198 protein-coding genes, 4 tRNA genes, 3 rRNA genes, 2 pseudogenes and 1 riboswitch (2 of these 208 only partly in view) are annotated in these 228,298 nt (G+C 62.7%); of the genes and pseudogenes, 82 read left to right on the forward strand and 125 right to left on the reverse strand.

Annotated features, from left to right (window positions below; translation table 11 throughout):
• On the reverse strand, positions 1-1,132 hold the 5' portion of the coding sequence (locus tag ACEOAC_RS22555) for a putative bifunctional diguanylate cyclase/phosphodiesterase (protein ID WP_413444276.1). Its footprint begins 806 nt before the window's first position; only the first 1,132 of its 1,938 coding nucleotides appear in the window; its start codon is at positions 1,130-1,132; its stop codon lies off the left edge, out of view.
• Positions 1,133-1,462: 330 nt separating this feature from the next.
• Between ACEOAC_RS22555 and ACEOAC_RS22560 the strand changes: the two genes are divergently transcribed.
• The gene (locus tag ACEOAC_RS22560) at positions 1,463-4,390 is read left to right on the forward strand and encodes a PAS domain-containing protein (RefSeq protein ID WP_413628588.1); all 2,928 of its coding nucleotides are present in this window, start codon (positions 1,463-1,465) and stop codon (positions 4,388-4,390) included.
• A 12-nt stretch (positions 4,391-4,402) separates the two neighbouring features.
• Here the strand turns inward: ACEOAC_RS22560 and ACEOAC_RS22565 are convergent, their stop codons facing one another.
• Positions 4,403-5,272, reverse strand: coding sequence for an IclR family transcriptional regulator (locus ACEOAC_RS22565; protein ID WP_413628589.1), 870 nt, complete (start codon positions 5,270-5,272; stop codon positions 4,403-4,405).
• Entirely contained in the window at positions 5,269-6,054 is a 786-nt protein-coding gene (locus ACEOAC_RS22570) for an IclR family transcriptional regulator (RefSeq protein ID WP_413444649.1), read from the reverse strand. The genes ACEOAC_RS22565 and ACEOAC_RS22570 overlap by 4 nt, the downstream gene beginning before the upstream one ends.
• A gap of 366 nt (positions 6,055-6,420) precedes the next feature.
• Between ACEOAC_RS22570 and ACEOAC_RS22575 the strand changes: the two genes are divergently transcribed.
• The 6 genes from ACEOAC_RS22575 to ACEOAC_RS22600 all read left to right on the forward strand — a co-directional run bounded on the left by ACEOAC_RS22575 (position 6,421) and on the right by ACEOAC_RS22600 (position 14,286).
• Positions 6,421-7,380 (forward strand): MBL fold metallo-hydrolase, encoded by a 960-nt coding sequence (locus ACEOAC_RS22575; RefSeq protein WP_182993703.1) that lies wholly within the window; start codon positions 6,421-6,423, stop codon positions 7,378-7,380.
• 23 nt (positions 7,381-7,403) lie between these two features.
• A complete protein-coding gene (locus tag ACEOAC_RS22580) occupies positions 7,404-9,212 on the forward strand; it encodes an FAD-dependent oxidoreductase (protein WP_413444650.1) in 1,809 nt (602 codons plus the stop codon).
• Between the two features lie 73 nt (positions 9,213-9,285).
• A complete protein-coding gene (locus ACEOAC_RS22585) occupies positions 9,286-9,501 on the forward strand; it encodes a DUF2783 domain-containing protein (protein WP_241813014.1) in 216 nt (71 codons plus the stop codon).
• A gap of 61 nt (positions 9,502-9,562) precedes the next feature.
• Entirely contained in the window at positions 9,563-10,921 is a 1,359-nt protein-coding gene (locus ACEOAC_RS22590) for an MFS transporter (protein WP_413444651.1), read from the forward strand.
• Positions 10,922-11,182: 261 nt separating this feature from the next.
• Positions 11,183-12,928 (forward strand): ABC transporter permease, encoded by a 1,746-nt coding sequence (locus ACEOAC_RS22595; RefSeq protein WP_413444654.1) that lies wholly within the window; start codon positions 11,183-11,185, stop codon positions 12,926-12,928.
• Between the two features lie 14 nt (positions 12,929-12,942).
• Positions 12,943-14,286 carry a nitrate/sulfonate/bicarbonate ABC transporter ATP-binding protein gene (locus ACEOAC_RS22600; RefSeq protein WP_006461896.1) on the forward strand — a complete coding sequence of 448 codons (1,344 nt, stop codon included), beginning with the start codon at positions 12,943-12,945 and terminating at the stop codon, positions 14,284-14,286.
• Between the two features lie 116 nt (positions 14,287-14,402).
• On the opposite strand, the gene ACEOAC_RS22605 is transcribed toward ACEOAC_RS22600, so the two are convergent.
• Together ACEOAC_RS22605 and ACEOAC_RS22610 are read right to left on the reverse strand one after the other, a co-directional pair.
• Complete coding sequence (locus ACEOAC_RS22605; RefSeq protein ID WP_413444652.1) at positions 14,403-16,037, reverse strand: methyl-accepting chemotaxis protein; 1,635 nt, start codon at positions 16,035-16,037, stop codon at positions 14,403-14,405.
• 323 nt (positions 16,038-16,360) lie between these two features.
• On the reverse strand, positions 16,361-17,821 hold the full coding sequence (locus ACEOAC_RS22610; protein WP_413628590.1) for an MFS transporter: 1,461 nt from the start codon (positions 17,819-17,821) through the stop codon (positions 16,361-16,363).
• Between the two features lie 130 nt (positions 17,822-17,951).
• Between ACEOAC_RS22610 and ACEOAC_RS22615 the strand changes: the two genes are divergently transcribed.
• Genes ACEOAC_RS22615 through ACEOAC_RS22625 form a run of 3 tightly spaced genes read left to right on the forward strand, consistent with a single transcriptional unit; the run spans position 17,952 to position 21,281 of the window.
• Entirely contained in the window at positions 17,952-18,893 is a 942-nt protein-coding gene (locus tag ACEOAC_RS22615; protein WP_006461899.1) for a LysR family transcriptional regulator, read from the forward strand.
• A 35-nt stretch (positions 18,894-18,928) separates the two neighbouring features.
• On the forward strand, positions 18,929-19,333 hold the full coding sequence (locus ACEOAC_RS22620) for a VOC family protein (RefSeq protein ID WP_413445546.1): 405 nt from the start codon (positions 18,929-18,931) through the stop codon (positions 19,331-19,333).
• Positions 19,334-19,388: 55 nt separating this feature from the next.
• On the forward strand, positions 19,389-21,281 hold the full coding sequence (locus ACEOAC_RS22625) for an AI-2E family transporter (protein WP_241813008.1): 1,893 nt from the start codon (positions 19,389-19,391) through the stop codon (positions 21,279-21,281).
• Between the two features lie 130 nt (positions 21,282-21,411).
• Here ACEOAC_RS22625 and ilvD read toward each other — a convergent pair whose 3' ends face one another.
• The 3 genes from ilvD to ACEOAC_RS22640 form a co-directional block, all read right to left on the reverse strand.
• A complete protein-coding gene (gene ilvD / locus ACEOAC_RS22630; protein WP_006461902.1) occupies positions 21,412-23,274 on the reverse strand; it encodes a dihydroxy-acid dehydratase in 1,863 nt (620 codons plus the stop codon).
• Between the two features lie 168 nt (positions 23,275-23,442).
• The gene (locus tag ACEOAC_RS22635) at positions 23,443-24,906 is read right to left on the reverse strand and encodes an MFS transporter (protein WP_241813007.1); all 1,464 of its coding nucleotides are present in this window, start codon (positions 24,904-24,906) and stop codon (positions 23,443-23,445) included.
• 35 nt (positions 24,907-24,941) lie between these two features.
• Positions 24,942-25,289: a hypothetical protein gene (locus tag ACEOAC_RS22640; protein WP_234295387.1), complete on the reverse strand. Its 348-nt coding sequence runs from the start codon at positions 25,287-25,289 to the stop codon at positions 24,942-24,944.
• A 21-nt stretch (positions 25,290-25,310) separates the two neighbouring features.
• On the opposite strand from ACEOAC_RS22640, the gene ACEOAC_RS22645 reads away from it, so the two are divergent.
• Both ACEOAC_RS22645 and ACEOAC_RS22650 read left to right on the forward strand, forming a co-directional pair.
• On the forward strand, positions 25,311-26,264 hold the full coding sequence (locus ACEOAC_RS22645) for a 2-hydroxyacid dehydrogenase (protein ID WP_241813005.1): 954 nt from the start codon (positions 25,311-25,313) through the stop codon (positions 26,262-26,264).
• 64 nt (positions 26,265-26,328) lie between these two features.
• Entirely contained in the window at positions 26,329-27,258 is a 930-nt protein-coding gene (locus ACEOAC_RS22650; RefSeq protein WP_241813004.1) for a LysR family transcriptional regulator, read from the forward strand.
• 2 nt (positions 27,259-27,260) lie between these two features.
• Here the strand turns inward: ACEOAC_RS22650 and mntP are convergent, their stop codons facing one another.
• From mntP to ACEOAC_RS22665, 3 genes are all read right to left on the reverse strand, one after another.
• Positions 27,261-27,842: a manganese efflux pump MntP gene (gene mntP / locus ACEOAC_RS22655; RefSeq protein WP_241813003.1), complete on the reverse strand. Its 582-nt coding sequence runs from the start codon at positions 27,840-27,842 to the stop codon at positions 27,261-27,263.
• A gap of 288 nt (positions 27,843-28,130) precedes the next feature.
• Positions 28,131-29,525 (reverse strand): hypothetical protein, encoded by a 1,395-nt coding sequence (locus tag ACEOAC_RS22660; RefSeq protein WP_413444570.1) that lies wholly within the window; start codon positions 29,523-29,525, stop codon positions 28,131-28,133.
• 314 nt (positions 29,526-29,839) lie between these two features.
• Positions 29,840-30,802 carry a cation diffusion facilitator family transporter gene (locus ACEOAC_RS22665; RefSeq protein WP_413444569.1) on the reverse strand — a complete coding sequence of 321 codons (963 nt, stop codon included), beginning with the start codon at positions 30,800-30,802 and terminating at the stop codon, positions 29,840-29,842.
• A 319-nt stretch (positions 30,803-31,121) separates the two neighbouring features.
• Between ACEOAC_RS22665 and ACEOAC_RS22670 the strand changes: the two genes are divergently transcribed.
• Both ACEOAC_RS22670 and ACEOAC_RS22675 read left to right on the forward strand, forming a co-directional pair.
• Positions 31,122-32,759: a DUF342 domain-containing protein gene (locus ACEOAC_RS22670; protein ID WP_241813000.1), complete on the forward strand. Its 1,638-nt coding sequence runs from the start codon at positions 31,122-31,124 to the stop codon at positions 32,757-32,759.
• 77 nt (positions 32,760-32,836) lie between these two features.
• Positions 32,837-33,235, forward strand: a complete 399-nt coding sequence (locus ACEOAC_RS22675) for a hypothetical protein (RefSeq protein WP_051110868.1) — start codon at positions 32,837-32,839, stop codon at positions 33,233-33,235.
• 12 nt (positions 33,236-33,247) lie between these two features.
• Here the strand turns inward: ACEOAC_RS22675 and ACEOAC_RS22680 are convergent, their stop codons facing one another.
• Positions 33,248-34,096 (reverse strand): LysR family transcriptional regulator, encoded by an 849-nt coding sequence (locus ACEOAC_RS22680; protein WP_413628591.1) that lies wholly within the window; start codon positions 34,094-34,096, stop codon positions 33,248-33,250.
• Positions 34,097-34,207: 111 nt separating this feature from the next.
• Between ACEOAC_RS22680 and ACEOAC_RS22685 the strand changes: the two genes are divergently transcribed.
• The 5 genes from ACEOAC_RS22685 to ACEOAC_RS22705 all read left to right on the forward strand — a co-directional run bounded on the left by ACEOAC_RS22685 (position 34,208) and on the right by ACEOAC_RS22705 (position 37,729).
• Positions 34,208-35,236 carry a bile acid:sodium symporter family protein gene (locus tag ACEOAC_RS22685; RefSeq protein WP_241812999.1) on the forward strand — a complete coding sequence of 343 codons (1,029 nt, stop codon included), beginning with the start codon at positions 34,208-34,210 and terminating at the stop codon, positions 35,234-35,236.
• A gap of 136 nt (positions 35,237-35,372) precedes the next feature.
• Positions 35,373-35,744, forward strand: coding sequence for a VOC family protein (locus ACEOAC_RS22690; protein WP_006461911.1), 372 nt, complete (start codon positions 35,373-35,375; stop codon positions 35,742-35,744).
• 118 nt (positions 35,745-35,862) lie between these two features.
• Positions 35,863-36,561: a helix-turn-helix transcriptional regulator gene (locus ACEOAC_RS22695; protein WP_241812998.1), complete on the forward strand. Its 699-nt coding sequence runs from the start codon at positions 35,863-35,865 to the stop codon at positions 36,559-36,561.
• Between the two features lie 121 nt (positions 36,562-36,682).
• A complete protein-coding gene (locus ACEOAC_RS22700; protein ID WP_077236901.1) occupies positions 36,683-37,087 on the forward strand; it encodes a DUF2325 domain-containing protein in 405 nt (134 codons plus the stop codon).
• A gap of 138 nt (positions 37,088-37,225) precedes the next feature.
• A complete protein-coding gene (locus ACEOAC_RS22705; RefSeq protein ID WP_077236900.1) occupies positions 37,226-37,729 on the forward strand; it encodes a hypothetical protein in 504 nt (167 codons plus the stop codon).
• 137 nt (positions 37,730-37,866) lie between these two features.
• Here ACEOAC_RS22705 and ACEOAC_RS22710 read toward each other — a convergent pair whose 3' ends face one another.
• The 3 genes from ACEOAC_RS22710 to ACEOAC_RS22720 all read right to left on the reverse strand — a co-directional run bounded on the left by ACEOAC_RS22710 (position 37,867) and on the right by ACEOAC_RS22720 (position 40,962).
• Positions 37,867-38,694, reverse strand: coding sequence for a diguanylate cyclase (locus ACEOAC_RS22710; protein ID WP_241812996.1), 828 nt, complete (start codon positions 38,692-38,694; stop codon positions 37,867-37,869).
• A 236-nt stretch (positions 38,695-38,930) separates the two neighbouring features.
• On the reverse strand, positions 38,931-40,508 hold the full coding sequence (locus ACEOAC_RS22715; RefSeq protein WP_413628592.1) for a class I SAM-dependent methyltransferase: 1,578 nt from the start codon (positions 40,506-40,508) through the stop codon (positions 38,931-38,933).
• Between the two features lie 55 nt (positions 40,509-40,563).
• On the reverse strand, positions 40,564-40,962 hold the full coding sequence (locus tag ACEOAC_RS22720) for a nucleotide pyrophosphohydrolase (protein ID WP_413628921.1): 399 nt from the start codon (positions 40,960-40,962) through the stop codon (positions 40,564-40,566).
• Positions 40,963-41,213: 251 nt separating this feature from the next.
• Here ACEOAC_RS22720 and ACEOAC_RS22725 point away from each other — a divergent pair, with 251 nt between their 5' ends.
• The 4 genes from ACEOAC_RS22725 to ACEOAC_RS22740 all read left to right on the forward strand — a co-directional run bounded on the left by ACEOAC_RS22725 (position 41,214) and on the right by ACEOAC_RS22740 (position 45,043).
• Entirely contained in the window at positions 41,214-41,837 is a 624-nt protein-coding gene (locus tag ACEOAC_RS22725; RefSeq protein ID WP_413445729.1) for an attG domain containing protein, read from the forward strand.
• A 387-nt stretch (positions 41,838-42,224) separates the two neighbouring features.
• Entirely contained in the window at positions 42,225-43,874 is a 1,650-nt protein-coding gene (locus ACEOAC_RS22730) for a methyl-accepting chemotaxis protein (protein WP_413628593.1), read from the forward strand.
• A 184-nt stretch (positions 43,875-44,058) separates the two neighbouring features.
• A complete protein-coding gene (locus tag ACEOAC_RS22735; protein WP_102661588.1) occupies positions 44,059-44,268 on the forward strand; it encodes a protamine P1 domain containing protein in 210 nt (69 codons plus the stop codon).
• Positions 44,269-44,416: 148 nt separating this feature from the next.
• Positions 44,417-45,043, forward strand: a complete 627-nt coding sequence (locus tag ACEOAC_RS22740; protein WP_006461921.1) for a trimeric intracellular cation channel family protein — start codon at positions 44,417-44,419, stop codon at positions 45,041-45,043.
• A gap of 589 nt (positions 45,044-45,632) precedes the next feature.
• Here ACEOAC_RS22740 and ACEOAC_RS22745 read toward each other — a convergent pair.
• A complete protein-coding gene (locus ACEOAC_RS22745; protein ID WP_006461922.1) occupies positions 45,633-45,842 on the reverse strand; it encodes a cold-shock protein in 210 nt (69 codons plus the stop codon).
• A 450-nt stretch (positions 45,843-46,292) separates the two neighbouring features.
• Between ACEOAC_RS22745 and ACEOAC_RS22750 the strand changes: the two genes are divergently transcribed.
• The 5 genes from ACEOAC_RS22750 to ACEOAC_RS22770 all read left to right on the forward strand — a co-directional run bounded on the left by ACEOAC_RS22750 (position 46,293) and on the right by ACEOAC_RS22770 (position 53,421).
• On the forward strand, positions 46,293-49,214 hold the full coding sequence (locus tag ACEOAC_RS22750) for an HD domain-containing phosphohydrolase (RefSeq protein WP_413445164.1): 2,922 nt from the start codon (positions 46,293-46,295) through the stop codon (positions 49,212-49,214).
• Between the two features lie 93 nt (positions 49,215-49,307).
• A complete protein-coding gene (locus ACEOAC_RS22755) occupies positions 49,308-49,964 on the forward strand; it encodes an alanyl-tRNA editing protein (protein ID WP_413445163.1) in 657 nt (218 codons plus the stop codon).
• Between the two features lie 15 nt (positions 49,965-49,979).
• A complete protein-coding gene (arfB, locus tag ACEOAC_RS22760; RefSeq protein ID WP_413628594.1) occupies positions 49,980-50,387 on the forward strand; it encodes an alternative ribosome rescue aminoacyl-tRNA hydrolase ArfB in 408 nt (135 codons plus the stop codon).
• Positions 50,388-50,574: 187 nt separating this feature from the next.
• Positions 50,575-51,510 carry a hypothetical protein gene (locus tag ACEOAC_RS22765; protein WP_006461926.1) on the forward strand — a complete coding sequence of 312 codons (936 nt, stop codon included), beginning with the start codon at positions 50,575-50,577 and terminating at the stop codon, positions 51,508-51,510.
• Between the two features lie 342 nt (positions 51,511-51,852).
• Positions 51,853-53,421, forward strand: coding sequence for a methyl-accepting chemotaxis protein (locus ACEOAC_RS22770; RefSeq protein WP_413444039.1), 1,569 nt, complete (start codon positions 51,853-51,855; stop codon positions 53,419-53,421).
• Positions 53,422-53,505: 84 nt separating this feature from the next.
• Here the strand turns inward: ACEOAC_RS22770 and trmB are convergent, their stop codons facing one another.
• The 6 genes from trmB to ACEOAC_RS22800 all read right to left on the reverse strand — a co-directional run bounded on the left by trmB (position 53,506) and on the right by ACEOAC_RS22800 (position 59,315).
• On the reverse strand, positions 53,506-54,225 hold the full coding sequence (gene trmB / locus ACEOAC_RS22775; RefSeq protein WP_413444038.1) for a tRNA (guanosine(46)-N7)-methyltransferase TrmB: 720 nt from the start codon (positions 54,223-54,225) through the stop codon (positions 53,506-53,508).
• A gap of 79 nt (positions 54,226-54,304) precedes the next feature.
• Positions 54,305-54,378 (reverse strand) — tRNA-Gly (locus ACEOAC_RS22780).
• A gap of 222 nt (positions 54,379-54,600) precedes the next feature.
• Positions 54,601-55,332: a molybdate ABC transporter substrate-binding protein gene (locus tag ACEOAC_RS22785; protein ID WP_413444037.1), complete on the reverse strand. Its 732-nt coding sequence runs from the start codon at positions 55,330-55,332 to the stop codon at positions 54,601-54,603.
• Between the two features lie 246 nt (positions 55,333-55,578).
• On the reverse strand, positions 55,579-57,423 hold the full coding sequence (gene recQ, locus ACEOAC_RS22790) for a DNA helicase RecQ (RefSeq protein WP_413444036.1): 1,845 nt from the start codon (positions 57,421-57,423) through the stop codon (positions 55,579-55,581).
• A gap of 38 nt (positions 57,424-57,461) precedes the next feature.
• Positions 57,462-58,334: an undecaprenyl-diphosphate phosphatase gene (locus tag ACEOAC_RS22795; protein WP_413444035.1), complete on the reverse strand. Its 873-nt coding sequence runs from the start codon at positions 58,332-58,334 to the stop codon at positions 57,462-57,464.
• Between the two features lie 126 nt (positions 58,335-58,460).
• Positions 58,461-59,315: an undecaprenyl-diphosphate phosphatase gene (locus ACEOAC_RS22800; protein WP_006465546.1), complete on the reverse strand. Its 855-nt coding sequence runs from the start codon at positions 59,313-59,315 to the stop codon at positions 58,461-58,463.
• 297 nt (positions 59,316-59,612) lie between these two features.
• Here ACEOAC_RS22800 and arsC point away from each other — a divergent pair.
• Together arsC and ACEOAC_RS22810 are read left to right on the forward strand one after the other, a co-directional pair.
• Positions 59,613-59,963: pseudogene (gene arsC / locus ACEOAC_RS22805) on the forward strand (arsenate reductase (glutaredoxin)); the annotation flags it as partial.
• 152 nt (positions 59,964-60,115) lie between these two features.
• The gene (locus ACEOAC_RS22810; RefSeq protein ID WP_166758416.1) at positions 60,116-60,283 is read left to right on the forward strand and encodes a hypothetical protein; all 168 of its coding nucleotides are present in this window, start codon (positions 60,116-60,118) and stop codon (positions 60,281-60,283) included.
• Here ACEOAC_RS22810 and ACEOAC_RS22815 read toward each other — a convergent pair whose 3' ends face one another.
• On the reverse strand, positions 60,284-60,574 hold the full coding sequence (locus tag ACEOAC_RS22815; RefSeq protein ID WP_006465544.1) for a YkgJ family cysteine cluster protein: 291 nt from the start codon (positions 60,572-60,574) through the stop codon (positions 60,284-60,286).
• 162 nt (positions 60,575-60,736) lie between these two features.
• Here ACEOAC_RS22815 and ACEOAC_RS22820 point away from each other — a divergent pair, with 162 nt between their 5' ends.
• From ACEOAC_RS22820 to ACEOAC_RS22830, 3 genes are all read left to right on the forward strand, one after another.
• On the forward strand, positions 60,737-61,366 hold the full coding sequence (locus ACEOAC_RS22820; RefSeq protein ID WP_413444034.1) for a TetR/AcrR family transcriptional regulator: 630 nt from the start codon (positions 60,737-60,739) through the stop codon (positions 61,364-61,366).
• A gap of 205 nt (positions 61,367-61,571) precedes the next feature.
• Complete coding sequence (locus tag ACEOAC_RS22825) at positions 61,572-62,237, forward strand: protein-L-isoaspartate O-methyltransferase family protein (protein ID WP_006465542.1); 666 nt, start codon at positions 61,572-61,574, stop codon at positions 62,235-62,237.
• 18 nt (positions 62,238-62,255) lie between these two features.
• The gene (locus tag ACEOAC_RS22830) at positions 62,256-62,579 is read left to right on the forward strand and encodes a rhodanese-like domain-containing protein (protein ID WP_077236884.1); all 324 of its coding nucleotides are present in this window, start codon (positions 62,256-62,258) and stop codon (positions 62,577-62,579) included.
• A gap of 99 nt (positions 62,580-62,678) precedes the next feature.
• On the opposite strand, the gene ACEOAC_RS22835 is transcribed toward ACEOAC_RS22830, so the two are convergent.
• Positions 62,679-63,338: a TetR family transcriptional regulator gene (locus ACEOAC_RS22835; protein WP_077236883.1), complete on the reverse strand. Its 660-nt coding sequence runs from the start codon at positions 63,336-63,338 to the stop codon at positions 62,679-62,681.
• A 580-nt stretch (positions 63,339-63,918) separates the two neighbouring features.
• Here ACEOAC_RS22835 and ACEOAC_RS22840 point away from each other — a divergent pair.
• From ACEOAC_RS22840 to adeC, 3 genes are read left to right on the forward strand one after another with little or no spacing between them, the layout of a single operon-like run.
• Positions 63,919-65,127: an efflux RND transporter periplasmic adaptor subunit gene (locus ACEOAC_RS22840; RefSeq protein WP_039877174.1), complete on the forward strand. Its 1,209-nt coding sequence runs from the start codon at positions 63,919-63,921 to the stop codon at positions 65,125-65,127.
• An 11-nt stretch (positions 65,128-65,138) separates the two neighbouring features.
• A complete protein-coding gene (locus ACEOAC_RS22845) occupies positions 65,139-68,294 on the forward strand; it encodes an efflux RND transporter permease subunit (protein WP_077236880.1) in 3,156 nt (1,051 codons plus the stop codon).
• Positions 68,287-69,738, forward strand: a complete 1,452-nt coding sequence (adeC, locus tag ACEOAC_RS22850) for an AdeC/AdeK/OprM family multidrug efflux complex outer membrane factor (protein ID WP_274620148.1) — start codon at positions 68,287-68,289, stop codon at positions 69,736-69,738. Before ACEOAC_RS22845 ends, adeC begins: the two co-directional genes overlap by 8 nt.
• A gap of 594 nt (positions 69,739-70,332) precedes the next feature.
• Here adeC and rrf read toward each other — a convergent pair.
• From rrf to ACEOAC_RS22875, 5 genes are all read right to left on the reverse strand, one after another.
• Positions 70,333-70,445, reverse strand: a 5S ribosomal RNA gene (gene rrf / locus ACEOAC_RS22855).
• Between the two features lie 137 nt (positions 70,446-70,582).
• Positions 70,583-73,454, reverse strand: a 23S ribosomal RNA gene (locus tag ACEOAC_RS22860).
• A gap of 285 nt (positions 73,455-73,739) precedes the next feature.
• A tRNA-Ala gene (locus ACEOAC_RS22865) sits at positions 73,740-73,815 on the reverse strand.
• Between the two features lie 7 nt (positions 73,816-73,822).
• Positions 73,823-73,899 (reverse strand) — tRNA-Ile (locus ACEOAC_RS22870).
• A 119-nt stretch (positions 73,900-74,018) separates the two neighbouring features.
• Positions 74,019-75,550: ribosomal RNA gene (locus tag ACEOAC_RS22875) — 16S ribosomal RNA — on the reverse strand.
• Together the 16S, 23S and 5S rRNA genes with 2 tRNA genes alongside form the textbook arrangement of a ribosomal RNA operon.
• A 668-nt stretch (positions 75,551-76,218) precedes the next feature.
• On the opposite strand from ACEOAC_RS22875, the gene ACEOAC_RS22880 reads away from it, so the two are divergent.
• Positions 76,219-77,181, forward strand: a complete 963-nt coding sequence (locus tag ACEOAC_RS22880) for a UDP-glucose 4-epimerase family protein (protein ID WP_413443237.1) — start codon at positions 76,219-76,221, stop codon at positions 77,179-77,181.
• Here ACEOAC_RS22880 and waaA read toward each other — a convergent pair.
• The 8 genes from waaA to ACEOAC_RS22920 form a co-directional block, all read right to left on the reverse strand.
• Positions 77,166-78,452 carry a lipid IV(A) 3-deoxy-D-manno-octulosonic acid transferase gene (waaA, locus tag ACEOAC_RS22885; protein WP_413443238.1) on the reverse strand — a complete coding sequence of 429 codons (1,287 nt, stop codon included), beginning with the start codon at positions 78,450-78,452 and terminating at the stop codon, positions 77,166-77,168. The genes ACEOAC_RS22880 and waaA overlap by 16 nt on opposite strands.
• A 1-nt stretch (position 78,453) precedes the next feature.
• Positions 78,454-79,323, reverse strand: coding sequence for a Kdo hydroxylase family protein (locus ACEOAC_RS22890; RefSeq protein ID WP_413443239.1), 870 nt, complete (start codon positions 79,321-79,323; stop codon positions 78,454-78,456).
• A 165-nt stretch (positions 79,324-79,488) separates the two neighbouring features.
• A complete protein-coding gene (gene waaC / locus ACEOAC_RS22895) occupies positions 79,489-80,466 on the reverse strand; it encodes a lipopolysaccharide heptosyltransferase I (RefSeq protein ID WP_413443240.1) in 978 nt (325 codons plus the stop codon).
• A 57-nt stretch (positions 80,467-80,523) separates the two neighbouring features.
• A complete protein-coding gene (locus ACEOAC_RS22900; RefSeq protein ID WP_413443241.1) occupies positions 80,524-81,900 on the reverse strand; it encodes a phosphomannomutase/phosphoglucomutase in 1,377 nt (458 codons plus the stop codon).
• A gap of 33 nt (positions 81,901-81,933) precedes the next feature.
• Positions 81,934-83,946, reverse strand: coding sequence for a polysaccharide biosynthesis protein (locus tag ACEOAC_RS22905; RefSeq protein ID WP_413443242.1), 2,013 nt, complete (start codon positions 83,944-83,946; stop codon positions 81,934-81,936).
• Between the two features lie 43 nt (positions 83,947-83,989).
• Positions 83,990-84,550: a sugar transferase gene (locus ACEOAC_RS22910; RefSeq protein WP_413443243.1), complete on the reverse strand. Its 561-nt coding sequence runs from the start codon at positions 84,548-84,550 to the stop codon at positions 83,990-83,992.
• Between the two features lie 104 nt (positions 84,551-84,654).
• Complete coding sequence (locus ACEOAC_RS22915) at positions 84,655-85,785, reverse strand: glycosyltransferase (RefSeq protein WP_413628595.1); 1,131 nt, start codon at positions 85,783-85,785, stop codon at positions 84,655-84,657.
• Between the two features lie 55 nt (positions 85,786-85,840).
• The gene (locus tag ACEOAC_RS22920) at positions 85,841-86,974 is read right to left on the reverse strand and encodes a glycosyltransferase family 4 protein (RefSeq protein WP_413443245.1); all 1,134 of its coding nucleotides are present in this window, start codon (positions 86,972-86,974) and stop codon (positions 85,841-85,843) included.
• A gap of 566 nt (positions 86,975-87,540) precedes the next feature.
• Between ACEOAC_RS22920 and ACEOAC_RS22925 the strand changes: the two genes are divergently transcribed.
• Genes ACEOAC_RS22925 through ACEOAC_RS22955 form a run of 7 tightly spaced genes read left to right on the forward strand, consistent with a single transcriptional unit; the run spans position 87,541 to position 94,749 of the window.
• Positions 87,541-89,202, forward strand: coding sequence for an NTP transferase domain-containing protein (locus ACEOAC_RS22925; protein WP_413443246.1), 1,662 nt, complete (start codon positions 87,541-87,543; stop codon positions 89,200-89,202).
• Positions 89,199-89,600, forward strand: a complete 402-nt coding sequence (locus ACEOAC_RS22930) for a GtrA family protein (protein ID WP_413443247.1) — start codon at positions 89,199-89,201, stop codon at positions 89,598-89,600. The genes ACEOAC_RS22925 and ACEOAC_RS22930 overlap by 4 nt, the downstream gene beginning before the upstream one ends.
• Positions 89,597-90,295: a glycosyltransferase family 2 protein gene (locus ACEOAC_RS22935; protein WP_413443248.1), complete on the forward strand. Its 699-nt coding sequence runs from the start codon at positions 89,597-89,599 to the stop codon at positions 90,293-90,295. The genes ACEOAC_RS22930 and ACEOAC_RS22935 overlap by 4 nt, the downstream gene beginning before the upstream one ends.
• Positions 90,292-90,891 carry a phosphatidylinositol-specific phospholipase C/glycerophosphodiester phosphodiesterase family protein gene (locus ACEOAC_RS22940; RefSeq protein WP_413443249.1) on the forward strand — a complete coding sequence of 200 codons (600 nt, stop codon included), beginning with the start codon at positions 90,292-90,294 and terminating at the stop codon, positions 90,889-90,891. The genes ACEOAC_RS22935 and ACEOAC_RS22940 overlap by 4 nt, the downstream gene beginning before the upstream one ends.
• Positions 90,885-92,945, forward strand: coding sequence for a uridine kinase (locus tag ACEOAC_RS22945; RefSeq protein WP_413628596.1), 2,061 nt, complete (start codon positions 90,885-90,887; stop codon positions 92,943-92,945). The genes ACEOAC_RS22940 and ACEOAC_RS22945 overlap by 7 nt, the downstream gene beginning before the upstream one ends.
• Positions 92,945-93,700 carry an HAD family hydrolase gene (locus ACEOAC_RS22950; RefSeq protein ID WP_413443251.1) on the forward strand — a complete coding sequence of 252 codons (756 nt, stop codon included), beginning with the start codon at positions 92,945-92,947 and terminating at the stop codon, positions 93,698-93,700. Before ACEOAC_RS22945 ends, ACEOAC_RS22950 begins: the two co-directional genes overlap by 1 nt.
• 41 nt (positions 93,701-93,741) lie before the next feature.
• On the forward strand, positions 93,742-94,749 hold the full coding sequence (locus ACEOAC_RS22955) for a class II aldolase/adducin family protein (RefSeq protein ID WP_413443252.1): 1,008 nt from the start codon (positions 93,742-93,744) through the stop codon (positions 94,747-94,749).
• A 63-nt stretch (positions 94,750-94,812) separates the two neighbouring features.
• Here the strand turns inward: ACEOAC_RS22955 and ACEOAC_RS22960 are convergent, their stop codons facing one another.
• From ACEOAC_RS22960 to ACEOAC_RS22975, 4 genes are all read right to left on the reverse strand, one after another.
• Positions 94,813-96,477 (reverse strand): hypothetical protein, encoded by a 1,665-nt coding sequence (locus ACEOAC_RS22960; protein WP_413443253.1) that lies wholly within the window; start codon positions 96,475-96,477, stop codon positions 94,813-94,815.
• Between the two features lie 107 nt (positions 96,478-96,584).
• Entirely contained in the window at positions 96,585-97,328 is a 744-nt protein-coding gene (locus ACEOAC_RS22965; RefSeq protein ID WP_413443254.1) for an SDR family NAD(P)-dependent oxidoreductase, read from the reverse strand.
• A gap of 3 nt (positions 97,329-97,331) precedes the next feature.
• Complete coding sequence (locus ACEOAC_RS22970; RefSeq protein ID WP_413443255.1) at positions 97,332-98,642, reverse strand: FAD-binding oxidoreductase; 1,311 nt, start codon at positions 98,640-98,642, stop codon at positions 97,332-97,334.
• The gene (locus tag ACEOAC_RS22975; protein ID WP_413443256.1) at positions 98,639-99,052 is read right to left on the reverse strand and encodes a GtrA family protein; all 414 of its coding nucleotides are present in this window, start codon (positions 99,050-99,052) and stop codon (positions 98,639-98,641) included. The genes ACEOAC_RS22970 and ACEOAC_RS22975 overlap by 4 nt, the downstream gene beginning before the upstream one ends.
• On the opposite strand from ACEOAC_RS22975, the gene ACEOAC_RS22980 reads away from it, so the two are divergent.
• Positions 99,015-99,965 carry a decaprenyl-phosphate phosphoribosyltransferase gene (locus ACEOAC_RS22980; RefSeq protein ID WP_413628597.1) on the forward strand — a complete coding sequence of 317 codons (951 nt, stop codon included), beginning with the start codon at positions 99,015-99,017 and terminating at the stop codon, positions 99,963-99,965. The genes ACEOAC_RS22975 and ACEOAC_RS22980 overlap by 38 nt on opposite strands.
• Positions 99,966-99,974: 9 nt before the next feature.
• Positions 99,975-100,397 (forward strand): divergent PAP2 family protein, encoded by a 423-nt coding sequence (locus tag ACEOAC_RS22985; RefSeq protein ID WP_413443258.1) that lies wholly within the window; start codon positions 99,975-99,977, stop codon positions 100,395-100,397.
• 2 nt (positions 100,398-100,399) lie between these two features.
• Here the strand turns inward: ACEOAC_RS22985 and ACEOAC_RS22990 are convergent, their stop codons facing one another.
• The 10 genes from ACEOAC_RS22990 to ACEOAC_RS23035 form a co-directional block, all read right to left on the reverse strand.
• A complete protein-coding gene (locus ACEOAC_RS22990) occupies positions 100,400-102,331 on the reverse strand; it encodes a hypothetical protein (RefSeq protein WP_413443259.1) in 1,932 nt (643 codons plus the stop codon).
• Between the two features lie 220 nt (positions 102,332-102,551).
• Positions 102,552-103,469 carry an NAD-dependent epimerase/dehydratase family protein gene (locus ACEOAC_RS22995; protein ID WP_413443260.1) on the reverse strand — a complete coding sequence of 306 codons (918 nt, stop codon included), beginning with the start codon at positions 103,467-103,469 and terminating at the stop codon, positions 102,552-102,554.
• Positions 103,447-104,481: a GDP-mannose 4,6-dehydratase gene (gene gmd / locus ACEOAC_RS23000; protein WP_413443261.1), complete on the reverse strand. Its 1,035-nt coding sequence runs from the start codon at positions 104,479-104,481 to the stop codon at positions 103,447-103,449. The genes ACEOAC_RS22995 and gmd overlap by 23 nt, the downstream gene beginning before the upstream one ends.
• Positions 104,482-104,508: 27 nt before the next feature.
• Complete coding sequence (locus tag ACEOAC_RS23005) at positions 104,509-105,699, reverse strand: glycosyltransferase family 4 protein (RefSeq protein WP_413443262.1); 1,191 nt, start codon at positions 105,697-105,699, stop codon at positions 104,509-104,511.
• A gap of 2 nt (positions 105,700-105,701) precedes the next feature.
• Positions 105,702-108,638 carry a glycosyltransferase gene (locus ACEOAC_RS23010; RefSeq protein ID WP_413443263.1) on the reverse strand — a complete coding sequence of 979 codons (2,937 nt, stop codon included), beginning with the start codon at positions 108,636-108,638 and terminating at the stop codon, positions 105,702-105,704.
• Positions 108,622-109,701 carry an FkbM family methyltransferase gene (locus ACEOAC_RS23015; RefSeq protein WP_413443264.1) on the reverse strand — a complete coding sequence of 360 codons (1,080 nt, stop codon included), beginning with the start codon at positions 109,699-109,701 and terminating at the stop codon, positions 108,622-108,624. The genes ACEOAC_RS23010 and ACEOAC_RS23015 overlap by 17 nt, the downstream gene beginning before the upstream one ends.
• The gene (locus ACEOAC_RS23020) at positions 109,698-110,717 is read right to left on the reverse strand and encodes a class I SAM-dependent methyltransferase (protein ID WP_413443265.1); all 1,020 of its coding nucleotides are present in this window, start codon (positions 110,715-110,717) and stop codon (positions 109,698-109,700) included. The genes ACEOAC_RS23015 and ACEOAC_RS23020 overlap by 4 nt, the downstream gene beginning before the upstream one ends.
• Before the next feature lie 37 nt (positions 110,718-110,754).
• Positions 110,755-111,981: an ABC transporter ATP-binding protein gene (locus ACEOAC_RS23025; protein WP_413443266.1), complete on the reverse strand. Its 1,227-nt coding sequence runs from the start codon at positions 111,979-111,981 to the stop codon at positions 110,755-110,757.
• Positions 111,981-112,775 (reverse strand): ABC transporter permease, encoded by a 795-nt coding sequence (locus tag ACEOAC_RS23030; RefSeq protein WP_413443267.1) that lies wholly within the window; start codon positions 112,773-112,775, stop codon positions 111,981-111,983. The genes ACEOAC_RS23025 and ACEOAC_RS23030 overlap by 1 nt, the downstream gene beginning before the upstream one ends.
• Positions 112,775-114,196 (reverse strand): mannose-1-phosphate guanylyltransferase/mannose-6-phosphate isomerase, encoded by a 1,422-nt coding sequence (locus ACEOAC_RS23035; protein ID WP_413443268.1) that lies wholly within the window; start codon positions 114,194-114,196, stop codon positions 112,775-112,777. Before ACEOAC_RS23035 ends, ACEOAC_RS23030 begins: the two co-directional genes overlap by 1 nt.
• Before the next feature lie 300 nt (positions 114,197-114,496).
• Between ACEOAC_RS23035 and ACEOAC_RS23040 the strand changes: the two genes are divergently transcribed.
• A complete protein-coding gene (locus tag ACEOAC_RS23040; RefSeq protein WP_413443269.1) occupies positions 114,497-115,339 on the forward strand; it encodes a symmetrical bis(5'-nucleosyl)-tetraphosphatase in 843 nt (280 codons plus the stop codon).
• Here ACEOAC_RS23040 and ACEOAC_RS23045 read toward each other — a convergent pair.
• The 16 genes from ACEOAC_RS23045 to polA all read right to left on the reverse strand — a co-directional run bounded on the left by ACEOAC_RS23045 (position 115,269) and on the right by polA (position 133,952).
• A complete protein-coding gene (locus ACEOAC_RS23045; RefSeq protein ID WP_077235714.1) occupies positions 115,269-116,069 on the reverse strand; it encodes a lysophospholipid acyltransferase family protein in 801 nt (266 codons plus the stop codon). The two genes, ACEOAC_RS23040 and ACEOAC_RS23045, sit on opposite strands and share 71 nt — an antisense overlap.
• 45 nt (positions 116,070-116,114) lie before the next feature.
• Positions 116,115-117,401: a dihydroorotase gene (locus ACEOAC_RS23050; RefSeq protein WP_006463700.1), complete on the reverse strand. Its 1,287-nt coding sequence runs from the start codon at positions 117,399-117,401 to the stop codon at positions 116,115-116,117.
• A gap of 64 nt (positions 117,402-117,465) precedes the next feature.
• Positions 117,466-118,425 (reverse strand): aspartate carbamoyltransferase catalytic subunit, encoded by a 960-nt coding sequence (locus ACEOAC_RS23055; RefSeq protein WP_006463696.1) that lies wholly within the window; start codon positions 118,423-118,425, stop codon positions 117,466-117,468.
• A complete protein-coding gene (pyrR, locus tag ACEOAC_RS23060) occupies positions 118,418-118,930 on the reverse strand; it encodes a bifunctional pyr operon transcriptional regulator/uracil phosphoribosyltransferase PyrR (RefSeq protein WP_102663919.1) in 513 nt (170 codons plus the stop codon). Before pyrR ends, ACEOAC_RS23055 begins: the two co-directional genes overlap by 8 nt.
• On the reverse strand, positions 118,927-119,313 hold the full coding sequence (ruvX, locus tag ACEOAC_RS23065) for a Holliday junction resolvase RuvX (protein ID WP_077235716.1): 387 nt from the start codon (positions 119,311-119,313) through the stop codon (positions 118,927-118,929). Before ruvX ends, pyrR begins: the two co-directional genes overlap by 4 nt.
• 18 nt (positions 119,314-119,331) lie before the next feature.
• Positions 119,332-120,120, reverse strand: a complete 789-nt coding sequence (locus tag ACEOAC_RS23070; RefSeq protein ID WP_006463691.1) for a YqgE/AlgH family protein — start codon at positions 120,118-120,120, stop codon at positions 119,332-119,334.
• Between the two features lie 91 nt (positions 120,121-120,211).
• Complete coding sequence (locus tag ACEOAC_RS23075; protein WP_413443270.1) at positions 120,212-121,627, reverse strand: amidohydrolase family protein; 1,416 nt, start codon at positions 121,625-121,627, stop codon at positions 120,212-120,214.
• A 28-nt stretch (positions 121,628-121,655) separates the two neighbouring features.
• Positions 121,656-122,459, reverse strand: coding sequence for an ABC transporter permease (locus ACEOAC_RS23080; protein ID WP_077235718.1), 804 nt, complete (start codon positions 122,457-122,459; stop codon positions 121,656-121,658).
• Entirely contained in the window at positions 122,443-123,297 is an 855-nt protein-coding gene (locus ACEOAC_RS23085) for an ABC transporter ATP-binding protein (protein WP_413443271.1), read from the reverse strand. Before ACEOAC_RS23085 ends, ACEOAC_RS23080 begins: the two co-directional genes overlap by 17 nt.
• A 17-nt stretch (positions 123,298-123,314) precedes the next feature.
• Positions 123,315-124,346: a Rieske 2Fe-2S domain-containing protein gene (locus ACEOAC_RS23090; RefSeq protein ID WP_413443272.1), complete on the reverse strand. Its 1,032-nt coding sequence runs from the start codon at positions 124,344-124,346 to the stop codon at positions 123,315-123,317.
• Positions 124,347-124,471: 125 nt separating this feature from the next.
• Entirely contained in the window at positions 124,472-125,458 is a 987-nt protein-coding gene (locus ACEOAC_RS23095) for an isopenicillin N synthase family dioxygenase (RefSeq protein ID WP_413443273.1), read from the reverse strand.
• Between the two features lie 60 nt (positions 125,459-125,518).
• A complete protein-coding gene (locus tag ACEOAC_RS23100) occupies positions 125,519-126,523 on the reverse strand; it encodes an ABC transporter substrate-binding protein (RefSeq protein WP_202032467.1) in 1,005 nt (334 codons plus the stop codon).
• 47 nt (positions 126,524-126,570) lie between these two features.
• On the reverse strand, positions 126,571-127,596 hold the full coding sequence (locus ACEOAC_RS23105) for a PDR/VanB family oxidoreductase (protein WP_413443274.1): 1,026 nt from the start codon (positions 127,594-127,596) through the stop codon (positions 126,571-126,573).
• 398 nt (positions 127,597-127,994) lie between these two features.
• On the reverse strand, positions 127,995-128,879 hold the full coding sequence (locus ACEOAC_RS23110) for a dienelactone hydrolase family protein (protein ID WP_413443275.1): 885 nt from the start codon (positions 128,877-128,879) through the stop codon (positions 127,995-127,997).
• A gap of 217 nt (positions 128,880-129,096) precedes the next feature.
• Positions 129,097-130,779, reverse strand: coding sequence for a methyl-accepting chemotaxis protein (locus ACEOAC_RS23115; protein WP_039875487.1), 1,683 nt, complete (start codon positions 130,777-130,779; stop codon positions 129,097-129,099).
• Between the two features lie 410 nt (positions 130,780-131,189).
• On the reverse strand, positions 131,190-133,952 hold the full coding sequence (gene polA, locus ACEOAC_RS23120; RefSeq protein ID WP_413443276.1) for a DNA polymerase I: 2,763 nt from the start codon (positions 133,950-133,952) through the stop codon (positions 131,190-131,192).
• Here polA and ACEOAC_RS23125 point away from each other — a divergent pair, their 5' ends adjacent.
• The 6 genes from ACEOAC_RS23125 to ACEOAC_RS23150 all read left to right on the forward strand — a co-directional run bounded on the left by ACEOAC_RS23125 (position 133,953) and on the right by ACEOAC_RS23150 (position 139,879).
• Positions 133,953-134,699, forward strand: a complete 747-nt coding sequence (locus ACEOAC_RS23125; protein WP_006463673.1) for a TIGR00730 family Rossman fold protein — start codon at positions 133,953-133,955, stop codon at positions 134,697-134,699.
• 222 nt (positions 134,700-134,921) lie between these two features.
• Positions 134,922-135,614: a hypothetical protein gene (locus tag ACEOAC_RS23130; RefSeq protein ID WP_234295337.1), complete on the forward strand. Its 693-nt coding sequence runs from the start codon at positions 134,922-134,924 to the stop codon at positions 135,612-135,614.
• A 158-nt stretch (positions 135,615-135,772) separates the two neighbouring features.
• Complete coding sequence (locus tag ACEOAC_RS23135; protein WP_006463669.1) at positions 135,773-136,210, forward strand: hypothetical protein; 438 nt, start codon at positions 135,773-135,775, stop codon at positions 136,208-136,210.
• A gap of 186 nt (positions 136,211-136,396) precedes the next feature.
• Positions 136,397-137,350, forward strand: a complete 954-nt coding sequence (locus ACEOAC_RS23140; RefSeq protein WP_006463668.1) for a homoserine kinase — start codon at positions 136,397-136,399, stop codon at positions 137,348-137,350.
• A gap of 11 nt (positions 137,351-137,361) precedes the next feature.
• Positions 137,362-138,165: a BPSS1780 family membrane protein gene (locus ACEOAC_RS23145; protein WP_006463667.1), complete on the forward strand. Its 804-nt coding sequence runs from the start codon at positions 137,362-137,364 to the stop codon at positions 138,163-138,165.
• Positions 138,166-138,316: 151 nt separating this feature from the next.
• Complete coding sequence (locus tag ACEOAC_RS23150; protein ID WP_413445487.1) at positions 138,317-139,879, forward strand: methyl-accepting chemotaxis protein; 1,563 nt, start codon at positions 138,317-138,319, stop codon at positions 139,877-139,879.
• Between the two features lie 91 nt (positions 139,880-139,970).
• Here ACEOAC_RS23150 and xylB read toward each other — a convergent pair whose 3' ends face one another.
• From xylB to ACEOAC_RS23185, 7 genes and pseudogenes are all read right to left on the reverse strand, one after another.
• The gene (gene xylB, locus ACEOAC_RS23155; RefSeq protein ID WP_413628598.1) at positions 139,971-141,443 is read right to left on the reverse strand and encodes a xylulokinase; all 1,473 of its coding nucleotides are present in this window, start codon (positions 141,441-141,443) and stop codon (positions 139,971-139,973) included.
• 126 nt (positions 141,444-141,569) lie between these two features.
• The gene (gene dalD / locus ACEOAC_RS23160; protein WP_413445663.1) at positions 141,570-143,003 is read right to left on the reverse strand and encodes a D-arabinitol 4-dehydrogenase; all 1,434 of its coding nucleotides are present in this window, start codon (positions 143,001-143,003) and stop codon (positions 141,570-141,572) included.
• A 38-nt stretch (positions 143,004-143,041) separates the two neighbouring features.
• Entirely contained in the window at positions 143,042-144,172 is a 1,131-nt protein-coding gene (locus ACEOAC_RS23165; protein WP_413628599.1) for an ABC transporter ATP-binding protein, read from the reverse strand.
• Positions 144,173-144,233: 61 nt separating this feature from the next.
• Positions 144,234-144,962, reverse strand: coding sequence for an HAD family hydrolase (locus tag ACEOAC_RS23170; RefSeq protein WP_413628600.1), 729 nt, complete (start codon positions 144,960-144,962; stop codon positions 144,234-144,236).
• Positions 144,962-145,723: pseudogene (locus ACEOAC_RS23175) on the reverse strand (carbohydrate ABC transporter permease); the annotation flags it as partial. The pseudogene ACEOAC_RS23175 and the gene ACEOAC_RS23170, both read right to left, overlap by 1 nt.
• 50 nt (positions 145,724-145,773) lie before the next feature.
• Entirely contained in the window at positions 145,774-146,766 is a 993-nt protein-coding gene (locus tag ACEOAC_RS23180; protein WP_413443844.1) for a carbohydrate ABC transporter permease, read from the reverse strand.
• Between the two features lie 165 nt (positions 146,767-146,931).
• A complete protein-coding gene (locus ACEOAC_RS23185) occupies positions 146,932-148,287 on the reverse strand; it encodes an ABC transporter substrate-binding protein (protein ID WP_413443843.1) in 1,356 nt (451 codons plus the stop codon).
• 319 nt (positions 148,288-148,606) lie between these two features.
• Between ACEOAC_RS23185 and ACEOAC_RS23190 the strand changes: the two genes are divergently transcribed.
• Both ACEOAC_RS23190 and ACEOAC_RS23195 read left to right on the forward strand, forming a co-directional pair.
• Positions 148,607-149,569 carry a sugar-binding transcriptional regulator gene (locus ACEOAC_RS23190; RefSeq protein ID WP_413443842.1) on the forward strand — a complete coding sequence of 321 codons (963 nt, stop codon included), beginning with the start codon at positions 148,607-148,609 and terminating at the stop codon, positions 149,567-149,569.
• A gap of 97 nt (positions 149,570-149,666) precedes the next feature.
• On the forward strand, positions 149,667-150,572 hold the full coding sequence (locus ACEOAC_RS23195; RefSeq protein ID WP_241812454.1) for a carbohydrate kinase family protein: 906 nt from the start codon (positions 149,667-149,669) through the stop codon (positions 150,570-150,572).
• Positions 150,573-150,589: 17 nt separating this feature from the next.
• Here ACEOAC_RS23195 and ACEOAC_RS23200 read toward each other — a convergent pair whose 3' ends face one another.
• From ACEOAC_RS23200 to ACEOAC_RS23215, 4 genes are all read right to left on the reverse strand, one after another.
• Entirely contained in the window at positions 150,590-150,817 is a 228-nt protein-coding gene (locus tag ACEOAC_RS23200) for a hypothetical protein (RefSeq protein WP_241812455.1), read from the reverse strand.
• 48 nt (positions 150,818-150,865) lie between these two features.
• Positions 150,866-151,366 (reverse strand): hypothetical protein, encoded by a 501-nt coding sequence (locus ACEOAC_RS23205; protein ID WP_413443841.1) that lies wholly within the window; start codon positions 151,364-151,366, stop codon positions 150,866-150,868.
• 150 nt (positions 151,367-151,516) lie between these two features.
• Entirely contained in the window at positions 151,517-152,098 is a 582-nt protein-coding gene (locus ACEOAC_RS23210; protein ID WP_413443840.1) for a TetR/AcrR family transcriptional regulator, read from the reverse strand.
• Positions 152,099-152,274: 176 nt separating this feature from the next.
• The gene (locus ACEOAC_RS23215) at positions 152,275-153,207 is read right to left on the reverse strand and encodes an NADP-dependent oxidoreductase (RefSeq protein ID WP_241812458.1); all 933 of its coding nucleotides are present in this window, start codon (positions 153,205-153,207) and stop codon (positions 152,275-152,277) included.
• 117 nt (positions 153,208-153,324) lie between these two features.
• On the opposite strand from ACEOAC_RS23215, the gene ACEOAC_RS23220 reads away from it, so the two are divergent.
• Positions 153,325-154,200, forward strand: a complete 876-nt coding sequence (locus ACEOAC_RS23220) for a LysR family transcriptional regulator (RefSeq protein ID WP_241812459.1) — start codon at positions 153,325-153,327, stop codon at positions 154,198-154,200.
• 64 nt (positions 154,201-154,264) lie between these two features.
• On the forward strand, positions 154,265-155,401 hold the full coding sequence (locus ACEOAC_RS23225; protein ID WP_241812460.1) for a J domain-containing protein: 1,137 nt from the start codon (positions 154,265-154,267) through the stop codon (positions 155,399-155,401).
• A 27-nt stretch (positions 155,402-155,428) separates the two neighbouring features.
• Here ACEOAC_RS23225 and ACEOAC_RS23230 read toward each other — a convergent pair whose 3' ends face one another.
• On the reverse strand, positions 155,429-157,708 hold the full coding sequence (locus tag ACEOAC_RS23230) for a UvrD-helicase domain-containing protein (RefSeq protein WP_006463649.1): 2,280 nt from the start codon (positions 157,706-157,708) through the stop codon (positions 155,429-155,431).
• 123 nt (positions 157,709-157,831) lie between these two features.
• On the opposite strand from ACEOAC_RS23230, the gene aroQ (ACEOAC_RS23235) reads away from it, so the two are divergent.
• The 3 genes from aroQ (ACEOAC_RS23235) (at position 157,832) to ACEOAC_RS23245 (ending at position 160,545) form a co-directional block, all read left to right on the forward strand.
• The gene (gene aroQ / locus ACEOAC_RS23235; RefSeq protein WP_413443839.1) at positions 157,832-158,410 is read left to right on the forward strand and encodes a gamma subclass chorismate mutase AroQ; all 579 of its coding nucleotides are present in this window, start codon (positions 157,832-157,834) and stop codon (positions 158,408-158,410) included.
• 165 nt (positions 158,411-158,575) lie between these two features.
• On the forward strand, positions 158,576-159,820 hold the full coding sequence (locus ACEOAC_RS23240) for an MFS transporter (RefSeq protein WP_039875518.1): 1,245 nt from the start codon (positions 158,576-158,578) through the stop codon (positions 159,818-159,820).
• A 230-nt stretch (positions 159,821-160,050) separates the two neighbouring features.
• The gene (locus tag ACEOAC_RS23245) at positions 160,051-160,545 is read left to right on the forward strand and encodes a Dps family protein (protein ID WP_006463646.1); all 495 of its coding nucleotides are present in this window, start codon (positions 160,051-160,053) and stop codon (positions 160,543-160,545) included.
• Positions 160,546-160,723: 178 nt separating this feature from the next.
• On the opposite strand, the gene thiE is transcribed toward ACEOAC_RS23245, so the two are convergent.
• From thiE to thiC, 5 genes are read right to left on the reverse strand one after another with little or no spacing between them, the layout of a single operon-like run.
• Positions 160,724-161,359, reverse strand: a complete 636-nt coding sequence (gene thiE, locus ACEOAC_RS23250) for a thiamine phosphate synthase (protein WP_413443838.1) — start codon at positions 161,357-161,359, stop codon at positions 160,724-160,726.
• A gap of 1 nt (position 161,360) precedes the next feature.
• Entirely contained in the window at positions 161,361-162,227 is an 867-nt protein-coding gene (gene thiD / locus ACEOAC_RS23255) for a bifunctional hydroxymethylpyrimidine kinase/phosphomethylpyrimidine kinase (RefSeq protein WP_413443837.1), read from the reverse strand.
• Positions 162,228-162,229: 2 nt separating this feature from the next.
• Positions 162,230-163,039, reverse strand: coding sequence for a thiazole synthase (locus ACEOAC_RS23260; RefSeq protein WP_077235744.1), 810 nt, complete (start codon positions 163,037-163,039; stop codon positions 162,230-162,232).
• Positions 163,040-163,082: 43 nt separating this feature from the next.
• Entirely contained in the window at positions 163,083-163,283 is a 201-nt protein-coding gene (thiS, locus tag ACEOAC_RS23265; protein WP_006463642.1) for a sulfur carrier protein ThiS, read from the reverse strand.
• An 8-nt stretch (positions 163,284-163,291) separates the two neighbouring features.
• Positions 163,292-165,205 carry a phosphomethylpyrimidine synthase ThiC gene (thiC, locus tag ACEOAC_RS23270; protein ID WP_413443836.1) on the reverse strand — a complete coding sequence of 638 codons (1,914 nt, stop codon included), beginning with the start codon at positions 165,203-165,205 and terminating at the stop codon, positions 163,292-163,294.
• Positions 165,206-165,300: 95 nt separating this feature from the next.
• A riboswitch (TPP riboswitch) is annotated at positions 165,301-165,411 on the reverse strand.
• A 255-nt stretch (positions 165,412-165,666) separates the two neighbouring features.
• Here thiC and ACEOAC_RS23275 point away from each other — a divergent pair.
• Positions 165,667-168,477 carry a valine--tRNA ligase gene (locus ACEOAC_RS23275; RefSeq protein WP_413443835.1) on the forward strand — a complete coding sequence of 937 codons (2,811 nt, stop codon included), beginning with the start codon at positions 165,667-165,669 and terminating at the stop codon, positions 168,475-168,477.
• 157 nt (positions 168,478-168,634) lie between these two features.
• Positions 168,635-169,099, forward strand: coding sequence for a DUF2147 domain-containing protein (locus tag ACEOAC_RS23280; protein ID WP_413443834.1), 465 nt, complete (start codon positions 168,635-168,637; stop codon positions 169,097-169,099).
• Between the two features lie 7 nt (positions 169,100-169,106).
• Here the strand turns inward: ACEOAC_RS23280 and ACEOAC_RS23285 are convergent, their stop codons facing one another.
• The 4 genes from ACEOAC_RS23285 to ruvA form a co-directional block, all read right to left on the reverse strand.
• On the reverse strand, positions 169,107-169,562 hold the full coding sequence (locus tag ACEOAC_RS23285) for a YaiI/YqxD family protein (RefSeq protein WP_324875477.1): 456 nt from the start codon (positions 169,560-169,562) through the stop codon (positions 169,107-169,109).
• A gap of 21 nt (positions 169,563-169,583) precedes the next feature.
• A complete protein-coding gene (locus ACEOAC_RS23290) occupies positions 169,584-170,426 on the reverse strand; it encodes a 2-keto-4-pentenoate hydratase (protein WP_199181621.1) in 843 nt (280 codons plus the stop codon).
• 191 nt (positions 170,427-170,617) lie between these two features.
• The gene (gene ruvB, locus ACEOAC_RS23295) at positions 170,618-171,673 is read right to left on the reverse strand and encodes a Holliday junction branch migration DNA helicase RuvB (protein WP_006463636.1); all 1,056 of its coding nucleotides are present in this window, start codon (positions 171,671-171,673) and stop codon (positions 170,618-170,620) included.
• A gap of 24 nt (positions 171,674-171,697) precedes the next feature.
• The gene (ruvA, locus tag ACEOAC_RS23300; RefSeq protein ID WP_077235750.1) at positions 171,698-172,276 is read right to left on the reverse strand and encodes a Holliday junction branch migration protein RuvA; all 579 of its coding nucleotides are present in this window, start codon (positions 172,274-172,276) and stop codon (positions 171,698-171,700) included.
• A 108-nt stretch (positions 172,277-172,384) separates the two neighbouring features.
• Between ruvA and ACEOAC_RS23305 the strand changes: the two genes are divergently transcribed.
• Positions 172,385-173,326: a DUF808 domain-containing protein gene (locus ACEOAC_RS23305; RefSeq protein ID WP_413445330.1), complete on the forward strand. Its 942-nt coding sequence runs from the start codon at positions 172,385-172,387 to the stop codon at positions 173,324-173,326.
• Here ACEOAC_RS23305 and ruvC read toward each other — a convergent pair.
• Genes ruvC through ACEOAC_RS23330 form a run of 5 tightly spaced genes read right to left on the reverse strand, consistent with a single transcriptional unit; the run spans position 173,323 to position 177,259 of the window.
• A complete protein-coding gene (gene ruvC, locus ACEOAC_RS23310; RefSeq protein WP_006463633.1) occupies positions 173,323-173,865 on the reverse strand; it encodes a crossover junction endodeoxyribonuclease RuvC in 543 nt (180 codons plus the stop codon). The two genes, ACEOAC_RS23305 and ruvC, sit on opposite strands and share 4 nt — an antisense overlap.
• 35 nt (positions 173,866-173,900) lie before the next feature.
• A complete protein-coding gene (locus ACEOAC_RS23315; protein ID WP_413628601.1) occupies positions 173,901-175,367 on the reverse strand; it encodes an FAD-binding domain-containing protein in 1,467 nt (488 codons plus the stop codon).
• Complete coding sequence (locus tag ACEOAC_RS23320) at positions 175,367-175,789, reverse strand: thiol-disulfide oxidoreductase DCC family protein (protein WP_413445780.1); 423 nt, start codon at positions 175,787-175,789, stop codon at positions 175,367-175,369. The genes ACEOAC_RS23315 and ACEOAC_RS23320 overlap by 1 nt, the downstream gene beginning before the upstream one ends.
• Positions 175,782-177,071: an FAD-binding domain-containing protein gene (locus ACEOAC_RS23325; protein WP_413628602.1), complete on the reverse strand. Its 1,290-nt coding sequence runs from the start codon at positions 177,069-177,071 to the stop codon at positions 175,782-175,784. The genes ACEOAC_RS23320 and ACEOAC_RS23325 overlap by 8 nt, the downstream gene beginning before the upstream one ends.
• Positions 177,072-177,082: 11 nt before the next feature.
• Positions 177,083-177,259, reverse strand: a complete 177-nt coding sequence (locus tag ACEOAC_RS23330; RefSeq protein ID WP_413445997.1) for a DUF2256 domain-containing protein — start codon at positions 177,257-177,259, stop codon at positions 177,083-177,085.
• A 96-nt stretch (positions 177,260-177,355) separates the two neighbouring features.
• Here ACEOAC_RS23330 and ACEOAC_RS23335 point away from each other — a divergent pair, with 96 nt between their 5' ends.
• The gene (locus ACEOAC_RS23335; RefSeq protein WP_102663880.1) at positions 177,356-178,375 is read left to right on the forward strand and encodes a MerR family transcriptional regulator; all 1,020 of its coding nucleotides are present in this window, start codon (positions 177,356-177,358) and stop codon (positions 178,373-178,375) included.
• Between the two features lie 99 nt (positions 178,376-178,474).
• Here the strand turns inward: ACEOAC_RS23335 and purH are convergent, their stop codons facing one another.
• From purH to tyrS, 7 genes are all read right to left on the reverse strand, one after another.
• The gene (gene purH / locus ACEOAC_RS23340; protein ID WP_413444838.1) at positions 178,475-180,046 is read right to left on the reverse strand and encodes a bifunctional phosphoribosylaminoimidazolecarboxamide formyltransferase/IMP cyclohydrolase; all 1,572 of its coding nucleotides are present in this window, start codon (positions 180,044-180,046) and stop codon (positions 178,475-178,477) included.
• A 104-nt stretch (positions 180,047-180,150) separates the two neighbouring features.
• Positions 180,151-180,384, reverse strand: a complete 234-nt coding sequence (locus tag ACEOAC_RS23345) for a Fis family transcriptional regulator (RefSeq protein ID WP_006463627.1) — start codon at positions 180,382-180,384, stop codon at positions 180,151-180,153.
• Between the two features lie 183 nt (positions 180,385-180,567).
• Positions 180,568-181,587, reverse strand: a complete 1,020-nt coding sequence (gene dusB, locus ACEOAC_RS23350; RefSeq protein WP_413444839.1) for a tRNA dihydrouridine synthase DusB — start codon at positions 181,585-181,587, stop codon at positions 180,568-180,570.
• Positions 181,588-181,773: 186 nt separating this feature from the next.
• Positions 181,774-182,418, reverse strand: a complete 645-nt coding sequence (locus ACEOAC_RS23355; protein WP_413444840.1) for a histidine phosphatase family protein — start codon at positions 182,416-182,418, stop codon at positions 181,774-181,776.
• An 8-nt stretch (positions 182,419-182,426) separates the two neighbouring features.
• A complete protein-coding gene (locus ACEOAC_RS23360) occupies positions 182,427-183,074 on the reverse strand; it encodes a YbhB/YbcL family Raf kinase inhibitor-like protein (RefSeq protein WP_413444841.1) in 648 nt (215 codons plus the stop codon).
• Positions 183,075-183,159: 85 nt separating this feature from the next.
• On the reverse strand, positions 183,160-183,624 hold the full coding sequence (gene dtd, locus ACEOAC_RS23365) for a D-aminoacyl-tRNA deacylase (RefSeq protein ID WP_006463623.1): 465 nt from the start codon (positions 183,622-183,624) through the stop codon (positions 183,160-183,162).
• 12 nt (positions 183,625-183,636) lie between these two features.
• Positions 183,637-184,896 carry a tyrosine--tRNA ligase gene (gene tyrS / locus ACEOAC_RS23370; protein WP_413444842.1) on the reverse strand — a complete coding sequence of 420 codons (1,260 nt, stop codon included), beginning with the start codon at positions 184,894-184,896 and terminating at the stop codon, positions 183,637-183,639.
• A gap of 246 nt (positions 184,897-185,142) precedes the next feature.
• Between tyrS and ACEOAC_RS23375 the strand changes: the two genes are divergently transcribed.
• Positions 185,143-186,540, forward strand: a complete 1,398-nt coding sequence (locus ACEOAC_RS23375) for a M23 family metallopeptidase (RefSeq protein WP_241812476.1) — start codon at positions 185,143-185,145, stop codon at positions 186,538-186,540.
• Positions 186,541-186,632: 92 nt separating this feature from the next.
• Positions 186,633-187,775 (forward strand): anhydro-N-acetylmuramic acid kinase, encoded by a 1,143-nt coding sequence (locus ACEOAC_RS23380; protein WP_413628603.1) that lies wholly within the window; start codon positions 186,633-186,635, stop codon positions 187,773-187,775.
• 192 nt (positions 187,776-187,967) lie between these two features.
• Here the strand turns inward: ACEOAC_RS23380 and ACEOAC_RS23385 are convergent, their stop codons facing one another.
• The 9 genes from ACEOAC_RS23385 to mpl form a co-directional block, all read right to left on the reverse strand.
• Positions 187,968-188,435, reverse strand: coding sequence for a glycine zipper 2TM domain-containing protein (locus ACEOAC_RS23385; RefSeq protein ID WP_077235761.1), 468 nt, complete (start codon positions 188,433-188,435; stop codon positions 187,968-187,970).
• A 138-nt stretch (positions 188,436-188,573) separates the two neighbouring features.
• A complete protein-coding gene (corA, locus tag ACEOAC_RS23390) occupies positions 188,574-189,539 on the reverse strand; it encodes a magnesium/cobalt transporter CorA (RefSeq protein ID WP_006463618.1) in 966 nt (321 codons plus the stop codon).
• A 201-nt stretch (positions 189,540-189,740) separates the two neighbouring features.
• Entirely contained in the window at positions 189,741-190,448 is a 708-nt protein-coding gene (gene mtgA / locus ACEOAC_RS23395) for a monofunctional biosynthetic peptidoglycan transglycosylase (RefSeq protein ID WP_006463617.1), read from the reverse strand.
• A gap of 87 nt (positions 190,449-190,535) precedes the next feature.
• Positions 190,536-191,351, reverse strand: coding sequence for a shikimate dehydrogenase (gene aroE, locus ACEOAC_RS23400; RefSeq protein WP_413445058.1), 816 nt, complete (start codon positions 191,349-191,351; stop codon positions 190,536-190,538).
• Between the two features lie 91 nt (positions 191,352-191,442).
• Positions 191,443-192,324 carry a TonB C-terminal domain-containing protein gene (locus ACEOAC_RS23405; RefSeq protein ID WP_182993591.1) on the reverse strand — a complete coding sequence of 294 codons (882 nt, stop codon included), beginning with the start codon at positions 192,322-192,324 and terminating at the stop codon, positions 191,443-191,445.
• A gap of 55 nt (positions 192,325-192,379) precedes the next feature.
• The gene (locus ACEOAC_RS23410) at positions 192,380-194,473 is read right to left on the reverse strand and encodes a ribonuclease catalytic domain-containing protein (protein ID WP_413445057.1); all 2,094 of its coding nucleotides are present in this window, start codon (positions 194,471-194,473) and stop codon (positions 192,380-192,382) included.
• Positions 194,474-194,489: 16 nt separating this feature from the next.
• Entirely contained in the window at positions 194,490-195,095 is a 606-nt protein-coding gene (locus tag ACEOAC_RS23415) for a chorismate--pyruvate lyase family protein (protein WP_182993590.1), read from the reverse strand.
• Entirely contained in the window at positions 195,095-195,685 is a 591-nt protein-coding gene (locus ACEOAC_RS23420) for a YqiA/YcfP family alpha/beta fold hydrolase (protein WP_413628604.1), read from the reverse strand. Before ACEOAC_RS23420 ends, ACEOAC_RS23415 begins: the two co-directional genes overlap by 1 nt.
• Positions 195,682-197,064 carry a UDP-N-acetylmuramate:L-alanyl-gamma-D-glutamyl-meso-diaminopimelate ligase gene (mpl, locus tag ACEOAC_RS23425; protein ID WP_413628605.1) on the reverse strand — a complete coding sequence of 461 codons (1,383 nt, stop codon included), beginning with the start codon at positions 197,062-197,064 and terminating at the stop codon, positions 195,682-195,684. Before mpl ends, ACEOAC_RS23420 begins: the two co-directional genes overlap by 4 nt.
• 66 nt (positions 197,065-197,130) lie before the next feature.
• Here mpl and ACEOAC_RS23430 point away from each other — a divergent pair, with 66 nt between their 5' ends.
• The 9 genes from ACEOAC_RS23430 to ACEOAC_RS23470 all read left to right on the forward strand — a co-directional run bounded on the left by ACEOAC_RS23430 (position 197,131) and on the right by ACEOAC_RS23470 (position 204,895).
• The gene (locus tag ACEOAC_RS23430) at positions 197,131-197,778 is read left to right on the forward strand and encodes a hypothetical protein (protein ID WP_077235899.1); all 648 of its coding nucleotides are present in this window, start codon (positions 197,131-197,133) and stop codon (positions 197,776-197,778) included.
• Positions 197,778-198,299, forward strand: coding sequence for a TlpA family protein disulfide reductase (locus tag ACEOAC_RS23435; RefSeq protein ID WP_241812483.1), 522 nt, complete (start codon positions 197,778-197,780; stop codon positions 198,297-198,299). Before ACEOAC_RS23430 ends, ACEOAC_RS23435 begins: the two co-directional genes overlap by 1 nt.
• A 122-nt stretch (positions 198,300-198,421) precedes the next feature.
• Positions 198,422-198,859, forward strand: coding sequence for a type II 3-dehydroquinate dehydratase (gene aroQ, locus ACEOAC_RS23440; RefSeq protein WP_102663863.1), 438 nt, complete (start codon positions 198,422-198,424; stop codon positions 198,857-198,859).
• 124 nt (positions 198,860-198,983) lie between these two features.
• Positions 198,984-199,454, forward strand: a complete 471-nt coding sequence (gene accB, locus ACEOAC_RS23445; RefSeq protein WP_413628606.1) for an acetyl-CoA carboxylase biotin carboxyl carrier protein — start codon at positions 198,984-198,986, stop codon at positions 199,452-199,454.
• A gap of 103 nt (positions 199,455-199,557) precedes the next feature.
• A complete protein-coding gene (accC, locus tag ACEOAC_RS23450) occupies positions 199,558-200,937 on the forward strand; it encodes an acetyl-CoA carboxylase biotin carboxylase subunit (protein WP_006463606.1) in 1,380 nt (459 codons plus the stop codon).
• 80 nt (positions 200,938-201,017) lie between these two features.
• Entirely contained in the window at positions 201,018-201,932 is a 915-nt protein-coding gene (gene prmA, locus ACEOAC_RS23455; protein ID WP_413445650.1) for a 50S ribosomal protein L11 methyltransferase, read from the forward strand.
• Positions 201,933-201,935: 3 nt separating this feature from the next.
• Positions 201,936-203,210, forward strand: a complete 1,275-nt coding sequence (locus ACEOAC_RS23460; protein WP_413628607.1) for a DUF3426 domain-containing protein — start codon at positions 201,936-201,938, stop codon at positions 203,208-203,210.
• A gap of 102 nt (positions 203,211-203,312) precedes the next feature.
• Positions 203,313-204,248, forward strand: coding sequence for a carbohydrate kinase family protein (locus ACEOAC_RS23465; protein WP_077235773.1), 936 nt, complete (start codon positions 203,313-203,315; stop codon positions 204,246-204,248).
• 59 nt (positions 204,249-204,307) lie between these two features.
• Complete coding sequence (locus tag ACEOAC_RS23470) at positions 204,308-204,895, forward strand: peroxiredoxin (protein ID WP_413443696.1); 588 nt, start codon at positions 204,308-204,310, stop codon at positions 204,893-204,895.
• Positions 204,896-205,008: 113 nt separating this feature from the next.
• Here ACEOAC_RS23470 and ACEOAC_RS23475 read toward each other — a convergent pair whose 3' ends face one another.
• The 10 genes from ACEOAC_RS23475 to ACEOAC_RS23520 all read right to left on the reverse strand — a co-directional run bounded on the left by ACEOAC_RS23475 (position 205,009) and on the right by ACEOAC_RS23520 (position 216,364).
• Positions 205,009-205,548, reverse strand: coding sequence for a YggT family protein (locus ACEOAC_RS23475; protein ID WP_006463601.1), 540 nt, complete (start codon positions 205,546-205,548; stop codon positions 205,009-205,011).
• Between the two features lie 248 nt (positions 205,549-205,796).
• Positions 205,797-206,612: a histone H1-like repetitive region-containing protein gene (locus ACEOAC_RS23480; protein WP_413628608.1), complete on the reverse strand. Its 816-nt coding sequence runs from the start codon at positions 206,610-206,612 to the stop codon at positions 205,797-205,799.
• A gap of 503 nt (positions 206,613-207,115) precedes the next feature.
• Entirely contained in the window at positions 207,116-208,291 is a 1,176-nt protein-coding gene (locus tag ACEOAC_RS23485; protein WP_006713240.1) for a ribonucleotide-diphosphate reductase subunit beta, read from the reverse strand.
• Positions 208,292-208,506: 215 nt separating this feature from the next.
• Complete coding sequence (locus tag ACEOAC_RS23490; protein ID WP_077235776.1) at positions 208,507-211,491, reverse strand: ribonucleoside-diphosphate reductase subunit alpha; 2,985 nt, start codon at positions 211,489-211,491, stop codon at positions 208,507-208,509.
• Between the two features lie 385 nt (positions 211,492-211,876).
• A complete protein-coding gene (gene ampD, locus ACEOAC_RS23495) occupies positions 211,877-212,527 on the reverse strand; it encodes a 1,6-anhydro-N-acetylmuramyl-L-alanine amidase AmpD (protein ID WP_413443698.1) in 651 nt (216 codons plus the stop codon).
• Between the two features lie 3 nt (positions 212,528-212,530).
• Positions 212,531-212,821: a PP0621 family protein gene (locus tag ACEOAC_RS23500; RefSeq protein WP_006713235.1), complete on the reverse strand. Its 291-nt coding sequence runs from the start codon at positions 212,819-212,821 to the stop codon at positions 212,531-212,533.
• A complete protein-coding gene (locus ACEOAC_RS23505; protein WP_006713233.1) occupies positions 212,818-213,630 on the reverse strand; it encodes an inner membrane protein YpjD in 813 nt (270 codons plus the stop codon). The genes ACEOAC_RS23500 and ACEOAC_RS23505 overlap by 4 nt, the downstream gene beginning before the upstream one ends.
• Before the next feature lie 125 nt (positions 213,631-213,755).
• On the reverse strand, positions 213,756-214,565 hold the full coding sequence (locus tag ACEOAC_RS23510) for an ABC transporter ATP-binding protein (protein ID WP_077235778.1): 810 nt from the start codon (positions 214,563-214,565) through the stop codon (positions 213,756-213,758).
• Position 214,566: 1 nt separating this feature from the next.
• Positions 214,567-215,388, reverse strand: a complete 822-nt coding sequence (locus tag ACEOAC_RS23515; RefSeq protein ID WP_006713230.1) for an ABC transporter permease — start codon at positions 215,386-215,388, stop codon at positions 214,567-214,569.
• A gap of 16 nt (positions 215,389-215,404) precedes the next feature.
• Positions 215,405-216,364 (reverse strand): ABC transporter substrate-binding protein, encoded by a 960-nt coding sequence (locus ACEOAC_RS23520; RefSeq protein ID WP_413443699.1) that lies wholly within the window; start codon positions 216,362-216,364, stop codon positions 215,405-215,407.
• 334 nt (positions 216,365-216,698) lie between these two features.
• On the opposite strand from ACEOAC_RS23520, the gene ffh reads away from it, so the two are divergent.
• The 3 genes from ffh (at position 216,699) to ACEOAC_RS23535 (ending at position 219,779) form a co-directional block, all read left to right on the forward strand.
• On the forward strand, positions 216,699-218,069 hold the full coding sequence (gene ffh / locus ACEOAC_RS23525; protein ID WP_241812491.1) for a signal recognition particle protein: 1,371 nt from the start codon (positions 216,699-216,701) through the stop codon (positions 218,067-218,069).
• Between the two features lie 418 nt (positions 218,070-218,487).
• Positions 218,488-218,991: an SWIB/MDM2 domain-containing protein gene (locus ACEOAC_RS23530; RefSeq protein WP_077235781.1), complete on the forward strand. Its 504-nt coding sequence runs from the start codon at positions 218,488-218,490 to the stop codon at positions 218,989-218,991.
• Between the two features lie 380 nt (positions 218,992-219,371).
• Complete coding sequence (locus tag ACEOAC_RS23535) at positions 219,372-219,779, forward strand: hypothetical protein (RefSeq protein WP_102664748.1); 408 nt, start codon at positions 219,372-219,374, stop codon at positions 219,777-219,779.
• Positions 219,780-219,872: 93 nt separating this feature from the next.
• Here ACEOAC_RS23535 and ACEOAC_RS23540 read toward each other — a convergent pair whose 3' ends face one another.
• The gene (locus tag ACEOAC_RS23540; protein WP_413443700.1) at positions 219,873-221,600 is read right to left on the reverse strand and encodes a proline--tRNA ligase; all 1,728 of its coding nucleotides are present in this window, start codon (positions 221,598-221,600) and stop codon (positions 219,873-219,875) included.
• A 227-nt stretch (positions 221,601-221,827) separates the two neighbouring features.
• On the opposite strand from ACEOAC_RS23540, the gene ACEOAC_RS23545 reads away from it, so the two are divergent.
• Both ACEOAC_RS23545 and ACEOAC_RS23550 read left to right on the forward strand, forming a co-directional pair.
• Positions 221,828-222,418 carry an RNA pyrophosphohydrolase gene (locus ACEOAC_RS23545; RefSeq protein ID WP_006713220.1) on the forward strand — a complete coding sequence of 197 codons (591 nt, stop codon included), beginning with the start codon at positions 221,828-221,830 and terminating at the stop codon, positions 222,416-222,418.
• 5 nt (positions 222,419-222,423) lie between these two features.
• Complete coding sequence (locus tag ACEOAC_RS23550; protein ID WP_006713219.1) at positions 222,424-223,002, forward strand: CNP1-like family protein; 579 nt, start codon at positions 222,424-222,426, stop codon at positions 223,000-223,002.
• Positions 223,003-223,401: 399 nt separating this feature from the next.
• Here the strand turns inward: ACEOAC_RS23550 and proB are convergent, their stop codons facing one another.
• The 4 genes from proB to rplU all read right to left on the reverse strand — a co-directional run bounded on the left by proB (position 223,402) and on the right by rplU (position 226,588).
• The gene (proB, locus tag ACEOAC_RS23555) at positions 223,402-224,520 is read right to left on the reverse strand and encodes a glutamate 5-kinase (protein WP_077235783.1); all 1,119 of its coding nucleotides are present in this window, start codon (positions 224,518-224,520) and stop codon (positions 223,402-223,404) included.
• Positions 224,521-224,632: 112 nt separating this feature from the next.
• Positions 224,633-225,742: an Obg family GTPase CgtA gene (gene cgtA, locus ACEOAC_RS23560; RefSeq protein WP_006713217.1), complete on the reverse strand. Its 1,110-nt coding sequence runs from the start codon at positions 225,740-225,742 to the stop codon at positions 224,633-224,635.
• Between the two features lie 228 nt (positions 225,743-225,970).
• Positions 225,971-226,228, reverse strand: coding sequence for a 50S ribosomal protein L27 (gene rpmA, locus ACEOAC_RS23565; RefSeq protein ID WP_006713216.1), 258 nt, complete (start codon positions 226,226-226,228; stop codon positions 225,971-225,973).
• Positions 226,229-226,276: 48 nt separating this feature from the next.
• A complete protein-coding gene (gene rplU, locus ACEOAC_RS23570; RefSeq protein WP_006713215.1) occupies positions 226,277-226,588 on the reverse strand; it encodes a 50S ribosomal protein L21 in 312 nt (103 codons plus the stop codon).
• Positions 226,589-226,948: 360 nt separating this feature from the next.
• Between rplU and ispB the strand changes: the two genes are divergently transcribed.
• Together ispB and ACEOAC_RS23580 are read left to right on the forward strand one after the other, a co-directional pair.
• Complete coding sequence (gene ispB, locus ACEOAC_RS23575; protein ID WP_306460531.1) at positions 226,949-227,899, forward strand: octaprenyl diphosphate synthase; 951 nt, start codon at positions 226,949-226,951, stop codon at positions 227,897-227,899.
• A gap of 17 nt (positions 227,900-227,916) precedes the next feature.
• A tRNA-Pro gene (locus ACEOAC_RS23580) sits at positions 227,917-227,993 on the forward strand.
• A gap of 118 nt (positions 227,994-228,111) precedes the next feature.
• Here the strand turns inward: ACEOAC_RS23580 and ACEOAC_RS23585 are convergent.
• A protein-coding gene (locus tag ACEOAC_RS23585) for a hypothetical protein (RefSeq protein ID WP_077235785.1) crosses the window boundary here: on the reverse strand, positions 228,112-228,298 show its 3' portion. Its footprint extends 71 nt past the window's final position; only the last 187 of its 258 coding nucleotides appear in the window; the start codon falls outside the window, past its right edge; its stop codon occupies positions 228,112-228,114.

Here is a 228,298-nt window from a genome sequence, read left to right on the forward strand (position 1 = left end):
CGCGTCGCTCGCGCTTGCCCTGGTAGAGCGCATAGTCCGCATGCTCGTAGAGGGAGGTGGCATCGACCGCCATGTCCGGAAAGGTGGCCACGCCTACCGAGGCTGCAATCTGCACGGTGGCCTTGTAGAGCATGAAAGGCCGGCGCAAGGCGGCGCAGATGCGCGTGCCGAAGGCCTGCAGGGCGGCGTCGCCGAGGTCGTCATCGATGATGACGGCGAATTCGTCGCCGCCCAGGCGCGCCAGGTGGAAACGCTCGTCCTGGCACAGCGCCCAGAGGCGTTGCCCCACCTCCCTCAACAACTGGTCACCATGGGTATGGCCGTACAGATCGTTGACCGCCTTGAAGCCGTCGAGGTCCAGGATGACCACCGCGAAACGCTGGCCGGAGGCGGTGGCGCGGCTACAGATGTGGTCCAGCTGGGAGAAGAACTTGCGGCGGTTGGGGATGTCGGTGAGTGAATCCAGATTGGCCAGGCGCAGGTTTTCGTCGCTCAGCAATGCGGTCTTGACCTGGGCATCGATGAGGCGGGTGAAGTCGCTGTAGTGGCTGTTGACGATGGCCAGCATGCCTATGGTCACCAGCACCACGTTGAGGGCCGCCGCCACGAACACGGGCACATGGGTGGAGATGAAAAAGACGGTGAAGATGCCGTTGACGATCAGGGCCACCGACAGCGCCGCCGAACGCAGATACATCAGGCAGAAGATGCAGCAGATGACAGTGATGCCCATGTAGAACGCCACATGCGCCTGGGCATAGCTGTCGCCGTAGGGGAACAGCATCACCGACCACAAGGAAAAGCCCAGGGCGATGGGGGCCGCCAGGAAATTGGTACGTTTGAGCGCCCGGGCGGCCATGCCCGGTGTCGGGTCGACGTGGCGGCCACGCCACCAGAAGCTCAGCCGGGTGGCGCACAGCACCGTCAGCAGGGCCGGGAAATAAAGCCCCAGCCAGTGCGGTGCCAGATCCAGATAGGTATAGGCCAGCGCCCAGCTGTTGATCAGCAGGATCAGGTACATCATGGGCATCTTCCCGGAGAAGGCCCGGTACTGCGCGATCAGCAGTTCCGGCTGATCGTAGTTCACGCGCCAATAGCGGCGCACCATGCTCATCAATGCGGAGGGAGCCATCCTGTACCCCGTGCCGTGTCATCGTGCGCATCAGCCCGCACAGCGGGCGGGATGGGTAGCGAGATGGCGGCCATCGTTATGTTGTCATTCGGTCAGCTATTATAGCCGCGACCGGTCACCGCCAAGATCAGGAAATGCCTGATACCGTGCGGCTTTCCGGCTTACAACAATACCCGCAGGAAAGCCTGTTGCCGCGTCCTGGTGCCGTCATCCATGCAGCAGCGCAAGTTATCCCGGCACCAGCGTCGAGCTGCAAGTTGCGGGGTTGTCCTACATCGTTCGGCCAAAGGCTCATCTACAATCTGGCGTAACCAGAAATCAAGGTGTGCCATGTCCATGCTCCCCTCCCATGCCGCTCCACAGCCTCCCATCGCCCGATCGCCGGTACCGTCGGTCGCCGTGCCGGCGGCGTTTCTGGCGGTCGACGCGCAATGGCGGGTGGTTTTCATCGACGAAGCCGCCATGACATTGCTGGCGGCGCCGGCGGGGACGGTGACGGGGGAGTTGATCTGGCAGGTCTGCCCGGCGCTGGTGGGCAGCGCACTGGAAGCGCCATTGCGCGCCAGCCTGGCCGATGGCCAGAGCCGGCAATTCCTGTTCACCCCACCGGGCCAGGCGCAATCCTACGAAGTGATCTGCAGTGCCGGCACGCAGGGCCTGTCGGTGAGCCTGCGCGCCGGTGCCCGCCAGCAACAGCAGCAACAGCAGCAACAATCCGAGCGCCGCCTGCATGAGAGCGAGACCCGCTTCCAGCTGATGACCAGCGCCATCCCGCAGATCGTGTGGATCACCAATGCCCTGGGCGATCTGGAATTCGTCAATGACCAGTGGCACGCCCATGTCGGCAACACGGCGGCCGAGGACAGCCTGGGCAGCTTCGATGCGCTGGTGGCACGCCACGTCCATCCCGATGATCGCGTACTGACCGCGCAGGCCTGGCAGCACGCCCGTCATACCTGCTGCGAACTGTCGGTGGAACACCGCATCGGCAATGCGCAGGGCCAGTATCGCTGGTTCCTCACACGCGGCAAGCCGCAGCTGGCCGCTGATGGCACGACCATCCTGCACTGGTATGGCACCTCCACCGATATCCACGCGCAGAAGGAAGCGGTGGCCGAACTGGCGCGCCTGACCGATGATTCCGAACGACGTCGGCGCTTCTACGAAAGCTTCCTGTCCACCACGCCCGACCTGGCCTATGCCTGGGACCTGAATCACCGCTTCACCTACGCCAACCGGGTGCTGTTGCAGATGTGGGGCAAGAGCTGGGACGAGGCCATCGGCAAGACCTGCCTGGAGCTGGGCTACGAGCCCTGGCATGCCGAGATGCACAGCCGCGAGATCGAGCAGGTGCGCGCCACCAAGCGCCCGGTGCGCGGCGATGTGCCCTTCAACGGCACCTTCGGACGCCGCATCTACGACTACATCATCTTCCCCGTGCTGGGTCCGGATGGCGAAGTCGAGGCCGTGGCCGGCACCACCCGCGACGTCACCGACCGCAAGAACAGCGAAGCCCGCCAGCATGCGCTGTTCCGCCTGGCCGAAGCGATCCGCGCTGCCGAATCACCGTCGGCCATCGCTACGGCTGCCGCCCACATCATCGGAGAGACGCTCAGCGCCCGCTGGGTCAGCTACCGTTCGTTGGGGCCGCAACAGCAAGCCCAGGTCGAAGGCGACTGGTGCTTCCAGGGAAGTGCCGACAATTGCGAGGCACTGGCCCTGCATGACCAGCAGCGCATCAGTCGCGCCCTGCGTAGCGGCAGCGTGGTGCTGGTGGGCGACGTCGCCCGCGACGCGCGCACCGCCGCCATCGCGCAGCAGCACCTGGCGCTGGGGGTGGCGGCCTTCATGGATGTTCCCATCATCGAACAGGGCGAGCTGGTGGGCATCGTCTACGTCAGCAGTCATGCGCCGCGCACCTGGACCGACAACGAACTGGCCATCGTGCGGGAAGTCAGCCAGCAGACCCGCGCCGCCTTCGAACGCATCCACAACCAGCAGGCCCTGGCGGCCAGCGAGGCACGCCTGCGCGAGATCAATGAATCGCTGGAAGCCCAGGTCAGCGCCCGCACCCAGGAACTGATGGCGACCGAGGAGGCGCTGCGCCACTCGCAGAAGATCGAGGCCATCGGGCAGCTTACTGGCGGCCTGGCCCACGATTTCAACAACCTGCTGGGTGGCATCACCGGCAGCCTGGATCTGATGCGCGTGCGCCTGGTGCAGGGGCGCGGTGATGAATTGTTCCGCTACATCGACCTGGCGGCGCGCAGCGCACAACGCGCCGCTTCGCTGACGCAACGCTTGCTGGCGTTCGCGCGTCGGCAGACGCTGGCGCCACGGCCCACCAACGTCAATACCCTGGTGGCGGGGATGGAAGACCTGATCCGCCGCACCATCGGCCCGGCCATCACGCTGGAAGTGGTCGGCGCAGTCGGCCTGTGGCCGACCTTCGTCGATGGCCCGCAACTGGAAAGCGCGCTACTGAACCTGTGCATCAATGCACGCGACGCCATGCCCGGCGGTGGACGCTTGACCATCGAGACTGCCAACAAGTGGCTGGAGGACAAATGGGCGCAGGAACGTGACCTGCCGCCGGGCCAGTATGTCTGCATCTCGGTGACCGACACCGGAACCGGCATGCCGCCGGATGTGCTGGCGCGGGCTTTCGATCCCTTCTTCACCACCAAACCCATCGGCGAGGGTACCGGCCTGGGGCTGTCGATGGTGTATGGCTTTGCGCGCCAGTCGGGCGGGCAGGTGCGTCTGTACTCGGAAGTGGGCCAGGGCAGCACGGTCTCGCTCTACCTGCCGCGCCATGATCTGGAAGCCGAGGGCGAAGAGCCTGAGACCAGCGAGGCGCACCAGGCCGCAGGCAGTGGCGAGGTGGTGCTGGTGGTGGATGACGAGGCCTCGATCCGCATGCTCACGGCCGAAGTCCTCAATGACGCCGGCTATGCCACGCTGCAGGCCGAGGATGGTCCAGCGGCACTGCGTATCCTGCAGTCATCGGCCCGCATTGACCTGCTGATCACCGACGTCGGCTTGCCGGGCGGTCTCAACGGTCGCCAGGTGGCTGATGCGGCGCGGGCGGCACGCCCTGGCCTGCAGGTGCTGTTCATCACCGGTTATGCGGAAAATGCAGCCTTCGGCAACGGCCATCTGCAGCCGGGCATGCAGTTGCTGACCAAGCCGTTCAAGCTGGAAACGCTGGCACGACGGGTCGAGGCCATCCTGGAAAACCGCAGCACCAGCTCCTGAAAGCTGCCGGCTTCAACGGCCGGGCACCGCCCCTGCTCCGGTGTCGATCGCACCCAGGCGCCACGACACCCGGCGCGCCGAGGCCGCCAGCAGTTGCCCCACTTCGCCTGCAAAGTCCGTATCGTAGCTGCCGCTGCTGCCCATCACCGCCATCACCAGCGCCAGTTGGCCGGCATGGTTGAAGACCGGTGCGGCCAGTGTATTGATGCCCGGCACCGGGCGCCCCAGTGCCTGGTCCATGCCGTCCGCCCGGATCTGGCGCAGGCGCGCTGCGTAGTCATGACGCAGTGCGCCGTCGCCATGGAGGACGGTGTCGGCCTGCACGCCTTCCATGCGGATCGCATCCATCGCCAGCGCGCCGGCCAGCGTGTCGGCTGGCTGATGGGCTGCGCAGACGCGACCGATGGCGGTATGCACCATCGATAGCACGGTACCGATACGCAGGCTGACGTGCTGCGGGCGCGAGGATTCTTCCAGCCGCACCACGGTCGGCCCCAGCGGGCCGAATACCGCCAGCGCCACCGACAGGCCGGTCGCCTCGACCAGCGGCGCCACTTCGGCCTCGGCCTCGCGCAACGGTGAGAGGCGCTGCAGGGCCGCCAGTCCCAGTTCCAGACTCAATGGCCCGGGGAAGAAATTGCCCTGGGCATCACGCGCCAGCAGGCCGATCTTCTGCAGGCTCACCAGATGCGGGAAGGCCTTGGCCGCGGGCATGCCGGCCAGTCGCGCCAGGTCGCCCAGTGGCAGCGGATGGGCCGCTTCCAGCAGGGCTTCCAGCAGGGCGCCGGTGCTGTCCAGCGACTGGATGCCGCGCTGCGCCTGCGCTTTGGCGCCGTCATCGGCTTCATCGGCTTCGTGGGGCATGTCGTGCAGGCGCGTCATGCGGTGCACTCCCCGCCGGCACCGGCCAGCGTGTGACCGATGGCCTCGATGCAGATGCGCAACTGACGCGCCACGGCACCGCGCCAGCCGGCATCGATGACGCCGCTTGTGCCGATCACGGTCACCAGCAGCTGCAATTGGCCGGCCGCATCCAGCAAGGGCATGCACAGGCTGGTCACGCCCGGACTGGGGACATCGACGGCACGTTCCATGCCGCGCTTGCGGATGGCATCCAGCGTTTCAAGGAATTGCTTCAATTGCGACCTGGGCGCGCCGGGATGCTGGGCCTCCCATTGCGCCTGCCATGCGGTCACCGGCTGGAAGGCGCAGCAGGTGCGGCCGGTGGCGGTATCGGCCAGCGCCATCACGGTCCCCACATGCAGGTTCACATGCAGCGGCTTGCCGGCGTGGGCGTAGTGGACGATGGTCGGGCCTTCCGGCGTAGGCAGGGTGAGCGCCACGCTCAGGCCGGTGTCTTCGCTCAGTTGCTGCACCTGCGGCAAGGCCAGCTGGTAGGCCGGCTCCTGCGCCAGGCGCGCCATGCCCAGACGCAGCGCCAGCGGGCCGGCCTCGTAACGACCATCTGCCGGGGTGCGCTTGATCAAGCCGAGCCGCAACAGGCTGACCAGATAGGTGTGGGCTTGTGCCGACGACAGCGCAGCCGCGCTCGCCAGTTCGACCAGCGGCATGGGCTGGCGGGTCTGGGCCAGGGCCTGCAACAGCCGACCGGCCACTTCCACGCTCTGGATGCCGCGCTGGGGCTTGACGGGGCTTGCACTCATCGGGGATTCCGTTGGGTCATGGAGAAAATCGAACACTGAAAATGCACAAGGGCACAGCGGCAGGCAAGCCCAGTTCGGACCGGACATCAGCGCCCACGCCACACTGCGCCAGGTCGGGATTCTAATCCATGTCGCCATGGCAAGAACGCGGGATGTCGGCGAGCAAACAAAACTGGCATTAGTACATAACAAGCAGATTTGACATTGACTAATCATATTCTGCTGACTAAGATGCCATCACCCTGCTCACTCCAGGCAACAACAAGAACGTTTGACCCCCATTGACCCATGACGGCGTGGACGGAGACATCCCCTGATGGCGCAAGCCATGTCCATGTACGTCCCACCTATTTGAACGAGGCAGACATGGCCAAGGCATTTGCATCCCAGGCGGATCTTGACGCCAAGAAAATCACCTTTGAACGCATCTCGGAAAACGCCTACGCGTACACCGCCGAGGGCGATCCCAACTCCGGCGTCATCATTGGCGACGACAGCGTCATGGTCATCGACACCACCGCCACGCCGGCCATGGCGCAGGACCTGATCGCGCGCATCCGCAGCATCACCGACCTGCCCATCAAGTACGTGGTGCTGTCGCACTACCACGCGGTGCGGGTGCTGGGCGCGTCGGCCTATCTGAAGGAAGGTTGCGAGCAGGTCATCGCCAGCCGCGGCACCTTCGAAATGATCTCCGAACGCGGCGAGGCCGACATGAAGTCCGAGATCGAACGCTTCCCGCGCCTGTTCGCCGGGGTGGAGACGGTACCCGGCCTGACCTGGCCGACCATGGTGTTCGAACGCGAGATGACCCTCTTCATGGGCAAGCTGGAAGTGAAGATCGCCCACCTGGGCGCGGGCCATACCAAGGGCGATACGGTGGTCTGGATTCCCGGGCAGAAGGTGTTGTTCTCGGGCGACCTGGTGGAGTACGACGCCGCCTGCTATTGCGGCGACGCCCAGCTGGAACAATGGCCGGCCACCCTCGATGCTCTCTCGGCGCTACAGGCCGAGGCACTGGTGCCGGGACGCGGACCCGCACTGCGCGGGCGTGAACAGGTCGAGCAGGGCATCGCCTATACCCGCGACTTCGTCTCCACCCTGCTACGCGCCGGGCGCGAAGCAGTGGCCGCGAAGATGGGCCTGAAGGAAGCCATGGCCCATGCCCGCACGCTGATGGACCCCAAGTTCGCCCAGGTCTTCATCTACGAGCACTGCCTGCCCTTCGATGTCACGCGGGCCTATGACGAAGCCTCCGGCATCCATCACCCGCGCATCTGGACCGCCGCGCGCGACAAGGAGATGTGGACGGCGCTGCAGGCCTGAGCAAAGGGAGAGAGGAGACCGACATGAACAATATCCCTAGCCTCGACACTGCGGCCATCGACTACCAGCAACAACGCTTCCCCTATCAACCCTGCGCCGAACAGACCCGGCCCGGCCATGCTCCTATCCATCCGGTGGTGGTCGTGGGAGCCGGCCCGGTCGGCCTGGTCACCGCAATCGATCTGGCCCGCCAGGGCATCAAGGTGGTGCTGGTGGACGACGACAATACCCTGTCCACCGGCTCGCGGGCGATCTGCTTCGCCCAGCGTACGCTGGATATCTTCGACCGCCTCGGCTGCGGCCAGCGCATGGTGGACAAGGGCGTAGGCTGGAATCGCGGCAAGGTCTTCCTGCGCGACCAGCCGGTCTATGAGTTCGACCTGCTGCCCGAACGCGGCCACGCCCGCCCGGCCTTCATCAACCTGCAGCAGTATTACGTCGAGGGCTATCTGCTGGAACAGGCGCAAACCCTGCCCGACATCGACATCCGCTGGAGCAGCAAGGTCAGCGCCATCGAACACCATGCCGACCACGAAACGCTGACCGTGGACAGCCCCGAGGGCAGCTACCGCCTCAAGGCGCGCTACGTGGTGGCCGCCGATGGCGCACGCAGCCCATTGCGCAGGATGATGGGCCTGGATAGCGTGGGCCATACCTTCCGCGACCGCTTCCTGATCGCCGACGTCCGGATGGACGCGCCCTTCCCGGCCGAACGCTGGTTTTGGTTCGACCCGCCCTTCCATCCCAACCAGTCGGTATTGCTGCACCGCCAGCCGGATGAGGTCTGGCGAATCGACTTCCAGCTCGGTTGGGATGCCGACCCGGTGCTGGAGAAGACACCGGAAAAGGTGATCCCCCGGGTGCGTGCCCTGCTGGGGCCGGAGGTACAGTTCTCGCTGGAATGGGTGAGCGTCTACACCTTTGCCTGCGTGCGCATGGCGCGCTTTCGCCATGGCCGCGTGATGTTCTTGGGCGACGCCGCGCATTGCGTCTCGCCCTTCGGCGCGCGTGGTGCCAACAGCGGCATCCAGGATGCCGAGAACCTGGCCTGGAAGCTGGCCTGCGTGCTGCAGGGCCAGGCGCCGGAAAGCCTGCTGGACAGCTATGCCGACGAACGTGAATTCGCGGCCGATGAAAACCTGCTCAATTCCACCCGCTCCACCGATTTCATCACGCCCAAGAGCAGTGTGAGCCGGCGCTTCCGAGACGCCGTGCTGGACCTGGCGCGCGAGCACGACTTTGCGCGCAGGCTGGTCAACAGCGGCCGGCTGTCGCTGCCGGCCACGCTGCACGCCTCGCCGCTCAACACCGGTGACCACGCATCCTTCAGCGCCGGCATGCAGCCCGGGGCAGCCTGCTGTGATGCGCCGCTGGGTGGCACCAATGGAACCAATGGAACCAGTGGTACCGACAGCAACGACGGCCGCGACTGGCTGTTGCGGCATCTAGGTGACAGCTTCGTGTTGATGATCTTCGCCCCTGCTGCCAACCTGGCGCCTTCACAGTTGCAGGAACTGGCCGGCATGACGCAGGCCCGACTGCCGCTGCGCTTGTTGTTCATCAGCGCAACACCGGCCACGCCGTCGGATTGCCAGGCCCTCGACAGCATGGGCGCGGTGGCCACCCAGGTCCACGACATCGAAGGTCTGGCCGCCCGGCGCTACGACATGCCCGCGCATGCCAGTGCGCCCGGCTGCTACCTGATCCGCCCCGACCAGCATGTCTGCGCGCGCTGGCGTGACATCGATGTGCTCGCCATCCTGCAGGCCCTGTGGCGGGCGACCGGCCATGCCGGCAGCGGCGATGCCATCGCCGTCAAGGATGCCGCCTGAGAGTCCACAACCCCCGATCCCCCCCGAGACCTTTGATCCCAACCCCGAGCCTACATCGACCAAGGAAAACACCATGATCCTGAATACCTCGCCCAACCTGGCGCGACCGGACGATTTCTATGAAGCCCTGATCGCCATGCACCGTGACCTGGATGACGACACCAGCCAGGCCGTCAATGCCCGCCTGATCCTGCTGTTGTGCAATCACATCGGCGGCCACGACGTCCTGCTGGAAGCCATGCAGCGCGCCCGCGCCAGCGTGACCCCGGCCACCGTCGCGGCAGCCTGAGCACTCACCCCTTCCACATCCCCAAGAGCGCCGGCACAGGCGCCTGACAACGGAGACAACCATGATCCACCCATCCCAGGGCGCCGGCACGCTGGCCGCCCAGCCCGCTGACGACCTCGGCGGCAGCACCGAAGACGCCGTCTACCGCAAGGTCTGGCTACGCATCATTCCCTTCCTGTTCATCTGCTATGTCGTTTCCTTCCTGGACCGCATCAACATCGGCTTCGCGCAATTGCAGATGAAGCAGGACCTGGGCTTCAGCGACGCCATGTATGGCCTGGGCGCGGCCGTGTTCTACGTCGGCTATGTGCTGTGCGAAGTCCCCAGCAACATGGCGCTGGCGCGCTTCGGCGCACGGCGTACCTTCAGCCGCATCATGATCCTGTGGGGACTGGCCTCGGTGGGCATGATGGCGGTCACCGATGCCAGCCACTTCTATGCGCTGCGCTTCCTGCTGGGCGTGTTCGAGGCCGGCTTCTTCCCGGGCATCGTGCTGTACCTGAGCTACTGGTTCCCGGCGCAACGACGCGCGGCGGTGATGGCGATCTTCTTTGCCGGAGTGGCGGTGGCCGGGGTACTGGGCGGGCTGGTCTCGGGCTGGATCATGCGCGACATGGCCGGCGTCATGGGCCTGTATGGCTGGCAGTGGATGTTTGCCATCGAGGGGGCACCGGCGGTGGTGCTGGGACTGCTGGCCATCTTCTGGCTGGCCGACGGCCCGGCGCAGGCGGCCTGGCTCAGTGTGGAAGAACGCCGCTTCCTGCTGGCCCGGCACAGCCAGGAAGTGCATCGCAGCCAGCACGTCAGCGCCCATTCGCTGCTGGCATTGCGGCAGGCGCTGGCGCACCCGCCGACCTACCTGTTCGCCTTCATCTACTTCGCCCTGACCTGCGGCTCGCTGACGCTGAACTTCTGGATGCCGCTGATGATCCGCGACTTCGGCATCAAGGACGTGGTGCAGGTCTCGCTCTACAGCGTGATCCCCAATGCCATCGGCGCGGTCGGCCTGCTGTTGATCGCGCGCCACTCGGACCGGAGCAACGAGCGGCACGGCCACTTCCTGATCTGCACCACCGGCGGCGCGCTGGCACTGGTGGCGCTGACACTGCATCCGTCCAGCCTGGCGGTCTCGCTGGCGCTGCTGTCGCTGGCGGCGGTCCTGATCTTCGCGGCCCTGCCGATCTTCTGGTCGCTACCCCCGGGCCTGTTGCCGGCGCAAGCCATCGCCCCGGGCATTGCCTTCATCTCCAGCGTGGGCATCACCAGTGGCATCGTCAGCCCCTGGCTGATCGGCCTGGTCAAGACCCGGACCGGCAACATGGATATCGCCCTCTATATCCTGGCGGGCTTGCTGCTGCTCAGCGGATTGACGATGTGGAGCCTGATTCCGAGAAAGCCGGCAGCCGCAGAGCCTGCTTGAGGTGCAGGCCGATATCGCCTGACGGCAATCATCGGAAGATGTGGCAGGAACCGGCGCCGGGGCTGATCTCCGGCGCCGGTTGTCGTTTGTGGATGTGAGCATTTGCACAATCGCAGGCAAGCTGGTCAAGAAACTGTCAGACTCCTTTGCTAAAGTGGCGCCGCCCGTCCTGGGGGCGTTTGATCGAATCTGATCGCGCACGACCGGCATCCGCGAACCCGACCACTCCTTGCAGCGCTATTGCACCTCATCGCCATGAAAATGAAGACCACCTCGCCGCAACTGACGGCCTATGAAGAAGTCAAGCCTGGCTTCGGCTGGATCGATGCGCTGGTGCTGGCGGTGCTGTTCGGGCTGTTGTGGAGCGCCTTGCACTTCGGCAAGGGGATGCTGGTGCATTTCGACCCGTCCGACCAGCTGGAAGTCGACAGCTCGCCGGCCATGATCCCCTATTACGCCGGCCGCACCCTGTTGCGCATGTGGATCGCCTTCGCCTTTTCCCTGTTCTTCGCCATCGGCACCGGCTACCTGGCCGCCAAGAGCCGCCGGGCGCGGGCGTTGATCCTGCCGGCGCTGGACATCCTGCAGTCGGTGCCGGTGCTGGGCTTCCTCTCGGCCACGGTGGCCGGCTTCATGGCGCTGTTCCCGGGCAGCCTGATGGGGGTGGAGTGCGCTGCCATCTTCGCCATCTTCACCGGCCAGGTATGGAACATGGCCTTCGGCTTCTACCATTCCATGGTCACCATCCCGACCGACATGCAGGAAGCCGCCACCACCTACCGCCTCACCGCCTGGCAGCGCTTTCGCACCGTGGAGTTGCCGGCCTCGGCCCACAGCCTGATCTGGAACTCGATGATGTCCTTCGGCGGCGGCTGGTTCTTCGTGGCGCAGAGCGAGGCCATCAGCGTCATGAACAAGGACCTGAAGCTGCCCGGCCTGGGCTCCTACATGGCGCAGGCCATCGACCAGGGCGACCACACGGCGGCGCTATGGGCGGTGATCGCCATGCTGGCGTTGATCCTCATCAGCGACCAGCTGGTATGGCGGCCGCTGCTGGCCTGGGCCGACAAGTTCAAGATCGAACTGACCGAATCGGGATCGGCACCGACGTCCTGGGTCTTCGACCTGCTGCGCGGCTCCTATGTCTTTACCTGGCTCGACGAAAAGCTGTGGCAGCCGCTGGCCGACTGGCTGGCGCGCCATCGGCTGGCGTCACCCGGTGTTCCCACCCCGGCCCGCATCGCGCGCCGGCGCTGGACCCATCGCATCCTGAGCGGCCTGATCTGCGCGCTGCTGATCTTCGAGGCCCTGCGCGGGCTGGTGGCCGCCATCGACGCCCTGCACGGGGCGATGAGCTGGAGCCTGTTCGGGCATATCGTGTGGCTGGGTTTCCTGACCATGCTGCGGGTGCTGGCCATGACCGTGATCGCCACCCTGATCTGGACCCCGGTGGGGGTCTGGATCGGCTCCAAGCCGCACATCGCCCGCTTCGCCCAGCCGCTGGCACAGATCGGTGCCTCCTTCCCGGTCAACATGACCTTCCCGCTGGTAGTGGGCTGGTTCGTGGCAGGCAACGTCAGCATGAACTGGGGCAGCATCCTCCTGATCGCCATGGGCACGCAGTGGTACATCCTCTTCAACGTCATCGCCGGCGCCATGGCCATCCCCAACGACCTGAAGGAGGCCGCCCGCATGTACGGCCTGTCGCGCTGGAACCTGTGGAAGACCCTGATCCTGCCCGCCATCTTCCCGTTCTGGGTGACCGGGGCCTGCACCGCCGCCGGGGGCGCCTGGAACGCCTCCATCGTGGCCGAACTGGCCAGCTGGGGCGATGTCTCGCTCAAGGCCGACGGCCTGGGCGCCTATATCTCGGCGGTCACCAAGTCCGGTGATACGCCGCTCATCATCGCCAGCATCGGTGTGATGTCGATGTTCGTGGTACTGATGAACAAGTTTGTCTGGCGTCGCCTGTATGCCTTCGCCGAACGCCGTTTCCGCCTCGATTGATCCTGAGCCCAGCCATGACCATGACTTCTCCGCAACAACGTCCCGCCGTCGCCGAACTGTGCGCGGTCAGCAAATCCTATAACACCGCCGGCGGCCATGAACTGAAGGTGCTGGACAACATCGACCTGGCCGTGCACGAGGGTGAACTGCTGGCCCTGCTGGGCCAGTCCGGCTCGGGCAAGTCGACCATCCTGCGCTGTCTGACCGGGCTGGTGGAACCCAGCTCGGGTCACACCATGGCGGCCGGCAAGCAGCTCTATGGCGTCAATCGCGATGCCTCGGTGGTGTTCCAGACCTTTGCGCTCTATCCCTGGCTGACGGTGGAACAGAACGTGGCGGTAGGCCTGATGTCGCACAACCCGACCCGCGAAGAGCGTGACGCGGCGGTGGACCGCGCCATCGAACTGATCGGCCTGGGCAATTACCACAGCGCCTATCCGCGCGAACTCTCCGGCGGCATGCGCCAGCGCGTAGGCATCGCCCGCGCCCTGGTGTCCAAGCCCAAGCTGCTGTGCCTAGATGAAGCTTTCAGCGCCCTGGACGTGCTGACCGCGGAAAACCTGCGGCAGGAACTGATCAGCCTGTGGCGCGCACCGGACAGCGGCCTGACCTCGATCTTCATGGTCACCCACAACATCGAGGAAGCGGTGGAGATGGCCACCCGCATTGTGGTGGTGTTCCCGCGCCCGGGCCGCCTGGGCCTGGTGCTGGAAAACCCGCTGCCCTACCCGCGCGACAGCAAGAGCCCGGAATTCCAGCGCCTGGTCAACATCATCCACGAAGCGATCACCACGCTGACCCTGCCCGACCTGCCGCCGGAAGTGCACATGCCGGGCGAGCCGATCTCGCGTGGCCGCAAGCGCATGGAGTCGATCCCGCTGATCCCGGTGGGCCAGATCCTGGGTCTGATGAGCCTGCTGCACGACGAGCCGGAGCTGAACAACATCTACGACATCTCCGACGAGATCGGCAAGGAATTCGGCGAGACCATCGCCACCGTCAAGGCCGCCGAAATCCTGGAACTGGTCGATACCCCCAAGCAGGAAGTCTTCCTCACTGACCTCGGGCGCCGCTTCGTGGCGGCCGACCGGCTGGGGCAGCGCGCCATCTTCGCCGAACAGGTCTACAAGCTGCGCATCTTCCACATCATCCTGGCGGTGCTGGGCGAGGCCGAGGAAATCGAAGCCGAGCGCGTGTTGAAGGACATCGGCAGCGCCCTGCCCTACGACAATCCGGAAAAGACCTTCGAGACCATGATCGCCTGGGGCCGCTATGCCGGTCTGATGGATTACAACGCCAAGACCGGCATGGTGTTCGTGCCCAAGGACGAGGATGATGAAGGCGGCCCTTCGGCCTGAGCGTAAAACTAAAACCGGGCCCGACACCGACATCGGGCTCATGAAAAACGGCTGATCCCCGATCAGCCGTCAAATCACTACCAGATCGGCATTCCTGCCTGCACCGCCGTCTGCGCTCAGCGCAGTGCCGGCATCGGCGCGGACCTGCTCATGGCGGCCTGGTCCTGCATCGTCGTCAGCGATTTGTCCTGACGGATCTTGAAGATCGAGACCACCTTCAGCAAGCCGCTGGCCTGCTGCGCCAGCGACTGCGCGGCCGCGCTGGCCTCCTCCACCAGCGCCGCATTCTGCTGCGTGACCTGATCCATCTGCACCACGGCGGTGTTGATCTGCTCGATACCGCTGCCCTGTTCCTGGGTGGCGGTGGCGATGCTGTTCATGATTTCACCGAAACGCTGTACCGAGTCCACGATCGCGCCCATCTGCTGTCCGGCGCTGGCCACCAGTTGCGACCCGGCGCCCACGTGGGCCATCGATTCGCCGATCAGGTCCTTGATCTCCTTGGCCGCGACCGCGCTGCGCTGGGCCAGCGAACGCACTTCCGAGGCCACCACCGCAAAGCCCCGTCCCTGCTCGCCGGCACGGGCCGCTTCCACGGCCGCGTTCAGGGCCAGGATGTTGGTCTGGAAGGCGATCCCTTCGATGACGCTGATGATGTCGGCCATCTTGCCCGAGCTGGCGGAGATCCGGTCCATGGTCTGTACCACGCGATCGAAGGCTTCGCTACCGGCGCTGGCGGTCTGCGATGCACCGCTGGCCAGGCGCAGCGCCTCACCCGCGTGCTCGGTATTCTGGCGCACGGTGGTGGTCAGCTCCTCCATGCTGGCGGCGGTCTCTTCCAGCGAGGCGGCCTGTTCCTCGGTGCGTTGGGACAGATCGAAGTTGCCCTGCGCGATCTGCCCGCTGGCCACCGAGATGGTTTCGGCGGCCGACTTGATGCCGTGGGCGATCACGTTCAACTGGTGACGCATCTGCTCGATGGACGCCATCAGGCTGGAACCGTCGCCTTCGCGCAGTCGCACCGTGGCCGTCAGGTCGCCACTGGCGATGTCGCGCGCGATGGCCTGGGCTTCGGAAGGTTCGGCGCCCAGCTGGCGCAGGATGCTGCGGGCGATCATGGTCGACGCCACCACACCTACCAGCAAGGCCAGCGCCACGGCGCTGAGCATGATGCCGCGCAGCCATTCATAGGTGGCGCGGGCGCTGGTGGCAGCCTCGTCATTGAGCTGTTCTTCGAACTCGGACAGGTCGGTGAGCGACTTGATCCAGGCCTGCTGCCTGGGCCGCACTTCACCGATAAGCACCTTGATGGCTTCGGCCGGCTTGTTATCCAGGCCCAGCTGCAAGGCCTTGGCCATGAGCGGTACGGCTGCGGCTTCATCGGCCTTGATCTGCGCCAGCAAATTGCGCTCCCGATCGGTGGTGGCGGCTTCGGTGGCAAACATCTTTTCCAGCGTCGTACGAGCATCGCCATAGAGCTTTTCCTGGCGTGCCAGCGTCTGCGCTTCGACTCGCATGCCTTCCTGGTCGTCCAGCAAGGCGATGTTGCGGATGGCGAGGGCACGCTGGCTCAGCGCATTGCGCATGGCACTGACCAGCCTGGTCTCGGCGTTGTTGACGGCGGTGATGTCGGTGAGGGCATCGTTGATGCGCGACATGCCCACCATGCCCAACACGGAAATGCCCAGCAGAAACACGAGAATCAGGCCGAAGCCCAATGCCAGCCTGGTCACGACTTTCAACTTGCCCATGGTATTGCCCCCTTTGCGGTATCCCCCGGCCGGTCTCGGATGGGTCGGGGAGAGTTTGACGGAGCTTGTCGCAGGGAGGCTGCGACGCCAGGTCGCATGAACCTGGCGGCAAAGGATGAGCTGTTGTAATTGTGATGGACATCCGCAGGCAACCGGCGCAGCGGCAAGCAGGAGCAGTCTAAGCCCCCATCCTGCGGGACAAAGCGAGAATCAGCGAGGATTTATCCAGTCACTAAAAAGTTAGGTTTTTACGTACCTTTCAGTTTTGTCCCTATGCCCGCCCTAGTGCTGAGCTTTTCTGCGCCATGGGTTGCACTGGCGCATCATGCGGGCGATTGCGCCTTGCGGCGCAGGCGGCTGGCACTGACTGCAGTGGCCAAGGCCGTGGCCAGCGCGGCCACCCACAGTGCGACACGGATCGCCTCGCCATCCTGCACCGGGCTCATCTGTAGTTCACCATGGGCCAGGGCACCGGCGGTATGGACTGCCAGGATCACGCCCAGCAGCGCGGCGCCCAGGCACTGGCCGAAGGTGCGCATGATGGCCAGCACGCCGGAGGCATTGCCACTGCGTTCGCGCGAGACATTGCCGAGCATCTCGCGGTTGTTGGGGCTCTGGAAAAAGCCGAAGCCCATACCGCACACCAAAGCGCGCCAGCCGATGTCCCAGGCCTGGGCGTGATCGGGCAGCAGGGCCAGCAACACCAGGCCGAGGGTGAACACGGCCAGTCCCAGGCTGGACAGCAGGGCTGGAGAATGACGGTCAGCCAGGCGTCCGGCATGCGGCGCCACCAGCACGATGCCCAGCGGCCAGGGCGTAAACAGGGCCGCCGATTCGAAGGCGCTGTAGGCGTAGGCATTCTGGAACAGGAAAGGCAGGGCCACGAAGGCGATCCCCTGGCCCACGAAGGACGCCAGCGAGGTCAGCGCAGCCAGGGAAAAGCGCGCATTGGAAAAGATATCCAGCGGCAACAGCGGTTCGCGCACGCGGCGCTGGCCGCGCACGAAGGCCAGTGCAGAGATCAGCGCCACCAGCGCATAGGCCGCGGCGGTGAGCGCCGCGTGGGCGCCCTGGCCGGGGTCGGCAAAGTGTGCGCAGGTGTCGGCGGCCATGATGACCGCGCCCATGGCCAGCGCCGACCACAGTGCGCCGGCCATGTCGAAGGGCGGGCGCAGGCGGCCACGCTGGCGGGTGTCCGGGATGGAGCTCCACGACAGCAGCACCGCTGCCACGCCCAGCGGCAGATTGATCAGGAAGATCCACTCCCAGCTCAGCGCAGCCAGCAGGGTGCCGCCCAGCACCGGGCCGATGGCGGTGCCGGCCGCTACCAGCACTGCGTTGAGCCCGAGGATGCGGCCCAGCAGGCGGTTCGGAAAGACCGTGCGATGGATCGCCGGCGCGATGCTGAGCATGGCCGCGCCCCCCAGCCCTTGCAGCACGCGCATGGCAATGAGCCATTCCACCGTGGGCGACAGGGCACAGCCCAGCGAGGCCAGCGTGAACACCGCCAGCCCGGCCGTGAACTGGTTGCGAAATCCCAGTCGCGACGACATGGCGGCAAAGGCCGCCAGCGTCATGGCAGTGGCCAGCAGGTAGGCATTGGCCACCCAGACGGATGCGGCGGCCGAGGTCTGCAGCGCCAGACCGATCTGGGGCAGGGCAACATTGATGATGGTGCCGTCGAATACCGCCATGGTGGTGGCGGTCATCACCGCCAGCATGGCGCGACGGCGGCGCACGCCCGGCAGGCCTTCGTCGCCGGGCAGGTCGGAAAACAGTTCCATGGGAAGATTTCCTGGAAGATAGGATCAGGTCTTCACTATAGCCACCCGCGAGACAAGGCGGAAGACGCACGGCTTGCATTGGATCATTGCATGCGACGCCATGTCACTGCGGCCATGCTAGGATGCCGGCATGACCGAAACCGACCTCAACCTGCTCATTGCGCTCGATGCCCTCATCGCCGAGGCCAGCGTGGCCGGGGCCGCGCGCCGCCTGGGCCTGAGTGCCTCGGCCATGAGTCGCACGCTGACCCGGCTGCGCCAGGCCACGGGCGACCATCTGCTGGTGCGTGCGGGCCGCCAGATGGTGCTGACGCCCTGCGCGGAGGCGCTGCGCGAGCGGGTACGCAACGTGGTGCATGAAGCCCGCTCGGTGTTGCGCCCCTCCGTCCCGGAGCTGGACCTGGCGCGGCTGGAGCGGGATTTCACCGTGCGCGCCAACGAGGGCTTCATCGAAGCCTGCGGTGCCGCCTTGATCGGCGCCGTGGCCGCCGAAGCGCCGCTGGTGCGCCTGCGCTTCGCCCCCAAGGTGGAGCGCAGCCCGCTGCCGCTGCGCGAAGGCAGTGCCGATCTGGAGATCGGCGTGGCCAGCGAGATGGGGCCGGAAGTGCGGCTGCAGACCCTGTTCCGCGACCGTTTCGTGGGTGCGGTGCGCATCGGTCATCCGCTGGCGGCATTGCGCCGCGTGAGCGCCGAGCGCTATTGCAGCTTCGAACACGTGAGTGCATCGCCACGGGGCGACCGCAGCAGCCCGCTGGATGCGGCGCTGGCCGAACGCGGACTGACGCGCAAGGTGGTGGCCATCGTCCCCAGTTTTCCTGCTGCGCTGGCGGTGGTGCGCTCGTCGGATCTGGTCTCCATGGTGCCGTACTCCTTCCTGACCACGGCCGGTGCGCCGCGCAAGGATGGCAGCGCCTCCGGCATCCATCTGTTCGAACTACCGGTGGCGACCGATCCCATCGTGGTATCGCTGATGTGGCATCCGCGCGTGGAACTGGACCCGGCCCATCGCTGGCTGCGCGAGAAGGTACGCGGCGTCTGCGCCGAGCTGGCGCGCACCGGGCCGCGACGTTGATGTCCACGCTTACCTCTTCCCTCTGAAAGACCGCCATGCGCCTACAAGGCACTCATCACGTCGCCATCATCTGTTCCGACTACGCGCGCTCGAAGGCCTTCTACGTCGGGCTGCTGGGCCTGCGCGTCATCGCCGAGCATTATCGCGAGGCACGGAACTCCTGGAAGCTGGACCTGGGCCTGCCCGATGGCACGCAGATCGAACTGTTTTCCTTTCCCGCGCCGCCAGCCCGGCCGTCGCGTCCGGAGGCCTGCGGTCTGCGCCACCTGTCCTTCGCGGTGGCCGATGTACAGCATTGCAAGGAGCAACTGGAGCAACAGGGGGTGGCGGTGGAGGACATCCGCGTGGATGAATACACCGGCCGCCGCTTTACCTTCTTCGCCGACCCCGACGGCCTGCCGCTGGAGCTCTACGAAGTGATCGACCCGGCGCGATCCTGACAACCATCCCAACAACGCCGCCGGCCCCGCCAAAGACATTGCTCCCGCCCCTCCCATGCCAAACCTCAAGACTTCCGCCTTCTCGCGCCTGAGTTCCACCACCCTGCTCGGCGCGGCCGTGATACTGGGCATGCTCTACTTCGGTCGCGACATCCTGGCACCGCTGGCGGTGGCCGGCATTGCCAGCCTGATCATCCTGCCGCTGGTGCGCCAGCTGGACGCCCTGGGCATCAATCGCGCCGCCGCCGCCATCATCTCGGTGCTGCTGGTGGGTGCCTGCCTGGTGGCCCTGGCAGTGGTGCTGGCATTCCAGCTGGTCAGTGTCACCAGTGACCTGCCGCAATACCGCGAAGCCATCCAGGAAAAGGTGGAGAGCGTGCGCGCCATCACCGAGCGCCCCTTCGCCCGGCTGGAAGCCGAGTTGAGCGCGGTCATTCCGCAACCGGTGCCGGAGGTCAATCGCAGCGGCAAGAAGAACAGCCATGCAGCAGCTGCAGCAGCGGCCGCAGCCAATGCCACGCCCACGCCGGAGGCCGATACCCGCATGTCGGTCAGAGGTGCCCTGCGACGGCTATTCGCGCTGGCCTGGGGGCCGATCGGCCAGGCCGGCATCGTGCTGGTGCTGCTGGTCTTCATCCTGCTGGAACAGGAGTCGCTGCGCGAACGCCTGATCCGCCTGGCCGGCCTGACGGAAATGAGCCGGACAATGCAGGCCCTGGGCGACGCGGCCGAGGGGGTGTCACGCTTCTTCTTTTCGCAGTTCCTGGTCAATCTGGCGTTCGGCCTGATCATGGGCGCGGTGCTGGCCGCCGGTGGCGTGCCGCACGCGGTGCTATGGGGTACGCTGGCTGGCGTATTGCGCTTTGTGCCTTATCTGGGCGCACTGGCGTCGGGCCTGATGATCTCCATCTTCATCGCCGCCATCGATCCCGGCTGGTGGCTGGCATTGTCCTTCCTGGCCTTCTATGTCTGCCTGGAAGTGATCGTGGCCAACTTCGTCGAGCCGCGCATCTATGGTCATAGCTCCGGCCTGTCGCCGCTGGCAGTGATCGTCTCGGCACTGTTCTGGGGTTCGCTGTGGGGGCCGATCGGCCTGTTGCTGTCGACTCCGCTGACGCTCTGCCTGGTGGTGGCCGGCCGTCATGTGGCGGCGCTGGAGCCGATCACCATCCTGCTGGGCGAGGCCCCTGACATGAGCCACGCCGAACGCTTCTACCAGCGCGCGCTGGCCGGCGAATCCGACGCCATCATCCGCGACGCCCGCAGCCATCTGCAGAAGCAGAGCTTTGCCAAGTACTGCGACCAGATCCTGCTGCCTGGGCTGGCGCTGGCGGCGCTGGACCTGCGCCACGGGCGCATCGAGACGGCCCAGCAGGAGCGGCTGCGCGGCTCCGTTTCGCAATTGACCGAGGTGCTTACGCAAACCCCCGGCGCGCCGCGCAGCTTGCGGCGGCGGCGCGAAGTCCCCTTGCTCAACAGCGGCGTGGGCGCGCATCTGCGCGAATTGCGCCTGGCGCGACTGGGGCGCTGGCAGGGCTCGCTGGACGTGCCACTGGGATCGGTGGTGTTGTGCGGCGGTCTGCAGGGCGAACGCGACGATCTGCTCTCCGAACTGCTGGTACATGCCCTGCGCGTGTCCGGCATCGATGCCCGCAGCATCACGCTGGATCAGCCGGAAGACGAACGCCCGGACAGCAGCAAGGCCGAACTGGTATCCATCGTCTTCCTGGTCTATCCGACCCGCGAACGGCTGGACGCCTGGATGGCGGTGGTGGGGACGCTGCGCAGCAACCTGCCGCAGGCCTTGCTGGTGACGATCCGCCCCTCCTTCTTCAATGAGGAAGTGGACGCGGCAACCGTGAAGGAGCAGGTGGACATGGTGCTGTCTTCCTTCGAGGAAGGGCTGGCCCTGGCGTCCACCCATATGCGCCCGGCCATCAAGGTCTGAGCGGCGCGAAAGGTCTCCGGGGCCGGAGCAGAAAATCCTTGCGTAAAAAAATGCCGCCCGCTTGAAAGCGGGCGGCATTGTCGTCTGCTGCTGCCGCCAATCAGCGGCATCAGCAGGACGTGGACACTTCTCAGCGCTTCAGTTGCGACAGGTCGCGCACCGCACCGCGATCGGCCGAGGTGGTCAGCGCGGCATAGGCCTGCAGCGCCTGCGACACCACGCGGGTGCGCTCGGCCGGCTTCCAGGCTGCATCGCCACGGGCCTCCATGGCGGCGCGGCGCTTGGCCAGGTCCTCTGCCGTCACACGCAGGTTGATGCTGCGGTTGGGGATGTCGATATCGATCAGGTCACCCTCTTCTACCAGGCCGATGGCGCCACCTTCGGCCGCTTCCGGCGAGGCGTGGCCGATCACCAGGCCCGAGGAGCCACCGGAGAAGCGGCCATCGGTGAACAAGGCGCAAGCCTTGCCCAGGCCCTTGGACTTGATGTACGAGGTCGGGTACAGCATTTCCTGCATGCCGGGGCCGCCCTTGGGACCTTCGTAGCGCACGATGACGACGTCGCCGGCCTTGACCTTGTCACCCAGGATGCCTTCGACGGCGGCGTCCTGGCTTTCGAACACGCGAGCCGTGCCGGAGAACTTGAGGATGCTTTCATCCACGCCGGCGGTCTTGACGATGCAACCCTTCTCGGCGATGTTGCCGTACAGGACGGCCAGGCCGCCGTCCTGCGAATAGGCGTGCTCGCGGTCACGGATGCAGCCGTTGGCGCGGTCCAGGTCGTTGTCCTCGAAACGCTCTGCCTGCGAGAACGCCACCTGGGTGGGAACGCCACCGGGTGCAGCGCGGAACAGCTTGTGTACGGCCGGATCGCTGGAGACACGAATGTCGTATTTCTCGATGGCTTCGCCCAGGGTCTTGCTGTGCACGGTGGGGCGCGAGGTATCCAGCAGGCCGGCGCGGGCCAGTTCGCCCAGGATGGAGATGATGCCGCCGGCGCGGTGCACGTCTTCGATGTGGTACTTGTTGGTCATCGGCGCGACCTTGCACAGGCAAGGGACCTTGCGCGAGATGCGGTCGATGTCGGCCATGGTGAATTCGACCTTGGCTTCATGCGCGGCCGCCAGCAGGTGCAACACGGTATTGGTGGAGCCGCCCATGGAGACGTCCAGGGTCATGGCGTTTTCCCAGGTTTCCTTGGTGGCGATGTTGCGCGGCAGGATGGAATAGTCGTCCTGCTCGTAGTGACGCTTGGCCAGTTCGACGATCAGGCGGCCGGCGCGCAGGAACAGTTCCTTGCGGTCGGCGTGGGTGGCGACGATGGTGCCATTGCCCGGCAGCGACAGGCCCAGCACTTCGGTCAGGCAGTTCATCGAGTTGGCGGTGAACATGCCCGAGCAGGAACCGCAGGTCGGACAGGCCGAGCGTTCCACTTCGGCCACGTCGGCATCCGAGATGTTCTGGTCGCCGGCCTGGATCATGGCGTCCACCAGGTCCAGCTTGATGACCTTCTTGTCGGTGTTGACGGTCTTGATGACCTTGCCGGCTTCCATCGGGCCGCCGGAGACGAAGACCACGGGGATGTTCAGGCGCATGGCGGCCATCAGCATGCCCGGGGTGATCTTGTCGCAGTTGGAGATGCACACCATGGCGTCAGCGCAGTGGGCATTGACCATGTATTCGACCGAGTCGGCGATCAGGTCGCGCGAGGGCAGCGAGTACAGCATGCCGTCGTGGCCCATGGCGATGCCGTCATCGACGGCGATGGTGTTGAATTCCTTGGCCACGCCACCGGCCGCCTCGATCTCGCGGGCCACCAGCTGGCCCAGATCCTTCAGGTGCACGTGACCGGGCACGAACTGGGTGAAGGAGTTGACCACGGCGATGATGGGCTTGGTGAAGTCGCCATCCTTCATGCCGGTGGCGCGCCACAGCGCGCGTGCGCCGGCCATGTTGCGGCCCTGGGTGGTGGTATAGGAACGATAGGTCGGCATGATGGGTGTCTCCTCAGGGCTGCTTAGGGAAAATGGGACGCCAAGAGTGCCTCGGGCGCTACCATTTGTCCAATATATAATTCGACTCGAATTAATATTCTATGGATATTTATCCCACATGAAAAAGCCCGCGCGATGGCGGGCCCGGGTAAGGTGCCGAGGCACGGATCAGGCTTCCTCCCCTGCCTTTCTCACCGTGATCGGCTCGACCACGCTCAAGAGCAGCACCAGGCACAGCAACGAGGTGCCGACCATGTAGAGGAATACGCTGGTCCAGTCATAGCGGTCCAGCAACATGCCCACCGCCAGCGGCGCGCAGGCGCCACCGATCTGGCCCAGCGAATTGACAATGCCGAAGGCGGTCGGATAGGTGGCCTTGGTGGCCAGCCCCATCGGATAGGCGGAATAACCGGCAAAGCCGATGCCCAGCATCAGGCCGGAGAGCATCAGCATGGCGCCCAGGTAGAGCACGCTGTCGGGCGCTTCCACCAGCAGCAGCGTCATCGCCGCCGTACCCAGTGCACCGAGCAGCATCATGGGCTTGCGGCGGCCACCGAGGAGACGGTCGGAGATGATGCCGCCCAGCATGTTGCCGGCCACCGCGCCAATGAAGGGTGCCGAGGCCAGGAAGCCCATCTTGACCGAGGCGAAGCCCTTGACCGTGACCAGGTAGGTCGGAATCCAGGACATGAAGATATTGCTGATGCCGATCATGCAACCGTAACCCAGGGCTACGCCGATCACGTTCCAGGAGGTGAAGACCTGGCGCAGTGTTTCCAGGCGTGGCACGCGGCGGGTGCGGTTGATGCCGTCCAGCCAGGGCATGGGCGTGACCTGGGCACCCACCAGGGGCTTGCTGCCGGCGGCGTTGGCATTGGCACTGCTGGCGGGAGCATCCTGGCTGATGTAGCGGCGTTCGGCTTCGTTGCAGAAACGGTTGTCGCCCGGGGAATTGGTCACCAGGAACAGCCACAGGATGGCCAGGAAAATGCCCGGCACGGCAAAGACGTAGAAGATTTCACGCCAGCCCCAGAGCTGGATGACGATGATGCACACGGTGGGAACGATCAGCGGTCCCAGCTTGGAGGCGGCGATCCAGAGCCCGGTGGCAGTTCCCTTTTCTTCCGGCGGGAACCAGCGGTTGATGACGTTGGTGCAGCCGATGCCCAATGGGCCTTCCGACAGGCCCAGGCCGACCCGGTAGAGCTGCAGCAGCAGTACCGAGGAGGTGGTCCCCATCAGGCCGGTAAACAGCGAGGTCAGCAGCATGAACACCGAAAACAGGATGCCGGTGGTCTTTTCGCTCAGCCGCTTGTACATCAGGCCGACCGGAATCTGCACGAAACCATAGGCGAAGGAGAACAGGCTCACGATGAGGCCGGCCTCGGTGTTGGAAATGCCGTACTCCTTTTTCATGTACGGCAGGGCGATGCCGAAGTTGGCGCGGTCGGCACAGGCGATGGCCCAGATCAGGAAGATCAGGCCCATCACCACCCAGCGGTAGCGGGTAGGCTTTTGCAGGGTGGCAGCGGCTGATGTGGCTGAAGTTGCTGAAGTTGCAGATGCGGCGGATGCGGCGGATGCGGCTGAACGGTGGCGGCCGACCTGGTCGGCGGCGTCGACATGATTCATCGTCGGACTCCTTGTGGCGTGTCTCGTGGTTATCGTTATTGGCGGCGGGAAGATGACGGTGCCGCCTTCAGGGCGGCAGCGCCCTGCCCGTCCGGTGCGATCGCAGGTGCATGCTTGTCTCCATTGCGGGTGGCGGGCTTTGTTGTGCTTCCCGGCAAAGGGAGATATTGGCGCCCGACGTTCTCGGCGGCCGTCTCGGGATGGCCGACGCTGGGAATCATGGCCGTGCACTGCAATACCGTCCAATCTTTTCTGGCTATCAGGTGATGTGCAGATTGAATCGATGCTGATACCTGATCGCTCACCAATTCCTGAATCAATTGATAGCCTTTTCGGATTGGACGCGCTCCCCGAATGACCGCATCATCCGCCGGCATTGCCATCGAACGAGAAGGAGTCTCCCCATGAAACGCCACGTGCTGCAACTCAATCCCATCCTGGTCCCGGCCATCAACGACAAGCTGGAAAGCCTGTACCACATGCATCGCCTGTTCGAGCAGGAAGACAAGGAAGCCTATATCGCCCGTCACGCCGCGGTCATCGAAGGTGTGATCACGGGCGGTCACACCGGCATCAGCAATGCGCTGATGGATCAGCTGCCGGCATTGAAGGTGGTGGCCGTCAATGGCGTGGGTACCGATGCCGTGGATCTGAACCATGCGCGCAGCAAGGGCTTGCCGGTGACCGGTACCTTCGGCGCGCTCACCGAGGACGTGGCCGACCTGGCGCTGGGCCTGATGCTGGCGGTGTGCCGCCAGATCTGTCCGGGCCATGCCTTCGTCCAGCGTGGCGACTGGGTGCGTCATCCCTCGCCGGCGGCGATCCCGCTGGCACGACGCCTGAGTGGCAAGCGCGTGGGCATCGTCGGCATGGGCAAGGTGGGGCGCGCCATCGCGCAGCGTGCCGCTGCCTTCGGCTGCCCGATTGCCTATACCGACCTGCGTGCCATGGACGACCTGCCGCACTGTTTCATTGCTGACCTGCTGCAACTGGCGCGCGAGAGCGATGTGCTGGTGCTGGCCGCCGCCGCCGACAAGGCGCAGGGTATCGTCAATGCTGCGGTGCTCGACGCCCTGGGGCGCGAGGGCGTGCTCATCAACATCGCACGCGGCAAGCTGGTGGTGGAAGAGGATCTGGTCGATGCCCTGCAGCGCGGGGTCATCGCCGGGGCCGGCCTGGATGTGTTCGTGGATGAACCCAACGTGCCGGCCGCCTTGCTGCAGATGGACCAGGTGGTGCTGCAGGCGCACCGCGCCAGCGCCACGGTGGAGTCGCGTACTGCCATGGGCGAAATGGTCCTGGCCAGCCTGGAACAGGGCCTGGCCGGCCTGCGCCCGGAAGGCAGCCTGACCACCTGAGGCCAGCCGGCCGCAACAGGGAGTGCGCCTATAATGCAGGCGCACTCTTCACAGGCGAATCCCCATGCTCGATCTGGCTCAAGTCCGTTGTTTCGTGGTCGCTGCGACCGAACTCAACTTCCGTCGCGCAGCGGCCCTGCTGAACATGACGCAGCCACCGCTGTCGCGCCAGATCCATCTGCTGGAGCACAAGCTGGGCGTGCAATTGTTTGAACGGGTTGGCCGCACGGTGCGGCTGACCACCGAAGGGCGTGTGTTCCTGGCCGACGCCTCGCGCCTGCTGCAGCTCTCCGAACAGGCCGAGAGCACGGTGCGCCGCGCCAGCCAGGGCAAGACCGGGCGCGTGCGGGTGGGCTTCACCGGCGCCGCCGGCTATGAATTGATCCCGGAACTGCTGATGCAGGCGCGCCAGCAATTGCCGGAGATCGACGTGGTGCTGTTCGAACTGATCTCGGTGGCGCAGCTGGAGGCCTTCACCGCCAATACCATCGACATCGGTTTTCTGCGGCCCCTGTCGTCGCGCCAGCCGCTGGAGTTGGCCCTGGTGGACGACGAGCCGCTGGTACTGGCCATGCCCAAGGGCCATGCGCTGGCACGCCATGCGGAGGTGGCCACGGCGCAACTGGACGGCCAGCCCTTCATCATGCATTCACCCACGCATGGCAAGTATTTCTACGAGCGCATCATGGCCATGCTCGGCGCGGCCGATGTCAAACCCGACTTCACCCAGTACATCGACCAGAGCCACACCATCCTCTCGCTGGTCAGGGCCGGCCTGGGCGTGGGCATCCTGCCGGCCTCGGCCCAGCGCTTTCATTACGACCGGGTGGAGTTCCGCCCGTTGGCCGGCGAGGTGCCGCGAGCGGAAATGAGCATGGCCTGGCGCGCCGACCAGGACAATCCGGCGGTCACCGCCTTCCGCCTGATGGCCGCCGACTACTGTGCGACCAGGGCCGCGAAGGCCACCCCCGGTGCAGATGTCGCGCCGGACTGAATTCAAGCGCCTGCGCGGCTCAGGTGTTCATACAGGATGGCCGCGCCGACACCGATCAGCACCACGCCCCCGATGATCTCGGCACGCTTGCCGATGAGGTGACCGAGCACGCGACCGACCATCACGCCGATGGTGACCATGGTGGTGGTGGCCAGGCCGATCAGCAAGGCCGCTTCCAGGATGTTGACGTCGATGAAGGCCAGGCCCACGCCGACGGCCATGGCATCGATGCTGGTGGCGACCGCGGTGAGGGCCAGCATCACCACCGATTGCTTTTGCGGGGCGGCGTCGGCTTCTTCGTCTTCATCGTCCTCGCTCATGCCTTCGCGGATCATGCGCGCGCCCAGCACCAGCAGCAGCGTGAAGGCGATCCAGTGATCCCATTCCGACACCCATTTGGTGGCGACCGAGCCGGCGAACCAGCCGATCAGGGGGGTGATGGCCTCGATCACACCAAACAGCAGACCGATGCGCAGGGCTTGCAGGAAGCGCGGCTTCTGCATGGCGGCGCCCTTGCCGATGGCTGCCGCAAAGGCGTCAGTGGACATCGCAAGCGCGAGGAGAAGGAGTGCGGGGAAATTCATGAAGGGGATTCCTTGGCCGGGCGAAGTCCATGGACGTGCCTGCGCGCCCAGCCTGGCCGCAGGATACGTCTATGGTCTCGCCTACCTGATTGGCTACCCGCGCCACGGCAAGATGTTGCCGAGAATGTTGACACGGGCTCTTCCGGATGACCCGGAAGCTGGCTACTCCCCAAAGAGAAGCCCGGATTTTAAACGAAGACGGTTGGGGTAGACAAGTTGTTGTGGCGGTCGCCGCAAACGGGGTGGATGGCGACACGTATCGTCTCACTCTGCGCCCCTGCGCCCCATTCAATCGTTGAGCAACTGCGTACCGTTTCGACGGACCTGGTCCGGATCGGCCTGCAGCAGACCCAGCGCACTGATGCCGTCGAGCAGCTGGCTGCGCCGGTAGGCCCCATCTGCGACACGGGCCTCCTTGCCGTCCTGCAACTGGGCGGCAAAGTCGCGCACGATCTGGGCCTGCAAGGGGGTGTGGCTCTGGCTCACCAGCTGACCGAGCACGTACTTGCTGACGCGACTGTCCTGGCTGGCCGATTGCTGCAGGCGGGCCTGCGTCATGTAACCGAGGCGGTAGCCGATCTCCAGCCGGCTGTCGGCCTGGTCGTCGATCTGGTGGTAGGTGTAGTTCTGCGATTGACGATCGGTCCCCAGCCGCAACGGCAGGTCGGCTTGCAGGGATTGGTGGTAGGACGCCTTGAGCCGGGCCTGCGCCTGCTGCACGATGGATCGGTCAGCCTGGCGCGCACCGGACAGGCTGGTGTGCTGCGAGACCTGGTAGTCGAAACCATCCACCTCGTCGCGCCGCAGGGGATTGGGCGCCACGCTGGCACCGGTGATGGAGGCCGTGAAATCGGCCAGCCCCGACAACATGCGGCGATCGTTGAGGTCGGCGACCAGCGCCGGCGCCAATTGATCGCCGGGACGCGTCGGCGTCGTGCTGCCGCCATGCAACTGGGCGAAGGCATCCTTGAACAAGTCGGAAAGGGCGGCATCGCCATGGCCGCGACGGGTGGCGGCATCGAACTGCTGCAGGTAACTGGCGATGGCACGCTGGCGTTGCTGCGCGCTGCCAGCGAGGGTCTCGCTGGTGGCATCGACGGCGACCTTCATGGTGCCGGCGGCACTGGTGGCAGTGACACTGCGCTGGCTGGCATCGGCATGCAGTTGCACCTGCAGAGCGTCCCCCAGCGTGGCGTTGAGGTCGATGGCGGCCAGATGCTGCTGGTCCAGGTGCATCAGGCCATCCAGGGCCAGCGTGGGCGGCTGGGCAGCCAGCCCCTTGAGCGCCTGCTCGAAGGCATCGCCCAGCGCGCTCATGGCAGCGCGATCGTCATCGTCCAGCGTACCCTGGGCCAGCTTGAAATCGACGGCGATGCCGTCGGCGTTGGCAGCGAGATGGAGCTCGATGCGCGCCCCCGATTGGGTGGTCAGCGAAAGATCGACGCGCTGGCTGGCGAATCGATGCAGCTGATCACGCAGGACCGCCTGCACATCGCTGTTGCCCTGAGTCGCCGTGGTCGATAGCAGCACCGACTGCGAGTAGCTGCCGCCCCCCAGGCTGGCCTGGTCCAGCAGGGCCTTGCCCAGACCGGTCCAGCGCTCGCTCATCTGGCCGGCGCCGATGTTGCGCGCCATCAGGGTCGAGAGCGTGTCGCCCTGACGGCTCTCCCATATCGGCGGCATGGATGCAGGCGCCTCACTCATCCGTCCGGACGCCGAATAGAGGGAGAGTACGGGCGCCGGGGGACGGGCGCTGGAAGTGGCAGTAGCAGTCGGGGCCGAGGTCGACGACGCCGTGCCGACGGTGGGCGAGTTGCTACTGGTGAATGCGGCGACCGCTGCAGGAGTGGTGGATGTGTAGACCGGCGACGGCGACACGGAGGTCAGTGGGCTCATGAGCGCAGAGGGGCTGGCGACGATACGCTAGCTAACGGCCCCCTGCTGCGATTCTTTAGATGAACGTACGCGGGGTATCGGCACGCCACGTCTAGCGTGGTCTAGCGGAGTCCGGTCTGGCCTGGCGCATCAAGGCTGCTAAGCGGTGAGGCCGCCTCTCCCGGGGTTTCTATCGGGTCCACATGCGTCATCACATCCAGCACATGATGCGCATCCAGCACCCGGCGCCGGGCATCGGTGGCGATCGCATGGCCTTGCGTGACGCTCAGCGCCCCGTCGATTTCCAGGTGCACGTCCACCTGCGTCAGGTCGCCCATGCGTCGGGTACGCAAGTCATGCAGGCCTTGTACGCCCGGGGTGGCGAGGATGGTGGCGCGGATTGCCTCTGCCTCTTCGGCCGAGACGGCACGGTCCATCAGGTCGTGCAGGGCGCTCCAGAAGAAACCCCAGCCGGTGCGCACCACCATCAGGCCGACCACTGCTGCGGCCACCGGATCGAGCAGGGTGAAACCGGCCAGGCTGCCGACGATGCCCAGCGCTACCACCAGCGACGAGGCGGCGTCCGATCGCGCGTGCCAGGCATTGGCCACCAGCATGCTGGAACGCACGCGCTCGGCGATGCGCAACATGTAGCGGAACAGCAGTTCCTTGGCCAGCAAGGCCACCAGTGCCACCCACAGGGCGGTGATGTGTACCGGCGGAGTATGTCCGTAATGCTGGATCTTTTGCGCAGCGGAAATCAGCATGCCCAGGCCGACGGCCAGCAACAGGGCGCCCAGCGCCAGGGAGGCGGCATTTTCGTACCGCTGGTGACCATACTGGTGATCGTCGTCGGCCTGCTTGCGGCTGTGGTGCCCGGCCAGCAGCACCACGAAATCCGAGACCAGGTCCGAGAGCGAATGGATGCCATCGGCAATCAGGGCCTGCGAACCGGTGAACACGCCGGCCGTGACCTGCAGCATCACCAATACGATATTGACCACGATGCTGACCAGCGTACTGATACGTCCGGCGCGGTGGCGGGCGGGATCGCCCTTGAAGTCTTCTATTTGGGTACTTAACATAAAACCAACGATAAGAGCCTAATCTAGAGTCAAAGTCGGCAAAACTTGTGCTATCCATCAAATTACTGGATCATCTTGCCACATTACAATGTCAGCTGTATTGCGCCAGGGGGTGGCGTCGCCGCTTTTTTACGGTCCGGCGTACGCAGGACCGCGCAGACGAGGTGACCAACGAGCGACAACAGCATGCGCCCCCTTCGCATGAAATAACAGCACGGCGCCCCTGGCGAACTGTGTACATCCGCGGCAGCGACGGTGGCGACAACGTCGCGCAAGCAACCCGCGGCAGACCCGGTGCAGCCATTCATCGAGGAACAGCATGAACCAAGCAACTCCGCAACCGCTGTCGTTTGCGTTCGACAGGGCCAGCGGCGAACTGAGCGCAACGTTTACTCCGACGGCGGGCTTCCCGCCGCTGACCCTGGCCTTCCTGAAGCAAGCCATGACCGACCATGGCCTGACCAAGCTGTTCTTCCAGGACTCGGTCCTCAACGCCTTCGTACGCAAGGCCGAGGATGCCAAGGAAGCCGTCACCCAGGTCATCGCCGAGCGCCGTGATGGCGAGTTCTCGCTGGACGTGGCCGACGACCTGATGACGGCATCGTTGACCCTGGTGCCGCCCTACGGCGGTCGCGCCAAGAGCGTGGAAGTGGTCAATGCGATCCGCGCCGCCGGCATCACCTACGGCATCCTGCATGAACAATTGCGCGGTGCGCTGTCCGCCGGTTTCTGCAACAAGCTGGTGGTAGCCCAGGGCTTGATGCCCACGCCTGCCGAGCCGGCCCGTTTCGAGAGTCTGCTGGAAGAGAAGGAAGAAGAGCTGGCCGACATCGAGGAAGATGCGGTGGTTTCCTACGCCGACATGGGCCATATCCTGCTGGTGAAGGTGGGCGACCCGCTGATGCGCCGCATTCCGCCCGTGCCGGGCAAGGATGGTATCGACCTCCGTGGCGGCAAGGTGCCGGCGCGGCCGATTGCCGATGTGGGCTTCGCCAAGGAAAGCATCGGCGCCGAACCCAGCGAGGACGATCCCGATCTGCTGGTGGCGATCGTGCCGGGCCAGCCGACGGTGATCAAGAACGGCGTGAAGGTCAACCCGGTGCTGGATGTGGAGAACGTCGACCTGTCCACCGGCAACCTGAGCTTCGAAGGCACGGTGCGCGTCTCCGGGGATGTGCTGACCGGCATGAAGCTGCACGTGGGCGGCGACGTGGTCGTCAACGGTACGGTGGAAGCGGCCGAGATCGTGGCCGGGGGCAGCGTCACCGTCAAGGGTGGCGTGATCGGCCACAGCGAAGGCGTGACCGCACAGGCGGGTACCACCGCCATCGCCTCGCGCATCAGTTCACAGAAATCGGTGCAGGTGATGTTCGCCGAAAGCGCCCACATCGAAGCCGCCGACGACATCCTGGTGCTGGGCAATGCGCGTCACTGCGAACTGCTGGCCGGTAACGAGATCACGGTCGGCAAGGGCAATCCGCGCACCGGCCACATCATCGGCGGCCGGGTGGAGGCCACCAACATCATCCGTGCCAACGTGATCGGCGCCTCCACCAGCACCCATACCCGCATACAGGTCGGCCTGGATCCCTACCTCGAAGAAAAGATCGCCATCAAGGAACAGGAATACACCCGCAAGGTGTCCGAACTGGACCGCACCATCAAGCAGCAGAGCTACTACAAGCTCAATCCCGAGAAGGCCACCCCGGAACTGCTGCACGAAACCAGCGACAAGCGCAAGGCGCTGGCCTACGAGGTCAAGGTGCTGCTGGAAGAAGTGGGGCAGATGAAGGAAAACATGGTCGCCGCGGAAGATGCGCGCATCATCGTGGCCAAGGCGGTCCATGAGGGTACGGAGCTGCGTATCGGACACGAGGTCTGGCCGGTGCAATCCGACCTCGGTGGCGGTACCGCGCAGTTGTTCGAAGGCGATATCCGCTACAACCCGAAAAAGTGATGCGGCGCCAGTGCGCCTGTGGATAAATCGTTTATACGGTTACACTTGCACTTATCCACAGGCCCGACCACTCTCCCATGCAAGATCAGCTTCCCCACGCCACGCCACCATTGCTGCGCGAACTGGCCACCCGTTCCGCCGACATTTCCCAGGACTGCAACTGCCGTGCCGTCGACACCAGCGGCTGGATCAGCCTGCCGCTCTCGCTGCCGGAGACGCAGCTGGCCGACGTCGCCACCCTGATCACCGATCCCTACGCGGAACCGACCTTCACCGAATATCACCCGGAGGGTACCCGTTACGATTCACCGACGGCGCCCATCGCCCCCGCCTGGTATCCCTACAACCGCTGCAATGTCGCCCGCTGCACGCAGTGCGGTCGGCATTACCTGCGCTACATGGAGGCCGGCGGCTACTTCGTCGACCGCCGCATCCGTGCCCTGGAAAATCCGGCACTGGTGGTCGACCCGGCATGAGCGCCCTGCCCTTCAGCCGCGACTGAGGCGGCTCGACATCAGGATCTGATACAGCGTATCGGCCGGTTGCGACAGGCGGCGCGCCGTCAGGGCCACATATTCCACATCCGGCAGGCGCGGCAGGGCCGCGTGATTGAGCGGCGGCACCAGGTCACGTGAGGACAGGTGCTGCGGCAGGGCCGCCAGTCCCAGGCCACCCCGTGCAGCCGCCATGCAGCCGGCGTGGCTGCCGCTGGTGCAGACGATGCGCCAGTGATGCCCGGACTTGCCCAACGCCTGCAAGGTCGCGGCCCGGGTGATGCTGGGTTCGGGCAGCAGGATCAGGGGCAGCGGCTCGGTCAGGTCCACCAGCGTGTCCGGCCGGGTCAGCCACTGCATCGGCGTGGAAAACATGCTGTGACCGCGCGATTCGCCGGCACGGCGCTTGCCCACCAGCAAATCCAGCTTGCCCTGGTCCAGCGAGGCATAGAGATCGCTGGTCAGGCCGATGGTGATCTCCAGTTCCACTTCAGGATGCTGGCTGCGGAAAGCGGCCAGCATGTCCGGCAGCGGCCCCATGGCGAGATCGTCGGAAGTGCAGACGCTCACCCGGCCGCGCAGGCGGGGGGCGCTGAACTGGGCCTCGGCGCGGGCATGTGCCTGCAGGATCAGGCGCGCATGCACCAGCAGGCTCTCGCCGTCGGCGGTCAGCGCCAGCGAGTGGGTATCGCGCACGAAGAGGCGCCGCCCGAGGCTTTCTTCCAGCCGGCGGATGTGATCGCTCACGGTCGACTGGGTCAGCCCGAGCTGGCGCCCGGCCTCGGTAAAGCTGGCAGAGGCGGCGGCGGTGGTAAAGGTCTGGAGCCAGAGCGGATTGAGCATGGGGCATTATCATCGGACTTCCCGATGACAGTCAACGCGATCAGAGGGGTTCCCGATGGCAGGCGAATTTCCTATCATGACGACAAACCCCTTTTCCATTGCGAGTACGTCATGAACCGCTTCCTCCCAGACCGCTTCACCCAGTTGCTGATCGGCACCGTGCTGCTGGCTACGCTGTTCCCGGCCACCGGGAGCTTCGAGCATTTCATGCACCTGGCCAGCAATGCGGCCATCTCGCTGCTGTTCTTCCTGCATGGCGCCAAGCTCTCGCGCGAGGCGGCGCTGTCGGGCCTGAAGCAACCGCGTCTGCACCTGCTGACGCTGGGCTCGACCTTCATCCTGTTCCCGCTGCTGGGTCTGGCGCTCAAGAGCGTGGTGCCGGACCTGTTGACGCCGCAACTATGGATGGGCGTGCTGTTCGTCTGCACGCTGTCGTCGACGGTGCAGTCCTCGATCGGGTTCACCTCGATCGCCCGTGGCAACGTGCCGGCGGCGATCTGCGGCGCCACGGCGTCCAACCTGCTGGGCATCGTGATCACGCCGCTGCTGGTGACGCTGCTACTGCACCGGCACCACGAGGCCAATGGCCTGTCGCAGGTACTCAGCATCCTGCTGCAGTTGTTGCTGCCCTTCGTGCTGGGCAACCTGATGCGTCGCTGGATCGGCGAATGGATCAACCGCCACAAGGTGATCGTCAACGTGGTCGATCGCGGCGGCATCCTGCTGTCGGTCTATGCCGCCTTCAGCGTGGCGGTGGTACAGGGCGTGTGGCACCTGTTCCCGCCGGGCCAACTGGCCTTGCTGGTGCTGGTCAATGCAGTGCTGCTGGGCGCGGTACTGCTGATCACCACCTTCGGCGCACGCGCCCTGAAGATGCCGCGCGGCGATGAAATCGTGCTGGTGTTCTGTGGTTCCAAGAAGTCGCTGGCCTCCGGCATCCCCATCGCCTCGGTGCTGTTTGCCGGCAGCGGTGCAGCGGTGGTGCTGTTGCCCATCATGCTGTTCCACCAGATGCAGCTGATGCTGTGTGCCGTGCTGGCGCGGCGTTACGCGGCGCAGCTGGAAGGCGTGGAGGCTGCCGAGGTTGCTGAGGCTGCGACAGCTGGCAAGCCCGGCGCACCGCTGGCGACCTCCCGCTGAAGCGACTCGATTCTTCCCATTTCTTCTTCCCAGGCGAGGGCTACTGACAGAACGTTGTCAGTAGCCCTCGCGCATGATGCGTCGCATGCCACACGGCATGACAAATCCCTCATCAACGACGCAAAGGAAGAAGAACATGCAAACCCAAGTCAACTGGTTCGAGATCGCCACCAAGGATCTGCAGCGCGCCACCCGTTTCTACGAAGCCGTGTTCGCCACGCAGTTGCGCCAGGAGCAGATCAGCGATAGCGGTCCGATGGCCATCTTCGTGCGTGACGACGGCCGCTCGGTCGGCTGCCTGACCGGCCCCGGCTGGCTGGAGCCGACCCGCCAGGGCACACTGATCTATCTCGATGCCGGACCGTCGATCCAGGCGGTGCTCGACCGCGTGGTCGCCGCCGGTGGCGAGCTCACCATGGAACGCACGCAGCTGCCCAACGATATCGGCTATATCGCGCAATTCATCGACAGTGAAGGCAACCGCATGGCGCTGCACGCCATGCACTGAGCGACTGGCCCGGCCAGGTGACGAGCATGCCGGCATCTTGCACAGCAGCATCGAAGTCTGTGGCGGGCCTGCAGCGTGCATGCCAGAATGGCGCGCATCAATTTTCCGCCTGCCTTCCATGCGCCGAGCCGACCGCCTGTTCCAGATCACCCAGTATTTGCGTGGACGCCGTCTCACCACGGCGCGCCAGCTGGCGCAATGGCTCTCGGTCTCGGAACGCACGGTCTATCGCGATATCCGCGATCTGTCGCTGTCGGGCGTGCCGGTCGATGGCGAGGCCGGCGTCGGTTATCGCATCAAGCCGGGCTATGACCTGCCGCCGCTGATGTTCAATGCCGATGAAATCGATGCCCTGGTGATCGGCATGCGCATGGTGCAAGCCTGGGGTGGCCCGCAGCTGGGCGCCTCGGCCGCGTCCGCGCTGGCCAAGGTGGTGCTGGCACTGCCCAAGGAAAAACGCGACTTCGTCGAAGCCACACCGTTGTTTGCCCCGACCGCACCAGATGCCGATGGCCGGGGCGAGCGGCTGGAGGCGATCCGCCAGGCCATCGGCAGCCGCCACAAGCTGCTGCTGCACTACACCGACGCCCAGCAGCGCGCCAGCCAACGCGTGGTCTGGCCGCTGGCGCTGGCTTTCTTCGGCGGCACCTGGCTCCTGGCGGCATGGTGCGAACAGCGCGACGACTTTCGCTCCTTCCGCCTGGACCGTGTGCAACAGATGAGCGAGCAGGGCCATTACCCGGACCGCAATGGCCGGCGTCTGCCCGACTTCGTACGGGCCATGCAACGCCAGGCCCGCAACCAGCCGGCGGCCTGAACCATACGGGCTTGCGGCACCTGCAACGCAAATCGCATATGTAGCTGCAAATTGATTCGTTCGCGCCACAAGTGGCGGCGGGTAGGCTGGAACCGTCCTCTACTTCCGGCGAGTCTGTCTCATGCGTGCTGCCCTGTCCTCCCCTGCCCAAGCTGCCGTTTCGCTGGCCGACCGCTGCGTGCTGTGCGTGGGCGGCCTGACCGGCGCCCGCAATCACTACCGGGCCGAGATCGAAATACGTGCCGGCCGTTTCCTGCATCACGATGGTGGCCGCGAAGACAACCTGCATCGGCTCACGCCCATGCTGGCGGCGGCCGACATTGTCATCTGCGCCTCCGGCAACATCAGTCACAACGCCTATCACCTGGTCAAGAGCACCTGCAAGAAACTGGGCAAACCCTGTGTATTGGTGAAGGGGACGGGCATCGCGTCCTTCCTCGACGGACTGGGTCACCTGGCCGCCGAGGATGCACCGGCCGACGGTCCCTCGGCACGCGGCGACCGGGTCTTGCGGCGCAAGCGCTAGCAGCCCATCCGCCGCAAAAAATGTCGCGCTGCAGTACGGATTGGAAAAATCGGCAAAAGCCCCCTACAATCGACTCCCTGGCCCGCATTGCCTGGCCGCACAGACAACATGCCGTCACGGCAATTTCCGGGAGTCCGTTTGAAGATCGTAACCCGCCTGAGCAATCGCCTCCTGGCGCTGGTGCTGGCCTGCGCGGCCACCGTCGCACCGGCGGCGCACGCTGCACCGCAGCCCAGTTTCGGCATCGAGGTCGGCAATGCCCTGCTGTGCCTGAACCAGCTCAACAGCAAGTATTTCTTCGATTATCTGGTGGCAGCCTTCGGCCCTCCGTACAAGACCGAGGGTGGCGCCTACTGGTTCAAGGCCACCAATGTCTCGCTGTGGGGCATGCAGGCGACCGACTTCCTGGTCAATGACAGCAGCAGCCAGGCCGATTTCATCGGGGCCTACTTCAACACCACGCCGGTCAAGCTGACCGACGCCATCAAGGCGGCGCTGGGCATCCGCTTTACGCCCGATGATGACACCGCCTACCCGGTGCGACAGTCGCAGGCGGGCAGCAAGATCGTCTACAACGATACCAATGCCAAGATGTATTGCGCCAAGTCCAAATTCCTGGTGCCGGGGCCGGAACAACCTTGAGGTGGTGCCGTAATGGCGCCCCCGCCCGTCCAAGAAAAATGCCGCGCGCTGCAGATTGCAACGCGCGGCATTTGTCCATTTGCACTCCGCGTGACCCTGGCGCGATCAGCCCGGGTCAAGAGGGGACGGGGACCGGCTCAGGCCTGCGCCTTGACCAGATCCTCGGTGGTGCGGATGCAGTCGCGGCCGGAGGCCTTGGCCAGTGCCAGTGCCTGTTCCGATTCGCGCAGCACCGTTTCGGGCTCGTCCACCTGGCGCTGTGGCGTCACCGAGGCAATACCGATGCTGATGGTCACCCGTCCGGTCGGGCTGGCGCTGTGGGTGATGTCGAGCTGCTCGATCGACTTGCGGATGCGTTCGGCCACGATCAGCGCGCCTTCCAGCTTCGACCCCGGCAGCAGGACTGCGATTTCCTGGGTCCCGAACCGCGAGAGCAGGTCTTCCGGTCGCACGTTGGTATCGCGGATGGCGCTGCCCACCCGGCGCAATACCTTGTCGCCGGCCATGCGACCGTAGGCGGTGTTGTATTCGTCGAACAGGTCGATGTCGATCATGATCACCGCCAGCGAAAGATTGGTGCGGGCGGCGCGGTTGAATTCCTCCAGCAGGCCACGCTCGAACTGACGACGGTTGGCCAGGCCGGTGAGGGCATCTTCCAGGCCGACGCGGGCCAGGGTCTTTTCCATTTCTTCCAGATGGACGCGCGCATCGTCGCGCTCCTCCACCAACTGCTTGCGCTCGCTCTGCAGGTTCTGCAGTTCGCTTTCAAGACCGCCCAGCGGCCGCAGCAACTGCCCCAGCAGCAGCCAGGACAGCAATGCCGACAGCAGCACCAGCACGATGGCGGCGCCAGCCAGGCCCTGCGTGCCGCTCCACGCCATGGCGGTCAGGACGGCAGCGGTGACGACCACGGCGGCGGTAGCGGCCAGGGTCAGGCGAGTTTGAAGTGTTCGGGACAGGGACATAGGCAGAAACCGATTTTCCTTAAAGAATTCCGGCGCCGGGGGCTGCAAGCGCGGCAGTGACGGCCGGCAATACGGCCACGCGAAATGCTACAGGCTCGGACGCTGCGATGCAACGCGCACTGTCATCCGGGGCGTGGACGCCCTCCCCGTTCTGCCGCACCGTTCACCGCGCCGTGAGGATTGTGGTGAGGATTGCCTTGAGGATGGCCGTCGTGATTGGCGCGCCTGGCCTGCCATCAGGCCACCTGCAGGGCCTGCAGCAACGGCAGCCGGGTGCGGGCGAACAGCCGGGCCTGGGTCGCCAGTTCGGCCAGGTTTTCCTCTTCGCCTTCCAGCCGCACACCGTCGCGCACCAGCCGCTTGCCCTGCGCCGCAACGTGGCGCCAGACCTGGGCCGGCCAGGCGTCGATGTCATCGCCGCAGTGCTGGCGCGCCAGCAGGAACAGCTGCTCGACGCGATCCACGCGCACGCCACCGCCGGTAAGCGGGCTGACCAGATGACTGATGTCACCCTCGTCACTCCCGATGCCATGGGTTGGCGCCAGCGCTGCACGCTGCAGCAGCCAGGCATTCAAGTCGCTGGTGCGGCGCGCGATCTGGGCCTGGGTGGCGGCATCCGACTCGGCAGGCAACGGCGCGGCATGGCCGGTGCCGATCAACATCAGGGCCGAATCGATCACCTGCGAGAGGTTCAGGTTGCGATGCGCCAGCGTCGCCGCCAGGTCGACCAGGGTATGCGGCTGGTAGTCCGACAGGGCTTGCAGGATGGGCTCGTAGATCAGGCGGTTGAGGGTGATCTCGGAGGCCACGTTCTGGATGGTCAGCGGCACCTTGTCCGGCTCGGTCAGCAGGACCACGCTCTGCAGCGCCAGCGCCTGTACCCGCTGGCGCTCGTCGAGGACCTCCCCGCCGCGCACCCAGTAATCGCGCCGGAAGGTCTGGTTGACCATGAAATCGCGCACGCTCTGGTACAGCACCGGGTCGCTGATCTCGGCCAGGCACTGGCGCTGGGCGGGAGTCAGGTTGGCCATGTCGAGATGGTCGATGTAATGCGCCGGGCAGGCGAACTGCAGGCCGGCGCGCGCCAGGCAGCGATGGATGTCGGCGAAGGCTTCGGCATGCCAGTCGCGATTGAAGTATTCGTGGGCGAGGTAGCTGCGCGGTTGCTGCTGCAGGATCTTGAGGCGATCGCGCATGAAGGGATTGGCCTGGGCATAGACCGGATCGGTCTCGAACATCTGCGCGGCGAAGGCCAGCGCGGCATCGATGCGGGCTGCGGTGGGCAAACCCTGCTCGTCATTGCCCACCTGCTGGGTGTGCTGCACCAGCAGGTCGCGCAGCGGCATGAATGCCGACCAGCCGGGCTGGGTGTTGTAGCTCAGGTAGAGCACGCCACCGGGCTTGAGCTTGCGGTCGATGAAATCGAAGATGATCTCGCGGTTTTCCTGCGAGACCCAGCTCCAGATGCCGTGCAGGGCGATGAAGTCGAAATCGGGCAGGTCGTCACGCAGGCAGAAATGCGAGAAGCTGGAATCCTCCAGTTGCGCCCCGCTACCGCTGGCGGCCGCCAGTTCGCGGGCGAAGGCTGCCTGCAGCGGGTTGAAATCATTGCCCCACCAGCGCGTGCCGGACGCGGCCGCATGGAAATTGGTCGACAGCCCCTGGCCGAAACCCAGCTCACAGGCGGTCTGGATGGCCGGCGCACGCAAGCCGTGAAAGGCGAAGGCCAGCGGCAGGCGTGCCGGGTTCAGGCCCGGGTAGTAGCCATAGGTGTAGGCGATGTCGACGACGTAACCGTCATTCCAGTTGTTCAAGGCGGGCTCCGTACGGCAGGGAAGACTGGCTAAGGGATAAGGGACGACTGCCGGCTCAGCGCGCCTGACCGGCATCGCCGCCGGTGGCGTCGGCCGCTGCCGAAGCAGTCGACGCGGCCAGCACATCGTATTTGCGGGCGTTGCCGCGTGCCAGCTCCACGGGGTACTTGCGGCGGTTCAGTTCCATCTTCTCCAGCACGGCGCTGCGCAGGTCGACGCCGGTATGGTCAGCCAGCTGGATCAGGTAGACCAGCACGTCGGCCATCTCGTGCCGGATGCCTTCGCGCGCGGCGTCGTCAAGCTCGTGCATGGCACCGGTCGGCAGCCACTGGAAATGCTCCATCAGCTCGGCTACCTCCACCGACAAGGCCATGACCAGGTTCTTGGACGTGTGGAAGCGCAGCCAGTCGCGCTCACCGGAAAAGCGGCGGATGATGTCGCGCAGTTCATGCAGGTCGGAGACAGGGGTGGCTGGGGTGGCTGGGGCGGCTGGGGCGGCTGGAGTGGTGGAGCTGGCAGCGGCTGCAGCGGGATCGGCAGGGGGCTGGGCGGAATGATCAGTCATGGCGTCTTGTCCGGGGAGTGCGCTATGGCGCTGTTGTATTGATGCGCATCGGCTTGGCTCGACACTTTATCACCAACCCACACAGACGCAGGCGGGACGATTGATCTGGGACAGTTCCCGTGTTGCCGTAATGAGGCACAATGAGCAAAACACGCGACATTTCGATCACCATGCCGACAACTCTTCGCTCCCCGCTGCGTCTCCTGTCCTGCGTCACGCTGATGCTGGCCCTGCTCGCGGCCGGCTGCGACCGACACGTCGACCAGCAACTGGCCGAGCACGAAGCCGCGCAGACCACCCTGGGCATCACGCCCAAGCAATTCGCGGCGCGCTTCAATGAGCGCCTCGCCGACGTGCTCAAGGACATGCAGGTAGAAGAGCCCGAGCACATGGCCCGTCTTTACATGCTGGACGCGGACCGCCTGCATCCCGGCCAGTACGACTATGTGCTCGACGCCAAGGTCGGTCCGGCCCAGACCACCATCATCGGTACCCTCAACAAGAGCGGCGAGCTGCGCAACGTGGGCGTGATGCTGACCAACAAGACACAGGGCGCCCGCGACGAATTCCTCATCTGTGCCTCCAGCGCCGCGCGCAGCTTCATTACTTCCGGCCAGGACAAGCTGCTGCCCCTTATTACCCGCCTGACCACGGTCGCGCTGGACAATCCGGGACAACGCATGACCGAGGTCGTGGCCGATCAGTTGCTCTCGGTCGAACTGGTGCCGCAAGGCGTGTTGTTCCAGGTGCAGCCGCGCCAGTGATCCCCGCTCGGCGCGACCGATGACGCAGGGAAACTCTGCGGTCGCGCAGGTACAGCACAATAAAACGCCAAGACCGCGAAGGTTTCAACGGGAAATGCCTGCCTGTTTCTCGGATCGAAAAGGCAAGCCAACGTTTAGATTCTGGACATCGTGGTTTCCGTGTTTCCCCGATCACGCCGGGACAGGCTGACGGGAAACATCCATTGCGGAACGGCCATGGATCGCCTTCTTACAGACTCGGGATTCCACGTCAGGTCCATAATCAGCCATGGCCTGTCTTGAAAAACGGGGCTGCAGCACTTGGGGAAGAAGCGCTGCAGCTTTCTATAACAGCGGCAGGACCGTAGCCCGGGCAGGGTCGGGCGGTCCGAGGGCACGGGGGCAAGCATGCGCACGAATCTACCTATCACCACCAATGAACGGTTGCTGGAGGATGGCAAGTCCATCGTTTCCAAGACCGACCTGCAGGGCAACATCCTCTACGTCAATCCTTACTTCGTGGAAATCAGCGGCTTCGCGGAGGCCGAACTGATCGGCGCGCCGCAGAATATCGTACGCCATCCGGAAATGCCGCGCGAAGCCTTTGCCGACATGTGGACCACGCTCAAGGCCGGGCTGCCCTGGAACGGGCTGGTCAAGAACCGCTGCAAGAACGGTGACTTCTACTGGGTACAGGCCAACGTGACGCCGGTGCGGGAAAACGGCCGCGCTGTCGGCTACATGTCGGTGCGTACCCGTCCTTCGCGGGAGCAGGTGCAGGCCGCCGATACCGCGTATCGACGCTTTGTGGCCGGTCAGGCGCGTGGCGTGCGTATCCATCGCGGCGCTGTGGTCCGTACCGGCCTGGTGGGATGGCTGCAAGGTCTGCGTGACCTGTCGGTGGCGCGACGACTGGGCTGGACCATGAGCGTGCTGACACTGATGTTCCTGCTGGGCGGCGTCGTTGCCGGGGCCGCCGTGCAGCGCGCTGGCGGCAGCCCGTACGCGGTGTGGCTGGGGACAGCGCTGGGCGCCATCCTGCTATTGGGTTCGTGGGCGCTGCTGCACGCGAGCATCGTGGCACCGTTGCAGAGGGCCATCCGGTCCGTGCATGGTCTGGCCGGTGGCGACCTCGACCTGCATATCGATACCGACGCTCGCGGCGACATGGGCTTGCTGCTGCAGGCCTTGCAGCAACTCAACGTCAACCTGCGCGCCATCATCGGCGACGTGCGACGCAATGTGGAATCGATGACCATCTCGACCGGTGAGATCGCCAGCGGCAACATGGACCTTTCCGGGCGCACCGAATCGCAGGCCTCGGCGCTGGAGGAGACAGCGTCCAGCGTCGAGCAGTTCGCCGCCACCGTGCGCCAGAACGCCGACTCCGCCGCCAATGCCGACCGCCAGGCACAATCGGCCTCCTCCATTGCCCAGCGTGGCAGCCAGTCGGTGCAGCGCATGGGCAAGACCATGGAAGAGATCGATACGGCCTCGCACAAGATCGTCGACATCATCGCGCTCATCGATGGCATTTCCTTCCAGACCAACATCCTGGCCCTGAACGCGGCCGTCGAGGCAGCCCGCGCCGGCGAACAGGGCCGCGGCTTCGCCGTGGTGGCTTCGGAAGTGCGCACGCTGGCGCAGCGTTCGGCCTCGGCCGCCAAGGACATCAAGGGACTGATCGACGACTCCCGCGCCAAGGTGGAAAGCGGCAACCAGCTGGTGCGGGAGACCGCGCAAGCCATGGGTGACCTGGGCGGTGCAGTGGAAAACATGGCGGTGACCATGGCCGAGATCACGGTGGCCAGCAATGAACAGAGTGGCGGCATCGAACAACTGAACCAGGCCGTCAATGCCATCGACGAAACCACGCAGCAGAATGCGGCGCTGGTGGAGCAGGCCGCGGCGGCCGCGGAAAACCTGCGCGACCAGGCGGTCAAGCTGAGCCAGGCCATGTCGGTCTTCAAGATCAGCCACGGCGCTACGCGCCCCGGCGCATCGGCGGCGCTGCGGCCATCGCGCGCGCAGGACCCGGGCCTGATGCTGGCGCAATAAAGCCGCAGCGAGGAAGCCTGCTTTACACAGCATTGCATATCTTTACGCGCATGGCAGGGGGTGGCACCTTTGCACGGCTGTCGCGCTTGCTTATGATGAACTCCCGCCCGGTGGTCTGCGGTATCGCTGACGATATCGATGCAATCTGCCGGGTGCCTTCGATCTCATCACAAGGGAGTTTCACATGAGCGTATCTTCCGTTTCCTCCGGCAACAGCGGCTTCTACAACACCGTCATCGCACCGATCAAGAAGGTCGCCGTGGAAGTGGGCGACGACATCGAAAGCGCCTACGACACCACTGCCGACGCCGTCTCCTCGGCTGCACATGCGGTGGCCGATAGCGTCAGCTCGGGTATCAAGGCGATCGGCAACATCATCGATACCTCGGCCTGAGCCAACCGTTTCACGCGAGCGCATCACCCATGGTGGTGACGGTCGCGTTGGCATTGCGTGATGGAATGCGTATCCGGCCATCGCGGTCCGCAGGGCGACATGCAATAATCCGGGCAATCCGACTTCTTCGGCTCGCCCGGACCCTGCCATGCTGCTGTACACCATCTACCTGATCGCCATCTGCGCCGAAGCCGTCTCCGGCGCGCTCATGGGTATCCGCAAGGATATGGATATCTTCGGTATCTGCCTCATCGGTACGGTCGCCGCGCTCGGTGGCGGCACCGTGCGCGACATCCTGATCGGTCACTATCCGCTGGGCTGGGTGGCGCATCCGGAATACCTGGCCTTCACCATCTGCGCGGCCATCGTGGCGGCAGTCGCGGCGCGCGCCTTGCATCACTTCAAATCGGCCTTCCTGGTGGTGGATGCGCTGGGGCTGGTGGCCTTCACCATCATCGGCTGCGACATCGCCCGCAGCTTCGACAACTTCCATCCCGCCATCGTGGTCATGCTGGGGATGGTCACCGGCGTATTCGGTGGCCTGCTGCGCGACGTGCTGTGCAACGAAATCCCGCTGGTGCTGCGGCGCGAGATCTACGCCAGCGTCTCGCTGCTGACCGGCGCCCTGTATGTGCTGATCCTGCATCTGCAGATCGACAGCCGCATCGCCACCCTGAGCTCGCTGCTACTGGGCTTTTCGGTACGCCTGCTGGCCATCCGCTTCCATTGGGAATTGCCGCGCATGGACAAGGAACGGGTGCGCGGCTTCGACTGAGCTCCACGCCGCCCACCACGCCCCAGAACGCAAAAAGCCCGCCTCGGATGAGGCGGGCCGTTCATTGATTAACGCTGGATTCACCGCGACCCATGCTATCTGCAAGGTGTCGCCGATCCGACCTGCCCGGCCTATCTGGCCGGTGCGGTCCTGCTCCAGGTGTTCGTCTTGTCCTGGTCCCGGCAGATCTCTGGGATCGGCGGTCCAGTCACTCCATCTACGAGCGCTTAATTAACTATTTGCTCCACGGGACAAGCCCGTGATCGGCGGACGATTTGCTGTACCTGCCACATGCCCGCGCTATCTGCACGGCCACATGGGGCTGGCCACTGGCGATCGCCGGCCGCGCCCTGTGCATCCTGAGCGCAGCGAAACGCCGCGCGGCTGATACAGGAAGGGCTGGCATCCCCTCTTCCGGATCGGGATCGGCCCTGACTATCTGCCAGGTGCCGCTCCGAGGAAGCCCTCGTCCGGAGTGAGGTGATGCCGCTTGGTGCTGCCGGCCTGGCCATCGGAACGTATGGAATACCTTGGCGTTCAGGCGCGGGCAGCGGGGATGTTCGGGTTCGCTTGCGCGAAGATCGAGGTCTTAGATGACCTTGATGTTGGTGGCCTTTTCACCCTTGGGGCCGACACCGCGGTCGAACGACACGCGCTGATTTTCCGACAGGCTGCGGAAGCCATTGGACTGGATGTCCTGGAAGTGCGCGAAGACGTCGGCGCCGCCGGCATCAGGAGTGATGAAGCCGAAGCCCTTGGCATCGTTGAACCATTTGACTACGCCGGTTTGAGTGCTCATGTTTATTCCTTTGGAAAAGTTTGGGACGAATGAAGGCAACATGCCTGCAAGGCACTTGAGACCAAGAACTGAAACCGAAGGAAAGAAAACAGAACGACCGAGGAGGGAACGACAGTCAGGCGGAATTGGAACCAACAAGAATACAACTTGATGCAAGTACAACCAGCATTGTACACGACTAGCAGCAAATTGCCTCTCCTTGTCAACAAATGTGTGGTTTTTATGAAAAACAGGGCGCCGTCATACTGCCTACCATCAGTCACATTCCGTCCTCTTAAGCGATAAATCGAAACGGCGATCAGGGGGAAGAAAAACCGCTTAACCACTTTATGCGACTCCAACGTAATTCCGGTATATTCAGTCGAATGGCCGTGTCCCGTTTGCGCCTGTGCATGGCGCTGCAAACGGCATCGCGGGTTTCGCTGCATGTCACCAGTCCCTGCGTGCTCAATGCCCCTCCCCGAACGCCCTTTGCCTGATACGAGCGACGACGATGCCAGCCTGCCTGGCTTGCCGGTGCGCTTTGGTATTTCAGCACTGGTGATGGCCGGCATGATCCTGCTGGCGGTGGTGCTGGTGTCGGTGGGCTGGTGGGGCGCGCGTCAGGTCCTGCTGGACATGGCCGAACGCTCGGCCGAGGACGCCGGGCGCATCATGACGGAACGCTCGCGCCGCATCATCGACCCTGCCGTGGCCACGCTGCGCCAGCTGGCATTCGATCCCATCACGCAGGCCGGCACACTGGACGAACGTCTCACTCGGATTGCCGCCTTCTCCATCGACATGGTTGCCAACCCGCTGGTCTCGGCGGTCTATGTGGGCTATCCCAATGGTGACTTCCTGCTGGTGCGGGCGCTACGCGGCGCCGAGCAACGCGAGTTCTTTGGCGCACCGGCGGCAACCGCTTTCCTGGTGCAGACCATCACCGTCAATGGCGCCGGCCAGCCGAAGGGCCAATACCGTTTCTATAGTGCCGAGCTGAAACTGCTGGCCCTGGAAGACCAACCCGCTTACCGTTTCGATCCCCGCACCCGCCCCTGGTACGCCAGCGCGGACCGTTCGCTGGCACCCGCGATTTCGGCACCCTACGTGTTCTTTACCACGCGCCAGATCGGCATCAGCCTGTCGCAGCGCGCCCGTAACAGCGACGCAGTGGTGGCCATCGACATGACGCTCGATGACCTGGCGGCCAGCCTGGGAAATCTGCGCCTGACGCCCCACAGCGAACTGGCGCTGGTGGACGAGAACGACAAGGTGATCGCCTACGGTGACATGGGTCGGGTACTGGAGCAGGACGGCGACAACTTCCGCTTCCGCAGCCTGGCCGAACTGGACGTGTCGAGCCTGTCGCTGTTGTCGGCCAAGTCCAGGGCGGGCGAGCAGCGCGCCCTCTACGATGTCAACGGCAGGGAATGGCTGGGCCTGTCACTGCCCTTCAACGTCATCGACGGCCACACCCTCAATCTGCTGATTGCCGCGCCCGGCGACGAACTGCTGGGTCAACTGGATCGCAATCGCAAGACACTGGTACTGGTGGCGCTGCTGCTGGTGATCGCCTTCCTGCCGCTGGGCTGGTGGGCTGGCCGTGCCATCGGGCGCAGCATGGAACGGCTGGCGCTGCAGGCCGGGCGCATGTCGCGCTTCGACTTCCGTACCCAGGACCGCAAACGCAGCGTGCTGCGCGAAGTCAATATGCTGACCCAGATGGTGGACCACGTCAGCCTGACGGTAGAAGCCTTCCTCGATATCAGTGCCATCCTCAGCACGGAAATCCATGTCGAAGAAATGTTGCAGCAGGTGCTGGAGAAATTCGTCCAGGCCACCCGCTGCGATGGTGGAGCAGTCTACCTGTGGCAGCGCGAGAGCCGGCAGATGCAGCGTGCGGCCGCCTACGGGCAGCAATGCGGACTGACCGATACCATGGCCTACGAGGAACACGGCCCTGCCGCCGACATGGCCCGCGAAACCGACGACAACCGCCTGCGCGTGGAACTGGACCTGCGCGGCCGCAACGGTTCGCTGGAAGGGCTGCTGGTGCTGATGCATGCGCACGACAGCGCTCATGAGGATCCGCGCTTCCTGGCCTTTGCGCGCAGGCTGTCGGGCATGCTGGCCGTGGCCATCGAAACGCGCCAACTGATCGCCGGACAGAAGGCCCTGCTGGAATCCCTGATCCGCCTGATGGCCGACGCCATCGATGCCAAGAGCCCCTATACCGGTGGCCACTGCGAACGCGTGCCGCACCTGGCCATCATGCTGGTGGAGAGCCTGGAACAGGAGCGCGACGGTCGCTACGCCGACTTCAGCCTCAACGAGGACCAGCGCTACGCCTTCCAGCTGGCCGCGCTGCTGCACGATTGCGGCAAGGTCACCAGTCCCGAGCACATCGTGGACAAGGCCACCAAGCTGGAAGTGATCCACAACCGTATCCACGAAGTGCGGATGCGCTTCGAGGTCCTGTGGCGCGATGCCGAACTGGAGCTCCTGCACGAGTACCTGCCTGCGCTGGCACCAGCACAGGCCGAGGCGCTGCGACTGCGACTTGAGGAAAGGCGCAAGCGACTGCACGAGGATTTCGCCTTTGTCGCGCAATGCAATGTGGGAGGCGAGGCGATGTCGGAACAGGCCATCGCGCAGTTGCGCCAGATTGCCGCGCAGACCTGGCAACGTCACTTCGACGACAGCCTCGGACTGGCCGATGAAGAAGCCCGGCGCCTGGCGGCAGCGCGTGGCGGCCAGCCGGCCCAGGCATTGCCGCAGACCGAGCAGCTGCTGGCCGATCGGCCGGAACACATGGTGGCGTGGGATGAGGAACATCGTCCGGCGGTCGAACGCGATGACCCGCGCAACACACTGGGTTTCAACATGAAGCTGCCGCGCTATCGGCAGAACATGGGCGAACTGCACAACCTGACGGTACGGCGCGGCACGCTGACCGAGGAAGACCGCTTCGCCATCAACAACCACATCGTGCAAACCCTGGTGATGCTCAAGAGCCTTCCCTGGCCCGATTCGCTCAAGAGCGTGCCCGACACGGCCGCCAACCATCACGAGAAAATGGACGGCACCGGCTACCCACGCGGCCTGCTGGCGGGCGAGCTGCCCTTGCAGGATCGCGTGATGGCGCTGGCCGATGTGTTCGAAGCGCTGACCGCGGCCGATCGCCCCTACAAGCCGGCCAAGACCTTGTCGGAATCGTTGCGCATCATGGCCTTCATGTGCCGCGACCGCCATCTGGATGCGGATTTGTTCCGCTATTTCCTGCGCAGCCGGCTGTGGCAGAACTATGCCGATGACATGCTGCGACCGGCGCAACGCGACGAGGTCGATATCGCAGGCATCGAAGCACTGCTGACGCCCCCGCCGGCCTGAAGCGCAGGCAGGCCTGGGCCGGCCTGTACTTCCGGCGTAGAATCGGCGGCTGCCGACATTGGCACACTCTCTTATCCCTTGCGAACGCATTCCATGACGCACAAGATCTTCTGGTCGGCGCCTTACCAGACCGAACTTGATACCGTGATCACCCACCTCGATGGCGATCAGGTCCAAGTGGCCGACACCATCTTCTTCGCCTTCTCCGGCGGACAGGAGAGCGACGCCGGCACACTCGGCGGCCATCCTGTCCTCACGGCGGAAAAGCGCGACCTGTCCATCGTCTACACGCTGCCGGCCGGGCATGGATTGCAGGTCGGCGATGCAGTGAAGATGCATATCGACTGGGAGCGCCGGTACCGCCTGATGCGCCTGCATTTCGCCGCCGAGATGGTATTGCAGCTGGTGTACCAGTTGCGCCCCGGGATCGAACGCATCGGCGCCCATATCGCAGCGGACAAGGCGCGCGTGGATTTCGCCAGCGAGACCAGCCTGGCGCCGTTGTTCGGGGAAATCGAGGCCGCCACGCAACGGCTGGTCACAGCGGGATTGCCGATCGTCACCGCCTTCAGCGATGAACAGGCCGGGCGTCGCTATTGGGAAGTCGAAGGCTTCGCGCGCATGGCCTGCGGCGGCACGCACCCGCGCACCACGGCCGAAGTGGGCCAGATTCGGCTCAAGCGCAAGAACACCGGTAAAGGCAAGGAACGCATCGAGATCATGCTCGATGCCGGCCTGCAGACTGCCTGAATATCAACAGAGGGCTTGACCATTTCCATCCCGTTGATCCCCGAGGAAGAAGTCGAACTGACGGCTATCCGCGCACAAGGCGCAGGCGGACAGAACGTCAACAAGGTATCGAGCGCGATCCACCTGCGCTTTGACATCCACGCCTCTTCCTTGCCGGATGAGATCAAGCAACGTCTGCTGACATGGTCGGACCAGCGCATCAGCAAGGACGGCGTCATCATCATCAAGGCGCAGACACATCGCAGCCAGGAAAAGAACAAGGCGGAAGCCTTGCAGCGCCTCCAGGAAATGCTGGCCCTGGCCGCGGCGGTACCGGTGCGGCGCCGCCCGACCCGCCCGACCCGTAGTTCCCAGCGGAAACGACTGCAGAGCAAGACACAGCGCGGCGAGATCAAATCGATGCGCGGCAAGGTGCGCGACTGATGCCGGCCCGGGCCGCCGAACAGGGTCAGCGAGGACCGCAAGAATTCCCGCCTGGCTCCAGGGTAACGAGGTAACATGGACTTTTGCATCGCAAAGGGATGATCCATGGGCAAGCCATCAAGCGAGCAAGCCATGGTCAGGCGATGAACACACCGGGTCAATTTCATCAATGGAGGGGGATGTCACCATGTCGGAAGCAAAGAAATATCGTCTCGTCACGCGCAGCGACTTCGATGGTCTGGTCTGTGCAGTCTTGTTGAAGCATCTGGACATGATCAACGAGATCCTGTTCGTCCACCCCAAGGACATGCAGGATGGCAAGATCGCCATCAGCGACAACGACATCACCACCAACCTGCCCTTCGTTGCGGGCGTGCATCTGGCCTTCGATCACCATCTGTCCGAAACCATCCGCAACACTGGTGAACGCAAGAACCACGTGATCCATCCGGAGGCGCCGTCGGCTGCGCGCGTGGTGTATGACTACTACGGTGGTGACAAGACTTTCCCGGCGGCATGGGCCGACATGATGGCCGCCGTCGACAAGGGCGACTCCGCCCGCTTCAACGAGGAGGAAGTGCTCAACCCGCAAGGCTGGGACCTGCTGAACTTCCTCATGGATGCGCGCACCGGCCTGGGGCGCTTCCGCGACTTCCGCATCTCCAACTACAACCTGATGATGGACCTGATCGAGCTGTGCAAGACGCACACCATCGATCAGATCATGGATTCGCCGGACGTCAAGGAACGTCGCGAGCTGTATTTCGAACATGCGGAGAAATGCAAGGAGCAGATCCGCCGCTGCGCCACGATACACAAGAACCTGGTCGTGCTGGACCTGCGCAAGGAAGAGACCATCTTCGCCGGCAACCGCTTCATCATCTACGCCCTGTTCCCGCAGACCAACATTTCCATCCACGTACTGTGGGGCCTGAAGAATCAGAACACCGTCTTCGCCACCGGGAAGTCCATCCTCAACCGCAGCTCCAAGACCAATATCGGTGCACTGATGCTGGAATACGGCGGCGGCGGACACGAGAACGCCGGTACCTGCCAGGTGGACAACGAACGTGCAGAAGAGGTGCTGGAGGCCTTGATCACACGGATCAACAAGGACGGCTGAAAAGCACGCAGCGCCTGCCGGCCGGCCCCCGACTTGGGCCGCACGGCGGGCCTCTGCTTGCTACCGTGCATGGTGGCGGCGGTCCGCACCGCCACGGTACCGCTACGTCATCAGCGCTGTCGACGCGACAGGCGTTTCGTCTTTCCGCAAGCACCATCACGCTGGCGCATGAGCGTGCATGCTTCATCAGTTCAATCACCCGCCCGTCGCTGCATGTCTTCATGCGACGCCAGCGCGGAATTTGCCTTTGGCGGCTCTTCAGCCCGCCGTCTGCCGTGCCGTTAACTGTCTGTGATGTCTGCGATGTCTGTGAAATGAGGTGCAGCACTTCCGGGAGGAATGATGAAGCTCAACGATTTCAGGATCGGCATGCGACTGGGGTTCCTGGCGGCACTGTTGCTGGCAGCGACCGCCTTCGTCGGAGTACGTGGCTGGCTGGTGCTGGACGAGATCTACGGCCAGGGCGCGCAGGCGATGCAGAAAGGCGCGCTGATCGAACAGTCGGTGGACGCCGCACGCAGTGCCCAGGTGCAGTTCAAGATCCAGGTGCAGGAGTGGAAGAACACCCTGTTGCGCGGCAAGGACCCTGACGCCTTCAACAAATATCGCCAGGCATTCATCGATGAGAGCGCCGCCACCCAGGCCTCGCTGAAGAAGCTGGAGAAGCTCATGCCGCAGATCGGCATGAGCCAGGAGGCAGCGCGCAAGGCACAGGAGGCGCATGCCGAGCTGCTGACCAGGTATCTCGATGCCTTGAAGGCCTATGCCTCCGACGACCCGGCATCGGTCGCCCGCGTGGACGAACAGGTCAAAGGCGTGGACCGCCTGCCGACCAGGATGATCGACGACATCGTTGCCGCCGTACTGGCCCATGCTCACCAGATGCGCGACGAGATCAACGCCGACAGCCAGGCCGACTACCTGCATGCGCGGGCATTGCTGAGCGCGTCCATTGCGCTGTCGTTGCTGGTGGGCATCGGCATCACCTGGTGGCTGGTGCGCAGCATCGTGCGACCGCTCGGCGTGGCGGTGCAGATTGCGCAGACCGTTGCCGCAGGTGACCTGCGTTCGGACGTCGCTGTATCGGGCAAGGATGAAACCGCGCAGTTGCTGCATGCGTTGAAGGAGATGAACGGCAACCTGGCCAACATCGTTTCGGAAGTGCGACACGGTACCGGCGCCATCACGGTCGCTGCCACCGAAATCGCCAACGGCAACCGCGACCTGTCGGAACGCACCGAGGAACAGGCCAGCTCGCTGGAAGAAACCGCAGCCTCGATGGAGGAGATCACCTCCACCGTGCAGAAGAACGCCGACAACGCCCACCATGCCAACCAGCTTGCCGGAGCCGCCTCCGGCGTCGCCGTGCGTGGTGGGCAGATGGTCGGGGCGGTGATCGAAACCATGCAGGCCATCGAAGAGAGTTCGCGCAGGATTGTCGACATCATCGGAGTGATCGACGGTATTGCCTTCCAGACCAATATCCTGGCGCTCAATGCGGCGGTGGAAGCCGCACGCGCCGGCGAGCAGGGGCGCGGCTTTGCGGTGGTGGCGTCCGAGGTGCGCTCGCTGGCCCAGCGATCGGCCACGGCGGCCCGGGAAATCAAGGAACTGATCAACGACTCGGTCGGCAAGATCAATGCCGGTACCTCGCTGGTCGGTGGCGCCGGCGATACGATGCAGGAGATCGTAGCCTCGGTCCAGAAGGTCGCCGCCATCATGGACAACATCACCGATGCCAATCGCGAACAGAGTGCCGGCATCGACGAGGTCAACAAGGCCGTGGTGCAGATGGACATGGTCACCCAGCAGAATGCGGCGCTGGTCGAGCAGGCCGCAGCGGCGGCCGAGAGCCTGCAGGTTCAGGCCGAAGGCCTGGGGCGGGCGGTGGCGGTGTTCAAGCTGAGGTAGGAAACGCTGGCGGCATAAGGAAAAAAGGCATGTCGAAATTCGACATGCCTTTTCATTTTTTGCCCCGACGCCGGGTTACCGGGCTTACGCCAGCTTTTCAAACACCAGGTCCCAGACCCCATGCCCCAGACGCAGACCGCGGTTCTCGAACTTGGTGGTGGGACGATAATCCGGACGCGGTGCATAGCCCGAGGGATCGGTGGAGGTGTTCTTCAGCGTCGGCTCCGCACCCAGCACGTCCAGCATCTGGATCGCATAATCTTCCCAGTCGGTGGCGCAGTGGATGTAACCGCCCACGGCCAGGCGCGAGCTCAGCAGCTGCACCAGCGGCGCCTGGATCAGGCGGCGCTTGTTGTGGCGCGCCTTGTGCCAGGGATCGGGGAAGAACACGTGCACGCCCGCCAGGGCGCCTGGCACGATCATGTTGTTGAGCACTTCCACCGCGTCGTGCTGGATGATGCGCACGTTATCCAGGTTGCCTTCACCGGCCAGCTTCAGGTAGCTGCCCACGCCGGGCGTATGCACTTCCACGCCGATGAAATTCTTTTCCGGCATCAATGCGGCGATCTTGGCGCTGGTCTCGCCCATGCCGAAGCCGATCTCCAGCACGGTCGGCGCCGAGCGGCCGAAAGCGGCCTGCAGATCCAGGGCTTGCTTGGCATAGGGCAGCATGAACCTGGGGCCCAGTTCTTCCAGCGCACGGCCCTGTGCATTGGAGACGCGCCCGGTGCGCGTGACGAAGCTGCGGATGCGGCGCTCGCTCGGATCATAGAAAAGCGGCTTGCCGGATTTGTTCTCAGACATGGATGACTCGTGAATCGGTGAAGCGCGGCCCTGAACCCCTCTTGTGCCGGAGGCTTCCGGCGGCAGGCCGCATGCGGTATGGAGCGGGTGAAGGGGATCGAACCCTCGTCTTAAGCTTGGGAAGCTTCTGCTCTACCATTGAGCTACACCCGCGTGTGGGTGGGCATTATACCGGGTTACGACGGGTCTTTTCCAGCATCGGGGATTGACCAAGGGGAGGATTGACGAGAAGTCAGCATCGTCAGGACCGCGGCCCGCCTGTCCAGCATGCAGCGATCTGCACATGCTTGAGCTGATGGAAGCGGTCCGCTACCTCACAGGCCTGCCCCGACGATCAGTGGCGCATGGTGATGCTGAATCGAGCACATCCCCCCCTCAACGATCTTCCGGCAACAACCCATGCTCCTCAATCGCCTTGCGCGCCGCCGGCTCTGCAAACATCGTCAGAAAGGCCCGTGCGGCGACAGCAGAAGCAGAGTGCGCGCCCACTGCACCGGCATAGACGGTGTAGTTCTGGATGGCGGCGGGTAAGGGACCGACCAGGTGGGCGCCTTTGACCTGCAGGATTTCGCTCTGCTGATGCAGTGCCAGCGCGGCGCTGCCATCGACCAGCTTTTCGGCCACCAGACCGCCAGGCACCAGGACTTCCTTGGCATGCATCTGGGCGGCGATGCCGAGTTTCTCAAACAGCTTTTCCAGATAGATCCCGCTTGACCCTCCGGCCTTGGGATCGATCAGCGCTACCGATGGCGCGTCCAGCAATGCCTTCCTGAACTGGGCGACGGTGGCGATGGCCGGCGACGGGGCGCCCTGCTTTACCGCAACCGCGATGCCCACGCGCGCAATCGAGCGGCTGCTTGCAAGGTCGAGATAACCGTCCTTGCCCAGGCCATTCAATACGCCGTCTGGCACGACGACCACATCAAAAGCGGCACCTGAGCGCACAAGTTTGTCCATGACGCCGGCGGTGGCGTTTTCCACTGTCACGTGGATGCCGCTGCGCTGCTCAAGGTCGGCTGCCACGGTGCGGACGACGGGCGCAATGGCGCCGGCAGCAAGGATCTTGAGATCGTCGGCCGCGGCGGGCAGTGCGATCAGAGCGGACAAGGAGGCGGCTACAAGAAGCGGGAGACAGAACGGGCGCACGATTTCTCCAGAGGTGGAAGTGCAGCGGATGGGAACAGCGGAAGGAAGGCAGAAAGCGCGTCGGCGCTGATTATACGACGCACGAAGGTGGGGCGTCTGTGCCCTGCCGGCAGGCCTTGCATGAAGATGACCGGCGGCATTGACGTAGAACGGACTGGACCGGATTGCGCCGATGGCGACGACACTCCCGTTCCACGCCCGCCCCGCTCAGGTCTGCATCTCTGCGATCAACGCGATGATCTGATCGCCGTAGGTTTCCAGCTTCTTCTCGCCCACGCCGGTGACGTGGCGCAGATCGTCCAGGGATTGCGGTCGGGCCTTGGCGATTTCGCGCATGGTCGCATCGTGGAAGATGACATAGGCCGGGACATTGTGGGCGCGCGCGGTTTCGACGCGCCACCAGCGCAGCTTTTCGAAGAGCGCCTGTTCTTCGGTGTCGAGATCGGTCTCGACGAAACCGGAACGCTGGGAGCTGCGCTTGGCCTTTTCCGGCTTGCGGTAACGGCGCAATTGCACCTGCTGTTCACCCCGCAGCACCGGGCGGGCGGCTTCGGTGAGCTTGAGGGCGCTGTAGTTCTCGGCATCCACCGTCAGCAGTCCCAGGGCGATGACCTGGCGCAGGATGGCACGCCATTCGGCTTCGCCACGATCGCTGCCGACGCCGAAGACGGAGAGCTGGTCGTGCCGCCACTGCTTGACGCGCTCGCCGTCGATACCGCGCAGCACCTCGATCACATGACCTGGCGCGAAGCGCTGGTCGACCCGATAGACGGTGGACAGCAGCTTCTGCACCTCGACGGTGGCATCGAAGGACACCGGGGGCGTGAGGCAGGTATCGCAATTGCCGCAGGGGCCGGACTTCTCACCGAAGTAATCGAGCAGATGCACGCGCCGGCAGTGCAGGGTTTCGCACAGGGACAGCATGGCGTCGAGCTTGGTGCTCTGGACGCGTTTGAAACTGTCGTCGGCTTCGGATTCATCGATCATGCGGCGCTGCTGCACCACGTCCTGCAGGCCATAGGCCATCCAGGCGTCGGCGGGCAAGCCGTCACGGCCGGCGCGGCCGGTTTCCTGGTAATAGCCTTCCACGCTCTTGGGCAGGTCCAGGTGGCAGACGAAGCGTACGTCGGGCTTGTCGATACCCATGCCGAAGGCGATGGTGGCGACCATCACGATCCGGTCCTCGCGCAGGAAGCGCGCCTGGTTGGCGGTGCGCAGCGCGTAGTCCATCCCGGCATGGTAGGCCAGGGCATTGATGCCTTCGCCGCGCAGGAATTCGGCGGTTTCCTCGACCTTCTTGCGCGAGAGGCAATAGACGATGCCGGCATCCTCGGGGTGTTCGCTCTTGATGAAGTCCAGCAGCTGTTTGCGACCGTTGGCCTTTTCCACGATCTGGTAGCGGATGTTGGGGCGGTCGAAGGAAGAGACGAACTGGCGTGCATCTTCCAGTTGCAGGCGGTGGATGATTTCTTCGCGGGTCTGCTGGTCGGCGGTCGCCGTCAGGGCGATGCGCGGCACCTGTGGGAAGCGCTCGTGCAGTACCGACAGCTTGATGTATTCCGGCCGAAAATCGTGGCCCCATTGCGAGACGCAGTGCGCTTCGTCGATGGCGAAGAGGGAGATGCGTGAGGATTCGAGCAGTTCCAGGCAGCGCGGCGTCATCAGCCGCTCGGGGGCGACGTAGAGCAAGTCGAGGTCGCCCTGGCGCAGGCGGCGCTCGATCTGCATGGCTTCCTCGAAGCTCTGGGTGGAATTGAGGAAGGCGGCGCGCACGCCGACTTCGGCCAGCGCGTCCACCTGGTCCTGCATCAGGGCGATCAGCGGCGAGACCACCACGCCGGTGCCGGCGCGCAGCAAGGCCGGTACCTGGTAGCACAGCGACTTGCCGCCGCCGGTAGGCATGAGCACCAGGGCATCACCGCCGCCGGCGACGTGCTGGACGATCTCGCCCTGATGACCGCGAAAGGACGAATAACCGAACACCGTCTCCAGCACATGCAATGCGCGTTCTTGCTGGGTGGCGCCGGCGGGCAGGGAATCGAAATCGACCATGGAAAAACCTGAAGCTGCTGCGTAGCGAAGGCGCTATTTTATTGCAGCCAGCCCCGGGACACCGCGAACAACAGGAAAACACCCAGTACGGCTCGATAGATGATGAAGGGCCAGGTGGAGAAACGCTCCAGGAATTTCATCAATCCCCAGATGGCGGCAAAGGCCGAGACGCTCGCCACGGCCAGGCCAAACAGCAGGACACCCCAGGCTTCCAGGGGGATGTGGGCGTGCAGCAGCACGGCCAGTTCCTTGAGGCCCGCCAGGGCGATGGCCGGCAAACCCAGCAGGAAGGATAAGCGTGCCGCCTCTTCCCGGCGGAAATTGAGGAACAGGGCCGCGGTGAGCGTGGAGCCGGAGCGGGAAACGCCCGGGATCAGCGCGCCAACCTGCGCCAGGCCGACGATAAGGGCGTCGCGCAGGCGCATCTGGTCGACGCTGCGGCGATGCCGGCAGACCAGTTCGGACAGTGCCAGCAGCAGCGCCATGACGATGCAGGACCAGCCGATCACGGATAGGCTGCGCAGCGGCGAGCCGCAGGCGTTGAGCACGTGCGATAGTGCCAGGCCGGCAATGCCGATGGGGATGGTCGCCAGGATGATGGCCACGGCCAGCTTGAACATGGGGTCGCTGAAATCGCGACGGCGCCAGGCCGCCAGGCTGCCGCCAGTGACGGCCGAGACATCGCGCCGGAAGTAGCTGATTACGGCGGCCAGGGCTGCGAGCTGCATGGCGGCCGAGAAGGCAGAACCCGGATCATGCCAGCCGAGAAAGGCCGGCACGATGCGCATGTGGGCGGTGGAGGAAATGGGGAGCAGTTCGGTGATGCCCTGGACGATGCCGAGGAAACCGATCTGCGCGTAGCTCAGGGAGGCAAAGCCGATATCAAGCCCGGCGCTGCAGACGTTGGCCATGGAGTGTGCTCTGAAGGGGGTGGCGAAAGAGAGTTGTGAACGCCGCCGGCGTCGAGGCCGACGGCGGGTGCTGCAGTGTACCGCGCCGCAGGCGGCGCTGGCTGACAGGGTCCTGACGCGGGCGTTTTACTCGACCCAGGCCACCACGCCGGTGTAGGCGGTGACCAGCACGATGATGCCGAAGACGATGCGATACCAGGCGAAGATCGTGAAATCGTGCGAGCTGATGTAGCGCAGCAGCCAGCGTACGCACAGGAAAGCGGAGACGAAGGCGGCTACCGTGCCCACCGTGAACAGGGGGACGTCGGCCGCCGACAGCAGCGCGCGCTCCTTGTAGAGCGAATAGATGGTGGCGGCGAACAGGGTCGGGATGGCCAGGAAGAAGGAAAACTCGGTAGCGGCCTTGCGCGACAGGCCGAACATCATGCCGCCGATGATGGTGGCACCGGAGCGGCTGGTGCCGGGGATCAGGGCGAAGGCCTGGGCGATGCCGACCTTCAGCGCGTCCAGCGGGGTCATGTCATCCACGGTTTCGACGCGGGCCGAGGCCATGCTCATGCGATCCTTGTTGCGACGTTCCACCCAGAGGATGATCAGGCCGCCGACGATGAAGGCGATGGCCACCGAGACCGGGTTAAACAGCACTTCCTTGATACGGCGACTGAACAGAAAGCCCAGGATGGCGGCCGGCAGGAAGGCAATGATCAGGTTGATGACCAGGCGCTGCGCCTTGCGGTCGGTGAACATGCCGCAGAGGACAGTGGCGATGCGCACGCGATATTCCCAGCAGACGGCGAGGATGGCACCGGCCTGGATCACGATTTCGAAGACGTCGGCTTTTTCCTTGGAGAAAGAGGGGCCGGTGAATTGCAGCAGGCTGTTGGCCAGGATCAGGTGGCCGGTGGAGGAGATGGGAAGGAATTCGGTCAGGCCTTCGACAATGCCCATGATGAGCGCCTTGAGCGCGAGGATGGTATCCATACGGTAGCTGGGGGGTGGCTTTTTCTGAGGAGTTGAAGGGAAATGGTGCTGATCACGCAGGCTGGCCAGCGAAATCGGTACCGATATGGCCGGAATCGTTCAATTGCACCCTCAAGAAGGCACATCGACAAGCCCGCATCGGTGCAAACCGGCGTTTCGACCGCACGAACCTGAAAAAAGTGCAGTCGGTGCAGTGCAACAAATTCGGATTCTACCTTAGCAACGTGACAAAACTCGCGTTTTCCTTTGGTGATAACGCGCTACCATGCGGTTTTTCATTCACCTGCGGGAATCTGCATGAGCGCTTTCACCATCTATCACAATCCGCGTTGCGGCACCTCGCGCAATGTGCTGCAGGCGCTGCGGGACGGCGGCGTCGAGCCGACCATCATTGAATATCTGAAGACCCCGCCGGACCGGGCGACCCTCAAGCAGCTGATCGCCGCCATGGGCGTGCCGGTGCGCGAGGTGGTGCGGACCAAGGAAGCGCTGTATCAGGAACTCGGGCTGGACGCGGCCACGGTCAGCGATGAGCAATTGATCGATGCCATGCTGGAACATCCTGTGCTGATGAACCGCCCTATCGTTGTCGCGCCCAAGGGAACGATGCTGGTGCGTCCCAGCGAGCGGCTGGCGGAAATCTTTCCCTGAGCTTCCTTCCTGACATTTCCTGAACGCAATCGGGAGGCATCGGGACGGTATCCGCACCGTATCGGCAGTCATTTGACCTCAATCGCGCTATACTTGGCTGATCCGTGGTACAACGCGGGAGTTCTCTCCCCATCGAATCAGGAGCAGCGGTGCATCATCGACACGAAGAAAGTACTGCCGATCTGAAGGAGCTGACGACCATCGCTCCGATCAGCCGAGAAGCCCATGCCGCCCACCTCAAGGAAAAGGTGGATACCCGGCGCCTCATCGAAGATATCCGCGATGAAGCGCGACGGCGGCGCGAGGAAGCCTACTAACTACTTAGGGGCGAGCCTACCGGCGTCAGTTCGTGGCGCAGGCGCAGTCAGCGCCTCCAGCCTTGTAAGCCAGGCAATGGCCTGGCTACGGTCGTCGCCGCACATCTCTGCCGAAGGCTGCAGCCCTGCGCAGAAAGCCGGTCGCCCGGCCTGTCCGAATATCTTGCATCGCATGTCCTGATCCAATTGCACACACGGCACGTTGGCCGGCTTGCCGTCGGGCATACCGGGGATCGGGCTGGTGATGGAGGGGGCGATGCAGCAGGCGCCGCAGGCATCTCGGCACTTCATGGGGCTTCCTGGTGGGACGGTGGGCCTGCATTGTAGTCCATCGCTGCCTGCGGGCAGTGAACGCCCACCGCTGTCATACTGCTTGCGTCCTGCTTGCGCCAGCGGCTTGACGTCGGCGCAGCTTGCCACTTACAGTGCCCCGTCCCGGTCATTTTGCTTCTCATGTCTGCCTTATCCAAAGAACCGCGTTGGGAACGACGCAAGCAGGACCGCCCCCAGGAATTGCTGGCGGCGGCCCTGGAATTGTTCGTGGAACGCGGCTATGCAGCGACCCGCCTGGAAGATGTGGCTACCCGCGCCGGTGTTTCCAAGGGCACCCTCTATCTCTACTTCGACAGCAAGGAAAGCCTGTTCAAGTCGGTGGTACGCACCAACATGCTGCCGCTGCTGGATCAGGCCGAAGCGCGCATCGCCGGCCACGCCGGGAGCAGTGCCGACCTGCTGCGCGACCTGATCATGCACTGGTGGGAGGCCGCCTCGCACTCCGGGGTGATGGGCATCGCCAAGCTGATGATGGCCGAATCCGGCAACTTCCCCGAACTTGCGCGTTTTTACCATGAAGAAATCACCGCCCGGGGCGACGCCACCGTGGTCCGCGTGCTGGAGCGCGGCATGGCATGCGGGGAGTTCAGACAGATCAATGCAGAAGCGATGAAAAAGGTCATCGTGGCTCCAGTGGTCATGCTCATGCTCTGGGACCAGTCACTGGCCCCCTGTGCGGTGGCCCCGATCGATCCACGCAGCTATCTGGAGAACATGATCGACCTCTGCCTCAATGGGCTGAGGGCCTGAAGCACGGGCCACAGATGGCCGCCCGCTGCGCATCCGGCCCCGGATCGGCACGCAACAACAGGCCCATACTCGCATTGCATTGAGGAAAACCCGCAACAGAAGCGCCGGCCGCCGCTTTTTCCCGGCATAGATGGGCTGATTAGCTGGGCGGTGTTTGATAAAATGCTGCCTTTCCGTCGCTATTAGATTAGATCGAGCCACCGCCATGAATATCGAACAAGCCCGCTTCAACATGATCGAACAGCAAATCCGTCCCTGGAATGTGCTGGCGCAGGATGTGCTGGACCTGCTGATGGTCGTCAAGCGTGAAGAATTCGTCCCGGCCGCCTATCGCAGCCTGGCGTTCTTCGACACCGAGATCCCCCTGCCGGGCGGTGAAAACATGCTGGCCCCCAAGATCGAAGCGCGCATGCTGCAGGAAGCCAACGTCAAAAAGCACGAATACGTGCTGGAAATCGGCGCCGGTTCGGGATACATGGCGGCTCTGCTGGCGCACAAGGCGCGTCACGTGACCACCGTGGAAATCTCCCCCGAGCTGAAGACACTGGCCGAGCAGAACCTGTCCGACTACGGCGTGGCCAACGTGGATGTGCAACTGGGTAACGGCGCCCAGGGCTGGACCGGCGCCGACGGCAAGGCCGGCGAATACGACGTGATCGTCATTTCCGGTTCGCTGCCACTGCTGCCGGAAGCCTTCGGCAAGCAACTGAAGGTGGGTGGCCGCCTGCTGGCCATCGTCGGTTCCGCACCGGTGATGGAGCTGCAACTGATCACCCGCACTTCGGAACATGTCTTTGAAACCGTGAACATCGTGGAAACCATGGCCAAGCCGCTGCATGCAGCGCTGGTGCCGTCCCACTTCACGTTCTGAACCTGACAGGAAAGCATCATGGAGCACATCTCCGCCCCGGAACTGGCCGCCTGGATCAATGATCCCGACCGCCCCACGCCCCTGCTGCTGGACGTGCGCGAGCCCTGGGAACACCAGACCTGCCACATCGCCGGTACGCAACTGGTGCCGATGAACACCATTCCCGGCCGTTTTTCCGAGCTCGACGAAGAACAGCCGGTAGTGTGCATCTGCCACCATGGCGGCCGCAGCATGCAGGTCGCGGCTTTCCTGGAGCGCCAGGGCTTCACCAAGGTCATCAACCTGAGTGGCGGCGTGCATGCCTGGGCCACGCAGGTCGATCCGACCATGCCGACCTACTGAGTCGACGCTTCCCTCCCGCCATGTGGCCCGGTCAGACCGGATCGCATGGCGCGGCAAGGCGGCCTGCCTTCTTCTACGGGTCGCCCTTCCCTACCTCGCTCAGCTCACCACTTCCTTCACTTCTTGCACTTTCTGCAGTGAAGGTGCCGCCTTCAAGGCGTACAAAGACGCTGCCAGCACGCGTTCACCTTCCACGACCAGGTCAAAACTCTCGGGTGAAAAGAACCAGTCCGTCAGCAAGCCACTGAAGGTCGCATGGGCCATCAGGCAGGCCAGGCGGATGTCCAGCGTGGCCGGCAGTTGCCCACGCGCTACCGCATTGCCGAGGATCTGCTCGAGTCGCAACATACCGTCGACGTGGCACTCACGCTGCCGGATCAGGATGGGATCGTGGGCATCGGCAAACTCGCACTTGTTGAAGATGATGTCGAACACGCGCCGGCAGCGCTCATCGGTTGCGGCCATCGTCAGCACGTAGATGCCGCTGCGCAGGAACTGTCCCAGCGGATCGGCCACCTGCGGGCTGGCGTTCTCTTCCAGCACGGCCTCCATCGGCAGGCGCACGCGCTCGCACATGGCGTCGAAAAGGTCGCTCTTGTTCTTGAAATGCCAATAGATCGCGCCCCGCGTGACGTCGGCCGCCTTGGCGACGTCGGCCAGCGAGGTCTGCGAAACACCGCGTTCATGGAATACCTGCTCGGCAGCATCGAGGATGCGGGCGCGCGTTTCCAGTGCTTCTTCCTTGGTGGAACGGGCCATCTCAGCAACCTCCGGAGAGCATCCAGTCGGAATCATCCATCGGCAAGCTTTGCTGCGTGCGCACATCTTCAGTGAACATTATTTGAACCTGAACAATCGCGCTTAAGCAGAAATTGTCATGGAGTGGAAAGAATTCGTCGTACACAATATCGGGCCATCTGTTTTGTCTTGCCGAGACCCGCTTATCGCGACGGGCCATGCGGAAGAGCTCGGTTTCAACACTGCGGAAACGGTATCAGAGTGCCTTCTGCAGGAAAATGCAAGGAATCGCTCATATTTAGCTACGCCGTTTCGAACAAGTTTGTTAAATTAATGTGATGTTTTGGAGAAATACATACATACATGAATGTATGTATAATAGCATCCGCTTCAAGCCCCTGTCGTAAGTCCTTCGCAAAAATTCGTCGCCCTAGCCGGGAAGCGGGCGGGGGATTTTTCGCATTGCAACAATGCCTCATCCTGCCGTCCCGCCAACTTCAGCCGGCGACGACAGGCATAGCATCATCGTCATCACCGGTTTTACCGAATTCGTTTCATCGCCGCCCTGGCGGCTTCAACTTTACTTTCGTGCGAGATATCTATGAGCTCAGTCAGTCGTTTCACGCGCCTTACCATGACCGTCGCCGTTGCCGCTGCGCTGGTCGCCTGCGGACAGAAACCCGCCGCCCAAGGCGGCCAGATGCCGCCGGCCGAGGTGTCGGTGGTGACCATCGCCCCGCAACGCGTGGCCATTACCAATGAACTGCCGGGCCGGGTGGAAGCCTTCCGTGTGGCGCAAGTACGCGCACGGGTGGCCGGTATCGTGCAAAAGCGCGTCTTCAAGGAAGGCAGCGAGGTCAAGGAAGGCCAGGTCCTGTTCAAGATCGATCCGGCCCAGTACAAGGCCAGCCTGGAAAGCGCACAAGCCACACTGGCACGTGCCCAGGCCAACCTGACGCAGACCTCGTTGACGGCGCAACGCTACAAGCCGCTGGTGGAAGTCAACGCCGTCTCCAAGCAGGAATATGACAACGCGGTCGCTGCCCAGAAGCAGGCAGAAGCTGACGTGGCCGCCGGCAAGGCTGCCGTGCAGACCGCCAGCCTGAACCTGGGCTATGCCACCGTGACCTCGCCCATCTCCGGCCGTATCGGTCGCGCGCTGGTGACCGAGGGCGCGCTGGTGGGTCAGGGCGATGCCACCCAGCTGGCGCTGGTGCAGCAGCTTGATCCGGTCTATGTCAACGTCACCCAGTCCAGCGCCGACCTGTTGAAGCTGCAGCAGGCCATGGCGGCGGGCCAGTTGAAGAGCGTGGGCGAGAACAAGGCCAGCGTGACCCTGGTGCTGGAAAACGGCCAAGCCTATGAACAACCGGGCAAGCTGCTGTTCTCCGACATCAGCGTAGACGAGAGCACCGGTTCGGTCTCCCTGCGCGCCGAGTTCCCCAACCCCAAGCGCCTGCTGCTGCCGGGTACCTATGTGCGTACCAAGATCGAACAGGCAGTGGACGAACAGGCCCTGCTGGTGCCACAACAGGCTGTGATGCGTGATGCCGGCGGCTCGTCGGTGCTGGTGGTCAATGCCGAGAACAAGGTGGAGCCACGTCCGGTCAAGACGGGCGGTGCGCGTGGCAACAACTGGCAGGTCCTGGACGGCCTGAAAGAGGGTGACCGCGTGATCGTGGAGGGCCTGCAGAAGGTTCGCCCGGGCGCTTCGGTCAAACCGGTGCAATGGAATCCCGCGGGCGCTCCCGCACAAGCGCAAGGCCAACCGGCCAAGCAAGATCCGAGCGCCCAACCGAAAGCTAACTAAGAGGCTGCCAGATGGGAAAGTTTTTTATTGATCGCCCCGTATTCGCGTGGGTGCTAGCGATCTTCATCATGCTGGCCGGTGCGCTGGCCATCACCGGCCTGCCGGTGTCCCAGTACCCCAACATCGCGCCGCCGACCATCGTGGTCACGGCGACCTACCCGGGTGCGACCGCACAGACCCTGGACGATTCGGTGACCAGCCTGATCGAACAGGAAATGAACGGCGCCGATGGCCTGCAATACATCGAGTCGCAAAGCCAGGCCAATGGCCAGGTGCAGATCACCATCACCTTCTCGCCGGAAACCAATCCGGACCTGGCGGCGGTGGATGTGCAGAACCGCCTGAAGCGCGTCGAGGCCCGTCTGCCGGCTGCGGTGACGCAGCAGGGCGTGCAGGTGACCAAGTCGCGTTCCAACTTCCTGCTCTTCATCGGTCTTTCCTCGACCGACGGCAAGCTCGATCCGGTGGCGCTGGGTGACTATCTGTCGCGTAACGTCCTGAACGAAATCAAGCGTGTCCCGGGCGTGGGCCAGGCACAGCTGTTCGGTACCGAACGCGCCATGCGCATCTGGATCGATCCGAACAAGCTGATCGGCCTGAACCTGACCCCGGCTGACGTGACCGCAGCCATCCAGGCACAGAACGCGCTGGTGGCCGGCGGTACACTGGGCGCCCTGCCCAGCCCGGGCACCCAGCAGATCGCCGCCACCGTGGTGGTGAACGGTCAGCTGACTTCGCCCGAGCAGTTCGGCAACATCGTGCTGCGCGCCAATGCCAACGGTTCGTCGGTGCGACTGCGTGATGTCGCCCGGGTCGAGGTTGGTGGCCAGAGCTATGACACTTCCGGTCGTCTGGACGGCAAGCCCTCCTCCTTCATCGGCGTGCAGCTCTCGCCCACCGCCAATGCGCTGGGCACCGCTACGGCCGTACACAAGAAGATGGACGAGCTGGCCAAGTACTTCCCCACTGGCGTGAAGTACACCATCCCCTACGACACCTCCAAGTTCGTCAAGATCTCGATCGAAGAAGTGGTCAAGACCCTGATCGAAGCGATCGTGCTGGTGTTCCTGGTGATGTTCCTGTTCCTGCAGAACATCCGCTACACCATCATCCCCACCATCGTGGTGCCGGTGGCCTTGCTGGGTACCTTTGCCACGCTGCTGCTGTTCGGCTTCTCGATCAACGTGCTGACCATGTTCGGCATGGTGCTGGCCATCGGTATCCTGGTGGACGATGCGATCGTGGTGGTGGAAAACGTCGAACGCATCATGAGCGAGGAAGGTCTCTCGCCGGCTGACGCCACCCGCAAGGCCATGGGCCAGATCAGCGGCGCGCTGATCGGTATCACCCTGGTGCTGATCGCGGTGTTCATCCCGATGGCCTTCTTCGGCGGTGCCGTGGGTGCGATCTATCGTCAGTTCTCGCTGTCGATGGTGGCTTCGATGGTGTTCTCGGTGTTGATGGCCTTCACGCTGACGCCGGCGCTGTGCGCCACCATCCTCAAGCCGGTCGAAAAGGGTCATCACCACGAGAAGAAGGGCTTCTTCGGCTGGTTCAACCGCAAGTTCAACAGCACCGCCGCCGGCTATCAGGGCGTGATCGCCCGCATGCTGAACAAGGCTGGCCGCTACATGATCGTCTATGTCGTGATCGTGGCCTGCGTGGGCTTGCTGTACGTGCGCCTGCCCGCCTCCTTCCTGCCCAATGAAGACCAGGGCTACATCATCACCAACGTCCAGTTGCCGCCGGGCGCAAGCACGGCGCGCACCACCGAGGTGGTCAAGAAGATCGAAGAGTATTACCTCAAGGACCCGGCAGTGGAACACGCCATTGCGGTGCTGGGCTTCTCGTTCTCGGGTAACGGTCAGAATGCGGCACTGGTGTTCACCCCGCTGAAGGACTGGTCCGAACGCGACAAGTCGCAGTCGGCGGACGCCGTCGCGGGCAAGGCTTTCGGTGCGTTCTCGCAGATCAAGGATGCGATCGTGTTCCCGCTGAACCCGCCACCGATCCCGGAACTGGGTAATGCTACCGGCTTCACCTTCCGTCTGCAGGATCGCGCCGGGATGGGCCACGCTGCACTGGTGCAGGCCCGCAACCAGATCCTGGGCATGGCTTCGCAGAGCAAGGTGCTGGCCGGTGTGCGTCCGGAAGGTCTGGAAGATGCGCCACAGCTGCAGCTGGACATCGACCGCGACAAGGCCAACGCCCTGGGCGTGCCGTTCTCGGCGATCAACAGCGTGCTGTCCACGGCGCTGGGCTCGTCCTATGTGAACGACTTCCCCAACCTGGGTCGTCAACAGCGTGTGATCGTGCAGGCTGACGCCACCCGTCGTCTGCAACCGGAAGACCTGACCAACCTGTACGCCCGCAATTCCAATGGCGGCATGGTTCCGTTCTCGGCCTTCGTCACTGCGAAGTGGATCAATGGTCCGGTACAGCTGATCCGCTACAACGGCTACCCGGCCATGAAGATCGCCGGTGGCGCTGCTCCTGGCCGCAGTACCGGTGAGGCGATGGCGGAGCTGGAATCCTTTGTGGCCAAGCTGCCACCTGGCTTCGGCTTTGAATGGACGGGTCAGTCGCTGGAAGAAAAGACCTCCGGCAACCAGGCTCCTGCCCTGTATGCACTGTCGCTGATCGCGGTGTTCCTGGTGCTGGCAGCGCTGTATGAAAGTACGTCCATTCCGCTGGCGGTGATGCTGGTGGTGCCGCTGGGCATCCTGGGTGCGCTGCTGGGCGTGACGTTGCGCGCCATGCCAAACGACGTGTACTTCAAGGTGGGCATGATCGCGGTGGTGGGTCTGTCGGCCAAGAACGCGATCCTGATCATCGAATTCGCCAAGGATCTGCAGGCGCAGGGCAAGGGGTTGATCGAGGCGACGCTTGAGGCGGTTCACCTGCGTTTCCGTCCGATCATCATGACCTCGCTGGCCTTCATCCTCGGTGTGCTGCCGCTGGCGATTGCCTCTGGCGCCGGCTCTGCCAGCCAGCGCGCCATCGGTACCGGCGTGATGGGCGGCATGATCACGGCGACCGTACTGGCGGTGTTCCTGGTGCCGATCTTCTTCGTGGTCGTGCGCAAGATATTCAAGGGTAGCGATCGTCAGCGCAAGTTCGACGCTGACCATTCGCCCAAGATCAATGTGGAGAACAACAATGGCTAATCTGTCGTTGCCGCGCTCGCCGCGCCTGCTGCAAATGTGCGCAGCGCTGCTGGTGGCCGGTGTCCTGGGGGGCTGCTCGCTGGCCCCCACTTATGAGCGTCCGCAAGCGCCGGTGGAAGCCGCCTATCCGGCGGATGCCGCTGGCCGTGCCGAACTGCAGGCTGTCAACCTGGGGTGGCGCCAGTTCTTCCCCGACCAGCGGCTGCAGCAGCTGATCGCGGCCGCTCTGGAGAACAACCGCGACTTGCGCACTGCCGTGCTCAACATCGAAGAAGCCCGGGCGCAATACCAGATCGCCCGTGCCGATCTCCTGCCCAATCTGAACGTCACTGGCAATGCTGCGCGTACCCGTACGTCGGCCAGCCAGTCGCTGACGGGCCAGCCTGTGATCAGCAACAGCTACCAGGTGGGCCTGGCGGTGCCAGCCTACGAGCTGGACTTCTTCGGTCGCGTGCGCAACCTCAAGGATGCGGCGCTGGCCAGCTATCTGAGTACCGAAGAGGCACAGAAGTCGGCACAGATCAGCCTGGTCGCGCAGGTGGCGCAGGCCTACCTGTCCGAGCGCTCCTATGCCGAGCAGCTGCAACTGGCCAATGACACCCTCAAGTCGCGTGAATCCAATCTGGATCTGGCGCAAAAGCGTTTCGACGTAGGTGCCAGTTCTGCGCTGGATTTTCGCCTGACGCAGACGCTGGTGGAATCGGCTCGTGTGGCCAAGGCCCAGTTGGAACGTCAGCGTGCACAAGCCGAGAACGCCCTCACGCTGCTGGTGGGCAAAAAGGTGGGCGACCTGCCACCCGCGCAACTGCTGTCGGATGAAAAGATCGTGACCGACATCCCCGCTGGACTGCCTTCGGAGCTGCTGACCAATCGCCCTGACATCCGCTCGGCCGAGCAGAGCCTGCTGGCAGCCAATGCCAACATCGGTGCGGCGCGTGCGGCATTCTTCCCGCGCATCTCGCTGACAGGCAGCTTCGGCAGCGCCAGCAGCACACTGGGTGGATTGTTCGAGAGTGGTTCGGGCGCATGGAGCTTCGGCCCCTCACTCTCGCTGCCCATCTTCGATTTCGGCCGCAACAGCGCCAATCTGGACCTGGCTGAAGTACGCAAGAACAAGGCTGTAGTGAGCTATGAGAAGACCATCCAAACGGCCTTCCGCGAAGTTGCCGACGCGCTAGTCGCGCGCGGGACTCTGGATGACCAGGTCAAGGCGCAGGAGGCTTTCCTGGCGGCCCAGCAGGAGCGGCTGAAGTTGACTGATCTGCGTTTCAAGAACGGGATTGCGTCTTCACTGGATCAGCTTGATGCACAGCGGGACCTGTTCTCTGCACAACAGGCCTTGATCCAGGCTCGCCAGCTGCGCTTGAACAATGCCATTGATCTGTATAAGGCATTGGGTGGTGGTATCAACGAGAACACCTTGAGTGTTGCAGCCAAGCAGTAAGTTTTATGGCGATCTGTTGAGATCGTGTTGTGGATGGAAGTAAAAAAGCCGGCATTTGCCGGCTTTTTTATTGTCTTGTGGTTTAGAGGGTTGGGTGCGTGGGTAAGGTCACGCGGAGCTCGGTCGGATGTTGCTCGATCAAGTCAGCAGCGATGGACGTCATGGGGTATTTGGGGCTGTGGATAAGATAAGTCCCGCGCAAACTCGAAGGCTACCCTGTGCATAAACTAAGTTGTCTAATTATTGAGGCCACACTGGACGCCCCGTTGCGCCCTGCTTGTTCCCCAAATACTAAGTTTTCAACTTGATGTCGTGCAATCGATGCGTCGGTCTGTGGGCACGATAGGCGGTGGATAAGATATCCAATTGAAGGGGGTGTATCGGCTGGGAGCTTTGTCCGGGCCGATCCTGTGGGCAACAGACTTAAGCGTCACTTGCACTCGAATCGAGGTCAGCCTATTGAGAGCAGGAGCGCAATGCTAATAAAAGCGGCCTGTGGCGTTGTATGCAGCCGGGTGGGATGGGTGCGTGTTTTTGCCGCCGCAAAGCAAAAACCCTCGCTACATTCGTAACGAGGGTTCTTGGGAGTAACAAGCCTGACGATGACCTACTTTCACACTGGTTGCAGCACTATCATCGGCGCGAAGTCGTTTCACGGTCCTGTTCGGGATGGGAAGGGGTGGTACCAACTTGCTATAGTCATCAGGCATAACTTGTATAGTTCCTTGCTCTCGAAGGGAGCAGCAAGCAACTCAAACTGGAAGAAGTAATTAGATTCTGGGGTGTGATGCACTAGGGCAAACACAATATATGCTCAACTTGTCTATAACAGAGCTAATGTTATAGGAACAAGCCGCACGGGCAATTAGTATCAGTTAGCTTAACGCATTACTGCGCTTCCACACCTGACCTATCAACGTCCTGGTCTCGAACGACCCTTTAGGGGAATCTAGTTCCCGGGAAGTCTCATCTCAAGGCGAGTTTCCCGCTTAGATGCTTTCAGCGGTTATCTCTTCCGAACTTAGCTACTCGGCAATGCCACTGGCGTGACAACCGATACACCAGAGGTTCGTCCACTCCGGTCCTCTCGTACTAGGAGCAGCCCCCTTCAAACTTCCAACGCCCACGGCAGATAGGGACCAAACTGTCTCACGACGTTTTAAACCCAGCTCACGTACCACTTTAAATGGCGAACAGCCATACCCTTGGGACCGGCTACAGCCCCAGGATGTGATGAGCCGACATCGAGGTGCCAAACTCCCCCGTCGATATGAACTCTTGGGAGGAATCAGCCTGTTATCCCCAGAGTACCTTTTATCCGTTGAGCGATGGCCCTTCCATACAGAACCACCGGATCACTATGTCCTACTTTCGTACCTGCTCGACTTGTCAGTCTCGCAGTTAAGCACGCTTATGCCATTGCACTATTAGCACGATGTCCGACCGTACCTAGCGTACCTTCGAACTCCTCCGTTACACTTTGGGAGGAGACCGCCCCAGTCAAACTGCCTACCATGCACTGTCCCCGATCCGGATAACGGACCAAGGTTAGAACCTCAAACAAACCAGGGTGGTATTTCAAGGTTGGCTCCACAGAAACTAGCGTTCCTGCTTCAAAGCCTCCCACCTATCCTACACAGATTGGTTCAAAGTCCAATGCAAAGCTACAGTAAAGGTTCATGGGGTCTTTCCGTCTAGCCGCGGGTAGATTGCATCATCACAAACATTTCAACTTCGCTGAGTCTCGGGAGGAGACAGTGTGGCCATCGTTACGCCATTCGTGCAGGTCGGAACTTACCCGACAAGGAATTTCGCTACCTTAGGACCGTTATAGTTACGGCCGCCGTTTACTGGGACTTCAATCAAGAGCTTGCACCCCATCATTTAATCTTCCAGCACCGGGCAGGCGTCACACCCTATACGTCCACTTTCGTGTTTGCAGAGTGCTGTGTTTTTATTAAACAGTCGCAGCCACCATTTTATTGCAACCCTTTTGTCCTTCTGGCGCAGGCCAGTCAAACTACTTGGGCGTACCTTATCCCGAAGTTACGGTACCAATTTGCCGAGTTCCTTCTCCCGAGTTCTCTCAAGCGCCTTAGAATACTCATCTCGCCCACCTGTGTCGGTTTGCGGTACGGTCTCGTTAGACTGAAGCTTAGAGGCTTTTCTTGGAACCACTTCCGATTGCTTCGCGAACAAGTTCGCTCGTCTCATACCCTTGAATTACGCTGCCGGATTTGCCTAACAGCCTTCTTCGATACAAGAACCGGGACTTCCAACACCCGGACAACCTTCCGCGATCCGTCCCCCCATCGCATCTAACGACGGTGCAGGAATATTAACCTGCTTCCCATCAGCTACGCATCTCTGCCTCGCCTTAGGGGCCGACTCACCCTGCTCCGATGAACGTTGAACAGGAAACCTTGGGCTTACGGCGTGCGGGCTTTTCACCCGCATTATCGCTACTCATGTCAGCATTCGCACTTCTGATACCTCCAGCATCCTTTACAAGACACCTTCACAGGCTTACAGAACGCTCTCCTACCATATCCTTACGGATATCCGCAGCTTCGGTGACTGGCTTAGCCCCGTTACATCTTCCGCGCAGGACGACTCGATCAGTGAGCTATTACGCTTTCTTTAAAGGATGGCTGCTTCTAAGCCAACCTCCTGACTGTTTTAGCCTTCCCACTTCGTTTTCCACTTAGCCAATCTTTGGGACCTTAGCTGGCGGTCTGGGTTGTTTCCCTCTTGACGTCGGACGTTAGCACCCGGCGTCTGTCTCCCAAGCTCGCACTCATCGGTATTCGGAGTTTGCAATGGTTTGGTAAGTCGCGATGACCCCCTAGCCATAACAGTGCTCTACCCCCGATGGTGATACTTGAGGCACTACCTAAATAGTTTTCGGAGAGAACCAGCTATTTCCAAGTTTGTTTAGCCTTTCACCCCTATCCACAGCTCATCCCCTAATTTTTCAACATTAGTGGGTTCGGTCCTCCAGTGCGTGTTACCGCACCTTCAACCTGGCCATGGATAGATCACTTGGTTTCGGGTCTACACCCAGCGACTGAACGCCCTATTCGGACTCGATTTCTCTACGCCTTCCCTATTCGGTTAAGCTTGCCACTGAATGTAAGTCGCTGACCCATTATACAAAAGGTACGCAGTCACCCCTTTCGAGGCTCCTACTGTTTGTATGCACACGGTTTCAGGATCTATTTCACTCCCCTTCCGGGGTTCTTTTCGCCTTTCCCTCACGGTACTGGTTCACTATCGGTCGATTACGAGTATTTAGCCTTGGAGGATGGTCCCCCCATGTTCAGACAGGATTTCACGTGTCCCGCCCTACTTGTCGCAAGCCTAGTTCCACACCATCGATTTCGCATACGGGGCTATCACCCACTATGGCCGGACTTTCCATTCCGTTTTGCTATCGTTGATGCTAAATCTTGCAGGCTGATCCCATTTCGCTCGCCACTACTTTGGGAATCTCGGTTGATTTCTTTTCCTGTAGCTACTTAGATGTTTCAGTTCGCCACGTTCGCTTCGTTACCCTATGTATTCAGATAACGATGACCTTACGGCCGGGTTTCCCCATTCGGAAATCTGCGGATCAAAGCTTGTTTGCCAGCTCCCCGCAGCTTATCGCAAGCTACTACGTCCTTCATCGCCTGTAATCGCCAAGGCATCCACCATGTGCACTTATTCGCTTGTTCCTATAACGTTAGCCTCTTTTGCAAGAGCGTTATAAAGAAGCGTTGAGTTTTAGCGTTTGCCGTATTCCAAAGTAAGTCTTCTAATTGCTAAGATCACTTCGTAATACTTTGATTGATACAATCACACCCATTTTTACTTTCGCAAGAACCGAAGTCCTGGCGATCGTTTAAATGAATCTTTACTTCTTCCAGATTGTTAAAGAACAAAAACAGCCATTGATCGTAAAAGATCAAACCTAAATCACTACGCCATACGCTCAACGCTGACTTAGGTTTGACATTTCTTGGTGGAGGTTGACGGGATCGAACCGACGACCCCCTGCTTGCAAAGCAGGTGCTCTCCCAGCTGAGCTAAACCCCCGAAACCTTGGTGGGTCTGGTTGGGCTCGAACCAACGACCCCCGCGTTATCAACACGGTGCTCTAACCAGCTGAGCTACAGACCCGCTTGGATCAGTATCAGTAGCCAGTCGATGACCTTGTGTCACAGACCGCGCTTCACCAAATAACTGTTCTTTGAATTACAGCCGATAAGTGTGGACGCTTAACTTCGTGCGCACTCTAGAAAGGAGGTGATCCAGCCGCACCTTCCGATACGGCTACCTTGTTACGACTTCACCCCAGTCACGAATCCTACCGTGGTGAGCGCCCTCCTTGCGGTTAGGCTACCCACTTCTGGTAAAACCCGCTCCCATGGTGTGACGGGCGGTGTGTACAAGACCCGGGAACGTATTCACCGCGACATGCTGATCCGCGATTACTAGCGATTCCAACTTCATGGAGTCGAGTTGCAGACTCCAATCCGGACTACGATACACTTTCTGGGATTAGCTCCCCCTCGCGGGTTGGCGGCCCTCTGTATGTACCATTGTATGACGTGTGAAGCCCTACCCATAAGGGCCATGAGGACTTGACGTCATCCCCACCTTCCTCCGGTTTGTCACCGGCAGTCTCATTAGAGTGCCCTTTCGTAGCAACTAATGACAAGGGTTGCGCTCGTTGCGGGACTTAACCCAACATCTCACGACACGAGCTGACGACAGCCATGCAGCACCTGTGTGATGGTTCTCTTTCGAGCACTCCCAAATCTCTTCGGGATTCCATCCATGTCAAGGGTAGGTAAGGTTTTTCGCGTTGCATCGAATTAATCCACATCATCCACCGCTTGTGCGGGTCCCCGTCAATTCCTTTGAGTTTTAATCTTGCGACCGTACTCCCCAGGCGGTCTACTTCACGCGTTAGCTGCGTTACCAAGTCAATTAAGACCCGACAACTAGTAGACATCGTTTAGGGCGTGGACTACCAGGGTATCTAATCCTGTTTGCTCCCCACGCTTTCGTGCATGAGCGTCAGTGTTATCCCAGGGGCTGCCTTCGCCATCGGTATTCCTCCACATATCTACGCATTTCACTGCTACACGTGGAATTCTACCCCCCTCTGACACACTCTAGCCGTGCAGTCTCAAATGCAATTCCCAGGTTGAGCCCGGGGATTTCACATCTGACTTACACAACCGCCTGCGCACGCTTTACGCCCAGTAATTCCGATTAACGCTTGCACCCTACGTATTACCGCGGCTGCTGGCACGTAGTTAGCCGGTGCTTATTCTTCAGGTACCGTCATTAGTCCCAGGTATTATCCAGAACCGTTTCTTCCCTGACAAAAGAGCTTTACAACCCGAAGGCCTTCTTCACTCACGCGGCATTGCTGGATCAGGGTTGCCCCCATTGTCCAAAATTCCCCACTGCTGCCTCCCGTAGGAGTCTGGGCCGTGTCTCAGTCCCAGTGTGGCTGGTCGTCCTCTCAGACCAGCTACTGATCGTCGCCTTGGTGAGCTTTTACCCCACCAACTAGCTAATCAGATATCGGCCGCTCCAGGAGCATGAGGTCTTGCGATCCCCCACTTTCATCCGTAGATCGTATGCGGTATTAGCTAGTCTTTCGACTAGTTATCCCCCACTCTAGGGCACGTTCCGATATATTACTCACCCGTTCGCCACTCGCCATCAGGAGCAAGCTCCTATGCTGCCGTTCGACTTGCATGTGTAAGGCATGCCGCCAGCGTTCAATCTGAGCCAGGATCAAACTCTTTAGTTTAATCTCTGTTTTGTGCCATTTCTGGCTACCCCGAAGGGCATCGCTCTCTCAAAATACTGACAGGTAATTTCTTGCGATCTTACCTATATTTCTTGTGAGCATTTAATATTTAAAGTTTCCAGAACCGAAGTTCTGTCGCACTTCATTAAACGCCCACGCTTATCGGCTGTTAATTTTTAAAGATCATCTGCATCAAACGCGCCTGGCGCTGTTTGCATCGCTGCGAATCGTTTTGTTCGTCAGCAGCAAAGAAACGAGATTATGTAGCAGTTAGTTCATCGCGTCAACTACTTTTTTGCGATTCGTTTTAAATTTTTTCGTCTTCGCTTTTACTACCGCTCGACTACTCCCATTTAAAACGCCCTTCAAACTGCTTCACTACTCACCTGCTTCGCCCACCTTCGTCGCTCTGTTTTTCAACTTCGCTTCGTGTGTCGCGTCAGCAGGGGGCGAACTATAGCAACGCCCCTCACACCACGCAAGCACTTTTTGAAAAATATTCGAAAATAATTTATCCAGCCCAAATAGGCGGCACCATCCCGATGCCAAGCAAGGCCATTCTTCTATATACCAAGCAGCCAGACGAGCTGACCTCCACATTCACCGGGCAAGTCGGGACACGATGATAGTATTGGCGTCCTCTTTCCCCGCCGCTCCCTTATTTGTCCATGCGTATTCTCATTACCGGCGCCTCCGGTTTCGTTGGCCAAGCCTTGGTTCGCCAACTTGCCTCCGAGGACCGTCATCATCTGCGTGCCGCACTTCGCCCCACAGCAAAGCTGCCCGTAGACTCCAGCACACTGGAAAAAGTGATCATCGAAGAACTGGCACCCGATACCAATTGGTCAGCAGCACTAGACGGTATGGAGGCGGTGGTCCACTGCGCGGCGCGGGTACACGTGATGAACGAGACAGCTGGCGATCCGTTGTCGGAATTCCGCAGGACCAATGTTGAAGGAACGCTGGCGCTGGCACGTCAAGCGCAACAGGCGGGAGTCCGCCGTTTCATTTTCATCAGCTCGATCAAGGTCAATGGCGAGGAGACGCAACCAGGACGCCCCTTTACAGCCGACGATACGCCCGCCCCGGCTGATCCCTACGGCATCTCCAAGATGGAAGCCGAACAGGCGCTGCGGGAGCTGGCGCGCAATAGAACCATGGAAGTGGTGGTGATAAGACCGGTATTAGTCTATGGCCCTGGCGTCAAAGCCAATTTCCTGAGCATGATCCGCTGGCTGGATAAAGGCATACCGCTGCCGCTGGGCGGCATCACCAGCAATCGCCGCAGCCTGGTAGCGCTGGATAACCTGGTGGACCTGATCTGCGTCTGCCTGAGCCACCCCGATGCTGCAGGCCAGGTTTTCCTGGTTTCCGATGGTGAAGACATCTCAACCACCGCCATGCTCAGACGCATCTCCCTTGCCCTGGGCAAGTCGCCGTTCCTGCCATCGCTACCGGCCTCATGGCTGATGCTGGCAGCACGCATGATGGGCAGGCCTGGAATCGCGCAACGTCTTTGCGGCTCCCTGCAGGTCGACATCAGCAAGAACCGCGATCTGCTGGGCTGGACGCCCAGAACGACAGTCGACGCCGCATTCCAGAAAACGGTCGACGCCTATCGCCGCGCCTGACCGTCCGTCAGCAGCGCATCCAGCAGAGAAAGCGTCCGGCCAGTTGCCCCCTGGTGACGCTGCGCAAATTCCTTTGCGGAATGCGACCTTTGATCCATACGCGTGTGGTCGGACACGAGTTCTTTCCACTGACGCAGCAATGCATCTGCATTCTCTACGCGCGCTGCTGCGTGCTCGGCAATGGCATCCTCGGTAATGCGCTGGAAATTGAAAGTGTGCGGGCCGATCAACACCGGCCTACCCAAGGCCAGCGCCTCGATCAGGTTCTGCCCACCGAGCGGCAAGAGGCTGCCACCGATGAATGCGACATCACAAAGCGCATAGTAGGCAAACATCTCCCCCATGGAATCACCCAGCAGTACATCCACATCCTGCAAGCGGATGTCCTGCTGCAGTGTGGACCGCCGCTGCAGGCGCAGGCCACGGGCACTGATCATGTCGGCGACCTGATCGAATCGCTGAGGGTGACGGGGCACGATGACCGTCAGCCAGTCACCCCGTCCTTCGCGAGCCAACGCGTCAAGGATCAGGGCTTCTTCGCCTTCCCGGGTACTGGCGCATAACAGCACCTTGCGTAGTCCGACCTGGGCTTTCCACTCCAGACCCCGAGCCACCACGGCATCAGGTGGCTCAACGTCGAACTTGAGGCTCCCCGTCACGACGACCTGACCCGCCCCGAAGGCGCGCAGACGCTGCGCATCCGCGTCCGATTGCGCCGCGACTACACTGATGGCCTCAGCTGCCGGCTTCAACAAGGCGGCAAAACGCAACCCACGCCGCAACGAACGCTCCGACAGACGGGCATTGGCCAGCATCACGGGAACGTGGTAGCGATGGCATTGGGCGATCAGGCTGGGCCAGACCTCGGTTTCCATCAGCACACAGACAGCTGGTCGAAAATGTCGTAGAAACCGGGCGCACATCCATCCAATGTCATACGGCAGGAAGCTTTGCAGGACACGCCCGCCATGCTTGCCGTAGACCTGGGCGCCGGTAGCGCGACCGGTGGCCGTCATGCAGGTCAGCAGGATGGAATGCTGGGGGTATTGCTGCAACAGAGCGTCGATAAGCGGCTCTGCAGCGCGGGTCTCGCCGACCGACACCGCGTGCACCCAGATGAAACGCGCCTGCGAATCAGGCAGGCGCGCATAAAAGCCGAGACGCTCGCTCACATGGGCCCGGTAACCGGGCTCCTTGCGGCCACGCCACCAGAGGCGCAGCAGCACCAGCGGCAGCAGCAGCCACCAGATCAGGGAATACAGCAACCGCATCTCAGACCAAAGGATGGCCGGCCAGGCGCGTCAGGATGGCCAGCGGGCTGGATTGCGGATCGTATTGCTGTTCCGGTGCCAGGTGCAGGGTCTGCTCCATCATGTATTGCCCCGACATGACTGCGTGAGATGCCTGATCCGAAAAGCAGATCCAGACCGAGCCTGCGGCGAAGGGCATGGTTACCTGCTGGGCATCCTGCTGGTATTGCATGTCGCCCTTCATGCCGTCGTGCAGCTGAAGCATCATGTGGTCGTACTCGCTGCGCAAGGACTTCGTCACGCGCAAGGCCTTCAATAATTTCGCCTGCCAGGCAACATAAGGCTTGGCACGAGGCAGAAAGCGCCTGGCCACGGTTTCAAAAGGCTCGCCCACGCGCCAGACACGCGGCACGCCTTCCGGGTTGATATTGGTAAAGACGCGCAGGATACGCTCACCATAGTTCGGCCGCGACGGGAAGGCGTCGACGTGCATGCGGCGGTCGTCAGCACGCCAGGACTGGGCACGGGTTTCCACCTGGATCGGTCGATAGCTGGTAGGTGCTACGCGCAGGGCGTCACGATACTTGGGCAAGAGCGTATGCACCAAAGACAGAGCCTGCTCGCGAAAGCGCCCCACCATCGCCGCCAGCGCCAGTTGTTGCTCCGTACCACCGGCGGCGCCCTTGATATGCCCACGCGCGTCCAGGCTGATATTGCGGGACTTCGGGGCGCGCACGGCCGGATCTAGCAGCACCTGCTCGGATTGCATCAACTGGAAGGCCAAGTGCGGGAAATACAGCACCTTGCCGGCTTCCAGCGCAGTGATCCATTCCTGATTGGGGTTGTCGACCCGCCATTCGGTCAGGCCGATCTCGATAATTTGCGATTCCATGGCGCGTATTATGCCCGCAAGCGTCAACGCCGTGTGGCGATGCAGGCGCGTCAGCAGGCCGCAAACCCCCGCCGCAAGTGGCCCTACGATCCGGTTCAACAGTTTGCCACCAGGTTTTGATCTGCTTCAATGATCCGGGTCGATGCCCTGACCGGGCTGGAGCCGTCAGTCCAGCAAACCCAGCGCGGCGGACAGTACGGCCTCTTCGGCCGGTGGCGCCCCCAGATCACCCAGGTTGACGATGTGAGGCGACCAGTTGCCTTCGGTTTTCCAACGCGGGGAATCGCAGTAAAGCTCAACTGTGGGCTTGCCATACGCGGCAGCGATGTGAGTCAGACCGGTATCCAGGCCGATCACCAGCCTGGCCTGCTGCACCAGCGACACCGCCTGCATCAGCGGCAGCGGCGGCAATACGACGGCGCCCGGGATGCCCTCTGCCAGTTGCTGCGCAGCCGCCTGTTCCCGGGTGCTACCCCAAGGCAGCAACACCGGCAGGCCGCGAGCTGCCAGGTCCTGCCCCAGCCTGATCCATTGCGCCGACGGCCATTGCTTGGCTGCACGTGCGGTGCCGTGGAAGAAGACGGCATATGGGGTCTCCGGCATCCAGGGCCAGCGTGCCGGTTGGGGCGCCTGCAGGGCGAAATCGGGCTCACCCTCGACCTGATAGCCCAATGCACCGGCAGCCACCAGGCGCGCACGCATGACGGCGTGGGTGCGCCTACCGACTGCGATACTCTGGTCGTGGAAGATCCGGGAAAGCGGCTCGTAGCCCGAGCCCTCGGTAGCATTGGCCAGGCCCACCCGGCGCCCATGATCGGCCAGTCGTGCCATGCGCATGACTACGCTGGTCTTGAGCAGGCCCTGGGTATCAAAGACCACGTCGTAGCGCTCGGCCTGCAACTGGCGCCGGAAAGCCGCAATTTCGGCGCGGGTGGCGGCAGAGAACAAGGTCTTGCGCCAGCGACGCAAGGCGATCGGAATCACAGTGTGGACATGAGGATTGAGGCGGACGAGACTCGTATAGGCCTCTTCCACGACCCAGTCGATCTGTGCGGCGGGGAAATGACGACGGATGTCCGCGACCATCGGCATGTTGTGGACGACGTCTCCCAGGGAGGAAACGCGGACGATTAGGATTTTCAAGGCTGGCCCACTCTGACTGAACTTAACTGTGGGCCAGCATCTTACCTCATCAGGCCGTCAGAACGGCAGTGCGACGTCGGGACGAGCCGCCAGGATGACCTTGCGGAACTCACCCTGGATGCGGGCCAGCGCTTCCGCAGTCTCTGCCTCGAAGCGCAGCACCACTACAGGCGTGGTATTGGAAGAGCGTGCCAGACCGAAGCCATCGGCATATTCCACGCGCAGACCGTCGATGGTGATGATGTCCTGGGCGCCTTCGAACTTGGCATCGCTTTGCAGCTTGCCGATCAAGGCCACATTCTCGCCTTCCTGCAGCTTCAGCTGCAATTCCGGGGTGCTGACCGACTGGGGCAGCGCATTGAGAACGGCCGACGGGTCACTCTGGCGCGCCATCAGTTCCAGCATCCGCACGCCGGCATAGAGACCGTCGTCGAAACCGAACCAGCGGTCCTTGAAGAAGATGTGACCGCTCATCTCGCCGCCCAGGGGCGCACCCGTTTCACGCAACTTGGCCTTGACCAGCGAGTGGCCGGTCTTCCACATCAACGGCTGACCGCCGCGGGCGCTGATCCAGGGTGCCAGATGACGGGTGCACTTGACGTCATAGAGGATCTGCTTGCCCGGGTTGCGGGTCAGCACGTCCTCAGCGAAGAGCATCAGCTGACGATCCGGGTAGATGATCTGGCCGTCCTTGGTCACCAGTCCCAGGCGGTCGCCGTCTCCATCGAAGGCCAGGCCGAGCTCATTGTCGGTTTCCTGCAGGCAACGGATGAGATCCTGCAGGTTTTCCGGGTGCGCCGGATCGGGGTGGTGATTGGGGAAGTTGCCATCGACCTCACAGAACAATTCAGTCACTTCGCAACCGAGCGCACGGTAAAGCTCGCCAGCGAAAGCGCCAGCCACGCCGTTGCCGCAATCGACAGCAATCTTCAGCGGGCGCGCCAGCTTGACGTCCGAGATCATGCGGGCGATGTAGGCATCCTTGATGTCGTGGGTGCTGTAGCTGCCGGCGCCTTGCGGGAAATCACCCTTGACGATGGCGTGATAGAGACCCTGAATGGTCTCGCCATGGATGGCCTCGCCGGCCAGCACCATCTTGAAACCGTTGTAGTCGGGCGGGTTGTGGCTGCCGGTGACCATGATGCCCGATTGGGTGTCCAGCACATGGGTACCGAAATAGACCATCGGGGTGGCGACCATGCCCAGATCGATCACGTCCACACCCACCGACTGCAGGCCCTTGGCCAGCGCAGCGGCCAGTGCAGGACCGGACAAACGACCGTCACGGCCGATCACGACCTTCTTCTGCCCCTTGGCCAGCGCGGCGGCGCCGAAGGCCTGACCGATCTGATAGGCGACCTGGTCGTCCAGGGTTTTGTCGATGATGCCGCGGATGTCGTAGGCTTTGAAGATGGAATTGGAGAGCGCGCTCATTGTGGATACAGTTCTCTAGGTTAATTAAATGATTCAGGGCTTGCTAACGACTTCAAAGCCGCGTGCAGGCGATTGGCCATCTTGCCGCTGCATCGCCTGGCGCCGTTTCTCGATGAAACTCCAGTCGACGATTTCCGCTGCGGGCTGATACCCATTGACGACCTCGTGCAACAGCGTACGGATGACGTCGATATCCTCGGCATCCAGAGCGACCCGCAATTGCGCGAGCTTTTCGGACAGACGATCCCACGGCACGAAAACCTCATGGGCGGTCATGATACGCGGATGAGCCGTGGGCTCGGGGCTCTCGCCAATCAGCAACTCTTCATACAGTTTTTCTCCGGGACGCAATCCCACCACGCTGATCTCGATATCACCCTCAGGGTTGACTTCATCACGCACGGTCAGCCCCGACAGCTCCACCATGCGGTAGGCCAGGTCACGGATCTTCACCGGCTCGCCCATGTCCAGCACGAATACATCACCACCCTCGGTCATGGCACCGGCCTGCAGCACCAGCTGGACGGCTTCGGGAATCAACATGAAGTAGCGGGTGACTTCCGGATCGGTCAAGGTCAGCGGCCCGCCAGCCTTGATCTGCTCGCGAAACAGCGGAACCACCGAGCCAGACGAATCCAGCACATTGCCAAAGCGAACCATCGAGAACCGCGTCGAGTTGGGCAGTGGCTGTACGTTGGATGGCTGCTCAAGGAAGCGGGGTGCCGGAGAATCGGCCAGCGATTGCAGCACCATCTCCGCCAGCCGTTTGCTCGCACCCATGATGTTGGTCGGCCTTACCGCCTTGTCGGTACTGATGAGGACATAATCACTGACATTGTTCTCGATGGCTGCCCGTGCAACGTGATAGGTTCCGAATACGTTGTTGATGATCCCTTCCACCGGATTATGTTCCACCAACGGCACGTGTTTGTACGCCGCTGCGTGATAAACAGTCCGCGGACGCCAGGTCCGGAAGATCTGGCTGACCCGTGCATAGTTGCGCACGCTTCCCAGTAGCGGGATCAATTCCGTACCCGTGCCACCCTTGCGTGCCAGCAACTGTTGCAGATCACGATGGATGGCGTAAAGGTTGTACTCGTTATGATCCAGCAGAAGCAGCTTGCTAGGACCCGACTCAAGAATCTGACGACAGAGTTCGCTGCCGATGCTGCCACCCGCCCCAGTCACAAGCACGACCTTGTTGGTGATGTTGCGACCGATGAGCGCAGGATTGGGCAATACGGGATCACGGCCCAACAGGTCGAGAATATCCAGTTCGTGCTCATCGGCGACCGTGACCTTGCCCTGGGCAACATCCGCAAAATCCGGCACCGACCTGATGTGAACATGGAACGGTCGAAGCTTTTCGATGATCTCCTTGCGGCGTGCCCGACTGATGGACGGCAGGGCCAGCAGGATATCGGTGATGGCATAGGACTCAATGAGAGAAGCGGCATCGCTGGCGGCATATACACGGCGGCCATTGATGGTCTTGCCGAACAACTCCGGATTGTCTTCAAGGAATCCGAACAGCACCAACTGATGACGTCGCTCCATCGCCTCGGCGATCTGGGCACCGAGCTGGCCGGCGCCATATACCAGCATCCGGTGCTGACGCAGATGCCTGCGCGAGGAGTCCGCCTTGCTCAGCCACAAGCGTGCAAAGGCCCGGCTACCACCAACCAACACCAGCAGCAGAAGCGGTTGCAGCACGCCCAGCGAGCGCGGCACCCCGGGAAGTGCCAGCCAGACCAGGACCGCGAAGAGCACCAGACCGTACAAGGTGACCGCCTTGGCGATCGACACAATCGCTGAAATCCCCGTGTAGCGGAATACGGCCCGGTACAGCCCCAACCGCACGAAAATTGGCAGCATGAGCAAAGGCGCCAGCTGATAAACGTGCCACTGATAACCCTCGGGCCAATGCACGGTGTCCAGACGGAGAGAAAACGCAATCCAGGTCGCCAGCAACGACAGGCTGATATCAATCCCAGCGACGATGGCCTGCTTGTTCAGGCGCGGCAGCTCGAGCACACGGCGTTTCATTGATCAGTTTCTTTTCTCTCAGAAAACAAGATGATGGCAAGACTCAGTGAGTCACCCCGTCTCGGCGAACGACCTTGATCAGCGTCCCCCAGAGGATACGCAAGTCGAACCAGAATGAGCGCATTTCAAGATACTCGACGTCGAACTGGACCTTCACAGGGATAGGCAGTTCATCACGCCCATTGATCTGAGCCCATCCGGTCAACCCCGGCTGCAGCTCACTTACTCCGTAACGGGTGCGCAAGGCGATCAGATCGCTCTGGTTGTACAAGGCTGGCCGCGGTCCTACCAAGGACATATCCCCTCGGAGGATGCTCCACAATTGCGGTAACTCATCCAGGCTGGACTTGCGAAGAAAACTGCCGATCGGCGTCAAGTGCGATGACGAATCGGACAAAAGATGCGTAGCGACCACGGGCGTGCCCATTTTCATGGTCCGGAACTTGGGCATGCTGAAAATGGCGTTCCCCCTCCCCACGCGGTCGGACCAATACAAGACCGGTCCGCGGGAGGTCAGCTTGATCAGGATCGCAATCACCAACATCGGCAGCGCGAACAGACATCCCGCTGCCAAGACGGCGCTCAGGTCAAACAGACGTTTCATATTTTTGTGCAGTGCAATACAACATTATTTCACCATCATAGCTTCTTTGATCCATATGCCGAGAATTGTTTATGTGGTGAATGCTACAGATGAGCCCACCAGCCTCACACCATCCCCGCCTCGCGGAACAGCTCCAGATAGGCGCGTCCCAGAGCCGGGCCGGAAAACATGCTTTCGTATCGTTGCCGGGCTGCAACCCCCATCCGGGCGGCCAGGCCATGCTCACTCAAGAGTGTGCGCATCGCCTGCTCCAAGGCCGCCGGCGACTCCGGCGGTACCACAAGACCTGTCTGCTCATGCGCATTGACGAACGATGTGCCCGTGCCGATTTCGCACGAAATCATAGGCTTGGAAAACATCGATGCCTCCACCAGTACCATCCCGTAAGCCTCCGAACGGAGATGCGAGGGCAGAACCAGCGCAAGGCAAGATTGCAGCAAGGAAACCTTTTCCGCTTCACTGACCTGGCCTGCAAAAACCACATTGTCCGCGCCGGCCTGTCGCGCCTGCTGCTGCAGCGCGCCCGACTCGTGCCCGGAGCCGGCCACGACGATCCTGGTCTTGAGTTTGCTGGCGGCCTGGATCAAAAATGGCAGGCCCTTGTAGTACCGCAACACCCCCAGAAATAGGAAGAAAGGCTCGCCTGACGCAATTCCCAGTCGCTCCAATATCCGTTCATCCCCTTGCTTCGGATAGGAACTTTCCTCAATTCCCAAAGGGATGACACGCACCTTGTCACGAATAGCCGGGTGCGACAGTACTGGACTGGTAGCGGCATATGAAGGCGCGTTGGCGACGATGAAGCGCATGTCCTTGAGGGTTCGCCACATCAGCGGACCGTAGGCCGCATTGAGCCAGCGCTGGCGCACCACGTCCGAGATGTAGGTCAGCACCGCTGGCGCGCGCGGGCGGGACACCGCGTGCAACACATCGAGGAAAGGCCAGGGAAAGAGGTAATGGACCACATCCGACCGGCGCGCACAGGCCGCGAATTCGCGGAAAGCATCAGGCCCGCCCAGATCGCAGGACGCCGGCGCCGCCCATGAGCGACTGCGCACCACGGTCGCTTCGGGACGTTCGATTACCGCCGGCCGAGGCTGCGGCGAAAGCGTGAAAACAGTATTGCGCGCCCCCAGCATCGCGGTGGACAAGGCAATCTGGCGTATCGCCTCCTGCAGTCCACCCGGAGGATCCGGGAAATAGGTGCGGTAGACGTGGAGTACTGCTGGATTCAATTCATTATTCCCGTAATTCGTTTCTTGATGCTGGCGCAAGCCACGGCGAGGTCACTCAGGCGACGGCTCGACGATAAACCGCCAACGTATTCTCTACACAACGGTCCCACGAAAACTGCAGGCTTCTTTCCAGCGCCTGGCGACCCAGGCTGGTGCGCATACGCTCATCCTCAACGATGCACTCCATGGCATGGCTGATACTTTCGATATCGTGCGGCTCGACCTTGATACCGGCGTCACCGACCACTTCCGGCATCGAAGAGACATTGGAAACGATGACAGGAACGCCACAAGCCATCGCTTCCAGCGGGGGCAGGCCGAAACCTTCATAGATCGATGGATAAACCAGCGCCGCAGCCCCGGCCGTGATGACGGCCAGCTCTTCACGCGGCAAATATCCGAGCACACGCACTTCGCCCGAGTTGACCATACGTGCCATCTGCTGCTCCATGTCCGAGGTCTGCCAGCCCTTCATCCCGGCCAGCACCAAGGGAAACCGTTGCCGGATGGAGGCCGGCAGGCGCGAAAACGCGGCCAGGGCGGCCGACAGGTTCTTGCGCGGCTCAAGTGTGCCCACCGCCAGGAAATAATTTCCGTAGATCAAGGACTGCGCCTGCAGAACGGCCCGACACTGCTCCACGTCGCGCGGATGAAACAAGGCCTCCACGCCAAGCGGAACAGTCACTATGCGGTCCGCCGCCATCCCGAACACATCCATGAGCTCTGCCTTGACGAATTCGGAATCGGTAATGACCAAGGAAGCGCGTCGCAAACCTGGCTCGAAGTATCTTTCCATCGCGCGCACCCGCTCCACCGGATGGGTATGCGGAAAGCGAATCCAGGAAAGGTCATGCACCGTCACGACCGACGGCTTGTCACACTTGAATGCCAGAAAATTGGGCTCATGATAGACATCCGGCGGATGCGCCGAGATTCCGGCGGTGAAGCGGAATTGAGAAAGCGCCTGCTTGAGCGCATAAGCACACGGAACGAAGCGCTTGATCCCGGCCTTGAGCATGACGATGTTGGCAACAGGCGCCTGCCGCACAGCACGATCCCACGCGGTGCCATAGAACAGGTTCAGATCAATCTCGGGCCGGGCCGCCAATCCTTGTGCCAGTTGATAGGTGTATTGCCCAAGTCCGGTGAACGGAGACAGCAGGATTGTTGCATTCAGAGCAATGCGCATAACATTCCCGTAGCGGTGACATTGGCGTTCATGGTCGGGAAACTGCGAGAACTCATCGCTTTTAGTTATTTTATGACAACAAGTGCTGTCAGCATTGGCGGGTGGCTGGGCAAGCCCGACATTCTAGTTCAGAAAGCCACTGAATTATAAAAAAAGAACCCGCAAGCACCGCTTCGAAACCCGATCACGATCAGGCTGTCATTCCCGCACAGAACGGTTCTTCACATCTCTTTCCGGTCCGATGCGCATGCATTCATGACCTCGGCCGCTGACGATTTCATCGATACCTGCCGCTGGCCCACTCTGGAGGCGGGGCCAATTCTTTTTTCTGCACTTCACATGGTGCAGATATGGCGATATCTACTCTGTATAATCTGGGACGTTTCGAAAAAACACCAATATTCGCCGCCTTTTATGCGGCGGACGTTCGAAAAAAATAACAAGTGAGGGGGAAAACAAGTCGCGGCATCACGCGCGCATCCGCCTCCCTGCAATACCCCGTCGTATGACCGCAACAGATTCCGACCACGGAACTCACCTATAAGCCCAGCTCCAGACGCCTATCCATGCAAATCATCATCCCAATGTCCGGTTTTGGCGAACGCTTCCGGAAAGCCGGTTATGCGGTTCCCAAGCCCTTGATCGAGATTGACGGCAAACCCATCATCGCGCACGTCATCGACATGTTTCCCGGCGAAAACGACTGGATCTTCATCTGCAACGAAGATCACCTGGCCGAACCGGCCTACCGCATGCGCGAGATCCTCGAACAGTACTGCCCGCAGGGCCGGGTCGTAGGCATCCCGGCGCACAAGCTGGGGCCAGTGCACGCAGTCACGCTGGCCAAGGAGTGGATCAGGCAGGACAGCCCGGTGGTGGTCAATTACTGCGATTTCACCTGCTACTGGGACTGGACCCACTTCAAGCAGTGGGCCAAGGATCTCGGCTGTGCCGGTGCCGTTCCCGCCTATCGCGGGTTTCATCCGCACACGCTGGGCACGACCAACTACGCCTACATGCGCGAAGCCGACGGCTGGATGCTTGACATCCAGGAAAAACAGCCATACACCGACAATCGCATGCAGGAATACGCTTCCAGCGGCACCTACTACTTCGCCAGCGGCGCCCTCATGCTCGAAGCTTTCGAGCAAACCGTTGCACGAGAACTGAGCGTCAACGGTGAGTACTACGTCAGCCTGGCCTACAAGCCGCTGCTTGACCGCCAGCTACCGGTAGCGGTCTATGACCTGCAACATTTCATGCAATGGGGCACCCCGGCTGACGTCAGCGAATATCTGGGCTGGTCCGCGACGTTCCGCAGCCTGATCGGGCCGCTGCGCGAGAAGCCCCTGGGCGGCGCCATCGTCGTACCCATGGCGGGCATGGGCCAGCGCTTCGCGCGCGAGGGCTACACCCTGACCAAGCCGCTCATTCCTGTCTCCGGGAAACCGATGGTCCTGCAGGCGGCGGACGATCTGCCCATGGCCGAACGTTACGCCTTCGTATTGCGTACCGACATGCCGGGCTTCGAAGCGGTATCCACGACGCTGCAGAGCCGCTACCCCAATACGGTCATCAAGACTGTCGATCAGGTCACCGAAGGGCAGGCCTGCACGGCACTGATCGGTCTGGAGGCACTGGAAGCAAAGGCGGGTCCGCAAGCCGGGCCGATCACCTTCGGCGCCTGCGACTACGGGTCGCTGTACCAACCGGACCAGCTCCGCGCGCTGTTCGCAGATGGCGCCGACGTCGTGGTCTGGGCTATGCGCGGCCATGCCCATGCAGCGCGGCATCCACAGATGTACGGCTGGATCAGGGCCGAAGATGGCGATATCACCGGCATCTCGGTCAAGGTTCCGCTGGATTCACCGGCAACCGACCCTGTCGTTCTCGGTACGTTCAGCTTCAAGGACGGTGCGACCTTCCGCCGCTGCGTAGAACACATGATGGCGCGCAACGCCCGGGTCAACGGCGAGTTCTATCTGGATACCTGCATCAACGACGCGCTGGAACTCGGCCTGAAGTGCAAGCTGTTCGAGGTAGAGCATTTCATGTCCTGGGGAACGCCGGATGACCTGCGGACCTTCGAGTACTGGCAATCGTGCTTCCACAAATGGGACCAGCACCCGTATCGACTCGAACTGGACGGCCATGTCCCAGAAGACCAGGTTCCCGCCCTCGCGCAACGCTACGCAAAGACTGTCCCCGCCCTGCCGGAGGCACGGTGATCAAGCGTGAGGCCGGCATCTTCCTGGTCGTGGGAGGGCTGACTGTCCTCATCGACTTCTGCATCTACCGGCTCCTGCTGTGGACCGGCATGGTCGATGTGGCCACTGCCAAGACCATCGGCTTCCTGGCCGGCACGGTCTTCGCCTATGTCGCCAACCGCATCTGGACGTTTGGCCATACACGCTCCGGCGGCAACATCGTGCGCTTCGTGCTGCTGTATGCCAGCACGCTGGGGGTCAACGTCTTCATCAACTCGGCCCTGCTCCATCTGGCCGGACGCAGCCAGACCGGCATTGCTGCGGCCTTCGTCCTCGCCACCGGATGCTCGGCCGTGCTGAACTTCCTCGGCATGAAATTCTTTGTCTTCAAGCCATCGGCCCAAGCGATTCCCAAATGAAGCTCTCACTGATCATCCCCTGCTACAACGAATCGGCCAACCTGCCACTTCTGCTGGAACGCTGCGGACAACTTGCAGCCCAGCCCGGCATAGAAGTGGTATTGGTCGACAACGGTTCCACCGACGACTCGCCCCGCGTATTGCTGGAGTTGCTGCCAAAGTATCCGGGCTGCCGCAGCGTTCGCGTCGAGGTCAACCAGGGCTACGGCTTCGGCATTCTCAGCGGCCTGCGTGCGGCAGAAGGTGAATACCTGGGGTGGACTCACGCCGACATGCAGACCGACCCGATGGATGCGCTGCGTGCCATGGAACTGCTGGCCCGCCACGGCCGCCCCGCTTACGCCAAGGGCCGCCGCTACGGCCGTCCACTGGCCGATGTCCTGTTCACCATGGGAATGAGCGCATTCGAGACCATCCTGCTGGGCAAAGCCTTGTGGGACATCAACGCACAGCCCAACATCTTTCCGCGCAGCTTCTTCCAGACCTGGGACAACCCGCCGCACGACTTCTCGCTGGACCTGTACGCCTATTTCATGGCCAAGCAGAGCGGCCTAGAGGTACTGCGCTTCCCAGTCCGTTTCGGTGAGCGCGCCCATGGTACTTCGCACTGGAACGTCAACTGGGCGGCCAAGCGCAAGTTCATTCGCCGCACCATCGATTTCAGCCTTCAACTCAAGAAATCGCTCAAATCATGAAACTGATTGCTCACCGCAAGAACACCATCGCCGAGCTGCAAGCCACTCCGACCCAATACGGAATCGAAGTCGATATCCGCAGCTTCGGCCAGCGCATGGTGATCCACCATGATCCCTTCGTGGAGGGCGAGTCCTTCGAACGCTGGCTGGACGCCTACCGGCACGGCACGCTCATCCTCAATACCAAGGAAGAAGGCCTGGAGGCAGCGCTCATCAAGCTGATGCAGGAACGCGGCATCACCGATTACTTCTTCCTCGACCAGTCCTTCCCCTTCCTGGTGAAATGGTCGCGCCAGGGCGAACGCCGCTGCGCGGTACGGGTGTCGGAGTATGAGTCGGTGCAAACCGCGCTGAGCCTGGCCGGGAAGATCGATTGGGTATGGGTAGACTGCTTCACCCATCTGGCGCTGCAAGGCAATGAAGCCCGCGCGCTGCAGGCGGCCGGCTTCAAGCTATGCCTGGTCTCGCCGGAGTTGCAGGGCCGCCCGGCCGAACAGGAAATTGCGGCGATGTATGCGCTGCTGCAAGAGCGCGGCATCCAGGTTGACGCTGTCTGCACCAAACGACCCGACCTGTGGGAAGCCCTGCAATGCTGATGAAGAAGCTGTTGAACTCTCCGCTGTTCCTTGGAGGCCTGGCGCTGCGCCTGGCTCTGCTGCTGTTCGTGCTGCCGCAAGCTGCTTCGATCTGGTATGTCCCGTTCCTGGAAGCAACGACCCGCCAGTTCAGCCTGGACCCCTGGCACGCATTCATGATCAGCGGTGGAAGCGAGGTGGCCTTCCCCTACGGTTACGTGATGTGGCTGGCCTTCCTGCCGTTGACCTGGCTATGCAATCTGCTTGGCACAGCTGCCTACCCGGCCTATGGACTGACCCTGCTGGCCGCCGACCTGATCCTGCTGCTGACGCTGCAGAAGCTTTTCCAGCCCGGTACCCGACTACTGATGCTGGGTTACTGGCTCTCACCGATCGTACTGTTCGCCACCTACTGGCTGGGCTACAACGATCTGATCCCGGTAACCTTGCTGGTGGTCGCCCTGTACTTCATGCGCCGCCTCAAGCCGATCCACGCAGGCGTGCTGTGCGGTGCGGCCGTATCGGCCAAGCTGAGCATGGTGCTGGCGATCCCGTTCTTCTTTATCTATCTCCATCGCAACCGCTCGCTGCGCAACCTGCTGGGCGAATATGCGGGCGGCCTGGTTGCTGCCCTGGCGATCACCTGCCTGCCCTTCCTCTTCTCCCAGGATGGGATGCACATGCTGCTCAGCAACCCGGAGATGGTCAAGGTGTACCAACTGGTGGTGCAGATGGGAGGGACGGCGGACCAGATCTACATCCTGCCCCTGGCCTACCTGCTGATGCTGTATCTCACCTGGCGCATCCGGCGCATCAGCTTCGAATTGCTCAACGTGTTGCTGGGCATGTCCTTCTTCCTGGTGGTACTGCTGACCCCGGCCTCTCCGGGCTGGTTCATCTGGATCATGCCGCTGCTGGTGTGCTATCAGGCCACCAGCGGTCGTATCGCAATGGCACTGACGGCAATCTTCACGGTGCTGTACGTGGCCAGCGTATTTCTCGCCACTCAGCGTCCGCTGATTGCCGGTTCGGACATCGCCAACCAGTTTGCAGTGTATGCCGACCAGCTGCTCGGCGCGAAGGGGGCTGGCATCCTGCATACCTTGCAGTTTGCATTGGGCCTCATCCTGCTGCTGCGTATCTGGCGCGAGGCAGTAGCCGGAGACGAATATTTCCGGCTCAGCCGCAAACCCTTTGCCATTGGTATCGCCGGCGACTCCGGCGCCGGCAAGGACACGCTGGTCGCCTCCATAGAGGGCCTGTTCGGCAAACACTCCGTGGTCAATCTTTCCGGCGACGACTACCACCTGTGGGACCGCAAGAAACCCATGTGGCAGGTGATGACGCACCTGAATCCCAAGGCCAACGATCTCGAACAGTATGCCCGCGACCTGATCGCATTGACCAACGACAAGTCGATCCAGTCGCGACACTACGATCATGCCAGCGGTCAGCGCAGTCATCCGCACCGCATCGACAGCAACGACATCATCATCGCCAGTGGACTGCACGCATTGCATCTGCCAATCCTGCGCAGCTGCTATGACCTGTCGATCTACCTGGACATCGACGAAGGCCTGCGCCGTCACTTCAAGCTGGAGCGCGATGTCAAAAAACGCGGCCACACCATCGAAAAGGTTCTCTCCTCGCTGGCCAAGCGGGAAGCGGACTCCGCGAAATTCGTCCGCCCCCAGGTCGAGTACGCCGATCTGGTTCTGTCATTGCAACCCATTCACCCGCGCATGCTGGAGGAGGCCGATGGACGTCACCCCTTGCGCCTGAAACTGCTGGCCAGGTCGCGCCATGGTCTCAACGAGGAATCGCTGCTGCGGGTGTTGGTCGGGGTGTGCGGCCTGCATGTGGACATGTCGGTCAGCGCCGACGGCAGCGAAGTGGAACTGATCATCGAAGGGGAGACCTCCGCCGAAGACATCGCGCTCGCAGCCCAGACACTGTTCCCCGACATTTGGGAATTCCTTGATACGGCCCCGCGCTGGGATGACGGCATCCAGGGGCTCATGCAGCTCATCAGCTTGTCACATATCAACCAGGCATTAAAGAAACGGCTCATATAATGCAGTTGCTCAATCCAGAAAAATTCCAGCAGGTCCCGGACGCCATCCTGTTCGATACCGACAATACCCTGTACCCCTACAACCCGGCCCATGAGGCCGCGACCAGGGCGGTGCGCGAAAAGGTGATCCGCACGTTCTCGATCGAGCCCGCCCAGTTCGATGCGGCATTCTCGCAGGCGCGCAAGGAAATCAAGAATCGCCTGCAGCACACTGCCAGCTCGCACAGTCGCCTGCTGTATCTGCAGCGCATGCTGGAGATCATCGGCCTGGGCTCGCAGGTACTGCTGGCGCTGGACTTCGAGCAGACCTATTGGCGCACTTTCCTCAGCAATGCGATCTTGTTCGATGAGGTCAAGGAAATGCTGGACGATGTACGACTGGCGGGCATCCCCACGGCCATCGTGACCGACCTGACCTCGCAGATCCAGTTCCGCAAGATCGTGTATTTCGGCCTCGACCATTATTTCGACTACATCATCACCAGCGAAGAGGCGGGGTTCGACAAACCGCATCCGGCTCCTTTCCAGATCGCACTGGAGAAGATGCAACCGAAGGGAAACTGCATCTGGATGGTAGGCGATAATCCCGTCAATGATATCCAGGGCGGACGCGAGACCATCGGCGCGGTGACCCTGCAGAAGGTGCATGATGGCGTCGATGTCGGTACCGGCGTGACCAAGCCGGACGCGATCATCAAGGAATTTTCCGAATTGCGTAAGCTGCTACAGACGGTACTGGAAAATGCCGGACGATGACGCCTTCCTCTCCTAGAGCAACCACACGAGGCGATGCTCCCATGACTGTGCACGAACAGGTAATCCGCTACTCGACCGAGGTCGGCTCGGACCCCATGCTGATCCAGGGCGCAGGAGGCAATGCCTCCTGGAAAGATGGCACGACCCTATGGATCAAGGCGTCCGGCACCTGGCTGTCCGACGCCGCGCAAAAGGACATTTTCGTCCCCATCGATATTCCGCAGACCCTGGCCTTGATCGACAGCGGCGCCAGTGACCTCAGCGCCGCGCGCATCGGCAACTCCCACCTGCGTCCCTCCATCGAGACCTGCCTGCATGCGCTGCTGCCGCAGAAGTTCGTCATCCACTTCCATGCAGTTGACGTAATCGCCCATGCGGCGCTGCGCGATGGCCGGGACAAACTGGCCCAGCGCTTGCAGGGCCTGGACTGGACATGGGTGGACTACGTCAAACCTGGCCCCGACCTGGCACGCGCGGTTACCGCTTCAATCGGCCAAGCCAAGGCACCGGAGATCCTGGTGCTGGGCAACCATGGCCTGGTAATCGCAGCCCCCACGCTGGAGCATCTGGACCATTTGCTCAAGGAAGTACTGGCGCGTTGTGCGATACCTCCCCGTATCGCCCCCGCGACACTCCCGGAGCAGCTTGCCAGCCTGGCGGCGCAATGGGATGACATGGGTTATGTGCTGCCTGAGGATCAACGCTGCCACGCGCTGGCACTGGATGCAGTCTGCCTGCACCTGGCCGGTACTGCCTGGGTGCTTTACCCGGACCACGCTGTATTCCTGGGCGCCCATGCCACCATCGTCGATACCCCGTGGGCCAGCGGACGCACTGGCCCGGCACCGGAATGTGTCATCGTCCCGGGCCGCGGCGTCCTGGTGCGCAAGGATCTGTCCGCAGGACAGCTGGCCATGCTGAGCTGCTATGCGGACGTGACATTGAGGCTGGATTCGACCGAAGAGGTGGCGCCGCTGAGCCACTCTGATATTGCCGAGCTGCTGAACTGGGATGCGGAGAAATACCGCCAGAGCCTTAACGCAGTGTAAAAAAGGTCCGGGGTGCAGTTCACCCGGACCTTTTTCAGCAGGACCACTTCAGCTGGTCTCCAGCTATTCTTTCGCCACCGACATTGCGTGCACGGCCAGCTCGCCCTTGTCGTGATAGACACGGATTTCTACTCCGTCGGCGACTTCCGGCAGGTCCAGCAACAGTTGCTGCTGCCCCTTCTCTTGCGCTGTCAGTGTCACCTTTTGCAACATGCGGCTACCGCCCTTGCCATCACTCGCAGTCACATCCATGTAGCCAGGGTGATCTCCAGAGGCCGAGTACGACAGCGTAATGCGATAGTGACCGGGTGGTAGTTGGATATAGGGGCCAAAGGTCAAGATCCCGGCGGCATCCTGTTCGGAAGCGACGCGATCATTGCCTGTCACCCGGCCCGAAAGCGACGGCAATTCACGGCCGAGCCAGACAAATTTCTCCTTGCACCCCATATCCTCGGCAAAAGCGGTCAGCCCACATGTAACGCCCAGTTTGTACACGATAGGACTGCCCAGCACGCGCAGCTGCAATGCCTGCCATCCGAAAAAGACGGTCACGGCACAGAACAACGGGATCACCAGCGGCCTGGACATGCGTGCAGCGCCTATGGCGACCATGAACGGCACCATGAAGATCAGCAGGTCCGCTGCTTTCATGTAGCCCGTGAAGTTCCACATCACGGTGTCGCCGAAACAGAGATACAAGGCGCTGGTCAGCAACACGAACAGTTTCACTCCCAGCGCGAAGTAATCCTTTTCCGCCGGTTTGCCAGGCATACGAATGCTGAACGCCACGATGAGGACGATTGCCATCAGCATCAGGAAGAGCAGGATGCCAATGCCCGAGAGATACGAACTTGCTCCTTGCTGCATGCCGGGATACTGTCCTTGCAGACCACCAACGAGCAACTCAAGCGCTCTCACCAGAGGCAGACCCAGCACCTTGCCGCTCTGCTCGGCAGGCGTGTGTACGAACCTCATCCGGATGAAACCCTGCCACGCCACGAAGACCAGTCCGGGAAGGGCCAGCCAGAAATAGTGCTGAAGCCTCATGCGCATCTGCGGTCGTGTCACGAAGACCCAGGCGCTGATGGCGAACAGGATTGCAGGCAACATGACATAGGCCTCCCTGGAAAGACAGGCCAATGCGACGAGTATTGCGTAGAACGCATAGCGTCCACGATAGGCGCAGATCAAGGCCATGATCATCAGGGCGTCTGCTCCGCCATCGGGCAGACCATTGAGCAAGGTGATCTGGGTACCGGCAGCCAGACTCCAGGGAAGGATCCAGAAAGGACTCATCCCTTTTTGAGTGAAGAAGGCTGCAGCAATCAGGGTCGCCAAGAAAATGAGCAACGCCTGCGTCCCGTAGAAAACCCTTGGGCTGACCCAATCCTGACCCAGCAAGAGCGATATGCCCTTCGCCAACAAAGGGATACCGATACGCTGGTAGCGATAGGCATCGGCATCGATATGCTCTGCGGTGTCCTTCCTGGCAAGAAGATCATTGGCCATGTAGAAGTAGAATTGGCCGTCCCAGCCGTTGTTGCCCTTGTCCAGATACAGAGGTCGGATTCCGCGCTCCTGCAACTGAGCGGGAATGCCCCAGTTCTTGGCCACCATCAGATGCTTGTCGAAGTCTCCGTTCAACGGCCCCTGCACATAGAGCATCATTACCCACGCGCTCACCACCGCGAAGATCAGACCACACAAGCCGATTTTTATTGTCTTCAACCCACTCTCCCGCTCGACCGAAGCTACCGTAGCGCCCGTCCTGTCATCGTGTTCATACAATCCCGTGCAGCGGGAGCCATGAGGCATGCCCCACCCAGCGGGACACTCTAGATATTCAGTTTATTGAAGATCACAGCGGGAAGATGACGAATGATCATCATGATCAGGCGCCACTTGCCCGGCACATAGGCGACCGGCCGACCGCGGGCGATGGCATCGACGATCTGCGCGGCCACCTCCTCCACCGGGGCCAGCCTGGCTCCCTGGCTTTTGAGGGACGCCGTCATCGGCGTATCAGTCGGACCTGGCTTGATCAGCACCACCTTCACTCCGGTACCGGAAAAACGATGCTGCATCCCTTGCGCATATCGGTCCATCAGCCCCTTTGCCGCACCGTAGACATAATTCGACTTGCGTCCGCGATCACCGGCAACGGAGCCAATCAATGCAATGGTGCCGGAGCCGCTTCGCGACATGGCATGCGCAAACGCCTCAGCGCACAGCACGGGAGAAATGCCGTTGATCTCCAAGGCCTCGCGGGTCGCGGCCAGATCCTCCTGGCACAGAGCCTGATCGGCCAGCGAGCCGTGCGCGACCAGCACCGTATCGACCGGACCCTGCCGCATCACGTCGTCGACCATCGCCTGCACTCCCGCCGTGCTAAGCAAGTCGGCCACGCCGATGCGAATCTGCGCCGCAGCAGAACGCACGCGCAGGTCGGCGGCGATGCGTTCGAGCTTGCTCGTGTCACGACCGATCAGGGTCAGATCTGCCGGCGCACGAGATAGCCATAATCTGGCGCAATGTTCTGCCATGGAAGATGTGGCGCCGATGATGACGATTCTTTTCATACCTTAATAATCCATAAGTCGACGTGACAAGCCGGAACTGATGCCTTTGTCCCGGAACGGCAGAAACTCCGGCAGACGCGAATATCCGGATTCGAAGAGATGCCGCGGCATGCGCGCATCCTTGGCCGCATAGATGGCGCCCCCCGCCTCACGCACGATGGCATCGAGCCGCTCGAACAAACGCTGGGTGCGTCCCAACTGATTGGGGAAATCCAGCGCCAGCGTGACGCCCGGACGGGGAAAGCCGAGCATCCCCATCGAACGACGAGCGCCGAATGTCTTGAGCACTGCCAGGAATGAGCCTTCGCCCGATCCCGCAATCGCTTGCAGCATCGCTGACGTAGCATCGAGTCCGGCTTCCTGCGGCACCACGCTCTGATATTGATAAAAGCCCTTCGGCCCGTACATGCGGTTCCAGTCCAGCAGATTGTCGAGAGGGTAGGAGAATGGTTCGAAGTGCACCACCTGTCGACTGGGCTTGCAGCGATTCAAGTGATAGTAAGCGCTATTGAACGGTCGCAAGGAAAGGCGGTTCACCAGCGAAAATGGCGGCACGAACGGCATGCCCTTCTTGCGGACGTCCGTTCGGGGACGCCGTCCCGATTGCAATCCGGCATCGCCGTGATTGGCGCGCATGAACAGGCCTCGCCCGGAACGCGACAGACAGTCGATCCATGCCACCGAGTATTCCCAGTCGTCCTCGGACTGTCCGGCCAACCGGAAAAAGTCGTGCAACGTGTCGAAGGCGATCGTCTCCGAATCCATCCACGGCCCCGCCACCTGCCGCAATTGCAGCTCCGCCTGGACGATCAGACCGGTGAGTCCCAGCCCACCGACGGTAGCGGCGAACCATTGTGGTTCATGGTCCGGACTGCAATCGATGACCTGCCCATCCGTTCGGATCAGTCGCATGCCCAACACGTGGTCGCCGAAAGAGCCCTGACGGTGGTGGTTCTTGCCGTGAACATCATTGGCAATTGCCCCGCCAATGGTGACGATCTGGGTTCCTGGCGTGACCGGCAGCATCCATCCACGGGACAGCATCACCTGCTGGATATCGCGCAGCAGAACACCGGCCTCGCAAACCAGACGGCCTGTAGCGGGATCAAAGGAAATGAAACGATCAAGTGCGGTCGTTGCCCACAAGGTTCCGCCCGGATTCAATCCAACGTCACCATAACTGCGCCCCGCACCGTGCGCCAGGCCGGGTAGCGGGGAACGCCGCAGCTGCTCAATTATCTTTCGTGGGTCGAGCAAGGGAACGACCCTGTGCTCGTCGCAGCTCAGCCGCCCCCAGGCCGATACGCGCGTCATCCCGCATCCGGGCGAAATACATATCGCCTGTCGAGTCGATACTTCATCAGGTAGCCGATCGCCAGTCCTATGATGCCTCCCAGGTAGCGCATCTCCCTGGTTTCGAAGATATATTCGAAGCCCAGTTCAACGCCCCAGAAGATCACCGTGGTAAGCAGGCCCATGAGCGTATAGAGGAAGAAGACCTGGGTATCGTGACCTACGCTGCGCGCACGAAAGCCAAATATGTAACGCTTGTCCAGCACGTACTTGATCACCAGCCCGACGCCGGTACCCACGGCGACCGAGGCGATGATATCAAGCGGGCCATGATAGATCCGCACAACGAAATCTTGGCTGAGGATGTTTGCCGCCGTTGCTATTAATGCGAAAATGGCGTACCTGATTGCCAGTGTTGTTGAGGCAAACATTCTGAGAATTCGACGAGGTTACACAATATTGGGCAACATTATAAGGTCTAACCCACCTCTGACACAGGCACTGGGCTTAATTAAGCTGATGCGCCCCAAGCAGTGGGTGAAGAATGGATTCGTCCTCGCTCCTCTGGTATTCAGCGGAAAATTTCTTCTATCCGCCACGGTCGCCCACTCCCTGCTGGCGGTATTGCTGTTCTGCGTCGCCTCATCGGCAACCTATGTGATGAACGACATGCACGATGTCGAGCGTGATCGCCAGCACCCCAGGAAATCGAAGACCCGCCCCCTCGCGGCAGGCGTGGTGTCTATGGCGGCAGCAGTGGTCCTTCTGGCAATACTGTATTCCATTCTGGTGTGGGGATGGTTCGCTGCTCCCAAGGTGATGATGATCATCTCTGGCTACATGTTGCTCAACCTGGCTTATACCTTTGTGCTTAAGCACCAACCGGTCGTTGATATCTTCACCATCGCCATCGGTTTCGTATTGCGCGTCTACGCAGGCGCAGTCGCGCTGGATGTCCCGCTATCGACGTGGATGGCCATCACCACCCTCTGCCTGGCCTTGTATTTGGCGGCCATCAAGCGCCGTCAGGAATTGAGCCAGAGCGGCAAGGAAGGTCGCAAGGTTCTGGAAAAATATTCGGTCTCGCTGGTGGATCGCTATGCAGAAATGTCCGCCACAGGGGCATTGTTGTTCTACAGCATGTTTGTGATGTCTGCGCGCCCGGAACTGGTCATTACGATCCCGTTGGTCCTGTTCGGCCTATTTCGCTACTGGTTTGTGGTCGAAGCGCTGGATGGCGGGGAGTCCCCCACCGATGCGCTATACAACGATTGGCAGTTGCTGCTTACGGTCGTGCTGTGGGTGGCTGCTTGCGGCTGGGCGTTGTGGCCCGCACAAGGATAAAGGCGCGCAATGGAACACTTCGCATACGCTGCAACGCCATTTCTGGCCTGGCTTATTGCCGGGAGTACCAAATTCGTCATCAACAGCATCCGGGCGGGACGGCCAGCCTTCGGCCTGATCGGCTATGGCGGACTGCCCAGTAACCACAGCGCAATTGTCAGCAGCATCGCTGCCCTGATCGGCTTTCGCGAGGGAATCGATCAGCCTGCCTTTGGCGTCGCACTGGCTCTGGCGTTCATCGTCATTCTCGACGCCAGCAGCCTGCGTCGACAGGTCGGACGACATGCACAAGCGATCAACCGTCTGATGCAACAGCAGAACGCTGGTCTATCGGCTCCCTTGCGCGAACGTATGGGACACACCCGTCTGGAAATCGCGGCCGGCATAGTGACCGGCATCGCCACTGCAGCACTGGTATGTCACCTGAGCTGACATCAGTAACCTAGCCTGCGCACGCTGATCTGTTCGATGCGCATGTCCGCCTTGCCCAGCCAGTAGTTGGTGAACTCGAACATGTTTCTCGAGTAGCCCGCCCGGAAGCGGAAGGTCGCCGCCTGTACCTGCCCGTGGGTTCCCGGCATTTCCCTGATCTGGAGCTCCGCCTTGGCAATGTCTTCCATGACCCTGAAGGTGCTGACGGTCTGCTCAACGGGCGCAGGACTGCTGTAACGCAAGGTCAGTTCGTATTCACCTGCCGACAGGGCCTGGAAGGGGCCGAAGTTGCTGAAGGCAGGCGCATCGATCCCCTGCCGCATCATCAGGCCGTCATCGTCTGCATGCCCGGTCTGGGACGGCAGCGTGTGCAGATCGACAATCCACTCCTTGTCTTGGCGTCCGGGTCCTTGCAGTACGGCCAGCAACAGCGCCACGCATGCCACAGCGCCCAGCCCTCCATACAGCGACACCATGCGTCGTGAAGAGCAAAATACCCCCATCAATGCCGCAGCTACAACAAAAATCAGCCACACCCAATTAACAAAGTCTCCATAGGCCCAACGCGAGTCGTACAACATGGGCAACCATGACTGCACCGGGACATACAGCAGGGAATAAACCTGCGACCACTCGAGGATGCCTTGCGGGAAAAGAACGCCCTTGCTGTAACTATAAAGATCGGCGCCCTCTATCGCGTAAAGGTAGAAAAAGTAGCTCTGCAGGGAAATGGCACTCACGATGACAGCCGCAAAGAGCCTACGGGAGGAGGTATCGAGCGCAGCCAGACCCGCCAGTGTCGGAACCATGAAGAGCACCGCCCCCGGCCAATTGAAGCGCCCTGCGAAACTCATCCCTCCATACCACGCCGGATGCAAGGAGTTCGGCATGATCAAGGACAGGAACACCAGCCCCCACAGCAGGCACAGCGCACGGTTGTAGCGGTACACGATGCCGAGGGAAAACAAGCCAACGAAATGGATAGGGTTCTGCAGCAGGAAGCCCTGGTTCTGATCCACGAGCAGGCCCATGAAGACCATGAGGCTGGTCTTGTTGAACGCTACCGCGCCGGCGACATAAGGTCCCGACATTTTGCCGAAAGCATACTGGTTATACGCTAGCAACAGCAGCATCGATACTGCCGCCACGAGCAACACGCATGCAGCACGTCGCCAGGCCCGGGCCTGGTCTTGTGCAAACATGCGCCAGGCCACCGCCGCCAACAGCAAAGCGGCCGTGATGCCAAACTTGATCTGGAGCCATGGCAGAAAGGAAAGCGCCGCGCTCAACAGCACTTCCTGAAACAACGGTCGCCGACGCTGGGCTGTGCAGAACCAATAAAGCCCCATCAGGGAGAGCAGGCCTGCGAAGATATCGGAATAAATCTGGCTACCGGCCGACAGGTAGGGAATAGACAGGCATAACGCCGCAAGTGCCCAGACCCTCTTGTTCCTATCCTCGAAGAACAGTCCCGCGACCTTCCATCCCAATGGAACGACCATACTGGTCACCAAGACCATACCCAGCTTGGCGCCCAGCACGCCTCCGAGAACGAAAGGCAGCGCCAACAGCAGCGGCAGACCTACATTGTGCATGTTGTACAGACCGTGTGGACCGGGCACAGCATGGGTGTACTCAGGTGCAAACGTAGCCCCTGGCGGCAGAAGACCGGACGCCACGATTTCCTTGTTCGCGAACTCTTCCTTGTAGGGCAGGGTCTGCTCGAACGTTCCGTGCTTGACGATCCCGCTGGCCATGATCAGGTAGTGAGGTTCATCACCGGAAAGCTGGTTGATGTTCGTGCGCGTCCACATCGTCAGCGCGACCAATGCTCCTACCAGGTAGATTGCCCACAGTAGACTGGCTCTCATGAAGTCTTTCTGCTCCAATATTTGACGGAAGAAGGACACCTCGGCAGCACGCACCCGTTGCAAACGGATATCCTGGAACTGAATGTCGGGAGTGCTACAAGCGCCGACATATTGTGATGGGATGGGGAGCCGGCCCGCTCCCGTCCGCCGTTCACCATCAACCCTGTCACGCCAGAAATGGCATGAGCAGACACGATCCGGCCAGCCGATGCGCCCCGCCCTCAGAGACCGGGGCTGCCAAGAACGAACAGACGACTTAGCACAAGGCGCTGGTTGACCGAGGTCAGTTGCCTGACTGCGTGTACATCCAGCTCAAGGTCTCTTTCAGCGGTATCTGGCGCAACGCCCCCACCTCGGCGATCAGCTTGCTCGCATCGCCTTGCAGCCGTTGAACCTCGCTGGCACGGACGAATGCGGGGTTGACCCGGATTTCGATGGGGTAACCGGCGATGTCTTCCATCATCGCCACCACTGCCTTCAACGAGGTTGCCGCACCAGAGCAGACGTTATAGACCTCCCCTGCCGGCGCGCGGTCCAGCAGGCGGACATACGCGTCGGCCACCATCCTGACGTCGGAGAAATCGCGCTCGACATCGATGTTGCCGAGTTCGATCACGCGCTCGCCGCGGCGGAAATGACTGACTATCTTGGGTAGAAGGAATTTTTCCGCCTGCCCGACACCCGTATAGTTGAATGGCCGGGTGATGATGATGGGCAAACGGTTCATCCACAGACGCGCCATCTGCTCCATGCTCAATTTGCTGACGGCGTAGTCGTTGGCAGGATTGGGAGGAACGTTCTCGCCGATGATCTCCACGGCAGCGTTTCCGTAGATGTTCGCGCTGCTGGCCAGCAACACCGCCTTGGGTGCCCGGGGCAGTCGCGTCAGTGCATCCAGCAGGTTGGAGGTACCAACGATATTGGTGCGGTAGATTGCATCCACATCGCCGTGCGCCACAAAGGAGATGGCTGCCAGATGGACCACCACCTCCGGCTCGACTGCCGCCACGGCCCGGGCCAAACCATCGCGGTCGCACAAATCCACCTGAACGACGTCGGTACCGGGTTGAGGGGCAGCGGAGGACGTACCGTACACACGGTAGCCCGCCGCCTCCAGCTCACGGGCCACATAGTGGCCGGTGAAGCCTCCGAGCCCCGTTACCAGGGCGCGAGGCGCATCAGAACGAGAAGCCGGCTTCATTACGACGCAAATCTGCTTGGACCATCATTGCGCACAGCTCTTCCAGCTTGGTCTTCGGTTCCCAGCCGAGCTTTTCCTTGGCCTTGGCCGGATCGCCGATAAGCAGTTCCACTTCCGCCGGACGGTAGAATTTCGGATTGACCTGAACCAGTGTCTTGCCAGTGGCGCTATCGACACCGATTTCCTTGTCTTCCTTGCCCTTGAACTCGAGGTCCACACCGACAGCCTTGAACGCCATGCTGACGAAGTCACGCACGGTCTCGGTACGGTTGGTCGCCAACACGTAGGTATCCGGCTCGTCGACTTGCAGCATGCGCCACATGCCTTCGACGTATTCCTTGGCAAAGCCCCAGTCACGCTTGGCGTCCATGTTGCCCAGTTCCAGCACATCGAGCTTGCCCAGCTTGATCTTGGCGACCGAGTCGGTGATCTTGCGGGTGACGAACTCACGACCGCGCAGCGGGGATTCGTGATTGAACAGGATGCCGCTGCAACCGAAGATGTCGTAGCTTTCGCGATAGTTGATGGTCATCCAGTGCGCATACAGCTTGGCCACGCCATAGGGGCTGCGCGGGTAGAAAGGCGTGCTTTCCACTTGTGGGATCGCCTGCACCTTGCCGAACATTTCGGAAGTGCTGGCCTGATAGAAGCGGATCTTCGGGTTGACGATGCGGATTGCTTCGAGCAGGTGCGTTGCGCCCAGGCCGGTGATTTCGGCGGTGGTGATGGGCTGATCGAACGAAACACCCACGAAACTCTGCGCAGCCAGGTTGTAGACTTCGGTGGCTCCGCTGGTCTGCAAGAGACGGATGCTGCCGGACAAATCGGTCAGGTCGAACTCGACCAGATGCAGATTGGGATGGGATTCGATACCCAGCTCTGCAATACGCCAGAAATTGACCGAGCTGGTGCGACGGTAGGTGCCGTAGACCGTATAACCCTTTTCAAGCAAGAGTTGAGCAAGATAGGCTCCGTCTTGGCCGGAAATCCCAGTAATAATGGCTGTTTTCATGATTTGCCTTATAAATGATCAGGTTATTTATTTTGCCGAACGAGTAAGCACATCCAGGAGCTTGCGGGCAGCAGCATCCCACGTAAAGGACAAGACCCGCGACCGTGCCGCCTGTCCCAATTCACTGCCCAGGCCTGCCTCGCTGACCAAACGATGAATGGCATTGCTCCATCCCTGCACATCGTCTGGTTCTACGAACAGCGCCACATCTGCCATGGTTTCATTCATGGCCGGTCTATTGCTGCAGATACTCGGTACACCCAGCAAGGCCGCTTCCATGGGAGGCAACCCGAAACCTTCGTAGAGGCTCGGGAAAACCAGGCCCTTGCTGCAGGTCAACACATGACCCGCCTGAGCATCATTCAACTTGCCCATGAAGTGGACCCGCGACGCAAGTCCGAGAGCTTCGACCTTCCGGAGTACCGTTCGGTTTTTATTATCACCGATAGCCACAAGATCGACGCCGGATATCTCGTCACGGGCCAGAGCCTGCAAGACGATATCCATGTTCTTGTGCGGGCCATAGGCCCCAAAGAAGACCACGTACGGATGCGCAGGCAAGGTCACGGCGGCTTCTGCCGGGTCCCCGGCAGGCAGCTGGGTCACTCCGTTGTAGATAGCGGTGATTTTCTCACGCGGGACTTCGAGGAAACGGCTGATCTCCTGGGCACTGGACTCGCTGATGGTAACGATATGTCCAGCCTGCGCAGCAATAGCCTTGAAACGGTTTTTCCATTCGGCAATAACATCTCCGAACTGCTTGGGGAACATCAGGGGAATCACGTCGTGGATCATGACCACGGTGTTGCTCGGCAGCACATCGGGGCACCAGTGGATCGATGTATAGAAATGTACACTGCGCCGTGTCCCTGTCCCCGCTTCGGCCTGCTGGACGGTTTCCACCGGGAGCCCGGACAACTTGGTGAGTGCCCTCAACTGCTCGCGACAAACCCTTCCAATGCCGCGCGGATCGGCCAGCGGGCCATTTGCAAACAGGAGATCGAAATCCTGGAAACGTATCCGCGAGAAACTGCTGTCGGCAAAAAGATCGGCTGCCGGATCGAACATGACCCACTTGAGCTTGCGCAGAAAATCGTTGCGCGGCACCTGGTCGGGCTTCACCAGATTCATCAGCGCGGGAGACTGCTTCATGCACCGTCCGGCACGGCGCAAGCCCGCCCTGATCAGTCGCTTCATCCCCATCAACCGGTAGAACATGCCTATTCCTTCGTGATGCGCGCATCAGACAAGGCACGTTCCCAACTGCTGAACGCATGTATAGCCACTCCGCTGGCAGCAATATCCTCATCGGCCTCGCCGCTGTCGCTGGCAAGACCGGGTTGCAGGAGCACGTCACCGCGCCAGTAATCGATCGGTTCGTCCCGCAAGGCAGCGTCGGAATAGCCCAGCAATTGGGCCACGAAATCGCGAGCGTACCGGTACTGGCCCTCGTCATTCAGGTAGATTGGTTCTACACGATAACCCGCCGGCGCCTGCTCCAGCCAGGACTTGAGGATGGTGCAGGCCGCAGCCGACGCTTGTGCATCGACATTCCCACGCAGGGTGCTGACATCGACCAACAGTTGCCTGCGCCGGTTGGCGGGCGCGAAATTGCGGGCAATTGCAACGGCCGACTTGATCTGGGCGTCGGGAGCTGTGATCCCCATCTGGCTCACGATCGTCCGCGCCAGGAAAGCGGGATGGCGGAGGGCAATCTCGTAGAAACTTTCAATGGCATCGCGGTATTGCATGGCGCAGCTTGACGGATCATGCTGCGTCAGAATCACGTCGCGCGCCAAGGTTCCCATCCGCGCGCGGCGAACCTCGTCACCACGCAAAGCTTCCAGAGCATCCACCAAATCCTGATCTTCGAACTGATCGGGCATCATCCAGACCGCGTCCGGGTTGAGGTCAGCCATGCTGCCGTTGGCGTTGACGATGACCGGCTTGCCATAGGCCATGCAATCGAGCACTGTGCGCGAGCTCTCGCCGCGGGACAGCGTACGTAACTGGGCACCGACATCAGCGGCAGCCAGGTATTGATTGAAGGTAGCCGTGTCAGCCCATCCGGTGATCCGGACGTTGCTGCCGACGGCTCGTTCGGAGATAAGCGTGGTCAGGGCGTGACCATAATCACCACCATGATTTTCGCCCACGAACACCAGATGACATTTCTTGTCGTTGACCAGGGCCGATTCAAGCCAGGCATCCAGTAGACGACGATTCAGCCGGGTCGGGCCGAGCATGCCGAAGGAGCAGACCAGGAAATCATCATCGCTGAAGCCCAACGCCTTGCGCGCGTCCTCGCGACTCCACTTCTGCTGAGCATCCCGCATCTGTGGGACCACGGTCCAGCCGGACTGGTCATCCGAATACCATTGCCTGGCAAGTCGCACCGAGCTGGCGGAATGAACGATCATACCCAGGGCGTCCTGCGCGACATCACGGCTGCAGGGATATTCCCAGATAACCTCGGAGATATCGCGTGCACGATGACGATGGTGAAGAGCGGCGTATCCATGGGACGCATAGAGAGCCCTCGAAAAGGCTCCTGGAACACTGCCATTGAGGTCCATGTGCGCCATGATTCCAGAGAGGAAGAAATCATGCAGCACCACGACACCAGGAACGACCTTCAATAGATCGAACATGTGTTGGTGGAACTCGGAATTCCCAAAATGATAGATGACCCGTTCGTAGTCCTCGGCGTTGTTCACCAGCCATTCGGGGCTTCTGATCTTGCAGTTGGCAACAACCCATGGGTCGGTGACCTCCGCCTGGGCCACGACGACGTCGATGTCATAGAACTTCGACAGTGACGGCAGCAGCTCACCGCTGTAATCCGAGATACCGGAGCGTTGCGGTGCCAGCGGTGACACATATGCCAGCTTTCGGCGGTGAATGGAGGCCTCTGCAGGCCGCTGCAGGGCAACGCGCTGCAAGCGCGCTGTCTCCATCGCGCGAATGGCGCGAAGACCGCTCTCATCCCAGGAAAATTTGCCGGCCTGCTGCTTGCCGTGCTGCTTCAATGCATCTCGGAACGCCTCATCTTCCAGGCTCTTGCGCATCAATGCCGCAATTTCCCCGTCGTCCCGTGGATTGAACAGGGCATCATCCCATCCGATCACTTCCGGCAGGCTGGAGGTGTTGGCCGCGATGACGGGCGCGCCGCAACGCATCGCTTCCAGCGCTGGCAGGCCGAAGCCCTCGTGCCAGGAAGGGAAGACGAACAGGCTGCACAGGTTATAGAAGTCGCGCAGATCCTCATCAGACACGAAGCCCGTGAGCACTACATCCTTTTGCTCGAGTCCGTGCTCGTGCATCAATGCCTCAAGCATTTTGCGAGCGGCCGGCTGGATCGAACAGACAATCGCCAACTGGTATTGCTGGCGCAATTGTGGAGGCAACTTCGCATAAGCCCGAATCAGACCCTCGACGTTCTTGCGATGGTCAATCCCACCGGTGTAAAGGACGAAAGGACGATCCAGACCATACTCTTGCGCCAGCGCCTGCCTGCGCGATGCCGACACCTCCACCGGATGGAACCATTCGTCGGCATCCGTAGAAATATTGACCACGCCATCCGGGCGCAGCGACAGGTGTTGCAAGCCTTCCTGCCGCGATGATTCCGAGATGCTCAGGCAGACCGCTGCACGCTTGAGATGCTCGACCTTGTCCTGATACCAGGCTTCCGCGTTCGGATGCTGGAGATAGATCGAGGGATAGATATAGGGAATCAGGTCATACAAGGTTACGGCTACCGGGAAACGATCGCCCAGTTGGCCGATACTTGTCACGGTATCGCTGTCCTGCCCCTCGAAGAGACTGGTGATATAGACGAAGTCCGGTTGCAATGTCTCGAGAAAAGCCTCGAACACCAGCTCGGCGCCATGACGTCGTTGAACACTTCCCTGATCACCATGCGCAACAGCTTCAATGGAATGCCAGACCCGAATATTCTCGGCCGGCAACAAATCCTTGAATGCCTCGCGAATAGGCTCGATGGTGTCGGCATAGCGGCCATTGAGCACAAGCAATATCTCGTGTTCGGCGCGGTTGCGGACGATCGATTTGGCAATCGCCATCGAATAGCGCCCAATGCCGCGATTGCGTGAACCCGGGCTTTGCGCCCCTTGCATATCAACGACGATACGCATTGTCTTTTTCCTTGTTAGAGTCAGCGGCGATGTGCATGGTGGTGTAAATCTGCTTGGCGCGAGGCGACAGCGCATTCTCATCGGCAGCAAGGTCAGCGGAGGCCGACTTGTCGATGATCTGCAGTGCAGCCCGACCGCGCAGGCGCGCCGCGATCCGGCGCAGCAGTGCGAGGGTCCAGCGGAACGGGCGGGTGATCTTCCAGGATGAACTGCCGTAGATGACATGCAGCTCGTACGAAAGCCTGCTTACGTCAGCTTCTGCCTGTTGCGTCCTGACCTCCAGACGCTGGATTCTCGCGGCGGACTTCTGATTCTTCGCATCCAGGCGCTCGATTTGCGCCTTCAGGGCACGCACTTCATCAACCGCAGCCTTCTCGGAGATGCGGGTGAAGCGGTCAAACACGTTGGGGGGATATTTGAACCCCTCTCGCAGTGAGCCTCTTTCCGAAGCGACGTAGAAACGGTTCAAGCCATCGGCATAGGCGAACTGGTAGCCCGCCTCCAACAGCACTGGCTCCCACCCCTCGTGCGCCTCGACACGACTCATCGGCAAGGTGGCCTCGACCAGCACGATCCAGGGTCGCCGGTTTTTCCAGTCGTGGCCGCGCAGGACCTGAAGCTCCAGGCCTTCCACGTCCACCTTCAGGAAATGCACTTCCTGGCCGGGTGGGACATGCTTGGCCCATACCGATGCCAAGGTATCCATCTCCACCACCTGCTTCTCCGATTGGTAACCGGATTGGGCATGCATCTCGACCACAGATGCATCACCGGATGACAGGCCCGTACCCGCGATAAAGTACATGTCGATCTTGTCGGCATGGTCACCTATGGCGATGCGCAGATTGGTGTCGCGGGAGCGCTGCTGCTCAAGCATGGCGTGGAACACCGGATTGGGCTCGATGTTGATCCCGGACCAGCCCGCATCGTAGAAGGCCTTGGTTACCGAATCCTCGTCCGGCCATGCGGCGCCGACATCGATGTAGAAACCCTGCTCGACATCATTGAGTACCCGCCTGAGAATGACGTCTTCGAAGTTCTGCGCGTAGGAAATGAAATTCATGTTGTTTGCCTGTTAGCTTTTCCGGACGATTCCGGCGCATCGCCACGGGAGGTGACGCAGCACATGAATTCCCCGTCCACGATGAAATCATCGATCTTCAAGCCAGCCTTGTCGGCCAGAATCTGCTGCGATCTGCCCTGATAGAAAAACAGATGGAACCTGGTGAACTCGTAGCGGTAATCGAAACACGGCGTGGCGTGCGCCATACGACCACCCTCCTTGAGCAGGGCGGTCATCTGTGCCATTTCGCGGACCGGATGACGCAGATGTTCCAGGACGTTGTTCGAAAAAATGCCGTCGAAGCGCATGGACTGGAGATCGGCGTGACTGCGAATCAGGTAATCCACTGGCGCAGCCGCGGAACTGTGCGGCTCGAAGGCCAGTACATTCCAGCCTTCCGCGCGCAGCTGTTGCACGCTGCGCGACCATCCGCCGGCGCCGTAATTGAGATAGACCCCGTCCTTGGATGGATTGAGCAGATGGAAGGCGCGCAATTCCTGGTCGGTCGAATCACCTTCGGAAAAGACGCGATAGTGCCATTCGTAATCCTGGGACAGTTCAGCCTCGGTCAGTTCCAGCATCTTGTCGGGGCCAAAGACAACATCGCACGCCGGGCATTGGCGGCGTACCAGGTCACCGCCGCCGAAGATGCAGTGCGAACGCAGTTGCGCGAAGCTCGATGATGCAGCTTCGTGACCGCACAACGGGCAGGACATCTGCGCCGCAAACTCGCCGGTGCGGCGACGCAGGCCGTCCAGCACGCTCCATTTCTGCGCGATCTGGCAGCGAATCTGCTCGCGATGCCATTCGGAAAGCTCGGCCTGCCTGGAATCCAGCCTTTCCGACACCAGGCGCACACACTCCTGCACACCTGCATCGATGACCTGCCGCTGCAATTCCGCCGAACCGACGGACGCGCCTGCGCGAGCGGCCAGGTTATCCAGGGTACTGCGACGGACCACGGCCAGATCGATGGTGGACAACACGTAATTGATGGCACGCGCGATTAAGTTCATCGAATCACCTCTGCGGCTTGCGTTCTAACGATAAGGCTCATGCCAGGTGGTTGATCGAAATATCAGGGTTGAGCCAGGCCACTCCTGAAAAGTGCGGCTTGTCCGCATTGATCACTTCAAAGATGAGTGCCAGTTCGCGCCATTCGAAATTGTTCTTGAGATGGGTTTCGGAACTGGTCAATGCCGTCTGGATGGAATAGCTACCCGCGCCGATGTTGGCAGGGAACTGCATTTCGAACCGGATATTGCTGCCAGCCGGGACGTCCTTCAGGGAAGCGCCCTGCAAGGCAGTATTGGTACCGTAGACGGTCTGACCGAGACGATCGCGGATGCCGTATCCCAGCACCAGCTGATCAATCGGCGCGTTCACCTTGACATCCACTCGCAGGGTCACCGATTCGCCCACGTTGAGGATTTCGATGGCCTGTCCGTCCTGGTTGAAGAAAGCGATATGCGCTATCTCCGCTTCACCGGTACCGGATATTGTCTGCAATTTGCCATTGGGCAAAACTTCCTGACGGATCGACTGTCCCTGATGCTCGGCAAGCAGGGCATTGTAGTAATCCATCACTGCTTCGGGCTGCCCCTCCATCACAAGTTTTCCGGCGTTGAGCAGAATTGCACGGTCACAGATGGACTGGATGGAGGCCTTGTCATGCGAGACGATCAGCAAGGTCGTACCCTGCTTGCGAAACTCGCGAATGCGATCGAAGCTCTTGTGCTGGAAATAGGTGTCACCGACCGACAGGGCTTCATCCACGATCAGGATATCCGGCCGGCGCGCCGTTGCCACGGCAAATGCCAGACGCACCTGCATGCCGCTGGAATACACCCGTACCGGGTGGTCGATATATTCGCCGATTTCGGCAAAGGCCTCGATCCCGGGCATCAGTCCGGATACTTCCTCGGCGCTCATGCCCAGCAACTGGGCTGCCATGAAGACGTTCTGCCGGCCAGTGAAATCAGGATGGAAACCCATTCCCAGCTCAAGCAATGCCGCTACGCGGCCTTGCATTTCCACTTTGCCCGTGGTCGGCTGAAGCGTTCCCACCACCATCTTCAGCAGGGTGCTCTTGCCTGCCCCGTTGATACCGATGATGCCCAGCGCCTCACCGGCCTTGACGCTGAAATTCAGATCCTGCAGCACCCAGTGCTGCTGGTGATGCGCCTTGCCGCGCGGATCCATCCATTCCAGCAAGCGCGACCAGCGCGAGGGATATTGCTTGTAGGCCTTGCCGAGATTGGTAACGGTGATTGTGCCCATCAGAGTTCATCCATCATTTCGCCGGAATGCTTGCGGAACAGGTTGAATCCCACTAGGCACAGCAAGATGGCCAGTACCACCACAGGCCACAGGCTGAACCAGTTCGGCCAGAGTTTTTGCACCAGGATCACCTGAAAAGCCTCGATCACCAAAGTCATCGGATTGAAGCGGATCAGCGTCTGGACCCGCGGCGGCAGGATGCCGATGGAATAGACAATCGGCGTCAGCCAGAACCAGAAGCTCAAGGCGATATTGAAAAACTGACCGACGTCACGGAAGAATACATTGAGCACCCCCAGCGTGATCCCCAGGCCAATGGCAAACAGCACAAGGAGAACGAGCACGGGAATGACTGCCAGATAGGGCAAGCCGGGGAAGTTGCCGGTGATGAGCAGGAAAATCGTGAAAAGCCCGAAGACGATGACAAAATTCACCAACGCATTGGCTACCACGATCACTGGCAGGCACAGGCGGGGAAAACTCAGCTTCTTGAGCAGGTTGGCGTTTTCGATGAACGTGTTTTGCGCCCTGCTGGTGATCTCCGCAAAGAGATTCCAGGTCAGCACGCCAGCACAAAGATGGATGCTGTAGGCAAAACTGTTGCTCACCCCGGGCAGGCGCATGTGCATGACCTGGGCAAAGATCACCGTATAGACGACGATCATGGAGAGCGGATTGAGCACGGTCCACGCCGCACCCAGCAGGGAGTTACGGTACTTGGACTGGAACTCGCGTTTTACGCTGCCAAGGATGAACCCCCGGTAGCCCCACAGACCTCGCAGCACGCCCTGCATCACGCGCGCCCATAGATGTCCTGAAAGCGGACAATATCGTCCTCTCCCAGATATGCGCCGCTTTGAACCTCGATCAGTACCAGATCCAGCACCCCGGGATTTTCGAGGCGATGCTTGTGGCCCGCAGGGATGTAGGTGGATTCGTTGGTGCTGACGAAAATCTCCCGATCACCATTCACGACCTTGGCCATCCCGCTGACCACGATCCAGTGTTCGCTACGGTGATGGTGCATCTGCAGACTCAGGCTCGCGCCGGGCTTGACCTCGATGCGCTTGATCTTGAACTGCGGTCCCTCTTCGAGCACGGTGTAGGTTCCCCAGGGACGAGTAACGGTACGATGCAGCTTGTAGGCATCATGATCGGTCTTCTTGAGCTGGGCGACCACCTTCTTTACGTCTTGCGCCTTGTCGGGGTGAACCACGAGCAGGGCATCTGGACTATCCACGATCATCAAATTCTGGACGCCAACCGCGGCCACTACGCGACCATCGCCATGAACATAGACATTGCTGCTGTCCACGAAAATGGCATCGCCCGACAATGCACGGTTGTCGCTGTCGTCAGGCCGGGTCAATTCACGCATGGCGGCCCAGGAGCCGATGTCGCTCCACCCCATGTCGGCTGGCACAACGGCCACTTCGCTGGAACGTTCCATCACGGCATAGTCGATGGAGATATCCGGCACCGCGGCAAAAGACTCGGCGGCGATCTCCAGCATCGAACCATCGGGAGCGCCAATGCTCTTCCAGCAAACCTCAGCGGCGGCTGCCACATCGGGCGCGTGCTTGGCCATTTCGTCGAGAATGCTGCCTGCGGAGAAGCAGAACATGCCCGAGTTCCAGTAGAAATTACCGGCGTCCAGGTAGCCTCGTGCCGTATCCAGGTCAGGCTTCTCGACGAAGCGTCGGACCTGCCTGCCACCGACGAGCTCGGCTCCGGATTCGATGTATCCAAAACCGGTCTCCGGGGCGCTGGGGACGATTCCAAAGGTCACCAGTTTGCCGGTTCGTGCCAGCGCCGAGGCGGCTGTCACTGCCTCGGCAAAGCGAGCTTGCTGATCGATCAGATGGTCGGCCGGCAGGACCAGCATCAGGGCGTCACGCCCGAAACGGGTGGCCACATGATGTGCAGCCAGCAGGACCGCGGGAGCAGTATTGCGTCCCATCGGCTCGAGCAGGAAGCTACCACGCTGCGGCAGCTTGGCCAGCGCCAGCTCATCCTTGCTCATGAAATAGTAGTCGCGATTGGTCACGGTGAGGATCTCACCAGCGGAACCAGCCACTGCGGCGGCGCGACGATAGGTCTTCAGCAACAGGCTTTCGCCGTCTGCCAGCTTCATAAAGGGCTTGGGGTGCCCCTCGCGGGAGATTGGCCAAAGACGGCTACCAGCACCTCCGGAAAGAATTACAGGAATCAGCATGGTGCCCAGTTGCGAGTGCCAAAAGTAAAGGCGGGATTTTACCTTGGAGAGAATAACTGTTCAATCGTTTCATATGGCCGCACATTTGCCTGAAAAGGCAACACAGAAAGCTAAAATGAGCTTAAATCTCGAATGTCATCGACATGGAAAATCCTCTCCAGCGGCCAGAAAAAACAGAGATAAATTCCCGTTAATGCAACAAAAAATCTCGGCATATGACCCCCTATGCATCGTCCAAATGCCAATCGCTCTACCTTGATACGCCGACACTCCCGGTCGGAATCCAAGAAAGTTTCTTAAATGCAAATAAACGATGAATCATCAAGCTTGTACCGCTACTACGTTATCGGCGACCTTCAAGGCTGTAATTCAATGCTTTCGGCATTATTCAAAGAGATCGATGATCCCGCGGGACAGGTCATCTTCGCCGGCGACCTGATCAATCGCGGCCCCCAATCCCTTCAAACCCTGCGCACCGTGATGCAAATGGGCAACCGCGCCAGGGCTGTCCTGGGCAACCACGACCTGCACCTGCTGGCGGTGGCTTGCGGCATCCGTCCGGCCCACCGGGATGACACCTTGGACGAGATCCTGGCAGCGCCTGACCGCGACGAACTGATCGACTGGCTGCGCCATCGTCCGCTGGCCATCCACGAGCAGGGTCACCTGATCGTACACGCCGGTGTACTGCCGCAATGGAACCTGGAACAGGCGCTGTCGCTGGCCGCCGAAGTCGAGGCCATGCTGCAAAGCGAGCAATGGATCGACTTCCTGCGCCACATGTACGGTAACCAGCCTGCGCGCTGGAGCGACGACCTGGCCGGCTACGACCGGCTGCGCTGCATCATCAACGCCTTCACCCGGCTACGCTTCTGCCAGGCGGACGGGACGATGGATTTTGCGGTGAAGGAAGGTGCGGCCGCCGCACCGGAAGGGCTGATGCCCTGGTTCGAGGTGCCGGGCCGTCGTACCGAAGAGGTAAGCGTGGTCTTCGGCCACTGGTCGACACTAGGACTGGTGATGCGCCCCAATCTGATTGCGCTCGATACCGGCTGCGTCTGGGGTGGCAAGCTCAGTGCGGTGCGACTTGAGGATCGGGCGCTGTTCCAGGTGCAGTGTCCGCAGGCGCGCCAGCCGGGCTGAGCGATTCCAGCGAATACCCCAGGCCGGTCGCGATCACCTCGCGCGCGCTACGCGCCAGGTCGCGCCGGTGGGCGCCTTCAGTGTTGATGATGGGCAATTGCTTCAACTGCGCACGCATGCCCCGGGCCTTGAGGATGGTCAGGATACTCTCGGCAATGGACATGTCGCCAATGAAATCGGCCGCCCCATGCAAATTGCCGGCCGCATCCACGTAGCGCAGCGCATACGGCTGCACCGGCGCCCGGGCATCGATGGCGGCTTCGAACAGGTTGGCGTGGAAGGGTAGCAACGTACCCTGGGCCGCCGTGGTGCCTTCCGGGAAGAAGGCCACGTGCTCATCCTTCTCGATGCTTTCCACCAGTCCCTTGAAAATGCGACGCACATCGCTGGCCTTGCCACGCGAAATGAAGATGGTGCCCGTCTTGGCACACAACCAGCCGATCAGCGGCCAGCCACGGATCTCGGACTTGGCCACGAAGCGGCAGGGCTGCAGCGAATTGACCACGAAGATATCCAGCCAGCTCACGTGGTTGGACACCAGCAGCGAACGCTGCAGCGGCAAGGGGCTGTCGATTTCGACGCTGATGCCGCAGATGCGCAGCAGCTTGCGCGACCAGCGCCGGATATGCGCCTCCTGGCCCTTCTTGCCGGTCAACGGGAACAGAAAGGCGCACACCGCCATGCCCTTGAACAGATGCGCGATCAGGCGCAGCAAACGGAAAACGAACATGGCTCGGTCGGCTCTTGGTCGGCTGTAGAAACGATGCAGGTCGGATCAGCGCTCGAAGGCAATATGCCCCGAGACGATGGTGGCCTTGACCACGCCAGGCAGCTCATAGCCCAGGAAAGGCGTGTGCTTGCCCTGGCTGGCCAGCGCGCTGCCGTGTACCTTCCACATGGTGTTGGGATCGAACAGGCAGAGGTCGGCCACGTTGCCAACGGCCAGGTTGCCCGCCTTCAGGCCCGCCACCTTGGCGGCACGATGGGTCACCTTGGAGATCGCCTTGGACAGCACTTCCTTGCCCTCGCCTTCGGTCTCCAGCGCCCACTTCAGGGACAGCGACAGCAACAGTTCCAGACCGGTTGCGCCCGGCGAGGCTTCGCCGAAGGGCAGCAGCTTCTCGTCGTCATCCACCGGGGTATGGTCGGAGCAGACGGCGTCGATGGTGCCATCGAGCAGTGCGGTGCGGATCGCTTCGCGGTCGCGTTGCGAGCGCAGCGGCGGGGTCATGCGAGCATTGGAATCGAAGAAGCCGATATCCAGGTCACACAGATGGATGTGGTGCACGCCCACGTCGCAGGTCACCGGCAGGCCTTCGCTCTTGGCCTGGCGCACCAGTTCAAGACCGGCGGCCGAGGACATGCGACACAGGTGAACCCGCGCGCCCGTCGCGCGCATGAGTTCGAACAGCGTGTACAGGGCGATGGTCTCGGACATCACAGGCACGCCCGACAGGCCCAGGCGCGACGCCGCCGGCCCGCTGTGGGCAATGCCCGAGCGGCCCAGGTGTGGGTCCTGCGGGCGCAGCCAGACGGTGTAGTTGAAGGTCTTGGCATATTGCAGCGCCGACAGCAACACGGTGGTATCGGTGATCGGTTCCTCGGCCTGCGAAAAGCCGATGCAACCCGCCTCGGTCAGCTCGGCCATTTCTGTCAGGGCCTTGCCCTTCAGGCCGGCGGTCAGCGCACCCAGCGGATAGACGTGCGCCTGGTTCAGCGAACGGGCGCGGTGCTTCAGCATTTCCACAAGACCCGGCTCGTCCAGCACGGGATCGGTATCCGGTGGGCAGATCAGGCTGGTCACACCGCCCTGGATGGCGGCCTGCATCTCGGATTCGAGCGTGGCCTTGTATTCATAGCCAGGCTCGCGCAGGCGCGCCGACAGGTCCACCAGGCCGGGGGTCACCACCAGTCCGGTGGCGTCGATGGTCTTGTTGGCCACAAAGTCGGCCGGAGCCTGGCCGACACCGACGATCTTGCCGGCGGCTACGTACACATCCTGCTGGGCATCGATGCCGTTGGCCGGGTCGATCAGACGGCCGTTCTTGATATGCAGTTTCATCAGTTCTTGTCTTCTTAACGGATCGTTCAAAACGTCGCTGTGATAGTCGTCGTTACCGCTCAATTCAATTGCCAGCCACGATGCTCATGACCGCCATGCGCACCGCGATGCCGAAGGTCACCTGCGGCAGGATCACTGCCTGGGCGCCGTCAGCCACGGCCGAGTCGATTTCCACGCCGCGGTTCATCGGACCGGGGTGCATCACGATGGCGTCCGGCTTGGCCAGGGCCAGGCGTTCCGGGGTCAGGCCGTAGCTCTTGAAGAACTCCTGCGCCGAGGGCAGCAGCGCACCGCTCATGCGCTCGTTCTGCAACCGCAGCATGATGATCACGTCGACGTCCTTCAAGCCCTCTTCCATGTTGTGGAAGACGCGCACGCCCATCTGCTCCAGGCCACTGGGCAAGAGCGTACGTGGGCCGATGGCCCGCACTTCAGGCACGCCCAGGGTGGTCAGCGCGTGGATGTCGGAACGCGCCACGCGGCTGTGCAGGATGTCGCCCACGATGGCCACGCGCAGGTTGGTGAAATCCTTCTTGTAGTGGCGGATCGTGTACATGTCCAGCAGCCCCTGGGTCGGGTGCGCATGACGGCCGTCGCCGGCGTTGACCACGTGTACATGCGACTGCCTGGTGTCGATCAGGTGCTTGGCGATCAGGAAGGGCGCGCCCGATTGGGCGTGGCGCACCACGAACATGTCGGCATGCATGGCCGCCAGGTTGTCGATGGTGTCCAGCAGCGACTCGCCCTTGCTGGTGCTGGAGGCCTGGATGTTGAGGTTGATCACGTCCGCCGACAGGCGCTTGGAGGCGATCTCGAAGGTGGTGCGGGTACGCGTGGAGTTCTCGAAGAAGAGATTGAACACGCTCTTGCCACGCATGAGCGGCACCTTCTTGACTTCGCGGTCGCCGATGCTGACGAACGAAGAGGCGGTGTCGAGGATGTGCGTGAGAATCGAGCGCGGCAGGCCCTCGATGGTCAGCAGGTGCTGCAGTTCGCCGTTTTTATTGAGTTGTGGATTAAGCATGGACCACCGTGAGTGAGAAGCGGCCGTCGTCGGCGCGTTGCAATTGCAGGTTTTCTTGTTTGCTCAGTTCAACCGAGGTCGCCACGAAATCGGCAGCCACCGGCAGCTCACGCCCGCCGCGATCGGCCAGCGCGGCCAGCAGCACGCGCGCCGGGCGGCCGTAGTCGAACAGTTCGTTGATGGCCGCGCGCGTGGTGCGCCCGGTGTAGAGCACGTCGTCCACCAGCAGGATGGTGGCGCCTTCGACATCGAAGGGAATCTGGCTCGGCTTGACGTCGGCGCGCAGGCCCTTCTCGGAAAAGTCGTCGCGATAGAAGGACACGTCGACAAAGCCGAGGCGTTCGGTCAGGCCCAGTTCGGCTGCCAGCCGCTCGGCCAGCCAGGCGCCACCGGAATGGATGCCCACCAGCGCCACGTCGGTCGCGCCCTGCAGGCCGGTCCTAATCTGCTGCACCAGGGTCTGGTACAGCGCTTCTGCATCAAGCTGGGAAGATGTTGTGCTCATGAATGTGCGTCGTCAAAGTATTGCTGCAAAATGATGGCGGCGGCCTGGTCGTCGATCTGCTCGCCGCGCTGGTGCTGGATCACCGCCGAACTGTAGCGTTCATCCACCAGCGTGACCTCGACCCCGTAGCGACCGTGCAGCTGGTTGGCGAAGCGCCGGCAGCGCACGCTCATCTCGTGCTCCGCGCCGTCCGGGTGCAAGGGCAGGCCGACCACGCAGCGCGCCGGCTGCCACTCTGCGATCAGGCGCGCGATGGCGGCGAACTTGCCGTCATTGGTGGGCTCGCCGATCACCGCCAGCGGCTGGGCCTGCTTCAGACCGGTATTGCCCACTGCCACGCCGATGCGTTTCAAGCCGAAGTCGAAGGCCAGGATGGTTTCCAAGCGTTTTCCCTATCGTCCTCAGGCTCGCCCGGCGTCGCCGGAGAGCATCACCGGATCGATGCCCAGCAAGGCCAGGGCTGCCGTGAAGCGTTCTTCCACGGGCAGTTCGAAGATGATGGCCGGATCGGCCTTCACCGTCAGCCAGCCATTGCGTCCGATCTCCCCTTCCAGCTGACCCGGGCTCCAGCCCGAGCAACCCAGCGTCACCAGCACCCGCTCAGGGCCGTTGCCATACGCCACGGCTTCCAGCACATCCTTGGAGGTGGTCAGCGCGACATCATCGGTCACCTGCAGGGTGGAGGAGTATTTTTCCGAGGTCGAATGCAGCACGAAGCCGCGCTCCACCTGGACCGGGCCACCGAACATGACCGGCCGGCGATACAGCTCCGGCATGGCGTCAGGAGTATCAGGGCGGATTTCCAGCTTGAGGTTGATGCGGTCGAACAGCACGTCCATCGTCATGTCGGTGGGCTTGTTGATGACTACGCCCAGCGCGCCGTTATGGTTGTGTTCGCACAGATAGACCACCGTGCCGCCGAAGACCGGGTCCAGCATGGACGGCATGGCGATCAGGAAGTGATTGGTCAGGTCCAGTTCCAGCGGGGGCCGGGTTTCCTCTTCGGCGCTGTCTTCGCCCGCGGCGGATGCTCCGGACGGTGCGGAAGAGCCGGAAGACCCGGCTTGGGCCGAAGCCGCCTCGCGGCGAGGTGAGTCAGGACGGAAAGGATCGAAAGCGCCAAAGGAATCCATGGATTCATCGAAATCCTCGGCTGAGAAACTGAAGGGAGAATTACGTCGCTTGATCATCCCGCCATTTTAGCAGTTTTGGCCACCTCCCCATGCGGCTCATGGGGAAAGCGGGGACCAAGGCGGCACAAGCAAGCGACTTCGCCCTGCCCTAATTGCCTGCAAGCATCTTCTGCACCGCCTGACGCGCTTGCGCTCCCAGTTCAGCCAGATCCAGCCCGGGAATGACATCGTCCCGCACCACGGCCTTGCCGCCGACCCACATTGCCTTCAGGAAAGGCCGCCCACCCGAGGCCACCGGCCCGATGGCCGAATCATGCAGGCCGAAGTAGCGCGGGTCATCCAGGCGGTACAGCGCAATATCGGCCTGCTGCCCCACCTGCAGGCCGTCCAGCGCCTCCAGCCCCAGCACCCGGGCGCCACCGGTCGTGCCCCAGCGCACCACATCCTCCACCGTGGCCTCGGCCGCGCCTCCCTCGAAGCTGCCGCCCCGGAATACCGGCGTCGCTTCCTGGCCGCGCCGGGCGCGTTGCATCAGCCAGGCGGCATGGGTTTCGGAAATCATGTCAGCCGCCTCGTTAGAGGCCGCGCCATCCACGCCGATTGACACCGGAACGCCGGCTGCCTCCAATGCACGTATCGGCGCAATCCCGCTCCCCAGGCGCCCATTGCTCTGCGGACAATGGGCAATCCCGGTGCCGGTGGCGCCCAGCAGGGCAATTTCCTCGGCATCGAGTTTGACCAGATGCGCAAACCACACATCCGGCCCCAGCCAGCCGATGCGCTCGCAGAACTGTACCGGGCTGCAGCCATGCATGGCATGCGCGCTGTCCTGGTAGCCCACGGTCTCGGAGAGATGACTGTGCAGCCGCAAGCCCATCTCGCGCGCTGCCACGGCCATCTCGCGCAGTTCTTCGGGTGCCGCCGAATAGAGTGGCGTGGTCGGCGCCATCACCACCCTGCGCATGGATGCCGGTGCCGGATCATGGAAGCGCTTGCGCAAGCGCGCCATGTCCGCCAGGAAGCCCTCCAGCGTCTCGGGCCGCAAGGCACTCGGCAATTCGGCCTCCAGCTGGCGGGTTCGCATCGCGGTACCGCGACACAGCACGAAGCGCAGGCCCAGTCGCTCGGCCTCCTCGAACAGGATCTCGGAGGTATCGAAGGGCATGCCCGGGTAGTACAGGTAGTTGTGGTCGGCAATCGTGCCGCAACCCGAACGCAGCAGTTCCACCATGCCGATGCGCGCCGCCAGCCGGAACAGCTCGGCATCGAATCTGGCCCGATAGCGATAGGGTGTGGCCGCCAGCCAAGGGGTCAGCGTGGCGTTGATGCCCAGCGGGTCGCCCTTCAACAGGGACTGGAACAGGTGATGATGGGTATTGACCCAGGCCGGATAGGCCACGCAATCGCTGGCATCGATCACGTCTTCGCCGGCCTGTGCCGAAAGCCGGCCGATGGCGGCGATCACGCCGTCCTGCACCCGGATGTCGGGGCCGACGTGGCGCGCCGCAGCGCCGGGCAAGCCGGTCATGATGGCTTGCAGGTTCCTGATCAGGAAGGTATTCATGCGCAATCGTCTCCTTGTTGTCGCAGGTTCATCCCATTTCGCTTTCATGCCAGCCGGCCAGCGCCGCGCGCGACAGTGCGCTCATCAGCCAGAACAGCAGGATGCCGGTCAGTGTGATCAGCAGCAAGGCCGCAAACAGCCGCGGGATGTTGAGCTGGAAGCCGGCCTGCAGGATCTGATAGGCCAGTCCCGAGCCGGTACCGCCGGTGCCGGCCACGAACTCCGCCACCACCGCGCCGATCAGCGCCAGTCCGCTGGAAATGCGCAAGCCGCCGAAAAAATAAGGCAAGGCACTCGGAATGCGCAAGCGCCTGAGCGTCTGCCAGCGGGTCGCCTTGTTCAGCCGGAACAGGTTGAGCAAGCCCGGATTGACGCTGCGCAGCCCCAGCGTGGTGTTGGAGATGATCGGGAACAGCGCCATGATGGTGGCGCAGACCGTCAGCGCAGCCGTGGTGTCCTTGACCCAGATGATGATCAACGGCGCAATCGCCACGATGGGCGTGACCTGCAGGATGATCGCATAGGGAAACAGGCTGACCTCGATGAAGCGGCTCTGCACGAAGACGAAGGCGATCGCCACGCCCAGGATCACCGCCAGCACAAAAGCCAGGAAGGTGATCTTCAGCGTCACCAGCAATGAATCAAGCAGCATGCCCCAGTCGGCCACCAGGGTCTTGGCGATCAAGGAAGGCGTCGGTATCAGATAGGGCGGCACCTCCAGCAGCGTGCAGACCACCTGCCACATCAGGAGCAAGGTAATACCGATCGCCAGCGGTGCGGCCACCCGCCAGAAACCGGGACGGTTGACCAGCGGCTCAGTGTTGGGCTTCATGACCGCCTCCCTGCTGGTTGGCCAGCGTCAAGTAATCAGATAGCGTCTTGCAATACTGCATGAAGGGTGCCGAAATGCGGAAGGCCTCGTCACGCAGCCCTGGCGCATCGATGGCCACATCGGCGATCACCCGCCCGGGCCGCGCCGCCATCACGATCACCCGCGAAGACAGGAACACCGCCTCGTAGATGCTGTGGGTCACGAAGACCACCGTCAGGTCCTGCTGGCTCCAGATATCGCGCAGGTCGGCATCGAGCTTGTTGCGGGTGAATTCATCCAGGGCACCGAACGGCTCATCCATCAGCAGCAGATTGGGCGAGGTCGCCAGCGCCCGCGCAATCGAGGCACGCATCTGCATGCCGCCGGACAATTCGCGCGGCAGCACCTTGTGGAACTTGTCCAGGCCCACCAGCTTCAGGGCGGCCGCCACCCGTGCATCGGCCTGCGCACGTGGCACGTGGCGCAGGTCCAGCGGCAACCGTGCATTCTGTTCCACCGTGGCCCAGGGCATGAGCGTGGCTTCCTGGAACACCATGGCCAGCGTGCGCTCCGGCGTCCCGACCGTGGCCAGGTTACCGCCCCACCAACGCAGATGCCCATGCGACGGCTCCTCCAGCCCGGCGAACATCTTCAGCAGGGTGCTCTTGCCGCAGCCCGACGGGCCCAGCAAAGAGACGAACTCCCCGCGCCCGATATCGAGCCGCACTTCGTCCAGGGCGCGTGTGCCGTTGCGGTAGGTCTTCTCCACCCGTTGCGCCGACAGCACCGGAGCCTCGCCCGATGCCTCGCCCTGCTCCCATGCCGCGGCCTGCGACATGGCGTGATCATCTCTGTCCATGGAATCTCCTGGCGGGTTCATGCAGCGGGATGGATGCGGAAGACTTCGGATTCGCCATGCTCTTCCAACAACTGGAGCAGCATGCGGCGCATGATCAGACCCGGACGGTCCGATGCCATGTGGAATTCCTGGCGGCGCCGCACGTCGATGCAGGCATCCGGGTCGGTGGCTTCCAGGATGTCGCGGTCTTCCACCAGGATGGGGGCGTCCCAGGCAATCAGCTCGGCCTCGGAGCAATCCTCCTCGGTATCGTTGCGGTACAGCCACTGCGCCAGCATGATGCTGCCATCGTCGATGGGCGTGGCGCAGTTGTAGATGATGTGATGCCGGCCGCTCTCCGGATAGGTACAACCGAAACGACGCACGAAAGGCAGGTACCAGCGGTTGAACATGTGGCGCACGGTAGTATCAGCCGTGCTGCCGGTGACGCGGTGGCTGGCCGGCACGTTCTTGATCGGCACCCGTGTCTCGGCCTCGAAGCCGTAGTCGGTTTCCTCGATCTCGTACTTCTCCGGCTTGGGCTGATCGTACAGGCCGAAGGTAGCCCGATGCACGTAGCTGAAATGGGAATTGTCGAAGGAGTTTTCCATCATGCGCAGCGCGCTGGTATCCCAGCGTTCGTAGAACTGGAAGATGCGGCGGTATCCCGGCGCACCATCCTCGGGAAAATCGGGGATGTCACGCAGCGGATCTTCCAGCGCCACCCAGACATAACCGTAGCGCTCCTTGCAGTGATAGGACTTCACGCAGGCACCCGACGGCACGCTGCCGTCCACGCTCTGCGGCACGCGCACGCAGGCGCCCTCGCCGTTGAAGGTCCACCCATGGTAGCCGCAGACGATATTGCCGTTTTCCACGAAGCCCTTGGACAGCCGCGCCGTGCGATGGCAGCAGCGGTCCTGCAAGGCGGCCGGCGTACCATCTTCCCTGAGCCATACCACCAGCTTCTCGCCCAGCAGCATAAAGGGCTGCGGGCCGTCCTTGAGCTGCGAGATGGGCATGAGCGCGTACCAGAACCTGCGCAAGACTTTTTGTTGAGTTACCAGCATGATGCTGCTCCTTCTGCTTGGACTGCGGACCTGGGGATCCGCAGTGGTCCGGCCGGCGTGCCAACACGGTCGCCTTCGCCGGAAAATCTGACATTCGAAAATTCGGACTTGCTGGCTGCGGTGACTCAGTCCACCGCCACCGCCCCGAAGGTCTGCCTCACCTTCATGTCCAGGTACTCGCCAATGGTGCAAGGCGCATAACGCGGTGGGCGCTCGGCGCTGCAGCAGGTCGGCAGGCAGGTCACCACGGCCGCCTGGTCGCCATCCTGGAAAAAGGGCAGCGAATAACGCGGTACCGGGCCGGCATTGAGCACGCGATGTGGATTGCTGTGATAGAGGTCATTGCTCCAGCGCTGCAGCAGATCACCGATGTTGACCACGAAACTGTCCTTGATGGGCGGTGCGCTCACCCACTGACCCTCTGCGTTGCAGACCTCCAGTCCACCGATGGCATCCTGCGCGAGGATGGTGACCAGGCCCCAGTCGGTATGTGCACCGGCGCCGATCTGGTTGTTGCGCGCACCGTCCGGTTGTGGCGGGTAGTGCAGCATCCGTTGGGTGGCGATGGGCGTTTCCAGCACGGGCTCGAAGAAATCCTCCGGCATCTCCAGCGACAGCGCGATCACGCTGAGCAGACGATGCGAGAGCGCGCGCACGGCCTCGTAATAGCGCCGCGAATGGGCTTCGAATCCGGGCAGGTCCTGCGGCCACCGGTGATGACCATAGCGCAGCAGGCCACGCTGCACGTAGGCATGATCATGGGCAATGTCGAAGCCGAACTGGAAGCCCTCCTTCAGGTCCGCCGGCGAACCCTCATCAAGGGCCTGCGCCCCCATGCGTTCATAGCCGTAGCCGGACGGCGAACCGCGCATGTCGATGGCCGCCTTGCTGGCCGCCGGCAACGCAAAGAATCGGCGCGCCCAGTCGAACTGGCCTTCCACCAGTGACTGCGGGACACCGTGGTTGACGATGTAGAAGAAACCCACGTCACGCGAAATCTTGTGGATTTCCCAGGCCAGCGCTTCACGCCGGCTTCGCTCGGGGGAAAACGCATCGGCAAAATCGATCACCGGGATGCGGCGTGCTGTCATCGGTGCTGTGTAGGGAATCATGGCGTCCTCACGCGCAAGGTGGACCGCGCCGCCGCACTCACGCAGCGGCGCCCAACGGGATCAGGGCATGACCTTCATGTCCTTGACGAACTGGGTGGTGTAGGCCTTGTGATAATCCGTACCCGCCTTGAGCAGGCCGGTAGCGACCATGACGTCATAGGTCTGCTTCCAGCGTTCATCGGTCATCACGCCGATGCCCAACCGTGCCGCATCGCCACCCGTGACCACCTTGAGCTCCTTGAGCTTGCCCAGGGCATAGGCCAGTTGCTCGTCGCCCATGTTCTTGTTGTCGGCCTTGATGAGGGCATTGGCCGGAGCCGGGTCTTCCAGGTAGCTCTTCCAGCCTTCAGCGGTCGCCTTGACGAAGCGCTGCACCAGGTCGGGCTTGCTGGCCACGGTCTTTTGCAGCGTCACGATGGTGGTGCCATACGGCGGATAGCCCTCGCTGGCAAAGAGGAAGAACTTGCTCTTCACGCCGGCCTTGTCGGCCTGGAACAGTTCGGAGGAAGGATAGGCCTGCTGCGCGATGTTGGGATCGGCGAAGAAAGGCTGCAGGTTGAAGGTGTAGGCCTTGGACTGCGCATCGGTATAGCCATACTTGGACTTGAGCCACGGCCACCAGCTCGACTGGCCGGAGCCCGCCACCAGGATGGTCTTGTTCTTCAGCCCGGCCAGGCTGGTGACATCATCATGCGTCATCATGCCCTGCAGGTCGGACTGGAAGGACGTGCCCACGGTCACCAGCGGCAAGCCCTGCTCTATGCCCTTGAGCACCGTGAAGTCATACCCCATGCTGAAGTCGGCCTGCCCCGCCACCAGGATCTGCATGTTGTTGACCTGCGGGCCACCCATCTTGATGGTGACATCCATGCCGTACTTCTTGTAGATGCCCTTGGCCACGGCCTGGTAGAAGCCGCCATGCTCGGCCTGCGCATACCAGTTCGACAGCAGGGTGACCTTGTCCTCGGCATGGGCCAGGCCGGCCATCTGCAGGGCTGCCGCGCCCAGCCATAGTGCGGCCACACGCCGCATGAAAGTCCGCTTCTGCATCGCTTGCTTCTTCATAGCCTTCCTCTCCAGGTGGGTTGAACTTGCACAGACAAATCGGAACATCACAGATCCAGTACCAATCGCGTTCCTGCACAGCGCGAGACGCAGGGCATCAGCGTGCGACCACTGGCGCGCTCGGCGGCCGAGAGCACGCTGTCGCGATGCAGGGGCAGGCCTTCCAGCACGGTGCTTTCGCAACTGCCGCAGAATCCCTCGCCGCAGGAGGTGCCGATCACCACGCCAGCTCCGGCGGCGGCGGCCACGATGCTCTGGCCGGGCGACACCGCGCAGCTCACGCCCGAGCGCTGCAAGACCAGTTCGAAGACATGGTGGTCCTGGTCAGAGGCATGGATGACGGCATGGCTTGCGCCGGTGGGCGCGGCGAACCATTCGAAATGGATATCGTCCTCGCGCCAGCCGGCCTGGCGCGCATGGTCACGCGCCGCCTCGATGAAGGGCGCGGGACCGCATACATAAAGCGGGGAAGAGCACGGCACGCCGGCCAGCGCAGCGGCAATGGCGCGTCCGGTCTCGGCGCCATCCAGGCCCAGATGCAGGGACATGCCCTGCGAGCAGGCCGCCAGCTCATGGAAGAAGGCCGCGTGCGCCAGGCCGCGTGCAAAATAATGCAGACGATGGCGTACACCGCGCGCGGCCATGTCGGCGACCATCGCATGGAGCGGTGTGATACCGATACCGGCGGCCAAGAGCAGCGGAGGACGTTCATCAACCACCAGAGGAAAGGCATTGACGGGTGCCGATGCAGTGAGCAGGTCGCCCTCTTCCACCTGATGGTGCAAGAAGGCCGAGCCGCCGCGTGAGGCGGCTTCCTTCTTGACGGCGATCACATAACAGTCGCGCTGTTGCGGCGTATTGCACAGCGAATAGCAGCGCTCCAGCCCCTCCCGCAGTTGCAGGCGCAGGTGTGCGCCCGCGCTCCATGGCGGCAATGGGGCGCCATCTGCGGAGCTCAGTTCGAACAGGCGGATATCGGCAGCCACCGGGCGTATGGCCCTCACCCGCAGGTGCAGCACGGTGGCGGGATCGGCAGGGGCAACGCGGTTGAAGCGTTCAGCGACGGCATTCATCGCGCACCTCGCAGAGAGGCGGGCGATCCTGAGCATGGCCGGGAAGAGCGTAGAGAAAATGAGAAAGAGAAAAGCGCGCGGGCATCGTGCATGGTCTCGTGTCCTATCAAAAGATGGGGACCATCGGGGTTCCGATGGCATCACGAGCAATGCCCCGCAGGAAGGTAAGTGTCCGTTCTACCGACCGCTAGCCGCTTCTACTCAATCCTTGTCATAGCAAACCGCGTGCCAATGGCGCAAGGCCGGGATCGGCGCGGTATACCCATGTGTTTTGTCGCATACCAATGAAAAAGGGACGGAAAACCCCGTCCCTTGCCGCAAACGTCCTGCACATCTTGGTGCGCCATGCCTTGATCTGCATCAGACGCGCACCAATAAGAGGCCAGACCTTCAGCGCGTCACGCCACGCCGTGACTCTTGAAGAAAGCTACCACCTTGGCCCAGGCGTCCTTGGCATCAGCCTCGACATAGCTGGGGCGGTAATCGGCATTGAAGGCGTGGCCGGAATTGGCATAGACATGGAATTCCGACTTGTTGCCGGCCTTCTGCAGGGCTTCCTTCATCTGTTCCACGGTAGAGACCGGGATGCCCTGATCCTTGCCGCCATAGAGGCCAATGACCGGCGTCTTCAGCGTAGCTGCGATATCGATCGGCTGCTGCGGGAACAGCGCGGTCTTGTCACCCACCAGGCGGCCATACCAGGCGGCACCGGCCTTGACCTTGGGATTGTGGGCGCTGTAGAGCCAGACGATGCGGCCACCCCAGCAGAAGCCGTTGATGCCCAGGCGGCTGGTATCACCGCCATTTTCGCCGGCCCACTTCACGTAGGCATCGATGTCGCCCATCACCTGGGCATCCGGCACCTTGGAAATGATTTCCTTCTGCAGCTCGGCAATGGAGGTATAGGCCATGGGATTGCCCTGGCGCACGAAGAAGTCCGGTGCGATGGCCAGATAGCCCAGCTTGGCGAAGCGGCGGGCGATATCGGCGATGTGCTCGTGCACCCCGAAGATTTCCGACACCACGATGATGACCGGCAGCCCGGTCTTGCCCTCGGGCTGGGCGCGATAGGCCGGCACGCGCTGGCCGTTGACGTCGATGGCGACCTCGCCGGCGGTCAGGCCGCTGGTGTCGGTCTTGATCATGGTCTGCGCGCAGACCGGCAGCACGGCGGCGGCAAAGCCGGTGCCCAGGGCAGTCTTCAGGAAGGTGCGGCGGTCGGCGCTGCCGGACAGGGTGCTCTGTCCCAGCAGGCTGTCGAAGTCATTGCGAAGGTCGTTCATCGGGTTCTCCATCTTGGTGGCACGTGGCCTCGTTGTGGTGGACGTGATGCGGGGAAGGATCGCGGATTTCCTGGCCTCATCCGGAATATCCAGATCCAGAAAAAAGCGGCCCTTGCAGGCCGCTTGCCGGCATCCTCGCGGATGCACTCCGACTTCACCCAAGCCGGAGTCTAACCGCAAACCGGCGCAGACGTTGTTCCCGTCCTATGGGCCGTCCTCAGCCCTGCACCGCCAGCACCTGGCCACCGGCCGGCAATTCCGGCGCGCCCGGCGTGACATCGATGACACGCTCGGCACTCGGCGCCGCATAGGATGACGCCACCCTCGCCTGGGCAGCATCGACACGGAACACGCTGACCAGCTGTTGCAGGCCGGCCGCCTGTTCCTGCAGCGAACGGGCCGCCGCAGCCGCCTGCTCGACCAGCGCGGCATTCTGCTGCGTCATGTCGTCGATCTGGATGATCGCCTCGTTGACCTGTTCGATGCCGCTGCTCTGTTCGCGGTTGGCGTGGGTGATCTCGGTCATCACGTCGGTCACGCGGCGGATGCTGGTGACGATGTCGGTCATGGTGCTGCCGGCCTGCTCCACCAGCTTGCTGCCGTTCTCGACCTTGCCCACGGAGTCGCCGATGAGCACCTTGATTTCCTTGGCCGCCGAGGCCGAGCGCTGGGCCAGCGAGCGCACCTCGGAAGCCACCACCGCAAAACCGCGCCCCTGCTCGCCGGCGCGGGCCGCTTCGACCGCTGCATTCAGGGCCAGGATGTTGGTCTGGAAGGCGATGCCATCGATCACGCTGACGATATCGGCCACCTTCTGCGAAGAGGCATTGATGGACTGCATCGTCTCCACCACCTGCGAGACGATGCTGCCACCCTGCACCGCGACGTCGGAGGCAGCCAGCGCCAGGTCGTTGGCCTGGTGGGCATTCTCGGCATTCTGCTTGACGGTGGAATTGAGCTGTTCCATCGAGGAAGCGGTTTCTTCGAGGGCGCCGGCCTGTTGCTCGGTACGACCCGACAGGTCGAGGTTGCCGCGGGCGATTTCGGTGGAGGCGGTGGTGATGGTTTCCGAACCCCGGCGTACTTCGGTGACGATGGCGGCCAGCTTGTCGCGCATGATACGCATGGCGGCCAGCAGGCTGTCGTTGTCGCCGGGACGGGTATCGATGACCACGGCCAGGTCGCCTTCGGCAATCTGGCCAGCGATCTGCACCGCGTAGTCCGGCTCACCGCCCAGCTTGCGCAGGATCTGGCGGGTCAGCCAGAGTGCCGCCAGGATGGCGGTGACCACGCCGATGGCGCTGATGACCAGCATCAGCAGGCGCGCACGTGCATAGGCAGTGGCGCTGGCCTCGGCGGCTTCCTTGTTGAGCCGGTCTTCCAGCGCGGCCAGCGCCTTCAGTTCGACCTGCCAGGACTTCTGCACCGGCAGGTATTGTTCCTTCAGGAATTGCGCCAGCTCGTAGGCTTCACGACGCTTGCCGAACTCCACCGCTTCGCTGATGAGCTTTTCGGCATTGGCGGCCTGGGCGGCGATCTTGGGCAGGGCGGCCTTTTCTTCCTCGGTGGTGTCGGCCGAATCAGTAAAGAGCTGCTGCAGCTTCTGCGCGGCCATCTTGTACTTCAGCGTCTGCGCCTCGATGTACTGCGCCTCGATGTCCACATCCTCGGGAGCGGCCGGCAGCATCAGATTGCGCAGCGAGATGGAACGCTCCCCCACGGTCTCCAGCATGTCCTTGACCAGCGTGCTCTCGGGGTTCTTCACCTCCACCACGTGGGTGAAGCGCCCCTGCACCTGGTGCATGTTGAAGATGCCGAAACCGGTCACCAGCACCAGCAACAGTACCACCCACGCAAACCCGAGTCCTAGGCGCGTGCCCACTTTCATTGCTGACTTCATGACGTCTCCTCCAATGTGTTCATCGGAGGCCGGACGGAAGCGTTGGGGGATGGCAAGACCTGCGCCAATGGCGCAGCCCGCATGCGCGGTGCGTGTCGAAAAACCTGGTGCGTGTCCCCTGCCCTTTCCTGCCCAGCCTCTGCTGCACCGGACCTTGGTCCGGCTTCACCCAGTGCGTCGTCCCGTCTTCGAATGCCTGCGGTTGCGACGCCAGTCTTCTATTTTTTTCAGTTCTGATTGCGCCGACTTGTCAGTTCGTCAGCTTGTTGCATTGCCAATTTGCATCTCCGGCATCCGCGCCCGATCCGCTTTCCCTGGCGGGGCGGGCGCCGGTTTCACACGACCGGCAATCATGCGAACCTGGTCACGAACCGGGAACGATGTTTGCCAGAAACCGGAATTAATGTGAATTAATGTGCTTCGTCCCAATTCTTACCGATTCCTACCTCGGCAAGCAAGGGAACTTTCAGCTCCGCAACATTTTTCATCAATTCGGGCAGCTTTTCACGCACCATTGCCAATTCCTGTTGTGGAACTTCCAACACCAGTTCATCGTGCACCTGCATGATCATGCGGGTCTGCATGCCAGTCTTTTCCAGCCAGTCCTGCACCGCGATCATGGCCAGCTTGATGAGGTCGGCGGCAGTGCCCTGCATGGGCGCGTTGATCGCCGCCCGTTCCGCTCCCTGGCGACGCGGACCGTTGGGCGAATTGATCTCGGGCAGCCACAGGCGACGGCCGAACACGGTTTCCACATAGCCGCGCGCCTTGGCCTGCAGTCGGGTTTCGTCCATGTAGCGCTTCACGCCGGAAAAACGCATGAAGTACTTGTCGATGTACATCTGCGCCGCCGAACGTTCGATGCCCAGGTTACCGGCCAGACCAAAGGCGCTCATGCCGTAGATCAGGCCGAAGTTGATCACCTTGGCATAACGGCGCTGCTCCGACTCGACCTGCTCGGGCGCGATGCCGAAGATTTCGGCGGCGGTCGCCTTGTGGATGTCTTCGTTGTTGGCGAAGGCCTTCAGCATGTTTTCGTCTTCCGAGATGTGCGCCATGATGCGCAACTCGATCTGCGAATAGTCGGCCGATACGATCACGCTGCCTTCGGGCGCGACGAAGGCTTCGCGGATGCGACGACCTTCGGCAGTGCGGATCGGGATGTTCTGCAGGTTGGGCTCGTTGGAGGCCAGGCGACCGGTGACCGCCACGGCTTGCGCATAGTTGGTATGCACGCGCCCGGTAACCGGATTGATCATCTTGGGAAGCTTGTCGGTGTAGGTGGACTTGAGCTTGGACAGGCCGCGATAGTCCAGCAACACCTTGGGCAGCGGATAGTCCTCGGCCAGCTTCTGCAGCACTTCTTCGTCGGTGGAGGGCGCGCCGGAAGCGGTCTTCTTCACCACCGGCAACTCCAGCTTGCCGAACAGGATCTCGCCCAGTTGCTTGGGTGAATTCAGGTTGAAGGGCTGGCCGGCCAAGTCATAGGCCTGCTGCTCGATCTCCAGCATGCGGCGCCCGAGGTCATGCGACTGCTGGCCCAGGCGTTCACTGTCGATGAGCACACCGTTACGCTCGATCTTCTGCAGCACCACCGAAGTCGGAACCTCGATCTTTTCGTAGATGAAGCGCAGCTTGTCGTCGTGCTCGATCTGCGGCCACATGGCGCGGTGCAAGGCCAGCGTGACCTCGGCATCCTCTGCCGCGTATTCGGTGGCGCGTTCGATGGCCACTTCGTTGAAGCCGATCTGGGACGCGCCCTTGCCGCACACCTCGGCGTAGGTGATGGTCTTGCGCTCCAGGTGACGCGCCGCCAGGCTGTCCATGTCGTGCGGGCGATGCGACTCGAAGACATAGGATTCCAGCAGCGTGTCGTGCTTCACCCCTGCCAGGCGAATGCCATAGTTGGCGAAGATGTGGCTGTCATATTTCAGGTGCTGGCCCAGCTTGGGCTTGCTGGCGTCTTGCAGCCAGGGCTTGAGTTTTTCCAGCACGTGCTCGCGCGACAATTGCGGCGGCGCATCCTGGTAATTGTGGCCCACCGGGATATAGGCGGCGCGGCCCGGCTCCCAGCACAGCGAGATGCCGACCAGCTCGGCCTGCATCGCTTCCAGCGAGGTGGTTTCGGTATCGACGGCGGTCAGTTCGGCCGCATTGATGGCGGCGATCCATTGGTCCAGCTGCGCATCGGTGAGCACGGTCTCGTACTCCACCGGCGTGGCGGGTGCGAACAAGCCGCCCTGGGCCGGCACTTCCAGCGCGGCCGCAGCCACGGCGCCCACCACCGGCGACTTGTCCACGGCGGCATCGCCGCCATCGGCCAGTTCGCGCAACCAGGTGCGGAAGTTGTAGCGGGTGAAGAGGTCCTTCAGGACTTCCTTGTCCTGCGGCTGCATGGTCAGCGATTCGAGGATGGACTTCATGTGCGCCGACAGGTCGCAATCGGTCTTGACCGTCACCAGCACGCGACCCTGCGGCAGCCAGTCCAGCGCACGGCGCAGGTTCTCGCCGACCACGCCGCTGATCTTGTCGGCATTGGCCATCACGCCATCCAGCGAATCGTAGGCGGTCAGCCATTTCACGGCGGTCTTGGGACCGCACTTTTCCACCCCGGGAACGTTGTCCACGGTATCGCCGATGAGGCTGAGGTAATCGACGATACGGTTGGGCGGCACACCGAATTTTGCAGTCACGCCGGCAATGTCGAGAACTTCATTGCTCATCGTGTTGACCAAGGTAACGTGTTCATCGACCAGCTGGGCCATGTCCTTGTCACCGGTGGAGATGATCGTATCCAGCCCGGCGGCGGTGGCCTGCACCGACAGCGTACCGATGACGTCATCGGCCTCGATGCCCTCGACCATCAGGATGGGCCAGCCCAGCGCGCGCACCGCGGCGTGGATGGGTTCGATCTGCAATGCCAGGTCTTCCGGCATCGACTTGCGGGTGGCCTTGTAGTCGGGATACAGATCATCACGGAAGGTCTTGCCCTTGGCATCGAACACACAGGCAACGTAACTTGCGGGATAATCGTTGCGCAGTCGGCGCAGCATATTGATGATGCCGTACAGCGCACCGGTGGGCGCGCCTTCCGCGTTACGCATATCGGGCAGTGCATGGAATGCGCGATAGAGGTAACTGGAACCATCAACTAACAACAAGGTTTTTTGCATATGGAACAGAGAGGAAAGAATGTCCCGCGCCTGCGGGAAGTGGGAGACATCGAACGCGCGACGGCCAAGAAGGCGCGCGAGTCGTGGCATGTACTCACGATTATGGCAGAATTCATTGAATCGACCGAACGTCTCTCCGAGCTGCGTCCTGCCGTTTCCATCTTCGGTTCTGCCCGTATCCGCCCCGACAATCCCCATTATCAACTGTGTGTGGAGATCGCCCGCCTGATCTCGGATGCCGGCTATGCCGTCATTTCCGGCGGCGGTCCCGGCATCATGGAGGCCGCCAACAAGGGTGCCTACGAAGGCGCCTCGCCCTCGGTGGGCCTGAACATCGAACTGCCGCACGAACAGCACGGCAATGCCTGGCAGGACATTTCGCTGTCCTTCCGTCATTTCTTCGCGCGCAAGGTCGCCTTCGTCAAATATGCCGACGCCTACGTGGTCCTGCCGGGCGGCTTCGGCACGCTCGACGAACTCACCGAAGCACTGACCCTGATGCAGACCGGCAAGTCGCGCATGATGCCGGTGATCCTGGTGGGCAGCGAGTTCTGGGCCGGGCTGGTGGACTGGATCAAGACCCGCCTGGTGGACGACGGCATGATCTCGCCCAAGGACGTCAACCTGCTGCAGGTGATCGACGAACCGGCCGAGGTCCTGGCGGCAATCCAGAAATTCCACGCAGAGAAATCCAAGCCGGCCGAAACGCAGCAGGAGGCGGAGCGGCAGAGCGGGATGTATCTCTGACCGATTGCAGCACCGGTGGCGCTTGCCACCCTCATCCGCCCTACCCGGGCCGGGCCGCAGCAATGCCGCCCGGCCTCTTCATTTCTCCCCCTCCGCCCGCCATCTTTACACCGATAAGTGTAGAAACGTTCACTTTCCATCACCTTCGTACGATTTGAAAAACAAGTCGACAACTTCATGATGCACGGCACGCAAATGAACTGATTGCACGCCATCGTCATCATGCCGGTCACCAAAGCCTACGTTATCCAACTCTTCATCGGGACGCTCTACACGCTGGCGCTGGCAGGCATGCTGATCGCCGCGCTGGTCAGCATGCCGGTGATCATTTCACCGGCGATGGGCCAGCAGCTGGGCGTGCTGCCGTGGGACCAAAATGCGCCCTCCGACACCACGCCACTCTACTGGACCCTGGGCGTGGTGCTGGTCTGTGCGCTGGGTCTGTTCTATCGCGCGCTGATGCGCGTGGTCGCTCCGGCCAAGCCCGCGCTCAAACCCGGCTATCACGCCGTGACCCTGCTCTATCTGCTGGCCATGGCCTACGGGCTGGCAGCCACGGTGACCACCGCGTTCACGCCGCACTATCGCGACTGCGGCATCTACAGCCAGAAGCTCAACGGTGGCTGGCGTCAGTATCGCGGCCAGCAGCTGCGGGTCGAACTGTGTGGCGCCGGGCCGGCCGAGCAGACCCGACAGGACCGCATCCGGCTGCGTATCTATGGGGAACGGGGCGAACTGCGGGCGCTGCGGCACTTCACCGTGCAATGGGGGCGTGACTTCCCGACCCTGCTGGAATATTCCTCCGACCACCTCAGCTACTTCGATGCCAGCGACGAAGACGATTTCACCCGGCTGGTCGCCATGCCGCCCACCCTGGGCGACTGGATCCATAGCAGGTTGCCATTGCTGGACTAGGCCTAGGTCGCCCGCAAGTCGCCGCCAGATGGCAGAAAGGCGGCCGGATGTTGTCTTCCCGATCATTCCCGTGAAGAAACGCAGGGGCCGCACCACGATGGTTTGCTACAATGAAGAAAACAACACCATCTTTTTCCTGCATTTTTCCTGTCGATATCATGAAACCATCCAACGTCTGGTTCCAACAGTCCCTGGCCGCCGCCCTGCTGTGCGCATCGGCCAGCCTGGCTGCTCCGCTGGCTTTCGCCCAACCGGCCCCTGCCGGCCTGGCCGCCCAGCCGGCGCCGCCGCCACCCGAACTGGAAAAGCTGGAAGAAGGCGAACCGCCCGCGGTCACCATCCGCAAGCCCGGTGAAGACAGCCGCACCCAGGGCAACAGCATCAAGGAACGCCGCGACCACGGCCAGACCAAGGAAATCGAAGTCAAGTCCGGCCCCAGCACCTATTACGTGCGCCCCAACCCGCAACTGGGCGGCTCCACCCCGGGCGATGCCCAGAGCCCGCCGCCGAGCTCGGCACAATGGAAGGTCGGCGAGTTCGACTGGGGCGTCAAGAAGCCGCAGGAAGGCGATACCGACAGCACCACCAAGAAGTAATCGCTTCGCCACGATGGACGGCTGACCCTGCCGGGTTGGCCAACATCACCCCGGTCGCCCGCCGCGACCGGCCCAGGGACAGCCGATGCGGCCCTATGCCGCCGCTGTCACGCCAGTCCCGGCGGTGCCGGCAGGCGTAGCTCGGGATCCCGGTATTTCAGCAAGCTTCATATTCTCAATTTCGCCATGGCAGTCTTTACACCGGTCAGTCTGGAACAGCTCTCGGACTGGATCCAACAATTTCCGCTCGGTCGCGCACGCTCGATCAAGGGCATTTCCTCGGGCATCGAGAACAGCAACTTCTTCATCGGCACCGACAGCGGCGAATACGTCCTGACCCTGTTCGAAAAGCTGCATATCGAACAATTGCCCTTCTACCTGGAACTGATGCGCCACCTGGCGCAGCGCGGCATTCCCGTGCCGGCGCCGGTGGCCAATGACAAGGGCGCCATCGTCACCCTGCTCAACGACAAGCCGGCGGCCATCGTCAGCAAACTGGAAGGCGAGTCCCAGCTCGATCCGCAACCGGTGCACTGCGCCGCGCTGGGCGACATGCTGGCGCGCATGCACCTGGCCGGCAAGGACTTCAAGATCCTCCAGCCCAACCTGCGCGGCCTGGCATGGTGGCTGGAAACCACGCCCTCGGTGCTGCCTTTCCTGCCGCCTGAGCTGGCCAGCCTGCTGGCCGATGAAGTGCAGTACCAGAAGGACTTCGCCGCCACCGCCGATTACCGCGCCCTGCAGCGGGGCCCGGTGCATGCCGACCTGTTCCGCAACAATGCGATGTTCGTGGGTGAGCGCCTGTCGGGCATCTTCGATTTCTATTTCGCCGGTTGCGACACCTGGCTGTTCGACCTGGCCGTGACCGTCAACGACTGGTGCGTAGACCTCGATACGGGTGCGCTGAACCTGGCCCGTGCCGAGGCCATGCTGACCGCCTACCGCGCCGTGCGTCCGTTCTCGCCGGCCGAAGGCGTGGCCTGGCAACCGATGCTGCGCGCGGCGGCGCTGCGCTTCTGGCTCTCGCGCCTGTATGACTTCTACCTGCCGCGTGAAGCAGAGATGCTCACGCCGCATGACCCCACCCATTTTGAACGCATCCTGCGTCTGCGCATCAAGGAAACGCCGCCGGCGCTGTAACCACTGGAGCTATGGAAAAGATTCCCGCACATACCGGCTGGTCCTGGGTCAAGCAAGGCTTCGCGCTGTTCCGCAAGCAGCCGGCCGAGATCTCCACGCTGTTCCTGGCCTACATGTTCCTGATGCTGGCACTGGGCATCATCCCGGTGCTGGGTCAGATGCTGCCGCTGATCCTGATCCCGCTGTTTTCGATGTCGTTCATGCAAGCCTGTGCGCAGATCGAAAAAGGCGAACGGGTCTACCCCAACCTGCTGCTGATCGCTTTCCGCAGCCCGGCCCGCAACACGCTCTTCAAGCTCGGCCTGCTCTACCTGCTGGTGGCCACGCTTGTGGTCGCGGCCTCGGCGCTGGCCGACGGCGGCACCTTCTGGAAGGCCATGATGGGAGGCGGCCTCTCCACCGAGGAACTGCAGAGCGCCGCCGGCAGCATGCGCATCGCCATGCTGGTCGCGGCTGCGCTGTACGTGCCGGCGGCCATGGCCTTCTGGTATGCGGCACCGCTGATCATGTGGCAGCAGATGCCGCTCGGCAAGGCACTGTTCTACAGCTTCTTCGCCGTGCGCCGCGCGGGTCGCGCCTTCCTGGTGTACGGCCTGGCCTGGATCGTCATCGCCATCGTCGTCCCGACCGTGATCAGCATGATCATCGCGCTGGTGAGCGGCAGCTTCACGGTGGTGTTCTTCATCCTGTTGCCGATCTCGATAATGTTGACGGTAGTCATGTACTGTTCCTTCTATCCGACCTACACTAGCGTCTTCGGAAAGCCCCGCAGAGGGCCCGACAGCCCGCATCCCGGAGACAATCCCGCCGCCTGAATCTCATCAGGCAAGACATGCGCCAGGCTGTCGCTGCCTGGCGCAGACGGTTCCACGCGTTCGTAAGGGAGAGACGAACGCTGCCCGCCGCGCAGCTTGCGCCCGCCAGCCGGACTTTCCACACACAAGGCTTCTTACACGGGGGTAAAAGATGCGCATGAACATGCCGGTCACCGGAGAAGAGCGTCCGCTCGTCGACGGCAAGGCAATCGTTTCCAAGACCGATCTCAAGGGCAACATCACTTACGTCAATCCTTACTTCATCGAAATCAGCGGTTTCGAGGAAGAGGAATTGCTGGGTGCGCCGCAGAACCTGATCCGCCATCCTGACATGCCGGCCGAAGCCTTTGCCGACATGTGGGCCACCATCAAGGGCGGCCTGCCCTGGACCGGCCTGGTCAAGAACCGCAGCAAGAACGGCGACCACTACTGGGTGCGCGCCAACGTCACGCCCATCCGCGAGAGCGGCCAGGTGATCGGCTACATGTCAGTGCGCACCAAGCCCGAACGCGATGCCGTGGCCGCTGCCGAAAAGCTGTATGCCAGCATCCGCCGTGGCCAGGCCAAGGGCATCGCCCTGCACCGTGGCGAAGTGGTGCGCACCGGTCTGGCCGGCTGGCTGGGCAAGCTGGCGCGCATGCAGCTGAACACCCGTCTGAACCTGTCCATGGGCCTGATGCTGACCATCCAGATCGCCGTGGTGATCGCCGGCATGGCGGCCCTGCATCAATGGTGGATCAGCGCCCTGGCCGCGGCCTCCGCCGCGATCTCCATCGTGCAGTGGATCGCCCTGCGCAACGCCCTCATCAAGCCCCTGCAGCAGGCACTGGAGATCACCCACGCCATCACCGGCGGCGACCTGTCGGTGCGCATCGAAAGCCGTCGCCACGATGAACTGGGGCGCCTGCTGGCCTCGCTGCGGCAGATGAACGTGAACCTGACCGCCATCATCGGCGACGTACGCTCCAACGTGGAAACCATCACCCTGGCCACGCGCGAGATCGCCACCGGCAACATGGACCTGTCACGCCGCACCGAAGTACAGGCCTCCAACCTGGAAGAGACCGCTTCCAGCATGCATCAGCTGGCCGCCACCGTGCGCCAGAATGCCGACCACGCCGTGCAGGCCAACGACCTGGCCGGGACCGCGTCCTCCATTGCCATGCGCGGTGGTGATGCCGTGGCCAGCACCGGCACCACGATGAACGAGATCAGCGAGTCCTCGAGCAAGATCGTGGACATCATCGGTCTGATCGACAGCATCGCCTTCCAGACCAACATCCTGGCGCTCAACGCTGCAGTGGAAGCGGCACGCGCCGGCGAACAGGGGCGCGGCTTTGCGGTGGTGGCCTCCGAAGTGCGCTCGCTGGCGCAACGCTCGGCGGCAGCGGCCAAGGAAATCAAGCAGCTCATCGATGCCTCGGTGGAAAAGGTCGATGTCGGCAACCGTCAGGTGGAACAGGCCACCAGCACCATGCGCGACATCGTGGCATCGGTGCAGCGCGTCTCCGGCATCATGGGGGAAATCAAGGAAGCCACCCAGCAGCAGAGCGCCGGCATCAACCAGGTGCATGAAGCCATCACCCAGATGGACGCCAGCACCCAGCAGAACGCCTCGCTGGTGGAAGAAGCCGCCGCTGCCGCGGGCAGTCTGCAAGAGCAGACGGTGCGGCTGTTGCAGGCGATTTCGGTGTTCAAGTTCAACCGTCGCTGAATCAGCGAATCACTGCATCACCGTATCAAGCAACAGGCCGTTCCTGCCAGGTGAGCAAGAACGGCCTGTTGATTTTCAACGGTCATTTTCTTCAGCCTGCGTCCCCATGCAAGGGCGCAAACGGCGCATAGATGTCCCGATAACGCTGCAAGCGCGCCTGCAAGGCGGCACGCCTGCCCGGGTCCGGCTGGTACTGCGCCTGGCGGGCCGGCTTGCGGCAGACCTCGGCCTCGTCGCCGCCATCGGCCAGCCAGGCCAGGCGCGCCGCGCCGAGTGCGCCACCGGCTTCGCTGCCGACATGGGTGACGATGCGCACTTCCAGCGCGTCGGCCAGCAACTGTGCCCAATACGGGCTGCGTGCGCCGCCCCCTACCAGCGACAATTCGGCCACGTCGGTGCCGGCGGCACGCAGCGCATCCAGGCCATCGACCATGCCGAAGGCCACCCCTTCCAGCACCGCGTAGCCCAATGCGGCGCGCTGGTGTTCCGGCGTCAGGCCGTGGAAGACACCGGTAGCGTAGGGATCGTTGTGGGGCGTGCGCTCGCCGGACAGATAGGGCAGGAACAGCGGCGCATTGTCACGCGCTTCCTGGTCCAGCTGTTCGATCTCGGCCAGCAGGCTCTTCTCGTCCACCGAGCAGAGACGGCAGAACCAGCGCAGGCAACTGGCGGCCGAGAGCATCACGCTCATCTGGTGCCAGCGTTGCGGCAGGGTATGGCAGAAGGCATGGATGGCACGTCCCGGATTGGGACGGAAGCGGTCGTTGACCACGAACAGCACGCCCGAGGTCCCCAGCGAGAGGAAACCATCGCCCGGCTTGACCGCGCCGATCCCGACCGCGCTGGCCGCACCGTCACCGGCACCGCCAGCCACGATCACGTCCACCGCCAGTCCCCAGCGCTGCGCCACCTCCGGCAGCAAGGTGCCGGAGACCGCGCTGCCATCGACCAGCGCCGGCATCTGATCGCGTCGCATGCCGGAGGCCGCCAGCAGTTCATCGGACCAGTTGCGGCCCTCCACGTCCAGCCACAGCGTACCGGCCGCGTCGGACGGGTCGGAGACTTTGCCTCCGGTCATCTTCAGGCGCAGCCAGTCCTTGGGCAGCAGCACGGTGGCGATGCGCGCAAACAGTTGCGGTTCATGACGCGCCACCCACAACAGCTTGGGCGCGGTGAAGCCGGGCATGGCCAGGTTGCCGGCGATGCCGTGCAGGCGCGGTGCGCGGCGCGTGAGTTCAGCGCATTCGGGGGCGCTGCGCGAATCGCTCCACAGGATGGCCGGACGCAATACCTGGTCTTCTGCATCCAGCAGCACGGCCCCATGCATCTGCCCTGACAGGCCGATGGCGCGGATGCGGCCAAAACTCTGCTCGCCCAGTTGTGCGCGCAGCTTGTCCACGGTATCGCAGGTGGCCTGCCACCAGTCGGCCGGCGCCTGCTCCGACCAGCGCGGATGCGGCCGCGAGACGTTCAGGGTACTGCCGGCCAGCGCCAGCAGGGCGCCCTGGTCGTCGATGACCACTGCCTTGACCTCCGACGTACCCAGGTCTATCCCAAGATACATGGTGCTCCTCGTTATCGTTATGAATGTGCGGTGTGCTTGCTACGATGGCTGCGATGGCTGCGATTGCTGCAATCGCTAAGACGGTGAGCGGCAATTCTATGCCGCCTTGGGCCAGATGGGCTGCTTTTAGTTTGCCTGCCCCAGCCAATCCTGCACGCGCTGCACACCCGCGCGCACCAGCGCCTCCAGCCTTGCATCGCCGGCCAGTTCGCCCCACAGCACCGCATCGGCGCAGAAGGCCCGTACCGGATCGGCGGCGGCCAGCATGCTGCGCACCGCAGCCGGATCGAAGATGCCGTCCTGGTATTCATAGGGCAGCTGTCCGGCATTCCAGCGCTGCAGAAACACCAGGAACAGCGCCGGCAACATGGCGGTCGCCTGGGGATCGCGGCCGGCGTTCAGGCTCTCCTGCAGGGTCGGGCGGATGAAACCGGGAATCTTGGAATAACCATCCGCGGCCACACGCTGGTTGGTGTCCTGGATGGCCGGGTTGGAAAAGCGCGCCAGGGTGGTATCGCGATAGGCTGCCAGATCGATGGGGCTGGGTGTGAGACAGGGGATCACGTCCTGCGTCACGTAGTCGTAGGCCATCTGGCGGATGTCGTCGCGCAGCGTCCCTTCGTGGATGTACTGCAGGCCCACCAGGGTGCCGGCCCAGGCAATGCAGCTATGGCTGGCGTTGAGGATGCGGATCTTGGCCTCTTCATAGGGCAGCACCGATCGCACCATCTCCACGCCCGCCTCTTCCAGGCGTGGACGACCGGCCTTGAAATCATCCTCGATCACCCATTGGATGAAGGACTCGCCCATCAGCGCGCACGGGTCATCGATGCCGGTGACCTCCCTCACGCGTTGCGCCACGGCCGGCGTGGGGCGCGGCGTGATGCGATCGACCATGGCGTTGGGGCTGGTGGTATGTGCCTCCATCCACTGTGCCAGCGTGCTCTCGCCACGCAGGTTCAGGAACTGGCGCAGGCCATCACGGAAGCGCTCGCCGTTGTGGCGCAGGTTGTCGCAGTTCAGCAGCGTCAGCGCCGCGTGCGGATGCGCCTGGCTGCGTGCCTGCAGGATGGCAGCAATGGCGCCATAGATGGTGCGCGGCGTACCGCTGCCATCGAGGGCGCAACGCAGGTCATCGGCCAGGTCGGCATTGGCGGTGTCGAGCCGGTGCTGGTGGTCCAGGTAGTAACCGCCTTCGGTGACGGTGAAGGAGATGATGCGGGTACGCTCTTCGGCGCCGGCTGCGATCAGCTGGGTGAGCCTGTCGTCCCAGGGCAGGATGCGGCCGATGGAGGCGATGCGCTGGTAGCTGCGCTCGCCCTGGGGCGTGACGGTTTCCAGCGTGTACTGGCCCTGCTGGCGTGCCAGCGCCTCCAGCAGCGGCCCCATGTCGGCACGGATATTGGCCAGCGCCAGTTGCCAGCGGCGGTCGGCGCCGCTCTCACGCAGGGCGTTCAGGTAAACCGCCTGGTGGGCGCGATGGAAGGAGCCGGCGCCGATATGCAGCCAGGTCAGGCTGTCGGCGGCGTCCTGCTCGGTGGAGGTGGCGGTGCGGGTCATGCCGTGTCCTTGTCGATGAGGTGAAGAAGGCGAAGGGATCAATGGGCGCGCGGGGCGCTCACGCTCGAGGCCGCACTGGAAGCCAGACGCGGCAGGGCCTGGCCGTCGGCGCCGAACAGGTGGCAGCGGGCCGGATCGGCCGCCAGCTGGAGCAGGCTGCCGTGCGGCGGATCGAGGCTGTCCGGCACGCGCAGGATGAGTGCATCGTCGCTGCCCTCGTAGGCCGCATAGAGGTAGGAAAAATCACCCAACAGTTCCAGCGCCGTGCAGCGTGCCTGCAGCGCCGCCTGACCCTGCGCAATATTGAGATGCTCGGGCCGCACGCCCAGCGTGACCTTCTGCCCGACCTGCAGGCTGCTACCATCCACCGACGCCCACTGCAGGCCGCCTGCAGGAAGTTGCACCTGCACGCCGTCGGCCTGGACGGTCGCGACCGTGCCGTCGATGAAATTCATCTTGGGCGAACCGATGAAGCCAGCCACGAAACGGTTGGCCGGATGGTGATACAACTGCTGGGGTGAGCCGACCTGTTCGATGCGACCCTCGGAGAGCACGACGATCTTGTCGGCCAGGGTCATGGCCTCGATCTGGTCGTGGGTCACGTAGATCATGGTGGTCTTGAGGTCGTCATGCAGCTTGGCAAACTCCAGGCGCATCTTCACCCGCAGTGCGGCGTCCAGGTTCGACAGCGGCTCGTCGAACAGGAACACGCTGGGCTGGCGGGTGATGGCGCGGCCGATGGCCACGCGCTGGCGCTGGCCGCCGGAAAGCGCACGGGGCTTGCGATCCAGCAGGTGGTCGATGTGCAGGATCTTGGCGGCGTGCTGCACGGCGGCATCGATCTCGGCCTTGGACTTGCCGGCGATCTTCAGGCCGAAGGCCATGTTGTCGTACAGGCTCATGTGCGGATACAGCGCATAGGACTGGAACACCATCGCCACCCCGCGCTTGGAGGCCGGCACATCGTTCATGCGGCGGGTGCCGATGTCGAGGTCGCCGTCGCTGATCTCTTCCAGCCCCGCAATCATGCGCAGCAAGGTCGACTTGCCACAGCCGGAAGGGCCGACGAAGACGACGAATTCGCCATCCTCGATTTCCAGGTTGATGTCGCGCATGACTTCGTTGTCTTCATAGCGCTTGGCCAGGTTCCTGATGCTCACTGCTGCCATGTCTCTCTCCTCGGGGTCTCTTGTTGTGGGTATGTGGGTCTGCGGATCTGCAGGCCGCGCTTCAGCGCAGCCAGATCAATTCACAGATCAGTTGCGGGAACTGCTTCATGTCCTCGAATACCTGATGCGCGCCGGCCTCGCGCAGGCGCCGTGCCATCGCCTTGCGGTCGTGCGCCACGCCGGTGAAGCCCAGCACATGCATGCCGGCCGCCACGGCGGCGCGCACGCCGGTGACGCTGTCGTCGATGGCCACGCAGCGCGCCGGATCGACGCCGAAGCCGGCGGCAGCGGCCAGGTACACATCCGGCGCCGGCTTGGGATGGGCCACATCGTGGCCGCTGTAGATACGGCCGGCAAATTGCGAGTACAGGCCGCAGCGCTTCAGGCCGGCTTCGATGCGCGGTGCATCGCTGTTGCTGGCCACGGCGCGCGGCAGCCGGATCGCCTGCAGGGCTTCGACGATGCCCGGCACCGGCTGCGCCTGTTCGCTGCAGGCCAGCGCCACGGTGGCGTGGATGCGCTCCATCTGTGCCGCATCCAGACCCAGTTCGAACTCCAGGTCCACTTCCGAGAGCAGCACATCGGTGTACATGCCCAGCCGGTTGGCGATGGCGTCGTGCAGCACCTGGCTGCGCTGTTCCTGCAGAGTGGGCGCTTCGTCGGCGTCGGGCCAGGCCGGCAGCAGGGGCAGCAGTTCGCGATGCAGCACGCCCAGGGCGATGCTCTCGCTGTCCAGCAACACGCCGTCGCAGTCGCAGATGAGATGGGTCACTGCCTGACGCGTCATCATCACTTGACCGCTCCGAAGGTCAGGCCCCGCACCAGTTGCTTCTGCGCCAGCCAGCCCAGCGCCATGATGGGCGCAATCGCCAGCAGCGAGGCGGCCGACAGCTTGGCCCAGAACAAGCCCTCGGGATTGGAATAGGAGGCGATGAACACCGTCAGCGGCGCCGCGTTGACGCTGGTCAGGTTGAGGCTCCAGAAGGCCTCGTTCCAGGACAGGATGATCAGCAGCAGGGCTGTCGAGGCCAATCCCGGCATGGCGGTAGGCAGGAGCAGGTAGATCATTTCCTGCCAGGCATTGGCGCCATCGATGCGGGCCGCTTCCAGGATTTCCTTGGGCACGTCATTGAAGTAGGTGAAGGCCATCCACACCGCGATGGGCAGGTTGATCAGGGTATAGATGATCGTCAGGCCGCTGACCGTGTCGAGCATGCCGGTGTTCTTGGCCAGCAGGTAGATCGGGATCAGCACGCCCACGGCCGGCATCATCTTGGTCGAGAGCATCCACAGCAGCAGCTTCTGGGTGCGCCCGGTCGGGAAGAAGGCCATCGAGTACGCCGCCGGCACCGCCAGCAGCAGCGACAGCACGGTCGAACCGAGCGAGACGATCAGCGAGTTCTGCACATAGGCCAGGTAGTTGCTGCGGCTGAAGACTTCACGGAAGGTATCCAGCGTGGGCAGGAACAGCAGCGAAGGCGTATAGGCCTGGGCCTCGGTCTTGAAGGCTGTCACCGCCACCCAGAAGATGGGGAAGAACAGCACGATGGCGCAGGTCCAGCCCAGCACGGCCACCCACAGGGGGCTTTTCTTTTGATCGCTCATTTTTCGTTGACTCCCTTGAGGTTCCTGGCCAGCATGCGCACCAGGAAGAACGAGACGATATTGGCCAGCACCACGGCGAAGATGCCGCCGGCCGAGGCGATGCCGATATCGAACTGCTGCAGGCCGATGGCATAGACCAGGAAGGTCAGGTTGGTGGTCGCCGTACCGGGACCGCCTGCCGTGGTGGTGAAGATCTCGGCAAACACCGAGAGCAGGAAGATGGTCTCGATCATGATCACCACCGTGATGGCGCGCTTCAGGTGCGGCAGCACGATGTAGAAGAAGATGCGCACCGGACCGGCACCATCGAGCTGGGCGGCTTCCTTCTGGTCGCTGTCCAGCGACTGCAGCGCGGTCAGCAGGATCAGGAAGGCGAAAGGAATCCACTGCCAGGCCACGATGATGATGACCGACAGCATCGGGTACTCGGCCAGCCAGTCGATGGGCTCCAGTCCCAGATGCCGCATGACATAGGCCAGGATGCCGTAGACCGGGTGCATGATCATGTTCTTCCAGATCAGCGCGGCCACGGTGGGCATGACGAAGAAGGGGCCGATCACCAGCAGGCGCGCGATGCCGCGTCCACGGAAAGGCTGGTCGAACAGCACCGCCAGCAGGGTGCCGCCGATGACGCTGATGGCCAGCACCGAACCGATCAGGAGCGCCGTATTGCCGATGGAGGGCCAGAAGGCCGGATCCTCCAGCAGGAAGACGTAGTTTTCCAGACCGACGAAGCCGGTCTGGTCGGGGGCCATCAGGTTATAGCGATTGACGGAAAAATAGATCGTCATCACCAGCGGCACGATCATCCAGGCCAGCAGGATCAGCACCGACGGGGCCTGCATCAGGCGAATGGGATTGAAGCGTTCCTTGCGCGGAGGACTTTTCTGCCGCGGGCGCGGAAGTGACTTGGATGGACTCTGCATCATGGTGCTCGTGGGCGGCGCGCCGGTGGCGGGCGACGCAGGGGTGGAGTTGATCGTGGGCATGACGGCCTCGGCTTCGGTCCGACCGTCATCCACGCTGGGTGGAGACGGCCGGGAGGACCAGGCGGCAGGCATGTCCCGGTGCTTTACCGGACATGCCGCCGCAACGACAGGAACCACGGCAGGGGCGACGGCGTGCTGCCTGCCCGCTTGCCGGGGGCTTGCTCTTTACTTGATGTAACGACCCTGGCGCATCATCCGCACCGCCTGTGCCTGGGCGGCATCAAGCGCAGCGTCCGAGCTGGTCTTGCCAGCCAGTGCACCGGCGATGGCCTGCCCGGTCACGGTACCGATGGACTGGAACTCGGGAATGGTCGCGAACTGCACACCGGTATAAGGCACTGGCTTCAAGGTCGGCTTGTTGGCGTCCGCGGTCTGGATGGCATCCAGCACGAAGTCCGAGAAGGGCGAGACCTTCTTGTATTCGGCCGAAGCATAGGTGGAGGTGCGGGTACCCGGCGGCACCAACGCCCAGCCGGAATCCTTGGCGACCAGGTTGATGTATTCCTTGGAGGTCGCCCAGGCGGCGAACTTCTTGGCCGCTTCCTGCGACTTGGAGGACTTCGGCACGGCCAGCGACCAGATCCACAACCAGTGCGAACCCTTGTCGGTGGCCTCTACCGGCGCGGGTGCGAAGGCGGTCTTGTCGGACACCTTGGAATCCTTGCCGTGGTAGAGCATGCCGGCGGCGACCGTGGCATCGACCCACATGCCGCACTTGCCGCTGGAGAACAGCACCAGGTTTTCATTGAAGCCGTTGGAGCTGGCGCCCGGCGGACCGTACTTGCGCAACAGGTCGACGTAGAAGGCGACCGACTTCTTCCACTCCGGCGAGGACAGTTGCGGCTGCCATTGCTCGTCGAACCAGCGGCCACCCCAGGCATTGGCCATGGTGGTGATGATGGCCATGTTCTCGCCCCAGCCTGCGCGGCCGCGCAGGCAGATGCCATAGACGCCCTTGGCCGGGTCGTGCAGTTGTGCGGCCAGCTTGCCGATCTGGTCCCAGGTCGGACGCTCGGGCATGGTCAGCTTCTTCTGCTCGAACAGGTCCTTGCGATAGTAGGTCATCGAGCTTTCGGCGTAGAACGGCAGCGCATACAGCTTGCCATCGACCGACAGGCCTTCGCGCACCGGCTTGATCAGGTCGGCTTCATCGTAGTCGGCCGGCAGGCCGCTCATCGGCGCCAGCCAGCCCTTCTTGGCCCAGATCGGCGCTTCATAGGCACCGATGGTCATCAGGTCGAACTGGCCGCTGTTGGTGGCGATATCGGTGGTCAGGCGCTGGCGCAGCACGCTCTCTTCCATCGTGACCCAGCGCAGCTTGATGTCGGGATTGGCCTTCTCGAACTGCGGCGCCAGCTTCTGCAATTCGATCATGTCGGGGTTGTTGATCGAGGCGATGTTCAGCGTCACCGGCTCGGCCTGGACCAGACCGGTGGCGAACAGTGCGGAAATTGCCGCCGCGGCCAGGTTGAAGCGAACACGGGTGATGCCGGACGCACGGGTGCGCGCGAGTTTGGACATGCTTGTCTCCGAATGTTATGTGCCGCCGTGCACGTTTCTTCCTGGGTGGCAGCGGCGGTGAGGCCGGTGCTGACGTGCAGGTTGGGCGGTTGTTGTGAACGACGTTGAGCAAATATTATTTTTATGGGCAAATATTCATCGATTCTCGAATTCATGTCAAGCATTTGCTTTTCGATTGAGCAATTGCCCATACTAGATGCTCATGACGGGAGCAAAGGCCGTAAAATGGCAGCCCATCGGGAAGACCCCGCACCACCCCACAACCAGATAAGACAGCACAAGCCGGGCGCCGCATGCGCCGGTGGCTGGCGAGGAGAACATGTCTAGCAGCGCATCCAAACTGGATCTGGCGGCGCGTGCCGCGTGGATGTACTACGTGGCCGGCAACACCCAGAACGAAATCGCCGAACGGCTCGGCATCTCGCGCCAGATGGCGCAGCGCATGGTGGCCTATGCGGCCGATGCCAATCTGGTGAAGGTACAGATCACGCACCCCGTCTCTTCCTGCCTGGAACTGGCACAGGGGCTGCAGCAGCGCTACGGGCTGGATGTCTGCCGCGTGGTGCCGGGCGCCGGTGGCGCCGACAATCCCAACGAATCGCAGGAAGTGCAGCAGATGCTGGCCGTGGCCGGCGCCGAGCTGATGGAGCAGATGCTCAGTTCGGAGGCCCCACTGGTGGTCAACGTGGGCTCCGGGCGGACGCTCAAGGCGGCCATCGAACGGCTGTCCGAACTGGAAAGACCGCAGCACCAGATCGTTTCCATGATCGGCGCGTTTGCCTCGGACGGCTCGGCCAATCGCTACGACGTGGCGCTGCAGGCCGCCGAAAAGCTGGGCGCGCGCTTCTACCTGCTGCCCGCACCCCGCGTGGCCGAGAGCGAGCGTGACCGCCAGCAATGGTGCAACCACCGGGCCTACAAGATCGTGACCGGTCTGGCCGAACGCGCCGACGTGACCTTCCTGGGCATCGGTACGATTGCCCTGCAGGGGGCCATGCACGAGGACGGTTTCATCGACGATGAAGAAGTCGCCGAGCTGCAGCGCCAGGGTGCGGTGGGCGAAATGATCTGCCACGCCTTCGACGTCGACGGCCGGATGCTGTCGTCTTCGCTGTCCTCTCGGGTGACCACGCCCCTGCTGACGGCCAGGCCACAGCGCCCGGTGATTGCCCTCTCCGGCGGCAGCAAGAAGGCCGAGGCGGTGCGTGCCGCCCTGCGCGGCGGCTGGCTCACCGGGCTGGTAACCGATGAGGTCTGTGCACGTCACGCCTTGCAGGACTGAATAGTTTCACCCTGGTGGCTATGGCCTGGCCCTGACCCTGCAAGGCCATCATTACCATCGATAGCATCAATAACAACGATCCGAACGGAGACCCAGCATGACCCGACCTGCCGCATTCGTCGTCTTCGGCGAAGCCCTGACCGATTTCATCCGCCAGCCTGATGGCCAGTGGCGCGCCATTCCCGGCGGGGCCTGCTGGAACGTGGCGCGTGCCGCCGCGCGGCTGGGCGTGGCCACCGGCTACGCCGGCAGCGTCAGTACCGATGTGTTCGGCGCCGAGCTGTATGCCCTGACGCAGCAGGCCGGTCTGGACATGCGTTTCACCCAGCAGCACGCCAAGGCCCCCCTGCTGGCGATGGTGACCTCCACCACGCCCCCGGATTATTTCTTCATCGGCGATGACAGCGCTGACCTGCATTTCGACCCTGCCCAATTGCCGTCCGGCTGGCTAGACGAGGCGCAGATACTGCACTTCGGCTGCATCAGTCTGGCCCGCGAACCGCTGGCCTCGCGGCTGCTGCAGATTGCCCGGGAAGCCGCCGGGCGCGGCAAGAAGATCGCCTTCGACCCGAACTGGCGCAAGCTGATGGACCAGCCCGCCTATCACGCGCTGTTGCGGGAGCTGCTATCGCTGGCGCATTACGTCAAGGTCTCCGATGAAGACCTGGAACGTCTTTTCCCGGGTGACGGCAATGCGCTGGCGACCTTGCAGGCGCTGGCGCTACAGGCAGAAGTGCTGCTGACGCTGGGCGCACAGGGAATGCGATGGATCAAGGGGGAACAGATCATCGACCAGCCCGCCTATCGCGTCGAGGTGGTCGACACCGTGGGCTGTGGCGATGCCTCCATGGGGGGCTGGATTGCCAGCCAGCTGCGCCAGCCGGATGCACCGACGCAAATGCACCTGCAATGTGCGGCAGCTGGCGCGGCCATTGCCGCCTCCAAGGCGGGCGCCTATGCCGCGACCTGGGAAGAAGTACAGGCCATGATCGCCCGCGGCTGAGGGCAGCTGAGGCCGGCTTAGCGCTGGCGGGCCACGCTCTCGCGCAGGTTCTGCGCGAACTCGTCGTCACCCTCCACCGGCGCCGTCTTTGCCAGATGCAACCGCCGTCGCCGCTCCCCCGCCTGGAACTCGGAATGGACGCGCCAGAGTTCCAGGTGGCGGAAATAGGTCACCCCGCTATCGACCCGTCTTACCGGGCCGACCGGGTCCACAGGCAGCACTGCTGTCACGGGATTTCGGGCCATATCCTCTGCTCCAATATCATGCCGGCACTTTGGCCGGCGCGGTGTCGATTACGATACCATCCCGGCGCGGGGCCGCGCCTGGCGACGCAGCGCGATCACCTGTGCAGTGACACCCACCAGCAGCGCCAACAGCAACACGCCCTGCGCACCCAGGAGCAGCGGCGACTTCAGGTCGGTGACGAAAGGATGCCCGTCCGGGACCCGGCGCAGGGTTTCCGATACCGCCGGCACCAGCAGCAGGAACACCGTCACGGACAAGGCGATGGTCTCGACATACCGGGCCAGACGCCCCAGCCATGATGCAGCAAAGCTCATCCCGAAACCTAGCAGCAGGAACACCAGTGTCAGCACCGCGATGAAGTTGCTTTCCGGTCGCTTCGCCACCAGGAATACCGTCAGGGCACCCACCAGCATGGAGACGAAATAGATCGCCCCCGGCACCGAACGCGCACGGATGCGCCCGTAGCGGGCGAGCATGTAGATGGCCAGTGGAATGGCCGGCAGGCTGCCGATCGTGTGGACCCAGCCCAGGGATGAGATACCGAACATTGCATTTCCTTTTCGTTGTAGTTGATCAAACATTGCCGGTCACCCGGCTCGGCAATCACAAGTCCTACCTACTAATTGGTAGGACTTGTGATCAAAAAAAGGGGACGCAAAATCCCTCGCGTCCCGTGTGCTCAGTGCTTCCTGGCGCGCTCAGGCCACCGCCAGGCGCTGCAGCATGGGATGCACGATGACCCCGAACATCTTGGGATCGTCATAGGCCCTGGCCGACAGCATGGCGCCATGGATGGTCGCCAGGAAGCGTTCGGCCTCCACCCGGGGCGCATCGGTCAAGCGCAGGCTGCCCTGGCGTTGGCCGCGCTCCAGCACCGACTCCAGCCAGAGGGCAAAGAACGTGAAGTGCGCTTTGACCTCCATGGCGATCTCCTGCGGCAGCATGGGCAACTCGGCGGCCAGCATGGCGCACACGCAGAAGGCAGACTCAGGCTGGGTCATGCAGCTTTCCCAGTAACCGGCATAGGCGCGCAACTGGGCAAGCGGGTCGGTGATGTTGCGCTCCATGGCCGCCACGCCATCCTGCGCCGCCTCGCGGTATTGCCGCACCAGCGTCTGCACCAGTACCGCCTTGCCGGCGAAGTGATGATGGATGCTGGCATTGCGGATGCCGATGACCTTGCCGATGTCGGCATAGCTGAAACCGTTGTATCCACCGGCCACCAGCAAGGCCTGAGCGCATTGAAGAATCTTTTCGGAAGTGGTGGGAGCGCTATTCATGGACGCAGTCTACCTTCTAGTAGGTAGCCACGCAAGCAGATAAGCGCATCCTGTTGCGAACCAGATGAAGATTCCCTGTGGACAAGATGAACTGCAGCCGGGAGCAGCACCCGGCCGCCTTCAACTTGTTTTTCGACAATGGCCGCATCAATCCGGGGACATGGGCAAGGTGCGGCCTAGCGCAGGAAATCCACCACCGTCTTGCCCATTTGCGGCAAGGTGCGGCTGCGTTCGATGGCGGCCGGCAAGTCCTCGAAGGGGACCACCGCTGCGACCTGGGACTGCAGGCGACCCGCCGCCACCTGTCGGGCGATATCGGCCAGGCGGGCAGCGTCTGGCTGATTCATGAACCACAGGCCGCGACGGCCCGCCGGGGTGCTGGCCAGGATGGCGGGGGAAGCGGTACTGACGATGACACCGTCCTCGGCCAGCACCGACCAGGAACGCTCCAGGGTATCGCCACCGACGTAATCCAGTACCAGATCGACATTCTTGACCAGGCTCTCGAACTGCGAGGTCTGGTAATCGATGACGTGGTCGGCCCCCAGACCGTGCACATAATCCGCGTGACTGCCCAGGGCGGTGGCGCTGACATGGGCACCGGCCTGGTGGGCAAACTGCACCGCAAAGCCACCCACTGCACCCGCAGCGCCGTGGATCAGGATGCGCTGGCCGGCGTTGAGCGGACCGGCCAGATGCAGGCTCTGCCAGGCCGACACGGCCGCCACCGGCAAGGCCGCGGCTTGCACCATGCTCAAACCCTCGGGCAGCACGGCCAGCTTGTCGACATCGACCGCAACCAGATCGGCATAGGCACCCAGGCCGCCCAGCGGCCCCATGACGCGGTCGCCCACCTTGAACAGGCTGACATCACTCCCGACCTGCTCCACCACGCCGGCCAGCTCGATGCCGAGCACGGCGGGCAGTGGCAGCGGGAAGGCATCCTTGACGAGGCCTTCGCGCACTTTCCAGTCCAGGGCATTGACGCCGGCGGCATGCACGCGCACCAGCACTTGTGCGGGACCGGCGACGGGTGCCGGGAGATCGGCGATACGGACCGTATCCGGGCCGCCGTATTGCATCAGTTGCAGGGAACGAATGGTTTTCATGGTGTGGCTCCTTGTGGGTAAGTGACTGCGGTGGGTTGATGGAACACACGATAAGTCGTTTCATGATCGGAACACAGAGGATAGAATCGAGACCCACCGGATCATTTTTGAGACACCATGGACATCAACGCCCTCGTCGATCTGCAGCTGGTCGCCACCCACGGCAGCTTCGGCCGCGCCAGCCGGGAAAGTGGCCGCGCCAAGGCCACCTTGTCACGCCGGGTGGCCGATCTTGAACAGGAACTGGGCGTGCGCCTGGTCGAACGCGGCACGCAACGGCTCACGTTGACGACTGCCGGCCAGCTGCTGCTCCAGCGCAGTGAGGGTCCGCTACGCGAAATCGAAGAGGCCATGACCCAGGCCAGCGAAGGCAGCACCGCGCCACGCGGCCGCCTGCGCATTGCGGCACCGCTGGTGTTCTCGCAGCTGGCGCTGGGGCGGTTGTCGGCCTTGTTCCGGGCGCAGTATCCGCAAGTAGAGCTGGAGGTAGTCGCAGAAGACCGCATGGTGGACCTGGTGCAGGAGCATTTCGACCTCTGCATCCGCATCAATCCTGATGAAGACAGCAATCTGGTCGGACGCTGCTTTGCCCGTGACAGCCTGGTGCTGGTGGCCGCGCCCACGCTGCCCATGCCGCGTACGCGGGCGGGCCAGACGCAGACCGTCCCGGCCGTGGTGATGCCGAACTACCGCGATGGGGATGTGTGGTCGCTGCGCCAAGGCAAGCTGCTGATCGCACCACAACCGGTGCTGCGCCTGTCGTCATTGATGATGGTCAAGGATGCCGTCTGCGCCGGTGCAGGCGCAGCGCTGCTGCCGTGGTCGGTAGCCGGAACGCTGGTGCAGAGCGGCCAATTGAAGCGATGGGGTGAGATGGGAAACGAAGTCGAACTCTGGGCGCTGCATACCTCGCGCCGCCTGCAGAGTCCAAAGGTACGGGCCTTCGTCGAATTCCTGTGCGCCCAGTATCCGGATGGTCGCTTCATCACTTGACGCAGGCGGGACAGGCTCCAAAAAACTGGCCCTATAATCCTGCACCGCTCACCATCGCATTCCCATGAAGAAGCCAGCACCACATACCGTCAGCATCGTCGACGGCCAAACCGCCACCCGGCTGTCGCCCGCGCAGCAGAGTTTCAACACGCTCATCGACGAGATCGGCAAGCGCCGCGCCCGCTTGCAGGAGTGGGAAACTGCAAGCGACGAATTCCACAAGAAATATTCCGCCCACTACCTGCCACTGGAGCAGGAACTGCTGGGCCTGAAGCGACAGGCGGTCTACCGCCTGCACGACGCCTGGTCGCACAAGGCACTGGGCAAGGGTGAGCGCATCACCCTGTCCGCCCTCATCGCCGACATGGCGCAGGCGCTGCTGCAGCGGGGCGACGATACCGAGCTGGCGCTGATCTACCAGCAGCACGGCGGGCAGGATGATGTGGATAAGGAGAAGGACATCGCGCCGGCCCCGAATGCACCAGGGTCAGCGGCAGAACCGCAAGACCGGGAAGACGCGGCCGCGGCCGACGACGACTTCACCAGCGGTACGCCCGAGGAAATCATGCAGCGCATGGAAGCCATGCTGGAGCGCCAGGAGCGGGAGCGCATGGCAGCCGCGCAGCAGCGCGATGCGCAACGTGCCAGCCGCAAAAAGCCGCCCAGGCAGCGCGCCGCCGAACAACAGCAGCAAGCACAGCGCATCGAACTGAGCCAGTCCATCCGCGCGGTCTATCGCCGATTGGCCAGCGCCCTGCACCCCGACCGCGAACCCGACGAGGCCGAGCGCGCCCGCAAGACCACGCTGATGCAGCAGGTCAACCAGGCCTATGAAAAGAATGACTTGCTCAAGCTTCTGGAGCTGCAGCTGGAACTGGAACACATCGGCCAACACACACTGGACACGGTGAGCGAAGCGCGGCTGGCCCATTACAACCACATCCTGCAGGAGCAGCTCACCGAACTGGATCAGGAAATCGCCCACGTCGAGCGCCAATTCAGGCGCGCCTATGGCCTGGCATCCCAGGCAAGGCTGACGCCGGAAAAGATAATGCGCTACCTCAACCGGGGCATCACGGCGCTACGCCAGGAAGGCCAGGACCTGCGCGCCGCGCTGGCGGCGTTCGGGGATATCGAACAGGTCCGGGCCTGGCTGAAACACGCGCGACGTCAGCGCGCGCAGGGCTGGGAAGACCTGTGATCCCGAGGCGGTCAGGCCTCGGTGCGATCAGATCTTGTCCAGCTTGGCCACCGACAGGTCCAGCAGCTTCATGCCGAACTTGCCGAAGTTGATCTGCGCCCGTGCCGCACCGCCGCCCCCTTCGATGTTGACGATGACGCCTTCGCCGAACTTGGCATGGGCGACGTTCTGACCGATGCGCCAGCCGGAGTCGGTCTGGCGCGAGAAGCTCTGGGCGATCTTGTTGTTGCCCGCTTCCGGCACCTCATCCCAGGCCGACTTGGGATTGGCGAACCAGTGGTGCTGGGCGATCTTGGGTGACAGCCACTTGATGGATTGCTCGGGCAACTCGTCGAAGAAGCGTGAGCGCATGTTGTAGCGGGTCTGGCCGTGCAGCATGCGGGTCTGCGAGAAGGTCATGAACAGGCGCTTGCGGGCGCGGGTGATGGCCACGTACATCAGGCGGCGCTCTTCTTCCACCCCGCCCTCTTCCTTGGCGCTGTTCTCGTGCGGGAACAGGCCCTCTTCCATGCCGGTGATGAAGACCGCGTCGAACTCCAGGCCCTTGGCCGAGTGCACCGTCATCAGTTGCAGCGCATCCTGGCCGGCCTGGGCCTGGTTGTCGCCGGCTTCCAGCGAGGCATGCGAGAGGAAGGCCGACAGCGGCGACATGATGGTGACCAGCGGCGCATCGGCATCGATCACTTCCACGCCGTCGGCGGTGGTGATGGCGGTGCCGGCCGTGGCCTGCGCCTGCGGACCGAGGAAGGCCGGCGCATCCAGGCCATAGCCTTCTTCGGAAACGAAGAGCGTGGCCGCACTGACCAGCTGCTCCAGGTTCTCGATGCGGTCAGCGCCTTCCTTCTCGTTGCGATAGTGCGTGATCAGGCCGGACAGGTCCAGCACCACCTTCACCGTCTCCGGCAAGGGCAGATGCTGGGTCTCGAAGCGCGCGCCTTCGATCAGCTTGACGAAGGCATTCAGCGAAGAACCGGCCTTGCCGGCCACGTAAGGCACGGCGGCATAGAGCGAGCAGCCATACTGACGCGCTGCATCCTGCAGGGACTCCATGGCCTTGGCACCGATGCCGCGGGTGGGGAAATTGACCACCCGCAGGAAGGCCGAGTCATTGTGCAGGTTGTCCATCAACTGCAGGTAGGCGATGGCGTGCTTGATTTCGGCGCGCTCGAAGAAGCGCTGGCCGCCATAGACGCGGTAGGGAATGGCCGAGCTGAACAGCGCATGCTCCAGCACCCGCGATTGCGCGTTGGAACGGTAGAGGATGGCGATCTCGCTGCGCGACCAGCCTTCGGCGATCAGGTCCTTGACCTGTTCGATGATCCACTGCGCTTCCTGCAGGTCGCTGGTGGCCTCGAAGACCCGTACCTGCTCGCCATGGCCGGCGTCGGTACGCAGGTTCTTGCCCAGGCGCTTGCTGTTGTTGGCGATCAGTTCGTTGGCGGCATCCAGGATGTGGCCGTGGGAGCGGTAGTTCTGCTCCAGCTTGATCAGGTTCTCGACGTGGAATTCCTGTTCGAAGGCCGACATGTTGCCCACGTTGGCGCCACGGAAGGCGTAGATGCTCTGGTCGTCGTCACCCACCGCGAAGACCGCGTTGTGGTTGCCGGCCATGAGCTTGAGCCATTTGTACTGCAGGTCGTTGGTATCCTGGAACTCGTCCACCAGGATGTGGCGGAAGCGGCTCTGGTAGTGCTCGCGCAGCGGCTGGTTGCGCGACAGCAGTTCGTAGGTGCGCAACAGCAGTTCAGCGAAATCGACCACGCCCTCACGCTGGCACTGCTGGTCGTAGAGGTCGTAGAGCTCGACGAACTTGCGGTTGTAGTCGTCGTAGGCATCGACGTCCTTGGCGCGCAGGCCCTGATCCTTGGCGCTGTTGATGAAGTACATCAGGTTGCGCGGCGGATACTTTTCATCGTCCACGTTCATCTGCTTCAACAGGCGCTTGATGGCCGAGAGCTGGTCTTGCGTGTCGAGGATCTGGAAGGTCTGCGGCAGTCCGGCATCCTTGTGATGCGCGCGCAGCAGGCGGTTGCACAGCCCGTGGAAGGTGCCGATCCACATGCCCCGGGTATTGATGGGCAGCATGGCCGACAGGCGCGAGGTCATTTCCTTGGCAGCCTTGTTGGTGAAGGTCACGGCCAGGATGCCGGCCGGCGAGACCTGTCCGGTCTGGATCAGCCAGGCGATGCGGGTGGTCAGCACGCGGGTCTTGCCGGAGCCGGCACCGGCCAGGATCAGGGCGGACTGCGCCGGCAGGGTCACGGCGGCGAGCTGCTCTTCGTTGAGGTTGTGGAGAAGATTTTGCATCCCGCGATTATAAGGCGCTGGCGAGGGCGCCGGGCAGCCGGCGCTGGCGCTATACTGCCGGGCGGCGCTTGCCATGGTCTTTACGGCGCCCTCATCCGTCCTTCTTCACGGTCCTGCTGCCCCATGCTCCCCATGCCGATGTCCCGCCTGCCGATGTCCCGCCTGCTCACCATCCTGTCCGCCCTGCTCCTGACGGCCTGTGCCACCACCCCGCCGCCGGCCTCGCGCGCCGATGTCGAACAGTTGCTGACACTGCAGAAGACGCGCCTGGACGTGGCGGCACCGGTGGCGCGTAGCAAGTGGAATTCGCACGCGCCCATCGACGACCCGGCACGCGAAGCCCTGATCCTGGACGATGTGGCGGCCCGGGCACAAGCTCTCGGCCTGGACGTGGCCTGGACCCGGCGCTTCTTCCAGGACCAGTTCGATGCCGGCAAGATCGTGCAGCGCGACCTGCATCGCCAGTGGCGGGTGGAACAGCATGCCCCCTTCGCCAATCCGCCCGACCTGGCACGGCAGGTGCGCCCGGTGCTGGACCGCCTCACGCCCGACCTGCTGGCCGCGCTGGTCCGCCTGAAAGGCCATTGGTGTGAGCCGGCCGTGCAACGGGACCTGGCCGAGCTGGAGCCGGAAATCCTCGGTGCCGACTATGCACCGGCCGTGCGTGAGCGGGCTACGGCGGCGCTACGCTGCACCCGTTGACGCGCATCCTGCGGGCAAGCGACGTCGCACAAATGCCACTAAGTTGCTGAATCGACAGGTAAAAATCTTTTGCTGTCCTGCAGCATTTTTGTGGCGGGAGTAAAATTCGGACTGCTGTTCACGCGCATCGGCGCGCGCAGCCTCCTCATTCCGAATTCCCCCGCCATGTCCGACGATTCCTGTAGTCCAGGTTCCACACCCGTTTCCGCCGCTGCGCCGGCAGCCGTGCGCGCCCTGCCGCCAGTGAAGGTCACGCGCCAGATCATCGCCACCGCCTTCTTCACCTTCCTGGTCTACCTGGCCATCGGCATCCCGATGGCGGTGTTGCCGGGCTATATCCACCTGGACCTGGGCTATAGCTCGGTGGTCGCCGGGCTGGGCATCAGCGTGCAGTATTTCGCCACCTTCGTCAGTCGTGCCAACGCCGGCCGCATGATCGATACCGTGGGCGCCAAGCAGACTGTGATGCGCGGCATGCTGCTGTGCTCGGCCAGTGGTGGTCTGCTGTTGCTGTCGGCACTGGCGCAGCCGCTGCCGTTCCTGTCGCTGGTGCTGCTCTTCACCAGCCGCGCCTTCCTGGGCCTGGGCGAGAGCCTGGTCGGTACCGGCGCCATCATGTGGGGCGTGGGGCGCGTGGGCTCGGAAAACACCGCCAAGATGATTTCCTGGAACGGCATCGCCACCTATGCGGCGCTGGCCATCGGTGCGCCGCTGGGCGTGGTGCTGGATCGTTCGCTGGGCTTTGCCGTGATCGGCCTGGCCGGCATGCTGCTGACCGTACTGGGTTATGTGCTGGCCCGTGGCGGCCCGGTCACGCCGGTGGTGCAGGGCGAACAGCTGTCCTTCAAGCTGGTGCTGCGCAAGGTGTTCGCCTATGGCATGGGCCTGGCCTTCGGCACCATCGGCTTCGGCTCGATCGCCACCTTCATCACGCTGTATTACGCCGACCAGCACTGGAGCGGCGCGGCCTTTGCGCTGACGGCCTTCTCCAGTGCCTTCGTCGGTGCGCGCCTGCTGTTCGCCAATTCCATCACGCGCTTCGGTGGTTACCGGGTGGCGGTGGTCAGCTTCCTGACCGAAGCGGTGGGCCTGCTGCTGCTGTGGAGCGCCACCACGCCGGAACTGGCATTGCTGGGCGCAGGCCTGGCCGGCTTCGGTTTCGCGCTGGTGTTCCCGTCACTGGGGGTGGAAGCGGTGAACCTGGTGTCGCCCGCCAATCGCGGCGCGGCACTGGCGGCATATTCCGTCTTCCTCGACCTGGCGCTGGGCATCACCGGTCCGGTGGCCGGTGCCATCGCCGGCCAGCTGGGGTATCCACAGGTCTTCCTGTTCGCGGCCATTGCGGCCATCGGCGCGGTGGCCTTGTCGCTGTCGCTGTATCGCAGCGCGCAGCAACGCGGCAAGCCATGATCTAAATACGACGAGAACAATAAAACGATGGGGCCGATCGATTTTTATCTATCGGCCCCATTGATTTATAGGCCTGCATTGATCGCAAAAATCGATTGAAATCGGGAACGTCGGCCTCACTGTCCTATCAATAGATTGCGTGGCCGCAGCTTGTCCCTGTGCGATTTGCAATAGAATCTCAATGTTGTGTTCACCCGCTTACGAAAAACCGAACAGCTAAGGAGCGAAAGATGGCAAAGAAAAACGTGGCAGCCCCCTCGATCAACATCGGCATCAACGACAAGGACCGCAAGAAGATTGCCGACGGCCTGTCCAAGCTGCTGGCCGATACCTACACGCTGTACCTGAAGACCCACAACTTCCACTGGAACGTGACCGGTCCGATGTTCAATACCCTGCACCTGATGTTCGAAGGCCAGTACACCGAACTGGCGCTGGCCGTGGACCTGATCGCCGAACGCATCCGCGCCCTGGGCTATCCGGCACCGGGTTCGTACAAGGAATTCGCCAAGCTGTCCTCGATCCCCGAAGCCGATGGCGTGCCGAACGCCCAGGAAATGATCGCCCAGCTGGTAGCCGGCCAGGAAGCCGTGACCCGCACCGCGCGTTCGCTCTTCCCCGCCGTCGATGCCGCTGCCGACGAGCCGACCGCCGACCTGCTGACCCAGCGCATGCAACTGCATGAAAAGAATGCGTGGATGCTGCGCAGCCTGCTGGAAGGCTGATCCGTATCACTCAATAAAAAAATGCCGTTCTTGCGAACGGCATTTTTTTCTCGCTACCGTTCGGACTGAGTAGACCCGCAGGGTCGTATCGAAGGCGCAGGACCGTGTGCAAGCGTCTGCGCGCCTTCGATACGCCGCCAGGCGGCTACTCAGTCCGAACGGTCTTCATCGACGCCATTCATGAGCGATAAAGATCGGCCAACTCCCGTGTCTTGCGCTCGGCCACCGGCACCAGATAGACGCTGCTGATGACGGCCACCATGTCGGCCCCCTGTGCCACCAAAGGCGGCGCATTTTCCAGGGTGATGCCACCGATCACCACCACCGGCAGGGCAATCTCGCGTTTGGATTGCGCGATGATCTCCGGCGCGGTGCGGAAGTCATACTTTTTCACCCGCGAAGGATAGAAGCCGCCGAAGGCCACGTAGCTGGCGCCATCGCGATAGGCCGCATGCGCCAGCTCTAGCGTGCCGTAGCAGGAGGCGCCGACGATGCGATCCGGGCCGACGGCCTGCCGCACCTCGGCAATGGAGGCATCGGTGCCGCCGACGTGGATGCCGTCGGCATCGATCTCCAGGCACAGGGCCACATGGTCGTTGATGATCAGCGGCACCTCATACCGGCGGCACAGGGCCAGCAAGGCACTGGCCTGGTCGCGCCGTTGGGCGGGGTCGGCAGTCTTGTGGCGATACTGTACCAGTGCGGCGCCGTTCTGCAGGGCCAGCTCGGTGGCCGCCAGCAGTTGCGCGGTGTCATCCCAATCCGGGGTGACGATGTAGAGGCCGCGCAGATGGTTGGCGTAGTCAGGTTTCATCTCAGGCTCCTGCCGCCGGGGCGGCATCAACAACAGGTTCGAACGCGGGAACGCGATGGGGGATACGCTGCCCGGCGGCGATGGCGTAGGACGTGGACAAGGCATGCTGGGTGTATTGCTGGGCCAGGTCGATGGCTGCGCGCATGGAGAGGCCGCGTGCCAGGCCGGCCGACAGCGCCGCCGCCAGCGTGCAGCCGCTGCCATGGAATTCATCCGGCAGCCGGCTCCAGCGCCAGCGGGCGCTTTCGACGGCTTCCTGCGCAAATTCGGAACGGAACAACTGCCCATACCAGCGATTGACCACATCCTGCTCCTGCGGGCCATGCCCGCCCTTGAGCAACACATGGGCGCAACCGCGCTCCATCAACAGCGCCGCCTGACGCGCCGGTGAGACATCGCCACACAGACGGCGCGCCTCGTTGAGGTTGGGCGTGATCACGGTGGCCAGTGCGTACAGGGGTTCGATCACCTGCGCCGCATCGTCGCGCGAAAGCTGGTCGCCACGGCCGTTGGCCAGCACCGGATCAAGCACCACCGGCATCTCTGGATTGCGCTTGCGCAATTGCCGGATCAGCGACGCAATCATCTCCGCATTGGCATGACTGCCGGCGATGCCCAGCTTGACGGCGGCGATATCGAAACGGTCGATCAAGACCTGGGCCTGGTAGCACACCAGATCCGGATCGAGCGCATGCACGGCGAAGACGCTGACGTTGTCCTGCACCGTCAGCGCCGTAGGTACCGACAACGGGTGACACCCCAGCGCCGTGATGGCCGGGATATCGGCCTGCATGCCGGCCCCGCCGCTGGGGTCGGAACCGGAGAAGACCAGCACGCAGGGCGGCGTGGGACGATAGGCGGCTTGCATCGTCAGGCCACGCGACCCGCCATCGGCGAGGATGGCGAGGCAGCGAACTTGCGCGGGATGCGACCGGCGAGGAAGGCTTCACGACCTGCTTCCACGGCCAGCTTCATGGCGCGTGCCATGCGGATGGGGTCGCGCGCGCCGGCAATGGCGGTGTTCATGAGCACGCCATCACAGCCCAGTTCCATGGCGATGGCGGCGTCCGAGGCGGTTCCCACACCGGCATCGACCAGCACCGGCACGCGCGACTGCTCGATGATCAGCGACAGGTTCCAGGGATTGAGGATGCCCATGCCGGAACCGATCAGCGAGGCCAGCGGCATGACCGCGGCCACGCCCAGGTCTTCCAGCATGCGCGCCTGGATGGGGTCGTCGCTGCAATAGACCATCACGTCGAAGCCATCCTTGACCAGCGTTTCGGCGGCCTTGAGGGTTTCGGGCATGTTGGGGAAGAGCGTCTTCTCATCGCCCAGCACTTCCAGCTTGACCAGCTTGTGGCCGCCCAGCAGTTCACGCGCCAGTTGCAGCGTGTAGACGGCATCGGCGGCGTTGTAGCAGCCTGCGGTATTGGGCAGGATGGTGAATTCGGAGGGCGGCACCGCGTCCAGCAGGCTGGGAGCGTTGGGGTCCTGGCCGATGTTGACGCGGCGGATCGCCACCGTGATGATCTCGGCGCCGCTGGCGACGGTGGCCGCGCGGGTTTCGTCGAGGTCCTTGTATTTGCCGCTACCCACCAGCAGGCGCGAGCGATAGGTCTTGCCGGCGATGGTCAGGCCCTGGTCTTCTTGCTGAAGGGGGGCGTCATTCATGTTCATGTCGTTTCCTTGTCTGTGAGATGCGCTGCATGGCGATAGGCAGTTAGCCGCCGCCGATGGCACGCACCACATCTACCTTGTCAGCCTCGGCCAGCGCGTGCGTGGGCCAGCGCGCACCGGGCACCACCTGGCGATTGACCGCCACGGCCACCGCCTTGCCGGCCAGGGAGAGGCCGGCAATGAGCTGTTCCAGCGTGGCGCCGTCGGGCAGCGGGTGAGGCTTGCCGTTCAGTTCGATCTGCATGGCTGCGCTTACTGCTTCGAGTAGATCTCGGCGCCCATCTTGACGAACTCGACCGACTTCACTTCCATGCCCTGCTTCAAGGCGTCGATCTCGGAGATGCCTTCCTTGGCAGCGTAGTCGCGCACTTCCTGGGTGATCTTCATGGAGCAGAAGTGCGGGCCGCACATGGAGCAGAAATGCGCCACCTTGGCCGAGTCCTTGGGCAGGGTCTCGTCGTGGAATTCACGCGCCTTGTCCGGGTCCAGGCCGATGTTGAACTGGTCTTCCCAGCGGAACTCGAAGCGTGCCTTGGACAGGGCGTTGTCGCGGATCTGCGCGCCGGGATGGCCCTTGGCCAGGTCGGCGGCGTGGGCGGCGATCTTGTAGGTGATGATGCCGTCCTTCACATCCGTCTTGTTGGGCAGGCCCAGGTGTTCCTTGGGGGTGACGTAGCACAGCATGGCCGTGCCGTACCAGCCGATCTGCGCGGCGCCGATGCCGGAGGTGATGTGGTCGTAGCCGGGGGCGATGTCGGTGGTCAAGGGGCCGAGGGTGTAGAACGGCGCTTCGTGGCACTGCTCCAGCTGCAGGTCCATGTTTTCCTTGATGAGGTGCATGGGCACGTGGCCGGGGCCTTCGATCATGACCTGCACGTCGTGCTTCCAGGCGATCTGGGTCAGCTCGCCCAGGGTGCGCAGCTCGCCCAGCTGGGCTTCGTCGTTGGCGTCATAGATCGAACCCGGACGCAAACCATCGCCCAGGCTGAAGCTGACGTCGTAGGCCTTCATGATCTCGCAGATCTCTTCGAAGTGTTCGTAGAGGAAGGACTCGCGATGATGCGCCAGACACCACTTGGCCATGATGGAGCCGCCCCGCGAGACGATGCCGGTCATGCGCTTGGCCGTCAGCGGTACGTATTGCAGGCGCACGCCGGCGTGGATGGTGAAGTAGTCCACGCCCTGCTCGGCCTGTTCGATCAGGGTGTCGCGGAAGATTTCCCAGGTCAGGTCTTCGGCCTTGCCATTGACCTTTTCCAGCGCCTGGTAGATCGGCACGGTGCCAATCGGCACCGGCGAATTGCGGATGATCCATTCCCGGGTTTCATGGATGTTCTTGCCGGTGGACAGGTCCATGACGTTGTCGCCGCCCCAGCGGATGGCCCAGGTCATCTTTTCCACTTCCTCGCCGATGGAGGAGGTCACGGCGGAATTGCCGATGTTGGCATTGATCTTGACCAGGAAATTGCGACCGATGATCATCGGCTCCACTTCCGGGTGGTTGATGTTGGCGGGGATGATGGCGCGGCCACGGGCGACTTCCTCACGCACGAATTCCGGCGTGATCTCGGTCGGGATCGACGCACCGAAGGATTGGCCCGGGTGCTGGCGGCCCATCAGGTCGGCCAGCTTGTTGCCCATGGGGCCGGAGGCCTTCAGTTGCTCCAGGTATTCCTTGCGGCGCAGGTTTTCGCGGATGGCGATGAATTCCATCTCGGGGGTGATGATGCCCCGGCGCGCGTAGTGCATCTGCGTGACATTGGCACCCGCCTTGGCACGACGCGGCTTGCGGTGCAGGTTGAAGCGCAGCTCGGCCAGGGCCGGGTCGTTCAGGCGCTGCTGGCCGTATTCGGAGGTGGGGCCGGGCAGCTCTTCGGTATCGTCGCGCTCCAGGATCCAGGGCAGGCGCGGCGTGGAGAGACCGGCGCGGATGTCGATCTTGACGTCCGGGTCGGTGTAGGGGCCGGAGGTGTCGTAGACATAGATCGGGGGATTCTTTTCCGAGCCGAACATGGCCGGGGTATCGGCCTGGCTGATCTCGCGCATGGGCACGCGGATGTCCGGGCGCGAGCCGGTCACGTAGATTTTGCGGGAATTCGGGAGAGGCTGGACGGCTGCCTCGTCGACGGTGGCCGTCGCGGACAGGAATTTCGGGTTGGCATTCATTTCGGCTCCTTTGCTTGATGACTCTTGGCTCGGAGCCAGCAAAGGAGGTTGCGGAAGAGGACGGACGGCGGGGATGGGACGGTGCCGTGGGTACGTCATGCTGCCGGTTGCTTCCCTTCGCTGGCATTATCCAGATCAGGTTCAAGGGTATTTCTCACCCGGCTGCCAGAGCATGTGCTCCGGTGCCAGGACCCCTAGCGATGCGACGCGGGCCGCTTGCGCGGACCTTGTCGTGGGCCGGATTCTACTCCAAATACGGCGATGAACAAGGCTTCATTTTGGATGAGCTGGAGGTGCAGCACGGCAATTGAAGCCGTCAGGCTGCCTGGCAGCAACATGTTGAGGGTCGCCCTAGCGTATTTCTGCCCTGCCCCCGGGGACGCGTCAATTTCGCGCCCGTGGAGGGATTTGCCCTCCCCGTCCCTTATAATGTTGGGTTTCGCAAAAACACACGTCAAATCATGGAATTAGCCAAGTCGTTCGAGCCTGCCGAGATTGAGAAATTCTGGCGCGAGGAGTGGGAAAAGCGCGGTTACTTCGCCGCCACCACCGACGCGGAGAAGCCCTCGTTTTCCATCCAGCTGCCGCCGCCCAATGTGACCGGCACCCTGCACATGGGTCACGCGTTCAACCAGACCATCATGGATGGCCTGACGCGCTACCACCGCATGCGCGGTTTCAACACCGCCTGGATTCCCGGTACCGACCACGCCGGTATCGCCACCCAGATCGTGGTGGAACGCCAGCTGGATGCGCAAAAGGTCTCGCGCCACGACCTGGGCCGTGAAAAGTTCGTCGAGAAGGTGTGGGAGTGGAAAGAGAAATCCGGTTCCACCATCACCGGCCAGATGCGCCGCATGGGCGCCTCCACCGACTGGGCCCGTGAATACTTCACGATGGACCCGAAGATGTCCAAGGCCGTCACCGAGGTGTTCGTGCGCCTCTACGAACAAGGCCTGATCTATCGCGGCAAGCGCCTGGTGAACTGGGACCCGGTGCTGGGCACCGCCGTCTCGGACCTGGAAGTGGTGTCGGAGGAAGAAGACGGCTCCATGTGGCACATCAAGTATCCGCTGGCCGATGGCAGCGGTCACATCGTGGTCGCCACCACCCGTCCGGAAACCATGCTGGGCGACGTCGCCGTGGCCGTGGACCCGACCGACGAGCGCTATGCGCCGCTGGTGGGCAAGATGATCAAGCTGCCGCTGGTGGGCCGCGAGATTCCCATCATCCAGGATGAATACGTCGACAAGGAATTCGGCACCGGCTGCGTGAAGATCACCCCGGCGCACGACTTCAACGACTACCAGGTCGGCGCCCGCCACAACCTGGAAAAGATCAGCGTCTTCACCCTCAAGGCGACCATCAACGAGAACGCTCCCGAGAAGTATCAGGGTCTGGATCGCTTCGAGGCGCGCAAGCAGATCGTGGCGGACCTGGATGCATTGGGCCTGCTGGAACAGGTCAAGCCGCACAAGCTGATGGTGCCGCGTGGTGACCGTACCGGCGTGGTCATCGAGCCGATGCTGACCGACCAGTGGTTCGTGGCCATGAGCAAGCCGGCGCCGGAAGGGACCTACTTCCCGGGCAAATCGATTGCCGAGACCGCGCTGGAGAAGGTGTCTTCGGGCGAGATCAAGTTCGTGCCCGAGAACTGGACCAATACCTACAACCAGTGGCTCAACAACATCCAAGACTGGTGTATTTCGCGCCAGCTGTGGTGGGGCCACCAGATTCCGGCCTGGTATGACGAGGACGGCGGCATCTATGTCGCCCGTACCGAAGAAGAGGCCAAGGCACAGGCCGGCGGCAAGACCGTCAAGCGCGATGAAGACGTGCTCGACACCTGGTTCTCCTCGGCGCTGGTGCCCTTCTCCACTCTGGGCTGGCCGGAAGAAACCCCGGATTACAAGCTGTTCCTGCCCTCGTCGGTGCTGGTGACGGGCTTCGACATCATCTTCTTCTGGGTGGCGCGCATGGTCATGATGACCACGCACTTCACCGGCAAGGTGCCGTTTGACACCGTCTACGTGCACGGCCTGGTGCGCGATGCCTCGGGTCAGAAGATGTCCAAGTCCAAGGGCAATACGCTGGACCCGATCGACCTGATCGACGGCATCGGGGTGGACGATCTGGTGGCAAAGCGTACGGTTGGCCTGATGGATCCCAAGCGGGCACCCAGCATCGAGAAGGCCACCCGCAAGGAATTCGCCGAGGGCATCCCGGCCTTCGGCACCGATGCGCTGCGCTTCACCTTCGCCTCGCTGGCGACCCTGGGCCGCAACATCAACTTCGACCTGAACCGCTGCGAAGGCTATCGCAACTTCTGCAACAAGCTGTGGAACGCCACCCGCTTCGTGCTGATGAATACCGAAGGCCAGGACTGCGGTTTCGACGGTCATGTCAAGGGCGTGTGCGACAAGGAGCAATTGCAGTTCTCCAAGGCTGACCGCTGGATCGTGTCGCTGCTGCAGCGTACCGAGGCCGAGGTGGAAAAGGGCTTTGCCGACTATCGCTTCGACAACATCGCCACTGCCATCTACAAGTTCGTCTGGGACGAGTATTGCGACTGGTACCTGGAAATGGCCAAGGCCCAGATCCAGAGCGGCAACGAGGCGCAACAGCGCGCCACCCGCCGCACCCTGCTGCGCGTGCTGGAAAGCGTGCTGCGCCTGGCCCACCCGGTGCTGCCCTTCATCACCGAACAGCTGTGGCAGAGTGTAGCGCCGCTGACGGACCGCAAGCCCGATCCGGCGGGCGACTCCATCATGCGCCAGGCCTATCCGCGTCCGGACCTGGACAAGATCGACACCGAAGCCGAAGCCTGGGTCGCCCAGTTCAAGGCCTACACCGATGCCTGCCGCAACCTGCGTGGCGAGATGCAACTGGCGCCGTCGCTGCGTGTACCGCTGATCGTGGAAGCGGCCGACACCGCTGCGGTGGAGTCCTTCCTGCCCTACCTGCAAGGCCTGGTACGCCTGTCGGAAGCGCAGATCGTGGCGCAACTGCCGGAGTCGCCGGCACCGGTGGCCATCGTCGGCGAAGTCAAACTGATGCTCAAGGTGGAAATCGATGTGGCCGCCGAGCGTGAGCGCCTGGGCAAGGAAGTCACCCGCCTGACCACCGAGATCGCCAAGGCCAACGGCAAGCTGTCCAACGAGAGCTTCGTGGCGCGTGCCCCTGAGGCCGTGGTGGCGCAGGAGAAGGAGCGTGTCGCCAACTTCAGTGCAACGCTGGAGAAAGTGAAGGAACAACTGGCCAAGCTGAAGTAAGCCGGCCTTTTCCTGCCAAAGCCGTCGTCCCCGTCCGGGACGGCGGCTTTTGTTTTTTGTGCTTGCCTTGCAGGGCGGGCTTGTCTAGACTGGATCGAAAAAATTAGAACAATCGTGCTTTTTTTATGGCATTCGACTTGATCAACAGGAGACCAGCATGACCCGCACCACATCCCCCTCTCGCCTGCTCGGGCGCACCCTCCTTATCGCCGGCCTGCTGGCCAGCACCGCCGCCTGGGCCGATGGCTCGCCGCTGGGCCTGTGGAAGAGTATCGACGACTCCACCGGCAAGCCCAAGGCACTGATCCGCATCACCGAGAACAATGGCGAGTTGAGCGGCCGGATAGAAAAGCTGTTCCGCGCCCCCGAGGAAGACCAGAACCCGGTCTGCCAGAAATGCGAGGGCGAGCTCAAGGACAAGCCGGTCATCGGCATGACCATTCTGTCGGGCCTGAAGAAGGACGGGGACGAGTACAACGGTGGGCAAATCATCGATCCGGCCAATGGCAAGGTCTACAAGAGCAAGCTGAGCGTGGTCGACGATGGCCAGAAGCTCAACGTGCGCGGCTATGTCGGCATGCCCATGCTGGGTCGGACCCAGACCTGGCTGCGCGAACAGTAAGCGCGACTCAGGCGGGGCGGGCGGCCTTGAGGACGTAGCGGTCCAGTTCACGGGCGAAAGCGCGCCCGTCGCTGGTGCTGAAGGCGGCCGGGCCGCCGGTTTCCACGCCGCTGCTGCGCAGTTCTTCCATGAAGTTGCGGGTGCTGAGGTGATGGCCGATGTTCTGGCCGGTATAGAGCTCGCCGCGCGGATTGAGCGCCAGCGCGCCGCGGCCGATGACGTCGGCCGCCAGCGGGATGTCGGCCGTGATCACCAGGTCTCCGGGCGCGACCTGGCGGGCGATCTCGCGATCGGCCACGTCGAAGCCGGCCGGAACCACCATGGATTTGATGAAGCGTGAAGGCGGGGTGCGCAGCGGCCGGTTGGCCACCAGCGTGACGATGATGCCGGTACGGTCGGCGACCCGGAACAGCATCTCCTTGATCACGCCCGGACAGGCGTCCGCATCAACCCAGATGGCCAAGATGAAAACGCCGTCCCGTAGCTAGACGAAGGATACCGTCAGACCCGGCAGGGTCACGCCGGAGAAAGCGGTGGTCCAGGTCTGTCCCGGTTCGATCGGACAGGCGTCGGTCCAGGTGCCGGTGCTGATGATTTCGCCCGCCTGCAACTGGCGGAAGCGGCTCTGCTTCTGCAACAGCTGGTGCAGGTGCCACAGCGCGTGCAGGGGGCTGTCCATCTCGTCATTGCAGAAGCCGGCGGCACGCAGCACGCTCGAACTCTCGGTATTGCAGGACAGCGAGACGCTGGCGCTGGCCAGGATCTGCGGCAGGTGATGCTTGGTGGCCGAGGAGAGTACATGCGGCTCGCCCACGATCAGGGTGCCGTGCAGGCCGAAGGCGGCAATCGAATCGGCCACCGTGAATTCCCAGTTGGGGAAGGGGCAGACCACGATTTCGAAACCATGCGCCATCCACTCCAGGCAGTCGGCCAGTTCATCCAGCGAGGCATCGGGGGCCGGGGTCTTGCCAAGCTTGAGGACGATTTCCGGCTCGATACGCGGTTGCACCGCACCGGCCAGCGATTGCGCGCCGTGGTTGTCCTCGGCAAAGCGCACGGTGGTGTCCCACATCGGCGCCCAGGTGGGGATGCGGGTGTCGTCGATGATGCCGTAACGTTCCCAGTTCTTGCGCACCACGAAGCCGATCTTGCGGCCGATGGGCTGCTCGCCCTGGGCCACGCGGATATTGCGGATGTTGTGGGCGATGTCGTAGGCATCGTCCACCGACAGCGGTTCGGATTCGGAGATGCGCGGGATGATGCGAGACTGGGCGCGCGCATCGAGCAGCTGATGCGCGTATCGAAGGGCTTGGCTCGACATTAGCATGGAGGGCTCACATCGAAAGATAGTGAATAGCTATCCATTGTCGATGACGATTAATTTTTGCACAAGCAAAAACTCGCTTTTTGACGAGATCTGACAAAAATTTCATCTGATTGCCTCGCCACGCGTCATGCTGTTTTTCAGCTGCTGCAAAAGTCACTTAACTGACGAGAAAACTGAATGTCACGGATGGGTCAGGCGCCCCACAGCTCGCCATTGGGACCGGTGCGCGGGGCTGCCACGCCGAAGTGCTGGTAGGCCGCGCCGGTGGCGATGCGGCCACGCGGGGTACGTTGCAGGTAACCCTGCTGGATCAGGTAGGGTTCCAGCACGTCTTCGATGGTGTCGCGTTCCTCGCCGATGGCAGCGGCCAGGTTGTCCAGCCCCACCGGTCCGCCGCCGAACTTGAAGAGCACGGCCTCCAGCAGCTTGCGGTCCATCAGGTCGAAGCCGACCGGGTCCACGTCCAGCATGACCAGGGCGGCGTCGGCCATCTCGCGGGTGATGCGGCCCTGGCCCTTGACTTCGGCATAGTCGCGCACCCGGCGCAGCAGGCGGTTGGCGATACGCGGCGTGCCACGGCTGCGGCGGGCGATTTCCAGCGCGCCATCGTCAACGATGGGGGCGTTGAGCAGTCCGGCGCTGCGGGTGACGATGCGCGCCAGCTCGGGCGGGGTGTAGAACTCCAGCCGGGCGACGATGCCGAAGCGGTCGCGCAGCGGGTTGGTCAGCATGCCGGCGCGGGTGGTGGCGCCGACCAGGGTGAAGGGTTGCAGGTCCAGCCGGACCGAGCGGGCTGCCGGACCTTCACCGATCATGATGTCGATCTGATAATCCTCCAGGGCCGGGTAGAGGATTTCCTCCACCACCGGCGACATGCGGTGGATCTCGTCGATGAAGAGCACATCGTTGGCTTCCAGATTGGTCAGGAGCGCGGCCAGGTCGCCGGCGCGCTCCAGCACGGGGCCGGAGGTCTGGCGCAGGTTCACGCCCATCTCGCGGGCGATGATATGGGCCATGGTGGTCTTGCCCAGGCCGGGCGGGCCGAACAGCAGGGTGTGGTCGAGCGGTTCGCCGCGCTTGCGGGCGGCCGAGATGAAGATTTCCAGCTGGGCGCGGACCTTTTCCTGGCCGACGTATTCGTCCAGGTGCTTGGGCCGCAGGGCGCGTTCGATGGCCTCCTCGTTGGCCGAGGCCGGAGTGGCGGCGATGATGCGCTGTTCGGAGAAATCGTCGGTCTGGATGCTCATGCTCTGATCCTTGTCGGCCCTGACCTAGCCCTTGGAGAGGGCCTTGAGGGCATGCTTGATGCCGTCCGAGACGCTGGCGTCCTTGGGAACCTGCTTCATGGCCAGGCTGGCTTCCTTGTCCGAATAACCCAGTGCCAGCAGGGCGTTGAGGATGTCGGCCGTGGCGTCGCTGTGGACCACGCCGGCCACCGCGCCCAGGTCGGCACCGAGCTTGCCCTTCAGTTCCAGCAACAGGCGTTCGGCGGTCTTCTTGCCGATGCCCGGCACGCGGGTCAGGCGACCGGCCTCCTGCAGCGTGACGGCCTGGGCCAGGTCGGCCACCGACATGCCCGAGAGGATGGCCAGCGCGGTACGGGCGCCGACGCCGGAAATCTTGATCAGCTCCTTGAACGTATTGCGTTCCTCGGCGGTCCCAAACCCGAACAGGATGTGGGCATCCTCGCGGATGGCGAGGTGGGTCAGCAGCGTCACCTTCTCACCCAGCCCGGGCAGGTTGTAGAAGGTGCTCATCGGCACCACCACCTCGTAGCCGACGCCCTGGCAGTCGACCAGCAGATTCGGGGGGATTTTTTCTAGAAGAATTCCTGAGAGGCGACCGATCATGGCGTCTTTGATGTGCGTGAGCTGCAGCTTCTGTGATAATCCCGGGATGATACAGCACTGTTCGGATAAACAGTATCCAACGATAACAAGCTTGAATAAAGGACAACCATGGCCGGCAGCGCCTTCTTCGCATTGATCGACGACATCGCCACGGTGCTCGACGATGTTTCCCTGATGACCAAGATGGCGGCCAAGAAGACCGCCGGCGTGCTGGGCGACGACCTGGCCCTCAATGCCCAGCAGGTCAGCGGCGTGCGCGCCGAGCGCGAACTGCCGGTGGTGTGGGCGGTCGCCAAGGGCTCGCTGAAGAACAAGGCCATCCTGGTGCCGGCGGCGCTGGCCATCAGCGCCTTCATTCCCTGGGCGGTGACGCCGCTGCTGATGCTGGGTGGCGCCTTCCTGTGCTTCGAGGGCTTCGAGAAACTGGCCCACAAATACCTGCCGCATGACGAGCAACACCACGAGGTCGCAGCCACCGCGCCCGAGGAAGTCGACCCGGTCAGCTACGAGCGCGAGAAGATCAAGGATGCCGTGCGCACCGACTTCATCCTCTCGGCCGAGATCATCGCCATCACGCTGGGGACGGTGGCCGGCGCCCCGCTGCAGCAGCAGATCACGGTGCTGGTGGGCATTGCGCTGATCATGACGGCCGGTGTCTATGGCCTGGTGGCGGGCATCGTCAAGCTCGACGATGGTGGGCTCTACCTGGTGCAGCACGCCGGCCCCAGCGCCTGGGGCCGTCTGAAGGCTGTGGTGGGCCGCGCCATCCTGGCGGCGGCGCCGAAGATGATGCGCAGCCTGTCGGTGATCGGCACCGTCGCCATGTTCATGGTGGGCGGCGGCATCCTGACCCACGGCCTGCCGTTCGCCCATCACGCCATCGAAGCGGCAGCGGTTGCCGCAGAGGGCGTTGCGGTGATCGGCCCGGTACTGGGCGCGATTGTGCCTGCGGTATTGAATGCGCTCTTCGGCGTGGTCGCCGGTGCGGTGGTGCTGGTGATAGTGAAGCTGGCGCAGCGCGTGCTGTCGCTCTTCAGGACGAAAAACTAACCGACCAGCCGCCCGCCGCGCATGCGGATGCCCTTGCGCGCCAGCGCCGGGGCCAGCGCCCCCAGGTCGGACAAGACCCCTCCCCCGTGCGCATGGCAGATCGCCACGCCCAGCGCATCGGCGGCGTCGGTACCGGGCAACCCGGGCAGTTTCAGCAGCCGCGCCACCATTTCCTGCACCTGCGCCTTTTGCGCCCGTCCATGGCCGGCCACGGCCTGCTTGACCTGCAGCGCCGTGTATTCGGCCACCGCCAGGTCAGCCGCGACCATGGCGCAGATCGCCGCGCCCCGGGCCTGCCCCAGCAGCAGCGTGGATTGCGGGTTGACGTTGACGAACACCTTCTCGATGGCGGCGCAATCAGGTGCATAGGTCCGCACCACCTCGCCGACGCTGGAGAGGATCACCTTGAGCCGGGACGGCAAATCGCCATCCGGCGTCTTGATGGTGCCGGAGGCGATATAGGACAGCGTGTTGCCCTGCTTGTGGATGACTCCGAAACCGGTGGTGCGCAAGCCAGGGTCGATACCGAGGATTTTCATGCCCGCCAGTCTAACCGATCGGACCGACCCAGGCCCTAGAACAACACGCCCTGACCGGGGTCGGCGGTCTTTTTGCGGCCGCGTCGCTGCGTGGTCGCGGGCAGGCCGCTCTTGCGCGAGCCGTGCCTGTCCTGGATGGCGTCGGCTTCCTGACGGGCGACCGGGCTGTGACGGTGGCCATAGAGCGCCTCCTTGGCCTGGGCCAGCGCGCTCTTTTCGTCGACGATGGGCGCGGGATAGGCTGGCGTGCCATATTCCGGCACCCAGCGCCGGACGTACTCACCCAGGGGATCATGGTCCCGCGCCTGCTTGGCCGGCGAATAGATGCGCAAGGTATTGATGCCGGTGGTGCCGGATTGCATCTGCATCTGGCTCCAGTGGATGCCGGGTTCGAAATCCAGGAACTGGCGTGCCAGGAACAATCCCGGCGCGCGCCAATGCAGCCACAGGTGGTAGGCGGCGAAGCTGACCAGCATGGCGCGCATGCGGAAGTTGAGCCAGCCGGTGCTGCATAGCTGGCGCATGCAGGCGTCCACCATGGGATAGCCGGTACGCCCTTCGCACCAGGCATCGAAGCGTTCCTGTGCCAGTGCGCCCCACGGCCCGCCATCTCCGGGGCGCAGGCCATCGAGCGAGCGGGCGATATTGCGCCATTCGAGATCGGGCTGGTCTTCCAGCTTCTGCATGAAGTGGCAATGCCAGCGCAGGCGGCTGGAAAAGCCGCGCAGACCGTAGGCCAGCTCGCGGTCCGGTGTGTGTTCGATGGCCAGCTCGGTGGCCTGGTGCACGCTGCGCATGGACAACGTGCCGAAGGCCAGGTGCGCGCTGAGACGGCTGCAGGCTTCAGGCGCAGTCAGGGGGCTGGACAGAGCCCGCCGGTAATCGCGTCCATCACCGCCGAGAAAGGCGCGCAGGCGCTCCCAGGCATCGGCTTCCCCGGCGGGCGGCTGCAGGCGCGGCGTGGGCAGGCCGAGATCGGCCAGCGTGGGCAGCGGATCGGGCTGCATGCCCGGCGGGGCGTGAAAGCCGGCAGGCATCGCCACCTGCGGCGCCTCCATGCGCTGCAGCCAGCACGCGGCCCAGCCATCGCGACTGCGCAGGCGGCGGATCACGCCGGTCTGCGGCCATTCCTGCCAGTGGACATGCTGGATGCGACTCCAGCGGCCGACTGAAATATCACGGGCGTAGCTCCAGGCGGGGCCGGTTTCTTCGTGGCTGAAGAGATGGGTGACGTTCCATTCACGACGCAGCACTTCCAGCACCTGCACCGCCTCGCCGATGCGCACCAACAGCGGCATGCCACGCTGTCGCAGCTCGATCTGCAGCGGCTGCAGCGAGCGCAGCAGGAAATCCACGTGGCGCGGATCGCATTCGAAACTCTGCAACCAGGCCGGTTCGATGATGAACAAGCCAAAGGCGCGTTCGCACTGTGCCGCCTGCGCCAGCGGTTGATGATCGCGCAAGCGCAGGTCGCGCTTGAACCAGACCAGGCCGACCGACATCAGGACCGCCGCGAGCGCCCTTCCAGGCGCAGGACCAGACGCTGGAGCGCCGGCCGCAGGTGCAGGAAGCCACGGTAGGAGCGCTCCATCAGCCACAGCATCCCGGGCAGGCGCGCCAGACGGGCCAGCCAGCGCCAGCCCGGCAAGCTCGCCCATAGCTGCACGAAGGCCGCTGCCCCATTGAAGACCACTCCGTCGGCGCGTTGCACATGGAAGCGCGCCAGGAGCTGCTCGCGCGTCAGGCCGGATGGCAAGTCGGAGCCACGATCGGGCTGGCTGATGTCGCAGAAGCGCAGCGGCGCCTGCTCACCAAGGCGCTGGTACAGACCGATCTCACGGCGGCAAAGCGGACAGGCGCCGTCGTAGAGCACGGTCAGCTCATCCTTCTGATTCCCGCTGTTGCGTTCCTCGCCGTCAGCCATCGCAGTGGCCCTCCCGTGCCAGCAGCTCTGCCGCGTCGCGCAGGCCATGGGTGCTGCGTCGCCACCACTGAGTGAACAGATCGCTGGGCTTGTCCACCGCCGGAAACAGTCCTGGCGGCGCGCTGCATTGCGCCCACAGCGGCAGCCACGGTGCCAGGTGCGGATCGGACTGGCAGCGCACGCTGCGTGCCACCTTCAGGGCGCGTCCCACGCTGGCGGCGTCGCCGTGCCAGCACAGCGGCGCAAGCTCGCGCATGCGCGCGCCGACGAAATCCCAGCGGCGCTGGCTCCACGGCCACAACAGGTGGAAGTCGGAGAGGTACAGCCCCACCACCAGCGTATCGGGTGCAAGATCAGCTGGCAGTTCGCCCAGGCTCCAGGGATGAACCAGCCAGACGTCGCGCCCGGCCACGGCCTGCGGGTCGGGGGCGACGCTATCCAGGCTGGCCGGGGGTGCCGCCAGCAAGGGGGGCTCGGCAATGCGCGGGCAAGCGCAGGCAGAGGCCGCAGGTTCAGGCGCCACCGGATCGGGCTGCAGGGCGATCTGGCCCAGCGCTTCATAGCTGGTGTCGAGCACCGTCCCCGGGCTATGCCAGGCAGCAGGCGCGTACTTGGCCACATTCTCGGCATTGAAGAGATAGGGCTTGTGACTGCCGGTGCCGGCCACCCATTGCCAGCTCAGATGATTGCTGGCCAGGTCGCCATCCAGCAGGTGACCGACCATCCAGTCGGCACCGGCGCGCCAGTGCAGCTTGCGCAGATGCACGATATAGCTGGCCAGCCACATGCGGGCGTGGTTGTGCAGGGTCCCGGTGGCATACAGGGTGCGCACGGCCTGGTCGATCACCGGCAGCCCGGTGGCACCCTCGCGGATATCGGCCGGCAACTCACGCGCATAGGCCGACTCCGGCAGCGGACCGGGATGCAGCGAATCGAAGATGCGGGCGCCACGGCGCGCCCAGACATAGCGGTAGAACGCGCGCCAGCCCAGTTCATAGACGAACTTGTGCTGCACCTCCAGCGCATGGCGCGCGCAGACGCCAGCCAGCACCTCGCGCAACGTGACCATGCCATGGGTGAGGTAAGGCGACAGCCCTGTCACGGCACCCTCCAGGCTGTTGCGGGTGCGGGCATAGGCCCCCGGGCGCACGGCGGCGATACGCTGGCGGGCGGCGGCCAGGGTGGGCAGCGCAGGGGTCGCCAGGACTTGCGGCGCGGCTTGCGCCGCTTCGTCCGGTGACACGGCATCCAGCACCAGGTCGAATTGGTGTTTGCGGTACATGACTCGACTCCTCAGGAAGCAGCGTGGGCGCGCTTGCGGCGACAGGCGTCGGAACAGTATCTGACCTCGTCCCAGTTACGGGCCCACTTGCGCCGCCAGGTCATGGGCAAGCCGCAGACGGCGCAGGGCTTGCTGGGCAAGTGCGCCTTGTTGCCGCGATGAGCGATGGCCTGGCTGGTGGATTTCATGACTCAGGATTGTACGCAATAAATGGTTCAACCTTGATTCAAATCCGCGATTTATCGCCTATACTCTGCGTCATTCCAGATTCAACGAGAGAGATCATGAGCACAGACCAGCCGCAGCAGTCCGCCCCTCCCGCAGACAAACCCGCGACCGAGTCATTGCGCCGCACCGGGGCCGTGGCCCGCATGTTGCGCATGCCGGTGGCGACCCTGCGCGTGTGGGAGCGTCGTTATGCGCTGACCCAGGGCAAGCTCTCGCCCAGCGGGCAGCGTCTGTATTCGGAAGCCGATGTGCGGCGCCTGGCCTTGATCCGGCAGTTGACCGAGCTTGGTCATGCCATCGGCAGCCTGGCCGGCCTGGACATGGAGCAGTTGCAGCAGGTCGCGGCCACCCATGCCGAACTGCACGCCGTACGCCCCACCCCGCCGCAGACGGTGCAGGGCCAGTGGCGGGTGGCGGTGATCGGCGCCACGCTGGCGCAGCGGCTGGACAAGCCGGGCCTGCTGCAGCGCCTGGGCCGTCCGCTGCAGTTGCTGGGCCCCTTCGAGAGCGTCCAGCAGGCTGCCCTGAGCCTGAAACGGGAAGAAGTCGACGCCCTGCTGCTGCACGAGCCGCAGTTGCATGCCGGCTGGCTGGGGGCGCTGGAGAGTTCGGCACCGGCCTTGAGTGGCTTGCCGATGGCGGTGCTGTATGGCTTTGCCAGCGAAGCGGTATGCGAAACGCTGGCGGCGGTAGGCATCAGCCTGCTGCGCGCGCCGCAACCGGACGTGGTGATCCTGCAGTGGCTGCGTGCACTGATGGCGCTGACGGTGCCGGCGCGCAGCGAACCGGCCTGGTCGCAGCAGGCGCAGGTAACACGGCGCTGGAGCGACAATGAGTTGATCGCCTTCGCCAACCGCTCCACCACGGTGGCCTGCGAATGCCCGCGCCATGTGGCGGAGTTGCTGATGCAGCTGTCGCAGTTCGAGCGCTACAGCGCGCAGTGCGCCAATCGCAACGAGGCCGATGCGCAGTTGCACCAGTACCTGCAGCAATTGACGGCGGAATCGCGCCAGCGCTTCGAAATGGCGCTGAGCCGGATTGCGATGCATGAGGGCCTGGTTCCGGAGCAATCCTGAGCGCAGGCGACCGCGCAAACAACAGCGAAGGCAAACCGAACCCACCAACAGGAACGCCCGGCATATGGCCGGGCGTTCTTGTTTAAAGCATGCAGATGATCAGTGACGGAAGTGACGGGTTCCGGTCAGCAGCATCACCACGTCGCGCTCGTTGGCGGCGTCGATGACTTCCTGGTCGCGCATGGAGCCACCCGGGTGGATGACGCAGGTGGCACCGGCATCAACCACCACGTCCAGGCCGTCGCGGAACGGGAAGAAGGCGTCGGAGGCCACGGCAGAACCCGCCAGGGTCAGGCCGGCGTTCTGCGCCTTGATCGAGGCGATGCGGGCGGAGTCGATGCGGCTCATCTGGCCGGCGCCCACACCCAGGGTCATGCCATTGCCGCAGAAGACGATGGCATTGGACTTGACGAACTTGGCCACGCGCCAGGCAAACATCAGGTCCTGCAGTTGCTGCTGGGTCGGCTGCTTCTTGCTGACCACCTTCACGTCGGCCAGCAGCACGTTCTTGGCATCCGGCGACTGCACCAGCAGGCCACCGCCGACACGCTTGAAGTCGTAGCCGTTCAGGCCATTGCCCAGCGCGATTTCCAGCAGGCGCACGTTCTGCTTGGCGGCGAAGATCTGCTTGGCTTCAGCACTGAAGGACGGGGCGATCAGCACTTCCAGGAACTGCTTGGCCACCGCTTCGGCCGCAGCCGCATCCACTTCGCGGTTGAAGGCGATGATGCCACCGAAGGCCGAGGTCGGGTCGGTCTGCAACGCCTTGCTGTAGGCTTCCAGCGGGTTGGCACCGATGGCCACGCCACAGGGGTTGGCGTGCTTGATGATGACGCAGGCCGCTTCGGTGGCCGGGTCGAAGCTCTTGACGCATTCCCACGCCGCATCGGCATCGGCGATGTTGTTGAAGGACAGTTCCTTGCCCTGCAGCTGGGTGTAGTTGGCCAGGGCGCCCTCGACCTTCTTGATGTCGCGGTAGAAGGCGGCACTCTGATGCGGGTTTTCCCCATAGCGCATGTCCTGGACCTTCTCAAAGTGAAGGTTCAGGGTGGACGGGTAGGCGCTGCGGGTGGTGTGCTGCTTGTCTTCGCCCAGGGAGGTGAAGTAATTGGTAATGGCGCCGTCGTATTGCGCAGTGTGGGCAAAGACCTTCTTGGCCAGCGCGAAGCGCTTTTCGTAGGGCAGGTCGCCACCCGACTTCAGCTCGGCCAGCACGCCTTCGTAGTCGGTCGGGTCGCAGATGACGATCACGTCCTTGTGGTTCTTGGCCGAGGAACGCAGCATGGCCGGGCCGCCGATGTCGATGTTCTCGATGGCGTCTTCCAGGGAGCACTCTTGCTTGGCAATGGTCTGCTGGAAGGGATACAGGTTCACCACCACCATGTCGATGGTGGGGATGCCGTGCTGGTCCAGGGCGGCCACGTGCTCGGGGAAGTCACGACGGGCCAGGATGCCGCCATGCACCTTGGGATGCAGCGTCTTCACGCGGCCATCCAGCATTTCCGGGAAACCGGTGTAGTCGGCCACTTCGGTGACCGGCACGCCATTGTCGGCCAGCAGCTTGGCGGTGCCGCCGGTGGACAGGATGTTGACGCCCATGGCGGACAGCGCGCGCGCGAATTCGAGCACGCCTGCCTTGTCGGATACGGAAATGAGTGCTTGTTTGATCATGGTAGGCAAGACTGGTAAGGGAAAGGAAACCTGAAAAACCGTGGAAGGAAGCTGCACCCCTGCATGAACCGGCCCCCTGCACTGCGGCGCCGGCCTTGCGCGGTCTACAGCAGGCCGTGCTGCTGCAGCTTCTTGCGCAGCGTATTGCGGTTGATGCCGAGGATCTCGGCGGCCTGGGACTGGTTACCCTCGGCGCGCGCCATCACGGTCTCGAAGACCGGTTTTTCGACCGTGGCCAGCACCATGTCGTAGACATTGGTGGGGAGTTGCTCTCCGAGATCCCGGAAATACTTTTCCAGGCTCTTCTTGACGACATCCTCGATACTTTCTTTGCTCATGGCGTTGCTGCTTCTGTTTTTTTCCGGTGTGGCCACTGCCGGCGACGCTCGCCGTTGTGAACTGCGCGCCTGCCTGCGTGACCTGCCGTGTTGTTGATCAATTGCGCGCAAGGCGCATCCGATACCCGTTACCCCAAGCCCGATCTCCGTCCCTGCCGGGCGGTCGGGCCATTGCTCGTTCGCTCAGGCGGCCAGGGCCACCTCATCCACCAGACCGTATTGCAGACGCTCGCCGTGCGCTGCCTGGTCGGCGAAGAACTGCCGCACCGCCTGCAACTGCTGGTTGCAGTCTTCGATGCGATTCATGCCGCGACGGAACTGCTCGCCGCCGACAAGTTCGCGCACATACCAGCCGATATGTTTGCGCGCCGTGCGCACGCCCAGGTACTCGCCGTAGAACGCGTAGTGGGCCTGCAGGTGTTCATCCATCAGTTGCACGACCTCGCTCACCAGCGGCGCCGGCAGATGTTCGCCGGTCTGCAGGAAGTGGTCGATCTCGCGGAAGATCCAGGGACGCCCCTGTGCGGCGCGGCCGACCATGACGGCATCAGCCCCGGTGATGCGCAGGACCTCGCGCGCCTTTTCGGGCGTGGTGATGTCGCCATTGGCCACCACCGGAATACTGACGGCAGCCTTCACGGCGGCGATGGTCTCGTACTCGGCATGGCCGCTGTAGCCGTCGGCGCGGGTGCGACCGTGCAGCGTCAGCATGGCGATGCCGGCCGCCTGGGCGCGGGCGGCGATCTTCAGGGCGTTCTTGTTGGCGCGGTCCCAGCCGGTGCGGAATTTCAGCGTCACCGGCACGTCCACCGCCGACACCACCGCATCCAGGATGCGCGCCACCAGTTCCTCGTCCTGCAGCAGGGCTGAACCGCACCAGCTGTTGCAGACCTTCTTGACCGGGCAGCCCATGTTGATGTCGATGATCTGGGCGCCGCGCTCGACGTTGTACTTCGCGCAGTCGGCCAGCATGACGGGATCGGCCCCGGCGATCTGCACCGCCTTGGGTTCCATCTCGCCATTGTGGTTGATACGGCGCGAGGTCTTCTCGCTGTGCCACAGCCGCGGATCGGAAGCCGCCATCTCGGACACGGCATACCCTGCCCCCAGCTGCTTGCACAGCTGGCGGAATGGACGGTCGGTCACGCCCGCCATGGGAGCGACGAACACGTTGTTTCGCAGGGAGTAAGGCCCAATGTTCACGACGTGGATCAGGGGGAGGTACGGGGAAGGGCGCTATTTTAGCGCGATTGACGGCCTCGCCCAACAAGAATCGGGCGCGGTTACATCTTTGGGGCTGATTATTTATTGGGCAAAATCAATTGTTGGCAGTATGCCAATCCTGATTGCCATCCTGCAAGAATCCGGGCCGCGGCCCGGCGTGCTGATTCAGCGGTCGACCTCGTCCAGCGTCTCGCGCTGGAGGTGACCGATCTCGCCCCAGGAACGGATATGGGCGCGTTGGCCATCCCAGTGCAGGCGGTTGACGCTGGCGTTGAAGATGTCGAAGTTGCGCGGCTGGGCGAAGGAGCTCTGGCTGGCCCAGTGATGGATGCACTCCAGCACGCCGCCATGGGTGACGATGGCCACCTTGCGGTACGGGCCCGAGGCCAATACCCGCTGCACCGCTGCGACCGAGCGCTCGTAGAACTCGCGCATGGTCTCGGCGATACGCTCGCCGGCCGGGTAGCGGAAGTCCGGCTCGCGGGCTTTCCACTGCCGATAGGCCTCGGGATAGCGCGCCTCGATCTCCACATGGCGCAGACCTTCGAAGGCGCCATAGCAGCGCTCGCGCAAGCCGGTATCGATGGCCACCTGCCGTCCGCTGGCATGGGCCACCGCCTGCGCGGTGTCGCGAGCGCGCTGCAGGTCGCTGGCGAAGATGGCATCGATGCCCTCCTCGGCCAGCAGCTCGCCCAGTGCCAGGACCTGGCGCTGGCCGGCCTGGTTGAGCGGAATGTCGATATGCCCTTGCAGGCGCTTGTCCACGTTCCAGTCGGTTTCGCCGTGGCGGATCAGCAGGATGTCGGTCATGCGGGTTTTCAGGTGCGCGGTACGGCGCTGGGGTTGAGGGTGTACAGGCCGGTGAGGGAGGCCTGCGCCAGGACATGGTCGCGCAGCGCCGTCACCACCACCGAACCTTCGAGGTTGCCGGCCACCGGCAGCTGTTCCACGTCCAGTGCATAGAGGGTGAAGATGTAGCGGTGCACCAGCGCATCGTTCCATGGCGGGCAGGGGCCGTCGTAGCCGAAGTAGTCGCCGCGCATGTCGCCGTCGCCGGCGAACCAGCCGGTGTAGTCGTTGATGCCCTGGCGCGCACCGGGCATGACGTCGCCCAGCACCGCCGGGCCCGGCTTGCCGCGTGCGGTCACGCCGTTGCTGAACTGGCCGGCCTTGATCTGGCTGACACTGGCCGGAATGTCCACCAGGGTCCAGTGATAGAAATCCACCCGCGGCAGTTCCAGCGGCACGGTCTTGCCTTCCTGGTTGACGTCGTCGCCACGGGAAGGCACGTCAGGGTCATGCACCACCAGCGCCAGCGACCTGGTACCGGCCGGCAGATCGCTCCAGGCGAAGTGCGGGTTCCGGTTGGCCGACAGGGCGACGTGGGTCTTGGGGTCCATCACCGCGAAGGCGAACTCGCCGGGGATGTTGCTACCGTCCTTGAAAGAATCGCTCCAGAATTTCATATCACCTCCTAAAGTAAGGCCACATTCAACACGCTTTGCAAATTCATTTGGGGACGTCCGGCCCGGCTTCAAGCCGGACCGAGGTTCATGACACCAAAGCCTGAGGCTTCACCTGCAGCCAGAAAGTGACCGGCCCGTCGTTGGTCAGCGACACTTTCATGTCGGCGCCAAAACGGCCGGTGCCGACCTTTTCCTGTCCATGCTGCACCCGCGCCTGCGCCACGAAGTGCTCAAACAGCTGCCGCCCCAGTTCGGGCGCGGCCGCTGGCGTGAAGGAGGGGCGTGTACCGGAATTGGTATCAGCGGCCAACGTGAACTGCGGGATCAACAACAGGCCGCCTTGCACGTCGACAACACTGCGATTCATCTTGCCTGCCTCGTCGCTGAAGACGCGATAGGCCAGCAGCTTCTTGAGCAGGGCATCGGCCTGGGCCACGCCATCATGGCGTTCGGCGCAGACCAATACCATCAGGCCGGGGCCGATGGCACCCAGCGTCTGGCCATCCACCACCACGGCAGCCTGGCTGACCCGCTGCAACAGGGCAATCATGCGCGCACCAGCTTACGCCAGGGTGACGCGGGCAAACTTGCGCTTGCCGACCTGCACCACGCACTGGCCGGCCTCGACCTTCAAACCCTTGTCGCTGATGACAGTACCGTCGATACGCACGCCGCCCTGCTCCACCATGCGCAGTGCTTCCGAGGTGGAGGCACAGAGGTTGGCCTGCTTGAGCAACTGACCGATGCCCAGCGGCGCGCCCGACAGCGAAACCTCGGGGATGTCGTCCGGGATACCGCCCTTGGAGCGGTTGACGAAATCGGCCAGCGCGTCTTCGGCAGCCTGCTGCGAGTGGAAGCGGGCCACGATCTCCTGGGCCAGGGCAACCTTGATATCGCGCGGATTGCGGCCCCCCTCGACCTCGGCCTTGAAGGCGGCGATCTCGGCGATGGCGCGGAACGACAGCAGGTCGTAGTAGCGCCACATCATCACGTCGGAAATGCTCATCACCTTGGCGAACATGGTGTTGGCCGGCTCGGTGATGCCGATATAGTTGCCCTTGGACTTGGACATCTTTTCCACGCCGTCCAGGCCTTCCAGCAGCGGCATGGTCAGGATGCACTGCGGCTCCTGGCCAAAGTCCTTCTGCAGTTCGCGGCCCACCAGCAGGTTGAATTTCTGGTCGGTGCCGCCCAGTTCCAGGTCGGACTTCAGGGCCACCGAGTCATAGCCCTGCATCAGCGGGTAGAGGAATTCATGCACCGAGATCGGCGTGCCTTCCTTGAAGCGCTTGGTGAAGTCGTCGCGCTCCATCATGCGCGCCACGGTGTAGCGCGAGGCCAGCTGGATCATGCCGCGACTACCCAGGGCATCGCACCATTCGGAGTTGTAGCGGATTTCGGTCTTGCTGGCATCCAGCACCAGGCTGGCCTGGGCGAAATAGGTCTTGGCGTTGATCTCGATCTGTTCGCGCGACAGCGGCGGACGGGTGGCATTGCGGCCGGACGGGTCGCCGATCATCGAGGTGAAGTCGCCGATCAGGAAGATCACCTGATGCCCCAGGTTCTGCAACTGGCGCATCTTGTTCAGGACCACCGTATGGCCCAGGTGCAGGTCAGGGGCGGTCGGGTCCAGTCCCAGCTTGATGCGCAGCGGCTGGCCGCTCTGCTCGGCACGCGCCAGCTTCTGCGCGAATTCGCTTTCGATGAGCAGCTCATCGATACCGCGTTTGGTGATGGCCAGCGCCTCCTGGACCTTGTCGGAGAGGGGCAGTTTGGAGGGGGCGGCAGAGGGCGCGGAAGGGGTGGACTGGTCGGCGTTCATCGATATAACTAAAAAATTGGCATTTGTAGGACAAGACCGCTAAAGCGTGTTGCTATAATTCCGACTTTCGTTTTTCTGCTGGGCGCCAGGACGCCGCCTCAGAAGCTCATCAGCAGGAACAATATTCACACCCGTGCGTATGAAGAATTACGCGGGCGCAACACGGCGGGGGGACAGGAAACGCCGCATTGCAGCCGTACCCGCCATCCGCCACGGAAACGTCAGATTTTAACGTATTCGTATTGCATGTTCCCACAAGATAAACTCAAGCACCTCTCGTCCCTGTGCTTCACCGCGTTGCGATCCTGCCACCACAAAGTCGCCGCCTCCTCGCCCAAGACCCGCATCGTCGGCGCCAGCGCCCTGTTCCTGGCGGCCTTTACCATCGGCGCCGCCGGCTTCGCACCGGCCGAGCCCGACCTGAAGGACGCCCCGGTCAACCCGATTTCCAAGGAACTGGCCCTGCCCGACCTGCAACAGCAGATCAGCGCCCTGGAAGAGCGTTCGCAGTATTACGTGAACGAAGAGAAGGTACGCAGCGGCGACACCCTGGCCACCCTGCTCAACCGCCTGGGCGTGGATGACGACGAGGCCACGGCCTTCATCAAGTCCGATACCCTGGCGCGCACGGTGATGCAGTTGCGCGCCGGCAAGCGTGTGGTGGCCCAGACCGACGACAATGGCGAACTGGTCAAGCTGTCGGCCACCCTCGACGACGGCAGCGACACCCCGAAGAACCTGGTCATCTCGCGCGAGGATGGCAAGCTGACCGCCCAGGCCCAGCCGGCCGTGCTGGAGCGGCGCGTGGAAATGCGCGCCGGCACCATCTTCTCCTCGCTGTTCGCGGCCACCGATGCGGCCCAGATCCCGGACGCCATCGCCATGCAGCTGGTGGACATGTTCGCCACCAACATCAACTTCGCTTCCGACCTGCGTCGCGGCGACCGCTTCAACGTGGTCTACGAGACCTATTACCAGAACGGTGACCTGGTGCGTACCGGTCGCGTGCTGGCCGGCGAATTCGACAATGCCGGCAACCGTTACCAGGCGGTGTGGTTCAGCGACCCGGCCAGCAAGATCGGCGGTGGCGGCTACTACGCCTTCGACGGCAAGTCGCTCAAGAAGGCCTTCCTGAAGTCGCCGCTGGCCTTCACCCGTATCTCTTCCGGCTTCTCGATGCGCCTGCACCCCATCCTGGGCCAGTGGAAACAGCACACCGGCGTGGACTTCGCGGCACCGACCGGCACCCCGATCCATGCGGCGGCCGATGGCGTGGTCGACTTCGTGGGTCAGCAGAATGGCTATGGCAACATCGTCGTCATCAAGCACTGGAGTGGCTACTCCACCGCCTACGGCCACATGAGCCGTTTCGCGCCCAACATCAAGAAGGGCATGAAGGTCAGCCAGAACGACGTGATCGGTTTCGTCGGAATGACCGGCTGGGCGACCGGCCCGCACCTGCACTACGAGTTCCGCGTCAACAACCAGCCGCGCAACCCGCTGTCGGTGGAAGTGCCCAATGTCCAGGCACTGACCGGCCCCCAGATGCAGCGCTTCCGCGCCGTGGCCGACGAGATGCAGCACCGCATGGCCATGCTGCGTGTACCGGGCGCGCCGGATGTGAAACTGGCTTCCATCAAGTAATTCCGGCCGGCATCGTTCCTGCCGGCATGAGCTACGAAGGGCGGTCGCTGTAGAATCAGCGACCGCCCTTTTCTTTTTCCTGCGCCCCTGCCATGAGTTCTTCTTCGTCCCCGTCGTCTTCCCGGCCCCCTTCCCTCTACATCGGCCTCATGTCCGGCACCAGCCTCGATGGCGTCGATGGCGTGCTGGCCGACTTCGACGGCCAGGCCATTTCGGCCACGCTGGCAGCGGCCTACGTCCCCTTCCCCGACCATCTGCGCGCCGACCTGATGGCGCTGCAGGCGGCCGGTCCCAACGAGATCGAACGCGAAGCCATGGCCGCCAATGCGCTGGCGGTACATTACGCCGACTGCGTGGCGCAACTGCTGCTGCAGTCGGGCAAGTCGGCGGCCGACCTGCGCATGGTGGGGGTACACGGACAGACCATCCGCCATCGCCCGGAACTGGGCTTCACCCGCCAGACCAACAACCCGGCGCTGCTGGCGGAGTTGACCGGCATCGACGTGGTGGCCGACTTCCGCAGCCGGGACGTGGCCGCCGGCGGCCAGGGTGCGCCGCTGGTACCGGCCTTCCACCGGGCCATCTTCGGCGATGCGTCGCAATCGCGGGTGGTGGTCAATATCGGTGGCATCGCCAATGTCAGCATCCTGCCGGCCGGTGAAGAAGGGGCCTATGGCTTCGATACCGGCCCCGGCAATGCGCTCATGGATGGCTGGATACAGCTGCACCTGCAGCGCAGCTACGACGCCAACGGCGACTGGGGCGCCAGTGGTCAGATACACGCCGACCTGCTGGCGCAACTGCGTGACGAAGCCTTCTTCCGCGCCGCGCCGCCCAAGAGCTCGGGACGTGACCTGTTCCACCTGGACTGGCTGCAGGCAGCCCTGCAGCGCAGTGGGCAAACCATCCCGGCACCCGACGTGCAGGCCACACTGACCATGCTCACCGCCAGCACGATCGCCGATGCCATCGTGGCCCATGCGCCTGATGCGGGCCAGGTCTATGTCTGCGGTGGGGGGGCTGAAAATGCGCTGCTGATGCGACTGCTGCGTCAGCAGTTGCAGGGGCGCGCCGAGGTGCAATCGACGGCCGTGCTGGGTGTGGCGCCCCAACGGGTGGAAGCGCTGGCCTTCGCCTGGCTGGCGCGCCGCTTCGACCTGCGCCTGCCGGGCAACCTGCCGGCGGTGACCGGAGCGCGTGGCCTGCGGGTGCTGGGCGCGCTCTATCCGGCCTGAGCTGCCTGATCTACCGGACCAATCCCCCTCTGGTCACCCACAAGAAAAAGGCCGTCCTGCCTAAGCCGGACGGCCTGAACTTTTGCGCTGGATGACCGGTTTCACCCGACCACCCGGCGCCCTCAAGAACCATTGAAAACTATTGCACTGACGCTGGTGCTGCTCATTTCTGCATCAAACTATCAGCTGCGATCAGTAGCGCGAGATACGACCGTTATCCAGACGCACGCGGTCACCGACGCGGAAGTCGGTATTGTCTTCCTGTGCAAAAGTCTGCAAGGAGCCATCGCTCATGCGCACACGGATGTTGTAGACCTGGTGGCCAGCCGAATTGTTACGCTGCACCTGGTTGCCGGCGTAGGCACCACCGGCGGCGCCTGCCACGGTGGCCAGTACACGGCCGGTACCGCCGCCGACTGCGTTACCGAGCAGGCCGCCAGCCACGCCGCCGACCACTGCACCGGCAACACCGTTGCTTTCCTTGTGGGTGACTTCGATGGCCTCGACCACGCCGGTACCGGAATAGGAGGCAACGCGATCATAGTTCTGCGACTGCGGGGCCGCGCCGTAGGGTTGCTGCGGGCTGGCGCAACCGATCAGCAGGCCGGCGAAGCTGGCGCTGACGATGGCCAGCGAAATGTAATGGTGGCGAGTGGACATGGGGCTCTCCTGATCTGGCGATATACGATGGATGCAGTGTGCCGCGCCGGCAGCGCGCACGGCATCGGAGAAGCCCGGGAAACGGTGTCAGAGAAATGAGGACGTCGCCGTCAGCAGACAGGCCTCAACGGATAGGACTCAGTTGAGCCAGCCGCGCCGACGGAAGTACCAGAACGGCGCAATGGCCGAACCGATCATCATCAGGATCGCCAGCGGATAGCCGATGGGCCAGTCCAGTTCCGGCATGAGCTTGAAGTTCATGCCGTAGATGCTGGCAATCAGGGTCGGTGGCAGGAAGGCTACCGACGCCACCGAGAAGATCTTGATGATCTTGTTCTGGTTGATGTTGATGAAGCCGACGGTGGCGTCCATCAGGAAGTTGATCTTGTCGAACAGGAAGGCGGTGTGGCCGTCCAGCGATTCGATGTCGCGCAGGATCTGGCGGGCATCCTCGAACTGCTCCGAACTCAGGAGCCGCCCGCGCATCAGGAAGCTGACCGCACGGCGTGTATCCATCATGTTGCGACGGATACGCCCGTTCAAGTCTTCTTCGTGGGCGATGGTGTTCAGTACGTCGGCGGCATCCTGGTCGGACAGGCTCTTCTTGAGCACGCTGGTGCTCACCGCCTCCAGCTTCTGGTAGATGCCTTCCAGGGCATCGGCGGAATATTCTGCATCGGTCTCGTAGAGGTCCAGCAGCACGTCGCGATAGTCGCCGATCGAGCCAGGCCGCGAACGGGCGCGCATGCGCACCAGGCGGAACACCGGCAGGTCTTCGGCATGCACCGAGAAGAGGATGTTGCGGGCCAGGATGAAGGCCACCGTCATGGTGGAAGAGGAATCGTCATCCCCTTCGAACAGGAAGTCGGTGCGCAGGTGCAGGTCGCCGTTCTCGGCTTCGAAGTAACGGGCCGAGGCTTCGATGTCGCTGAATTCATCCTCGTCCGGCAGGGTGACGCCATAGATGCTCTTGACCCAGGCGCGCTCCTCGTCGTTCGGCTCGGTCAGGTCCACCCAGACCGGCGCCGCCTGTTCCAGGTCGGTACGGCTGTCGATGTTGACCTGGCTCAGTCGTCCGTTTTGCAACACGAATACATTGATCATGGGCTCTCGCTGGATGGAACGCGGGTGGGAGTGCGGCGACCCGCTGCCGCCGGTGCAGGCCGGCGCGACCTCAGGCGCGAAACGTGCGCAAGTGTACGTTCAACCCCGGCGGCAGGCAAGCACGACACGGGGCCTGTTGTCAGGCCCGTGCTGGCAGCCTGACGTCATACGCCGGTCATGCGCACGCGGCAAGAAAATCGCTCACTTATGGGTCGGCGGCAGCGTGGCGGCGTTCATGCGGCGCAGGATCAGCCCGGTACGGGCCGCCAGATAGGCCGAGCCGCGATTGCGGTCGTAGTAGCGCGGACGCGGCAGCATCACCGCCAGGCGCGCTGCCTGCTCCGCACCCAGGCCGGCGGCCGTGGTGCGGTAATAGTGCTGGGCGGCGGCCTCGGCGCCGAATACGCCGTTGCCCCACTCCACCACGTTGAGATAGATCTCGAAGATGCGCTGCTTGTCCAGCAGGAATTCCAGCATGTAGGTGATGATGAATTCCTGGCCCTTGCGCAGGTAGCTGCGCTCGCCGGAGAGGAACAGGTTCTTGGCCAGCTGCTGGGTGATGGTAGAGCCGCCGGCGACCACCTTGCCCTTTTTCTCGTTCTTTTCGTAGGCCTTTTGCAGGGCTTCCCAGTCGATGCCGTCATGCTCGGAGAAATTGGAATCCTCGGAGGCGATGATGGCGCGCTTGAGATTGTTGGAAATGCGCGCATACGGCGTCCAGCGGAATTGCAGCTGCGCGTTGGGATCCTTCTCGCGCAGCAATGACAATTGCTGACGCATGAAGCTGGTGGACTCGGGGTTATGGTCCTTCCACCACCAGATCTGGACGAAGAAATACGCCTGCAACAGCAGCACCAGTGCGATGGGCAGGACGATGATCCAGAAGAGCAGCTTGCGTAGCGATTTCATGTGCCGGTTCTTGTTCTGTGGTTCTCGGGTGTCACGATGTGCAGATTCTCACGCGTGCCGGCCGGGCCGACCCTGGGCGCAGGCCCCTCATTGCGCCAGTTGCGCGCGCAGGCTGGCGAATACCTCGGCAGTGGCCGGACGCACCCCGCGCCAAAGGTGGAAGGCTTCGGCCGCCTGCTCCACCAGCATGCCCAGGCCATCGCGCACGCAGGCGCCGTGCTGCTGGGCGCTCTGCAGGAAGATCGTGGGCTGGCGGCCATACATCATGTCGTAGGCCAGGGTGTCGCTGCCGTAGACCGACACCGGCAGCGGCGGCAGGTCGTCGGTGAGGCTGGCCGAAGTGGCATTGACGATGACATCGAATACCCCGTCCAGTTCGGCATAGGCGGCGCTCCTGACCGGGCCGTGCGAGGCGAACTGCGCAGCCAGCTCGGCCGCCTTGGACTGGGTGCGGTTGACGATCACCAGTTCAGCCGGCTTTTGCTGCAGCAGCGGCAGCAGTGCCCCGCGCGAGGCACCGCCAGCCCCCAGCAGGAGCACGCGACGCCCCGCCAGCGCCTGGCCGGCATTGACCACGATGTCAGTCACCAGGCCGGCACCATCGGTGTTGTCGCCCAGGATGCGGCCGTCTTCGAACTTGAGGGTATTGACCGCGCCGGCCAGGCGGGCGCGCTCGGTCAGCTGGTCGGCCAGGGCATGGGCCTCCAGCTTGAAGGGGACGGTGACATTGGCACCGCGTCCGCCACGCCGCTGGAATACCTGTACCGCCGCCTTGAAGCCATGCAGTGGCGCCAGCAGGCGATCGTAGTGCAGTTGCTGGCCGGTCTGGGCGGCAAACTGTGCGTGGATCTCGGGTGATTTGCTGTGGGCAATGGGATTGCCGATGACGACGTATTCATCCATGGTGGTCCGCCTGCTCCCTTGTTCTCTGTTTTCGTTGAATGATCCGCCAGCGCTCCTGCCCCGCGCCGCTGACCCTCAGTGCGTCAGCCTCTCAGCCGGCCCCCAGTTCGGCCTGCACACCCTGGTCCCGCGTGAAGCGGAAGCGGGTGATGATTTCCCACACATCGTCCTTGCCGCTGGTGCGCATGTTCTCCGGGAAGCGGCCGAACGGCGCCGAGCGGCGCACGATGGCCACTGCCGCCTGGTCCAGTGCGGCATTGCCGGAACTGGACCTGACCACCACGCCGCCATCGCGTTCATAGATGGTGCCGTCCTGGAAGACCGGGATGACGATCAGCAGTTCACCATAGAGCTTCTTGCCGTCCCGGGTCGGGAAGTTCAGGGTACCGATCTTTTCTATCTTGTCCTGCAGCGTCTTGTAGTACTGGGCATAGCCGACTTCACGGGTGCTGGGCGTGATCTGGGTCTTCTTCGGGCGCTTGTTGTATTGCTCGATGTTCTTTGCGACCTCGGCTTCCATGCGCGCCATGGCCTTGGCCGTCTCGGTCATGTCGTGCGCGTTGGGCTGCGGCGTCTCGACCGGCTTGACCTGGTCGGCGCTGGTCACATGCTGCTGTGCCGCCTGCAGCTGCGCGAGCATCTTGCGCTGCTGCTGTTCCAGTTCGACCACCTTGCGTTGCGCGGCCTTGACGCTGTCGCCGCTCTCGACCCGCTGCATGTCCGGCAGCGGTGACTTGGCGCGGCCGTCCTCGGCATTGCCGCCCCCATCCAGGTTGGCCTGCGCCAGGGCCTGGGCGTTGACCGGCTTCTTGTCGTGCTTGGCGTTGACCAGGATGACTTCCAGTTCCGGGTCGGACGGCTTGAAGCGGAAGGCATCGGGCGCGGCGAAGTGTACGGCCAGCAGCAGGCCGTGCACCAGCAGCGAGAGACCGAGCGCCACGCTGAGCAGGCGATGTTGAGCAAACAGGTTCACGGCAGGCAGGCAAAAGCGACGATAGGGACAGCGGCAATTCTACGCCAGCACCGCCTCATTGCGCCGCTGCGGCGGGCGGGTTTTCGCCATCGGCCGCTGCTTCCGTTTCAGCGGCAGCGCCGGGTTCCCCCTCGCCGGCGTCGGTCGCTTCGTCGCTGGAGGCATCCTCCTCGCTGCCCAGCGCAGCCATGCCCTCCAGCAACTCGTCGTCGTCCTCACCCAGATCGGTGGCCAGGGCCTGGGCCGCCGCGGCCGGCACTTCCAGCAGGCGTGCTTCCACGCTGAGATCGACCTCGTCCCAGCGCAGCAGGTCGAGCTTGACCTGCAGGCCGCGCGCCAGTTGCGGCAGGCCTGGCATGCGCAACACCAGCGGGATATCGACCAGGCGCAGGATTTCGTCCTTCAGCACCACCGCTTCCACGGTGCGGGCATTTTCCTGGGCCAACCAACGCAGGCACCAGTAGCGCTCCATGGTGGACTGGAAGTCGGCATAGCCGGAATAGGCCGCGTCGAAACCGGAGACGATGGCGAACAGGTCGGCGTCACGCGGCTTGAAGGGCGCCACCAGCGGTGCGGTCACGCCATGCTCGATGCAGGCCAGGATCTGCCACTGGTTGACCAGGTCGGTATAGCGACGCAGGGGCGAGGTGCTCCAGGCGTACTGGTCCACGCCCAGGCCCTGGTGGGGAGCGGCATGGGTGACCATGCGCACCTGCATCTTGGCGGCCCAGCCGCCGGCACCACCGCCCTGGGCGCGATAGATGCCCGGCACGCCGTGGTCGGCCATGAGCTTGCCCCAGGTGCTGTTGGCGAAGATCATCAGTTCGGCCACGATCTTGTCCAGCGGCGCGCCACGACGGCGACGGACAATGCTGACCACGTCGTTCTCGACGTAGAAGTTGAAGTCCACGCGGTTGTTCTGTTCCGGCCGCAGGCCGAAGGCCTCGCGCTTGGCCATGCGGCCCTGCTCCAGCAATTGCACCCATTGCCAGAGCAGCGCGATCTCGTCCTTGTGCGGATAGTCGCCGCGATTCTCGGCCAGGGCTTCCTCGGTGACCAGGTCATCGAGGTCGTTGTGGCGCAGGTTGGCGGCAATCGGCACCAGTTCGGCGCGGGTTTCGGTGGCCAGCACTTCCCAGCTGGCCGGGTCCAGCGTGGCATACAGCGACAGCGCCGGGCGGGCGGCGCCGGCATCCAGGGTGTAGGTAGCCACCAGATCGTCGGGCAGCATGGTGATCTTTTCGCCCGGCATGTAGACGGTGGACATGCGCGCGCGCGCCATCGCATCGATGGCGTCGCCACGCTTGATGGCCAGGCCCGGTGCGGCGATGTGGATGCCCACGCGCAGCTTGCCGTCGGCCAGTCGGGTCACCGACAGCGCATCGTCGATTTCGGTGGTGGTGACGTCATCGATGGAGAAGGCCTGCACATCGGCGGTGGGCAGGTCTGTGGTCGGCGCGGGGATGTCGATGGCCGGGAAGCCCGTGCCACGCGGGAAGAACTCATGAAGGAAGCGCGCATAGTGCAGGTCCTTGGGCGAGGCCACGCCGCCGGCGGCCAGCATCAGGCGCTGCGGGGTGGTCTGCAGTTCCTTGGCGGCGGCGTCCAGGGCCTTGTATTCGATGCCGTTCTTGTCCGGCTTGAAGAGCAATTGCAGGGCGATAGGACGGAAGGCCTCGGGCAGCTTGTGGGCCTTGAGTTCTTCCACATAGGCGGCCTGGGCCAGCAGTTGCTGCTTCTTCTTTTCCAGGCCGGCCAGGGCGGCCTGCAGCGAGGCTTGCGGGGCCGCCTTGTAGCGGCCGCGACCCTTCTTGTAGAAGTAGATCGGCGCGTGATGCAGGCACAGCAGGAGACCCGCGGCTTCCGGTGGCAGGGGCGCGTGGCCGAAGTATTCGGCCGCCAGTTCGGTGAAGCCGAACTCTTCCTCGCCGGCCACTTCCCACAGGAAGTCCAGGTCGACCTCGGCGGCGATGGCCTGCGCCTGCTCCAGCAATTCCTGCGGTGCAGGAGAGGCGAACTGCAGCAGCGCGTCGCGCGACTTGACCTTGGTGCGCTTGCCGGAGGCCATCTCGACCTGGTAGGACTCGCCCTGCTGGGTCATGATGGAGCCGGCCTTGAAGTCGCCGGATTCTTCGAACAGTAAATTCATCTGCTTCTATCGCTTCTCAATCTGGTACATGGGCCGGCACCGGACGCATCAGCGCCTCCAGTGCCGGCAGGAAAACATCGGTGACCATCAATATCCCGCCGCGCCGCGTAAACAGGGAGCGGCGTGCCAGCAGGGTGGTCGGTAGCGGGGTCTGCGGCAGGGCCTGCGCGATGCGGCGCATCAGCGGGTGGCCGGACCTCAGGCGAGCATACTGGATGGGGCGGCGCCCGACCAGCGGATCAAAGAACAGGTTGGCGCCCAGCGGCGTATTGCCCAGCTTGCTGAAGAAAGGCCAGTCGGATTTCACCGAGCCGGTGGACAAGACGGTGTGACCAAACACCACCGGCCGGCCGTCGCAATGCAGGATCACGTCGCGCTCGACCACCCGGCTGCGCGCGGGCAAACCCAATGCCTCGTGCTCATCGGCCAGGATCACGGCGGGCCGCTGGCGCAACAGGCGCACGCTGAAGGCGTCGGTACGGGCCTTCAGTTTCAGGGTCATGGAACCGGGGTCGGCCAGCCAGGCGCGCACGCAGCGCATGCGCTGGCCCTCGGTGGCCAGCAGCGTTGCCAGCGCCTGCGGGTGCGCCATCCAGCGCGCCTTGCGCGGGACACATCGCATCAACGCAGCACCTTACCCGCAGGCGCGACACCGCAGAAAGCCAGCACTTCGTCCAGGTAGTCCACGAATTCGGCCATGCCGTGGTCGCTCCCCTGGATGACGATCTGACGCGCGCCCGGGTAATGGGCCACCATCTCGCGCCAGTCCAGCACTTCGTCGCCGGTGGCGGCCAGCAGCAGGTAGCGCTGCGGGCGGCTGATGGCCGGGACCACCAGCGAGCGCAGTTCGGCGATGTATTCGTGCTTGAATTCGAAGGGTTCGTCGGAGTGATACTGGGTGCTCACGCCAACATAGGATTCCAGGTCGCGTGGCGGCTTGACCGCCGGATTGAGCAGCACGGCGCGGCAACCGAGGTGTTCAGCCAGCCAGGTGGCATAGAAGCCGCCCAGCGAAGACCCGACGACAGTCAGCTGCGCCGGGTCGACACCGGCCACCAGCGCCCCGGCCAGAGCGATGGCTGCGGCGGGCGAAGCCGGCAGTTGCGGGCAGAGGTAGTCGTCCTGCAAGCCCAGCTCGGCCATGCGCTGCCCCATCACCCGCGCCTTGAAGGATTGCGGCGAGGAACGAAAACCGTGCAGATACAGGATCATGCCAGCGCGTCCAGCAGCTTCTGGTGGACGCCGCCGAAACCGCCGTTGCTCATCACCAGCACGTGGTCGCCCGGCTTTGCGGCAGCCTTGACGGCCTGCACCAGGGCATCGAGCTCATCGAAGGCGGCCGCCTTCTGGCCCAGCGGCGCCAGTGCCTCGGCCAGGTCCCAGCCCAGCGCGTCGCGTCCGGAGCGGGCACCGAAGCCGAACACCAGGTCGGCCTCGGCCCGGCTGCCGGGCAGGGCTTCCTTCATGGTGCCCAGCTTCATGGTGTTGGAACGGGGCTCCAGTACGGCCAGGATGCGGGCGTCGCCGACCTTCTTGCGCAGGCCGGCCACGGTGGTGGCGATGGCGGTCGGATGGTGGGCGAAATCGTCATAGACAGCCACGCCATTGGCGCTGCCGCGCAGTTCCATGCGCCGCTTGACGCTCTGGAAAGCCCCCAGCGCCTCGATGGCCTGGGCTGCGGGCACACCGACGTGGCGGGCGGCGGCGATGGCCGCCAGGGCGTTCATGCGGTTGTGCTCACCGGTCAGTTCCCAGACCACGGTGCCTTGCAGCTGGCCCTCGAAGAAGACATCGAAGCGCCCGTCCTCGTGGGTCTGCAGCGACCAGCCCGGCTGGTCCTGCGCCACGCCGAAGTCCTCGCGTTCGCTCCAGCAACCGCGTTCCACCACGCGCTGCAATGCCGGCTCGCGGCCATTGACGATGAGACGGCCGATGCCCGGCACGGTACGCACCAGATGATGGAATTGGGTCTCGATGGCAGCCAGATCGGGGAAGATGTCGGCGTGATCGTATTCCAGATTGTTCAGGATCGCGGTGCGGGTACGGTAATGGACGAACTTGCTGCGCTTGTCGAAGAAGGCGGTGTCGTACTCATCGGCTTCAATGACGAAGAAGGGCGAAGGTCCCCCCTGGCCGTCGCTGCCCAGGCGCGCCGAGATCCCGAAGTTCATCGGCACCCCGCCGATCAGGAAGCCCGGCTGGTAACCCGCATGCTCCAGCACCCAGGCCAGCATGGCCGAGGTGGTGGTCTTGCCGTGGGTGCCGGCCACCGAAAGGACCCATTTGTCCTGCAGGATGTTCTCGCCCATCCATTGCGGACCGGAGACATAGGGCAGGCCGCGATTGAGGATTTCTTCCATCAGCGCATTGCCGCGCGAGACCACGTTGCCGATGACGAACAGGTCCGGCTTCAACTCGACCTGGGACGGCTCGAAACCCTGGATCAGGGTGATGCCCTGGGCTTCCAGCTGGGTGCTCATCGGCGGATAGACATTGGCATCGCAGCCGGTCACGGTATGGCCGGCCTGCTTGGCCAGCACGGCCAGACCGCCCATGAAGGTGCCGCAGATGCCGAGGATATGTATGTGCATAGCGAATCTTGGGGTGTAATCCCGAGATTTTACCTGAGGCGGCGGGCCCCACCGCTAACGAGTATCATGGCGGCCATGTCCGAATTCGAATTCACCTCCCCCACCGAGCAACTGCGCGCCGAGATTGCCGCCGCCGCCGCCCGCATGATTGCCGAGGACGGCGCCGACTATGGCAGCGCCAAGCGCAAGGCCGCCCGCCAGATCCTGGGCAACCAGAAGGCCAGGGGCGAGATCATGCCCGATAACGAGCAGATCGAAGAAGAAGTGCGCATCTACAATGAACTCTTCTTTGCCGACACCCAGCCGGCGCGCCTCTTGCACCTGCGCCGGGTAGCGCTGCAGTTGATGCAGGATCTGCAACATTTCAATCCTTACATCACCGGCGCAGTCTGGAATGGCACCGCAGGTGAACATTCGGACATCCACCTGCAGCTGTTCTCGCCCAGCGCCAAGGATGTGGAGATCTTCCTGCTCAACAAGAATGTGAACTTCGAGGTCGGCGAGACCGCGCACTTCCGCACCGGTCAGGCGGTCGAGACCCTGAGTTTCCTGCTGCCCCAGCGCGGCGCCGATCCGGAACTGGCGCACCTGGCCCTGTACGACGAAGATGATCTGCGCGGCAGCCTGCGCGTGGCGCCCGGAAAACGTGCCGACCGGGGCGACGCCGCCGCCCTGGCGCAACTGATCGAGACCACTTCAGAAGAAGACGTGTGATGAAGAAACTGAAAAATGTGATCCTGTTGGCCGTCGTTGCCGTGATTTGCGTGGGTGTAGGCATCTATGCCAGCCATCGCGCCCACCCCGCTGACTCACCCGAGACGCTGGCGCTGAATCAGCTGCTGTCGCAATCCATGCCGGATGCCGCCGGCCAGCCCCAGTCGCTGGCGCAGTACAAGGGCCGACCACTGGTGGTCAACTTCTGGGCCACCTGGTGCGGCCCCTGCGTGGAGGAAATGCCCGAGCTGACAGCCTTGCAGCAGGAAATCGCGCCGGTGCAAATTCTGGGAATTGGCGTGGATAGTCAGGAAAATATCGCCAAGTTTGCGCAAAAGTACCAAATCCGCTATCCTCTCTTTGTTGCCGGAACCGGCGCCACCGATTTGCTGCGGCAATTCGGCAATCAGGCAGGCGGTCTCCCCTTCACCGCTCTGGTGGGCAAGGACGGCAAAGTCAAGAAGGTCTACCTGGGTCGCATCAAGTTCGATGAACTGCGTGCCGACCTCTCCAAGCTCTGATAGAGCAACGCTGGCGCAAATGCATGCGCGACTGCAAATCCGTGAAAAGAAAGTTTTTCTTGCCAAATGATGCCATTTGACGGCAAAATGCGCGCATCGTCGTCAAACGGAGCTTAATCTCCATGGCAAAACAGCTTCTCCTGCTCAATGGCCCGAACCTGAATCTGCTCGGGACCCGGGAGCCGGAAGTCTACGGATCCACCACGCTGGCTGATATCGAGCAGCGCGCGCAAGACCAGGCCCGGGCCGCCGGTGCGACCCTGGTCGCGTTCCAGAGCAACCATGAAGGTGCGCTGATCGATCGCATCCATCAGGCCCGCCACGAAGGGGTGGACGGCATCATCATCAACCCGGGTGGACTGACCCATACCAGCGTGGCGCTGCGCGATGCGCTGGCCGGGGTGGCGATTCCCTTCATCGAGGTGCATATCTCCAATATCCACCAGCGTGAGCAGTTCCGGCATTTTTCCTACCTGTCCGGCATTGCCCGGGCAGTCCTGTGCGGCTTCGGTGTCGACGGCTATCGCATGGCCGTCGACCATTGGCTGCGTCAATCCTGACGGCGGGCCCGCCCCGTCCCGAACGGATCGTTTCACGTACTGCAAGACCTTGACTGAACCTGCCGGCCGCGACAGAGCGCTGGCGCTTCTCTAATACTACTTATCTACATTCCGAGGGATTCAAATGGATTTACGAAAACTCAAGACGCTGATCGACCTGGTTGCTGAATCGGCGATCGAAGAGCTGGAAGTCACCGAAGGCGAAAGCAAGGTCAGGATCGTCAAGTCGTCCCCGAATGCGCAGAACCAGGTGGTAATGGTGCCGCAACAGCAGGCCTATGCCCCGGCCGCTGTCCCCGTGGCAGCCGCTCCGGTGGCCGCCGCTGCGCCGGCCGCGCCGGCCGCAGCTGCCGTGCCGGAAGGTCATATCGTCAAGTCGCCCATGGTCGGCACGTTCTACCGCTCCTCGGCACCGGGCGCTCCGGCCTTCGTGGAAGTGGGCAAGGAAGTCAAGGAAGGCGACACCCTGTGCATCATCGAAGCCATGAAGCTGCTCAACGAGATCGACGCCGACAAGGGTGGCGTGGTCAAGCAGATCCTGGTGGAAAACGGCCAGGCGGTCGAGTTCGGCCAGCCGCTGTTCGTGCTGGGCTGATCGCATTCAGTCCCTGGCCTGGTCGGCAGGGTCGGTGGTCCTTACGGATACGGCCCTCCTCCGGAACCTATAACGCTTGAACTGGCGACGTCCCATTCCTGTTATGTTTGAAAAAATCCTCATCGCCAACCGTGGCGAAATTGCCCTGCGCATCCAGCGCGCCTGCCGCGAATTGGGTATCAAGACCGTGGTCGTGCACTCCGAGGCCGACCGCGAAGCCAAGTACGTAAAGCTGGCCGATGAGTCGGTCTGCATCGGCCCGGCCCCTTCCGCGCTGTCCTACCTGAACATGCCGGCCATCATCAGCGCGGCTGAAGTGACCGATGCCCAGGCGATCCACCCGGGTTATGGCTTCCTGTCGGAAAACGCCGATTTCGCCGAGCGCGTGGAACAGTCCGGCTTCGTCTTCATCGGCCCGCGCGCGGAAAACATCCGCATGATGGGTGACAAGGTCTCGGCCAAGCAGGCCATGATCCGCGCCGGCGTGCCCTGCGTGCCCGGTTCGGAAGGCGCGCTGCCGGACAACCCCAAGGAAATCGTCCAGATTGCCCGCAAGATCGGCTATCCGGTCATCATCAAGGCCGCTGGCGGCGGCGGTGGTCGCGGCATGCGTGTGGTGCATACGGAAGCGGCGCTGATCAATGCCGTGACCATGACCAAGACCGAAGCCGGTGCCGCCTTTGGCAATCCGGAAGTCTATATGGAGAAGTATCTGGAAAATCCGCGTCACGTGGAAATCCAGATCCTGGCCGACGAGCACAAGCAAGCCATCTGGCTGGGCGAGCGCGACTGCTCCATGCAGCGCCGCCACCAGAAGGTGATCGAGGAAGCACCGGCACCGGGCATCCCGCGCAAGATCATCGAGAAGATCGGCGAACGCTGCGCCGAAGCCTGCCGCAAGATGAACTACCGGGGCGCCGGCACCTTCGAATTCCTGTACGAAAACGAAGAGTTCTACTTCATCGAGATGAACACCCGCGTGCAGGTCGAGCACCCGGTCACCGAGATGATCACCGGCGTGGACATCGTGCAGGAGCAGATCCGCATCGCCGCAGGCGAGAAGCTGCGTTACCGCCAGCGCGACATCGAGCTGAAGGGCCACGCCATCGAGTGCCGCATCAATGCCGAGGACCCGTTCAAGTTCATCCCCTCGCCGGGCCGCATCACTTCCTGGCACGTACCGGGTGGTCCTGGCATCCGCGTCGATTCGCATGCCTACTCCGGCTATTTCGTGCCGCCCAACTATGATTCCATGGTCGGCAAGGTGATCGCCTACGGCGCCACCCGCGAACAGGCCATCCGTCGCATGCAGATCGCCCTGTCGGAAATGGTGGTGGAAGGCATTTCGACCAATATCCCGCTGCACCGCGAGCTGATGGTCGATGCCCGTTTCTTCGAAGGCGGAACCAATATCCATTATCTGGAACATAAGTTGTCGGAGCGTCCGACGGCGCCGGATGCGGAAAAGTCGCTGAAGAAGTAAGCACGCTCCAATCGCAACAACAAGCAACAAGCAACAACGCGCAACATCATGCAACATCACGCAACAGCAAAGGCAGGCATATGGCTTGGGTAGAAATCGTCATCGAAGTGGCGCGGGAAGAGGCGGAGGCACTGTCCGACGCCTTGATGGAATCTGGCGCCCTGTCGGTGTCGGTGGAAGATGCGGACGAAGGGACGGACGCCGAGCGTCCGCTCTTCGGCGAACCCGGCATGGAGCCGGAGGAAGCCGCCTGGGACCGCAGCCGCGTGGTAGCGTTGGCCGGCAAGGATGCCGACCACGCCGCCATCGTAACCGATGCGGCCAAGGCCATCGGCCTGGACTACGCCCTGCCCTTTGCGACGCGTAACGTGGAAGAGCAGGACTGGGTGCGCCTGACGCAATCCCAGTTCGAGCCCATCCACATCGGCCAGCGTATCTGGGTCGTGCCGAGCTGGCACGAAGCGCCGGCCGATCCCGATGCCCTGGTGCTGGAACTGGACCCCGGTCTGGCCTTCGGCACTGGCAGCCATCCGACCACCCGGCTGTGCATGGAATGGCTGGAAAGCAATGCCGCCGGTGCCCGCACCCTGCTGGACTACGGTTGTGGCTCGGGCATCCTCGCGCTGGTCGCGGCCAAGATCGGCGTCCCCCAGGTCATTGGCGTGGACATCGACCCGCAGGCGCTGGAAGCCGCCCACCACAATACCGAACGCAATCACTGCAGCGCGACCTACTATCTGCCAGAACCCTTCGCCCAGGCCTACCCGGAAGGTGAAAAGTTCGACGTCGTGGTCGCCAATATCCTGGCCGGCCCGCTGCAACTGATGGCGCCCATGCTGGCTGGCCGCGTGCGTGCCGGCGGGTCCCTGGTGCTGTCGGGCGTGCTGGCGCGCCAGGCCACGGAGGTCATCGCCGCCTATGCACCCTACATCACCCTCTCGGTATGGGCGGAGCATGAAGGCTGGGTGGCGCTGGCAGGCCGCCTGCCGGAGTAATCCATGGCGTTGGCGACCCAGTGTCCGCACTGCCTGACCATCTTCAGGGTCGCCAGCGACCAGCTCAAGCTGCGTAACGGACTGGTACGCTGCGGCAGTTGCCGCGAAGTCTTCAACGGCAATGAATTCCTGGTCGAGCCCAGCATCGCCGACGGTCATTACCAGCCGGTGCCGGGCAGCAAGGCCCAGGCCGGCGCACTCCCTGCAGCGAGCACTGCATCGGCAGCACCTGCCATCACAGCCAGGCGCAACCCGCCCTCGGCCTCCCCCTCTTTTCAGCCCCAGCCCGACCCGCTACCCGAGGTCAGGCTGCCGGTGGCACCTGCTGCATCAGAAGCAGCACCACCGATGGCGGAGACCCCAGCGACACCGGCAACTCCGGCGCCCCCGACCACGGCCGCCATTCCGCTGATCGCGGAACCCAAGGTGTTCCGCTCCCCCGCCAGCCCGGGCTATATCCCCGATCTCGGCGCGCCCCTGAAGCTGTCCCAGCCTGAGGACAACGACAAACCCGATCAGACCGGGCCTGCCGCGGACGAAGACCTCGATACCGGCGCCCTGCTACGTCGCTCCTCCGACCCGGCCGAAGACCTGGCGGCACCGCCCGAGGTCGCGGCCGTCTTCAGGATCGACAATGAAACGCCGCCAGCATCGGCAGATGTCACTCACGACGTCGAGTCCGCGCCGATCGAGCGCGAAGAGAGCCTGGAAAACCAGGATCACGCTGCCGTTGATGAGCAGCAGGCGGCCGACGAGCCCGGTTTCGTCAAGCGTGCCGAGCGCAAGGCGCGCGTCGGCCATGCGATGAAGATGCTGATGATGGTGCTGGCCGGCGTGATGGTGCCGGTGCTGCTGCTGCAATCGCTCTATTACTGGCGCAATCCGCTGGCGGCCTCGGTGCCGGTGCTGCGCCCCATGCTCAATGGCATGTGCGTCGCCTTGCATTGCACGGTGGGATTACCGGCCGAAATCGACCGGCTCTCGCTGGAATCCAATGAATTGCAGGTGGTACCGCCCAACCAGAACGTCTATGCGCTGTCCATCGTGATGCGCAATCGCAGCACCAGCGCCCAGGCCTGGCCGCACATCGAACTCACCCTCAACAACGATGACGAGAAGGCCGTGGTGCGAAAGGTCTTCCGTCCACGCGACTATCTCGCCGATGCCGGCCTGATCGACAGCGGCCTGGCCGCTGACAGCGAGCGCCAGATCAAGCTCAACTTCGAGCTCAAGGATGCGCTGGTGTCGGGGTATCGCATCTACCTGTTCTATCCCTGATCCGGCCCTGTCTCCGGCCTGTCCTTGCACCGTGAGGTGCTGCCTGCGTGCCGCTTTTCTTCTACAATGCGGCATCATTCACTTTTCCCGGCGGCCATCTCCATGAGCTCACTCATCTGCGGTTCTCTCGCTTACGACAACATCATGCAATACGAGGGCCGCTTTGCCGAAGCACTGCTGGCCGACCAGTTGCACAAGGTCAACGTATCCTTCCTGGTTCCGACCATGCGTCGCGAATTCGGCGGTTGCGCCGGCAACATCGCCTACAACCTGAAGCTGCTGGGTGGCGAGCCCATCGTAATGGCTACCGTCGGCCTGGACAGCGCACCCTATATGGAACGCTTCGCGGCACTGGATATCTCCACCCGCTGCGTGCGCCAGATCGAGGACTCGTTCACCGCGCAATGCTTCATCACCACCGATGCCGACAGCAACCAGATCACCGCTTTCCACCCGGGCGCGATGACCTGGTCGCATGAGAACAAGGTCGCCGATGCCGGCCCGGTCAAGTTCGCCATCGTGGCGCCGGATGGTCGCGACGGCATGCTGCAGCACGCACAGCAGGCGGCTGAACTCGGCATCCCGCTGATCTTCGATCCGGGCCAGGGCATGCCCATGTTCGACGGCAATGACCTGAAGAACTTCATCGACCTGGCCACCTATGTCGCCGTGAACGACTACGAAGCCGAGCTGCTGACGGCCCGTACCGGGCTGACGCTGACGCAGATCGCCGAACGGACCAAGGCCCTGGTGGTCACCCGCGGCGAACTGGGCGCGGAAATCTTCGTAGCTGGCCAGAAGTTCGATATCCCCTGCGTACCGGCTGACCGCATCGCCGACCCCACCGGCTGTGGCGACGCTTTCCGCGCCGGCATGCTGTACGGTCTGACCGAAGGCTATGACTGGGAAACCACCGGTCGCCTGGCCAGCCTGATGGGTTCGATCAAGATCGCGTCGCAAGGTCCGCAGAACCATGCACCCACGCGTGCCGAGATCGAAGAGCGCTTCCACAAGGCTTTCGGTTACCGCTTCGGTTGAGACCGGAACGCACGTCGCCTCTGCACAGGCCATTCGCAAGACAGACCAGGAGATCGATCATGCCAGACCATTCATCCTCGCCGCGCCAGGTACGTCTCTTCCTGCGAAGCCTGATTGCCGGCGGCGCGCTGCTGGCGGCAACGCTGGCTTCACCGCTGGCGCTGGCGGCACTCAAACCCGGCGACAAGGCCCCCGAGTTTTCGGCGCCGGCCTCGCTGGGTGGACAGGTCTCGACCTTCTCGCTCTCGGCCGCGCTCAAGAAGGGCCCGGTGGTGCTGTATTTCTACCCGGCGGCCTTCACCTCGGGTTGCACCATCGAAGCCCACCTCTTCGCCGAGGCAGTGGATCGCTACAAGACATTGGGGGCGACGGTGATTGGCGTGTCCGGTGACGATATCGAGACCCTCAACAAGTTCTCGGTCAGCGAATGCCGCAGCAAATTCGCCGTGGCGGCCGATGTCGACAAGAAGATCATGAAGGCCTATGACGCGCAGTTCATGAAGGTGACCGGTTATGCCAGCCGCACGTCCTACGTGATCACACCCGACCATGCCATCCTCTACGAATACACCGACATGAATCCGGAGAAGCACGTGGAAAACACGATGCAGGCACTGCAGCAGTGGGCGAACCGGCAGAAACGCTGACCGGGGCATGACCGTGCCCGCCGTGTCTTCGATAGCCCGGCGCAGCGCTCCAAAACAGAAGAGCCGGACACGTCCGGCTCTTTTTTCGTCCTAGCGATGATCAACGAGGATCGTCAGACCGCCCCGAACAACAGGCCGCTGACCACCCGCACGGCGATCTGCAGCAGGATCAGCAGCACCAGCGGCGACAGATCCACGCCACCCAGTGGCGGGATGATACGGCGCAGCGGGCGCAGCAGTGGTTCGTTGAGCGCGCGCACGAAGGGCGCCAACGGCGCATAGGGATTGACCCAGCTGAAGATGGCTTCGATGATCAGCGTGGCCATGAAGCCATAGCAGATCCATTCGAAGAAGCGCTCCAGCGCGATGAGCAGGATGAGCTTGAAATCAAAATTGGTCTGCAGTCCGAGGATGGCGATGATGGACAGCAGCACGATGATGAAGGCGCCCAGCAGGGATGCCCAGTCATAGGTCCCGCCCGGCAGCACCCGGCGCAGGGGGCGTACCAGCCAGTCCGAGAGCTGGTAGACGAACTGGCCCACCGATTGCGGCGGACGCACGCGCACGACCTGCATCCAGAAACGCAGCAGCATGACACCGGCCAGGATGCTGGCAACGGCATTGACGATCATCGTGAAAATACTATGCAGCACAGGGTTCTCCATCAGTGAGAGGCAGGGCACATACTAGAGTGCATGCGACATCGGTGCAATCCTCACGCCATGCACCGAAGCAGAGGTGGGAGCAGAGGCGGGCATGCACGATCCTTCATATATTGTGCCATCCCTCGTGATTGCCAGAGCCTTGCGGCCCGCAATGCGGGTATAAAAAAACCGCTGCATGGCGGCATGCCATACAGCGGCTTTTCGTCTGAAGGACTCAGACGGGACGCGCGCCGATCTTACGGACGGCCAGCGCCGGTCGGGAACGGCCATGCGGCGGCCGGGTTCAGCACGGTCTTGGCGGCCGGTGCTGCAGCTGCCGGCTTGGCGGCTGCCTTCTTCGGAGCGGCGGCCTTCTTGGGGGCTGCCTTCGGTGCGGCTGCCTTCGGTGCTGCAACCTTCTTCGCTGCTGCCTTCGGAGCTGCAACCTTCTTGGCTGCTGCCTTCGGAGCGGCGACCTTCTTGGCGGCAGCCTTCGGAGCTGCGACCTTCTTGGCTGCTGCCTTTGGAGCTGCAACCTTCTTGGCGGCTGCCTTCGGAGCTGCAACCTTCTTGGCTGCTGCCTTCGGTGCTGCTGCCTTCTTGGCGGCTGCCTTCGGTGCTGCTGCCTTCTTGGCTGCTGCCTTCGGAGCTGCAACCTTCTTGGCGGCAGCCTTCGGAGCTGCGACCTTCTTGGCTGCTGCCTTTGGAGCTGCAACCTTCTTGGCGGCTGCCTTCGGAGCTGCAACCTTCTTGGCTGCTGCCTTCGGTGCTGCTGCCTTCTTGGCGGCTGCCTTCGGTGCTGCAACCTTCTTGGCTGCTGCCTTCGGAGCTGCAACCTTCTTGGCTGCTGCCTTCGGAGCGGCGACCTTCTTGGCGGCTGCCTTCGGAGCTGCAACCTTCTTCGCTGCTGCCTTCGGAGCGGCTGCCTTCTTGGCAGCGGCCGGCTTGGCGGCGGCCTTCGCTACGGTCTTCTTGGCAGTAGCCGCGACGACCTTCTTGGTGGTTTCCTTAGCGGCTGCTGCCTTCTTTGCCGCCGGCTTCTTGGCCGCGGGCTTCTTTGCTGCTGTTGCCATTTTGTTTCTCCTTCTTCACGTGAATGGAAAAAATCAAGCTTGATATAAGCAACCCGCAAGCGACATCGCGATGACGCGGGCGGGTTATTCATCGGCACAAGCAGCCTGTCGCTTGCGCTAATGAATTCGGCACCAGCTGAACTGCTGCATCCCCTCACCTATGCAGCGCTTCAGCTATCTTGGCGACGCCCCTCCGGTAGTGCCCGCGCAATGGCGCAGGATGAAGTCGACTACGGGAGCAGGCGCGACACCAAAAAAAACGCCAGCGTGTTCAAACGCTAGCGTCGGAATCGCGTTCCTGAAAAACTTCGGCGTTTTTCAAAGGAAAAGCCGCCTGACCCGACACGATGGGGTTAAGCGGCGATAACAGAGAAGAATGGTTCGGTCTCTGACTGTTCATTAATTTGGCGTATGCCTTTCAGTTTCAGCGGCCGGGTATCTTGCAAGCTACCCGACCACCGTTGTGCATCCTGTCTCGCGGAAGAGTACTTCGAGACTGCACGTCATTCCCAACTCAGCGCGCCCCCGGTTTGGTATTCGATGACTCGGGTCTCGAAGAAGTTGCGCTCCTTCTTCAGATCAATCATCTCGCTCATCCACGGGAACGGATTTTCTTCTTGTGCGAACAGCGGGTCCAATCCGATTTGCTGTGCGCGGCGGTTTGCGATGAATCGCAGGTAGCCCTTGAACATGGTGGCGTTCAACCCGAGCACGCCTCGCGGCATTGTATCCTCTGCGTAACGATATTCCAACTCCACCGCGCGTAAAAACAACGATTTGATCTCTTCGCGGAATTCAGGAGTCCACAGGTGCGGGTTCTCCATCTTCACGGTGTTGATCAGGTCGATGCCGAAGTTGCAGTGCATCGATTCGTCACGCAGGATGTACTGGTACTGTTCGGCCGCGCCCATCATCTTGTTCTGACGACCCAGCGCGAGGATCTGCGTGAAGCCGACGTAGAAGAACAGACCTTCCATGATGCAGGCGAAGACGATCAGCGACTTCAGCAGCTTCTGGTCATTCTCCATAGTGCCGGTCTTGAACTCGGGATCGGTCAGCGTATCGATGAAGGGGATGAGGAACTCGTCCTTGTCGCGGATCGACGCGACCTCGTGATAGGCATTGAAGATCTCGGCTTCATCCAGGCCCAGCGACTCGACGATGTACTGGTAGGCGTGAGTGTGGATGGCTTCCTCGAAGGCCTGGCGCAGCAGGTACTGGCGGCACTCGGGTGCAGTGATGTGGCGATAGGTGCCCAGCACGATGTTGTTGGCGGCCAGCGAGTCGGCGGTGACGAAGAAGCCCAGGTTGCGCTTGACCAGACGACGCTCGTCCTCGGTCAGGCCGTTCGGATTCTTCCACAGCTCGATGTCGCGCTGCATGTTGATTTCCTGCGGCATCCAGTGGTTGGCGCAGCCGGCCAGGTATTTGTCCCAGGCCCACTTGTACTTGAAGGGGACCAGCTGGTTGACGTCGGTGTGGCCGTTGATGATGCGCTTGTCGGCAGCGTTGACGCGACGGGTGGTATCGACCGCGTCGGCCTTGCCGGCCATGAGCGCCGGGTTCAGTGCAGCATTGGACTGCTGCACGTTGCCGAAGGCAGGTTGCAACTGCGGCTGTGCCATGTTCGGAGTGCGCGGCGCCTGGGTCGGCTTGGCTTCATCATCCCAAGAAAGCATCTGTGGTTCCTCTTTACTGTGTCGGGAGCTGCCGGCCGGTGACACTGGCACGGCGGAGTTCCGGGTATCTATCAGGTGACAACGGCGCATCCGGTGAAGTTCACCGCGATGCGCCGACTAGGTTGGGTGGGGCTGGGGGACAGTGTAGCTGCCGGCATCTCGGACGACCTTGATCATCCTCATCGGCAGGCCATCCCGGCCCCCACCCGGGTTGCTTACTGGCAGGCCTCGCACTCTTCGAAGCCGGCGTCGCCCGGACGCATGGTGCAGACCGGACCATCGGCTTCGATGGAAGCGCCCGGGGTCGGCATCACGTAGGCCGCCGAAGCGGTGGCAGCCGAGGCGATGGGTGCGGCCGGAACCGCATTGCCCGAGGCCGAAGCCATGCTGCCGGCGCCGCCGTCGACTGCCACGGCGTTCAATGCACCCGCACGGGAAGTGGACTTCTCGGTGTGGGTGGCACCGATGGTGCGCAGGTAGTAGGTGGTCTTCAGACCGCGCAGCCAGGCCAGCTTGTAGGTCTCGTCCAGACGCTTGCCGGAGGCGCCGGCCATGTAGATGTTCAGCGACTGGGCCTGGTCGATCCACTTCTGGCGACGCGAGGCGGCTTCCACCAGCCAGGACGGGTCCACTTCGAAGGCGGTGGCGTAGATGTCGCGCAGGTCTTGCGGGATGCGGTCGATCTTGGCCAGGCTGCCGTCGAAATACTTGAGGTCGGCGACCATCACTTCGTCCCACAGGCCACGGGCCTTCAGGTCACGTACCAGGTACTCGTTGATTTCGGTGAATTCGCCCGACAGGTTCGACTTCACATACAGGTTCTGGTAGGTCGGCTCGATGCAGGCCGACACGCCGATGATGTTGGAGATGGTCGCCGTGGGCGCAATGGCCACGCAGTTGGAGTTGCGCATGCCGTGTTCGGCGATGCGCGCACGCAGGGCAGCCCAGTCCAGGGTCTCGGTGGTATCGGTTTCCAGGTAGCCGCCGCGCTCTTGCGCCAGCAGCTTCAGAGAGTCCTGGGGCAGGATGCCGCGATCCCACAGCGAACCGCGGTAGGAGGCGTAACGGCCGCGCTCTTCAGCCAGTTCGGTGGAGGCCATGTAGGCGTAGTAGCAGACAGCTTCCATGGAGCGGTCGGCGAACTCGACGGCGTCCATCGAGGCGTACGGCACGCGCTTGATGTGCAGGCAGTCCTGGAAGCCCATGATGCCCATGCCCACCGGACGGTGACGCAGGTTGGAGTCACGGGCCTTCTTGACGGCGTAGTAGTTGATGTCGATGACGTTATCCAGCATGCGCATGGCGGTGCGGATGGTCTTTTGCAGCTTGGCATGGTCCAGCTCGCCATTGACCAGGTGCGCCGGCAGGTTCACCGAACCCAGGTTGCAGACCGCGATTTCGCTGTCATTGGTGTTCAGGGTGATCTCGGTGCACAGGTTGGAGCTGTGGACCACGCCCACGTGTTGCTGGGGCGAACGGATGTTGCAGGGATCCTTGAAGGTGATCCAGGGGTGGCCGGTCTCGAAGAGCATCGACAGCATCTTGCGCCACAGGTCGTTGGCCTGGACCTTCTTGAAGAGCTTGAGCTCGCCGCGGGCGGCCTTGGCTTCATAGCCGGTGTAGGCTTCTTCGAAGGCACGGCCGAACTTGTCGTGCAGGTCCGGGGTGTCGGACGGCGAGAACAGGGTCCACTCGCCCTTTTCCATCACGCGCTTCATGAACAGGTCGGGAATCCAGTTCGCGGTGTTCATGTCGTGGGTGCGGCGGCGGTCGTCGCCGGTGTTCTTGCGCAGCTCGAGGAATTCCTCGATGTCCATGTGCCAGGTTTCCAGGTAGGCGCAGACTGCACCCTTGCGCTTGCCGCCCTGGTTGACCGCCACGGCGGTGTCGTTGACCACCTTCAGGAAGGGGACCACGCCTTGCGACTTGCCGTTGGTGCCCTTGATGTGGGCGCCCAGGGCGCGCACCGGGGTCCAGTCATTGCCCAGGCCGCCGGCGAACTTGGCCAGCAGGGCGTTTTCCTTGATGGCTTCGTAGATGCCGTCCAGGTCGTCGGCCACGGTGGTCAGGTAGCACGAGGACAGCTGCGAGCGCAGGGTGCCCGAGTTGAACAGGGTCGGGGTCGAGCTCATGAAGTCGAAGGACGACAGCAGGTCGTAGAACTCGATGGCGCGGGCTTCGCGATCGATCTCGTTGAGCGCCAGGCCCATGGCCACGCGCATGTAGAAGGCCTGCGGCATTTCGATGCGGGTACCGCTGATGTGCAGGAAGTAGCGGTCATACAGGGTCTGCAGGCCGATGTAGCCGAACTGCAGGTCGCGCTCGGGCTTGATGGCAGCAGCCAGCTTGGCCAGGTCGAACTGGGCCAGCTTGGTGTCGAGCAGCTCAGCGTCGATACCCTTCTTGACGTATTGCGGGAAGTATTCCAGGTACTCGGCCGGTGCGTCGGCTTGCGCCACTTCCTTGCCGAAGACTTCCTTGCGGATGGTGTGCATCAGCAGACGCGAGGTCACCTGGCTGTAGGCCGGGTCCTTTTCCATCAGCGCGCGGGCAGCCAGGATGGCGGACTTGTACAGCTCTTCGACGGGCACGCCGTCGTACAGGTTCTTGACGGTCTCGGCGAGGATGGCATCCGCATCGACATGACCGTCCAGGCCGACGCAGGCGGCGTCGATCAGGGCGCGCACTTCGGCGATCTCCAGCGGGCGGCTCTGGCCATCTTCGGTCACGTGCAGTTGCGGGGCGACCACTTCGGTCTTGTTGGCGGCACCCTGCTGGGCGCGCTCTTCCATGCGCTTGGCACGGTACAGCACGTAGGCGCGAGCCACGTCATGCTCGCCCGAGCGCATCAGGGCCAGCTCGACCTGGTCCTGGATGTCTTCGATATGGAAAGTGCCGCCGGCGGGCTGGCGACGCACCAGCGCCGACACCACGTTGGCGGTCAGTTGCTCGACCATCTCGCGCACGCGCGCCGAGGCCGCGCCCTGGCCACCGTTGACGGCCAGGAAGGCCTTGGTCACGGCGATGGAAATCTTGGAGGGCTCGAAACCGACCACGGCGCCGTTGCGGCGGATGATGCGGTATTCGCCCAGACCAGCGGACTGGGATACGACGGTCTGGCCTTCAGCGGAGCCTTCCAGCTCGGCGGACACGCCAAACGGGGCAGGCGATTTGACGGAAATTTCTTGGGTTGAGCGCACTTAGCCTCCTGGATACATGGAGCAGACGAGCGGGGTGATCGCCTGCGTTGCTAATAACTAAACAATTCAATCCCGGCTGCAGGGATTGGAAAACGACGGAAGCGCCGCACAATGACTATCCCTTGCGTGGACATTCATGCTGACGCAAAAACTGCTTGAACCTGATGAGTGGAACGACGGAAATAAAAGAAGGATGAACCGCGGGCGTTGTCGTACTTGGTTACTGCCTCGTGGGTCTTTCACCTTCTGAAGCACTGCCGAAACGGGCCATCTGTGGATGAAGACCCTTGTACAAAAATAAGTTCACCAGAACACTACATCTAGTATCAAAACATCGATTGGGACTAATTCTAGTGGCGCCACTTTGATGATGCAACCGCTATTTCTAGAATTTTTCGTCCGTGGAAGCTTGACTTTTGTGTAGCCCAAGAGGGAAGCGCAATTGCGCCCCGTTAATGATTTTCATCATTTCCTCCCGATAGCGGTCCCAGTCGAAACAGGGACCGGGATCGGTCTTGCGCACCGGCGCGATGTGTTCGTGACCGGCGACAGAGGTGAGTGCATAGCGGGTGGCCAGGGCCTGGGACAGCTTCGCCAGGGCCGGATACTGGGCCTCGGCAAAGGGTGCGAAGTCGGTCCCTTCCAGCTCGATGCCGATGGAAAAGTCATTGCAGCGCTCACGGCCATCGAAGACCGACACCCCGGCATGCCAGGCTCGACGGTGAGCGGGGACGAACTGCACGACCTCGCCGTCGCGGCGGATCAGGAAATGCGCCGAGACCCGCAGCGGCCGCAACTGGTCGAAATAGGGATGGGCTTCGAAGTCGAGACGGTTGCAGAACAGGTCTGCTATATAAGGGCCACCGAACTGACCGGGCGGCAGGCTGATGTTGTGGATCACCAGCAGGTCCGTCACCACGCCCGCCGGCCGCTCATCGCAGTTGGGCGAGGGCTCGCGGCGGGCTTGTCGGCACCAGCCCTCGTCGTCGATATCCCAGGTACTCCAGGTATCGGCCTCGGTGATGGGTACGCTCATGGCTCAGAAGGAGGCCAGGCGGCGATGCTCTTCCGAGCAGTAATAGGCACCCGAGGCATGCACCACGGCTTCCGAGGCGGGGAAATGGATGCCGCAATGGGCGCATTGGACCATGGTCTCGACATTGCTGTCGGTACGACGCCGGAAACGCGAGGGCTTGGGGCGCGGCATGCCGGGTTCGGCACCCGCCTCGCCCTCGCCGGCCGCGTCATTGCCGGCCAGCATGGATTTCTTGGCGCGCTGGAACCACACCACCACGGCCAGCAACACGACCAGCCAGATCAGATATTTCATGTCAGTACCCGATGCAGCACGACTTCAAGCACGAACCGGCTGCCCACATAAGCCAATAAAAGGATGGCGAAGCCGGCCAGCGTGAAGCTGAGCGCAGTCCGCCCCCGCCATCCCTGCCAGCGACGGCCGGCCAGGAGCAGGCCGAACAGCAGCCAGGACAGCATGGTGAAGACCGTCTTGTGGTCCCACCGGAATGGCGTCCCGAACAACTGCTCGGAAAAGACGACGCCCGATAGCACGGTCAGCGTCAACAACGCGAAACCGAAGGCAATCAGGCGGAACAGCAATTTTTCCATGGTCAGCAGCGCCGGCAGCCGATCCAGCGCCAGGCCGAACCAGCTGGCCTGGGCAGTCGGCCCGGGACGGGTATGCAGGCGCGACTCCTGCAATACCATCAGCACCGCATGGAAGGCAGCAATGGTCAGCGTGCTGTAGGCCAGGATGGAGATGGCGATATGCGCCAGGAACCAGTCCGACTTGCCGGCCAGCGCCACCAGGTTGCCGGGGAAGACGCTGGGCAGGATCACCGACAGTGCCGCCACGGGCAGCACCAGCACGCGCATGCTGTCGAGCGAGAAATTGCGATTTTCCAGCCAGTAGGCGGCCACCGAAATCCACAGCGTGGAAGAAAGCATGACCGCAAACCCCACCCGCACGGCGTCGGGCGCGAACATGTCCGACAGCAGTGCCCCACCATGCAGCATCCAGCCAACCACGATGCCCAGCGAGATCGGCATGCGCCGCTGCGAGGGCATGAAGGCGCATGCCAGGTACAGCAGCGCAGCCAGGATGAAAAAATAAGTTTGCATCGCCCAAGTTTACACTATCTCGGCCGACGACCCGGTTGCGCCTGGTCAGACAAACCGTGCAGAGGGTCCCCGCAAATGCGACACGGCAGGACTCGCCTGCCGTGTCCGGAGGAGTACCTCGGCCCTCAGTCGACGGCCGCGGCCTTCATCTCGGCATTGTGATGGCGCTGCTGCTCTTCCATCACCAACTGGCCCAGTTCACGCTTCAAGGCATTGAAGTCGGGATCGGCCGGATCGCGCAGCCGCGGCAGGTTCACCAGCATGTCACGCTTGACCGTACCGGGACGGTAGGTCATGACCACGATGCGGTCGGCCAGGTAGATCGCTTCCTCGATGCTATGGGTGACGAAGACGATGGTCTTCTTGAACTCGTCCCAGATCCGCAGCAATTCGTCCTGCAGGTTGCGACGGGTCAACGCATCCAGGGCACCGAAGGGCTCATCCATGAGCATGATGGGCGAATCCAGCGCCAGCACCCGGGCGATCGCCACCCGCTGGCGCATCCCGCCCGACAGATCCTTGGGGAAACGGGTGCGGAAGTCGATCAGGCCCAGCTTGTCCAGCAACTGGGTCACGCGCTGGACGATCTCGGCCTTGGGCGTTCCCTTGATTTCCAGACCAAAGGCGACGTTCTGCTCCACCGTCATCCAGGGGAAGAGCGCATATTCCTGAAACACCATGCCACGATCCGGCCCCGGCTCGCTGACCACCTTGCCATCGGTAAGGATTTCGCCGGTGGACGGCAGGGCGAAGCCGGCGATGGCATTGAGCAAGGTGGACTTGCCGCAGCCGGACGGCCCCAGCAGGCAGACGAACTGGCCGTCGGGAATGTCCAGGTTGATATCCTTCAAGGCGACGACTTCGCGGTCATCGGTCTTGAAGACCTTGTGCACGCCCTGCACGCGGATGCGGGGCGAAGAATTGGCTTGGTTCATGTCAGTTCTCCAGCCCGCGATGCCAGCGCAGCATGTAATTGTTGAGGCGGCTCATGCCCAGGTCGATGGCCAGGCCCAGCAGGCCGATGGTGATCATGCCGGCGATGATCTTGTCCGACCAGAAATACTCACGCGCTTCCATGATGCGGAAACCCAGGCCATTGCTGACCGCGATCATCTCGGCCACGATCACCACGATGAAGGCCGTGCCGATACCGATACGCACCCCCGAGAGGATGTAGGGCACGGCTGCCGGCAACATCACCCGCAGGAACAGCGTGGACTGGCTGGCGCCCAGGTTGCGGGCCGCACGCAGGTAGATGCTGTCGACCTGGCGCACCCCGGCGATGGTGTTCATCAGCACCGGGAAGAAGGCCCCCAGCGAGATCAGGAACAAGGCCGGCGGATTACCCAGCCCGAACCACAGGATGGCCAGCGGGATATAGGCAATCGGCGGAATCGGGCGGATCACCTGGACCGTCAGGTTCATGAGGCCATAGATGCGCTGGCTCGACCCCATCAGCAGGCCCAGCGGCAAGGCCAGGCCGGCGCCGATCAGGAAGCCTGCCACCACGCGATAGAGACTGCCGATGGCGTCCATCACCAGTTCACCCGAGAACACCCAGGCCAGCCAGCTGCCGGCCTCGGGGTCATAGGGCTTCAGCGGCGAGGCGTATTCGCCCCACTTCTTGAGCACCGCCCAGGGCGAGGGCAGGATCTGCGGGTTGATCCAGCCGGCGCGGGAGGCCCCCTCCCACAGGGCGATCACCACCAGCGGCACCAGCAACCCCTGGAGGAAGCTGCCATTCTTGTTCTTTGCCATGCAGGATTCCCCCTTCTTACTTGAGGTTCATGCTCTTCTTGGCCTGCTCCAGCAGATCGGTCTTCACCCAATCCTTGGCCACGGGCGGCTTGGCCATCTTGCCGGTACCGTACTTGGCCATGGTGTCGGTCGTGACCTGGATGTGCTCGACAGTGATGTCGTAGGCGTAGGGAGAATTGCCGATGGCGTCGTAGAAGTCTTCCTTGGTGATCTGGTTCTTGAAGATCACTTCACGCACGTACTTCTCGGCCACTTCCGGCTTGTCGATGAAAGTCTTGGTCGCCTCCAGGAAGCAGCGCATGAACTTCTCGGCCAGCGGGCGCTTCTCGGTGTAGAACTTCTCGGTCATCACCATGGTGCGGTAGGGTTCGCCGATCGGGGTGTCGTAGGGCTTCATCACTTCCACGCCGAAACCCTTGTTGATGGCCTGCGAGGATTGCGGTTCGCTCTGCATCATGGCGTCGATGTTCTTGCCAAGCAGGGCTTGGTTGAGGTCGGCGAAGGCCAGGTAGACGATGGTCACATCCTTGGGCGTGAGGCCGTTCTGGCCCAGCTCGGCATCCAGCAGCACTTCATGGATGCCACCGCGGGTCACACCGACCTTCTTGCCCTTCAGGTCCTTGACCGACTTGATGCCCGAGTCCTTGCCCGCCACCAGGCGCGCGCCACCCTTGGCGAAGCCGGCCACCACGTAGATCGGTGCGCCGTTGGCGCGGCCCGAGATGGCAGCTTCCGAGGCAGTGGTACCCACGTCGAGCTCGCCGGCCAGGATGCCCTGCATCACGTCGGGGCCCTTGGCAAAGACCTTTTCATCGACCTTGATGCCGCACTTGGGCGCGATCTCCTTGATGTAGGACACCGCACCATAATGGGCGAACTTCAGGTTGCCCAGGCGGATCACTTCGTCTGCGGCATGGCTGGCGGTCGCAAAGCCGGCGCTTGCCAGCAGGGCCAGGGCGATCAGTTTCTTGTGCATTTCCTCTCTCCTCTTGTGTGTATCGTTATTGATGCGGCGGGCCGGCGGCGGCGATGCCGGGCCGGCTGTCTCGATGGCGTTGGCCGCCGCTGCATGGCGGCTGGCCTTGATTATTATTTGCGCTCGGAAATTCAGCGCCCATGTATACACAAAGAGGACGTCCTGTACAAGCTGTTAATTTTACGTAGCAGCCCCATCTGGGCCTGCAGGCCGGCTTGCAGACGCGGGCGCAGCAGGGCTCTTCGGTTAAAATGCAGGATTGCCCGTCGCCTGCGGCACCACCTTGCCGCTCAAGTCCTGGCCCGCGGCCATCCACTCATTTGCAGATATCACCATGCTAGACAACCTGACCCAACGCCTCGCCAAAGTCGTCAAAACCATGCGCGGCGAGGCGCGACTGACCGAATCCAATACCGCCGAGATGCTGCGCGAAGTGCGCCTGGCCCTGCTGGAGGCCGACGTGGCCCTGCCGGCGGTGCGCGAATTCATCGCCAAGGTCAAGGAAAAAGCCCTGGGCGAGGAAGTCATCGGCTCGCTGACTCCCGGCCAGGCCCTGGTGGGCGTGGTACAGCGAGAACTGGCCAGCCTGATGGGCGCCGATCTGGGCCCGGAAGCCTCGCAACTGAACTTCGCCACGCAGCCGCCGGCGATCATCCTGATGGCAGGCCTGCAGGGTGCCGGTAAAACCACCACCGTCGGCAAGCTGGCCAAATACCTGCGCGAAACCACCAAGAAGAAGGTGCTGACGGTATCGGCCGACGTCTATCGCCCGGCCGCCATCGGCCAGCTGCAGACGGTGACCGGCCAGGCCGGCGCCGACTTCTTCCCCAGCCAGGCGACCGACAAGCCGGTCGATATCGCCCTGGCGGCGCTGGACTACGCCAAGAAGCATCACCACGAAGTGCTGATCGTCGACACCGCCGGCCGTCTGGGTATCGACCAGGCCATGATGGACGAAATCCGCGCCGTGCACGCCGCCATCAAGCCCATCGAGACCCTGTTCGTGGTCGACGCCATGCTGGGCCAGGACGCCATCAACACCGCCAAGGCCTTCAGCGACGCCCTGCCACTGACCGGCGTGGTGCTCACCAAGCTGGATGGTGATTCCCGCGGTGGTGCGGCACTGTCGGTGCGTCACATCACCGGCAAGCCCATCAAGTTTGCCGGTGTGGCCGAAAAGCTGGACGGTCTGGAAGCCTTCGACCCCTCGCGCATGGCCAACCGCATCCTGGGCATGGGCGACATCCTGGCCCTGGTCGAGGAAGCCCGCAAGGGCGTGGACATGGCAGCCGCCGAAGGCCTGGCCAACAAGATCAAGGGCGGCGGCAAGTTCGACCTCAATGACTTCAAGGCCCAGCTGTCGCAGATGAAGAAGATGGGCGGACTCACCAGCCTGCTGGACAAGCTGCCGGCGCAGATGCAGGCCGCAGCCGGCAACGCCAACATGGACCAGGCCGAGAAACAGGTGCGTCGCATGGAAGGCATCATCAATTCCATGACCCCGCAGGAGCGCGCCAAGCCGGAACTGATCAAGGCTACCCGCAAGCGCCGCATCGCCGCCGGCGCCGGCGTACAGGTGCAGGAAGTCAATCGCATGCTGTCGCAGTTCGAGCAGATGCAATCGATGATGAAGAAGCTCAAGGGTGGCGGCATGATGAAGATGATGCGCGGCATGAAGGGCATGCTGCCCGGCGGGATGCGCTGAACTGATCGCCGGAATCCCTTGCTGGTGCTGGCTTTGCGGCTGGCACCAGGTATTTCCCGCACGATCTTCCTGCTGCCCTTTCCCGCTGCCCTGCCCCTCCCCCGCTGTATTCCTCCCCGTATTTCCTCCCCTTTCCACGCCACTGACAGATGCCCTCGCACGAGGCTGCGATCATGTCCTTTTTTCATCTTCCAGGCGGCCTTGCAAACAGCACGTGAGGGGTCGTTCCACGACCTGCCCGCATCCGCCGCGATCCCTTTACCGGCGCGGCTTGACGCCGGATCGGGTCGGCTCGTTGTTTCCTGGTTATTTCATCCGGAAATCTGCCAAAAAATACTTGCATGGCCGTGCAAAGAGCACCACTATTAGCGGTGCGTAAATTGACGCATTCATCTCATTCTTGTGAGGAGTCTTTCAGATGGCCACAGCAAAAAAAGCAGCAGCCGCAGTAAAGAAGCCAGCAGCAAAACCCGCCGCCAAGCCGGCAGCAAAACCGGCAGCTAAGCCTGCCGCGAAAGCCGCAGCACCGAAGGCTGCGCCAAAGGCAGCGGCCAAACCCGCCGCCAAGCCGGCAGCCAAGGCAGCTCCGAAAGCCGCACCCAAGGCAGCCCCCAAGAAAGCCGCAGCAAAACCGGCTGCCAAGCCCGCCGCCAAGAAGCCCGCAGCAAAACGTACTCCCAACGCCGCCTTCATGAAGCCGCTGACGCCGTCGGCAGCACTGGGCGAAGTGGTTGGCGCCAAGCCGCTGCCACGCACCGAAGTGACCAAGAAGGTGTGGGAATACATCAAGAAGAACAAGCTGCAGAACGCCGAGAACAAGCGCAACATCGATGCTGATGACAAGCTCAAGGCGATCTTCGGTGGCAAGAAGCAAGTCACGATGTTCGAAATGACCAAGCTGATCTCGGCTCACCTGAGCTGATCGACGCCCGCGGTTTGCAAGCGACTTGCAAACAAAAACGCCCGCAGAAATCATGCGGGCGTTTTTGTTTCTGGATGTTTCAGAACGGCCCACTTCCACGCAGCGCGGTCGCAGGCAGGCTTGGCAGTCAGCCATCCGCTTCCGACAACCTCAACGCTTCCGCTTTTCCGACGCCCGTTGGCGGGCTTTTCTGATGGCAGTCGCCGTAGCGATCCCATAGGATGCATGTTCTGCACTGGTGCGCGTGGCAAGGAGCTCTTGCTGACCTCTTGCTCACTCTCACCTCCCATCCCGCAGAACTGAACAAGCAACGCTGGGTCTATCAATATGCCATCCACTGATGAGCTTGGAAGCTCATTACCAAGAGAAAGGAAATGACCATGCCAAACCACACCCACAGCCTGCGTCACCAGGTCCTGCGCTCGGCCAGCGCGCTCGTGATCGGCCTGGCCGCCCTGGGCGGCGCCTCGCACGTATTGGCTGCCGGCAAGGCAGGCAATACGGAGTATCAGCAACAGATCGCGGCCTGCAAGAACGGTAGCTCCACCGAAGACCGTGCGACCTGCCTGCGTGAAGCGGGCGCTGCGCAACAGGCGGCCGCACGCGGCACGCTGACGGATCCCGGCGCGACCCAGCTGAAGGAAAACGCACTGCGCCGCTGCGAAGGCCTGCCGCAGTCCGATCGCATCGATTGCGAAAAGCGCGTCAATGGCCAGGGTCGTACCGACGGTAGCGTCGCCGATGGCGGCATCCTGCGCGAGACGGTGACCATCGTTCCGGCGAAGTAAGACGGCACAGCGGCTCCAGCTGCGACCAAAACAAAGGCGGACGCCATGGCGTCCGCCTTTTTCATTGCCGCGTCACCGCAGCACCAGGGTGGCTCAAGCTGCCAGCTTGCCCTGGATGAAGGCCAGCGCATCGGCCAGCGGGACCTGGGTGGCTTCGCTGTCGCGACGGCCCTGGTATTCGATGTTGCCATCCTTGAGGCCACGATCACCGACGACGATACGATGTGGCACGCCGATCAGTTCCCAGTCGGCGAACATCGCGCCGGGGCGTTCGCCACGGTCATCCAGCACCACATCCACGCCTGCCTCGGTCAATTGCGCATACAGCTTGTCGATCTCGGTCTTGACGGCTTCGCTGCGGTCATAACCCATCGGGCAGAGCACGACCTCGAACGGTGCAATCGAAGTCGGCCAGATGATGCCACGCTCGTCGAAATTCTGTTCGATGGCCGCGCCCAGGATGCGGGTCACGCCGATACCGTAGCAACCCATCACCAGCGGTTGCGGCTTGCCGGCCTCATCCAGATAGGTCGCCTTCATCGCCTCGGAATAGGTCGTACCCAGCTGGAACACGTGGCCCACTTCGATGCCGCGCTGGATCGCCAGCACACCCTGGCCATCCGGCGAGGCGTCGCCTTCGACCACGTTGCGGATATCGGCCACCACCGGTTCGGGCAAGTCACGGCCCCAGTTGGCGCCGGTGAAGTGGAAATCGGCCTCGTTGGCGCCGCAGACGAAGTCGGCCATGTTGGCGACGGTGCGGTCGGCCACGACCTTGACCGGCTTCTTGGTACCGATCGGGCCCAGGTAGCCCGGAGGCGTGCCGAACCATTCGACGATCTCGGCTTCGTTGGCGAAACGATAGGTGGCCAGCCCGGGGATCTTGCTGGCCTTCACTTCGTTGAGCTCGTGGTCGCCACGCAGCAGCAGCAGCCAGATTTCCTTCTTGGCCGGATCATCGTTGTCCACGGCCAGGACAATGGACTTGACCGTGCGCGCCAGCGGCAGGCCCAGCAACTCGGCCACCGCCTCGCACTTGGACTTGCCGGGCGTGGCGGTCTTTTCCAGCGCCTGGGTAGCGGCGCCACGGGCGCTGTCCACCGGCAGGGCTTCGGCCGCTTCCATGTTGGCGGCGTAATCCGAGGTGGGGCAATAGACCAGTGCATCTTCGCCGGTAGCGGCGATCACATGGAACTCATGCGAACCGGAACCACCGATGGCTCCGTTGTCGGCCGCCACCGCGCGGAACTGCAGCCCGAAACGGGTGAAGATGCGCACGTAGGCGTCATACATGGCCTGGTAGGATTTCTTCAGGCCGTCGATGTCGCGGTCGAAGGAGTAGGCATCCTTCATCGTGAATTCGCGACCGCGCATCAGGCCGAAGCGCGGGCGACGCTCGTCGCGGAACTTGGTCTGGATGTGATAGAAGTTCACCGGCAGCTGCTTGTAGCTACGCAGTTCGGAGCGCGCCACGTCGGTGACCACTTCCTCGGAGGTCGGCTGGATGGCGAAGTCGCGACCATGGCGATCCTTCACGCGCATGAGTTCTGCGCCCATCTTGTTCCAGCGCCCGGTCTCCTGCCACAGCTCGGCCGGCTGCACCACCGGCATCAACAGCTCGACGGCGCCGGCACGGTTCATTTCCTCGCGCACGATGGCTTCGACCTTGCGGATCACGCGCAACCCCATCGGCATGTAGGTATAGATGCCGGCACCCAGACGCTTGATCATCCCGGCCCGCATCATCAGCTTGTGGCTGACGATTTCAGCGTCGGAAGGGGCTTCTTTCAGGGTGGAAATAAAAAAACGTGAGGCGCGCATGACGGTCGGTTCTTTTTAAAAAGAGGAGGGTTATAATCGTTCTAATTTTAAAGGATTAGCTGGCTGATGCGCCCTTTCTTTGCAGATTTGCTCCTAGTTTCAATGACATCCGTGCATCGATGTGATTGCTCCTGACCCGCCTGGCGCACCGATTTCCATCGGTGCGCCCGCAGTCGCATGAGCCTGCCCGAAAGGCACTTCCAGCCGCAGAAAGTTTGAGGATCACCATGCTGGATCGAGAAGGCTTCCGCCCGAACGTCGGCATCATCCTGCTCAACGCCAATAACGAGGTGTGGTGGGGCAAGCGCGTACGCGAGCACTCCTGGCAATTCCCGCAAGGCGGCATCAAGCACGGCGAGACCCCCGAACAGGCGATGTTTAGGGAACTGGAAGAGGAAATCGGCCTGCGGGCCGAGCACGTCAAGATCATCGGTCGCACCCGTGACTGGCTGCGCTACGAAGTCCCCGACCATTTCATCAAGCGCGAAGTGCGCGGCCATTATCGCGGCCAGAAGCAGATCTGGTTCCTGCTGCGTATGGTCGGGCGCGATTGCGACGTCAACCTGCGCGGCACCTCGCATCCCGAGTTCGATGCCTGGCGCTGGCATGACTACTGGGTGCCGCTGGACGTGGTCATTGAGTTCAAGCGCGAGGTCTATCAGCAGGCGCTGCAGGAATTGTCGCGCTTCCTGAATCGCGCCGGCCATGCCGTGCGACGCGGCGAGCCACCCGGCCGTCCCCTGCCTCCCCACAAGAAAACCGGCCCGGCCACGCAGGCCCAGCCCCTCAACGGCGCCTCCACGCCCGAATCCAAGTGAGCCCCATGCCCTCTTCCCTGCAGAACGCACCACAACGTCCTCCGATCACCCTGCGTGGCCTGCGCCAGGCGGTACTGGCCTGCTCGCTGCTGGCCGTTTGCGCCGGTGCCCTGGCACAGAGCTTCGACGAGGAATTCGACGACGAGGAAAAGCCCTGGCAGGAGATCGCCGTACAGCTGCCGCCCACACCGCAACAGCAGAACCTGGCCGAGTTCTACCTCAGCCCGAACGCCACCATGAAGGCGTACGTGGACCTCAACTCGGTCTCCATCGGCACTGACAAGGTGGTGCGCTACACGGTACTGACCAAGACCGAGGGCGGTGCCGTGAACGTGATGTACGAAGGCATGCGTTGCGAAACCTGGGAGAAGAAGACCTATGCCTTCGGCCACCCCGACGGCAAATGGTCGCGCTCGCGTCGCGACAAATGGCAGCCGATCCGTGATATCGGCGCCAATCGTATCGATGGCGCCCTGTTCCGGGATTATTTCTGCGACGGCAAGATGATCGCCGACAACGAAAACCTCAAGAGCATCGTCAATCGTCTCAAGACCCAGACCCGTATTGACCCGGTGCGTCGTTGATCGCGACGGCACAAGCAGCAGCAACAAAGAAAAAACGCGGCCAAGCCGTAATGCCGTTCAGTTAAGCTTGTTACCAGCTCGAAAGCTCGCTCAGACTTTGTTTGCACCACCGCTGACCGTTCGTCCTGAGTAGCGGCGTAGCCGCGTATCGAAGGCGCGCCACAAGCTGAGCAGCGCCCCTTCGACAGGCTCAGGACAGGCTTCGATACGGCCCTAAAGGGCCTACTCAGTCCGAACGGTTTCAGATGGCTTGAAGAGAACCAAGCAAAATCGCCGCGCCAAAGTCATCTGGCGCGGCGATTTTTTCTTAACTGAACGGCATTACGGCCAGGCCGCGTTTTTTCATATCTTTTACAGGATTTATATCGTTTATATCCTGCCCACCGAGTGACCCGCCCCTCAGAGCAGGACCAGGTTATCCCGATGCACCAGTTCAGGCTCTTCCACGAAGCCCAGGATGGCCTGGATTTCGGAAGATGGATGACGAATGATGCGACGCGCGTCCGAGCTGTTGTAGTTGCTCATGCCACGCGCAATGGCGCGTCCGGCTTCATCAACGCAGGTGATGACATCACCGCGGCCGAATTCCCCGGCCACTTCCACCACGCCGATGGGCAGCAGCGACTTGCCTTCCAGACTCAGCTTCTGCACTGCGCCGGCATCCAATACCACGCGCCCGGCGGTCTTGAGGTGATCGGCCATCCACTGCTTGCGCGCCGTCAGTTGTGCAGTCTCGGCGTTGAGCTGGGTACCGATGGCTTCACCGGCTGCCAGACGGGTCAGGACCTGGTCTTCACGGCCCCAGGCGATGACCGTATGCGCGCCGGAGGTAGCCGCGCGCTTGGCCGCCAGGATCTTGGTCAGCATGCCGCCGCGACCGATGCCAGTCCCGGTGCCGCCGGCGATCAGCTCCAGCGACGGGTCGCCAGCACGTGCCTCGGCAATGAGGGTGGCCTTGGGGTCCTTGCGGGGATCGGCGGTAAAGAGACCGGGCTGGTCGGTGAGGATGACCAGCGCATCGGCTTCGATCAGGTTGGCGACCAGGGCGCCCAGGGTATCGTTGTCACCGAACTTGATCTCATCGGTGACCACCGTGTCGTTTTCATTGATGACCGGCACCACGCCCAGTTGCAGCAAGGCAAACAGGGTGGAACGGGCATTGAGATAGCGCTCGCGATCCGCCAGGTCAGCATGGGTCAGCAACACCTGTGCGGTGTGCAGGTCGTGCTTGCGGAAGCTGGTTTCGTAGATCTGCGCCAGGCCCATCTGGCCCACTGCAGCGCAAGCCTGCAGATGATGGATGCCGGTCGGACGCTTGTCGAAGCCCAGGCGCTGCATCCCCTCGGCGACCGCGCCGGAACTGACCAGCACCACTTCCTTGCCGAGTGCGCGCAATTGCGCGATCTGCTCGGCCCAGCGGGCGATGGCGTTGGCGTCCAGGCCCTTGCCGTCATTGGTAACCAGCGAGGAACCGACCTTGATGATGAGCCGCTTGGCGCTTTGAATGACCGATTGCATAGTGTTCCGGATTCTGATTCTTCTGGGGGGAGTCGGAAATTCCGACAGGCAGAGATGATAGCCCGAACCGCCCCCGCTGCGCAGCCCCGCTAGAGGCCACGCAGCGACGGAATCAGTCCAGGACCTTGAAGCGTGGATCGTCCGGATCGATGCTGGAGATGGCGCGTGCTTCCTCGGTCATCTGCGTCTCTTCGGAGCGATGCTCCTCGGCGCGCTTGGTTTCGAGGTAGCTGTAGATCTCGTTGATCAGATCTTCGCAACCGTCACGGTTCAGGGCCGAGATCTCGAACACCGGGCCCTTCCAGCCGAAGCGCTTGACGAAATCCTTCACGCGCTTGGCGCGCTCGGCCTCGGGCACCACGTCCAGCTTGTTCAGGACCAGCCAGCGCGGCTTGTCGAACAGGGACTGGTCGTACTTCTTCAGTTCCTTGACGATGGCCTTGGCTTCCTTGACCGGATCGACTTCCTCGTTGAAGGGCGCCAGATCGACGATGTGCAGCAGCAGGCCGGTGCGCTGCAGGTGGCGCAGGAACTGCACCCCCAGGCCAGCGCCGTCGGCCGCACCCTCGATCAGGCCGGGGATGTCGGCGATGACGAAGCTCTTTTCGTGGCTCACGCGCACCACACCCAGGTTGGGATGCAGCGTCGTGAAAGGATAGTCGGCGATCTTCGGGCGGGCGTTGGAGACGGCCGTGATGAAGGTCGACTTGCCTGCATTGGGCATGCCCAGCAGACCGACGTCGGCCAGCACCTTCAGCTCCAGGCGCAGTTCGCGGCGTTCGCCTTCCTTGCCCTCGGTCTTTTGACGCGGAGCGCGGTTGGTGGAAGTCTTGAAGTGGATATTGCCCCAGCCGCCCTCGCCACCCTTGGCCAGCATCACGGTCTGGCCGTGGAAGGTCAGGTCGGCGATGTGCTCGCCGGTGTTGATGTCCACGATCAGGGTGCCTACCGGCATGCGCAGATAGACGTCGTCGGCGCCCTTGCCGTAGCAATCGGAACCGCGACCATTTTCGCCACGGCCAGCGCGGTGCAGCTTGGCGTAACGGTAGTCGATCAGGGTGTTGACGTTGCGATCCGCCACGGCCCAGATGGTGCCGCCCTTGCCGCCGTCGCCGCCGTCGGGACCGCCGAAGGGGCGGAATTTCTCGCGGCAAAAGCTGGCGACACCGTTGCCGCCATCCCCCGCCACGACTTCAATGCGTGCTTCGTCGATGAATTTCATGATATTGACGCCTCGTGGGAGCCGCTAACAAAACGTCGATGCGTCGATGCGTCGATGCACCCTTGCCACAGCAACGGATGGATCTCCAGCCTGACCAACCCCGACACTCCGGATAGAAGGCAAGGCTCGGCGCTTTGTTGACGGCTCTTCAAAAAACCAAAAAGGCTCCACCATCGGCAGAGCCTTTTTTATGCCTGGTTTCCGGGCGAACCCGGATGACAGGAACGCTTACGCCGTAACGACGGTTGCGTATTGACGCTGTTGCAGGCCCTTGACAACGAACTTGACCTTGCCGTCCTTCAGGGCGAACAGGGTGTGGTCCTTGCCGACGCCGACGTTTTCGCCAGCGTGGACGCGGGTGCCGCGTTGACGGACGATGATGCCGCCAGCGTTGATCACTTGGCCGCCGTAAACCTTGACGCCCAGGCGTTTCGATTCTGAGTCACGGCCGTTGCGCGTAGTGCCGCCGCCTTTTTTGTGTGCCATTTAAAACTCCTTGATGACTTTGGATGAGCAGTTCGACCAGTTCAACGCTTAGGCGTTGATCGAGACGATTTGCAGTTCGGTGTAGTTCTGACGATGGCCTTGACGCTTTTGGTAGTGCTTGCGACGACGCATCTTGAAGATGCGGACCTTGTCATGGCGACCTTGTGCTACCACAGTAGCCAGCACCGTAGCACCTGCGACCAGCGGCGCACCGAACTTCACGGTTTCGCCTGCGCCCACTGCGAGCACTTGATCCAAAGTGATTTCGGAGCCAATGTCAGCCGGTATCTGTTCTACTTTGAGTTTTTCGCCAGCAGCAACTTTGTATTGTTTGCCGCCGGTTTTTATGACCGCGTACATGTGAAACCTCACGAATGAATGAATAAGAACGATTTTCCCCTGACGCGCCCGGGACACAAAACCCCTTGGCGAAACAGGAAAACCCCAAATTATACATGCACTTAGCTGCAGGGTCAAAAGGCTTGACACTTTGGCGGGCTGATGAACAACAGAGTTTCCGCCAGGACAATGGCCGCAGCCCTTCACCATAGAGAGGACCGCAAGCCCCGGTGTTTCCCTGCTGACAATGCGCATCTGCCGCGTGGGCGAACATGGTCTTTGGCGTGCGCCCGCCTTGTCGTCGTATAATCCCGGGAATAACCATTTTCCACAGGTTCCGCCTTGTCTGCCGCCGTACAAAACGCTTCGCAACAAACCATCATGCAACCGATCCTCTCCGACATGGAGGCGGTCAACGCAGTCATCCGTCGGCAGCTGTATTCGGAGGTGCCGCTGGTCAACCAGGTCGCCGAATACATCATCAGCGCCGGCGGCAAGCGCCTGCGCCCGGTGCTGGTGGTGCTCATCGCCAATGCCTTCGGCTACAAGGGCGAGCATCACCACACGCTGGCCGCGGTGATCGAGTTCATCCACACCGCGACCCTGCTGCATGACGACGTCGTCGACGAATCCTCGTTGCGCCGCGGCAAGCAGACCGCCAACGCCATGTTCGGCAATGCCGCCTCGGTGCTGGTGGGTGACTTCCTCTATTCGCGCGCCTTCCAGATGATGGTGGCGGTGGGCAATCCGCGCGTGATGGAAATCGTGGCCGACGCCACCAACGTCATCGCCGAGGGCGAAGTCCTGCAGTTGCTCAACATGCACAATCCCGACGTGGACGAAAACGGCTACCTGCAGGTGATCCGCTCCAAGACGGCCAAGCTGTTCGAGGCTGCCAGCCAGATCGGCGCCCTGATCGCAGGTGCCGACGAAGCCGGAATCGAAGCTGCGGGCGAATATGGCCGCTCCATCGGCACCGCCTTCCAGCTGATCGACGACGTGCTGGATTATTCGGGCAACAGCGCCGAGATCGGCAAGAACGTCGGCGACGACCTGCGCGAAGGCAAGCCCACCCTGCCGCTGATCTGGCTCATGCAGCACGGCACGCCGCAGCAGCGCGACCTGGTCCGTACCTGCATCGAGAACGGTGACGAACAGCACTTCGACGAGGTGCTCTCGGCCATCACCCATTCGGGCGCACTGGCCTATACGCGTGAACAGGCAGAGATCGCCGCCCGACGCGCGGCAGACGCGATTATTTCACTTCCCGATAGCCAATTCAAAAAATCCCTGTTAGAATTATCGGCTTTCGCAGTAGATCGAAATCACTGACATTAGATCTCACTCGACGGGGTGTAGCTTAGCCTGGTAGAGCGCTACGTTCGGGACGTAGAGGCCGGAGGTTCGAATCCTCTCACCCCGACCAGGAATTCCCATACAAAAACAGCGAGTCAAACGACTCGCTGTTTTTGTTTGTGCGCTCGGCAGATCGCAGTATCGCTACCCACCTCCTCGCATCACACCTCCACCTCCACAATGCTTCATCACGACGGCATCGGGCGATCCAGTGCGGGGTCAAGATTGTCGATGACCGCCCTGGCCCAGGCCATGCCGCGCACTATGGCGAGCGCAGCGCTCTCGGAACGTCCAGGGAGATGACGACGGGGAAACAAGGCAGGCGCCAGGCCACTGATGTCGACAATGTGCACCGCACTCACTTCCCACTGGCCA

Origin of the sequence: Herbaspirillum frisingense, from assembly GCF_047325095.1 — a bacterium.
Taxonomy (GTDB): Bacteria; Pseudomonadota; Gammaproteobacteria; order Burkholderiales; family Burkholderiaceae_D; genus Herbaspirillum; species Herbaspirillum frisingense.

What these genes read in the sequence shown, in the direction of transcription:
- ACEOAC_RS23075 (WP_413443270.1), bottom strand. Translation starts at nt 121,627, where the DNA reads ATGAATACCTTCCTGATCAGGAACCTGCAAGCCATCATGACCGGCTTG.
- ACEOAC_RS22570 (WP_413444649.1), bottom strand. Translation starts at nt 6,054, where the DNA reads ATGAGTGCAAGCCCCGTCAAGCCCCAGCGCGGCATCCAGAGCGTGGAA.
- ACEOAC_RS23015 (WP_413443264.1), bottom strand. Translation starts at nt 109,701, where the DNA reads ATGAATTTCATTTCCTACGCGCAGAACTTCGAAGACGTCATTCTCAGG.
- ACEOAC_RS22600 (WP_006461896.1), top strand. Translation starts at nt 12,943, where the DNA reads ATGACCATGACTTCTCCGCAACAACGTCCCGCCGTCGCCGAACTGTGC.
- ACEOAC_RS22735 (WP_102661588.1), top strand. Translation starts at nt 44,059, where the DNA reads ATGAGCGTATCTTCCGTTTCCTCCGGCAACAGCGGCTTCTACAACACC.
- ACEOAC_RS22640 (WP_234295387.1), bottom strand. Translation starts at nt 25,289, where the DNA reads ATGGCAATGCCGGCGGATGATGCGGTCATTCGGGGAGCGCGTCCAATC.
- ACEOAC_RS23180 (WP_413443844.1), bottom strand. Translation starts at nt 146,766, where the DNA reads ATGCCCACGATCAACTCCACCCCTGCGTCGCCCGCCACCGGCGCGCCG.
- ACEOAC_RS23150 (WP_413445487.1), top strand. Translation starts at nt 138,317, where the DNA reads ATGCGCATGAACATGCCGGTCACCGGAGAAGAGCGTCCGCTCGTCGAC.
- ACEOAC_RS22590 (WP_413444651.1), top strand. Translation starts at nt 9,563, where the DNA reads ATGATCCACCCATCCCAGGGCGCCGGCACGCTGGCCGCCCAGCCCGCT.
- ACEOAC_RS23035 (WP_413443268.1), bottom strand. Translation starts at nt 114,196, where the DNA reads ATGCTGATTCCTGTAATTCTTTCCGGAGGTGCTGGTAGCCGTCTTTGG.
- ACEOAC_RS22985 (WP_413443258.1), top strand. Translation starts at nt 99,975, where the DNA reads ATGGAACACTTCGCATACGCTGCAACGCCATTTCTGGCCTGGCTTATT.
- ACEOAC_RS22615 (WP_006461899.1), top strand. Translation starts at nt 17,952, where the DNA reads ATGACCGAAACCGACCTCAACCTGCTCATTGCGCTCGATGCCCTCATC.
- ACEOAC_RS23185 (WP_413443843.1), bottom strand. Translation starts at nt 148,287, where the DNA reads ATGTCCAAACTCGCGCGCACCCGTGCGTCCGGCATCACCCGTGTTCGC.
- ACEOAC_RS23230 (WP_006463649.1), bottom strand. Translation starts at nt 157,708, where the DNA reads ATGCAAAATCTTCTCCACAACCTCAACGAAGAGCAGCTCGCCGCCGTG.
- ACEOAC_RS22585 (WP_241813014.1), top strand. Translation starts at nt 9,286, where the DNA reads ATGATCCTGAATACCTCGCCCAACCTGGCGCGACCGGACGATTTCTAT.
- ACEOAC_RS22910 (WP_413443243.1), bottom strand. Translation starts at nt 84,550, where the DNA reads ATGAAACGTCTGTTTGACCTGAGCGCCGTCTTGGCAGCGGGATGTCTG.
- thiS (WP_006463642.1), bottom strand. Translation starts at nt 163,283, where the DNA reads ATGCAGATCGAACTGAACGGCAAGCCTCACCCGCTGCCCGACGGCGCC.
- polA (WP_413443276.1), bottom strand. Translation starts at nt 133,952, where the DNA reads ATGCAAAAAACCTTGTTGTTAGTTGATGGTTCCAGTTACCTCTATCGC.
- ACEOAC_RS23375 (WP_241812476.1), top strand. Translation starts at nt 185,143, where the DNA reads ATGTTCCCACAAGATAAACTCAAGCACCTCTCGTCCCTGTGCTTCACC.
- ACEOAC_RS23505 (WP_006713233.1), bottom strand. Translation starts at nt 213,630, where the DNA reads ATGCAAACTTATTTTTTCATCCTGGCTGCGCTGCTGTACCTGGCATGC.
- ACEOAC_RS23260 (WP_077235744.1), bottom strand. Translation starts at nt 163,039, where the DNA reads ATGAACATGAATGACGCCCCCCTTCAGCAAGAAGACCAGGGCCTGACC.
- ACEOAC_RS22745 (WP_006461922.1), bottom strand. Translation starts at nt 45,842, where the DNA reads ATGAGCACTCAAACCGGCGTAGTCAAATGGTTCAACGATGCCAAGGGC.
- ACEOAC_RS23460 (WP_413628607.1), top strand. Translation starts at nt 201,936, where the DNA reads ATGGCGTTGGCGACCCAGTGTCCGCACTGCCTGACCATCTTCAGGGTC.
- ACEOAC_RS22795 (WP_413444035.1), bottom strand. Translation starts at nt 58,334, where the DNA reads ATGGCCAACGTCTGCAGCGCCGGGCTTGATATCGGCTTTGCCTCCCTG.
- dalD (WP_413445663.1), bottom strand. Translation starts at nt 143,003, where the DNA reads ATGACCCGCACCGCCACCTCCACCGAGCAGGACGCCGCCGACAGCCTG.
- ACEOAC_RS22940 (WP_413443249.1), top strand. Translation starts at nt 90,292, where the DNA reads ATGAAACTGATTGCTCACCGCAAGAACACCATCGCCGAGCTGCAAGCC.
- ispB (WP_306460531.1), top strand. Translation starts at nt 226,949, where the DNA reads ATGCAACCGATCCTCTCCGACATGGAGGCGGTCAACGCAGTCATCCGT.
- ACEOAC_RS23545 (WP_006713220.1), top strand. Translation starts at nt 221,828, where the DNA reads ATGCTGGATCGAGAAGGCTTCCGCCCGAACGTCGGCATCATCCTGCTC.
- ACEOAC_RS22740 (WP_006461921.1), top strand. Translation starts at nt 44,417, where the DNA reads ATGCTGCTGTACACCATCTACCTGATCGCCATCTGCGCCGAAGCCGTC.
- ACEOAC_RS23315 (WP_413628601.1), bottom strand. Translation starts at nt 175,367, where the DNA reads ATGTCGGTCGGCCTGGTCTGGTTCAAGCGCGACCTGCGCTTGCGCGAT.
- ACEOAC_RS23105 (WP_413443274.1), bottom strand. Translation starts at nt 127,596, where the DNA reads ATGAATGCCGTCGCTGAACGCTTCAACCGCGTTGCCCCTGCCGATCCC.
- ACEOAC_RS22595 (WP_413444654.1), top strand. Translation starts at nt 11,183, where the DNA reads ATGAAGACCACCTCGCCGCAACTGACGGCCTATGAAGAAGTCAAGCCT.
- ACEOAC_RS22670 (WP_241813000.1), top strand. Translation starts at nt 31,122, where the DNA reads ATGAACCAAGCAACTCCGCAACCGCTGTCGTTTGCGTTCGACAGGGCC.
- ACEOAC_RS23220 (WP_241812459.1), top strand. Translation starts at nt 153,325, where the DNA reads ATGGACATCAACGCCCTCGTCGATCTGCAGCTGGTCGCCACCCACGGC.
- ACEOAC_RS23320 (WP_413445780.1), bottom strand. Translation starts at nt 175,789, where the DNA reads ATGGCTGACGGCGAGGAACGCAACAGCGGGAATCAGAAGGATGAGCTG.
- ACEOAC_RS23095 (WP_413443273.1), bottom strand. Translation starts at nt 125,458, where the DNA reads ATGATTCCCTACACAGCACCGATGACAGCACGCCGCATCCCGGTGATC.
- ACEOAC_RS23170 (WP_413628600.1), bottom strand. Translation starts at nt 144,962, where the DNA reads ATGATGACGCGTCAGGCAGTGACCCATCTCATCTGCGACTGCGACGGC.
- ACEOAC_RS23130 (WP_234295337.1), top strand. Translation starts at nt 134,922, where the DNA reads ATGCCGGTCACCAAAGCCTACGTTATCCAACTCTTCATCGGGACGCTC.
- ACEOAC_RS23210 (WP_413443840.1), bottom strand. Translation starts at nt 152,098, where the DNA reads ATGAATAGCGCTCCCACCACTTCCGAAAAGATTCTTCAATGCGCTCAG.
- ffh (WP_241812491.1), top strand. Translation starts at nt 216,699, where the DNA reads ATGCTAGACAACCTGACCCAACGCCTCGCCAAAGTCGTCAAAACCATG.
- ACEOAC_RS22980 (WP_413628597.1), top strand. Translation starts at nt 99,015, where the DNA reads ATGGCGTACCTGATTGCCAGTGTTGTTGAGGCAAACATTCTGAGAATT.
- ACEOAC_RS22625 (WP_241813008.1), top strand. Translation starts at nt 19,389, where the DNA reads ATGCCAAACCTCAAGACTTCCGCCTTCTCGCGCCTGAGTTCCACCACC.
- accC (WP_006463606.1), top strand. Translation starts at nt 199,558, where the DNA reads ATGTTTGAAAAAATCCTCATCGCCAACCGTGGCGAAATTGCCCTGCGC.
- ACEOAC_RS22900 (WP_413443241.1), bottom strand. Translation starts at nt 81,900, where the DNA reads ATGAGCGCGCTCTCCAATTCCATCTTCAAAGCCTACGACATCCGCGGC.
- ACEOAC_RS23190 (WP_413443842.1), top strand. Translation starts at nt 148,607, where the DNA reads ATGTCTAGCAGCGCATCCAAACTGGATCTGGCGGCGCGTGCCGCGTGG.
- ACEOAC_RS22690 (WP_006461911.1), top strand. Translation starts at nt 35,373, where the DNA reads ATGCAAACCCAAGTCAACTGGTTCGAGATCGCCACCAAGGATCTGCAG.
- ACEOAC_RS22800 (WP_006465546.1), bottom strand. Translation starts at nt 59,315, where the DNA reads ATGGATACCATCCTCGCGCTCAAGGCGCTCATCATGGGCATTGTCGAA.
- ampD (WP_413443698.1), bottom strand. Translation starts at nt 212,527, where the DNA reads ATGAGCGTACCCATCACCGAGGCCGATACCTGGAGTACCTGGGATATC.
- ACEOAC_RS22635 (WP_241813007.1), bottom strand. Translation starts at nt 24,906, where the DNA reads ATGAATCATGTCGACGCCGCCGACCAGGTCGGCCGCCACCGTTCAGCC.
- ACEOAC_RS22825 (WP_006465542.1), top strand. Translation starts at nt 61,572, where the DNA reads ATGAATATCGAACAAGCCCGCTTCAACATGATCGAACAGCAAATCCGT.
- ACEOAC_RS22755 (WP_413445163.1), top strand. Translation starts at nt 49,308, where the DNA reads ATGACGCACAAGATCTTCTGGTCGGCGCCTTACCAGACCGAACTTGAT.
- ACEOAC_RS22995 (WP_413443260.1), bottom strand. Translation starts at nt 103,469, where the DNA reads ATGAAGCCGGCTTCTCGTTCTGATGCGCCTCGCGCCCTGGTAACGGGG.
- waaA (WP_413443238.1), bottom strand. Translation starts at nt 78,452, where the DNA reads ATGCGGTTGCTGTATTCCCTGATCTGGTGGCTGCTGCTGCCGCTGGTG.
- ACEOAC_RS23535 (WP_102664748.1), top strand. Translation starts at nt 219,372, where the DNA reads ATGCCAAACCACACCCACAGCCTGCGTCACCAGGTCCTGCGCTCGGCC.
- ACEOAC_RS22665 (WP_413444569.1), bottom strand. Translation starts at nt 30,802, where the DNA reads ATGTTAAGTACCCAAATAGAAGACTTCAAGGGCGATCCCGCCCGCCAC.
- ACEOAC_RS22845 (WP_077236880.1), top strand. Translation starts at nt 65,139, where the DNA reads ATGGGAAAGTTTTTTATTGATCGCCCCGTATTCGCGTGGGTGCTAGCG.
- ACEOAC_RS23055 (WP_006463696.1), bottom strand. Translation starts at nt 118,425, where the DNA reads ATGCTTAATCCACAACTCAATAAAAACGGCGAACTGCAGCACCTGCTG.
- ACEOAC_RS22765 (WP_006461926.1), top strand. Translation starts at nt 50,575, where the DNA reads ATGTCGGAAGCAAAGAAATATCGTCTCGTCACGCGCAGCGACTTCGAT.
- ACEOAC_RS23165 (WP_413628599.1), bottom strand. Translation starts at nt 144,172, where the DNA reads ATGGCAGCAGTGAGCATCAGGAACCTGGCCAAGCGCTATGAAGACAAC.
- accB (WP_413628606.1), top strand. Translation starts at nt 198,984, where the DNA reads ATGGATTTACGAAAACTCAAGACGCTGATCGACCTGGTTGCTGAATCG.
- ACEOAC_RS23275 (WP_413443835.1), top strand. Translation starts at nt 165,667, where the DNA reads ATGGAATTAGCCAAGTCGTTCGAGCCTGCCGAGATTGAGAAATTCTGG.
- ruvA (WP_077235750.1), bottom strand. Translation starts at nt 172,276, where the DNA reads ATGATCGGTCGCCTCTCAGGAATTCTTCTAGAAAAAATCCCCCCGAAT.
- ACEOAC_RS22840 (WP_039877174.1), top strand. Translation starts at nt 63,919, where the DNA reads ATGAGCTCAGTCAGTCGTTTCACGCGCCTTACCATGACCGTCGCCGTT.
- ACEOAC_RS22955 (WP_413443252.1), top strand. Translation starts at nt 93,742, where the DNA reads ATGACTGTGCACGAACAGGTAATCCGCTACTCGACCGAGGTCGGCTCG.
- ruvC (WP_006463633.1), bottom strand. Translation starts at nt 173,865, where the DNA reads ATGAAAATCCTCGGTATCGACCCTGGCTTGCGCACCACCGGTTTCGGA.
- ACEOAC_RS22830 (WP_077236884.1), top strand. Translation starts at nt 62,256, where the DNA reads ATGGAGCACATCTCCGCCCCGGAACTGGCCGCCTGGATCAATGATCCC.
- ACEOAC_RS22945 (WP_413628596.1), top strand. Translation starts at nt 90,885, where the DNA reads ATGCTGATGAAGAAGCTGTTGAACTCTCCGCTGTTCCTTGGAGGCCTG.
- purH (WP_413444838.1), bottom strand. Translation starts at nt 180,046, where the DNA reads ATGATCAAACAAGCACTCATTTCCGTATCCGACAAGGCAGGCGTGCTC.
- ACEOAC_RS23380 (WP_413628603.1), top strand. Translation starts at nt 186,633, where the DNA reads ATGAGTTCTTCTTCGTCCCCGTCGTCTTCCCGGCCCCCTTCCCTCTAC.
- cgtA (WP_006713217.1), bottom strand. Translation starts at nt 225,742, where the DNA reads ATGAAATTCATCGACGAAGCACGCATTGAAGTCGTGGCGGGGGATGGC.
- ACEOAC_RS23245 (WP_006463646.1), top strand. Translation starts at nt 160,051, where the DNA reads ATGGCAAAGAAAAACGTGGCAGCCCCCTCGATCAACATCGGCATCAAC.
- ACEOAC_RS23085 (WP_413443271.1), bottom strand. Translation starts at nt 123,297, where the DNA reads ATGGACAGAGATGATCACGCCATGTCGCAGGCCGCGGCATGGGAGCAG.
- adeC (WP_274620148.1), top strand. Translation starts at nt 68,287, where the DNA reads ATGGCTAATCTGTCGTTGCCGCGCTCGCCGCGCCTGCTGCAAATGTGC.
- ACEOAC_RS23140 (WP_006463668.1), top strand. Translation starts at nt 136,397, where the DNA reads ATGGCAGTCTTTACACCGGTCAGTCTGGAACAGCTCTCGGACTGGATC.
- ACEOAC_RS22950 (WP_413443251.1), top strand. Translation starts at nt 92,945, where the DNA reads ATGCAGTTGCTCAATCCAGAAAAATTCCAGCAGGTCCCGGACGCCATC.
- ACEOAC_RS22975 (WP_413443256.1), bottom strand. Translation starts at nt 99,052, where the DNA reads ATGTTTGCCTCAACAACACTGGCAATCAGGTACGCCATTTTCGCATTA.
- ACEOAC_RS23025 (WP_413443266.1), bottom strand. Translation starts at nt 111,981, where the DNA reads ATGGGCACAATCACCGTTACCAATCTCGGCAAGGCCTACAAGCAATAT.
- pyrR (WP_102663919.1), bottom strand. Translation starts at nt 118,930, where the DNA reads ATGAGCACAACATCTTCCCAGCTTGATGCAGAAGCGCTGTACCAGACC.
- ACEOAC_RS22685 (WP_241812999.1), top strand. Translation starts at nt 34,208, where the DNA reads ATGAACCGCTTCCTCCCAGACCGCTTCACCCAGTTGCTGATCGGCACC.
- ACEOAC_RS23290 (WP_199181621.1), bottom strand. Translation starts at nt 170,426, where the DNA reads ATGCTAATGTCGAGCCAAGCCCTTCGATACGCGCATCAGCTGCTCGAT.
- ACEOAC_RS23480 (WP_413628608.1), bottom strand. Translation starts at nt 206,612, where the DNA reads ATGGCAACAGCAGCAAAGAAGCCCGCGGCCAAGAAGCCGGCGGCAAAG.
- ACEOAC_RS22725 (WP_413445729.1), top strand. Translation starts at nt 41,214, where the DNA reads ATGAGCAAAACACGCGACATTTCGATCACCATGCCGACAACTCTTCGC.
- ACEOAC_RS22695 (WP_241812998.1), top strand. Translation starts at nt 35,863, where the DNA reads ATGCGCCGAGCCGACCGCCTGTTCCAGATCACCCAGTATTTGCGTGGA.
- dtd (WP_006463623.1), bottom strand. Translation starts at nt 183,624, where the DNA reads ATGATTGCCCTGTTGCAGCGGGTCAGCCAGGCTGCCGTGGTGGTGGAT.
- ACEOAC_RS22700 (WP_077236901.1), top strand. Translation starts at nt 36,683, where the DNA reads ATGCGTGCTGCCCTGTCCTCCCCTGCCCAAGCTGCCGTTTCGCTGGCC.
- ACEOAC_RS22820 (WP_413444034.1), top strand. Translation starts at nt 60,737, where the DNA reads ATGTCTGCCTTATCCAAAGAACCGCGTTGGGAACGACGCAAGCAGGAC.
- ACEOAC_RS23080 (WP_077235718.1), bottom strand. Translation starts at nt 122,459, where the DNA reads ATGAAGCCCAACACTGAGCCGCTGGTCAACCGTCCCGGTTTCTGGCGG.
- ACEOAC_RS22905 (WP_413443242.1), bottom strand. Translation starts at nt 83,946, where the DNA reads ATGAAACGCCGTGTGCTCGAGCTGCCGCGCCTGAACAAGCAGGCCATC.
- ACEOAC_RS23280 (WP_413443834.1), top strand. Translation starts at nt 168,635, where the DNA reads ATGACCCGCACCACATCCCCCTCTCGCCTGCTCGGGCGCACCCTCCTT.
- ACEOAC_RS23465 (WP_077235773.1), top strand. Translation starts at nt 203,313, where the DNA reads ATGAGCTCACTCATCTGCGGTTCTCTCGCTTACGACAACATCATGCAA.
- ACEOAC_RS23070 (WP_006463691.1), bottom strand. Translation starts at nt 120,120, where the DNA reads ATGATCAAGCGACGTAATTCTCCCTTCAGTTTCTCAGCCGAGGATTTC.
- ACEOAC_RS23115 (WP_039875487.1), bottom strand. Translation starts at nt 130,779, where the DNA reads ATGAAGTCAGCAATGAAAGTGGGCACGCGCCTAGGACTCGGGTTTGCG.
- aroE (WP_413445058.1), bottom strand. Translation starts at nt 191,351, where the DNA reads ATGGATGAATACGTCGTCATCGGCAATCCCATTGCCCACAGCAAATCA.
- ACEOAC_RS23515 (WP_006713230.1), bottom strand. Translation starts at nt 215,388, where the DNA reads ATGGCAAAGAACAAGAATGGCAGCTTCCTCCAGGGGTTGCTGGTGCCG.
- ACEOAC_RS23305 (WP_413445330.1), top strand. Translation starts at nt 172,385, where the DNA reads ATGGCCGGCAGCGCCTTCTTCGCATTGATCGACGACATCGCCACGGTG.
- mpl (WP_413628605.1), bottom strand. Translation starts at nt 197,064, where the DNA reads ATGCACATACATATCCTCGGCATCTGCGGCACCTTCATGGGCGGTCTG.
- ACEOAC_RS22935 (WP_413443248.1), top strand. Translation starts at nt 89,597, where the DNA reads ATGAAGCTCTCACTGATCATCCCCTGCTACAACGAATCGGCCAACCTG.
- ACEOAC_RS23195 (WP_241812454.1), top strand. Translation starts at nt 149,667, where the DNA reads ATGACCCGACCTGCCGCATTCGTCGTCTTCGGCGAAGCCCTGACCGAT.
- thiE (WP_413443838.1), bottom strand. Translation starts at nt 161,359, where the DNA reads ATGAAACCTGACTACGCCAACCATCTGCGCGGCCTCTACATCGTCACC.
- ACEOAC_RS22645 (WP_241813005.1), top strand. Translation starts at nt 25,311, where the DNA reads ATGAAACGCCACGTGCTGCAACTCAATCCCATCCTGGTCCCGGCCATC.
- ACEOAC_RS23020 (WP_413443265.1), bottom strand. Translation starts at nt 110,717, where the DNA reads ATGAACTTAATCGCGCGTGCCATCAATTACGTGTTGTCCACCATCGAT.
- ruvB (WP_006463636.1), bottom strand. Translation starts at nt 171,673, where the DNA reads ATGAGCATCCAGACCGACGATTTCTCCGAACAGCGCATCATCGCCGCC.
- ACEOAC_RS23470 (WP_413443696.1), top strand. Translation starts at nt 204,308, where the DNA reads ATGCCAGACCATTCATCCTCGCCGCGCCAGGTACGTCTCTTCCTGCGA.
- ACEOAC_RS22815 (WP_006465544.1), bottom strand. Translation starts at nt 60,574, where the DNA reads ATGAAGTGCCGAGATGCCTGCGGCGCCTGCTGCATCGCCCCCTCCATC.
- ACEOAC_RS23050 (WP_006463700.1), bottom strand. Translation starts at nt 117,401, where the DNA reads ATGAAACTGCATATCAAGAACGGCCGTCTGATCGACCCGGCCAACGGC.
- ACEOAC_RS23240 (WP_039875518.1), top strand. Translation starts at nt 158,576, where the DNA reads ATGTCCGACGATTCCTGTAGTCCAGGTTCCACACCCGTTTCCGCCGCT.
- mntP (WP_241813003.1), bottom strand. Translation starts at nt 27,842, where the DNA reads ATGAATTTCCCCGCACTCCTTCTCCTCGCGCTTGCGATGTCCACTGAC.
- xylB (WP_413628598.1), bottom strand. Translation starts at nt 141,443, where the DNA reads ATGTATCTTGGGATAGACCTGGGTACGTCGGAGGTCAAGGCAGTGGTC.
- ACEOAC_RS22710 (WP_241812996.1), bottom strand. Translation starts at nt 38,694, where the DNA reads ATGTCCCTGTCCCGAACACTTCAAACTCGCCTGACCCTGGCCGCTACC.
- ACEOAC_RS23330 (WP_413445997.1), bottom strand. Translation starts at nt 177,259, where the DNA reads ATGAAATCCACCAGCCAGGCCATCGCTCATCGCGGCAACAAGGCGCAC.
- ACEOAC_RS22620 (WP_413445546.1), top strand. Translation starts at nt 18,929, where the DNA reads ATGCGCCTACAAGGCACTCATCACGTCGCCATCATCTGTTCCGACTAC.
- rpmA (WP_006713216.1), bottom strand. Translation starts at nt 226,228, where the DNA reads ATGGCACACAAAAAAGGCGGCGGCACTACGCGCAACGGCCGTGACTCA.
- ACEOAC_RS23325 (WP_413628602.1), bottom strand. Translation starts at nt 177,071, where the DNA reads ATGTACCGCAAACACCAATTCGACCTGGTGCTGGATGCCGTGTCACCG.
- ACEOAC_RS23540 (WP_413443700.1), bottom strand. Translation starts at nt 221,600, where the DNA reads ATGCGCGCCTCACGTTTTTTTATTTCCACCCTGAAAGAAGCCCCTTCC.
- ACEOAC_RS23520 (WP_413443699.1), bottom strand. Translation starts at nt 216,364, where the DNA reads ATGCACAAGAAACTGATCGCCCTGGCCCTGCTGGCAAGCGCCGGCTTT.
- ACEOAC_RS23135 (WP_006463669.1), top strand. Translation starts at nt 135,773, where the DNA reads ATGAAACCATCCAACGTCTGGTTCCAACAGTCCCTGGCCGCCGCCCTG.
- trmB (WP_413444038.1), bottom strand. Translation starts at nt 54,225, where the DNA reads ATGTCTGAGAACAAATCCGGCAAGCCGCTTTTCTATGATCCGAGCGAG.
- ACEOAC_RS23110 (WP_413443275.1), bottom strand. Translation starts at nt 128,879, where the DNA reads ATGAACGACCTTCGCAATGACTTCGACAGCCTGCTGGGACAGAGCACC.
- thiC (WP_413443836.1), bottom strand. Translation starts at nt 165,205, where the DNA reads ATGAATGCCAACCCGAAATTCCTGTCCGCGACGGCCACCGTCGACGAG.
- ACEOAC_RS23385 (WP_077235761.1), bottom strand. Translation starts at nt 188,435, where the DNA reads ATGTCCACTCGCCACCATTACATTTCGCTGGCCATCGTCAGCGCCAGC.
- ACEOAC_RS23410 (WP_413445057.1), bottom strand. Translation starts at nt 194,473, where the DNA reads ATGAATTTACTGTTCGAAGAATCCGGCGACTTCAAGGCCGGCTCCATC.
- corA (WP_006463618.1), bottom strand. Translation starts at nt 189,539, where the DNA reads ATGATCAATGTATTCGTGTTGCAAAACGGACGACTGAGCCAGGTCAAC.
- mtgA (WP_006463617.1), bottom strand. Translation starts at nt 190,448, where the DNA reads ATGAAATCGCTACGCAAGCTGCTCTTCTGGATCATCGTCCTGCCCATC.
- ACEOAC_RS22970 (WP_413443255.1), bottom strand. Translation starts at nt 98,642, where the DNA reads ATGACGCGCGTATCGGCCTGGGGGCGGCTGAGCTGCGACGAGCACAGG.
- ACEOAC_RS23550 (WP_006713219.1), top strand. Translation starts at nt 222,424, where the DNA reads ATGCCCTCTTCCCTGCAGAACGCACCACAACGTCCTCCGATCACCCTG.
- ACEOAC_RS23335 (WP_102663880.1), top strand. Translation starts at nt 177,356, where the DNA reads ATGAGCACAGACCAGCCGCAGCAGTCCGCCCCTCCCGCAGACAAACCC.
- ACEOAC_RS22920 (WP_413443245.1), bottom strand. Translation starts at nt 86,974, where the DNA reads ATGCGCATTGCTCTGAATGCAACAATCCTGCTGTCTCCGTTCACCGGA.
- ACEOAC_RS23345 (WP_006463627.1), bottom strand. Translation starts at nt 180,384, where the DNA reads ATGAGCAAAGAAAGTATCGAGGATGTCGTCAAGAAGAGCCTGGAAAAG.
- ACEOAC_RS22770 (WP_413444039.1), top strand. Translation starts at nt 51,853, where the DNA reads ATGAAGCTCAACGATTTCAGGATCGGCATGCGACTGGGGTTCCTGGCG.
- recQ (WP_413444036.1), bottom strand. Translation starts at nt 57,423, where the DNA reads ATGGTCGATTTCGATTCCCTGCCCGCCGGCGCCACCCAGCAAGAACGC.
- ilvD (WP_006461902.1), bottom strand. Translation starts at nt 23,274, where the DNA reads ATGCCGACCTATCGTTCCTATACCACCACCCAGGGCCGCAACATGGCC.
- ACEOAC_RS23420 (WP_413628604.1), bottom strand. Translation starts at nt 195,685, where the DNA reads ATGATCCTGTATCTGCACGGTTTTCGTTCCTCGCCGCAATCCTTCAAG.
- ACEOAC_RS23415 (WP_182993590.1), bottom strand. Translation starts at nt 195,095, where the DNA reads ATGCGATGTGTCCCGCGCAAGGCGCGCTGGATGGCGCACCCGCAGGCG.
- ACEOAC_RS22605 (WP_413444652.1), bottom strand. Translation starts at nt 16,037, where the DNA reads ATGGGCAAGTTGAAAGTCGTGACCAGGCTGGCATTGGGCTTCGGCCTG.
- ACEOAC_RS22925 (WP_413443246.1), top strand. Translation starts at nt 87,541, where the DNA reads ATGCAAATCATCATCCCAATGTCCGGTTTTGGCGAACGCTTCCGGAAA.
- ACEOAC_RS22660 (WP_413444570.1), bottom strand. Translation starts at nt 29,525, where the DNA reads ATGCCGCCGATATGGGAGAGCCGTCAGGGCGACACGCTCTCGACCCTG.
- ACEOAC_RS23510 (WP_077235778.1), bottom strand. Translation starts at nt 214,565, where the DNA reads ATGAACCAAGCCAATTCTTCGCCCCGCATCCGCGTGCAGGGCGTGCAC.
- ACEOAC_RS23010 (WP_413443263.1), bottom strand. Translation starts at nt 108,638, where the DNA reads ATGCGTATCGTCGTTGATATGCAAGGGGCGCAAAGCCCGGGTTCACGC.
- ACEOAC_RS22890 (WP_413443239.1), bottom strand. Translation starts at nt 79,323, where the DNA reads ATGGAATCGCAAATTATCGAGATCGGCCTGACCGAATGGCGGGTCGAC.
- ACEOAC_RS23005 (WP_413443262.1), bottom strand. Translation starts at nt 105,699, where the DNA reads ATGTTCTACCGGTTGATGGGGATGAAGCGACTGATCAGGGCGGGCTTG.
- ACEOAC_RS23530 (WP_077235781.1), top strand. Translation starts at nt 218,488, where the DNA reads ATGGCCACAGCAAAAAAAGCAGCAGCCGCAGTAAAGAAGCCAGCAGCA.
- ACEOAC_RS22750 (WP_413445164.1), top strand. Translation starts at nt 46,293, where the DNA reads ATGCCCCTCCCCGAACGCCCTTTGCCTGATACGAGCGACGACGATGCC.
- ACEOAC_RS22675 (WP_051110868.1), top strand. Translation starts at nt 32,837, where the DNA reads ATGCAAGATCAGCTTCCCCACGCCACGCCACCATTGCTGCGCGAACTG.
- ACEOAC_RS23125 (WP_006463673.1), top strand. Translation starts at nt 133,953, where the DNA reads ATGGAACAGAGAGGAAAGAATGTCCCGCGCCTGCGGGAAGTGGGAGAC.
- ACEOAC_RS22680 (WP_413628591.1), bottom strand. Translation starts at nt 34,096, where the DNA reads ATGCTCAATCCGCTCTGGCTCCAGACCTTTACCACCGCCGCCGCCTCT.
- ACEOAC_RS23205 (WP_413443841.1), bottom strand. Translation starts at nt 151,366, where the DNA reads ATGTTCGGTATCTCATCCCTGGGCTGGGTCCACACGATCGGCAGCCTG.
- ACEOAC_RS22560 (WP_413628588.1), top strand. Translation starts at nt 1,463, where the DNA reads ATGTCCATGCTCCCCTCCCATGCCGCTCCACAGCCTCCCATCGCCCGA.
- ACEOAC_RS23430 (WP_077235899.1), top strand. Translation starts at nt 197,131, where the DNA reads ATGGCGGCCATGTCCGAATTCGAATTCACCTCCCCCACCGAGCAACTG.
- ACEOAC_RS22880 (WP_413443237.1), top strand. Translation starts at nt 76,219, where the DNA reads ATGCGTATTCTCATTACCGGCGCCTCCGGTTTCGTTGGCCAAGCCTTG.
- ACEOAC_RS23045 (WP_077235714.1), bottom strand. Translation starts at nt 116,069, where the DNA reads ATGTTCGTTTTCCGTTTGCTGCGCCTGATCGCGCATCTGTTCAAGGGC.
- aroQ (WP_413443839.1), top strand. Translation starts at nt 157,832, where the DNA reads ATGCTCCCCATGCCGATGTCCCGCCTGCCGATGTCCCGCCTGCTCACC.
- ACEOAC_RS23100 (WP_202032467.1), bottom strand. Translation starts at nt 126,523, where the DNA reads ATGAAGAAGCAAGCGATGCAGAAGCGGACTTTCATGCGGCGTGTGGCC.
- ACEOAC_RS23090 (WP_413443272.1), bottom strand. Translation starts at nt 124,346, where the DNA reads ATGCTGGTAACTCAACAAAAAGTCTTGCGCAGGTTCTGGTACGCGCTC.
- ACEOAC_RS22575 (WP_182993703.1), top strand. Translation starts at nt 6,421, where the DNA reads ATGGCCAAGGCATTTGCATCCCAGGCGGATCTTGACGCCAAGAAAATC.
- proB (WP_077235783.1), bottom strand. Translation starts at nt 224,520, where the DNA reads ATGCAATCGGTCATTCAAAGCGCCAAGCGGCTCATCATCAAGGTCGGT.
- ACEOAC_RS23030 (WP_413443267.1), bottom strand. Translation starts at nt 112,775, where the DNA reads ATGCAGGGCGTGCTGCGAGGTCTGTGGGGCTACCGGGGGTTCATCCTT.
- ACEOAC_RS22965 (WP_413443254.1), bottom strand. Translation starts at nt 97,328, where the DNA reads ATGAAAAGAATCGTCATCATCGGCGCCACATCTTCCATGGCAGAACAT.
- tyrS (WP_413444842.1), bottom strand. Translation starts at nt 184,896, where the DNA reads ATGAACGCCGACCAGTCCACCCCTTCCGCGCCCTCTGCCGCCCCCTCC.
- ACEOAC_RS23485 (WP_006713240.1), bottom strand. Translation starts at nt 208,291, where the DNA reads ATGCTTTCTTGGGATGATGAAGCCAAGCCGACCCAGGCGCCGCGCACT.
- ACEOAC_RS23225 (WP_241812460.1), top strand. Translation starts at nt 154,265, where the DNA reads ATGAAGAAGCCAGCACCACATACCGTCAGCATCGTCGACGGCCAAACC.
- ACEOAC_RS23435 (WP_241812483.1), top strand. Translation starts at nt 197,778, where the DNA reads ATGAAGAAACTGAAAAATGTGATCCTGTTGGCCGTCGTTGCCGTGATT.
- ACEOAC_RS23145 (WP_006463667.1), top strand. Translation starts at nt 137,362, where the DNA reads ATGGAAAAGATTCCCGCACATACCGGCTGGTCCTGGGTCAAGCAAGGC.
- ACEOAC_RS22835 (WP_077236883.1), bottom strand. Translation starts at nt 63,338, where the DNA reads ATGGCCCGTTCCACCAAGGAAGAAGCACTGGAAACGCGCGCCCGCATC.
- ACEOAC_RS22610 (WP_413628590.1), bottom strand. Translation starts at nt 17,821, where the DNA reads ATGGAACTGTTTTCCGACCTGCCCGGCGACGAAGGCCTGCCGGGCGTG.
- ACEOAC_RS23360 (WP_413444841.1), bottom strand. Translation starts at nt 183,074, where the DNA reads ATGAAATTCTGGAGCGATTCTTTCAAGGACGGTAGCAACATCCCCGGC.
- ACEOAC_RS22730 (WP_413628593.1), top strand. Translation starts at nt 42,225, where the DNA reads ATGCGCACGAATCTACCTATCACCACCAATGAACGGTTGCTGGAGGAT.
- ACEOAC_RS23355 (WP_413444840.1), bottom strand. Translation starts at nt 182,418, where the DNA reads ATGACCGACATCCTGCTGATCCGCCACGGCGAAACCGACTGGAACGTG.
- gmd (WP_413443261.1), bottom strand. Translation starts at nt 104,481, where the DNA reads ATGAAAACAGCCATTATTACTGGGATTTCCGGCCAAGACGGAGCCTAT.
- ACEOAC_RS23500 (WP_006713235.1), bottom strand. Translation starts at nt 212,821, where the DNA reads ATGAAATATCTGATCTGGCTGGTCGTGTTGCTGGCCGTGGTGGTGTGG.
- prmA (WP_413445650.1), top strand. Translation starts at nt 201,018, where the DNA reads ATGGCTTGGGTAGAAATCGTCATCGAAGTGGCGCGGGAAGAGGCGGAG.
- aroQ (WP_102663863.1), top strand. Translation starts at nt 198,422, where the DNA reads ATGGCAAAACAGCTTCTCCTGCTCAATGGCCCGAACCTGAATCTGCTC.
- ACEOAC_RS23200 (WP_241812455.1), bottom strand. Translation starts at nt 150,817, where the DNA reads ATGGCCCGAAATCCCGTGACAGCAGTGCTGCCTGTGGACCCGGTCGGC.
- ACEOAC_RS22565 (WP_413628589.1), bottom strand. Translation starts at nt 5,272, where the DNA reads ATGACGCGCCTGCACGACATGCCCCACGAAGCCGATGAAGCCGATGAC.
- ACEOAC_RS22580 (WP_413444650.1), top strand. Translation starts at nt 7,404, where the DNA reads ATGAACAATATCCCTAGCCTCGACACTGCGGCCATCGACTACCAGCAA.
- thiD (WP_413443837.1), bottom strand. Translation starts at nt 162,227, where the DNA reads ATGCAAGCCGCCTATCGTCCCACGCCGCCCTGCGTGCTGGTCTTCTCC.
- ACEOAC_RS23040 (WP_413443269.1), top strand. Translation starts at nt 114,497, where the DNA reads ATGCAAATAAACGATGAATCATCAAGCTTGTACCGCTACTACGTTATC.
- ACEOAC_RS23215 (WP_241812458.1), bottom strand. Translation starts at nt 153,207, where the DNA reads ATGAAAACCATTCGTTCCCTGCAACTGATGCAATACGGCGGCCCGGAT.
- ACEOAC_RS22650 (WP_241813004.1), top strand. Translation starts at nt 26,329, where the DNA reads ATGCTCGATCTGGCTCAAGTCCGTTGTTTCGTGGTCGCTGCGACCGAA.
- rplU (WP_006713215.1), bottom strand. Translation starts at nt 226,588, where the DNA reads ATGTACGCGGTCATAAAAACCGGCGGCAAACAATACAAAGTTGCTGCT.